The sequence below is a fragment of the uncultured Spongiibacter sp. genome (assembly GCF_964011655.1).
GTDB lineage: Bacteria > Pseudomonadota > Gammaproteobacteria > Pseudomonadales > Spongiibacteraceae > Spongiibacter > Spongiibacter marinus.
Genome location: NZ_CAXGPO010000002.1, coordinates 1 through 230,686, shown reverse-complemented (window position 1 = coordinate 230,686; position 230,686 = coordinate 1). Strand labels below are relative to the sequence as shown.

Genomic DNA, 230,686 nt, shown 5'->3' with positions numbered 1-230,686 from the left:
GTCGTGACATTGTCACAGTTCGTTGGCATGATCCTTGTCCTTCTTGTTACGTCACGCGTATGATTGCGGCGCATTCGCCTGTTTGGAATATTGGCGTTGTAAACAGCGGCGCGGGGTGTTCGCGTAATTACTAAAAAGGATGGAATTCCAAGGCATGTTGATTGGCCAGCGGTGTAAAGCGTTTTCTTTGTCTGCCTGTTTATTGGCCGCTAGTGCTGTGGCGTCTTCTATTGCCAGCGCAAAGCCTTGGATTGGGCCAAACGAGCTGGATTTGCGCCACCATATTGAGCTGCTATCCAGCACCGGCATTATTACCGCGCCAACCACTCAATGGCCACTGATGTGGGGCAGTATTTTACCTGACCTGAAACGCGCCCAGGCCCGCAATATTAGTGCACTGGAACGCCAAGCACTCGACGCTTTGCTGGCTCGCTTTGAACAGGAGCGCAAACCCTTTAGCGCCAGTATCGAGCTTGCTCACAGCGAGCAGGAACGTCGATTTTTAACCGGCTTCGGCGACAGCAACAATGCTCCCGAATACGGCGCGGTTTCCGCTGAATTTATGAGCAGCAGTTGGGCAGGCAAGTTGCGCCTCAGCTATGACATTCCCGATGCGCCGCGCGAACACCGCCGTTTAGATGGCAGCTATCTTGCACGGGCCTTTGGCAATTGGGGCGTAACGCTGGGCGCCATTGACCGCTGGTGGGGCGCCGGCTGGCAGAGCAGTTTATTGCTTTCCAACAATGCGCGGCCGGTTCCAGGCATTAGCCTGCAACGTAACCGCGCCCATGAATTTGAAACGCCGCTGTTGAGCTGGCTTGGCCCTTGGCAACTGCAGGCCTTTGCCGGTCAGCTGGAAGGGAAACGCGCAGTACCCGGCGCAAAATTGTTAGGAATGCGTGTAGCGGTTAAGCCCGCACAGTGGTTGGAAATTGCTGCCAGCCGCACCGCCCAGTGGGGTGGCGATGGCCGCGATGAGAACTTTTCCAGTTTTAAGGATCTTATGCTGGGTAATGACAACCGCGGGGACGGCGGACTTACTCAGGAAAATGAGCCGGGCAATCAGCTGGCCGGTTTCGATGTGAAAATGCTGTGGGCGACGCCTTGGGGCAATCAAGGCGCTTACATCCAGCATATTGGCGAAGATGAAAGCGGCTACCAACCCTCTCGCTTAACCCATGTAGTGGGCCTGAATGGCTTGTTTGCGATTGAAAAGCACCGCCTGCACTGGTTTTTAGAGCGCACCCAAACCACAGCGGGCGCGCTGATCGGCGATGAGCGCAGTAACTACGTGTATGAACATGCCATTTACAAGAATGGCTATCGCTACAAGGGCCGCGCCATTGGTGCCAGCATCGACAATGACAGCGAGCTGGACACCCTCGGCTTGGACTGGATGCTGCCGGACGGTAGCCGTTGGTCATTGCGTTACTCGGACGTTGCCTTAAATATTGATGGCGGCGTTCGCGGCGCTGCTGGCCGCAGCCAGGGTGAAGGCAATACCTTGGAAATTAGTTACAGCCAGCAATTTGGCGGCTTGAACGCCGAAGTGGGCTACATCAAGGTGGATGATAGCCTGCAACTGTATAACTACGACCACGGCATAGAAAGCGCCTTCATCGAGGCGCGCTATCGCTGGTAATAGCGACGATACGACTCGTAGAGAAAATAAAACATTATTTATGGACTAGCTGGCACCACGTGGCCAGCGGTGTAAGCAAGGGTTAGGGAATGAAAGTGAAAAATTTGCTTGCCAGCGCATTAGTGCTGAGCTGCGCAGCATGCACGGTAGTACCGGGCAGTAATATGAGCCGCATGAATTCCGTGTGGTTTAACGATACCCCAGAGGATTACACCCCCGCCGAAACCGAGATTCGCTACATTCCCATTAATGCGACCCTGCTCGCCAATATGAACACCCCCGCCGCTCACCAAGCAGCACTGAGCAGTGACTTGGAACAGCAGCTTAGTGACTACCAATACCGTGTTGGTCCCGGCGATGTACTGACCATTACGGTGTGGGAACACCCCGAACTAACAATTCCCGCGGGTTCCTTCCGCACGGCCGCCGAGGGCGGTAACGAGGTGAAAGCCGACGGCACGGTGTTCTACCCCTATGCCGGCGAGCTACAAGTGAATGGCCTGACAACGGCCGAAATTAAGGCGCAGTTAGAGCAAAAGCTGGCCTCGGTAATTAAGCGCCCGCAAGTCGATGTGCGCGTGGCCGATTTCAGAAGCCAGCGTGTGTACGTGAGTGGCGCAGTTCGTCAGCCCGGCGTTGTGCCAGTAACCAAAATTCCGCTCACGCTGATCGACGCCATTGAGCAGTTGGGCGGCCTCGCCAACAATGCCTCGTGGGGCGACATTCAACTAACGCGCAATGGTGAAACTCAGAGCATCTCGCTGCGCTCGCTCTATGAAACCGGCGCCTGGAGTGAAAACCTGCTGCTGCAACACGGCGACCTGATTCACGTGCCACGCAATGACGCCGACAAAGTCTTTGTACTCGGCGAAGTTAACCGGCCACAGGGCATTCTTATGTCCCGCACAGGCACCAGCCTGGCCGAGGCACTGGCCAGCGCCAATGGCATTAATGAAAACCGCGCCGACGGCCGCGGCATATACGTGCTGCGCAACACCGGGGTAAGCCGCGACGAGGACGGCATGCCCGTTTATAACGCCACCATCTACCACCTAAACGCAGCCTCTGCCGTTGGCTTTATGTTGGCGGATAAGTTCACGCTGTCGCCGCGCGATATTGTGTATGTGTCACCTGCGCCGATCACCCGCTGGAACCGCTTCTTGAGTCAGTTGCTGCCGAGCGTTTCGGCTGTGGGTGTTATCGACGACTTGGGCGATAACAACGACTGACACTCGATAAATTTAGTATTAAAAAGCAACGTATAAACACTCTCAGCATGATGCTGAGCTCGCTGGAAGTTATTACATGAGTACACAATCACCCACTGCGCAGCCCCAGCCTTCGAGTACTGAAGATGAAATAGACCTGCTGGCTTTGATCGGCACCCTTTGGGACAACAAAAACCTTATCGTCGCCATTACATCAGTATTTACGATTTTGGGTGTAGCCTACGCGCTTCTCGCGACACCGATATACCAAGCCACCGCAATTATACAGGTAGAAGAAAAGCAGCCCGGCCTGCCCGGCATGAGCGACATTACGGAAATGCTCGGCAGTGAGTCTGAAGCGGTTACAGAAATCGAGCTTATTAAGAGCCGAAGTGTTGTTGGCTCTACCGTAGACAAACTGCACCTAGCGATCGAAGCCGAACCTGTATACGCACCAATATTGGGCAGCGCCATTGCAAGGAAGTTTAAAGGTGCGGACGGTGAGCTAGCCACCCCTATTTCAGGGCTGGATCAATATGCCTGGGGAGGCGAGAAGCTAGCAATTACTGAGTTAAATGTACCAGACGCGCTCTATGGCGAAGAGCTGGAGTTGATCGCTAAAGAAAGTGGCCGCTACCAATTATTTGGGCCAAAGGGAACCCCGATACTGGAAGGTAAAACCGGTGAAAAGCGTGTTGAATCCGGTTTCAGCATTTACGTGCAATCATTGAACGCCAGGCCAGGAACTCGCTTCAGCGTAATTAAGCACCGCCGCCTTAGCGCTATTATCGAGCTGCAAGAGGAGCTAGGCGCTTCGGAGCGCGGTAAAGACTCCGGCATCATTGCCCTGGCTTTTGAACATAAGTCGCCGGAGTTTGCCGAGGATATACTTAACACTATTTCGCAGTTCTATGTTCGCCAAAACGTAGAGCGCCAATCTGCAGAGGCATCGAAGAGTTTAGAGTTTCTCCGTAAGCAATTGCCTATTATCAAAAAAGACCTGGAGAAAGCAGAGGCCGAGTTTAATAGCTATCAGGTCAAAGCAGGGTCGGTAAATATTAGTGCAGAAGCTGAGGCGTTGCTTGAACAAGTTGTAGAAATTGAGACCAGCATCTCTGAACTTCAATTAAAGCAAGCAGAGCTGGACAGGCTGTATACCCGCGACCACCCGAACTACCAAGCCTGGCGCGACCAAATGGCGGAGCTGCAATCGCGCAAAAACCAGATGGACAAGCGTATAAAGGGCTTGCCTGGCACACAGCAGGAATTGCTAGGGCTGAAACGCGACCTAGAAGTAGGGACCGAAATCTATACACAGCTGCTGAACAGCATCCAAGAATTGGACATTATTCGCGCGGGAACTGTCGGGAACGTAAGAGTAGTTGATGACGCCGCGGTCGATGTTGAGGAGCCCGTTAAGCCCAAAAAAGCACTGATTGTAGTGATTGCCACGCTGTTGGGCGGCTTCCTTTCGGTAGCCTTGGTGTTGGTGCGCTCGGCACTGAATCGCGGTGTTGAAAACCCCGATGATATCGAGGCTATTGGCCTGCCGGTATATACCAGCATTCCGCTTTCCGATGAGCAGCGTAAGCTCGATGGTGTGGGCAGACGTCGCCAAGCCATTCGCAAGAAACACAAAAACCAGCACCCACACGACTTGCTGGCCCACAAAAACCCGACGGATATCGCCATTGAAAGCCTGCGCAACCTGCGCACCAGCCTGCACTTTGCCATGCTGGAAGCTGAAAACAATGTGATGATGATCTCCGGCCCCAGCCCCAATGTGGGTAAGTCGTTTGTTTCCGGTAACCTTGCGGCGGTAGTTGCTCAGGCCGGTCAGCGCGTACTACTGATCGATATGGACCTTCGCAAAGGCTATATGCACAAGATGTTTGGCATGCAGCCAGATAACGGGGTGAGCGACGTATTGGGCAAGCGCATTAGCGTTCAAGAAGCGATAAAACCGACACGCGTTGGCGAGCTGTTTGTCATGCCTCGTGGGGTGATTCCTCCCAACCCGTCGGAATTATTGATGAGCCAGCAACTGACTGACCTGCTCAATGAAGTAAAAGAACAGTTTGACCTTGTTATTGTCGATACCCCGCCAATTATGGCCGTTACCGATGCGGCCATTGTGGGCCGCCAGTGTGGCGTGACCATGATCGTTGCCCGCTTTGGCCTGAACCCGATTAAAGAGCTGGAAGTGACTAAACAGCGCTTCGAACAAAACGGTATTACTGTGAAGGGCGTTGTCCTTAACGCCGTAGAGCGCCGTGCGTCGGGTTATGGCTACGGCTACGGGTATGGTTACTACCACTACGAATACAAGTCGGATAAGTAGTACAGGCGCGGCGCGGCCTGCGTATTGTAGGCCGTAGCCGCGATTCATCACCAAGCAGGAGCGGGCCTGACCGCGACCAAATCCATCCGTGCCGTTCGCTCCAGTCGCCCTCAGGCGGGCTGGCCACAGCACTCGCTCTGCTCGCGGGCCACGCTGTCCTAAAAAGCCACCGCTTTGTTCATGCAGGACTACGCAGGTGCGTAGGAGCGGGCCTGACCGCGACCAAATCCACCCGTGCCATTCGTTCCGGTCGCCCTCGGGTGGGCTGGCCACAGCACTCGCTCTGCTCGCGGGCCACGCTGTCCTACAAAAACCACCGTTTTATTCATGCAGGGCTACGCAGGTGCGTAGGAGCGGGCCTGACCGCGACCAAAATCTTTGGCCTTATTAGGGTTTATGGTATAAAGTTGTACGGCATTTCCGTACATGAGGGCGCCCGTATGGACACCATTAGCGTAAACAAGTTTAGAGACAACCTGAAAAGTGTTGTAGAAGAAGTAGTTAGCCGGCATGAGCCCCTCAAGGTTACGAGAAGGGCTGGCGAGGCATTTGTGGTCATTAGTGCCGACGACTGGGAGCGAGAGCAAGAAACTCTTTACGTGCTCCAGAACAAAGGCCTGATGCAGCAAATTGCCGACTCCCTTGACACCCATACCCGCAGCCAAGGCTACAAACCGACTGACGAGCAAATGAATGAGATCACTGGTATTTGAGGGTAATACCTGGGAAACCTATGAGGCCGTGCGCGAAAAAGATAAGCGCTTGCACAAAGCCTTATGTAAATTGCTCAGAGAAATGCTCCGATCCAACGACCCCTCTTCCGGCTTGGGAAAACCTGAGCCACTGAAACATAACCTTTCCGGCCTTTGGTCAAAACGGATTTCACAGAAAGACCGGTTGATATATCGGTTCGACGATAAATCCATTTATATCTTCGCCATTGGTGGGCACTACGACCAGCCATAACCTGCAGCACGGCGCGCCCCATGACCGCTGGGAGTGTCGTGGGTAGTGGACCTGAGCGCGATCGATCGATTCCTACTGTTCGTTCTGGTCGCCCTCAGGCGGGCTGGCCACAGCACTCGCTCTGCTCGCGGGCCACGCTGTCCTACAATGAACCTGCCTTGGCCGTTCGTGTAGGAGCGGGCCTGACCGCGACCAAACCCCATCCGTGCCGTTCGCTCCAGTCGCCCTCAGGCGGGCTCCTACAAGGGCCACGCTGTCCTACAAAAACCACCGTTTTATTCATGCAGGGCTACGCAGTCAGGTGTGTAGACCGCGCCCCCCCTGAACTATAAATACACTGCATCCCACAGTGCATAGTGACCAAGATCGTCAACCAATCCTGCGCGAAGTGGGTTGGCAATGATATATCGCGCCGCTGCGCGCAGGTCTTCGTCGCAGCGCAAGGCGTGATCATAGAAACCGGGTTGCCAGACTTTTGCTGAGGGGCGATTTAGAGTGTGATTTATCTGTTTGGCAGATTCGGTTTTAACTCGCTGAACGACTTCTGAAAGGCTTCGATCTTTTAGCTCAAAAAGCCAGTGAAAGTGGTCAGGCATTACAACATGGGCCACTGTATCTGCGTAGGGTGAAGAACAGATTGATCGTGAAACGCAACGACCTAGCTGGAGGTTGTGGAAGAGACTTTGTCGCTGCCACGTCACCGTTGTGACCATGTAGGTTTGGCCCATTATTGAGCGCCGCCCCGTTCGTAGCGCATAACCACGCGATATTTTTTTCGGCATGAGCACGTCCTTGTGTCAGGCATTTTTTATAAATTAGCAGTTTTGGTGAAAACCTGCCTTTAGGGCCGCTATGAAACCATTGTAATTCGCAGTTTTATTGGGCCTGACCGAGATTGATTCCACACGCTACCGTTCGTTCCGGTCGCCCTCAGGCGGGCTCCTACAAGGGACACGATGCCCTACACCAAAATGTACGCCAACCGCAGGAGCGGGCCTGACCGAGATTGATTCCACACACTACCGTTCGTTCCGGTCGCCCTCAGGCGGCCTCCTACAAGGGACACGATGCCCTACACCAAAATGTACGCCAACCGCAGGAGCGGGCCTGACCGCGATTGATTCCACGCTCTACCGTTCGTTCCGGTCGCCCTCAGGCGGGCTCCTACAATGGTCACACTGCCCTACACCAAAATGTACGCCAACCGTAGGAGCGGGCCTGACCGCGATTGATTCCACGCTCTACCGTTCGTTCCGGTCGCCCTCAGGCGGGCTCCTACAATGGTCACACTGCCCTACACCAAAATGTACGCCAACCGTAGGAGCGGGCCTGACCGCGACCAGTTCCGCTCAATCGGTCAATTTATGGTATTTGGCGAGGAGTTGTTCTTCGGTTTCGATGTGGTTGGGATCGAGGGGGATGCAGTCTACGGGACAGACTTGCTGGCATTGGGGTTCGTCGAAGTGGCCGACGCATTCGGTGCAGCGGGCGGGATCGATTTCGTAGATTTCCTCGCCCATATAGATCGCTTCGTTAGGGCACTCTGGCTCGCATACGTCGCAGTTGATGCATTCGTCGGTGATCAGCAGTGCCATGCTATTGCCGTTACTTGCGTGAGAAGCGGGCATTGAGTGCCACCATGACGTTGTCGGGCACGAAACGTGAAACGTCGCCGCCCATGCTGGCAATTTCGCGCAGCAGTGAGGAGGAGACGTAAGAGAGGGACTCACCAGGGGTCAGGAATACGGTTTCCAAATCCGGTGCCAGCGCGCGGTTCATATTGGCTAACTGCAGTTCGTACTCGTAGTCAGCCACGGTGCGTACGCCGCGCAAAATACTGTGGCAGTTTTGCTCTTGCGCCAGTTCCACGGTCAGTCCGGTGAAGCTGCACACTTCGATATTAGGCAAGTGGGAAAGCGCTTCGGCACACAGTTCCATGCGCTCTTGCAAGGCGAACATCGGCTGCTTTTTCTCGCTGTTCGCGACGGCGAGCACAACGGTGTCGAACAATTTGCTGGCGCGCTCTACCAGATCGATATGACCGCGGGTGATCGGGTCGAAAGTACCTGGGTATACGATGCGTTTCATAAGTCACCGGATTGCAATTAAGGCGGCAGATGGTATCGAATTCACCGAATACGAACAAGCGCGGCGCTCAGGCTTCTTCTCCGGTCTGGTAGAGATCGTCCCACTTGGGGTTAATACTGTCGATTAAGGCGGTTTTGCGGCGGTGGGAGTATTCCTTGATTTGTTTCTCTCGCATATAGGCCTGCTCGAGGTCTTCAAAAAGCTCAAAATACACGAGCTCGAATACCTCTTTGCGAATCTCACCCAAGGCCTGGCGATAGTCATGGAGGTGTTGTCGTAAATTGGCGGCTACACCACTGTGCAGGCTGCCACTTTCTCGGTTCGCTAAAATATACACAGCGGGGAGCTGTTCTAACATCGTAATCCCTTCCCTAGGTCGCTATCGTTTGCGTCTTATTGTTATGGTTGTACCGATCTCGTTTCCTTCCCTGGATACCGACACCAATTCGTGGCGCGCGATAACGGTTCGGTATCGCAAGTGAAACTGATCATAAACAAAGCTCGCGCGCTATGTCACCCCTTGACAAAATTGTGAGGCCACCACTGGGTTTGCGCTACACTGGCCCACGGCGAGCATTTCCCACCGCTGCACTGGAGGATAATTTGTTGAAAGCGCACAAAACCTTGCTGACATTGCTTTGGTTATGCCTGGGCACGTTCGCCCACGCCAGCGACCCCCTTATTGTTCCGGAAGCGGCGAGCGGCTTCGGCCAAGTTAAGTCGGCGCGATACCAAACCGCAATGGCGGTTACCGCGAACCCTCATGCCAGTGACGCTGCGAAATGGGTGCTGCAAAAAGGTGGCTCCGCGGTCGACGCGGCCATTGCGGCGCAATTGGTGCTCGGTTTGGTTGAACCGCAGTCGTCTGGCATTGGCGGCGGTGCCTTTATGCTTCATTGGCAGGCACAGCGCGGGGTGCTGGAGAGTTGGGACGGCCGGGAAACCGCGCCAGCCACCGCTAACGACACGTATTTTTTACAGGCCGATGGCACGCCCATGCGTTTTTTCGACGCCGTGATTGGCGGCCGCTCGGTGGGCGTACCCGGCGTATTGGCAATGCTGGAATCGGCCCATCGCGCTCATGGCAAACTGCCTTGGGCGACACTGTTTGAGCCAGCAATTCGCCTCGCTGAGCAGGGTTTTGCGGTATCAGAACGCCTGCATATTTTGCTTGAGCGCATGCCGAAGGTGGCTGTAAACCCCTATATTCAACGCTACTTTTTTACGCGCGCAGACGGCGGTTGGCAGCCTAAGCCTGTGGGGCATGTACTGAAGAACCCCGCTTACGCTGCGACACTAGGTCGCATACAAAAACACGGCAGCGAGGATTTTTATCGCGGCAAGCTCGCCCAGGCCATTGTCGATGCCGTTCGCAATGACCCAAATAGTGCCGGTGAGCTCACCCTGCAAGACATGGCGAATTACCGTGCGATCAAGCGCGACGCACTGTGCGCGTCCTTCCGGGAGTACTCGGTATGTGGCGCACCGCCGCCGTCGTCAGGGGCAACCACGGTACTGGCCATTCTGGGAATGCTAGACGCATACGAACAACGCATGGGCTTGCGCGCCGATTGGCAGCACGGTTTTATTGAGGCCTCGCGCTTGGCCTTCGCCGACCGCAACCACTACGTGGGCGACCCAGACTTTGTCGAGGTGCCCAGCCAAGCAATGGTAGACAGCGACTACCTGCGCCAGCGCGCAACGCTGATCGATAACGCCGCCGTCCTCGCAGACGTGAAGCCCGGCAACCCGGCAGCAGCCCCCAAACGCCGCTCGGCCTCGTCGCCTGAACTCCCCTCCACTACCCATTTCAGCATTGTTGACCGCTGGGGAAATGTGGTGAGTATGACCAGCAGCATTGAAACTGCCTTCGGCTCCCGCGTGATGGTAGGGGGTTTTCTACTGAACAATCAGCTCACGGACTTTTCATTCTCGCCGCTGAGCAATAACGGGGCGCTGGTTGCCAACCGTGTTGCCGCTGGCAAACGGCCACGCTCGTCTATGGCTCCCACCATTGTGTTTAAAAATCAGCAACCCGTGTTAGCGCTGGGTAGTCCCGGTGGAGCTCGCATTATCGACTATGTTGCGGCCAGCCTGTACCGCATTCTTGCGCTCAATATGCCCGTGGGCGAGGCCATCGCCGAAGGCCATATCATTGCCATGGGGCGTGGCGTGGAGATGGAAAGCGGCAAAGCCGACCCCGCCACGGTGGCAAGGATGCGCGGCAGAGGCCACCCCGTGACACTGCGCGACCAAACCAGCGGTCTGCATGTAATTCACATCACCGAGCAGGGCTTACTGGGCGGTGCCGACCCCCGGCGCGAGGGCAGTATTGCCGGGTTTTAAGTCGTCATTATGGCTCGCGCGATAAACCAGCCGAGGGTTTTGTAGGAGCGGGCCTGACCGCGATTAATCCAACCCTTACCGTTCGTTCTGGTCGCCCTCAGGCGGGCTGGCCACAGCACTCGCTCCACTCGCGGGCCACGCTGTCCTACGGTGCTAGCGCTGGCAACGCGAGCAAAAAACGGTACTGCGCTGGGCCTGGCGAATTTCTTTTAGCACCCCCGCGCAGTTTGGGCAGGGTAAGCCCGCGCGGCCGTACACTAGCAGTTCTTGTTTAAAGTAGCCGGGGCGGCCATCCCCGCCCACAAAGTCTTTCAAGGTGGTGCCACCTTGGGCAATGGCTTTTTCCAACACTTGTTTTACGCACATGACCAGGCGCTGGTAACGCGCTTTGCTGATGCTGCCCGCCTCGCGGTCCGGGCGTATACCCGCCATGAACAGCGCTTCATTGGCGTAGATGTTACCCACGCCGACAACCACCCTGCCATCCATCAACAGGGTTTTCACCGGAACCTTACGCCCCTTTGCTCGGTTGAATAGATAATCGGCATTAAAATCCTCGGAAAGCGGCTCGGGGCCCAGGTGCGAGAGTAAGTGGTGTTCTGAAGCTTCGCCGTCGAGCCATAACACCGCGCCAAAGCGGCGGGGATCGGTGTAGCGAAGCAGCTGGCCACTGTCGAGGGCGAAATCCACGTGATCGTGCTTGGCTGCGGGCGTTCCGGCTGGCACAAAATACAAACGCCCAGACATACCCAAATGCACCATGAGACTGCCCTGATCCAGTTCGATCAGCACGTACTTCGCCCGTCGAGTCACGCTGTGAACCGTTTGGTTGCGTAGTAATTCGTTGAGCTTGTCGGGCACCGGCCAGCGCAACTGCGGTTGACGCACCGTTGCCTGAGTGAACACTCGCCCTTGTAAGTGGGGGCGAATGCCCCGGCATACCGTTTCGACCTCTGGAAGTTCTGGCACAGCCCTACCTCGTATTTGCGTGGGCCAATTCTACCGAAAATATTGCCGATGATCTTTTGAGGTTTAGTGCTACAAATCTTCGCGACTAACAGCGTGCTTTACGCAGTGTAGGAGCGGGCCTGACCGCGATTAATCCAACCCCTACCGTTCGTTCTGGTCGCCCTCAGGCGGGCTCCTACAAAAACACCGCTTTGTTCCAGCACACCACATGGTCCGTGCCTCATACCTTGTAGGAAGGTGCCTGACCTGCGCTATCCAATAATGACTTATAGCGCTGAAGCCGCGACAATATCGCTTTTTGGATACGCGTATTCCTATGTCATCACTGTGTTTATTGGGCGTCGATACGGGCGGCACATTTACTGACTTTGTTGCAGTGGATGGCAACGGCATACTCTTGCACAAATGTTTGTCGACACCGGACCAACCCGAGCGCGCGATCTTGCAGGGTATTCGCGCACTGGGCCTGGACGACCGTATCCAAGATGGGTCGTTAACTGTGGTTCACGGCTCCACGGTGGCCACCAATGCCGCACTGGAAGGCAAGGGCGTGCGCACGGCGTATATAACCAATCGCGGCTTTGCCGATGTACTCAGCATTGGCCGACAAACCCGCCGCGAGTTGTATAACTTATGCCCGCCCCCGGTCGCGCCGCCGGTTCCCACCGAGCTGTGTTTGGAGGTGGACTGCCGGGTGGATGCCCAGGGGAAAGCGTTAAAGGCCTTGTCCGCATCGGAGCTGGAGACATTGCGCGAACAACTCGCCGAGCTACAGCCCGAAGCGGTCGCGATTAATTTGCTGTTTTCCTTCCTGAACGACGCCGACGAAAAAGCCATTGCTGCCGCCCTGCCCGACCACCTGTTTTGTTCCCGCTCCAGCGAGGTACTGCCGGAATATAAGGAATATGAGCGCGGCATGGCCACCTGGCTCAATGCCTGGTTGGGGCCAAAGGTACAGGGCTATTTACAGCGTTTGCAGGCAGCCATGCCGCACACACCACTGGCGATCATGCAATCGTCCGGTGGCACCTTAGATGCCACTAACGCGGCAAAACGCGCGGTAAATTTATTACTTTCCGGGCCTGCCGGGGGCTTGGCGGCAGCCCGCCAACTCGGCCGGATACTGAACCGACATGCGCTGATTACGTTCGATATGGGCGGCACATCCAGCGATGTCGCGCTGATTGATGGCGATATTGCCCTGACCACCGAGGGCCATATCGGCCCTTACCCCGTCGCGGTACCGATGGTGGACATGCACACCATCGGCGCTGGTGGCGGCTCTATTGCCCACTTGGATGAAGGCGGCCTGCTACGCGTTGGCCCGGAATCGGCGGGTGCCTCTCCCGGCCCCGCCTGCTACGGCAAGGGCGGGCTACGCGCTACAGTAACCGATGCCAATGTGGTGCTCGGCCGCCTACCCGATGACGCCCGCCTGGGCGGAAACATGCCGCTGCAGCGTGACGCGGCTATTGCCGCCGTCGCGGCACTAGCCGGTGAACTTGGCTTGTCGGTGGAAGACACCGCCGCCGGCATTATTGATATTGCTAACGAGCACATGGTGCGCGCCTTGCGGGTCATTTCCCTGCAGCGCGGCTACGACCCCGCTGAGTTTAGTTTGTGCTGCTTTGGCGGCGCCGGCGGTTTGCATGTTTGCGCGCTGGCCGAGGCACTGGGCACCAACGAGGTCATTATTCCCAACTATGGCGGCGTATTTTCCGCTTTGGGAATGCTGCTGGCCCCGCGAGAGCGACAACTTTCCCGAACGCTTAATCAGGCCCTGGCCACGCTTTCCAGCGATGCATTAGCGCAAGCCTTTGCCGACCTTCGCGATGAAGGCCAGAAGGCCCTCACCGACGAAGGGGTAGCAAGCGACGCCATACAGGCACAAGCCAGTTTGGACCTGTGTTATCAGGGGCAGTCCTACACCCTGAACCTGCCCTTTGACGGCAGTATTGAAGACTGCGAAGAGGCCTTTCACCGTGCCCACGCCAAGCGCTACGGCCACCGATTAGGGCTGCCGGTGCAATTGGTGAACCTGCGTCTTGCCCTGCGCGCGCCCGCCGCATTACAGGCGTTGCCGCCACACGAAGGGCAGGCGCAGCGCGAACCCAGCCACCAGCACGTTGCCTTTATCGACCAGCCTGTGCCCCGCTACCAACGCGAACAGTTGCAGCCCGGCGACGTACTGGCCGGCCCCGCACTTATTTGCGAGGCGGTGGCCACAACCTGGCTGGCCGAGGGCTGGCAAGCCCAGCTCGACCCGCAAGGTCACTTGCTGCTCAACCGCATCGCGCCATGACATCTGCGTTGGCTCACGCTACAGTGAAAGCCGTCACCCTCGGTTTTACAGGCTTTTATGTCGGCAAAACACGCTCCTCAATCGCTCTTTGAGCGCGGCATTAGCCGGCAACGCATCGCCGATGTTCGCGAGCGTTTTCTGCAGCTGAACGCCGAGCGTCTGCTGCGCACCCGCGCCGCCCTGCAGGAACGTCAGCGCATCCTGTTCGACCTGATTCCATTGTTGTTCCATGTTAACCACCCCTCTCTGCCTGGCTACAGCAGCAAAGACACGCCCTGCGGCATCGACCGCTTTGAGCCAACGCCCAAACTGGTGGAACGCGCGCAACAATACATCGCCAGCGGTTTTCACTACCGTCCTCCCGAACACCACCTGATCCACAGCATCTTCATTATGGGCTCCTGCGGCAGTATCGCGCAGGCCGAAGACTCCGACCTGGATGTTTGGCTGTGCCATCGTAATGCCCTGCCCAGCGAGGCGCGCGAGCAGTTACAGGAAAAAGCCGAGCATATTAGTCAGTGGGCCGCCGAGCTGGGCTTGGAACTGCACTTTTTCTTGATGGACAACGAGCAGTTTCGGCGCGGCAAGCGCGAGCGCTTAAGCGCCGAGGGCGCGGGTACCAGCCAACACTATTTGCTGCTGGATGAGTTTTACCGCAGCGTGGTGGTGGTTGCCGGTCGCTATCCCATCTGGTGGCTGGTGCCGCCAGAGGAAGAGGAAAATTACGACGAATACACCGCCCTGCTCCACGCGCAACAGCATATCGGCCCCGATGAGTCGATTAACTTCGGCGGTGTTGCCGCCATTCCCGCCGGGGAATTTATTGGCGCGGGTGTGTGGCAGCTCTACAAGGCCATCGCCTCGCCTTACAAAGCGCTTTTGAAACTGCTGCTCACCGAGGCCTACGCTCGCCACTACCCGAACGTGCAGCCGATCTGCCTTTCCTTAAAAGCACGCGTGTACGACGGCGAATGCGACGCCGACCAACTCGACCCCTATATCCTTGTATATCAACGCTTGGAGCACTACCTGTCAGAGCGCGGAGAGAAAGACCGGCTGGAACTGGTGCGCCGCGCTTTTTACTTCAAAACCGGGTTACACCTGTCGCGGCCAGCAGCGAGCAAGCAAGTCGAGCGCCATCAACGCATGAGCGCCCTCGCCAGCCAGTGGCGCTGGCAGCCGGAAACCTTACTCAACCTCGACACCCGCCACCGCTGGAAACTGCGGCGTGTGCGTGACGAACACCGCTTTTTGGTGGCGGAGCTGACCAACAGCTACCGCTTCTTGCAAGATTTCGCTGCCCACAGCCAGCAGTCAGCGCTAATTAACTCAGAAGAAATGACCCTGCTCGGCCGCAAGCTCTATGCCGCCTTCGAGCGCAAGCGGCACAAGGTAGAGTGGCTCAACCCCGGCATCGCCCCCGACCTTTCCGAGCAGCAATTGTATTTCCACACATTGGGCTTTGGTAATCAGCGCCGCTGGGCAGTGAGTGCCAGCGCCCGCCACGACTTCGAGAGCGGCGCCGTTCTCAAGGAAGACGAACACCTGAGTGGCTTGCTGTGCTGGTGTTACTGCAATGGCTTAGTAAAAGAGAATAGCCGCCTGCGGCTTAGCAGCCGTAGCCAGGGCGTGAGCGAGGCCGATTTGAACCGCCTGGCCACCTGGCTGCACGCCCACTTACCCAAACGCCTGCCCGCCGCAGACCCTGCCCAGCACGCCGCTTTTACTCGCCCCAAGGTGCCGCTGTACACCCTGTTTTGCATTAACCTGGGGCAGGACAGCCTCAGCCAGCTCAGCAGCCAGGGCATTGGCCAACACAGCAGCTGCTATCCCGTGGCCAATGTGGAGATGGTGGTGTTGAACAGCTGGGGAGAAGTGTCGTCGATGGCCTTTACCGGCGGCGAGGCCCTGCTCAACACGCTGCATGCTTATCAACAGCTGACGGTGGCCGCCGCCAGTGGCAGCTCGCCGCCGAAAATCGACATACTGTGTTTCAATGATCCGGGTGAAAGGCTGGCGCGGCGACTGATGGGCCTGGCTGCGGGCGTGCAGCCCTGCTTTGAAAACACGGAGGCCAACACCCGCTATATTCTGAAACTGGCCGATGGCTTCCACATTCTGCAACAGCGCAATAACGAGCTGGATGTGGTCAATGCCGACAGCTATGGCGAGCTTATTCAGTGCCTGGAGCGCGGCCAAAGCCGCTTTAGCCCGCTGCGCATGGATCGCCACTGCCTGCCCAATTCCGCCCTGGCCAGTATTATTGACACCTGTCGCAGTGACGACTGTTATATTTTTGTGCACCTGCGCGCGACCTTGGTGGATATTTTTCTGCGCGATGAGCGCGGCTCGTTAATCTACCTGCCGGCAGAGAGCAGCGCCCCGGATGCGCTCATATATCAACTGCTGCAATTTCTTCAGCATTCACGCAAGGAGCAGGGGCTGCGCCACCGGGTGCGGCTCTACAAACTCATTCAGCACGACGGCCGCTGGCAGAGCCGCCCTCTTCAGGCACCGCCAGCACAGCAATCGCCGCTGTATCTGGAGGCCACCGCCCACGCACGTCAGCGCGCTCGCCCGGTATTTGATGTGCGCTGGAACAACCAGCAGCTGTATTATCGCGATGAGGGTGCCAAGCTGTTTACCCGGCTGGCAACGCAACTGGTGGAGCGCTATCCGAAACAGCGGCACTTTGCGATTGACCGGGTGAATCTGGGGAATAAACCGCCCCAGCAAACCACGGTGTACATGCGCTACAAACGCTATTTGGAAGAGCTTATTCAGCGGGAAGTCGACAGGCTCCAGACCTCGCAGCGGCGTTAAATATCCAGCGTCTCGCCAATTTGATCCTGTGCGCAGTGCTGCAATAACTCACTCAGCGACTGCTGCTCGCGCTGGCAGAACCATTGCTGACCATCCCAACTAAAGTGATAACCGCCGCTGCGCGCCGCCAGCCACAGCTCCCGGTTCGCCGCCTGCCGACTAAAAATCAGGGCGCTGCCATCCGGGCATGTCAGGGTTAACACGCTGCCGGCGATCTCGCAGTCTACGTCGACCGACAACGCTTCCACGGCGTCCTCAATCGTTTCGTAGAGGGTATCGAGCACATCGTGAAATTCCACTTCATTCATTGCCATCACATCCTGAAAATTTGCCGGCCAGTATAGCAAGCTCAGCTCGCCACCGACGAGCGTTGTCTACGCGCGCTGCGGTGCATCCGAGCGCGGGCAGCGCTATACTACGCGCTTATTTTTTCGGGGGTGTATCCATGACCACGCAACGCCGTATTTGCCTTGGCTGGGCCACTGCACTGCTGTGCCTCGCTCTAGCCGCGTGCGGGCAAACCGGGCCACTGGTCTTGCCCAGCGAAGACACCGCCCCCGCCAGCCCTCAGAATTAGAGATTACGCATGACTGCATTCCACTACCAGAACGGCGAATTATTTGCCGAAGACGTTTCACTGCGCGATATCGCCCAACACTATGGCAGCCCCTGCTATGTGTATTCGCGGGCCTATCTGGAGCAGCGTTTTACGGAATACAGCGACGCCCTGCAGGGTCAGGACCACCTGGTCTGCTATGCGGTGAAGGCCAACTCCAATATTGCCGTATTGAATGTTCTGGCCCGCCTGGGCGCAGGTTTTGACATTGTCTCGGTCGGCGAAATGGAGCGGGTACTGGCCGCAGGGGGCCAGGCTGATCGCGTTGTGTTTTCCGGTGTCGGCAAAACCGCTGAGGAAATGCGCCGCGCGCTGGAAGTGGGTATTTACTGCTTTAACGTCGAGTCCGAGGCCGAATTAGAGCGCCTCAACGAGGTGGCTGGCGAATTTGGCGGCAAGGCGCCGGTTTCCATCCGCGTGAATCCCGATGTCGACGCCAATACCCACCCCTATATTTCCACGGGCCTGCGCGACAATAAATTCGGTATCGATATTGCCCGCGCCCCCGCCGTCTACGCGCGCGCCGCCAGCCTCGAACACCTGGACGTGAAGGGCGTTGATTGCCACATCGGCTCCCAGCTCACCGACACCAGCCCCTTTCTGGACACTGTCGATCGCTTGCTGGCCCTGCTCGATGAGCTGGCAGCGCAGGGCATTCAGATCAAGCATCTGGACCTGGGCGGTGGCCTGGGCGTGCGCTATCGCGACGAAGTTCCCCCCTCCACGGCCGACTATATCGCCGCTATTCGCCAGCGCTTGGGCGACCGGGCAGTGAAACTGATGTTTGAGCCGGGCCGCTCTATCGCCGCCAACGCCGGAGTGCTGCTGACCAAGGTGGAGTTTTTGAAGCTCAACCCGCACAAGAATTTCGCCATTATCGACGCGGCCATGAACGACATGCTGCGCCCCTCGCTCTACCAAGCGTGGATGGACTTACTACCCGTTAGCCCGCGCAATGAAGGCGAAGCCCGCCTGTACGACGTGGTGGGGCCGGTGTGTGAAACCGGCGATTTTCTCGCCAAAGACCGCGAGTTGCGCATTGAAAGTGGCGACCTGTTGGCACTGGCATCGAGCGGCGCCTATGGATTTACCATGAGTTCCAATTACAATAGCCGAGGACGCGCCGCAGAAGTGATGGTCGACGGCGACCAACACTACCTTATTCGCGCGCGTGAAACTGTCGCCGACCTGATGCGTGGCGAAGCCGTACTGCCGGAGTAAGCTCCGCACGCTGGCCCGCCCAGCAGCAGTGGCCCCCGCATCGTTGAACTGCGCCACCGGCGAGGCGCCGCACAGGACATACGATGCAGCTACGCTTTACCAAAATGCATGGCCTGGGCAATGATTTCGTGGTTGTCGATCTCATTACCCAGCGCTTCAAGCTCAAGCCCCACCACGTTCGCAAAATTGCCGATCGCCATTTTGGCATTGGTTGCGACCAGGTGTTGGCGGTGGAGATCCCCACCCAACCGGAGGTGGATTTCCGCTATCGAATCTACAACGCCGAGGGCAGCGAGGTGGAACAGTGCGGCAACGGCGCACGCTGCTTTGCACGCTTTGTGCGCGACAAGCGCCTGACCGGCAAACCGCGCATTCGCGTGGAAACCCTCGCCGGTATCATCGAACTGGAAATTACCGAAAACCGCGAAGTGCGCGTTGATATGGGCGCGCCGGTGTTAGCCCCGGCTGACATTCCCTTCGACGCCGCCGAGCAGGCCACCGATTACGCACTGGATATCGACGGCCAGACCTGGCAAGTCGGCGCCGTGTCGATGGGTAACCCCCATGTGGTGTTGCCCGTGGAGAATGTCGACACCGCCCCCGTTGAGCACGTTGGCCCCATTGCCGAGAGTCACCCGCGCTTTCCCCAGCGCGTCAACGTCGGCTTTATGCAAGTGGTCGACCGCCAAAATATCCGCCTGCGCGTCTTCGAGCGCGGTGTTGGCGAAACCCTGGCCTGTGGCACTGGCGCCTGCGCGGCCGTTGTCGCGGGTATTGTGCAGGGCCGGCTCGATAATCAGGTGAATGTCACATTGCCGGGCGGCAAGCTCAGCATCGACTGGCCGGGGCCCGGGCAGCCCGTTATTATGACGGGGCCCGCGACCACGGTCTTTGAAGGGCAAATTCAGCTTTAGCGGCACGCCAGCCAGCAATAATAAGGATGCACTGTGGACACAGCCAAACCTAAAGAAGACGGTCTCCCCAGCGAAGACGATGTTGCGCGCTATCTGCGAAACCATCCCGGTTTCTTTTTGCAGAACGAAGACATTCTGGCCGAGTTAAAGCTGGCCCATCACAGCGGCAAAGCCGTCAGTTTGCTGGAGCGCCAAGTGGAAGTGTTGCGCGAGCGCAATATGGATATGCGTTCACGCATGAGCAACCTGCTGGACAACGCCCAGCACAACGACGTGATTTTTGAGCGCAGCAAGGCGCTGATTCTCGGCATGCTGGAAGCCCGTCGGCCGGAAGAATTGAGCAACACCCTGTGCCGCCGCCTGGTGAATGATTTCGATATGATCGACTACGCCAGCCTGACCTTATTCGGCGACCCATCAAAAATGGGCAACGCACAACTGCGGGTGGTCAGCCCGGAAACCGCCCAGCAACATATCGGCAGCTTGTTGCGTGGCGGCAAGGGCGTGTGCGGTGTATTGCGCGGCGAGGAGTTAAGTTTTCTGTTTGGCAAACACGCCGACCACATTGGCTCGGCGGCGCTTATTCCCATTAAACCGGGGAATATCGACGGCGTATTGGCCATCGCCAGCAAGGACCCACAGCATTTCAAATCCAGCATGGGCACCCTCTTCCTCGACTACATTGCCGAGGTAATCAACCGGGTATTGCCGAAACTGATGCGCGGCCCGTTTATTAGCTAAGCGTCGCGGCCAGGCCCGCGCCTACTTATCGAGCTTTTTCAAAAATACCTGCACTTCGCGCTCGGTTTGTTTATCACCCTTGCGCGCGGCGGCTTGCAGGGCCTGCTGCCATGCCGCGCGGGCCGCGGGGACGTCGCCAAGCTGCTGGTGAGCGCGGCCGAGCAGCTTCCAAGCCGCCGAGTAATCGGCGTCCTGTTCCACACAGCACTGCAAGTGCTCAGCCGCTTCAGCGGGCTGTTTGTCATCGAGCAAGGCTTTACCCAAACCGAACCGCAGCATGGCGCTGTCTTGGCCTCGCGCCAGCATTTTACGCAGCGCATCGATATTCATGACTGATGGCTCAAGTGCGGCATCGGCAAATCCGGCAACTGCTGTCCCTGCAAAAGCAGCCCTTCGCGCAACATCGACGCCGCCAGTTCGGCGTCGCCGAGATGTTCCAGCAAGCGCGATAATTCAAAGCACACCGTCGCCGAAGGCGCGATGCGGTGGGCGCTTTCCAGGTATTCCCGCGCTTTGCCCCACAGCTCATTGCGCAGACAAATACGCGCCAGCGCCAGCAGCAGCTGGGGGTTATTAGGTTGCTCTTTCAGCCAGGACTCGGCAACGCGCAGCTGTCGGGCGGGGTCGTCATTGATCGCCGCAAACAACAACACCAGTTCGTCGCGCCACTGCTGTTTAATGGCAGCGCGAACTAATTTGCTGGCCTCGCTGCTACGCCCCAGCGACAGCAGCGCTGGCACCATGTCTTCCAGCAGTTCACTGCGAAGGTGGCTGCTTCGCCCCAGCTGCTGCCACCATTTGAGCAGCGGCTCGGCGTCGCCACCGTGGCGCAACCGCAGCAATTGGCCGCGCAGGGCCTCGAGTTCCAGCTCTCGCCGCGCCGACTCCTGAAGCAATTTCCGCTTGTTCAATTCCGGCAATAGCGCCAATAACGCCTGCCAATCACCCAGGCCACGATAGGCCCGCGCGAGCAGCAGCAGCGTTGCGGGTTGACGCTCGGCACTTTTACCCAGGCGGTTCAAGGCTGCCAATGCCTCTTCCAACTGGCCGTTGTCGAGTTGCAACTCCGCCTGAGTGAGGGCTGCCGCAAGACCCGCTTGAGTGCCGCAGTTCTTTGCCTGGCTCAGCGCCTGGAGTGCGCCGCGCTCATCGCCCAGGCGCTGGCAGGCACGCGCTGCCAGTAAATAATTAATCAGCGGTTTGTCGCTACTGGCACTCGACAGCAGCAAACGCTTGGCCTGCAACCAGTTGCCCTGGGTATAGGCGATGACCCCACGGTGACTGCGTTGACGCTCGCGTTGCTGACGCCGCTGACCGCGCAGGGCGCCCAACTTGTCAGACAGGCGTGCACTGCGGCGCAACAGGCTGAACAGCAACCACACCACAAACAAGAATAGCGCCAGCAGCGCCAGCGCCACCCACAGGGTCATCTCAACGGTGGTATGACCATAGGCCAACAAGACATAGCCGCTGTCGTACTGAATCGCCACCGCAATCGCGGCGGCAGCGGCCAGCGCAAACAGTGCCGCGAGAAACAGGATCATTGGCCCACCTCACGCTGCCAGCGGCGGGTTTTGCTGTAGTCCTTCAGGGCCCGCAGCGACGCAGAAATATCCGGGCGCTCGGCGCGAATCTCGGCCGCTCGCAGTTCTTCCAAAGATGCAGCCAGCGCCTGACTGCCATCATTCAGCGGGTAGTAGCGCTCCAGCCACGCCAGCGCCTTATCCAGCGAGCGGCGGTACAGGGCCGGGCGCTCTGCCAACAATGCCAATTGCGCCTGCTCCAGCATCATTCGCAAACTGGCGCGCAGGGCGGTCGCCTGCTCCGGCGCCAGCTCGGCCTTGAATTTTTCATCGTGCTGACGAATGCGCACATAGCTACGCAACTTCGCCCAAGCGCGTTCAAATCCTGCTTTCAAGCCCTCCTGCCAGGAGGCGTCTCTCGCCGGCTGAGGCTCAGCCTGATAGCTCGGGGCCTCGTAGACCGCCAGTGACTCGGCAGCGTCCGCCAGCCCTTGCAATTGCAGGTAGGCACCCTCCAGATCAAAGCTGGAGCTGCCCTGCAAGGCAGCGAGTTCTGCCGCCAGCGCTTCCCTCACCGGGTATAACGCCGGATCGTCCAGCTCGCGCAAAATAGTATCGGCACTGGCTAACAACTGTGCTGCGGCGCGACTGTCACCACTGAGCTGCAAGCGTTGATTGGCCAGTCGCAATAAATACTCGGCCTCGGCCAGCAGCCAGTCATTGCGGTCGACCGAACTGACGCTTTGTACTTTGTCGCTCAGCTGTTGAATTTGTCGCTGAACAACCGCGCGCTGCTGATCCAGTGCGCTGTCGAGTTCGGTCAGTCGTTCGCGCTGGCGGTCCAGCGCTGTCGCACTCGATTGACTGCGCTGATCAAGGCCCTGCACCTGCGCAGTGATATCGCTGAGGAATTGCGCGCTCTGCTGCTGATTGAGATAGATAAGTTGGTAATACAGCCAGGCAGCCCCTGCCAGCGCGGATAGCGACACCAGCAGAGCCAGCGTTGCCACGGCGCCCGCTTTGCCAGACTTGCTCTTGGCAGCAGGTGTTTTTTGCGACGGTGTTGAAGTGGTTGGGGTATCGTCGGCGGCTACCGCCACGTCCTTGTTGTCATTTTGGGTTTCCGACATTGTGTTCTCTCTGCCACGTTTTTATCGCCGCCAGCGTCGCTGCTGTACCGGCATTTTCTGCAAGAAGGGTATGTCTAAAACCGGCCTCTTGGGCCAGTTGCTGCACCCGCGCACTGGGTAGAACCAAGTGATACTCATCGCGTCGCGCAGCGGCAATGCGCTGGGTAAATTGCTGTAATGTGTCGCCGCTGTTCAGGCATACCAACTGAATCGACGCCGCCTCTAACTGCGACTGTAAATCATCGGCGGCCTCACCCGGCCCACAGCGCTGATAGCACTCAGCATAGTCTACCCGCGCGTTGCGTTCACGGAGTTTTTGCGCCAACTGCTCGCGGCCACCACAGCCGCGAACGATCAACACTCGCTGCCCGTCAACCCCGTTAAACGCCGCGCTGGCCAGCAAGCTGTCGCTGTCCATCGCGCCGCCTTGTTGCGCCTCCAAGGGCGTAAGCGCGCCGGCAGGCCACGGCCAGTCATGGAGCGCTTTGGCCGTGGCAGCGCCGATGGCGTGACAACGCACACCCAGCGGGTACTGCGGCCATAGATCATCGATCAGGGCCATACCGCAGGCCACGGCGTTCACGCTGATGAAAATAATGTGCTGGTAAAGGTCCAGATCCAATAGGCAGCGACGCGCGTGCTGATAGCGCTCGTCGTTTTCGTCCAGGGGAATGATGCGCAGCAGCGGTTGCACCCAGACCTGAGCACCAGCGGCAACCAGGGCGCTGCGCAATTCTTCGTTGCGGCCCTCGGGCCGGGTGATAAGAATGCGCAGACCCTGCAGATCAGTGCTGCTGGTCACCGTAAACCGCCGCCAAAATATCACCCGCACCCTGAGCCAGCAGTGCCTCGGCAACCGCCACACCAAGGGCCTCGGGGTCGGCCGCCGGTGCGCTTAATTCTGCGCGCAATACGCGGCTGCCATCGGGCTCGCCCACCAGCGCACGCAGCCACAAGTGGTCGTCGCGGCTGTCGTCAGTAATGGCATAACCGGCGATCGGCACTTGGCAGCCACCTTGTAAGCGCGTGTTCATGGCCCGTTCGGCCATCACTTTGGCGGCGCTGTCTGCATCGTGCAGCGGCGCCAGCAGCTCACGTACCCAGTTGTCCTCCAAGCGGGTTTCAACGCCCACCGCACCCTGACCGCAAGCAGGCAAGCTGTCTTCAACATTCATAAACGAGGCGATCCGCTGCTGAAGTTCCAGGCGAATCAAACCGGCTGAGGCTAAAATAATGGCATCGAACTCACCGTCGTCTAACTTGCGCAGGCGGGTTTGCACGTTGCCGCGCAGGCTACTGATCTGCAAATCGGGGCGCCGGGCGCGCAACTGACATTCGCGACGCAGGCTGCTGGTGCCCACTCTCGCCCCTTGCGGCAGGGCGTCGACGTCGGCGTAATGGTTGCTGACAAACGCATCGCGGGGATCTTCACGCTCGCAGATAATTGCCAGCCCCAGGCCTTCGGGAAATTCCATCGGCACATCTTTCATCGAGTGCACGGCAATATCCGCTCGGCCATCAAGCAGTGCCTGTTCCAGCTCTTTAACGAACAGCGCCTTGCCGCCAATTTTCGACAGCGGCGAGTCCAGCAGCTGGTCGCCGCGGGTGGTCATGCCAAGCAGTTCAACCTGTAGCCCCGGGTGACAGGCTTCCAAGCGGGCTTTGATATATTCCGCCTGCCAGAGAGCAAGCAGACTTTCGCGGGTGGCAATGCGCAGCGTGCGCGAGGGCTGTTCAGACATGATTAGCGTGGGTCCGTGTAAAGCATCAGCGCCGTATCATACGCCAGCCGCCTGACAGACTAAACCGCCCAACTCATCGGCGCGCGTCAGTTTGGCGCAAATGCCGTCCAGCCATTCATCCAAGTGCTGGCGCTGCCCGGCCGCACCGCGCCGAGATAGTTGGCGCCCTGATCCCAAAATTCGCCTTCGGGAACCGCGACAGCCCCCTGCCCGGCGGGAGATTTACTGCCAACGCGAAAATCGGGAACGCGAACCGGGTCAACCGGCACGCTGAACTCTGGCGAAATGTCGCGGCGCGCCAGCGAGGCGAAATACGCCGCTTCATCAAAGCCGCCGTCGTCGTCTTGCTTGCCGAGTTCTTCAATAAAGTGACTGCGACCATCGCGACCGTTGTTATACAACAGCAGGCCACCAAAGCTCATCATTCCCGTCGATAGCCGGCTGGCACTGACGCGCCCTTTGATATCGATAGTTTCACCGGAGAAACCGCTGATAATCATATTGTGAAAGTGGCCGCCGGTGCCGCGCCGCAGAGTCATGGCGCGCTGGTATTTATCGTCGCTGTTAAGCGACAGCAGCGTTACATTGTAGAACTGCGGCTCGGAGATTGGCTGGGCATCCTCGCGGCCATTGCGGTTGTCTGCCTCGATGGCATTGTCACCCATACCCGGATACTGCAGCACCTGCAGAAACTGCACGCGGCCGCGCCACCCCATATCCCAGTCCAGCGAGTCATCGGCAGCGCCACTAATGAGGATATGCTTCATATCCACCGTGCCGCCAAAAATCTCTATGCCGTCGTCGGAAGCGCGATGCACCTGCACGTGGCGCACAATGGTATTGCTGCCGCAGCCCCCCAGCGTTAAGCCGTTGAGTTCGTTATTGGCATACACCTCATACCCCGCGAACTCCACGCGCACAAATTCCAGCACGCCGCAGTTATCGCGGCTGTCGACACCGCCGAACATCCCTCGCGTATCGCTGGTCGGCACCCCTTCTACCTGCGCATCCAGGGTATTTACCGGCGCATTGCCGAGCAGTACCAGACCGCCCCAATCGCCGGCCTTGCGCCCGCCTTCCGGCTGCGCGCTGGTAAAGACAATCGGCGCATCGGCGCGGCCGCGCGCCATGATTTGGCCGTCGCGGGTGACCACCAGGGCGCTGCCGGGCTGCCCCAGCACCACCGCACCAGGTTCGATCGTTAGCGTGGCAGCGGCCTCAACATAGACAATGTCGTCGAGAATCCACGTTTTATCCGCCGTCCACACGTGATCGCCGTGCAGGGAGCCGCTGACAAGCTGCTCGTGTCCGCGCCCCAATACCCACCATAGCGATACGGCAAGCAACAGCGCGGGTAGCAGCAACCACAGCCACCAGCGCCGGGAACGCACGGCCTCTCCAGCTGGCTGCTGCGACTGCCAGTCCATCATCTCGGCAATGTCGGGGTTAACGGGTTTGCGCGAATGCTGGGAGGCACGCAGCTCGCCGTCAGTGTTGATCACTCTGAGGCTGCGCCCGAGGTCACGCATCTCCCGATGTCGGCTCATCGCCGCTTCGTTGATCAGCTCGCGACGGTAATCCGAGTCGCGCAGCAAGGTGTCAAAATGAATACTTCGGCCGTCCTGGGCCTGCTCAAAAGCAGCTTTTAGTTGCCACAATTGCTCCACTAATTTGGCGCGCGGCGCAGTCGCCTGGGTCATGGCGGGTCCTTACTTCACAGGAGTTTTCGGCACGCGAAATTATGGCCACGCTATATTACATAAACGTTACGGCGGTGAGTGGCAGCCCCGGCGCAGACAGCCAGCGAGAGCGCGGTAATTTCTGCTATACTCTGCCGCTTTTCCGATGGGCTGCCCGCGCAGCGCCCAATGACACAGGACCTGTTTGCAATGAGTGACAAAGAGCCGGCTATCAAACCTTGGGGTGGGCGTTTCAGCGAGGCCACCGACCAGTTTGTTGAGCGCTTCACCGCGTCGGTGAGCTTTGACCAACGCCTCTACCATCACGACATCAACGGCTCGCTGGCCCACGCGGCCATGTTGGCGAAAGTCGGCGTACTCAGCGATGACGAGCTCAAGCAGATCCAAACCGGTCTGGAAGAGATTCGCAGCGAAATTGAAGCGGGCGAATTCAACTGGTCGGTAAGCCTTGAAGACGTGCACATGAATATTGAAGCGCGCCTGACTGATAAGATCGGTATTACCGGCAAGAAACTGCACACCGGCCGCTCGCGCAATGACCAGGTCGCCACCGATATTCGCCTGTATCTGCGCGACGAGATCGGCAGTATCTGCAGCGAAATCACCCGCCTGCAGCAAGGCCTGGTGGCACTGGCGCGCCGCGAGGCTGACACCATTATGCCCGGCTTTACCCACCTGCAAACTGCCCAGCCCGTGAGCTTTGGCCACCACATGCTGGCCTGGAATGAAATGCTGGAGCGCGACTTTGGCCGCCTGCAGGACTGCGCCGCGCGCCTGAATCAAAGCCCCCTTGGCGCCGCCGCACTGGCGGGCACCACCTACCCCATCGACCGCGAATACAGCGCACAGCTGTTGGGCTTTGACCGCCCTACCGAGAATTCCCTGGACTCGGTAAGCGACCGCGACTTCGCCATTGAATTTGCCGCCGCTGGCAGCCTGATCATGACCCACCTGTCGCGTTTCAGCGAAGAGCTGGTGCTGTGGACCTCGGCGCAATTTAATTTTATCGACCTGCCCGACCGCTTCTGCACCGGCTCCTCGATTATGCCGCAGAAGAAAAACCCCGATGTACCCGAGCTGATTCGCGGCAAAGTCGGCCGCGTTAACGGTCACCTGATCAGCCTGCTCACGCTGATGAAGTCGCAGCCGCTGGCCTACAACAAAGACAATCAGGAAGATAAAGAGCCGCTGTTCGATGTGATCGACACCTTAAAAGACAGCCTCAAGGCCTACGCCGATATGGTGCCGGCCATTACCGTGAATGCCGACGTTACCCGCGAAGCCGCGATGCGCGGTTTCTCTACGGCGACCGATTTGGCCGACTACCTGGTGCGCAAAGGCCTGCCCTTCCGCGACGCCCACGAGGTGGTTGGCAAGTCAGTGGCCTACGGTATTGCTCAGAGCAAGGACTTGTCTGAAATGAGTCTGGAAGAGCTGCAGCAGTTCAGCGCCGACATTACAGACGACGTCTTTGACGTGCTCACGCTGGAAGGCTCTATCAACGCCCGCAACCATATTGGCGGCACCGCACCTGCCCAGGTACGCGCCGCCGCTGATCGCGCTGAAACCCGGCTGCAACAGCGCTAAGTCTGCCGGCGGGCGTCCTGCCCGCCGCGATTCCCCGCTTCTTTAAAAATTCTTATCCACTGCCGCGAGGGATTTCTCTCGCTGCGGTGTTACATTACTACTGCCCGCGACACATCCATCTCTTCATCTCGGGCGTAGCACACCAGGAATGACAGGAGTCTTCACCATGTTCACTGCGCCCCGCGCACGCGTAATTGCGTTTTGCCTGCCTCTATTTGCCGCGCTTAGCGCCTGCGAGCCCAATTCGGCGGCCACCCCCGGCCAGCGTCCCGCCGCCGCAGTAAAGGTGCAAACACTCGCTCCGCAAACCATTGAAGAGCGGCTGCCTGCCATCGGCTCGCTACTGGCCAAGGAATCGGTGCGCATAACCAGCACCGTCAGCGAAAAAGTGCGCGCCCTGCATTTCGACGAAGGCCAATACGTGAAGCAAGGTGACTTACTGGCAACACTGGAACAAGCGGAAGAGCAGGCCCAGCTATCGTCAGCGAAGGCCGACCTGGCCGAGCAGCAGCGGGAAATCCGTCGTCTGAAAAACCTGCTGGCCACACAGTCGGCCGCGCAAACCGAATACGACCAACGCCTGAGTGCCCGCGACCGCGCCCAGGCCAAGATCGCCGAGGTTCAGGCGAAAATTGATGAGCGCACTCTGCGCGCACCCTTTGGCGGCGTGACCGGTTTGCACAATGTCAGCCCCGGCGCGCTGGTGTCGCCGGGCGACAGCATAACCAGCCTCGACGACCTAAGTACCATGCGCCTCGACCTCAACCTGCCCAGCCTGTTGCTGCGCTCACTCAGGGTGGGCATGCCGGTGGATGCCCGCAGCGATGCCTTAAATAAAACCTTTCAGGGCAAGATCGTCGCCATTAATCCGCGCATTGACCCGCTGTCGCGCAGCGTAATGGTGCGCGCCCACATTCCCAATGGCGACGCCACATTAAAACCCGGCATGCTAATGAGAGTGTCGTTATTGAAAGACAAGCGCGAAGGTATTGTCGTGCCCGCCGCGGCTCTGCAGAGTATCGAAAATCGCCACTATGTCTGGCTGGTAGACGGCGAACAAAAGGCCGAGCGCCGCGAGGTAACACTGGGCACCCGTCTGGTTGACGGCGTGGAAGTGGTCAACGGCCTCAGTGCTGGCGAGCAGTTGATTAGTGAAGGTTTCCTGATGCTGCGCCCCGGCAGCCCCGTCGCCCCGCAGGAGTCATAAGCCATGTTGCTGTCAGACACTGCGGTAAAGCGCCCCGTCTTTGCCACTGTTATCAGCCTGTTGCTGGTCGCCTTTGGCGCACTGTCATTCGAACGTCTGGCGCTGCGCGAGTACCCGGATGTGGACCCGCCCATCGTCTCGGTCAGCACCAACTACACCGGCGCCTCAGCCGAAGTGGTCGAGTCGAAAATCACCCAGGTTATCGAGGACCGTATCTCCGGCATTGAGGGGATCAAAACCGTATCGTCGACCAGTCAGGATGGCTTTTCGACGATTAGCATCGAGTTTGAACTGAGCCGCGATATCGACGCCGCCGCCAACGATGTGCGCGATCGCGTGGCCGGTGTGCGCAATAACCTGCCCGAAGAAGCCGATGCCCCAGAGGTACAAAAAGCCGACTCGGACCAGCGGGTGATCATGTGGTTTAACCTCACCTCCACCAAAATGAATACCCTGCAACTGGCCGACTATGCCCAGCGCTATCTGGTGGATCGGCTGTCTGTGCTCGACGGTGTTGCGCGGGTGCGGGTGAGCGGCGGGCCGGAATATGCCATGCGCATTTGGCTGGACCACGAGGCGCTAGCCGCCCGCAACCTGACCATTGGCGATGTCGAAAATGCCCTGCGGCGCGAAAATGTCGAGCTGCCAGCCGGCACACTCAAGGCGCGCGACCGCGACTTTGTTATCAAGATAGAGCGCCAGTTCCTCGCCCCCGATGACTTCGCCACACTGGTGCTGCGCCGCGATGACAGCGGCAATATTTTGCGCCTAGGCGAAGTGGCACGGGTTGAGCTGGACGCCGAAGAATACCGCACTATGTTCCGCGGCAATGGTATTCCACAGGTGGGCGTCGGCATCGTTAAGCAAAGTACCGCCAATACGCTGGAAGTGGCCAAGGCAGCGCACCGCGAAGTAAATGCTATGCGCAGCATTTTACCGGCGGGCACCGAGTTACACGACAGCTACGACAGCTCGGTGTTTATCGACAGCGCCATCGACGAGGTCTACTCCACGCTCTTTATCGCCGCCAGCCTGGTGGTGTTAGTGATCTTTATTTTCCTCGGCGACTTCCGCGCCATGTTAGTGCCTGCAGTGACCGTACCGGTATCGCTGATCGCCAGCTTTACCGTGCTCTACGCCCTGGGCTACACCATTAACCTGCTAACCCTGCTGGCGCTGGTACTGGCCATCGGCCTGGTGGTCGATGACAGTATCGTGGTGCTGGAAAATATTCACCGCCGCTTGCTCAACGGTGAGTCGCCGTTAGTGGCCGCCTTTCGCGGCAGTCGCCAAGTCGGCTTCGCCGTGGTCGCCACCACGGCGGTGTTGGTCGCGGTGTTTATTCCCATCACCATGCTCGACGGCGATGTCGGGCGACTGTTCGGCGAATTTGCCGTCGCGATGGCTGTCGCCGTGGTGTTCTCCAGCATTGTCGCGCTGACGCTATCACCCGTTATCTGCTCGAAATTACTCAAGCAAGACGCCATTCACGGCCGCCTCGCCGACTTCGTCGAGGGCCTGCTGCACCGCATGGAAACCCGCTATCGCCGCAGCCTCGACGCCAGCCTGAAGCGGCCGCTGCTGTCGGCCTCTATTTTGGGCTTAGCGGTATTGGGCTGCGTGGTACTGATGCAAAAAGTCCCGGCAGAATTCGCCCCCAAGGAAGACCGCGGCGTGATCTTTATGATGATTCGCGGCCCCGAGGGTTCGTCCTTTGATTTTGTCAGCAAACATATGGAAGAAATCGAACGACGCCTGATGCCGCTGGTGGAAAGCGGCGAGGTCAATCGCTTCCTGGTGCGCGCCCCCGCTGGTCGCGGCGGCGCTGAAAGTTACAACGAAGCCTTTGCCATTATGGTGCTGGCGCCCTGGGAAACCCGCCGCCCCAACACCGCCATCGTCGCCGATATTCGCAAACGCTTGCAGGGCTTTACCGCGCTGACGACCTTCCCAATCATGCCCCAGGCTCTGGGTGGCGGCTTTAGCAAGCCCGTGGAATTTGTGATTGGCGGTGGCGACTTCCAGCACCTCGCGGCGTGGCGCGATGCCATTATGGACGAGGCTCGCAATAACCCGAAGCTGCTGGGTATCGATAGCGACTACCGGGAAACCAAGCCGCAATTGGAAGTGACCATTCTGCGCGACCGCGCCGCCGACCTCGGCGTCAGTACGCAGGAAATTAACCGCAGTCTGGAAACCCTGCTCGGCTCCCGCCGAGTAACCACCTTTATGCTCGACGGCGAAGAGTACAACGTGGTGCTGGAGGGCGAGCCGGACAAACAAAACACGCCCAACGACCTCGGCAATATTTATGTGCGCTCGAATAGCAGCGGCCAACTCATTCCGCTTTCCAACCTGGTCAGCATTAGCGAGCGCGGCGACGCGGCGGTGCTCAGGCGCTATAACCGCGTGCGCGCCATCACCCTGGATGCCAACCTCGCAGAGGGTTATTCACTGGGCGAGGCGCTGAGCTATTTGGAAGAGGTCACACGCAAGGTCGCGCCGGATGCCATCATCGACTACAAGGGCGAATCGCTGGACTACATAGACTCCGGCAATGCCGTCTACTTCACCTTTGTGCTGGCGCTGCTTGTGGTTTATTTGGTACTTGCCGCCCAGTTTGAAAGCTTTGTTCACCCACTGGTGATTCTTCTCACCGTGCCGCTGGCCATTGCCGGGGCCTTGCTCGGGCTCTACCTCACCGGGCAAAGCCTGAATATCTACAGCCAGGTGGCGCTGATTATGCTGGTGGGCTTAGCTGCCAAAAACGGCATCTTGCTGGTGGAATTCACCAACCAACTGCGCGACGACGGCGTAGAGTTTGAAGAGGCAATTAGTAAAGCCGCCGAACAGCGCCTACGCCCCATCATCATGACCGCCATCACCACCATTATGGGTGCCATTCCGCTATTGCTGGCCTTCGGTGCGGGCAGCGAAAGCCGCTACGTGATTGGCGTGGTCGTGGTCTCCGGGGTGAGTGCCGCCACCTTGTTCACCTTGTTTGTGGTGCCAATGGCGTATCGCTTCCTGGCTCGCCACACGGGCTCTCCGCAGGATGTGGCGCACCAGCTTGAGAAGGAACTGAGAGACAGCCCGGCCAGCAACTAAAACGCTTGTCAGGCTGGCGCCGCCAGTGTGTACAAACAATGGCGGCGCAGCGGCGCTCCCACGGCCAATTGCGGGTGCTCGAAGTCGTCACCGCGCCGCATGTTCAGGCGCTCCATCAATGCGCGCGAGCGCGTATTCACGACGGCTGTCATCGCCACAATTTCAGCCATATTCAGCGTAGCGAAGCCATAATCCAGGGCGGCCTGCGCCGCTTCATAAGCGTAGCCCTGCCCCCAGGCATCGGCGGCCAAACGCCAGGCAATCTCGGTGGCTGGCGCAAACGGCAAATCACTTGCCACCGTCTTCAAACCCGCAAAGCCCAGCAAGCGCGCATCGCTGCGGCGCTCTATGGCCCATATCCCCCAGCCCTGCTGCGCGTTTTGCGCCGACAACTGAGCCAGCAGAGCGTCGCTCTCTTCACGGCATAAACCACGAGGAAAGAATTCCATTACTTTAGGGTCGGCATTCATCGCCGCGAAGGTCGCCGCATCCGTTTCGCGCCACTGCCGCATACACAAGCGCGGCGTATTCAAGCCTTGCATGGTTTCGTCACCACCGATCAGTTTCATACTAAATTGCTAAACCACCGCGCTATTCTGCCCTGCTTGCCCTCGCGACAGCCAGCGGCGGTTTTCTATGTCATACCAGCGCAGCCTCCGCCACACCGCCGCCCTTGCTAGCATGACGGCTGGCTATCCAAGCACAGCGCTGGCGCGTATAGCCGTCAGCCATTAACAATAAAGAGTGGGGAAATACTATGTCGTTAAAAGTGGTTACCTGGGGAACCGGCAACGTTGGCAAATACGCCATTCGCGCGGTGCTGAATCACCCCGAACTGGAACTGGTTGGGCACATTGTCAGCAGTGATGCCAAGGCCGGCGTCGATGCCGCCACCCTGGCCGAGCTCGACACGCCCTGTGGCGTTGCCGCCTCCACCGATATTGACGCGGTACTCGACCTCAACCCGGACTGCGTCGTGTACACCGCCCACTCAGAGACCCGCATGATGGAGGCGGCCAAAGACCAGGCGCGCTGCCTGCGCCGGGGCATCAACGTGGTGGCCTCGTCGCTGTTTATGCTGCAATACCCCGACAACCCCGACGTCGCCTTTATTGCCGAGCCGATCAAAGAAGCCTGCGAGATCGGCGAAGCCACCTGCTTTAACAATGGTATTGATCCCGGTTTTGCCAACGACACCATGCCGCTGGTGTTCACCGGCCTAAGCGAGCACTGGTCGAGCATACGCATGCAGGAGATCATCAACTACGCCACCTACGAACAGGAAGACACCATTCGCGAGGTGATGGGCTTTGGTTATCCGGTCGATCACGACTGCGTGCTGTTTGCACCCGGCATGCTGTCGCTGGGCTGGGGCGGCTCGGTGCGTTCGGTGGCGGCGGCCCTGGGCCTGGAGGTAGAGCGCGTGTACGAAGTGCACGAGCGCCTGCCCCTAGAGCAGGATACCGAAAATGCCATGGGCGTCTTCAAGAAGGGCACCACTGGCGCCATGCGCTTTGAAGTGCGCGCCGTGGTCGATGGCCGCGACGCTATCGTACTGGAGCACATCACCCGCATCACCGACGACATCGCCCCCGACTGGCCTAAGGGCAAGGGTTACAAAGTGATTATTGAAGGTGAACCCAAAATGACCATCAGCATGGACATGGAAGACAAGCACGGCGACCACGCGGTGGGCGGTGTGATTCAAACCGCTACCGCCATCGTCAATGCTATTCCCGCTGTGGTGGAACAAGAGCCCGGCATGGTCGCCGCTTACGACCTGCCAAAGATCAACGGCAAGGGTTTGTACAAACCTGCCTAAGCAACGAAAAAAGGCGCGCTACCTCCATACCTACAGGCAGCGCGCCTCTCATTTACTCAGCTTATATTGGCGTAAACCAATGTGATTTAAGCCAAGCGGATTCAGGCCGCTTTATTCCGCGCCATCAAACCAGTCTTTAAAACCCAGTTCGGCGTGGGGGCCAATATGTAGCTGCTCCAATACGCCATAGCCCACTTCATCGCCACAACGTGCAACCACCGTTTGCTGAATATGAATATTCTCCAAATTCAGCGGCGGCGCGTCGTCACAGTTCCAGCTCTCGCCCGCGATAACGAGTTCACCATGCCATTTGCCGTGCCCCCACTCGGGGTGCATATAGCCCAGCCCCTTCATGCGGTGCAGCAATACCGGCTGCACAGTAATTTCGATCTGCTCGCCGTTTTTATGGTTCATCAGAAAGGTGCCCGACTCGGCCTGACGGGTACCGGGCTTAAATTTCAATTGGTGGCCAACGCAGCCCTGCCACAGCGTCATGGCCGGGTCATTTACCGGAATGCTCTCCCCCTCTGCATGAATGGGGGCAATGGCCTGGTCGGTGTGCCACTGGTAGCCGCTGTCGTCTTCAAACCAACCGGCCAGCGTGCAGCGGTTTTCCCAGTGAATGGGCAGCCACATAAAGTGCACCGCCTGGAAACTGTCCAGCGGTGCGCCGCCTTCATACGGCGCGCCCACCGGACGAATCCCCCAGGAGCGGTCTTTCAGGCCGAAGGTGGTTTCGCTGTTTACCGCAATCTTGCGACCTTCAACGGAAATACTGCCCTGCCAGTGGCCAAACTGGTCGATGCGGGTGGCGTCCATTACCACATGCCGGGCGTTGCGCAGGGTTTGCCGCCCCTCGGGAATCACCCCGGTTTTAGGGGTGAACACCAGGTCGCATTCGATATTGGTGTCGTTGGATTCAATCACCAAACGGTGGCGACCCATCGGCTCTAAAATGCTGAGTTTGAAGGGGCCAACATCCAAATCCATCGGCTCGTCGGAGGCGCGACGGGAACCGTGAAAGGCATACTGGCGGCCGTCCACCACCACACTAAAACTGCAGTCTACAATGCCCAAATTAGGGTACCGGCAAAGGCCGATGCCAAAATAAAATGCGCTGTCTTTGGCGTGGCCGTTATACCAGAAGCGGTCATACGTGAAGCGGTCACTGGTGGCGGTTTGCGCAACCGGCTCAACGGTTTGGTGAATGGGGTAATCGTCGAGTTTACTGATCATGGCTACGCGTCCTCAGGCCGATTTTTCCGAGAGAATTTTTTCCAGATACTTCACTTCAAAGCAGCTGCTGAAATGGCTGTTAATGCTGTCCTCGTTGCCCATGCCTATCGACATACGCCCCAGCAACAACGCGAAACGCAAGCCGGCAAACACCAGGTAATAGTGAAGCTGGTCGGTTTTAAACCCGCTGAGCTGCGCCCAGGCCTCGGCTGACTCCTGACGACCGGGGAAGCCCTCCAGCGGTGGAAAATCCAGCCCGTGGCTGAACAGCTCATCCATGTAAATCCACCACGCCACATCTTGCAGGGGGTCGCCCAGCGCGACCATTTCCCAATCCAGCAAGGCGGCAACGTCAGTTTTATCCGGGCTGAAAATCACATTCGCCATTCGGGAATCACCCCAGCACAGAGCGACCGCCTGCTCTTTGGGTTGATGATCGCGCAACCACTGTAAGGTGCTTGCGGCTACATCGTGGGGAAGACGCTCGCCATTGCGCTGGTAGCCCCACTGGTAATAATTTTCCCAGTACGTCAGCTGTTCATCGAGGCTGCGGGGAATGGCGCAGGCATTGAGGGCAGACTGGATAGCCGGGCTGCTGATGTCGAGCGTATTCACCTGCGCCAAGCGCTTCAGGCCCGCCAACCAGAGCTGGCGGCGGGTATCCGGCGCTTCCTCGGTTAACCAGCCGTCCATATGGTAGGGCGGCATATCCGGCGGAATCACCCCGTCGGTCTTTTTCATAATGTAGAATGGCTGCCCCAGCACCTGGCCGGTAAGTTCCTTGGCAACGATCTCAGGCACCGGAATATCGCTATTGGCCGCCAGCATTTCCATCACACGGCACTGAATACCCAGGTCATATTCGGGGAAGGCCAGGTACTCGCCACGCGGCTCAATGCGCGCCACATAAGCCGCCTCTGCGCCGCCGTGCTGAGCATCGAAGACCATAGTGATATTCGACATACCCGTACCCTCGGGCACACTGAGCGACGGGATACTCACCGTGTCGCCAAGCTGGGCAGACAGCCAATTTTCCAGTTTACTGCGGGTTTCTTCCGGGTTATCCAATACCGGTGTGGGGCGCTGATCGTTACTCATGCGAGGCCTCATTGTTATGTTATTGAACGCCAATGACACGATGCTAACACGAATTAGTTAACGGTGTTACTATATTTAAAAAGAAGGATAAACCATGACCCGTAACACGCGCCGCGTTGGCCGCCCCAGCAGCACTAGCAAAGAGCAGATTCTCGCTGTAGCGCTGCAACTCGCCCAACAGCAAGACCTCGCGGCGCTCAGCCTGCGGCAACTGGCCAAGGAGCTGGGCATTAGCCCCACCTCCCTATACCGCTACTTTGAAAACAAACAACAACTGCTCACCGCCATCGGCGAGAGCGTACTCAGCGTGGATGCCAGTACATTGCCAGCGGGGTTAAGCCACCCCCAACGCCTGGAAAAACTCCTCGACCAACTGCGCCAACAAGTACTCGCCTTTCCCGGCCTGCTACCCCAGTTCAACAACAGCCTGCCCGCCGAAGCCATGGTCGCCACCATCGCCGCGCTGGCAGAGCCCATCAAAGCCATGCAGGTAGAAGACAGCCTCGCCGTGCGCCACGCCCAGTCACTGCTGTGGATGACCCTCGGCTTTGCCCTGTTCGAAAGCTCGTCCAGTCAGGCCAGTATCAGTGGCCAATTTCTCGACCTGCCCGCGCAACTGCAAAGCACCTCTCAGCACCTGGAGCTGGAGAATCACGAGCGGCTATGGCGGGAATTGGTAGAGAGGAATATTCGCGGGATTTGCTGATGGTGAGCGTTTCGCCCTGGCGGGGCGAGCGGCTTATTTTATTAGAAATACGCGCGAATCATGCTTATGTAGGAGCGGGCCTGACCGCGACCTTTACCTTCAACGCGGCTAAGGTGGCTCCGTTCTGCAAGCCCGACGCAGCGCTCACTTTCATTAGTGCTGATGGCTTTGGTTTCGCCCTTGCTGGGCGACCTACTTATTTTTTATGCGAAAAAACAAGTAGGCAACAACAATGCGTTTTCTGCATTGAGCGCCGCTCGTCGGCGACCCGAAGGGCGAGGCATGCAATGCCGAGTAAAAGCGCACCCCCCATCACTGTCGTCGGCTAATCGCCGCCGATCCCCTGCGCGCGGTACAACCAGCACGGGCGCTGCGGAACTCGCTGCGCTCAAACAGTCCTCGCGCAATTCCCGTGCTGCTTGCACCGTGCTCGGCAGCGCTGAGGGGGGGAAAGGGCTGGGCAGTAAACGGGTATCAATGACTCTGACCCTATTGGTCGGGCGGTATCTGTCAAACCGGGAGAACTACACGTCCGACTGCCTTTGCTTGTTATATTTATACCCACCAATACCGATGACGTTTCTTGATAGAATCATTCAGCTTGTGCTTTTTAATTGCATCGTCAACGCCAGGATTTTTTAGGCTCTCGGTTGTCTTCTCTATAGGCACTGGCTGATTTTCATAACCAGTGGAAAACCTTTCTCTGACCTCTTCTTCCGTCACTCTAAATAGCTTGGCTAGTGCGCCATAGTTAACAGTGGGAGAGTTTTCCAAAAGATCCATTCTGTCATAGTATATTTCAACCACTTTTCTATAGTGCTTAATTCTTTGTGTATCTATGGAAAGTTTGCAAATATCAGGAAACTGGCAAAGAAAGTTATGGATTGCAATAAGCAACTCGTCTGTTGACTTAATTATTTGCTCCGTGAGTTGAACATAGCCTAGAAATTCAGAAGGGGGTATAACCTGATAGATTTGTTCTAGTTCAAGATCTAAGTGAACGCCCCTAGTTGAGTAATGCTGCCCTAAAGTTGGTATAATCTGCGCAGCTAACATGTTCCTTCTCTGGAGCATATTGATCAGCAGATTATAGTTGTGTTGCAACCCAGATATATATGCCGGATTCATATGGAAGTTATCTTCTTCCGAGAACTCTTCTAGAGGCTGAACAATAAAGGATAACTTGTTCATCTTTAAATCAATGGTTTGTGACGACCCAATGACTTCTGGAAATGCTCCGGCTCGTTGAAGCGGGGCATCAGTTAACTTTCCAAAGTAGTTGCCCTTAATAGCCATTAATGAATTGAACGCCTGCTGCATTCCCAATATCCAATCATTAGCAATATCCAATTTTTCTTTCTGCGCATCTAAGTATCTTAGATACGCAGCAGAAAAATGGGCCACTAATCCACCGATAAGAACGATCGCCAATGGAAAAATATAGTCCTTTACAGGGTTAACTGTAGACAACTCATTTATTGCGCTAGCTATTTCTTTAAGCTCAGCTTCCATCTCGAACTATCCCGTAAAATTAACGCCGCCAGCCCTATGTCTTGCCTTGTTAAGGCCATAGCCATTCACCTAACGAAAGGCCAAGTAAACAGGACCATAAGCCAATAAATGAAATTGATAACATTGCCATTGCCTTGCTTACTGATGGTTTCCTCATAACACCGTAATCGTATAAAGACAGTTGATCCGAGTCTTTATTGTTAAGAAGAGAAAGCCGAACATCTTGGTCTAATACGGGCTTTATTGCAGAAAAAAGGTCTACATTTGTACCCAGCTGTTTTTCGACTGTGGATGCGCGATGCTCCCACCTAGATTGCCAGTATTTGCTGCCCAAATTTACTCTAAACCACAAAAAAGAAGTCACAACTCCAAACGTACCTAGAATTACCGCATAGACTGGCTCTTTAACAGAGAACAAACCCACGGCAATTGCAGTATTTAAAACCAAGAAATAATTTGACCGCTGCCAGAATAATTGGATTTCAAAATTTCTTGTATCAATTGCTATTTGATATATCTTTTCTTTATCCATGCAATATCTCAAAAGGCCTTAACAGCCTGATTATGAAGCCTACGGCCTCATAATAAATATTATCGGGCGGCCATCTGTCACACTGGCTCTTTTTTGATCCTTTATTAACGCATTGTTTTTAATAGGGTATTTTGAATTCAGGTTTCGCCACAGCCGATAACAGGGCCACTTTACTGGCAGAAAGGATAAAACGGGATACGCTGTATGCGTATACAGGAAGATGACAGGGATTGTCATTATGAGCGTTTCACCATTCCTTCGGTATTTGTGGGAGCACATGCTAGTGCGTCGCTACGGCTTAAATACCATAAAGTCGCGCTGCTATAGGATCAAGTCTTTCATCAGTTTTATAGCAGGGTTTATCTAGTACGAATCAAATGAAGTCAGCGCCTTGAACGTCACACTATCCATCTTTCCCATCAGCATCTGGAAAAATTAGCGAACCATAGGAGCATCAGTCAGGAACCACATTAGCTAGGCTTCTATTCGCGGTTGAAATCGCTCCTACGGGTCGGGCAACACCCCTCCCCCTCAGCGCTGCCGAGCACGGCGGGAGGTGGGCGGGAATTGCGCGAGGACTGTTTGAGCGAAGCGAGTTCCGCAGCGCCCGCACAGCTCGCGTCGCGCGCAGGGGATCGGCGGCGACAGCCGACGACAGTGATGCGGGGTGCGCTTTTTGTTGCCTACTTATTTTTTCGCACAAAAAATAAGTAGGTCGCCCAGCAAGGGCGAAACCAATGCCATCAGTAAATGATGCAAATTAGACAAGGTGGGTATAAGAAGGCCTGCGGCGTATTCGAAGTCCGAATCGCGGTTAAAACCGCTCCTACAAGCGCTGGGTCGGTCGCGGTCAGGCCCGCTCCTACGGGTCGGGCAACACCCTCCCCCTCAGCGCTGCCGAGCACGACGGGAGGTGTGCGGGAATTGCGCGAACGCTGTTAGCGCCCGCTGGTGTAGCGCTCGGCTTCTTCCGCCAGCTCTGCTTCAACTTCCAGCAGACGCACTTCTTTAAACAGGTGATGGGCCGGGGTGTGCTCGGTGAGCGCATCGGCGGCAAGCAGGATGGCGGCGGCGGTCCAGGTGGGGCGCTCATCGGGCCACAGCAGGTCTTCGACCATTTGGTAGCCGGTCCAGTATTCGCCGTTGCCGTCACGCCATTGGTGTAGCCAGCTATAAACGTTCACCGCGCGCGCGTGATCGCCGGCGGCGAGCAGGGCCATGGTCAGCTCGCAGGATTCCGCAACGGTAACCCACGGCTCGTCGGACACGCAACGGCAACCGAGGCCGTCTTCAACGAATTCGCCCCAGCGCTTTTGCAGGTGGGCGCTGCCTTTGGCGGGCGGCACTACGCCGGTAAGGACGGGGTAGAACCAGTCCATGGAGTAGCGGGCCTTGCTTTCCCAGGTGCGGTCAAAGCGCTCGGGCTTGTTGCGCATGGCGTCGCCGAGAGCGGCGCGGGCGGCGCGCCATTCGTCGCGGGGCTCGCCGAGTACAACCGAGATATTCCAGGCACATTCCAGGCTTTTGTAGATGGAGGCGCAGCCGGTGACCAGCGCGTCTTCCATCGACTGGCCATCGGCATCGACCGCCCAGTTAATGTCGCCGTGGGGGCTTTGCTGGCCCACCACAAAATTGATGGCGCGCTGCACGCAGGGCCACATGGCTTGCAGGAACTCGCGGCGCTGGCTAATGAGGTAGTGGTGCCAAACGCCAGTGGCAATATAGGCGACGAAGTTGGTTTCGCGGCGTTCGCGGTTGTCCACTTCGCCGTTGCGATAGGCGGCCCACCAGCTGCCGTCGGCAAGCTGGCTGTCGCGCAGCCAGAAGTAGGCGCGCTCGGCGGCGTCATATTCGCCGCCAATACTCAGCCCCATTGCGGACTCGACGTGGTCCCAGGGGTCGGCGTGACCGCCCTCAAACCAGGGGATGCTGCCGTCGGCCTGTTGCTCGCGCTTCAGGAACTCAATGGTGGCGCGGAAGAAGTCTTCCGGGTACAACCCCTTGCTGAGAAACAGTCCGCTCATGCTGCCTGTCCTTTTTCAAAATACATGACCACTGATTTGCCCATTACCGGGTTGAGGCCACGCTCGACGGTGCGGGTGATCCACGGCCGATCCATCAGGTCCCAGACCAGCAGTTTGTGGTAGCTCTTTACCAGCGGGTTGTTGTCCTGCTCCCAGAAGGCGCATTTCAGCCACCAATAGGGGGAATGCAAGGCGTGTGCCCAATGCCGACGGTAGAAGCGGAAACCCAGACCTTGGATCTGCTTGCGCAGCTCGCTGGCTTTGAAAATACGCAGGTGACCGCCTTCCACTTGGTGGTAGGCATCGCTCAATGCCCAGCAGATTTTTTCTGGCCAGGCGCGCGGCACGCTGGCGCAAAACAAGCCGCCAGGTTTAAGGATGCGCTCGATCTCTTTGAGCACGGCCTGATAGTCGGGGATGTGCTCCAATACTTCTGAGCAGATGATTTTGTCGAAGCTGTTGTCGGCAAAGGGCAGGTTCATGGCATCGGCATTGGCGAGGCCAAAGGCGCGTTTGTCATCGCTGCCGTCAACAAAATCAGCGGCGCGCTGCTGGGCGGTTTGCAGGTCTTTCAGGCACAGGTCGACGCCTACCGCGGTGACTTCACCTTCCACATAAGCAGAGATAACGTGGCGGCCTTCGCCGCAACCCAGGTCCAGCAGGCGGTCGCCGGGCTGGAGTGCAAAGTGTTTAAAATCAACCGTTTTCACTGCGTAATACCTGTTCGTAATAGTCCAGCATCTGCTGGGCGGCGCGGCTCCAGCAGAACAATTCTTCCATGCGCTCGCGGCCAGCCACTTCCAGAGCGCGCCGTTGCTCGGCGTTGCTGAGCAGCGCATCGATGCCATCGGCCAAAGCCTGGGCGTCGCGCACCGGCACTTGCAGGGCCGCGTCGCCGGTGACTTCTGGCAGCGCACCGCCGGTGGTGGATACCAGCGCCGTACCGCAAGCCATGGCTTCGCCGGCGGGCAGGCCAAAGCCTTCGTAAACCGAAGGCACGACGGCGACTTCGGCTTCATTGTAATAGCGCACCAATTGCTCGGTGCTGATGCCCGAGGCGGTGGCAATGTGATTGTGCAGGCCAAGCTTTTCGATCAGCGCTTCGGCCTCGCCACCCTCGCGAATTTTACCCACCATTAACAGCTGCAGGTCGGGGTAGCGCGGCAGCAGTTTTGCCACGGCTTCAAACAGGTAGCTCATGCCCTTCAATGGCGCATCGGCCGACACGGTTGCCATTAAGCGGCGCGGTATTTTTTTCACGCTGGGCAGCGGGCGGAATTCGTCGGTGTCGATACCACAGTGCACCAGCTGGATCGCGGCGGGCTGCATCCCAAAGGCGGCGGCGATGTCTTCGCGGGAGCGCTCAGAAACGGTGACCACATGGTGCAACTGCGGCGCAACCTGGCGCTGCATTTGAATGAAACTGTGCCAGCGCCGTATCAGCACCCGGTCAACCAGGGAATTGGCAGCCTTCAGGGCAATATCCAGGTCGCTGGTAATGGGGTGATGAATGGTCGTAACCAGCGGAAAGCCGAGCTTTTGCAGTTTGAGCATGCCAAAGCTGAGGCTTTGGTTGTCGTGAATAATGTCGTAGTGGCGACCGTGTCGCTTGAGGTATTTCACCACGCGGCGGCCAAAGCAGTAGGGCTCGGCAAAACCGCCGGTCAGCTTACTGCTCCACTCGATGATATTGGTGAGCGAGCTAAGGTGATGGGGGCGCAGCGAACCGAGGCCGGTTTCAAACAGGTTCATGCCCGGCATTTTGATCAGCTTCACCCGCGGGTCGAGATGGGGATAGGGCTGCCCCGAGATCACATCGACCTCGTGACCGGCATCCACCAGAGCCTTGCTGAGGTACTTGAGGTAAATACCCTGACCGCCACCAAAGGGCGCACTGCGATAACCGAGCAGACAGATATGAAGGCGACGCTGCGGACGCGCCTCTTCAATGGGAATAACTTGGGCCGACCCGGTCGCCGCGGTGGCGGACTGGGCAAGCGCGGTTGGGTCTGATGACATAGCCGTTATCGCTGTTTGTTAGGATTGTTTCTGACGTGCCCGGCCTCTTATCGCCGCGACCGCTATTCACACTGGCGGCTCGCGTGCGGGCCTTGGGCCGCCGCAGCTATCGCGGGGCATGACGCCTCGTAAGTGAACGGATTCTAACCATCGCTTGTGGATAAATCCACCGACGGCCCGTCTCGCGGCCCACTAGAGGGATTACCAGTTTGTCATGTTACACTGCCAGGCCCCGCAAAAATGCCAGGAAAACCATAAAGATGCGTGCCATTTACAGCGCTTTTATCGCCTGCGCCCTGACCGCCGCTTGCAGCAGCCAGCCCAGCCCACCGCAGGACAGGGGATTATTCACGCCGCTGAATCGCGGTGGCGACCTGAAACTGTTTGAATACCAACTGCGAATCGCCCTCCCGCCGGTGAAACCGATTCGCCACACGGTGGACCCGAATCGCCCACAAAAACGCCCACCCAGTGACGACGAGCTGCTGAAACAGGCGCAACGTATGCTGCGCAACGACAGTCGCCTGCAGGCCTATTGCCCCTACGGCTATATCACGCTGGAACAATACGCAGTGCTCAATGCATTGAAGATTCGCGGGGAATGCCGCTATCAGGCACCGCAGGGGGAAAGCTAATAAGGGGAGAAGCAATGCGTGAGCCGACCGGGCAGCTCACGCACAGGGGCTTAAGCGACGGGGCTTAACCACTCAGGGAATTGCTCGCGACGACCTTTGACCTGGTCAAAGTAGCGGCTTTGCAGCTCGGTGGTGATCGGGCCGCGTACACCACTGCCGATTTGACGGCCATCCAGCTCGCGAATAGGCAGAACTTCCGCTGCGGTACCGGTGAAGAAGGCTTCGTCGGCAACATACACTTCATCGCGTGTGATGCGCTTTTCTTCCACTTCCAGACCCAGCTCTTTGCAGAAGGCAAAGATGGTGTTGCGGGTGATGCCGTCCAAGCAACTGGTCAGCTCGGGCGTGTAGAGTTTGCCATCGCGAACGATGAAAATGTTCTCACCACTGCCTTCGGCCACGTAGCCTTCGTTGTCCAGCAACAAGGCCTCTTCACAACCGCTGTCCAGCGCTTCGCGCAGCGCCAGCATCGAGTTGATGTAGTGGCCATTGGCCTTCGCCTTACACATGGAAATGTTGACGTGGTGGCGGGTGTAAGAGCTGCAACGCACCTTAATCCCCTTGTCACGCGCTTCCGGGCTCATGTAGCTGGGCCAATCCCAGGCAGCAACAATAACGTGAGTGCGCAGGTTGTCAGCGCGCAATCCCATGCCTTCCGAGCCGAGGAATACCATCGGGCGCAGGTAGGCTTCGTCGAGATTGTTTTCGCGGACCACTTGGCGCTGCGCTTCGTTGATCACGTCTTTGTCGAAGGGCATGCTCATATTCATGATATGGGCTGAGCGGAACAGGCGGTCGGTGTGCTCGTTCAAGCGGAAGATGCAGGTTCCACGATCGCCAGCGTGATAGGCGCGCACGCCTTCAAATACGCCCATGCCATAGTGCAGCGTGTGGGTGAGTACGTGTACACGGGCATCGCGCCAGGGCACCATTTCACCGTCGAACCAGATTAGACCATCGCGATCGGCCATGGACATTGTCGTTTACTCCTGAAAATTACTGTTATGCGGTTATTGCTCGTCGAATATCTGTTGCCAGATTCGACGCACGGCGCCGCGTTCCTCTGCGAGGGCCTCACCACTGAGTTGTCCCTTTTGTTCCTGCAAGCTGGCCCGGTGCGACTGGCTGCGAAACGCGATATAGGCCTCGATCAAGGCCCGGGCATCAGCCTCGGGAATCAAACCTTCTTGTTGAAGGGACTCCAGGATCCGAATATTGTCGGTGTGGTAGTGCAGTGGCGGGTGCTGATGCGACCAAGCTAAAACGGCATATTGCACCATAAATTCTATATCAACGATACCTCCAAGGCCTTGTTTGATATCAAATTCGTGGTTTTTTTCACCGCCTGACGGCAACAAGTGCTGGCGCATCTTGTCGCGCATACTCAGTACGTCTTCGCGCAGCTTGGCAAGATCGCGCTCGCTGCCCAACACATCGGCGCGCAGCTCGGTAAATTTTTCGGCCAGTACCGGGTCACCGGCCACCACCCTCGCCCGCACCAATGCCTGATGCTCCCAGGTCCAGGCCTGACCGCGCTGGTAGTCGCGAAAGGCCGAGAACGAGCTTACCAACAGCCCCGAGTTACCCGACGGCCGCAGGCGCATATCCACTTCGTAGAGCTGACCGAGACGGGTTTGCGCGGTAAGAATATGAATGATGCGCTGCCCCAGGCGGGTATAGAACATGGTGCCATCCAGCGGGCGCTCGCCATCGCTGACCACGCCGGCGGGTACGTCGTGCACGAATACCAAATCCAGGTCTGAGCCATAGCCCAGCTCGATACCGCCCATCTTGCCGTAGGCAAGAATCACAAAATGGCGGCGCGGGTCGTCGCCACAGGGGGTGCCGTGTTTCTCCACCAGATTCTGCCAGGCGATATCCACGACAAATTCCATTACCGTTTCGGCGATAAACGTCAGGTAGTCGCTGACCTTCATCAGCGGCAGGCTGCCGGTAATTTCCGAGGCCGCCACCCTGAGAACATGGGCCAGGCGGAAGTAGCGCAGCGCTTCCATTTGCGCTTCCAGGTCGTCCTCGGGAATGCGCAGCAGGCGCTGGCGCAACTCGCTGCGCAGACCGTCTTTGTCGGGCACTGAGTACAGGCTGCTGGCGTCAAGCAATTCATCCAGCAACACCGGGTGCGCCGCCAACTGCCGCGACACCCAGGGGCTGGCATCGCACAACCTGACCAAGCGCCCCAGCGCGGCGGGGTTTTCCATTAACAACACCAGATACGCGGTGCGGCGCAGCACGGCTTCGATCAACGGGATCAACCGCAGGAAGGCGCGACCGCTGTCTTCCGCCTCCTGAACCTGCTCCAGCAGCAGCGGCAGGAAATCGTCCAGGCGCTCCCGCGCACTGCCCTGCATGCGCTGCACGCCGGCCCCGGTTAATAGCGCCAGCAAGCGCCGCGCGACTTCGGCGGCATCGTTGTAGCCCGCCGCTTGCAACTCTTCGGTCAGTGAGTCGGCATCGGGGTCGTTCAGCAGCACTTCCCAGCGCTGAATCGCTGCGCGATCGGTGCTGCCCTCCTCTTCTGGCGCGGCAATAATATTGGCAAAGTGCTCATCGACACGCTGGCGGTGTTCGGCCAGTGCCGCCGTGAAGGCCTCCCAGCTGTCAAAGCCCATACTCAGCGCCAACGCCGCCTGAGGCGCCGGTGCATCGGGCAGCTGCTGAGTCTGCTCGTCGCGCCAGGCCTGAATGGCATGCTCGGCGTTGCGCAGGAAGACATTGGCCGCCTGCAGCTCGTCCACCACCGGGGCGGGCAACAGCTCCATGTCGCGCAACTCATCGAGAATAATCCGCAGTGGGCGCTGCTGCAGGCTGATTTCCTGACCGCCGCGAATCAACTGGAAACACTGGGCGATAAATTCAATTTCGCGGATGCCGCCCGCGCCGAGTTTGATGTTGTTGTGCAGGCTGCGGCGCGCGACCTCGCGCTGGATCATCGCCTTCATATCGCGCAGCGACTCAATAGCGGAAAAGTCCAGATAGCGGCGGTAGGTAAACGGCCGCAGGCTGGCCATCAGGCGTTGATTTGCCGCTTCGTCACCGGCAATGCAGCGCGCCTTGATCAGCGCGTAGCGCTCCCAGTCCCGCCCCTGGTCTTGGTAGTACTCTTCCATGGCGTCGAAGCTGACCACCAGCGGCCCGCTCTGGCCATAGGGTCGCAGCCGCATATCCACGCGAAACACAAAGCCGTCGGCGGTGCGCGCATCCAAGGCCTTGATCAAACGCTGCCCAAGGCGAATAAAGAATTCCTGATTGTCGACGCTGCGCGGGCCACCCACTGTGCTGCCCGCTTCGGGATAGCTGAAGATCAGGTCGATGTCTGACGAGAGGTTCAGTTCACCGGCGCCCAGCTTGCCCATGGCAATAACACTGAGCTGCTGTGGGCGGCCGTCGGCAGACTGCGGCTCACCCCATTCCCGGCACAACTCGCGGTGCAAAAAAGCCAGCGCTTGCTGCACGCATACATCGGCCAGAGCCGAGAGTTCGGCAGTGGTGGCGACCATATCGCAAAGGCGGTTCAGATCGCGCCACACCAATCTTAACCAGTGGCGGTAGCGAAACTGACGCAGGGTTTTGGCCAGCTCGTCGGCATTGCTGCAGGCGTCGCACTCGGCCGCCAGTTGCTCAGTTAACTCGCCGGCGGACAGCGGTGCATCCAATAGCCCCTGCTGTTGCAGGTCGATCAGCGCCTGTGGAAAACGCTGGCAGTAGTCGAGAAAAATCGGGCTGGCCGCGATCGCCAGCAGCAGTTTGGGGCGCGCCTCCGACTGGGCAAATTCCTGATACCACTGGGCCTGCGGCTCGCTGCAGCGCTGAAGAAAACTCTGCCAACGGGCATCTAAACCCTCGGCAAGTAGCGCAGGTAACTCATCGGTTTGCACGTTTAATGCTGTGCTCATACATCATCCCCATCAGGCGGGCGGTTATGGATTCGGTGCGCACCCTAGTGCGACTGCACCGGCGGCGCCACGCGCATAATTTCTGCAATGGTGGTCTCGCCAGCGGCCACCTTTCTCGCGCCACTGAGGCGCAGTGTTTTCATACCTTTTTTCATCGCCAACAGGCGCATCTGGTCCAGTGCCACATCGTCTTGAATCGCCGCCTGCAGCTCGCCTTCGAGGGTGAGAATTTCATAAATGCCCTGACGGCCGTAGTAGCCGGTGTTGCGACACTCCAGGCAGCCAGTGGCGGCAAAGTAGCGCGCAGGCGGTGACAGTTTCCAGGGCGCGGCCAAGGCGGCCCATTCACTGCCGGCAGGGTCGGCTTCACTGCTGTCGACGGCGGTTTTGCAGTGCGGGCACAGAGTGCGCACCAAACGCTGCGCCATCACCCCGAGCACGGTGGCGCGAATCAGGTAGGCGGGCACGCCCAGCTCCAGCAAGCGGGTAACCGCAGAGGGCGCGTCGTTGGTGTGTAGGGTAGAGATCACCAAATGACCGGTAAGCGCCGCTTGAATGGCCATTTCGGCGGTTTCCAGGTCGCGGATCTCGCCGATCATAATAATGTCCGGGTCCTGGCGCAGCAGCGCGCGCACGCCCCCGGCAAAGTCCAGGCCGATATTGTGCTGCACCTGCATCTGATTGAAGGCCTCTTCGACCATCTCGATCGGGTCTTCAATGGTGCAAACATTTACCTCGGGGCTGGCGATCTTGCGCAAGCTGGAATAGAGCGTGGTGGTTTTACCTGAGCCGGTGGGGCCGGTGACCAACACTATGCCGTGGGGCGCGCCGATCATCGACTGCCAGCGCTGCAGGTCGTCGCCGCGCAGGCCGAGTTCGTCAAAGCTGCGCAGCAAGACCTCGGGGTCGAAGATACGCATGACCATCTTCTCGCCGAAAGCGGTCGGCAGAGTGGACAGCCGCAGCTCTATTTCCTGCCCGGCGGGGTTTTTGGTTTTCAGGCGGCCATCCTGAGGGCGGCGTTTTTCTGCCACATCCATACGGCCGAGAATCTTGAGGCGGCTGACCACCGCCGTGAGCACGGTTGCGGGCAACTGGTATACCGTGCACAACACGCCGTCGATGCGAAAGCGCACATTGCCCTGGTCGCGGCGGGGCTCGATATGAATATCGCTGGCGCGCTGGTCGTAGGCGTATTGCAGCAGCCAGTCGACAATATTCACCACGTGGCTATCGTTGGCATCCAGGTCTTTTTGTTTGCTGATTTCGAGCAGCTGTTCCAGGTTGGTCGTGCTGCTGCGCTCCCCGGTGCTGGCGCCGCGCACCGAGCGCGCCAGGCTGTAGAACTCCACGGTATAGCGGTCGATGGCATCGGCGTCGGCGATCACCCGGCGAATAGGGCGATTCAATACCTGCTGCAAATCACTCACCCAGCCATCAACGAAGGGTTCGGCGCAGGCGATCACCACCTCGGCCGGCGTGGACGCCACCGCCAGAATGCGATGGCGCTGAGCGAAGGCAAAGGACATAACCTCGGTGACCGAGGGCACATCAATTTTTAGAGGATCAATGCGCTGAAAGCCCAGCCCGCAGCGATCGCTCAGCCACTGCAATAGAGTGTCTATACTGAGGGTCGCCCCGCTGCGCCGCGCATCGGCAAGTTGCTGGCTGGCCAGGTAATTGAGCGGGTGCTGGAGGCGCTCGCCTTTGCGCGGTGGATTAACACCGGCGCGCTTGGCAGCAACTGGCTCAAGCAGGCCGTCGTCAACCAGCTGCCGGAGTAGCACTGCGGTATCGAGGGGGCCCTGTGTTTTCAGCGAGTTGGGCATTGAAGCTCCGAATTGTCATATTTTGTATTTATAGTACGGCAAGCCGCTCAGCCAGCGAGAGGCGACCGTGCAAAAAACTGGAGGGGGCGACACTGCGTCCGTATAATCGCCGCCACTCAACTACTCATGTGCGCAAAGGAGCCTTAACGTGCCCTTAAATAAGCTAAACAACCTGTTTGGTAAGTCACCCTTTGAACCCATACAGGAGCATATTAAGAAAGCCGAGGCCTGTGCGATAGCCTTGCAGCCATTTATTAATGCGGTTATCGACAAAGACTGGCAAGGCGCCGAAACCGCTCAGCAGCAAATTGTTAAGCTGGAGCACGAGGCAGACCTGATCAAGAAGCAAATCCGCCTCAACCTCCCCAGTAATCTTTTCCTCCCCGTTCCCCGCTCCGACCTTCTCGAATTAATCAGCATGCAAGACCGCATTGCCAACTGCGCCAAAGATATCGCAGGCCTGATGCTCGGTCGCCGCATGGAGATTCCTGCATCACTTGTCGACGATATGCGCAGCTACGTCGACCTGGCTATTGCCACATCGTCGCAGGCCAAGAAGGCCATCGAAGAGCTGGACGAACTGCTGGAAACGGGCTTTCGCGGCCACGAAGTAAAGCTGGTTGAGAAAATGATCGAAGAGCTCGATCGCCTCGAGTATGAAGCCGACCAATTGCAGGTAACGATTCGCGCCGAACTTTACGGCATTGAGCGCGACCTGCCGCCGGTGGACGCCATGTTCCTCTACAAAATTATTGAGTTGATCGGCGAGCTGTCGGACAAGTCACAAAAAGTCGGCTCACGCCTGCAAATTATTATTGCCCGCTAAGCAAGGGTTTCACACGTATTTAAGGAAGACTCATGTCTATCATTGCTGAACACGGGCAACTGCTGCTGATTCTCGCCTGCCTCTTTGGATTTTTCATGGCCTGGGGCGTTGGTGCCAACGACGTGGCCAACGCGATGGGTACCTCGGTTGGCGCCAAGGCGCTGACCATTAAACAGGCGATTCTTATCGCCATGCTGTTTGAATTCTGCGGTGCCTACCTGGCCGGTGGCGAAGTCACCCAGACTATTCGCAAGGGCATACTCGACCCCGCCTATGTTGCCGACAGTCCCGAATTACTCGTCTACGGCATGTTATCGGCGCTACTTGCCGCTGGCACCTGGCTGCTGGTTGCCAGCCTGATGGGCTGGCCGGTTTCCACCACCCACTCCATTGTTGGCGCACTGGTCGGTTTTGCCGCCGTGGGTATTGATGTCGACGCCGTCGCCTGGGGCAAAGTCGGACAAATTGTCGCCAGCTGGGTGGTCTCTCCGGTGCTCGCGGGGACGATTTCCTTCGGGCTGTTTATCAGCGCGCAAAGCCTGATCTTGCGCGCCGAAAAGCCGTTCGAAGCAGCGAAACGCTACATCCCTTACTACCTGTTCTTGGTCGGCTTCATGATCTCCATGGTCACCATGGTGAAAGGCCTCAAGCATATTGGTTTGGGCCTGACCTTTGGCCAAAGCCTGATGTACGCCGCCGTAGCGGGCCTGATCATTACCTTTATCGGCAACCTGTTCCTGCGCCGCATTAAGGACGAGCCCGACCCGACTGGCCATTCGCGCTTTGCCAGCGTCGAGCGCGTCTTTGCGGTACTCATGGTATTCACTGCCTGCGCCATGGCCTTTGCCCACGGCTCCAACGATGTGGCCAATGCCATCGGGCCGGTCGCAGCGGTGGTTAGCGTTATTCAGTCCGGCGGCGAAATCGCCGCAAAAGCAGCCCTGCCCTGGTGGGTATTGCTGCTGGGTGCTGGCGGTATTGTGTTCGGTCTGGCGACTTACGGCTTTAAGGTTATCGCCACCGTTGGTACCAAGATCACCGAGCTGACCCCGAGCCGCGGCTTTGCGGCCGAGCTGGGTGCAGCCTCAACCGTTGTGCTGGCATCGGCCACCGGCCTGCCCATCTCAACCACTCACACACTGGTGGGTGCCGTGTTGGGCGTAGGCTTGGCACGCGGTATTGCGGCGCTGAATCTGCGCGTGATCCGCAACATCTTTATGTCGTGGATCGTGACCCTGCCCGCGGGTGCCGGCCTGGCCATTATTTTCTTCTTCATTTTCAAAGCCACGCTGGGTTAAGCCAGCGCTTCGCCGCCACTGCCGAGGCCATAGCGCTGGGCAGTGGTGGCTGGACCGATTCCCCCCTCACACCCTATTCGCTGCCCATTTTCCTGCCTACAATGGTGGCTTTACTGCCGTTGAGTGCAAACCACACCATGAAACACCCGCCATTGGTAAATATGCTTCGCGAGCTGATCGCGCTGCCGTCGATCAGCGCCACAAGCGACAAGTGGGATATGGGCAATCAAGCTGTGATCGAGCAGCTGGCCAACTGGTTGCGCCCCCTCGGTTTCGAGGTGCGCGTTATGCCGCTGGCCACACCGGGCAAAGCCAATCTGATCGCCAGCTACGGCAGCGGCAGCGGCGGTTTAGTGCTGGCCGGGCACAGTGACACCGTGCCCTATGACGATGCGCGCTGGCAGTCCGACCCGTTTGCACTGAGCGATCGCGACAACCGTTTTTACGGTTTGGGCACCGCCGATATGAAGGGCTTCTTTGCCCTGGTGATTGAGGCCGTAAGTAGCTTGCTGAGCCACGACTTCAAAGCGCCGCTGATTATTCTGGCAACCGCCGATGAGGAAAGCAGCATGGACGGTGCCCGCGCGCTGGTGCAGAGCGATATCTCGGGGGCGCGCTACGCGGTAGTGGGCGAGCCTACCGGGCTAAAACCGATACGCGCGCACAAAGGCATATTAATGGAAGGCATTACCATTACCGGGCGCAGCGGCCATAGCTCGAACCCGCTATTGGGCAACAGCGCCCTGGAGGCCATGCACGAAGTGATTGGCGAACTGCTAAACCTGCGCGGCGAGCTGCAAGAGAAATACCACCACCCCGGCTTCGCGGTACCCACACCCACCATGAACCTGGGCTGCATTCACGGCGGCGACAACCCCAACCGTATTTGCGGGCAATGCGAGCTGCATTTTGATATTCGCGCAATTCCCGGCATGGATACCGACGAGGTTCGCCAACGCATTCAGCAACACCTCAGTCCCATTGCAGAGCGCCGCAAAATCAATATTGGTTTGCGCTCACTGATCGGCGGAGTAGATGCCTTTGAACAGCCTGCGGACTCGGAGCTGGTGAAGGTTGCGGAACAACTCACGGGGCAGAGCGCCGATGTGGTCAACTTCGCAACTGAAGCGCCGTTCTTCCAGCAGCTGGGTTTGCAAACCATCGTCATGGGGCCCGGCTCTATCGACCAGGCCCACCAGCCCGATGAATTTATTGCTCACGACCAGATACAGCCCACCGTGGCGTTAATTCAGAATTTGGTAACGCGCTTTTGCCTTGCGCCGCCGGCCTCAGCAGAGGGGCGCGTAACACCCTCGGCAGAGTGACAGCAGGTCGTCGGCGGCCAACTCGATTTCTAACCCCCGACGCCCGGCACTGATGTATATGGACGGTAAATCTGCGGCAGACTCGTCGACAAAACTGCGCAGCGCTTTTTTCTGCCCCAGCGGGCTTACCCCACCGAGTACGTAACCGGAACTGCGCTCCACCGCTTTCGCCTCCGCCATCGCCGCCTTTTTAGCCCCGGCTGCCTTGGCCAGTTTTTTCATGTTCAACATGGCGGCAACAGGCACCACGGCGACCACCAATTCGCCGGTGGCGAGCGCGGCCACCAGCGTTTTAAACACCCGCTCGGGCGGTAAACCCAGCTTGTCCGCCGCTTCTAAGCCATACGATGCGGCACTGGGGTCGTGTTGATATTCGTGAACGCAATGGCGAATACCCGCCTTGCGTGCGAGTTCAATAGCCGGAGTCACGGGTAGGCCTCACAAACAAAAGCGTGAGTATAGCGCCGCACTCGGGCGGCCGGGTAGCATCAGCCCGGCTTGCCCTGACGCAGTCGCCGGCAGTACAGGAAGACGCCGAGCGCAAAACTGGCGGCAATGCCCAAGGCGAAAAGCGCCGCCACCGCATCGCGTGCATCGCGCCCCAAGCCGTCGAGAAAATGCCATTTATGTAGCCACGCAAAGCTCCAGCCTTCGGCCCGGTCGCTATCGCGAACATGGGCGGCCAACACGCCGCTGCGAGGCTCAACATAATAGCGATCGCCATTTTGCAGATTCTCGAAAGCCACTACCGGCAGGCGCTTATTGATGAAGCCATACTCGCCTTCAAAGCGTGTAATCCACACTGCCTCGCCCAATTCGGCATTGCCGGAATAATAGCGGGCAAGCTCTCGGGCGTGCTGCGCTTCACCACCGGCTAGCATCTGACTGCTGGCAGCATGCACATAGCCGAGTTCACCGGACTGCCATACGCGAAAATAGGGCTGGCCCTGCACCGCAACCAATTCGGCCTGGCGGATGCCATCGCCCAGCGGGCCCCAGTCCAGCGACAATTCACTGGGTGAAAAGGCGACGCTCGGCGTTGCGCGGCTCGGCGCCGGATTGTGTTTTTGCAGCAGGTGCCATGCGCCACTGACGCTGAAGGTCACCGTTGTTAAAGCCACCACGATGCCCAGGCGACGATGCCAGGTTCGCGCCGCGCTGCCCTTGCGCCAACCGCGGCCGGACCTCGCCTGCATAACATATTGGCCAGCGCCCATTACACCGACGACAATACCGCCGAACAGAAACACCAGCATCGCCCCGTGTCGCAGTTGCTCATTGGGGATAAACACCCAGTTGTGCAGATTGCGAAACAGCGCCGACCCCGCCGCCTTATTGGCATCGACCATCGCGGCCAGACGCCCGCTGGCAGTGTCGACATACACCCGCAGTACGTCATCGCGCGCAAAGGCAACGCGCTGCACCGGCAGCAAGCGATTGATAAACAGATAGTCTTCACTGAACTGCCGCTGCTCCGTCAGCTTCGCCACCGGGCTGGCCTGGTCGCCGCTAAAGTGCCGTGCCAGCTGCGTAGCATAGGCCTGTTCGGCGTGCGGCAGCAGTTCGGCGCTGCGGGCGTCGAGCCACAAAACCTGCCCCGCGAGGGCCACGCGATACTGCGCGCCCTGGCCCCAGTCAACCAGTCGCAGCGCCGTAACGGGCGCGGCAATACCGGCGCGCTGCAAGGCCTCGGCCGGACTCAGTAGTTCGCTACCCGACATTGCATTCAGGGGGTAGCGATGTTGATCGGCCACCGGCTGCAGGCGAGAAATAATGGGGTGGGCGAGACCACTCAACCCCCAGGCAATAATACCGACGGAGACCAGCGCCCCCAGCCGCATGTGCCAGCGCAGCAGCAGGCCGACCAGCGCGGTGCGTGTCCTCGCCATTACCAGTCCACCTTCACACCGAGTATCGCTGTGCGGGGGCGTCCAGGTGTATAGCTCGGCCCCCACTTGCTGGTGGTTTCCGCGTAGCGACGGTCGTCGACGTTGAGCACGCGGCCATACACGCTCAGGGTGTCACTGAGCGGGTATTCTGCGCGCAGATTTAACAGCGCATGGCCCTTGTAGCGGTCGCGGTCATTGGCATTGCCGTCGTCCCCGTTGGCCTCATCCAACCAGTGCGGGCCCTGATGGGACCACTCCACTTCCAGATAGCCGCCCTTGAGCGCCAGCGGGTGATAGTTGAGCCGGATATTGGCGAAGCTGCGCGGGGCATCGGGCATGTCGTTGCCGCTGAAGTCGCCACTGCGGTCGACCCAGTCGCGATATTCATGTTGGTTGCGGCTGTATGCCACGCTCACGTCCAGGCTGCTGCCCAGGCGCTGAGCCACACCCAGTTCAATACCGCGGTGGCGGGTTTCACCGGCGTTGGTATTGCGTCGCGCGCCCGTGCCGGTGTCTTGAATACTGAGGATATCGTCTTCCTTGCGCATATCGTAAAGGCTGATTTCAAAGCTGCCGCGATGCCCCCACTCCCCTCGCAGCCCCACTTCAATACTGTCGGCTTTCACCGGCTCCAGAGCGGTTGAGTCCTGCGTACTGCCGCTGCGAAAGAGCTGCCCGGCCGAGGGAATACGAAAGGCATGGCGGTAGGCCAGATAGGCGTTTAGGCGCTCGTTGATGTCGTAGATCAGCCCCAGTTTCGGGCTCAGGTGTTCAAAGTCGATGGCCTGGTCACGGGGGCGCAAATGAAGCGGCGTGTCCGGGCCGGATAAATGGTCGCGGTAGTCATAGCGAATGGCGTCGTAACGCAGCCCCGCCGTGGCGCGCAGGCGTGAAGAGAGCTGGTGCTCTATATGCACATAGGGCGATACCGAGGTGAAGTCGACCGTAAAATCATAGAGCCTGCCGGCGCGACGATAACTCTGCCAGTAATTACCGGGATCGTTGTCGCTGCGCTCGATATAGTCCTGGCGGGTGTCGCCGCGACTGACATCGATATCCACCCCGGCAATGTAGAAACTGCTTTCGGCAAAGTCGCGCCGAAACTTGGCGAGCAGGCCGAGAGAGTCGTGGCCACTCTGGTTGATATGCGCGTCCTGCGAATCCAGCGCCGCGGGGCAACTGGGGCACCACGGCGGTGGTGGCTGCACGCGACCGGTGTTCAGCGTCCACGTCGCGATATAGTCCAACTGGTTGCTGCGCAGATAGGGTGTCAGGCTCAACAGGCCCTTATGCGTCGTTTTTTCAAAAGCGCTGGAGAGACGGAAGGCCTTTACGTCGCGAAAGCCGATGGTGTTTCCCGCCTGCTGCGGGTCGTTGCGAAAGTCATCGTAGCGCAGCCCCGAACCGCCGGTCGCCATATTGATCACGCTGCCACTGGCCACGGTGTTCACCGTCCAACGCTCGCCGAGCTGACGATACCACGACGCCACCAACTCCTGACGCTCGCTATCGGTGTTGTCGCGCCAGCCGCCGTTGTGGCTCAGCGAGGCGCTGAGGGTGTAGCTGTTCTCGTCGCCTACACTGGCCGTGCGCAACTGCGCGCGCAGCCAGTCGTGCTCGCCCGCCTCCACACTCACACTCGCCCGGTCTTGCGACGGCGGCTGTCCCACCAGGCTGTTGATGACGGCGCCTATTGCATCGGAGCCATAAAGCGCCGACCCCGGCCCCTTGATCACCTCCACACCGTTACCCAGTGCGGTGTTCACCTCATACAGGGCATTGTGATTGAAGAAGCCCGCGCTGCGAGTGGGCACGCCGTTCTCCAAATAGAGGTAAACCGGGCCGTACGACACAGGCTGACGGATCGCCGCCGCAGCGCCCTCGCCACTGGAGCCCAGCTGAACAATATTGACACCCGGAATGCGATTTAATAGCTCGGCCGAGTGGCCGGGGTTTACCGCTTCCAACTCGTCTTGACCAAGGACACCAACGCTGGCGGCGACATCCTGTAGCTGACGCGCCTCGCGAGTGGCGGTAACCAATACGGTTTCGAGCTTGCTGTGCTCCGCCGCCGCCCATTGACTAGATAGCGCCGCCAGCAGTGTCAGTAGGCCGGCAGGTAAACGAGATGACATAGTTCGCCCCAAGTGCGTAAAAAGGCGAACATTCTAGTTATCTACAGGGTTTGCCGAAATGCGACCAATTGTCGCAGGCCCGCCCCGCCGGCAGCTATTCGCTCAGGCGCTTGCTCAAGGCGATCTGGCTGCGTTTGCGCACGCGAATATTGAGTATTTCCACTGCAAAGGAAAACGCCATCGCAAAATAGATATAGCCTTTGGGAACGTGAACATCGAGGCCCTCGGCCATCAGCGTCAGGCCAATCATCAGCAAAAATGACAGGGCGAGCATTTTGATAGTGGGGTGACTGTCGACAAAATTGCCGATGGGTTTTGCCGCAAACAGCATTACCGCCACCGACACCACAATGGCGATCACCATCACGGAAATGTGGTCGACCAGGCCCACGGCGGTGATCACCGAGTCCAGCGAGAACACCATATCCAGCATCGCGATCTGCACCATCACCGACGCAAAACTGGCCGACACCGGCGCCGTGCTGGTTTCGTCGGTAATCTCCAGACTTGCATGAATCTCGTGGGTGGACTTCGCCAGCAGAAATAAGCCGCCGACCACCAGAATGATATCGCGCCCCGATATCTCTTGCCCGAACGCCACAAACAAGGGCTCAATCAGGCCCATAATCCAAACCAAACTAAACAACAGCCCCAAGCGCGCCAACATTGCCAGAGCCAAGCCCAGGCGGCGCGCTTTCTCACGCTGCGCCGCCGGCAGTCGACCCACCAGGATCGAGATAAAAATAATATTGTCGATACCCAGCACGATCTCCAGTGCAACGAGTGATGCCAGGGCAACCCAGGCCTCGGGGCTCGCGATCCACTCAAACATGATCAATACTCGCAATGGGAAAACGCTGAGCATAGCGCGACATCCGCACGGCGCAAATACACAGTGGAGATTCCGCAACAAAATCCTTATAAAGCGCGCCGTGACTTGCGATAATTCCGCGCCAACCCCGCCGGAGAGCTTATGAACCCGCCCCCCGTCGCACTGATTACCGGTGCCAGTCAGCGCATAGGCGCAACCATTTGTCGCAAACTGCACGCGCAGGGCTACCGCGTGATTATTCACTGTCGCCGCGAAAGCCCCGCTGGCACGGCCCTGCTCGAAGAACTCAATCAGCAGCGAAGCGACTCGGCCGTTATGCTGTACGCCGATCTGGAAAAGATCGCCGACGTGGAGCGCCTGGCCAGCGACGCCCTCGCGCAATGGCAGCGGCTGGATGCCTTAGTCAACAATGCTTCTGGGTTTTACCCGACGGCGCTGGGCGAGGTAAGCGAGGCCGACTGGGACAGTCTGCTGGGTAGCAATGTCAAAGGCGCATTCTTTCTCAGCCAGGCGCTGGTTCCGGCGCTGCGCAAGCACCGCGGCGCCATTGTGAATATTGTCGATATCTACGGCGACAAACCCCTGCAGGGCCACCCGGTCTACAGTATTGCTAAGGCTGGCTTGGCAATGATGACGCGATCACTGGCGGTGGAGCTGGCACCGGACGTGCGCGTGAATGGCATTGCCCCCGGCGCAATATTGCCGCCGGTAGCCAGCGATGCCTTTGGTGAGATCGAACAGCGAAATGTGAGTGAGCGCGTGCCATTGCAGCGTTGGGGGAGCGCCACAGATATTGCCGGCACAGTCTGGTTTTTGCTCCAAAGCGATAGCTATATCAACGGCCAGATTATTGCCGTTGATGGCGGGCGCAGCATCTCGATATAGCCGCAATCACCGCCTTAGGGCCTGTTAAAACTAATAAGTGGGCATCCCTTCCCATGGGCGAACTTCCTGGCCGGCCCGGTTCCACGGCGAAGTCCTTGTGACATTCGCAAGCGACACACTTCTCGCCGCAGACACTCACTGCCGACCTAACAAGCAGTGAATGTGGCGGGACGGGTTTGCCCAGCGCCAAGACTAACTATATAGTCGAGGCTCTACCTCCCCAAAATTGGGGACGGCGAAAGGAGTCGCTGTTCACTGCCAGGGATGCACCGGCGCAATGAAAAATACATGGACAACGACAGACTGTCGCAGCTCATTGGAGAGCTCTATCGCCACGCGGATCAGGCAGACGGCTGGCTAGCCTTTTTCTCACTGCTGGAATCGGACATTCCCACCCGCTCTACCACCTTAATGCTGGAAAACACGCAGGAAAAAAACGGCGACGTTATGCTGAACCGGCATATCGACGAGAGCGATATGCAAAGCTATATCGATTACTACCTCAAGCGGGATGTCTGGTCGGCCGAGCTGATTAAACGCCCGCCGAAAAAATTTCACGGCAGTCAGGAACTGTCGGACAAAGCCTTGCTAGCGTCTGAATTCTACGCCGACTATGCACGCCCCGCCGATGTTCGCCATGCTTGCGGCGCTTATATAGAAGACCCAAGTCAGGGGCGGGCGTTTCGCGTTACCCTGCAACGCAGCCACAGTCACCAGCCCTTTAGTCGCGACGAGCTGACCTCTCTGGATGCCTTTGTCCCCCATATTCAGAACGCGCTGGCCATTCACAAGCGCAATATCGATGGCGAAATTACCCGCATGGGCCTGGAGGCGGTAGGACGAATTGTCGATAGCGCGGCCTTCTTGCTCAGCCCAAGGGGCGAACTGCTGTCTCACAACAGCATGGCAGAAGCGCTACTGAAACGTGGCATTGCCCTGCATCGCGGTCGTCAACTGCGTTTCAACCACCCACAGCTGGATCGTCACGCCGCGCAACTTTTCAATGACTTGATGGCGTTTACCGACAATAAGCAACGCCAAGCGCGCCGCTTTGCCCGAATTGGCGACAGCGACAATGGCTATCAAATGAGTGTGGAACCCTGGCTGATTCCGTCGATACGGCCCGGTTACCAGGAGCTTGGCGCACTGCTGCAGCTCAAACCCAACACCTTGCGCAGTCAATTGAGCCACCAGGGCTTGCGCAAGCTATTCGGCCTTACCGCTAGCGAGGCCAGCGTTATTCAAGGCCTGGCAGACGGCTGCTCAGCGGCAGCCATTGCCCAGCAACTGGGGGTGAAAGAAAGCACCGTGCGCAGCCACATTAAATCCAGCTACCAAAAGCTGGGCGTGGGCAAACAGTCGGAACTGCTAAGCGTGGTGTTTTCTTCCCTGGCCCGGCTTTAATTAGCGGTTCAGTACGTCGTCGCGCACACTTTCCGCAATATTGGCCACTTCCTGAATATCACCGTCGCCCACGCCCAGCTCTGACAGCGTGGCGGCCAAGTCTTCAACAACGGCGTTGAAGTGCTCATCGTTCAAGCCCATACCGGCGTGTGCGTTGCGCATGTCCTCACCGGTGTAATCATTGGGGCCACCAAACACCATGGTTAAGAAGGCTTTCTGCTTGCGGGCCTGGGCGAACATATCAATATTTTCAAAGAAGCTATTGATGCGCTCATCTGCCAGCACCTTTTCGTAAAAAATATCCACGGCCTTGTCTACCGCTGCTTCGCCACCTATGCGCTCATATAATGTTGTCATTATCTCTCTCCGATTAAAGATGCATAATAAATGCATGTTTTGAGGCGCTATAATAGCCACGACTTCAGTGTCAGGTAAAGGGCTGATAGATGAAATTAAGTAAACATACGGACTACGCCTTTCGCAGCCTGATATTTTTGGCGGGGCAGCCGCCGGGGCAGCGCGTTACGATTCAGGATATTTGCGACTTTTACAGCATTTCACCGAACCATGTATCGAAGGTCATCATGCAACTGGTGCGCAGGGGTGAGGTTGAATCTGTGCGGGGGAAAGGTGGTGGTCTGAGTTTGGCTAAGGCCCCTGAGGACATCGCGCTGCTGGACATCGTAAAAGAGTTTGAAACTACTTTGCAGCCGATCAACTGTGCCGAGCAGCCCTGCAGGATTATGGGCAACTGCGCCTTACAAGGACTGCTGGGCAACGCCGTGGGCGCCTTCCTGGAAAGCCTGGCACCCTACACGCTCGCCGATATTACTAGCAGCGAGGTGCAGGTACTGCGCCTACAGGCTGATTAGTCAGCCGGCAGCTCGGCGCTGTGGTAGATATTTTGCACATCGTCCAGCTCGTTGAGCATGTCCATGAATTTTTCAAACATGGGCATATCGTCTTGGCTGATCGGCGCGGTGGTTTGGGGCAAAAACTGAATTTCTTCGACATCAAAATCGATGCCCTCAAACGTTTCTTGCAGTGCCTGTTTGGTCTTAAAGAATTCCGTATGCGGCGCAAACACACTGATTTTGCCGTCTTCGCACTCAATATCGCTGACGTCCACGTCAGCCATCATTAGCGCCTCCAACACCGCCTCTTCGTCGTCACCGTCAAAAACAAAGATCGCAGAGTGGTCAAACATGTGGCTGACACTGCCCTGAGTACCGATCTTGCAGTTGGTTTTGGTAAACGCCAGGCGCACATCGCCAAAGGTACGGTTTGGGTTGTCGGTTAAACAATCCACAATCACCATGCAGTTACCGGGGCCAAAGCCCTCGTAGCGCGCAGGGGAGAAGTCTTCGCCGGCACCGCCCTGCGCTTTATCCAGGGCATTTTTGATAACGTGGCTGGGGACTTGGTCTTTCTTTGCGCGGTCCAACAAACTGCGCAGAGCCAGGTTGGCATCGGGGTCTGCCCCTCCCGACTTCGCCACCACGTATATTTCGCGGCCATACTTGCTGTAGACCTTGGTTTTGGCGGCGGCCGTCTTGGCCATAGACTCTTTTCGGTTTTGGTAGGCTCTGCCCATTACGCAGCTCCGCGTGTTGGTTAAATTAAGGTCGGCGATTTTAGCTTGCCAAAGCGCGCTCTGCCAATCGCCTGACGGTTTGGCTAAAACTCGAACTTCAGCGGCGCGGTGTTTTTCTGTTCCAACACCACCGGCAATCGGAAGTTTTCCGGCATGCGCTTCATAATATAGCGGCGGCCGTTGTCCACATGTTGGTAGCGCATCAATTCGCTACTCAGGTGATCGATGCGGTAGGCGTCGTAGTGCGACGGGTTCTTCGCATTGGCCAGCTTCATACCGTCAACCATCACCCAGCCGCGAAAAATACGAAAGTACACATCCCCCGAAACGCCCCAAAAGCCCACCTCGGCCTGGCTCTCTACCCGACCGTCGGGGTGCGTGCTGCGAAAGTCTGTGCGGTAGGTGCCATCTTCGGCTCGCTCTACTAACCACTCTTTGCGAATACCGGTTTTGCTATTGGCAATGCCATACCACTTACCCAGCAGGGCTTTGCGCGCCTGCGCGGTAGTCAGGCCGCCGCCATCTGCCGGCGCGGAACGAACGTCACCCCGAGACTCCACGGCGGGCGTGCCGGCAAGGCTGGCACCCTCAAATTCCACCTGCTGGCGGTCTACCATTGAGCTGCATGCCGACAAACTGGCTGCCAGAATGCCCGTTAACACCAGGCTGCCCAAGCCAGAGAATTTAATCATCTTGTCCATCCAAACAAAGCAGGCGCTGATGAGCAGGAAAATACAGCGCCGACGAAATCGGACATTCTAACCCAGTTGCCTGCAAGGCCTCTCGGTATATCTGCATTTTATTGCTGTAGCGCTCACGCTGGGCCGCCAGAAAGGTCTCCAGAGAGCCCCGTGCCTCAGCCGTTTTATAATCGATAATCCAACAGCGCGGTTGCTCGCCGCGATTGTCGATAAACGCGCGATCGAGAATGAGTGTTTGCCACTGTCCTGCCATCAAGCGACGAATGGTTTGTTCACTGGCCTGCCAGTCGTAACTTTGCAGAATCCACTGCCCCTGCTCACAGGCCAGTGTGTTGTCGAGTAAGTGCAGCACTCGTGCCAGACTGTCTTCCAGGCCCGGCTCGGGGTGGCAATGATGGCGCAACCGCTGTCGCAATGCGCCGACCAATCTGGCGCGGTCATCTATCAGCACCCGGCTCGTTTGCTGGCGCCCCAGCCGCTCCATTAATTCGTGGAACACAATACCGACTGCGCGCTCTTCAATATTGTCTTCAAGCACCGCGTTTTCGGTCTGGCGCTGCACCCGTTGCAGCGGCGACTCCGGGTACACCTCCGCCTGCCAGGGCGGCTGCAGTGTCACAGAAAAGTCGCGTAACCTCGGTGCCAGCGGCACTCGCAGCGGCGACGCTTCATCGCCGTCCTGCAGCAGCTCGGCGGCTTCGAAGTCAGCCGACACCACCGGCCATAGCCGCGCCAGAAAACTTGCCGCATCGGGCTTGAGGTCGTCTTTACTGTTCATTTTCGCCACGCCAAACAGGTGCAGTTCCACCTTCGCGCGGGTGAGTGCCACATAGAGCAGGCGATCCAACTCTTCACTAAGCGCCTGCTTCTGCACGCCACACAGGTAGTCGTAAAGCCGCTGCTCATCACCGCCACTGCGCTGCGGCTTGGGGGCAAACAGCATGTGCTGTTGCAGGCGCTGCCAGGCCAACAGTGGCCGGTCATCATTGCGGCCGCGATTGCCCAGGCCCGGCAGGATCACCACATCAAACTCCAGACCCTTGGATTTGTGAATGGTCATCAACTCCACGCGGCTGCTCGGCGGCGCGGCGAACAACCGTGCCAGCGACGATTCAAAGGCCGCGATGTCTTCGAGAATACCCGAGGGCGCGTGCTCGTCGAGCACCGCAAGCACACGGTCGATATCAGCTTGCTGGTGCGGCGCAATACAGGCCGGTCCGCCCAAGCGGTGCCAAAGGCTGCGCAGTGCCCAGCGCAGGTCGCGACTCTCCGGCCGCGAGTCCAGCCAATTCAGGGCCTCGACGAGGCGTGTGCAAACGCGCCGCCCCTCGTCACTGAGCGCGGTGTTCTCGGCACTGGCGTAGAGGGCGTCGCGCAGAGGCATTTCGGTTTCGCGCAGGCACAATAGATCGTCCCAGCTCAGGCCCACGAAGGGCGCTCGCAACAGGCCTGACCAGGCAACCTCATCGGCGTCGTGCCACAGCGCCCGCAGCATAGACAGCAGATCCATTACCGCCGGCAATTGCGCCAGGCTGTCGATATCCTGACCAGAAAAGGCAATATTGGCGGCTTTGAGAGCTGGGGTAATCTCCCGTAAGTGACTGCGGCCGCGCACCAGGATAGCGATACTCGCCTCGGGCGTTTCCCGCTGCACACACTGGATAATTCCCACCACGTCCTCTGCCTCGCGGCGGGCGGCACTGGCGCTGGCATCGACATCTTTAGCCACCGCAATGGGGTGAACCTGCAGTCGTCCGAGATTTTGCCGCTGTGGCAGCGCTTCTACATAGGCACTGTCACGCTCGGCAAACAAGCCGCGAAAACAGCTGTTAACCCAGTTGACCAGGGTCGGCGATGATCGGAAGTTAGCGCGCAGCTGCAGCAAGTCGAGGGATTTTCCCGCAAAGCCGGCGGACTGGCGCAGGTCATCAAACAGGCTGACTAAGCTGCCCCGAAAGGCGTAGATGGATTGCTGTAAGTCGCCGCAGAAGAATACCGAGCGCCCGTCATCCGGTGCCCAGTCCTGGCACAGCGCCTTGAGCAGTTCGATTTGACTGACCGAGGTATCCTGCATTTCATCGACAAGGATGTGCTCAATGCGATCCTCGACCAGCATGGCGTCACTGACCTCCCCTGCACTTCCGGTGCGAAGGGCATGAATGGCGCGCAGGGCAATTTCACCAAAGTCGACGCCGCCGCGCTGTTCAAACACCAGCCGCAGCTGCGCCAGCAGGTAGCGCAGCGCCACGCAAAAATGCCCCACCAGCTCGCGGGAACCGTCGGGTAAGGTAGCAGGTGGCAGCGTTGCCAGCGCCTGCCAGTGCGCCGCCAGCGCCTCCGGTTCGCTTTCCTGAGCGCGCGTCAACCAGTCTTTTGCCTGTTCGGTTCCCGGCTGGCCCTTTTTAAATTTGGCGTGCTGCACCGATCCCGGCTTATAGAGCTCACCGCTGCCTTTGCAAATACTGCGGCCCATCTCCGCCAACACCGGCAGATCCGTTACGGTAATCGCCTCCGGCTGGGGCAGCTGCGCCGCCCAACTGTGTGCATCGCAGCTACCGGACGACTCCCGGTAGGCGGCAAACAGCTCGTCGATGCCAAAATGCTGAAGCGGCGTCCAGTGGCGCTCAAACGCCTCGCTCACCAATGCCGTTAGTGCCTCGTCCATCACATCGAGGTCAGCGCTGAGGATATCTTCCTGCCATTGGTCGCGCTTGGCCAACAGGGCCGACAGCAGCGGTTGCAAGGTTTCGATGCGATTGCTGCCGTAGCGCAGCAAACTCTCCAGCGCCTCGCGCAGCGGCGCCGGACACTGTGGGTCGTCGAGTTGACGAAATAGCTCCAGAATTGCCTCGCGGTAAAGCGCCTCGCTGTCGCTAACCGGGGCGGCGGCGCCCAAGCCTGACAGCAGTGGCAAGCGCCGCACCAGGCTGCCACAAAAGCTGTCGAAGGTGGCAATACGCAGGCGGGCGCTATTTTCCAGCAGGTTCCAGCCCAAGCGGGCCTGGTGCTCACGCACCGCCAATACGGCGTCGCGAATATCGCGGTCGAACACACTGTTGATCGGCATTGCCTCTGCCGACTGCAAAGCCGCCATCACCCGCTCTTTAATCTCGCCCGCCGCTTTATTGGTGAAGGTGATGGCCACCACTTGCTCTGGGCGTTCCACACAGAGCAGGCAGCGCAGATAACGCAACAGCAGCACGCCGGTTTTTCCCGAGCCTGCGGGCGCACTGAGCAGCACCGAACGAGCGGGATCAACTGCCTGCTCGCGCTGGGATTGATCGGGAGGACTGAGTAGTTCGCTCATTATTCGTCCTCCGAAGTGGCGCTATCGCGCAGTAGCGGCAGCAGGTACGCACTAAAGCTGCGATCCAATTGCGTGCTGTAGTCGTGGGCGATATTGCCCGCCAAAATGCCCTCCGCCATGCTTTGCAGGGCGCCCTCCCAGGCACGAAGTTCGGCCTGCCACTTATCGGGGCTTTCGACATCATTGCCGTGGGCCTTTTTGGCAATAACACTGTTGGCCCAGTTGCTGCGCATATGCACTTTCAAGTCGTCGGGGCTGCGCAGCTGGGCCAGCATCACCCCATCGACGGGGCTGTCTTCGCTCGCGGCCAGCGCATAAATAGGCAGTTGCGGCTCAGTCAACGAGTCACTATTGAGCGCCTTGCCATCGATGCTGCCGGTTTTGTAATCGATAACAAGGCGCTTGTCGCCGATGCGATCAATGCGGTCGATGCGAAGTTTTAGCGGAATTCCCATTAACTGGGTATCCATTGCTGTTTCCAGGGCAACGACCTCAAAGTCCTGCAGGCGCGCTTTCTCCTTGTATTCCAGCCAATGGCTAATCAGTGCCACCACGCGCGTCTTTTCAAGTTGCATCAGCGACTCGCCAAAGCGTTGCGGGTTGATTTCCGAGCCCTGCAAGGCCTCGTCCACACACTGCGCCACCAGCCGCTCTATCCCGGCAAAGTCCAGTGCGTCCAGCGCGGCCTTGCCCCCCAAGCGCTGCCACACTTTTTCCAGACTGTCGTGAACCAAAATCCCCTGCAGGCGATGATCCAGCCCCTCCGCGGGCCGAGGAAATTCCTTGAGGCGCAAACGGTATTTTAAAAAGGCCAGAAAGGGGCTCTGAGCGTATTCTTTAAACAAACCACTGCCGCCGCGCAACCGCGCCCGCTGCTCCGGGGCCACCGGGCGTACCGCATCTGACTGCGGATGTGTTAACTGCCCCTGACAGCGAACCGGCAACTCCCCATCGGCCGCCTCTGCCGCGGCCATCGCCGGCAGCAAACTACAGGGCGCCCGGGGTGTGCCGCTGGGGTCTTCGCCTGCATAGCTGCACATCAACACCGGGGCGCTGCGCAATATTTCTGCAAGCAGGGCGCGATCGCGCTGCAAACACAAACCGGGCTCACAGCCATCAACCTGCGCCTGGCGCTGCAGGTGCAGCGGTAAAAACGGTGACGGTTCAGCGCGGCGCGGCAGGGCTGCATCATCGAGCCCAGCGATCCAGGCGCCGTCGAAGTGCAGGCCGAGTGCCTCCTCGTACTGCAAGACCCGTATGCGGGCCGGGCTTCGCCGGCTGACGGCGAAGCGCTTGGTGGTCAGAATATGCTGCAGCCAGTGCAGGGCATCGCTATGAGCAACCTCCCCCAACTGGCGGTCCAAGGCGCGAAACACATCCATGGCCTGGCTAAAACCGCGGCGACAGTCTGCAACCACGGGGTCATCGCTGTCAGCATTCGGCCACCCCGCCGCCAACAGCATTTGGTCGAAACTGCGCACCCAGGCCGAGGGCAGCTGCCGCGACGGCTGCGCGCTAATGTGAGAGTGCAAGGCCTGCAAAACATCGACCCCGGCGTCCTCGCCAAAGTACGGCGCCAAGGCCAGCATGTCGCCAAGCTGACATTGCACCGCTAAGCGGTCGCGACAGAAACGATCATACTGCGCGCGCGGCTGGCGCATGGCTGGCCAGTCCGCCACAAAGCGGCTGCGCAACACGCGACTCAGCTGCTCCAAGGGCAGTGCGCCCTGACGCAGAGAGATCACATCCCAAGCCGCCCGAATGAGTGGATACGCATATAGGCTCTCGCTGCCCTCAAAGGCCCAGGGCGCTTCCTGCGCCTCGCCCTCGACATAGAGCGACTGCGGAAATACCCGGCGTTGCAGGGCGCGCTCAAGCGGGGCGCGGTAATTATTCATGTCGGCGACCAACACCGCCAGATTCGCCTCGGGCTGCTGCGATAGCTGCCCGGCCAACCAATTGGCAATGGCGTCGCACTCTTGCTCAAGCTGGGTCGCGCCGCACAAGCTCGGCACTGCATCAGGCGGCGTGTCGTAGAGCTGAAAACACTGCACACCCTGCGCGCGACACTGCTCGACAAATGCGTGCGTGGCGGGTGTTAAATGCAGCAAGGGCGAGAGAACTAAACGCGCCGGCAACTGCAATAGCCCCTCGGGTAACGCGGCACTCAGCGCTGCTGGTAACTGCTCCGCACTCATCGCGTCCAGCTCGTCCAGCGCCTCCTGCATGGCGCTGCGCCAATGGAAAAAAGCCTGGTACTCGGCGGAAAACAGGTAGTCTTCACGGTTACTGCCAAGGCAGTAGGCGGCGTGAATTTGGAAAGCATCGACAAACTGGCGAACAATGGCGAGGCTATTGAGACAGTTGGCTGGGAAGAACTCGCTGCTTTCGATGATCTTCTGCGCGATTGCCAACAGCTGAATGGGCCGCAACACCTGGCGACTGGGCAGGCTCTCGTCCCACAGTTCAGCCAACCACTGCGCAACAGGAACAACGCTCATGGTTTCCAAAAAGGCCTGATCGTGCTCGCCCCGCGCCACCGCAATGCGCTCCCGTAACTGGCGGGCACTGGCATCACTGGGCACGAGCACCACACTTTTGCCGTCCAGGTTGAGCAGCTCTTCAAAGTGTAGTGGCGTCATTCAGCATCCTTGTGTTGCTAATCTGGGTGTGGCCAAAGCCAGTATTATTGCAAAAGTCTGAGGCAAAAACGTCAGGCATAAAAAAAGCCGCGACCAGCGCGGCTTTTTGCAATCTCGCGAAGAGGCCTTACTTGATTTTGGCTTCTTTGTAGATCACGTGCTTGCGAACAACCGGGTCGTATTTTTTAAATTCGAACTTGTCCGGAGTGTTACGCTTGTTTTTAGTGGTCGTGTAGAAGTGACCAGTGCCCGCGCTGGAGACCAGACGGATTTTATCGCTAGCGCCTTTCTTCGCCATGATGGTTCTCCTTAGTATTTTTCGCCACGGGCGCGCAGATCAGCCAGAACTGCATCGATGCCCTTTTTGTCGATGATACGCATGCCCTTGGCAGATACGCGCAAGGTTACGAAACGTTTTTCTGCTTCAACCCAGAAACGGTGGCTGTGCAGGTTTGGCAAAAAACGACGACGGGTGCGGTTTTTTGCGTGGGATACATTGTTACCGGTTACCGGACGCTTACCAGTAACTTGACATACTCTGGACATGATTTTCCTTCGCCTCTTTAAGCTTTTTACGCAAAAAAGCCCGATGAATTCTGCTTCAAAACTTTCGCTTTAAAAAATATGGGCCGCAGCACCGGGAAAACCAGTGCCCGAATCAGGCTCGCTTGACACCGCGCAGCGGTCAGACCCAAATTGAGCGCGACTTTATACCAGAAGCCTCCCCCCTAATCAATGAAACTGGTGAAAAAACCAGCATTGCGGTGCAGATGTGCCGCTATCGCCATTGCCAGTTGCGTGTTAAGCTCAAATTTGTATCGCGCGCGACTAAATTCGCGCCCGCACACATTTTGAGAATCAGCCCCGTGGAGGCCACCCAGTTATGTCACGCGACGCTCTGTTTACCCCCTTCTCCTGCAAGTCATTGCGGCTACCCAATCGCCTGGCCATGGCACCGATGACGCGCTCGCACTCGCCCGGCGGTATTATCTCCGATGCCATGCGCGGCTACTACCAGCGTCGCGCCGAAGGCGGCGTCGGCCTGATCATCTCCGAGGGAACAGGCATTGGCCGCCCCGGCGCGCTCAACGACGCCAAGGTTCCCCGTTTTCACGGCGAAGCCGAGCTCGCCGCGTGGCAGCAGGTTGTCGAAGCGGTACACGATGCCGGTGGCCACTTTGCCCCCCAGCTTTGGCACGTGGGCGCGATGCGGGCCGCGGGCGGCGCCGAGCGCATTGACGACGCGCTACTAGAGAGCCCGTCAGGGATTCCCTCACCCGGAAAAACCCGGGGCCGCGTCATGTCCGACAGCGACATTGCCGACACCATTGATGCCTTTGCCCAAGCGGCCCTCGCCGCGAAGCAAATCGGCTGCGACGCCGCCGAGTTTCACGGCGCCCACGGCTACCTGATTGATGAATTCTTCTGGGGGCCGACCAACCAGCGCGACGACAAATATGGCGGCAAGACGCTGGTAGAGCGCAGCCGCTTTGCGGTGGAGATTCTCAAAGCGGCGCGGGCAGCGGTGGGTGAAGACTTTGCGCTGATCCTGCGAATTTCCCAGTGGAAGCAACAGGACTATCAGGCCCGACTCGCCGACACCCCCGAGGAAATGGCCGCCTGGCTTGAGGCGCTCAGCGACGCCGGGGCCGATATTTTCCACTGTTCACAGCGCCGCTTTTGGGAACCGGAGTTTGAGGGGTCGTCACTGAATTTTGCCGGCTGGGCGAAGAAGCTGACCGGCAAACCCACTATCAGCGTCGGCTCGGTTGGCCTTGAGGGCGACTTCCTCGACACACTAGCCAAAGGGATGTCATCTGAGCGCGACCAGCACCAGCGCATGGACGAACTCGAGCAGCGCATGAGCGACGGCGAGTTCGACCTGATCGCGGTTGGCCGGGCACTGCTGCAAGACCCCAATTGGGTCGCCAAGTTGCACGATGGCCGCGAAGACGAGCTGCAAAGCTTTGATGTGAAGTCGATGATGGCCCTGAGCTAGCGCGCTTTACAAAAGGCCGCGCTCCGCCAGGGAAATCACCTCGGGGCCGGCCACAATGCAGTGATCTAACAAACGAATATCCAACAGCTGCACAGCCTCGCGGATGCGGGCCGTGATTCGCACATCGGCGTCGCTGGGCTCGGCGACCCCACTGGGGTGGTTGTGGGCAACGATTATCGCCGCGGCATTTAGCTCCAGAGCGCGACGGGCAATCTCCCGCGGGTAGACAGCGGCGCCGTCAATCGTGCCAAAAAACAGCGGCTCATAGGCAATCAGCGCATGCTGGTTGTCCAGATATAGCACCGCAAAAACCTCACGCCGCTCGCCGCGTAACTGGGCGCACAAATACTGTTTGGTCGCTGCCGCGCTGGCGAACACCTGCTCGCGCTGGAGGGCCTCAGCTAAATAGCGGCGGGACATCTCAATCACAGCCTGCAGCTGAACATACTTGGCATCACCCAGCCCCTTTGACTGGCAGAAGCGCTGCTGGGAGGCCGACATCAGTGCCGCCAGCCCCTCGTGCTCCGCCAACAACTCCCGTGCGAGATCAACCGCCGATTTGCCGCGTACGCCGGTTCGCAGAAAAATGGCGAGCAACTCGGCATCGGACAGCGCCTGGGCGCCACGCTGCAACAGTTTTTCACGGGGCCGTTCATCCGCGGGCCAATCACAGATTGCCATACCACCCTCCTTGGTGATGCTGCAAAGCAAAACGATGTTTATGGACGCTCCGCCTAGTGCCAATCGCCTTGAAAGTTCATAATAGCGGCTTTATTGGCAATATCGAGCCCAGGCATGAAGCAGCTCAGTAATCGACAAATCCTTCTCGGCATCACTGGTGGCATCGCCGCCTACAAAAGCGCCGAGCTAGTGCGCCGCCTCAAAGATCACGGCGCCGATGTGCGAGTGGTAATGACAGCCGCCGCAATGGAGTTCATTACCCCGCTCACCCTTCAAGCGCTGTCGGGCAACCCAGTGCACACGGCACTGCTCGACTCCGAAGCCGAAGCCGGTATGGGCCACATTGAACTGGCGCGCTGGGCGGACTTGATCCTCGTCGCGCCGGCCAGCGCCGACTTTATGGCGCGCCTGGCAAGCGGCCGCGGCGACGACTTACTGACCACCCTGTGCCTGGCAACACCCGCGCCCATCGCGCTGGCCCCGGCAATGAACCAGGGGATGTGGCGCGACCCCGCAACCCAGGCGAACGCCGACACGCTGCGCCAACGCGGTGTCGCCCTGTTCGGCCCCGCAGCCGGAGAACAGGCCTGCGGCGATATTGGCCCCGGCCGCATGCTCGAAGCCGAGCAACTGGCAGAGCTGGCAGCCGGGTTATTTAACAGCCGCGCGCTGGACGGTATTTCCCTGAGCATTACCGCCGGCCCCACGCGCGAAGCGATTGATCCGGTTCGCTATATCAGCAACCACAGCTCCGGCAAAATGGGCTACGCACTGGCCGAGGCGGCTGCCGACGCCGGTGCCCGCGTCACCTTAATTAGCGGCCCGACCCAGCTGCCCTGCCCGCCGCGAGTGACACGGGTAGATGTCATCAGCGCCGACGACATGTATCAGGCGAGCATTGCAAATATGGGCAGTTGCGATATTTTCATCGCCTGCGCCGCAGTCGCAGACTACCGCCCGGCCCACATCGAAGAGCAGAAAATAAAGAAGCAGAACACGTCGATGCATATCGAGCTGGTGCGCAACCCAGATATCGTTAGCGCTGTAGCCAGCCACGCTCAGCGGCCCTTCACGGTGGGCTTCGCTGCCGAAACGCAAGACGTTATTCACTACGCTAAAGGCAAACTCGAGAAAAAGAACCTCGATATGATTATTGCCAATGACGTCTCGGACACACGTATCGGCTTTAATTCTGATGAGAACAGCGTGACGATCATCGACCCCAGCGGACAACAAAAACTGGAGCAGATGGGTAAGCGCCAACTCGCGAAACAATTGATCGACCTTATCGCCGCGCGATACGCCGAGCAAAAGCGCGATCACAACGGCTGAGGCGGGCAAAGATTCTCCGCTTGTGCCGCCTTTCGCTAGACAGCAGCCCAATGCACTACCATGATGAAAGTTCTAAACCAACTTTTGCAGAAGATCAGCCAGGCCCATGACAAAAAAGCGTAGCGCCAAAGCGGCCGTTAAATTTCCACTTTCTCCTGCGCGCAGAGATATTCTCGCCTCCGGTATTGTCTGCGCCGCGTTGATTATCGGCGCGTTCTACTGGATCCAAACCATCGAGCTGCCGCGCAGCCTGAATCAAAACGTTATTGGTGTTACCAGCAATATCGCCGAACACCAGCGCAAAGTCGTTATCGATGTTGTCGACTCAATCGGCAAGCGGGTTAGCGCCCAGGCGGCAAGTCCCGCCATCGCCGAGGCACTGATCCGCGGAGATCAACAGCGGCTTAAGCAGCAGGAGCGCGACCTGCAACGCAGCTTCCCTGCGGCAATAGATGCCAAGCTTATTCAGCTGGGCGATCAAGGTATCGCCGACGAGCGCAGCCAAACGGATCGGCTGCGCAACCACATAGAAATAGACATGCTGCGCAAAGCCACTGACACCGGCAAGCTCACCATAGAAGCCTACCGCCACGACGGCCAGTGGATCATCTCGATGCTGCAGCAAGTGAATGCACGCGGCGCCATTATCGTTAGCTTTGATAGCCAATTTTTTGCGCGCATCCTGCGAAATATTGCAGGCACCAGCGTGCACAGCGAGTTGGTGCAGCGCTACAAAGACCGAGAAGACATCGTCATTGCCGCTGACTCAAAACAATTTAGCGAGTATATGGTGAGCCGGAACCTACCCGTGCCCGGCTGGACATTGCATGTGCTGCCGCAGTCGGCAATGCTAGAGACACTGCGCGTCGACGGTACACTTATTTGGCTTGCGGGTTTGCTTTGCCTTGGCATCATCGTCGGCAGCCACAGCATTTTCTTTCTTCGCGCCGATCAACAGCAAAGCAGCCCAGCGCCGCAACCCGCCCCTGCCACCAAGTCACCGCCACCCAGCCTCGAGCAGCAGCTGGCCCGCAAACTGGCTGCGCGAAAGCCCAGTGAAAGCGACCAAGGTACGGCGCCATTTAACCCCCAAGGCAGCCTAACCCCGCCCCTCCCCGAAGCGGCACCACTGCGGAAAAAAGCCGCCGCGCACGCCGAGCCTCCTGCTCCCCAGCCAGCGACAGATACAGAGCCGGAAGAGAGCGGCCCGGCTTTGGCATTGAACTGCTTTCGCGCCTATGACATCCGCGGCATTGCCGACCGCGACCTTAGCGACGCGCACTGCGTGCAAATTGGCCTGGCGCTGGGCAGCGAGGCCCAGGCGCGCGGCCACAGCAAAATGCTGCTGGGGCGCGATGGCCGCAACAGCAGCCCACGCATTCGCGAAGCCTTACTCAAAGGCCTGTTAGGCAGTGGCGTTGATGTTGTCGATTTAGGCATTATCGCGACGCCCATGCTCAACTTCGCCTGCAACGACCTGAATATTGGCAGCGCCGTAATGATCACCGGCAGCCACAACCCCGCTGACCACAATGGCATGAAAATGCTGTTGGATTTTCAGAGCCTCACGAGCGACGACATACAGTCCTTGGCGCGACGCATTGAAAGCCAGAATTTCGCCAGTGGCGACGGCCAACTCAGCAACGACAGCATTGAGCAACGCTACATCGACCGAATATGCAGTGATGTCGTGGTCGCACAGAGTTTGAAAGTGGTCATCGACGCCGGCAATGGCGCCACCGCCAACATTGTTGTGCCACTGTTTGAAGAACTGGGCTGCGAGGTGGTGCCGCTGTTCTGCAACATCGACGGCAGCTTTCCCAACCGCGACCCCGACCCCACGATCCCGGAGCACCTGGATGCTCTCGCCGCAGCGGTTAGCGAGCACCAAGCAGATATCGGCATCGCCTTTGATGGCGACGGCGATCGCGTAGCGGTAGTAAGCGCCAGCGGCCGACGCCCCCGCGCCGACGAATTACTGATGCTGCTCGCCGACGACATGGTGAGCCGCAACCCCGGCTGCGAGGTGTTGTTCGACGTAAAATGCAGCCGTCTGCTCAGCCAGCTTATTGTGAATCACGGCGGCCGCCCCACCATGTGGAAATGCGGCCACTCACATATGAAGCGTAAGATGGCCGACAGCGATGCACTGCTCGGCGGCGAGTTCAGCGGCCACATCTTCTTTAAAGAGCGCTGGTATGGCTTTGATGATGGCATGTACGCGGCGGCGCGCCTGCTTGAAGCGCTCACGCTGGCCGGCACCACCCTCGACGACGAACTGGCCGGCTACCCGAGCTTGCACAGTAGCCCGGAGATACTGATCGCCGTGGACGACGAGCGAAAATTCTCGCTGGTGCAAAGCTTCGCGAATCACGCCAAGTTTGACGACGCCCAGCTTATCGACATTGACGGCCTGCGCTACGAATTTCGCAATGGCTGGGGCTTATTGCGCGCCTCGAATACCGGGCCGGCAATCTCCCTGCGCTTTGAAGCAGACAGCCCGGCCGCCCTGGATGGAATTCGTGAAAGCTTCGCACAAACCCTGGCGAAGATTGATCCGACCCTGGCAGATGGTCTTTAATAGTCACCCTTTTTATACGGCCGACTAATCGGCCCCCAGCACGAGAAACACTATGTCACTCAGCCGCGACGCTGCGGGCGATGTCGCCCGCGTTCTGACCGAAGCACTGCCTTATATTCAGCGCTTCACCGGCAAAACCATCGTTGTAAAGTTTGGCGGCAACGCCATGGTCGACGACCAGCTCAAGGAGCACTTTGCGCGAGACATCGTGCTGATGAAACTGGTTGGCATGAATCCCGTGGTGGTTCACGGCGGTGGCCCGCAGATTGGCGACCTGCTAAAACGGCTGCAGATCGAATCGCGCTTTGTGGAAGGCATGCGCGTGACCGATAGCGACACCATGGACGTGGTCGAAATGGTGCTGGGCGGCAGCGTCAACAAAGAAATTGTCTCACTGCTCAACCACAACGGCGGCAAGGCCGTAGGCCTGACAGGCAAAGACGGCCAATTAATTCGCGCCCGCAAGCTCAAGGTTCGCCACAAGACACCAGAAATGTCGGCCCCGGAGATTATCGATATTGGCCATGTTGGCGAGGTGGAAAGTGTTAGCACCGACGTGCTGGATATGTTGGTAAACAGCGACTTTATCCCGGTGATTGCTCCCATCGGGGTCGGCCCGGATGGCGCCTCATACAACATCAATGCCGACTTGGTTGCAGGGAAAATTGCCGAGGTCTTGAAGGCTGAGAAGCTGATGCTGCTCACCAATATCGAGGGCCTGAAAAACAAAGAAGGCAAAGTCCTCACCGGGCTGAGTACCGAACAGGTCGACGCGCTGATTGAAGACGGCACCATTTATGGCGGCATGTTACCGAAGATCGGCTGCGCACTCAGTGCCGTGAATGCCGGCGTGAACAGCGCCCATATTATCGATGGCCGCGTGCCCCATGCCGTCCTGCTGGAAATCTTCACCGACACCGGTGTGGGCACCCTCATCACCAACAGCAGCGTGCAAGCTGCAGACAGCGGCGAATAAGGCAGGCCATGACTAAGCGACCTTCTCGCCGCGACGAAATTCTGCAGTCTCTGGCCACCATGCTGGAAAGTCAGCCGGGCAGCCGTATTACCACGGCAAAACTGGCTGCCGAAGTCGGTGTTTCCGAGGCGGCGCTATACCGCCACTTCCCCAGCAAGGCGAAGATGTTTGAAGGCCTGATTGAGTTTGTAGAAGAGGCTATTTTCAGTCGCGTTGCGCTGATTTGCAGCGAAGAGGAGCAGGCAGAAGCGCAGCTCGCTAAAATCCTTCACCTGCTGCTGGCTTTTACCGAACGCAACCCCGGCATTACTCGCATTTTCAATGGCGATGCCCTGGCGGGCGAGCACGAGCGCTTGCGCAGCCGCGTGCAACAATTTTACGACCGACTGGAAATGCAGCTGCGACAAATATTGCGCGAAGCCGAACTTCGCGAGGGGCTGCGCACCCAGGCCACCGCCAATACCACAGCAAACTTACTGATGGCCTGCGTAGAGGGGCGTATCGGGCAATTTGTGCGCAGTGAATTCAAGCGCCTGCCGAGCGCAGACTGGGATGACCAATGGCAGCTACTGCGAGCGACCGTATTCCGCTAGCCGCTAATTGCTCTCGCTGTGAAAAGCACGGCGTCGTTTTACATTTTCCTGCAGCTGAGAGAAGCGGGCCTTGTCTCGCTCGTAGGCCTCTTCCACCTCGAACAATTCCGCGTTGCGTCGCTCAAGGTCACTCTCGGTAGCACTGACTTCGCGACGCAAATCATTTAGCGTTTTCGCCAATGCCTCAGGAACGGAGCGACCGCGGCGCTCCTGCTCGGCCGCTTCAGACTGATTCTTTCTAACCTTGTCTTTCAGCGCCGACAAATTGCTCTTCAGTATCGAAATGCGTACCCGTATGTCATTGAGTGCACGCGCCTTGGCGTGGTCAATATCGGCGGTGTCGCTGTAACGCAGCAGCAGGGATTCATCCCAAGCGCGCATTTTTTCCTCGGCTTCAGCTCGCGCTTTTGCCACCGCTTTCTCGCGCTCCCACGCCTCCCGCTCGGCGCCGGTCAGCTGCGCGGCCACACTCTTCACTACACTGCCGTCAACGCGGATCACATCGTAGCCGCGCGGCACGACATCAGGTGGTAAGCGATCGAGGATAACCACCTTATTGTTGGCATCGACGTAGCGATAAAACAGCTTCTCTGCCGCCAGGGCAGGCGCGCTCACTACGGCCAACGCGAGGCATAGTGGGCTGAGAAACCGTAACGACCAACAAGGCATAAACTCTCACTCTCCTGTTTTTTGTGAACTATAACGACACACCGTAGCGCTCACGATACGCACTTACCCTAGATACTAGTTCAGGATCGCCTGCACCGGCATTCAGATACTCAACAATATCGTTAAGGCCAACAATACTAATGACTGCCAGGTCGCGCTCGCGTTCCAGCTCCTGAATCGCCGACAGCTCACCCTTGCCGCGCTCCTGGCGGTCGAGACCAATCGCCACCGCCGCCACGCTGGCGCCCGCGGCTTCGATCATTGTAATGGCCTCGCGTATCGCCGTACCCGCAGTAATCACGTCGTCAATAATCAATACACGGCCCTGCAGCGCCGCGCCCACCAAGGTACCGCCCTCGCCATGGTCTTTGGCTTCTTTGCGGTTATAGGCAAAGGGAATGTCGATATTGTGGCGCTCTGCAAGTGCACAGGCCGTTGCCGCAGCCAGAGGAATCCCCTTGTATGCCGGGCCAAACAACACGTCGAACTGCACCCCCGAGTCCACAATGGCGTCAGCATAGCAGGCCGCCAATGCGCTTAAGGCGCCACCGCTGCTAAAACGGCCGGCGTTAAAGAAATACGGGCTGACACGTCCCGACTTCAGGGTGAATTCACCAAAACACAGCGCATCGCTGTCGATGGCCTGGCGGATAAACTGCTGCTGAAAAGGCTTAATACTCATGGGCGGCTACGACTCATCTCACAAAAGCTGGATTGTAGAGCCCCTTATTGTACGCACCGCGGTGGCCGCGGCCCAGAGCGAAGCGCGGGCATTGTAGGCAAAACTCCGCGGAACGCCCTCAATCATGGTGTTTTTGCCGACATTCACGCCCAATTGATTGTCGTAAAAAGGGTTTCATTGTAGTCTAAACACCTGTTTAGTACGGACTTTGCAAGTGTCGATCTCGTCGCATCGCAATCTCCTTTAGAGGCTTGCAACGCACACAGCACGGCCTACTCTGCCCCAATAATGGCGGGCGACAGTATCGTTGAATAAGGGCATCAGGCCCGCATAGTAGACACACGGGAAGCACATGAGAATCATCAGCTTTTGCGCTGACAGCATCACTGATGCTGCGGAAAGAGGCTTTTTTGACTGGGTCGTCAAGCAGGACGCGGATATCATCTGCCTGCAAAACCTGGGTATAGCCGAGTATAAGCTTCGCGACGACGTCTTCTTCCCCCGCGAGTATAACCCGTACTTTTTCGATGCCGCCGATGGCAAAAGTAACGGTGTCGCGATTTACTGCAAACAGCTACCCAAAGCCATTATGACTGGCCTCGGCTTCATGGATTTTGATATGGATGGCCTCTACATCCAGGCCGATTTCGACAATATCAGCATCGGCAGCCTGCTGGCACCCAGCGTCCCCGACGGCGACAGCGAGGCGCAGATCCGCAAAAATAACTTCTTTGAGCAGTATTACAACCACCTGCACAAAGTCCGCAACAAGCGCCGCGACTTCGTCATTTGCGGCAACTGGGGCATCGCCCACAAAAGCATTGATATTCAGGATGTGAAGGGCAACCACGGCGTATCAGGCAGCCTTACTGAAGAGCAGCAGTGGATGGAACGCTTGTTCCATGAAGAACACTACGCTGACGCCTTCCGCCTGGTGAATACCGATGCCGATGAGTTCAGTTATTGGCCCGACGGCGAGCCAGGCAAAAACGGCTGGCGCGTAGACTATCAGGTGGTGTCAGAAAGGCTGATTCCGCGCGTTGAGTACGGCGCCATCTACAAAGTGCAGCAATTCGGCAAGCACGCGCCGGTAATCATGGATTACGACTACGAATTGCCAGAAAGCGCCTTTTAAGCTTATAAGCGGCGGAGGCTGAGCCTCCGCCGCACGCCCGCTACTCCGCTAAAGCGGCCTGCTGCGCCGCGATCAACTCGGCTATACCCTTCTCTGCCAAATCCAGCATCGCATTCATTTCATTGCGATTGAAAGTTGCCCCCTCAGCGGTTCCCTGCACTTCAATTATGCCGCCCGCCTCGTCCATGACCACATTCATATCGGTCTCTGCTGACGAGTCTTCAATGTAGTCCAGGTCCAACACTGGCTGACCTTCATAAACCCCAACGGAAACCGCAGCCACCATTTGCTTGAGGGGGTCAGCGCTGATCGCGCCGCTGCGCTGCAAATGCCGAATGGCATCAACCAATGCAACGCCAGCGCCAGTAATGGATGCTGTGCGCGTGCCGCCATCAGCTTGGATTACATCGCAGTCCAGCGTAATGGTGTGCTCACCCAGCAAGCTCAAATCCACCGCGGCACGCAACGAGCGGCCAATTAAACGCTGAATTTCCTGAGTGCGGCCCGACTGCTTACCGCGCGCCGCCTCGCGCCCCATCCGACTGCCGGTACTGCGCGGCAACATGCCGTATTCAGCCGTGATCCAGCCCTGTCCCTTGCCGCGCAAAAACGGCGGAACGCTAGCATCAACCGAGGCCGTACACAGCACCTTCGTTGCACCGGTTTCGATCAATACAGAACCCTCGGCGTGACAGGTGTAGTTGCGGGTAATACGCAGCTCGCGTTTTTCATCGGCGCTGCGGCCACTCGGTCGAACAAAACTCATAGCAATCTCCTCTACTGAAGCGCGACAGTATACCTGCCGCACAGGCACTGAAGCGAAACCCGTTTCCCGCTACAATGCCAAGCCTGCGTATCAATACCGTGACAAGACGCTACTAACAGGGGACGCCCGTGACTATTTGCAGTATGACCGCCTTCGCCCACCGCCGCAGTGAACATGACTGGGGTACCGCCATCTGGGAGTTGCGCTCCGTCAATCACCGCTACCTGGAGCTGTCGTTTAAACTCCCCGAGAACTGGCGCCAGTTGGAACCAGAGCTGCGCGATCGGCTGCGCAAGACGCTGCAACGCGGCAAAGTGGAATGCTCGCTGCGTATTAACCTGCAAGAACAAGAGCAAAGCCTGACGCTTAACCAAGAGCTGGCCGAGCAGCTGCTCAACACTGCAAACGCCCTGCGGGCCGATATTGCCCATGCTGCGCCTATCAACGTACTAGAAGTATTGCGCTGGCCTGGCGTCATGCAAAATGCCCAGGTCGACAGCGACACCATTAGCAAGGCACTGCTGACCAGCTTTGAGCAAGCCCTGCAAGACCAATGCGACAATCGCCAACGCGAAGGCCTAGCACTCGCCGACCTGATCGAGCAACGCCTCGTCAGCATTGACAGCATCGTCGCCGATTTACGTCAGCGCATGCCGGAAATCGTCAGTGGCCAACGGGATAAACTTCGCCAGCGGCTCGCCGACCTGAAAGCGGAGCTCGACGCCGAGCGGCTCGAACAGGAAATGGCCCTCATTGCCCAGAAAGCCGATGTCGATGAAGAACTCGACCGCCTCGACACCCACGTAAAAGAAGTGCGCCGCGTACTCAAAAAAGGCGGCGCAGTGGGTCGGCGGCTCGACTTCTTAATGCAGGAGCTCAACCGCGAGGCCAACACCCTGTCGTCCAAAGCCGTTGTTGCCGAAAGCACCCAGGCCGCAGTTGAACTGAAAGTACTGATCGAGCAAATGCGCGAACAGATCCAGAATATTGAGTAAGCTCATTGTGCCGTCATCCAGCTTACTGACGGCAACCGGCTTTTCTGAGGAACTAACCAGCCGTAGTTTTTACAGCCGATATCTCATTGATTTTTAATAGGTTTATAATTATTTCGGTATTATTCCGGAAGCGCTATTTCGCCCTTATCAATCAGCATTAAATTTATTAATTAGGAATTATTTTGACCTGAACACGAGTTATCCCAGGGCCATAAACGCCCCATGGCCAAGAACGTAAATGAAGCAGACCATGTAATCAGTAGAAAACCGTTAAGCGCTTCCATGGCGGTAATAAACCGAATATGGCCTTCAGGCTGAATATCGCCCAAACCCAAAGTCGTATAGACAACACCCGAATAATATAAATAACTCATGGCATCAGTAACTGGTGAACCTCGAAATGTGCCAAGTTCAAATGAGGTCACTGATAAGCTGTAAGTGACTGCGTATATGCCAATTTCTACAATATGTGTAAGAAACAGCACAACGACAATCACTAACACCTGTGTATGTGTTGGAAGCTTAAGCTTTGGGGTGTTTTCACCCAACCAAAGCAACACCCGATAGTGAAGAGCAAAAGTCACTGCAACCAGGGCAAACGCCAACACGACAGCCAGTATCACGCGGAATTTCCTCCTTCGCGTATTTGAGGGAAGTTTTCCGGCGTGGCAGAGTCTGTCCTTCTTTTTTCCTGGAGCTGTAAAATAAAGCTATAAATAACCGGCAATACCAACAGATTGAGAACCATAACCGTCAGCATTCCGCCCAGCATTGGCGCAGCAATGCGATGCGTAACGTCCGACCCGGTACCGCTACTCAACATAATGGGAACTAATCCTGCCATGGTCGAGGTCGCCGTCATAGCCACCGGTCGTACACGCTTTGATGTTGCCGAGAGTACAGCGTCCTTGATTTCATCAAACGACAAAACACCTTGAGCAGCAGCCCGCCGCTTGGCAACCTCCGTATCAATAAAGCTTAATACCAGCACACCAATTTCCGCCGCCATCCCCGCCAACGCTATAAAACCTACAGCCACGGCGACTGACATATTGTAATCATTGATATAGATAATCCAGATGCCACCAACCAAGCCAAACGGAATTGACATCATCACTACTAATGGCTCGGTGATATTGCGGAAATTGAAATAGAGCAACAGGAATATAATAAGAAGCGTTGCTGGTGCGACAATACTCAAACGCGCTGCGGCCCGCTCCATATACTCAAACTGCCCCGACCAGGTAATCGTATAGCCAGCAGGCACTGTGACCTGCTCCTCAAGGACACGCTTTGCCTTGTTAACAAAGCCACCGATATCCGAGGTTGAAATATCAACATATATCCAGGCATTGGGCCGCGCATCTTCACTTTTTATAACCGGCGGGCCACGCTGATAATCAATATCCGCGACCATCGCCAGCGGAATTTGCGTACCTGTTGGCGTGGGTATCAGTACCCTTTTTAGCGTCTCCATGTCATCACGCAATTCACGCGGATACCGTAGATTCACCGGATAGCGTTCAAGCCCTTCGACCGTTTCGGTGATATTCATGCCGCCAATAGCACTTTGGACAATGTCTTGCACGGCACCTACGGTAAGACCATAGCGCGCTGCGCTCTCCCGGTTGATTTTAAAATCAAGATAATAACCGCCCACTGCTCGGTCACCAAAGGCTGAGGTTGTTTCCGGCAGTGTTTTCATGGCTTGCTCAATATCCTGGGAAACCTGCTGCAGAACATTGAGATCAGGCCCTGACACCTTGATACCAATAGGCGTTTTAATACCCGTCGATAGCATGTCGATACGGGTCTTGATCGGCATTGTCCAGGCGTTGGCTAAACCAGGAAACTGTATCGCCTGATCCATTTCATTCATCAGATCCTTGGTAGATTTTGAGGGGTCTGGCCATTCTTCTTTAGGCTTTAGACGTACGGTTGTCTCGATCATAGCCAGAGGCGCCGAGTCAGTCGCTGATTCTGCTCGCCCAACTTTACCAAATACATGGTGTACCTCAGGAAATGTAGACAGGATTTTGTCAGTTTGTTGTAGTAGCTCCTTGGCTTTAGTAATCGAAATACCCGGAAATGTGGTCGGCATATAGAGGATATCGCCCTCATCTAGGGGCGGCATAAATTCACTACCCAGCTTCGAATAGGGGTAATAAGTGACCGCCAACAAACCTAGCGCCAATGCCAGTGTGACACTCCTCCATCGCATGGCGAGCTTCAGGGTGGGCCCATGAATCGCGTGAAGCGCGCGATTGATCGGGTTTTTATGCTCAGCCACGATGTTACCGCGTAGAAAGTAACCCATCATCACAGGAACAAGGGTAATCGCCAGAATAGCTGACGCCGCCATCGCATAGGTTGCAGTAAAGGCCAACGGGCTAAATAACCGCCCTTCTTGCGCCTGCATGGTGAAGATGGGTAGAAATGACACGGTGATAACGAGCAGCGAGAAAAACAACGCTGGCCCTACTTCTTGACAAGATGCCCGAATCGTTTTCCAGCGTTCATCCAGGGTCAGATCACTTCCTTTATCTTCACGAGCCTCAGCTAACCGGCTGTGGGCATTTTCCACCATTACAATCGCCCCATCGACCATCGTGCCAATGGTGATCGCTATCCCTCCCAATGACATGATATTGGCATTCAATCCTTGAATACGCATGACGATAAAGGCCATCAGGATTCCTAAAGGCAGCGTGATAATCGCCACGAACGCTGATCGCGCGTGTAACAAAAACAAGATCACCACCAAGCTAACAATAACCAGCTCCTGAAAGAGTGAGGTATTCAGGCTTTTAACCGCTCGCTCAATCAAATCGCCACGGTCATACACGGGAACAATCTCAACGCCTTCAGGCAAGCCGGCCTTCAGTTCTTCCAGCTTGGCTCGCACCGCCTGAATAGTCGCCAATGCATTTTCGCCAAAACGCATAATGACAACGCCACCAGCAACCTCACCTTCACCGTTAAGATCAACCAACCCCCGGCGAAGCTCAGGACCTATTTGCACATGCGCCACATCTTGAAGTCGAATGGGAGTGCCGTCTTTATCCACACTAACGGGGATGCTATTGAGGTCATCAATCGACTGTATATACCCTAGGCCACGAACCATATATTCCGTTTCAGCCATTTCCACTAGACGGCCACCTACATCTTTGTTGGACATTTTGATGGCCGTCTTGATTTTGTTTAGCGGGATGCTGTAACGAAGTAAGGCGTTGGGGTCGACTTCAACTTGATACTGTTTTACGTAGCCACCAACTGACGCAACTTCAGCGACCCCTTGCACCGTTTGCAAGGGATAACGCAAGTACCAATCCTGCAGAGAGCGCAGTTGCGCCAGATCATGCTTACCTGCTTTATCGACCAAAGCATATTCATATATCCAGCCAACCCCAGTAGCATCTGGACCTAGCGTCGGCGTAATACCTTGAGGCAACCGACCACTCACGTAGTTGATCGATTCCAGCACCCGTGATCTCGCCCAATACATATCGGTGCCATCTTCAAAAATAATGTACACAAAAGACAGTCCAAAAAACGAGTAACCTCTAACCACTTTGGTCTTAGGTACCGCCAGCATTGAAGTGGTTAACGGGTATGTCACCTGATCTTCTACTACTTGGGGAGACTGACCTGGATACTTGGTAAAAATGATAACCTGAACGTCGGACAAATCTGGGATGGCGTCCAACGGCGCATTTTTATAGGCAAACAATCCGACTAGCGCGACAATGACAGTCGCAATCAGCACCATAAAACGATCACGCAGAGAGGCATTAATAATGGCATTAATCATGGTCATGCACCCCATGCGTTAAATCATCCGTCTTTTCGCTCATATCCATGTCCGCGTGACCATTCATCTGCATCTGGGAATGCTCAATCATATCCTCCTTGCTATGTTCCATTTCCTTAGGGCTTTGCATAGTCTTTGCGCCATCTTCTGAACTAGTATCAGAGCTGTTCAGCACTTCCATCATCTTGGCAGTTGCTTCGCGTAACTTTGATTCCGAATCCACCAAGAACTGAGCCGAAGTGACAACTTCTTCCCCTGCATCCACACCGCTCAACACGGCAACCTGACCATTGGACTCGATACCTAGCTCTACCAGCCGTGGCTCGAACTTACCCGGCGCTCTAACCACAAACACCTGTGTCCGCCCACCCGAACGGATCACCGACTCTGCAGGTATTACCACAGCATTGTTTTGGGCGTCCGACTGGATACTCACTTCTGCAAACATATCGGGTCGTAACAACAACTCACTGTTGTCGAAAACAAGCCGCACCTTGGTAGTCCGTGTTGTCGGCTCGGCGTAAGGGTAGATATAGTCCAGCGAGCCCGTGAAGGTTTTCCCGGGCACTGAGGCTAGCGTCATCTCAACCTCATCACCCACCTTGACCCAGGGCAACTCATATTCGTATACATCGGCGTATACCCAAACCTGACTTAGGTCTACCATCATGTAGAGTTCAGTTTTCGGTGTCACATACTGCCCATGACGCGAGCCAATGCGTATTACCGTTCCCGCCACTGGAGAGTGGATATGAAGGCTCTTCTTTATCTCTCGACTCTGCTCCAACTCTTGAACTTGATGTTCAGGCACATCCAACAACTGTAGCCGCTCACGGGAACTTTTGACCAAATCCCGTGCTCCCTGTTTAATCTCGTCAAATGGACTCTTCTCCAGTGCTGTTAGATTATTCAGTGCCAACAAATATTCTTGCTGCGCGGAAACAAGCTTCGGGGAATAAATGCTTAGCAAAATGTCATCGTCAGCAACATTTTGCCCTGTCTTATCTACCCGTATTTCCTCTATCCATCCTTCGACTTTAGGGTGTAGACGAGCCATACGCTCCTCATTAAAGTCTACCCTGCCCACAGCTCGGATAGTGCGACTAATGGCTGTCTGCTGCGCTATCGCGGTACGTACTCCAATGTTCTGTACAATCACGGGATCGATTTTGACAGTACCCACGACCTCATTGGACTCTTCATCGGCATAAACAGGCACATAATCCATACCCATCGAATCTTTTGCTGGCACAGGGGAAGTCACTGAAGGATTCATCGGGTTTCTATAGAAGAGTATCTCCCGCTCCGAGGGCTTATTATCTTCTTCGGCATAGACCGGTATATAGTCCATGCCCATTGAATCCTTCGCTGGCACAGGGGAAGTAACGCTTGGATTCATTGGGTTTCGATAAAATATCGGCTCTTTTTCATCAGTCGCTGCAGTAGTGGCAACACTCCTACCAGATAACCAATATCCAGCTCCTAGTCCTATACCTAGCATGAACACGGCTATAACTAGTGTCGATTTATTCATAAACAGATTCCTCGCCGACAGCGGCCTCCAGGCGTGCTAATGCTTGTTTTGCATCACTCAACGCCTTCCAATATTGCAATTCATAATTAAAGAGAGTCATTTGGCTGCGCACTAAGTTAAGAAAATCAACTTCACTGACCTGGTATCCTGCCAACATGGATTGAACGGTTTGCTGTGCTTGTGGAACGATGCCGCTGCCATACAATGAAAACTGTTGTTTAGCCTCTTGATAATCCGTAACAGCAGAGGATATTGCAGCCATTACTAAGCCTTTCTCATCCAGTAAGGCGTAGCGATTCATTTGTAGCTCACTGCTTCTTTGCGAAACAGCTTTGGACTGTTTCCTGCCAGAATAAAGCGGAACCTTCACACCCACCATGACGGAGAAGAAATCTGAACGCGAACCACCCATAGGCGGAGGGTTGTCTCCGGTTCTATCACCGTAAGTAACCCCCAATTTAAAATCGGGGTAGTAGTCACGCTTAGCCAGATCCAGGCGTGACTGGGCGGCCTCGATTTTAGTTTCCATTTTTTTGAGTAGCGGACGCGAAGATTCTGCTTGCAGATAGAGCGCGTTCTCATCGGCCAAAGCCGGCATTAACTTGGAAACCTGATCAGGTAAGACAATGACATCATTCGCCGGTCTATCCATCAGGATATTGAGTTTAATCGCCTGGTTGCGACGTATCGCTTTCAATTGAATTTCTTGATCCATCAATCTGGAAAGCTCTAACTGGGCGAGCAGCACATCCTGCTGCAATCCCTTTCCTGTTTCATACTTAGTTTGTGCAACCGTAATAAATTGCTGAAGTAAGGCCTGGTTGCTTTTTACTGTATCCAAAGCACGATCTAGATAATAAAGTTGCCACCATTTACTCTTCACATTCTTCACGAGCAGTAAACGCACCTCATCGACTGAGTGCCCAGCTGCCTTTGCGTCATATTCAGCAGCTTCTTCTTTTAGCCCCAGCTTTCCCGGAAAAGGAATAACCTGAATGACACCTACCTGAAGCTGAGTCATGGGCTCCTGATCTCTGTCGAAGCTGTCGGTGGGGAAATTCATGGCATTCAAGCTGACCATAGGGTCTGGCAGGGCTCCAACTTGGGACGGCACCTCTAATAAGGCTTTATAGCGTTCTTGCACTTCGGCCAAATTTGGATTGTCACTGACAGCCACTTCAACAGCCGAATGTTCATTTAACACCGAGGAATTAACTTCACTGGCATACACGTTATTATTAACAATAAGGAGCTGCGTTAAAAATAATGAAAATGCGTATGTGCGCGAAAAAACTGTTCCCCTAAATTTTAGCTTTTTTAGCATAGTTATAACCTCCGTTCTCTTTAACTATCAGCACACCGCGGTACATTTGCATTTGGCAGGTGAACGGGTATTCCCCTGATGCTAGAGGCGGCAGGCTGATGTCTTTGGATTTGTTTAAAGGCAGCTCTTCGCTGATATCGAAATCTGCAAAAACCACGGTTGCCGCACAAGGCGATGCGTCTTTGCGGAGGAAGCGTAACGTCGTATCTTGGCCCGCCACCAATCGAATTCTTGAAGGCTCATACGTGCCGTTATCCACCACGATGGTCACGGTGTTTTTATCTGCTGAAACAGCCTGGGGCTTATAAAGCCAGAACCACCAGACAATTAGTGCAATCAGTAGTATACCCAGCAGGTTAATGATCATCATGTCGGTCTCTCCTTAATGGCTCTGCGCATTAAAAAAGCGCAAACGATTCGCATTGCTCACCACTGTCAGTGATGAAAACGCCATTGCCGCACCTGCAATAACTGGGCTCAGCAGTAATCCCAGGAACGGATACAGCACACCAGCCGCGACCGGCACCCCAGCTACGTTATAGATAAAGGCCCCAAAAAGGTTTTGTTTGATATTACTTAACGTCGCCTTGCTGACAGCAATGGCATCAGCCAAGCCATGCAGGGAACCCCGCATCAAGGTAATATCCGCGCTTTCAATGGCGACATCTGTACCCGTGCCAATGGCAAACCCGACGTTAGCCAAGGCCAGTGCTGGGGCATCGTTAATACCGTCGCCAGTCATGCCCACAATCTCACCCTGAGCCTGCAGTTCAGCGACCTTGTCGGATTTTTGATCGGGTAGCACTTCGGCAAAATACTCGGTAATACCGACTTTTTCCGCGACTGCTTTTGCTGTGTCTCGGTTGTCACCTGTCAGCATGACGATGCGCACACCGTTACTTTGCAGACGCTTTATCGCCTCAATGGAGTCATCTTTAATGGGATCGGCAACCGCAATAATTGCAGCGAGTTTTCCGTCAACGGCAAAGTACATGGGCGTTTGCGCCTGAGCCGCCATAGCTTGTGCCTTTTCGATGTATGCATCGATATCGACACGGCTGTCACGCATCAATCGTTCATTGCCAAACAACAGAGTGCGACCACGAACCACGCCTTCCACCCCGTAACCAGCAACGGCGCGGAAATCACCTACAGCATCCAGAGTCAGACCTCGCTCTTTGGCTGACTCGATAATGGACAAGGCCAGCGGATGTTCAGAACTTGCTTCTAGGCTAGCGGCCAGTTGCAACACCTCATCTTCATCGCGTGCATGCGCCAGCTCGATGTGCGTTACCTTCGGCTCACCTAAGGTAATCGTGCCGGTTTTATCCAAAATCATGGCCGTGACTTTCGATGCTGTTTGCAGCGCCTCGCCATTACGGATCAGAACACCAGCCTCAGCGGCCTTACCTACTCCAACCATCACTGACATCGGAGTGGCCAGACCGAGCGCACAGGGACAAGCAACAATAAGTACAGTTGTGGCCGAAACAATCGCAAAGGCTACTCGGGGATCAGGGCCAATATTCAGCCAGACCAATGCGCTGATCACTGCAATAATCATTACTACGGGGACAAAGTAGGCAGAGATAACATCGGCTAAACGGCCAATAGGTGGCTTTGAATTTTGTGCCCGTTTCACCATGTCTATGATCTGCGCCAGCGCAGTATCTTTGCCCACCCGCGTGGCTTTAAAGAGTATAGAACCACTCTTATTGATCGTACCGGCAACCACTTCATCTCCTGCCGCCTTTTCTACGGGCATGGGTTCACCGGTCAGCATGGATTCATCCACTGCGGTCAGGCCTTCCATAACAATGCCATCAACCGATATTTTCTCGCCCGGACGAACCCTCACCCGATCACCGAGTTGTACCTGCTCTATGGCGATATCCACCTCTTTGCCATTTCGCACTACTCTGGCCGTTTTTGGCTGCAAGCCAATCAGGCGCTTAATCGCTTCTGATGTCCTGCCACGCGCTTTGATTTCCAGTGCCAAGCCAAGGTTAATCAAGCCAATAATCATGGCTGTGGCTTCAAAATAGACATGCCTTGCCATTTCAGGCACCAAAGAGGGGAAGAACACGACAAACATGGAGTAAATCCAAGCAGTACCCGTACCCAAAGCGATCAAGGTATCCATATTGGCACTGTGATTGGCAAGCGACTTCCAGGCACCGATATAGAAATGCTTACCGGCGAAAAACATCACACCAAACGTTAACAAGCCAATAGCCAGCCACACTGCTCGCTCCATCGTTGTGGTAACGGTCATCTCGCCTACAAAAAGGCCATAGATCATCAGTGGCACGCCAAGCGATAGCGCAATCCACATCTCCCGCATCAAGCGTCTGTAATAGGCCTCGTCCGCTTGTTCCTTTTCATCGAGCACACTCTGGTCCGAGCTGTCTGTAATACCTTCCGCGTCATAACCTACAGCCGCAATTGCATTGGTCAGCGCTTCGACAGGGGCATCTCCAGTAACTGACACCGTACTTTGCGCCAGATTCATCACCGCCTCTTTTACTCCATCAACCCCTTGAAGCGCGCTTTCAATCTTGCTTACGCAACTTGCACATGAGGCACCGTGTATGCGGAGATATCTGATATCCCGCGAGACGGTCGCCTGGTTTTTATCTAACACTTCACTCTTGCTCGATTGCATCTTTCTCGTCCGCTGAAGAGATAGCATGATCGCCAGCACTGTTGACGCTATCCCAGGTTTCAATAAGGTGACAAATACTCTCTCCTGAAGGAGTGCGATCAGGTAAATCACGCCAGCCACTGGAAGCCGACTCCATGCGGACCATCAGATTTTGTGCATCCCGCATATCCTCTCGAATCCCCTCCAATCGCTGATCGATCAGTTTTCGGACTAACGGGCAAGGGGTGTCACCGGACGTTGCCATATCCAAAATTTCTCGGATATCTTTCAAGTTAAAACCCAGCCTTTTGGCCGACAAAAGAAAGCGTAAGCGTCGCTCTTGCTGTACTCCGTAGCGTCGATAGCCGTTGTTCGCATCCCTTTCCGGGGAGAGCAAACCCAGCTTTGTGTAGTGCCGAATAGTGTCAGCACTTACATTAAATCGTCTGGCGATTTCAGTTACCGTTTTCATAACACCCCCAATCCTGACGTGTATTCGCAACCAAATATTGGTTCCGCAAATACTTTCCAGTCACTGGCGGAGCACTAAAGCGGGCGCACTCAGCCAAGGAATTGATCCTACAGCCTAGGTGTAAGACCTAGGTCAATAGATCAACGTTTAGGAAATCCGATATAGCAGGCGCAGTAACGCCTATCGGACATTAGGCGTGTTTGGGAGGGTGAAAAATACGAGAAGGGAGCGCGTAGGCACGCGCCCCAGAGGACTCAGCCACAAGCGAACTGTTGAACAGGTGAATAGTAACTGATGATTTTTGGAATGCTGTTGCCCCACTCATCACGCAGGAAGAGGCACATATTGCATTCATGCAGTCCATATCGCAATTTTCGCAGGACTCAGAGGAAGCAGAGTTGGTAGTCTTTTCATGGCAAGGAGCTTTCGATTGCTCTTTTGTATCTTTATCATCATGATGCCCGATGGAATGAGCCATGACACCAGAATCCACCATTCCAGCCGAACGGGAACTATCATCCATCATTGGTGCAGGCATAGCAGCCATCAGAGGCTGAACGATCAACCCCCAAATCACTAATCCTATACCAATCAAACGAATCATAGACACACTGTTACCCCCGCACTCTTAGCGTATTACTGTTGCTAGCATCGGTAATTGACCTAAATCAAATATTACACACATATATGGCCTACATAAGACAATAGCCCAAAAAATCTCGGACTCCCAAATGTCGGAACCACCCCTGTTACTAACACAGACTTAACTGCTATCTCCAGCCAGTGCGTTTATGAGCGATAACTCCATTTTTTATATAAACACCTGCCTTTTATACTTCACTTCTTTTACTGTAAGCACTTGAAAACTCTTCCTAGCACTTATTTATAAAAATTTTTCTTATCTAAATTCTTCACATAGTCGTTACCGTTTTCAAAATGACCCACAGCAAATACACACAGCATGACAATAGTAGTTACCCAACATTACTTTTACTTTCGTCAATGATGAGGCGAAGTATTAGATTCATCTCGTGCTGTGAGAATTTGATATTGCTCCGCATTTAATTCCGGTAGTCTGCGCAGGAATGAAACCATCGCCCAAATTCGCTCATCGTCATGTGTTGCACCCCATGCGGGCATCCCTGAAGCTTTAATACCGTGTTTTATAATCCAGAACTGGCGTCGAGCGGTTTTCTCAGAATCGGCATGATCGTGCCCATGCGCTATTGAAGCCTTGCTTAGATTCGGTGGCTGCGGATACAAACCAATACTCATATCGCTTTGCTCCTTTCCAGGCTTCAGGTGGCATGAAGCACACATATCATTGTAGTCAGCACCACCAGAGAGTAGGAGTTCGGGATCATCCAGTGGAGGAACACTAATATTTCCTGAGGCCTTCTTGATTGATTGCTCACGCAGAGTTTCCAACAGCCAGTAAGTAAGCTTGTTGTGGGGAACATCAGCTCCCATAGGGTAGGCCCCTGAGTACAGATAGACTGCACCTCCCAGCAGAACAACGGCCCCTATAAGCGCAAGGGATTTAAGTGTATTCATTTTATGCTCCTAGAGGCATCAATGGTCATTCAAAAAAACCAGGAGCGGCAAGCAGCTGTGCCTACCGCCCTACCAGTTAAGTTAATGGTTATGCCTATCCTTATGTTGATTCACCTGGTTAGACTCGACTTTATCGCCGACCTTATGCCCGGAATGCCCTGCATAATTTTCATCGCCATCCATTGCACTCTTACATTTTTTCATCATCGCCAGCATAACTGGGTCATTCTCATCCATCTTTGAGTGATCGATATTTTTTATTGCCTCGCATTTCGGTTTTTCCATCTTTTCTTTATGCAGAGACGGATCGTGAGCATGGACAAATCCGACGGCAAAAAAGCTGGCTAATAAAACATAAATTGCAATCTTTGTTTTCTTCATAATTAAATTCTCATATCAATATAAAAGTTCTGCTTTAGTATCTGTTAATGTCTGCTAAAACCACGTGCGGATACCAATCACCCATTGGATGTCGTTAGTACCCTCTCCGTCTTCACGGGCAAAATTAGCCGTATTACCAAAACTTTTACTCCAGCTAACACCAATATATGGGGCGAACTCTCGTCTGATTTCGTAGCGCAATCTTAATCCAGTCTCGATATCAGATAGACCTGAGCCTATACCTAGCTCCTCATCGTTTTTGCCATATAAATTCACTTCAATCTCCGGCGTCAAAATCAGCCTCTGGGTAAACAGCAGTTCATATGCAGCCTCCACTCGCAACGCTGTTCGGCCGCTTTCGCCGATAAACAATGCTGTATCTACTTCAAAAAAATAGGGGGCAAGGCCTTGAAGACCGATTACCGCCCAGTTCAGACCTGGTGTGGGCTGAAAGTCCCTGCGTATACCGACCTGAAAATCCCAAAAAGGCGAAACTCCCTTGCTATATAGCGCCTGCAGCTCAGCTTCTTCCGTTTTTCCATCCTCTCGCTCAATTTCAGTTTTGAGCCAAAATTTATTCAAATCTTGGCCAATCCAGCCCTGACCTTCCAGCACCAGCGGATTTTCGCTTTCTCCGCCCTGCATCTCCAATTTATCAAACTGCAACATGGTGAGAACTGGGTCATCTTTAGCCCCAGCCAAGCTGACGTTGATCATAGAGGCTGTCACCGCCAATGCCATAACGAGCTGAAAAACAATTGTCTTTATACTTTTCATCATCGCCCCCTTAACCCACACGCACTTCCCGGAACATACCGGGCATGTGATAAAGAAGATGACAGTGATAAGCCCAGCGGCCTCTCGCATCCGCTGTGACCAAATAACTGATCTTAGAACCCGGCTGTACGATAACGGTGTGCTTTCGAGGAATATATTTGGAATTACCTGTCTCCAGCTCACTCCACATTCCATGAAGGTGCACAGGGTGTGTCATCATGGTGTCATTCACCAAGGTAAACCGGACACGTTCGCCGTATTTCAATTGGATTGGGTCGGCATCAGAAAATTTGACTCCATTGATTGACCACATATAGCGACTCATATTACCAGTCAAATGCAACTCGATTTCCCTGCTAGGTTCACGGGGATCGCGGGTGGGGTAATAATTGTAAATGTCCGCATAAGTCAGTACGCGCCGCCCGTACAATCTCTGGTGATCACGCAACCCAATACCAGGATCGCTTAGACCGCCCATGGGGCTATCAGCTCGCATATCGACCTGGGGGCCGTACTCAGTACTTACATGGTTGATAGCCCTGTTGCTACCGATACCAGCTTTACCAAGCCTCGAGCCCTGACCGTGATGTACATGCTCCATTGTCTGCATGCCGTGCTGGCTGTGATCCATAGCCGACATACCAACCATTGCCTGCGACCCTTGCATGCTGTGGCCCATTTCCATGCCCATATCTCGGTGACCTAGCACGGGCGCAGGATCCATAGCAGGAACCTCCCCCTGCCACTCAGGATTGGGAGAGAGCGTGCCGCGCGCATAGCCACTACGGTCAATAGCTTGCGCAAATACCGTATAGGCTGATTCCACGCTGGGCTCAACAACCACATCGTAGGTTTCTGCAACACCAATGCGAAATTCGTCAACTGTGACTGGGGCGATATTTTGTCCGTCGGCGGCTACAACCGTCATTTTCAAACCAGGAATGCGAACATCGAAAATAGTCATGGCAGCACTATTAATAAAACGCAACCGGACTTTCTCCCCTTTTTGAAACTGCCCAAACCAGTTGCCATCAGGAGTCTGGCCATTCATCAAAAACGTATAGGTATAGCCCGTCACATCACTGATGTCAGCCTCACTCATCCGCGCCTGGTTCCACATAGCGCGCTCATTCCAGGTCCGGACTACCCCTTTTTCACGTATGTCACGCAACAGGTCACTGACTGTGCGTTCACTAAAGTTGTAGTAATCGCTGAGCTTTTTTAGTTTGGTATAAATGGCTTCAGGCTCTTCATCCGACCAATCCGATAGCATCACCACATAATCTCGATCATAGGCCACTGGGTCAGGCTCCCTCGGATCAATAACAATGGCACCATACATACCTGTTTGTTCTTGAAACCCTGAGTGACTGTGATACCAATAAGTCCCACTCTGCTTGACATCGAAGCTATATTCGAAGGTCTCTCCAGGTCTAATTCCGTCAAAACTTAAACCAGGGACTCCGTCCATCTCCGTAGGCAGGATAATTCCATGCCAGTGAATCGAACTATCGTGAGCAAGATTATTAGTGACACGCAAAGTGACACGATCTCCTTCCCGCCAACGCAAAATAGGCGCTGGTACCGAGCCATTAACTGCGGTAGCAATCCGCTCTATTCCGGTAAAGTTTACTGATTGGTAACCTATATTTAGGTCAAATTTTGTACCTGTTAAGGTTTGAGGAAAACGGATTCCGGTATGTTGCCTTGCAAAAGAAATTTGCGGCCCTAAACCCAGACCCAGCAGCGCCCCACCTGCGGCCATGCCAGTGACGAAGCGTCGGCGTGAGCTGTCGATCTCTATTGGGGAGCTCATGATTAATTGTTTATCTTTCATAGCTTACTCTCACTGTTCTTTTTACAGCCGCTGGGCCGCGATATGCTGATAGACTTCATAGCTTCCATCTTTCTTCAGCAAAAAAACGTCATAAGGATCGAAGCGATCACCTACTTCCATGCCGGGACTTCCCACCGGCATACCAGGTACGGCCAAGCCAATAGCATCTTTAGGGGGAGCAGCAAGAAAGCGCTGGATGACGGGGCTTGGGATATGCCCTTCAAACACATAGCCATCATTTGTGACAGCGGTATGGCAGGACTGATAACGTGGCGCTATACCTTTATCAGATTTTATCTTGTTCAAATTTGCTGGGTGATTCACTTCCGATTCAAAGCCGAATTCTTCGATATGTGACACCCACTTTTCGCAGCATCCACAAGTTCGACTTTTATAGACAGCCAACGAGCTCGCTTCATCAGAAACTGAACTCGACACAGCGGATAAACTTGCCTTATCAGAATAGGCAACAACACTCGGCAGTAGCAACGTAGCCGCGACTACCCTGCCAATACTTCTAACGACATATCTCATGCTAAATCCCACATAGCGCATGGTCTTTTCAGACTTTCTATTTGGGAGTTCTGAGGTTTTTTTATCGATAACCGACAAAGACTCCCGCTAACAGCAGTTGAGTAAAAACGCCCAATTTCAGGCGCACTTACCCTGTATTAGCGGGCAATAGGTGGGCGAAGGAGAGAAACAGCTAACTGAGAAGTCACAGACTCGTCATAATGAGCAGTTAGTGCCTTCAAGCTAGAATAAAAAGTGGTCTGGTGTACGGACAATACCACTGAGGAACACCCACCCAAGCTGCAATCACAATCCGGGCAGCAGTCAGCGGCAGCCATGCCATCCGACGAGACCACATCTGATCCCATATGCTGAGAATGGTCCTTCACGCCGGAATCCATCATCTGTCCATGGACCGGCATTGAGGCAGAAGAACTTTGGCAAGATACAGTCGTAGACGCGATCACCTGGCCGATAAACATCATCAGCAGTAACGCTACGATTACATGTCTGTATTTTGCTGTTCGCATAATTTAGCTTGCTAAAAACAATCCGGTTAATTTAAGTAACGGACACTCGGAAAACGCCAACCACAGTTTACGCAATCCCTTCAAGCCCCGCAAGCGTACACTGTAATCGTTTACGAGACGTCCATCCTCAAAAACATTAGTCAAGCTTTACAAAAATATCACCTTCTAGTCATGCCCTCACTTATGCCTAGCGTTGAATATTCGCACGGGCTATCGCGATCATAACATTCAAATTCCAGCGTCGAATGGTTAATTCCAAATTGTCCTCGGAGAACATTCTTTATCTCATTTTTTATTACTTCAACACCCACCCACGCCTCCCTCGCCAACACAATATGTGCATCAAATGCGGAAGCATTCTCACTTAATTGCCAAAGATGTACATTATGCAACTCGACAACTCCCTCTATATTGCTAATAACATCAACAAGCTCTTCATAACTAATTCCAGGCGGACTAGCTAGCATTAAAGTGCGCACTGGCGTGCCGATTTCGGAAAAAGCAACGTACAGGATATATGTCGCAATACAAATTGTGACAACTGGATCGACCCATTTAACATCATACAAAATAACTATTATACCAACAGCAACTACAGCAATTGAGGCAAGCGCATCCGATAAATTATGCAAAAACATGGCCCTGATATTCACACTGCCCTTTTGCATAGAGTAGGTAAGAGCCGCTGTTGCCAAATCGACGATCAACGCAACTGCCCCGACTATTACGACCGTCCAGCCAGCGACTTCCTGCGGCTCGAAAATTCGCATACCTCCTTCATAGATCAGATACAGCCCAATCACTATTAGCGTTGTGTAATTAATAAGTGCCGCAACAACTTCGATACGACCATAGCCAAATGGCATTCTCAGATTAGCCGGACGTCTAGCAATTTTTCGCGCAGCTAACGCTATAACCAAAGCAGCCATATCCGAAAAATTGTGTAATGCATCGGCAACTAACGCGAGGCTGCCTGCATAAATTCCTCCAGCAACTTGGGCAAAAGTTAATAACCCGTTAGCCCATATAGCAGCGACCACCCGCAAGTCACCATTATCTGCGTCACTCTCAACTTTAATATGCTCGCTATTTGCCACTAATACATTTCCCCTAACGTGCCTTACTTAGTCGCCTGTATTTGAGAATTCGTGGAACAGCCACCCACAAATCCTCCATCAGTAAAGACGCAATAAAAATCGATTGTTAAATATCAAATTAGAGATACTTCAACTCTCCTGAAAAGGGAGAATACGAGAATGAGTTCGCCCGTAATAAATTACGGGCGAAAGCTACCAGTCAACTACTCAGATTTATCCGCCATTTTTGTGTCGGACAAATCTTTGTCACCTCGATGCCAGAGAGAATATAAAACCGGCAATACAAACAGCGTCAACAATGTTGACGAAATGATACCGCCGATTACGACCGTAGCCAGAGGCCTCTGCACTTCTGCACCCGTACCGGTATTTAATGCCATTGGAACAAAGCCAAGACTGGCAACCAACGCTGTCATAAGAACTGGGCGCAGACGTATTATCGCCCCCTCTATCACCGCCTCAATTAAGTTACCATTCAGCCGCCACAAGTCACGGATAAAAGCAACCATCACCAGCCCATTGAGAACAGCCACACCCGATAGGGCGATAAAACCCACTCCGGCAGAAATAGACAGAGGCATATCTCTTAACCACAACATTAATATCCCACCTGTTAGTGCCAAAGGTACTCCGCTAAAAATTATTAATGCGTCTTTGAGTGAACCGAATGCCATCACTAACAGTGCAATAATAATAAGCAACGTCACAGGTACCACCAGTGCCAATCGCTGACTGGCTGACTGTAGCTGCTCAAATGTACCTCCGTAATCCAACCAATACCCCGCAGGGAGATCTACTTCTTCGCTAACTCGATTTCGTATTTCTTTGACAAAGCTGCCAAGGTCTCGATCACGCACATTTGCAGTGACCACCACTCGACGCTTTCCATTTTCCCGACTGATTTGATTTGGAGCCGGCGCCATCTCCAGGTTAGCCACTTCAGAAAGAGGCACGTACTGTCCATCCGGCAGCGGCACAGGCAAGTCACCAAGCCCTCTTATGTCACGCCGCATTTTTTCAGGCAAACGTATCACTAGCTGGAAGCGTCTATCACCTTCATAGATAAGGCCAACATTCTCACCTCCGATACTGGCAGCGACAAAGTCTTGTAGATCATCGACCGATAGTCCATAACGAGACAAGGCCATACGCCGTGGATGCACCGACAACATGGGCAAGCCTGTCACTTGTTCTACCCTCACATCAGCTGCCCCATCAACCCCCTGAACAACCTCCATGATGGCGTTTGCGGAAGAAAGTAACTTATCTAGATCATCACCAAACACCTTGATGCCTAAATCTGCACGAACGCCTGAAATCAGCTCGTTGAATCGCATCTCAATGGGCTGTGTGAATTCATATTTATTGCCAGGGAGCAGTTCGACTGACTCTTGCACTTCTAATATTAGTGTTTCTCGTGATTTTTTCGGGTCAGGCCATTGCTCCTTTGGCTTAACAATTACATATATATCCGATATGTTCGGCGGCATAGCATCAGTAGCAACTTCAGCTGTGCCCGTTCGAGCAAATACTTTGTCTACTTCTGGAAAAGATTTAATACGCCGCTCGAGATTTTCTTGCATCGATAACGCTTGCTCTAGCCCTGTGCCTGGCGCCCTTAACGCCTGTATGGCGAAATCGCCCTCGGCAAGCTGCGGTACAAATTCCGTACCCAGCGTTGTTGCTAGCCACAAGCAAATCATCAGCAATGCAGAAGCTGCTCCAATTACCAACCAACGGGCTTGTAACGCCCATTCCAACACCGGTCGATATAAAGACTTTGCTGAGCGAATAAGATAACTCTCTTTTTCGGTGACCTCTCCATTCATGAAAACGGCTACGGCCGCAGGCACAATCGTCAGAGAAAAAATCATCGCAGCCATCAATGCCATCACTACTGTCGCAGCCATTGGGTGAAACATTTTCCCTTCTACACCAGTAAGACTAAAGATCGGTATGTATACCACTGTAATAATAACCACACCGAAAAGAGCTGGCCGAATAACCTCTGTAGTCGCTTGATAGACAAGCTGAAGTCGCTCATTGACTGGCAATTTTCCACCGCTTTCTCGCTGTGATTCTGCTAGTCGCCGGATACAGTTTTCGACAATTATGACGGCGCCGTCGACGATTAAACCGAAATCTAATGCACCAAGACTCATCAAGTTCGCAGATACGCCTGTACGCACCATACCGCTGATGGTAGCCAACATGGACAGTGGAATGATGGCGGCCGTTATAAGCGCAGCTCTCAGATTACCCAAGAGAAGAAGAAGCACTACAATGACTAATAGGGCGCCTTCTAATAGGTTTTTTTCGACCGTCTTAATAGCCCGATCTACTAGCGCAGTTCGGTCATATACCATTTCGAGATTGATACCGTCTGGCAAGGAAGGACGTATCGTATTCAAGCGTTCGCCTACAGCTTTTGCGACACTTCGGGAGTTTTCACCCATTAACATCATAGCCGTGCCTAGCACTGTCTCTTGCCCATCACGAGTTGCGGCTCCTGTACGCAACTCTTTGCCTATGGCGACTTCTGCCACGTCTGCGACACGCACAGGCACACCACCCCTATTAGCGATGACGACCTGCTCGATGTCAGTTATCGTTTGCAATAAACCAGGGGATCGAACAAGGAGCTGCTTACCGTTGTTTTCGATGTAGCCAGCCCCCCGACTATCATTGTTAGCGCGTAAAGCATCACTGAGTTCTGAAAGACTAATACTATGTTCGAGTAATTGCGCTGGGTCCGGCGTAACATGGTACTGCTTATCATATCCACCGATGGTATTTACCTCTATTACTCCAGGAACTTGCGCAAGCTGCGGCTTAATAATCCAATCCTGCACTTCACGTAAGGCTGTCGCATCCCACGGCTTTCCGTTTTCCTGAATAGCTCCCGCTTGGGCAGAAACGGTGTACATGTATATTTCGCCAAGTCCCGTGGATACGGGCCCCATTTTCGGCTCAAGCCCATCCGGCAACACTCCCTTGATAGCCCCAAGCCTTGCATTGATCAAATTGCGCGCAAAATATATGTCAGTACCTTCTTCAAATACCACCGTAATTTGTGAAAGGCCATATCGCGACAATGACCGTGTATAGGACAGCTTAGGCAGACCATACAAAGCCGTTTCAACAGGAAAGGTCACTCGCTGCTCAACCTCCAAAGGAGAGTAACCTTCTGCCTCCGTATTAATTTGCACTTGGACATTAGTGATGTCTGGTACAGCATCTATCGGCAATCGCTGGAAACTCCACACCCCCATGCCAATGACAACCATAATCATCGATAAAATTAAAAAACGTCGCTCTACAGAAAGGCGGACGATTGCATCAATCATGATAGCCTCCTCTTAGTGAGCGTGTGATGCGCCAGACTTTTCAAGATCAGCTTTAATCAAGTAGCTGCTCTCAACCACATAGCGCTCCCCTTTCTTTAGGCCAGCTAATACTTCCGTAACCCTGTCATCGCTACGACCTAACTCCAGCCGACGGGCTTCGTACTCCTCGCCCTCTCTCACAAAGACAACTGGTTGCTCTTCAAATACCTGCAAGCCACGATTATCAATCGCTATTGATACTTCATCAGCGTCTACAACAACCTTTGCGGCCACCAACTGTCCCGGCACAAGCATGCCACGCCGATTATCAACAACAACACGAGCGATAGTATATGGAGCGCCTTCCAGACTTGGCAGCAGGCTCATAATTTTTCCTTGATAGTCTTTGTCGTCAATATTCACCTGCACCATTTGTCCGATATCAACAAACTTGCGTTGGCTAGGAAAAATCTTCAATTCCGCCCACAATTTTTCCAGGCCAGCAATCGTAAAAATCGTACTTGAACTAGCAATCTCTCCAACATTTATGTTGCGTTGAACAATCGTTCCAGAGATCGGTGCTCGCAGAATGTATGGCTGCAAGCTATCGTTCGACTCAATGGTCGCTAAGACTGCACCAGATTCGACTCTGTCACCAAGGCGAACCGAAATATCCGTTACTCGACCACTAAAACGTGCCTTTATACGGGAAACCAACTTTGGATCAGTTTGTAAGCGACCATAACTAGTCAAGGTCCGAACCAATGCTCCAGGACCTGCTTTTCGTGTTTTGATGCCAGTTAACTTAGCTATGTCGTCAGGTATTTCCACTCTTCCCTCTGGCTCACTTTCATGGTCATCATGTCCAGCCTCACTCATACTGTTAACACTTTCCTCACTCTCTGCTTCATGGATATGCTTCTCCTCGCCCGCCATTTCTCCGGCCTGAAGAGATAAACTGGTAAAACAGAAAATACCGACCACAATTAAAGTTTGTTTTAATTTATTCATGACAATTATTCCTAATCTTTCAGTAGTCATCATCGACAGAGGCGAGTGACTGTCCTGTTAGCTGTTCAATCAACGCTTGGTTCATGAACGCTGTTGCGGCTGCATCCACTAGCTGACGCTGAGCGGTAAGTAATTGTTCTTGTGCGAGCCGCCACTCCATATACCCATAACGACCTTTCTCATAGGCCTTGCGAGTCAGGACTTGCGCTTTGCGAAGGTTGGGCAGTACTTTTGACTGAAGAGCATCGACGGTAATTATGCTTTGACGATGAGAACGAAAAGCTCGATAAAGTCGCGCACGGAGTGACAACATTGCGTCTTCACGGCGATATCCAACCTCATCTCTAGCGGCCATTGCGGCTTGTACATCTCCGCGATTCCGGCGGCCAGAAAATAAAGGTATAGACGCTCCCAGTACTAACGCAGAATCACCACTTTCTTCCAAGTATCGAGCGCCAACTTGCCAACGAATATCGCTTCGCGACAGGCTTCTTGCCATATTGAGCTCCGCTTCTCGCAAACGCTCTTCGCTGGCAAATACACGTATTTCTGGACTGCTACTAGCTCGCTGAAACAGTCCGTCGAAATTATCGGTGACATCAAATGCGTACAGGTCGCCCTCTAAACGATTGAAATCAGGCTGCGCCCTGCCCAGCAAGGTGGCTAATTCCATCAAACTGCTATCAAAAGCCGCCTGCAATTTCCCTGAATCCAAAAGCGCCTGATCCAATTGAGACTGTGCGCGAAGTGCCTCCGCTTCCGGAGCAGCGCCTATTTCGACCCTTTTTTTAACAAGTGTCAGACTCGACTCGGCAAGCCTCAAAGCTTCTCTTCCTATCTCCCTCTTCTCCTGTAACGACAAAGCTAGAATAAAAGCTCTAGTTACATCTCCAAGCAAGGTCAAAGCTTGTGCCTTACGCTCCAATTCAACGAGCGCATAGCGCCCAGAAAGTGTTTTCACGCGCGCTTGTCGTTTCCCTCCCAATTCGATAAGAGAGGAAAGAGTCAAGGTATATTCAGAATTTTTGGTATCACTGTACTGCCCAACTCCTAGAATATTGTCTGCAGTCAAACCAAGCTCAATAGCTGGGTTTTGGTCAGCCGTTAGACGTTTCCCCTGAAGCCCCTCCAGACGAGGGGTGAAAACTTGTAAGATGGGATTTTGACGTAGGGCCTCGGCGATAGCTTCAGGCAATGTCAAGCCCCGTGCGCCCGATGCTGGCTCCGCAAAGACGGCTATCGGGCTAGCCAAAATAAAACCGAAGAAAAAAACGCTTATTTTGCGCCCACACAAAAAGCGCCACATAAATAAGTGGTGATACATCGCATAGTTCCTGTTAAATCAGAAAGAATTAATGCCCCGAAGGGCCATATTTCTTAATCAGGCTATGGGAGGGCGAATATCGCTATATATCCGGCTTGAAGGGCTACTCACAATGAAATGTGTAGAAACTTTCTCTGGTGCGACGGGAAGGCGCACAAGAACATCCATAACTACCAGCAGGTGCGAACCATGACAATGATTGCCATCGCAGTTATCCGGCACTCCTATGGGATTGCTATCTAACTGCTCATCTGTAGAGAAGTCGGCATCAACCGAATCGCCGATGGAGGTGGGGGCGTGAACGCTATTGTGATGAATGTCCCCTAAATGGGACGGCAATACATCGGATGCAATAGATAGCGTTTGAACTATCATCAACATCGCAAACAATATTATTGTCCCAACTCTAGACATTACCTAGAAAACCTTGCGCCACGAGCGACGTAACCTAACATCCCAATTAAATGGCTGTCAATACTGACTTCGAAACCATACTCACTTTCTGGAGTAGCGCCTTCCTAACTCTGTATTCACCACCCTAAAAATCATCTTGCGCAGTATTTCTACTTTCGCTTATACAATGCGAATTCACGCCCTAGTAATAGAAAGCACTACACTTTTTTATTCAGGTAATGTGTATGACAGTGATCGAGACCTAAAACCGCTCAGGTCGTATGACTTCGACGTCGGAGATCACGACGATCTCCGCATAGTCGTCAAAGAACTCCGCGCAGCCCTCGACAATCCTCTCGGCGACCTCATCGTCGGCGATCACGTTGAGCTGGATGTTTTTCAGCACTAAACTCAGGTCGTCGGGCTCGCCCTGTCGACCGTTGAAGTCGGCCCCTGAAACATAGTGATGAACGGTGTAACCCGTCGCCCCGGCTTCTTTTATCAACTCCAGTAGCCGATCTAACAACAGCGCTTCGGCGACAATTTCGATGCGCTTTTTCCGGTGTCTCTGCAGCATGTTAATTCACTCCTTGCAGTAACATCGCCAGTTGAAAATACAGTGGAATACCCGCGATAACATTGAAGGGAAAAGTGACCGCCAGGGAGGTGATGATATACAACGACGCCTTGGCTTGAGGCAGTGCCAGGCGCATCGCGGCGGGCACAACGATGTATGATGCGCTGGCGCACAGCACTGCCAGCAATGTGGTCTCACCCAGCCCTAAGCCCAGCAAGGCACTAACGGCCAAGCCGAGCGCAGCGCCAACTAGCGGCATGTAGAGACCAAAGGCGACCAGCGCAACACCCACTCGGCGAAATTCCCCAAGGCGGCGACCCACTAATAAGCCCATGTCGAGCAAGAATAAGCAGAGCAAACCGTAGAAAGGCGCTTTAACGAAGGCGTCTACCTGCGCTAACCCGGGCTTACCGACCAGGTAACCAATCGCCAAACTCCCTAGCAACAGCACGACACTGCCGTTGAGCAAGCTGTCTTTTAAGCGCAGTTTTGGACGGTTATTCTGCTTGCCCTGTTGACGCAAATACGGCGCCGCCAGAATCAGACCCGACAGAATGGCAGGGGTTTCCATTAGCGCCAGCATCGCCACCATATACCCTTCGTAGTCAATGCCTTGCTGGGTTAGGAAGCCCACCGCCGCCATAAAGGTCACAACGCTAATCGAGCCGTAATGTGCGGCAATCGCCGCCGCATCAATCGGCTGCACGCGGGTGGCAAATTTCAGCAAGGCGAACGCAATAAAGGGGATGAGAAAACTCAGTGCAATGCCGGCAAGTAGCAGCGCGATAAGCGCGGGCGTGATCGCGTTTTCGCTTAACTCGACGCCGCCTTTGAAGCCGATAGCCAGCAGTAAATATATGGACAGTGCTTTGCCCATACCCTCGGGAAGCTCGAGGTCGGCCTTGGCACTTGCGGCGAGCACCCCCAGCACAAAGAACAAGATCGCAGGGCTGGTTAAGTTGGCAATCGCCGTGGCAAGTAGCGACTCCATCACCCCTCCCTAGCTGGCGGCAGGGCCAGTGGCACGAGTTGAGGTTCATTGTGCAAACGCTGCCAAGCGCCATCTACAGCGAGCAAAATGTCATCGCACACTGCCTGAAAAACCCACTGCCGCCGACGCCTGAGCTGCACGACCAGCAAGCAGCACAGGCCACCTTTGCTGGCGACCCGGCTGAGCAAAACATGTATCGCCATCACTTTGCGAGAGGATCGCCGGCGCAGAGCACTGAATTTAGACTCAATCCTAGCGATGAGATTCGGGCTTAATACCACTTCCTTTGTTTGAATTTCTAAGCGCATAACATTCCCTCCTAGCAGGTGGAGGTGCTAGCTTAGCGAGGGACCAAATAACGAAAAAGTCGATTTTTAATGACCAATAATCAACTTTTTGTTGATAATAGTTGCCATGCAGAATATCAACTTTAAGCATCTTTATTACTTTTGGGTGGTCGCCCGCGAAGGCTCGATTAGTCGCGCCAGCGAAGCGTTAAATATTACACCGCAAACCATCAGCGCCCAGCTCACCACGCTGGAATCACGCTGGGAGGTGCCGCTATTCACCCGCGAGGGGCGAAGCTTGCGCCTGACCGAAGCCGGTAAATTTGTGCAGAGCTATGCCGATGCGATCTTCTCGCTGGGTGCCGAGTTAGACATCGCCCTGCAGCAACAGCAGCTGGATCAGGCCGAAAAACTCACGGTTGGCGCGGTGGATGTTCTGCCAAAACTGATTACTCACTTGGTGCTAAAACCGTTTATCGGCCAAGCATCCAGCCCCAGCCTGGTATGCAAAGAAGGCAAGTTTGACGAGCTACTACCCCAACTGGCAATGCATAAATTAGATGTGCTACTCAGTGATCGGCCGGTTCCTCCTGCGCCGAACCTCCGGCTATACAATCACCGCTTGGGCGAGTGTGGCGTTAGCATTCTGGCGGCGCCGTCGCTGATCGACGACGCGGCGGGCGAGTTCCCCAATAATCTGAATCATCAACCGTTTCTGCTGCCAACCACGAACAACACCCTTCGCAGTGCACTAGAGCAATGGTTTGCCGAGCAGGGCATCGCGCCCCACATTGTGGCCGAGTTTGACGACAGCGCGCTGGTAAAAGCCTTCGGCCACGCCGGCGCCGGTTTTTTTGCCTGCCCAAGCGCCATTGAAGAGCAGGTGTGTAAACAATACTCCGTCGCCCTGGCCGGGCGCATAGACGGTATTCGCGAGCAGTTTTACGCTATTTCCACCGAGAAAAAGTTGAAGAAAGCGGCGGTCATCGCGCTGACTGAAAACGCTCGCGACCAATTATTCAAATAGTCTGCAAACCGTGCGAACATACCCACAATAACCAGCCGTCACCGATAACCACATCACAGGACACCGCCACAATGCAGCAAAGCCAGGGCACCCTTTTTACCGTATCCGCCCCCTCGGGCGCCGGCAAAACCAGCCTGGTTGCAAGACTGCTCGACGAAATGGACGACGTGCAAGTTTCGATCTCTCACACCACCCGCGATATGCGCCCCGGTGAGGTGGACGGCGTCAATTACCACTTTGTCAGCCACGACACCTTTGAGTCGATGCTGCGCAGTGCCGCCTTTCTGGAGCATGCCCAGGTTTTTGACAACCACTACGGCACCTCCCAAAAGTGGGTAGAGGACACGTTAAACTGCGGTCGCGACGTTATTCTCGAGATCGACTGGCAAGGCGCTCAGCAGGTGCGCAAATTACTGCCGGAAACGGTATCCATCTTTATTTTACCCCCCTCCCAAGACGCTCTGCGCGAACGCCTGACCGGACGAGGCCAGGATGAAGAGTCGGTGATTAGCCGCCGCATGGCCGCCGCCGTCGAAGAAATGTCGCACTTTGTTGAAGGCGACTACGTTGTGATCAACGACGATTTTGAAACCGCCCTGCAAGAGCTAAAGGCCATTCTGCTGAGCCACCGCCTGCGCCTGAACCGCCAGCAGCAGCGTCACCGTGACTTACTCACGGCACTGCTGACATAGCGCAGCGAAGTTTGATAGACTGTGGATAACTGGCGGTGGTGCCTGTTACCACTGCGATTCAGCACATTCAGGAACATTTTCATGGCCCGTATTACTGTAGAAGACTGCCTGTCGGCAGTAGACAATCGTTTTGAGTTGGTAATGGTTTCCAGCAAGCGCGCCCGCGCTATCGCCACTGGCGGCAAAGAGCCACTGGTTACCGAAGAAGGCGACAAGCCAACAGTACTGGCGCTGCGTGAAATTGCCGAAGGCAAAATTACCCGCGAAGAAATCATGGCTGCCGACGCGGTAGCGGAAGAGCCCGAGCTGGACCTGGGTGTTGAGCTGGGCGCTCAGCCTCTGTAAAAACCTTGGCCCGGGGTGTCGATGCACCAATACAGCTTTTTCAATTACCAACACGGTAAGCCTGAACCGGCGCAATCCATCGACGCCCTCGCCGAAACCCTGAGTAATTACCTCTCTGCCTCACAGGTGGATCAGGTTCGGCGCGCCTATTACTACGCCGAACAAGCCCACGAAGGGCAGAATCGCCGCAGCGGCGAACCCTATGTTACCCATCCTTTAGCCGTGGCCGGCATATTGTCGGAAATGCGCCTCGATGCACAGAGCCTCATGGCGGCAATGCTGCACGACGTGATTGAAGACACCGCCGTTAGCAAGCAAGACCTCAGCGAGCAATTCGGCGATGCGGTTGCCGAGCTGGTAGACGGCGTGTCCAAACTGACCCGGATTGAATTCCAGTCCAAAGCGGAGCAGCAGGCGGAAAACTTTCAGAAAATGGCCCTGGCGATGGCCAAGGACATTCGCGTTATTCTCGTCAAGTTAGCCGACCGCTTGCACAATATGCGCACCCTCGGTGTGATGCCGCCGCCAAAGCGCCGCCGCATCGCCCGCGAGACACTGGAAATATACGCCCCCATTGCCCAGCGCTTGGGTATGCACAACATCCGCGTGGAATTTGAAGACCTCGGCTTTCAGGCCATGCACCCCATGCGCGCACAGCGCATCAGCAAGGCCATTCGCACACGCTTTGGCGACCGCAGCAAAACCATCGCCAATATTCAGGAAAGCCTGGAAAACTGCCTGTTGGAAGAAGGGCACAAAGCCCACGTTGTCGGCCGCGAAAAACACTTGTTCAGCATTTACAGCAAAATGCGCAACAAGCGGAAGTCGCTGAAAGAGATCATGGACCTGTATGCCTTTCGCATCGTAGTCGACTCTGTCGACAGCTGCTACCGCGTACTCGGCTGCGTCCATGGCCTCTACAAACCTGTGCCAGGGCAATTTAAAGACTACATTGCCATTCCCAAAGCCAACGGTTATCAATCCCTGCACACCGTACTCTTCGGCATGCAGGGCGTGCCCATTGAAATCCAGATCCGCACGCAGGAAATGGAGGAAATGGCCAATAACGGGATTGCTGCCCACTGGCTGTATAAATCCAATGAGCAAGATGCCCGCGGCAATTCCAGCCATGCGCGCGCTCGCCAGTGGGTACAAGGCTTGCTGGAAATGCAGCAACGCGCTGGCGACTCGCTGGAATTTATCGAGAACGTGAAGATCGACCTCTTCCCGGACGAGGTCTATGTATTCACCCCCCGCGGCGACATCATGGAATTGCCGGCCGGCGCCACTGCGGTCGATTTCGCCTATGCGGTACACAGCGATGTGGGGAATTCCTGTGTTGCATGCCGAATCAACCGCCGCCTGGCACCACTGTCTGAAGCCTTGCAAAGCGGGCAGACCGTTGAGGTCATTACCACCCCCGGCGCCCAGCCCAACCCGGCGTGGCTGCACTTTGTGGTTACCGCAAAAGCGCGCAGCGGCATTCGCCACTTCCTCAAACATCAGCGCCGCACCGAGGCAGTGAGCCTCGGCCGTCGAATGTTGGAGCGCGCCTTAGGCAGCATGGATGAGCAGCTGGATAACTTCAGCGACGAGCACTTGGAACAGCTCGTCGACGCCACGCAGAGCAAATCGGCCGACAATATTTTTGAACAAATAGGCCTGGGCAACCGCGTTGCCTACCTCACCGCCCGACAGTTACTGACCCTGCGCGACCAACTCAGCGACGACGATGACAATGCACCGCCTGCCACCAGCCAGCGGCAGACCATGGTCATTCACGGCACCGAAGGATTTTTGGTTAATTTCGCCCGCTGCTGCTACCCCATTCCCGGCGACCACATCGTTGGAATCGTCAGCGCAGAGAAAGGCGTGGTGGTGCACTGTGAGAACTGCCACAACAGCATTGACCTGAGAAACACCCCTGAGCGCGTCGTACCGCTGAGCTGGGCCGATGATATTGACCGCGACTTCTCCGTAGAGCTCAAAGTCGAGCTGAGCAAACAGCGCGGCATTATTGCCGTGCTTGCCACCCGGGTAAATGGTGCAGAGGCCAGCATAGAAAAGATCAGTGTGGAAGACGAGAACCCGAAGATCAGCACCATCCACTTAGTGATCGGCGTGCGCTCACGTGTTCACCTCGCCAGCATCATGCGCCGTATTCGCAATATTCCCGCGGTAATAAAAGTGACCCGCGAAAAACACTAGCCCCTGTTAACACTCATTAGTCGGCCACCTGCGTGGCGATAAGGATACTTCTGTGAGCACTAAAACCATCATCAGCACCGACAAGGCCCCAGCGGCCATTGGCCCCTACTCGCAAGCGGTAAAAACCGGCAACATGGTGTTTTTGTCGGGCCAGATCCCATTGATCCCCGAAACCATGGAAATGATCGAAGGCGGGATAAGCGAACAGAGCCAGCAAGTGTTTAAAAATTTGACCGCCGTTGCCGAGGCCGCTGGCGGCAGTTTGAACGATGCCGTAAAAGTGAATATTTCACTCACCGACCTCGGCGACTTTGCTGCCGTCAACGAGGTGATGGCGTCGGTATTTGATGAGCCCTACCCCGCGCGCGCCTGCGTACAAGTTGCCGCTTTACCGCGCGGCGCGATGGTGGAGATTGAGGTTATTCTCGCCCTTTAACAGTCAAGCCGACCGCGCGTCGCTGAGCACTTGAACAAAGCCGCTGCGATAGTCGGGGTGCAGGAATTCGTAGCCGCTGTCGCGCAGGCGGCGGTTACTACAGCGCTTGCTGCCGGTTCGTGAAATGGGTGCCCCGTTTTGCAGGTAGGGGACGTCAAGCTGCTCGGCCAACCAGCGCTGCACGGTTTGGATCGCTACCGGCAGGTCGTCAACACCCAAGTAACAACTCGCCACTGACTCACCGCCGTCAACCTTATCAATCAAGTGCGCCAGCACCCCAACGCAATCATCCCGGTGAATACGATTGCTGTAGTGCAGTGGCTCGTCCGGCACACATTCACCCGCCTTCACCTTAGCGATCATTTGCAAACGCCCCGGGCCATAAATACCGGCGAAACGGACAATACTGTGCGGCCAGCCCGTGTCGGCAATCTGCTGCTCTGCTCGCAAAATGCTTTGCCCGGAAAAGCGACTGGGGGCCGTCGGACTATCTTCGTCGATCCATTCGTGGCCGCTCTGGTCGTACACACCACTGCTGGAAACAAATAACAGCAGCTTGGGCGGCTCGACGATAGATTCCAAAATCACCGCGAGCGCCTCTTCAAAAATTTTGCGATAGCCTTCCGGGTTATAACCATTGGGCGTGAGCGTCATCACGATGTAGTCCGCCTGCAAGGGCCCCAAAGCCCGTATACTGCTGGGCTGCGCAAGGTCAGCTGACAAACCCTCTACACCCGCTGGCAACTTGCTAACATCACGGCGCATACCCTGCACATGCCAGCCCTTGGCCAAGTAGCGCGCCGCCAGTCCACCACCAATATCGCCACAACCAACGATCAACAGCCGCTTCGTACTCGCGTTCATGTTCCCACCTTAGTCGGTTCAAGCCCAAGCTCAGCTCAGGCATACTTGGGCACATTCGCCCTCGCAGGTCGGGGAGCATAGCAAAGGGGAACAACAATGACAGCGCTTCCAACACACGTTCGCTGCGTTAACGTCAACGATGACCACAGCCTGGTAATTGGCGAGCAGCCGCTGCCTAAATGCGGCGCCGGCGAACTATTGATTGCCGTGTCTGCTGCGGGTGTTAACCGGCCCGACTTAATGCAGCGCTATGGCCTTTACCCCCCTCCGGCTGACGCCAGTCCGATTCTCGGCTTGGAGGTTGCCGGGCGCGTTGCGGCCATCGGCGAAGGCGTAAGCGGCTGGCAAATTGGCGACCGCGTGTGCGCGCTGTGTAACGGCGGTGGCTATAGCGACTACGTCGCCGTGCCCGCCGGGCAGTGCCTACCCATTCCCGCCGCCTTAAATGATATGCAGGCAGCGGCTCTGCCCGAAGCCTACTTCACCGTTTGGCACAATGTCTTTGAGCGCGGCGCCTTGCAACCCGGCGAGTCGTTTCTGGTACACGGCGGCAGCAGCGGTATCGGCACCACCGCCATCGCACTGGCTGGCGCCTTTGGCGCCAAGGTATTCACCACCGCAGGCAGCGCCGAAAAATGCGCCGCCTGCGAATCACTTGGCGCGAGCATTGCCGTCAATTACCGGGAGCAGGATTTTGTCGAACAACTGCGCGCGGCCACCAACGGCCGCGGTGTCGATGTGATTCTGGATATGGTTGGCGGCGATTATATCCGCCGCGATATCGACCTTGCCGCCGAGGATGGCCGCATTGTTTTTATCGCCTTCCAAGGTGGCTTTGCCGCCGAGCTGAACTTCTTGCCGGTGTTAATGAAGCGGCTCACCCTCAGCGCATCCACCCTTCGCGCGCAGAGCCGAGACCAAAAAGCCGCCATTGCCAGCGCCCTGCGCGAACGCGTGTGGCCATTGCTGGCTCGCGGTGAGCTGCAGCCCGCCATCGACAGTGTCTATCCCCTTGAGCAGGTTGCCGACGCCCATTCGCGCATGGAGAGCAGCGAGCATATTGGCAAGCTGATACTGGATCTGCAGCGCCACTAGTAGGCAGGCCAGAGTCGTCGGTGTACACTGCTGCGCTATAGTCTAAAACTATCGAACCAGGCAATTTTGTGACGCTAACAGAATTACGCTACATCATCGCGCTTCAGGAAACCGGACATTTTGGCAAGGCCGCCGAACGCTGCTTTGTTAGCCAACCGACCCTCAGTGTGGCGGTTAAAAAGCTTGAAGAGGAATTAGCGGTAAGCCTGTTCGAACGCAGCCGCGGCCAGGTGACCTGCACACCTATCGGCGAGCAGATTATCGAGCAATCCCGATACGTGCTGGAACAGAGCGAGCGGATTCGCGAACTGGCCGCTCAGGGGCGCGACCCTCTGGGCAGCCCCATGGCGCTGGGCGCCATTCACACCGTCGGCCCCTATCTTTATCCGCGCGCCATCCCCCGCATCCGCGAACTCGCGCCGCAAATGCCACTGTATGTTGAGGAAAATATGACGGCGATTCTTCGCGGTCGCCTGCGCAGTGGCAAGCTCGACGCCATCGTTATTGCCCTGCCCTTCAATGAACCCGAGGTGGTTACCCAAACGCTCTACGACGAGCCCTTTGTGGTGCTGCTGCCTGGCGATCACCCACTGGCCGCAAAGTCCCATATTGAGCACAGCGACCTGTATCAGCAAAACGTATTGTTGCTGGGCGAAGGCCATTGTTTTCGCGACCAAGTGCTCGCCGCCTGCCCCGGTCTACAGCAGCACCTGGCCCGCAGTGACCGCCTGCTTCAGTCAGTGGTTGAGGGCAGCTCTTTGGAAACCCTCAAACACATGGTGGCCTCCAAACTCGGCATCAGCATTTTGCCTTTGTCGGCTGCCCAAGTCGGGCCCTATGGCGACGGTATGTTGTGCACTCGGCCCTTTGCCGGCACACCGCCCACGCGGGAAATTGCCCTGGCCTGGCGGGCCAGCTTCCCCCGCCACCAAGCCATCGACGTTATCAGTCAGGCGATCAAAACCGCCCACAGCGATCACCCCTCCACATGACCCAAGCCCTGCACCAACTTGATGTAAGTTCGCTCAAGGGCGTAGGTCCAAAGCTGAGAGAAAAGCTCAAAAAGCTCGGACTGCACAGTGTGCAAGATCTGCTTTTCCACCTGCCACTGCGCTACCAGGATCGCACCCGCATCTGCCCTATCGGCGCCTTGCGACCCGGCAACGATGTGGTGATCGAAGGCGAAGTACTCGCCGCCGATATCACCTTCGGGCGACGGCGCAGCCTGGTTTGTCGGCTGCGCGACGGCACTGGCACCACAACACTGCGCTTCTTTCACTTCAACGCCGCGCAGAAACAACAACTCAGCAAAGGCGCGAGACTGCGCTGTTTTGGCGAGGCCCGGCGCGGCGCCAGCGGCCTGGAGTTTTACCATCCGGAGTACACCGTTCTGCAAGGGGAGGCAGTCGCTCCCGTCGAAGACCGGCTGACGCCCATTTACCCAAGCACGGAAGGGTTTGCTCAAACCAGCTGGCGAAAACTATGCGGCCAAGCCCTGCACTATCTCGATACTCACCCCATTACCGAATGGCTACCGCCGACGGCACTGCCAGGCCGCTGGACACTGGCTGAGGCATTGCGCTATTTGCATCACCCACCGGCAGACGCCTCGCTTGAGCTACTGCAATCTGGCCAGCACCCCAGTCAGCAGCGCCTCGCCTTTGAGGAATTGCTGGCCCATAACCTGGCGCTGCAAAAATTGCGCGTCGAGGCCCGCCGCTTTGGCGCCCCCCGACTCGACGGCCCCGATGATCTCGAAAACGCCTTTCTCGACGGCCTGGGTTTCAGCCTCACCTCAGCGCAGCAGCGCGTTGCCGATGAAATCCGCCGCGACCTACACCAGGGCGCGCCTATGCTGCGCTTGGTGCAAGGTGATGTCGGCAGTGGCAAAACCGCCGTTGCTGCACTCGCCGCGCTGCGCGCTGCCGCCAGCGGTTATCAGGTTGCCATCATGGCACCCACCGAGATCCTCGCCGAGCAGCACTTCCACAACTTCAGCCAATGGCTGGCCCCACTCAATCTGGACGTTGCCTGGCTCAGCGGCAAGCAAAAAGGCAAGGCCCGAGCCGCTGCCCAACAGCGCGTTGCCGAGCACAAAGCGCACGTCGTGGTAGGCACTCACGCGCTGTTTCAAGACGAGGTAATATTCGCCAAACTCGGCCTGGTTATTGTCGACGAACAACACCGCTTCGGTGTGCACCAACGTCTCGCTCTCAAACAAAAAGGCGAGGATCAGGTCGGCCACCCTCACCAATTGATTATGACGGCCACCCCCATTCCCAGAACCCTGGCAATGACCGCCTACGCTGACCTGGATACCTCCGTCATCGACGAGTTGCCACCGGGGCGCAGCCCAATCAATACCGTGGTGCTCGCCAATGACCGGCGCGAGCAAATTGTCGAGCGGCTGCGCGCCGTCTGCCAAAGTGGCCAACAAGCCTATTGGGTATGCACCTTGATCGAAGAGTCCGACAAGTTACAGGCGCAAGCCGCCGAGGTGAGCTGGCAACAACTCAAGGACGCACTGCCGGATTTGAATGTCGGCTTGGTGCACGGGCGTATGAAAGCCGCCGAAAAGGCCGCCATGATGGCAGACTTCAAAGCCGCAAAAGTCGATTTGCTGGTCGCAACAACGGTTATTGAAGTCGGCGTTGATGTCCCCAACGCCACGCTGATGATTATCGAAAATGCCGAGCGCTTGGGGCTCGCCCAACTCCACCAACTGCGCGGGCGGGTGGGCAGAGGACATCAACAAAGCCATTGCGTACTGCTCTATCAAAGTCCGTTGTCGCGCAATGGCCGCCAGCGCTTATCTGCACTACGCGACAGCAACGACGGCTTTGTCATCGCCGAACAAGACCTGCAACTTCGCGGCCCCGGCGAAGTCCTCGGCACCCGTCAAACCGGGCTAATGAGCTTTAAAATTGCCGACCTGCAACGCGACGAAGACCTACTGGACAGCGTACGAGAACAAGCACGCCTACTCAGTGAGCACCACCCACAAAATGTTCAGCCACTCATCGACCGCTGGCTGGCCGAGCGCACACTTTACGCCAGCGTGTAGCAGGATAGCTGAGGTGATCTTTTTACAAAGATCGAGCGACTCACCCAGCCTTCCAATACTCTACACTGAAAGTAATACGGGATAGCGGAGTATCGACATGGCGACTATTACTTGGCTCTGTATTGCCCTTTGGGTAGTAAGCGGAAAAGCCCTGGCCTTGATCTGCGTTTCCTATTCCGGCTACACCGGCAAGCAAAGCGCTGACGCCGGCATGCGGGAAATCTATCGATGCATCAAAATGCGTTCAGCGGAGCACGGCCTAACCAACTCGGCAATCCATAAAATTCGCCCACTGTATTGGCTGTATATTTTTTCCAGTTGGCTCAGTGCGGCGCTTCTATGTTGGGTTGTTGTCGGTATTGCGCTTAGCAACCTGGGCTGACGCTTACCTGCTAAAACACCAGCTCCACGCGTGTGCCTTTTCCCTGCTCACTGTGCACGGCGATCTGCCAGCCGTAGCGGTCACAAATTCTGCGCACCATATTTAGCCCCAGACCCGTGCCCTCGGTTTTGGTTGTGTAGCTTCGCTCAAAGATATTAGGTAAGTCGGCGGCGGCAATCCCCTTCCCGGTGTCGCGAATACTCAAAGTATCGCCCTTGAGATGAATACTCACTGTGCCGCCAGCACTGTGTTCAATAGCGTTGCGCAGTAAATTTGTCAGGGTGATTTTGAGTAAACTTTCCGGTACTCGCAGCGCCAAGGGCTTATCAACCACCGTCTTCACGGTAATATCTGCCGCCGAAAACGCCTCCTCTAAATCGTCGACTAACTGGCGTAGCACATCGGCGACTTCGCAACTCGCTTTCTGACTGATTGAGCGCTCCTCTTCACGGGATAGAAATAACGCCGCTTCGATAAACGCCAGCATGTCGCGACACGCGCGACGAATACGGCTGGCAGCACGCTGCGTCGGCGGGCTAGGCGCATTCGCTTCGATAACATCAACGGCGCCCATCATCACCGAGAGCGGTGTGCGTAATTCGTGACTCGCCGCAGCGGTAAACGAGCGCTCGCGCTCTACGAACTGATCGATGCGCTCCAAGTAGGCGTCAAACGCTGCGGCGATTTGGCCGATGTCACTGTCATTAAACTCCTGCTGAATTCTCACGTTGCGCTGCGTTGGTGAAAGACTGCTGAGCCGCCCGGACAACCTTCTCACTGGCTCAAGAATGGTATCGGCGGCCTTGCCGGCTATCAGTAACGCCAACACCAAAACAATGACAACGCCCATCAACAGAAAACTGAGCAAGGTGTGCTCCTGACGCTCCCATTCAGAAATGTCGTAGAGCAGATATATTTTTTCGTCGCTGGCCCGCGCGACTTGCAGGTGATACTGCACCCCGTCGAGCAGCACACTGTGGTGTGTCCCCAGGGGCAAGCTGCGAATGGCTTCCGGTAAGTGCTGAGCGTTGCTGCCGCGATAGTAGCGCCACTCATTCAGGAGCGGGTTATTGAGCACACTGGCCTTGTCTGGGTCTTCCACCAACATGTCAATGTGCTTGCCAACGATATTTCCGAAGGTGGCTTTTTCCAATTGCTGCTTGATCAGCAATAGGCCACCGGCAAACAAGGTGCTCGTTGCGGTGACAATAATAGCCGTACTCAGAATTAATCGGCGCCGTAGCGTCTGTACTTTTTTCCCGCTCACTCGCCCCCCAACGCCACCAAGCGATAACCGACACCATGAACGGTATGCAGCAGGTGGGTATCAAATGGTTTATCGATAATTGCTCGCAAGCTGTATATGTGGGTACGCAATATATCTTTATCGGGCGGATGGTCCCCCCATACACGCTGTTCCAACTGTGCTCGCTTAACCACATTGGGACTGTGCTGCATAAGGCACTGCAACAAGGTGGTTTGAATGGGGTTCAAATCCAGGGCCTGCCCGCCGCGATTAACCTCCAGCGTTTGAAGGTTAAAATTCAGATCGGCAACCTGCATTGTGTTCAATTGCTCGCTGGGATTTAAGCGCTTTAGCAGGGCTAGCAAGCGAGCTTCTAACTCCTTAACGGAAAACGGTTTAACAAGATAATCGTCGGCACCCACCTCAAAACCAAGCAGTTTGTCGTCTAGCTGATCACGTGCGGTCAACATTATTACCGGCGTCATACCGTGATGGGCTCGCAGGTTTTTACACAGTTCAATGCCGTCCATTTTTGGCAGAGTAAGATCCAACACAATAGCGTCGAAATCTCCTGACAGCGCCAACGCCAAGCCTTGTCTACCGTCCATTGCAAAGTCCAGCTGGTGCCCTCGGGGCTCCAGGTAGTCAGCGATGTTCTCCGCGATATCGCGGTTGTCTTCAACGATCAGTAAGTTCATCTATGTCTTTGCCAGTCCTTGCCTACCTGCCCCTCACCGTCCCACCAATTTATCACGGTAAACGCCAAAAGAATGTCAAATCTCGTTTCATAGATAGCGCCGCAATGTCGACATATTTTTGACAACTACCCCCGTACCCTAGGGCCTGTTAACACTAACTCTCGGCGGACATGAATGTGAAAGCTCTCTTATTCTTTGGCCGGTGCTGCGCAGTACTCAGCGCGGTTGCTATCGCGCTTCCGGCAACCGCTGCCGCCGTGCATGACGGCGAAGCGGTCGACCACCCTCACACCGAACACCCCCATCTGGCGGCTAGCCCGACCCTGACTATTGAACAGGTACTTAATGCCGCGCTGCGCCTTGCCCCGGAGCAATCAATGGGCGATGCCTACCAGCAGCAGGCGACTTCACAGCAGCAAGTCAGCCGCCGAATGATCGCCGGACGCCCCCGCCTCAATGCAAGTTATTGGGACGACCAGAACGCCGATGACACAGGCCTGAGGGAAATGGAATTGGGTCTGGAGGTAGACCTTTGGCGCTGGGGCGAGCGCAGTAATGCCCAATCGCTAGCGCGAAGCTATGCCAGCGGCGCCGACGCTTGGCAGGACTATCAACGGCTGATCGTCGTTGGCAGGCTGCGCAACGCACTGCACCAACTCAATGCCAGCACAGCGCGCCGGGAACACGCCGTGAACGCGGTGGCCGACGCCCAGGCACTGCTCACCGTTAGTGAAAAACGTTTACGCGCTGGCGATATTTCCCGGGCTGCGCGAATGCAAAGCGAAGCATTGCTGCTTGAAGCGCGCCAGCAGCTGCTTAATGCCGATGCAGAATTAGTCGATGCCGAGCGCCTTTACATAACGCTGACCGGTCTGCGGCAGCGCCCGGCGCAATTCAGTGAAACGCCGCCAGCACGACAAAACATCAGCACACAGCACCCCCGGCTGCGCCTATTGCTGGCGAAACGCCAACAGCAACAGGACCGCCTGACCCAGGCCCGCCACGCTGCCGCGGGAAACACCACGTTGGCGATTGGCGTGCGTCGAGAGCGCGGCAGCAACATAGAGCCGGAGATAGAAAGCCTGGGGCTCAGCCTGTCCATCCCCTTTGGCGGCGCCTCCTATACCGCAGCGGCCAGTTCCAATGCGGCCATTGCATTGAGCGACGCGGACGTTGAGCTAAAGCAGGCGCGACAGCAGTTACAACAGCGCTTTCACGAAGTTGAACACGAGCTTGATGTGATCACCGAATCCATTACCTATGCCGAGCAGTCACGTGATTTGTCAAAGCGCCAATGGCAAATGGCCAAAAAAGCCTTCGCCACGGGAGAGTCGGATATTCGACCTACCATTGTTGCCCTACAGCACTATCGCGCAAGCCAGTTGCAATGGCAGCTGCTCACGCTGCGTCAGCAAGCCTTGATTTCCTCCCTGAGACAAACCGTTGGAGAAACCCTATGACATTTTTTTTGAATCGCCCCCAGCGCGTATTAACGGCTCTGGCCTTTATAGCGCTACCGGGTTTGTGCTCCGCGGAACGCATTGTCCTGTCAACGGAAGACCAGGCCCGCCTCGGCATTGTTAGCCAAGCGCTAGATGCCGCTGGCAGCCAGTCCGGCATGCGGGTTCCGGCGGTGGTGATCCCCTCGCCCGACACGCCCTCGATTCTACAAAGCCGCTACGCCGGGGTTCTGCAACGCTGGCATCAAACCGGCGGCGCGCAGTTAGAGGCCGGAGATATTGTCGCCACCCTCAATAGTGCGGAACTCGCGCAGACACAGCAGCAGTGGCTGGACGCCTCGGTCGAGCTTGCAAACCAACAGGCAAAGTTCAAACGCGATCGCGAGCTTTTCAGCGAGGGTATTATTTCCCGTCAGCGCCTGGAACATACCCAGCGGGCCTACCAGCAAGCTCGCTTCAAACGAGAGGCGACGTATAACCAACTACAGCTCGCCGGCTTTGATACCAAGGCCTTGGAAGCGCTGCGCGATGGCCAGGGTAAGCCCGGCGACTATCCGCTGATTGCGCAGCAGCCCGGCCAACTCAATCGTCATTTTATCCGCATTGGCGACCAGGTTGCGGCCGGTCAGACCGTCGCGACGATTACCTCAACGCAAGCACTGTGGTTGCGCGCCACCGTCAGTGCGCCGCTGGCCGATGGCCTGGCACTTGGACAAACACTTCAGGCGACCACGGGAAGCCAACACACGTCGCTGATGCTGGTCAGCAAAAACCATCAGCTTAACGATGACACCCAGCGGGTAGAGGTCCTCGCGCGCTTCACCGAGGCCACCGACCTTCGCCCCGGTCAGAGCCTGAGTTTGGTGCTTTCAAGTGTGCACAGCGGTGTTCGAGTGCCCGCTAGCGCAGTCACCCACAGCGGCTCGATCACCTCTATCTACCTGCGCAATAACGAAGGTTTTGAGAAGCGCGATGTGCAGCTAACGCCGCTCGGTGCAGACTACCTTGCCACCGACACACTTGCGCCCGGCGACATTGTCGCCGTTGAGGGAACCGCGCAACTCAAAGGCATAACACTGGGCCTGGGAGGCGGCGAATAATGCTCTCACAACTGGTTCAGTTCTCGCTTAGCCAACGGCTGTTAATCGGCCTGCTCACCCTATTGCTAATCGGCTTGGGCGGCCGAGCGGTTACAAATATCGCTATCGATGCCTTTCCTGATATTTCACCAACGCAGGTCAAGATCATTATCAAGTCGCCGGGCATGACACCGGAGGAAGTTGAAAATCTGATTACCCAACCCATCGAGGTGGAGCTGCTGGGCATCGCGCGCCAATCCATGCTGCGCTCCATTTCCAAGTACGCCCTGTCCGCCATCACCCTCGATTTTGAAGAGGGCACCGATATTTATTGGGCCCGCCAACAAGTCGCCGAGCGCATGAATAATATCTGGGACGAACTGCCTGCCGGTATCAGCGGTGGGCTAGCGCCCATGAGTACCCCGCTCGGCGATATGTTTATGTTTACCGTCGACAACCCCACCATGTCACTGAGTGAGCGCCGCTACTTACTTGACTGGACGATACGACCGGCGCTGCGCACCGTGGAGGGCGTGGCCGATGTAAACGCGCTGGGCGGCTTCGTTAAAACCTATGAAGTGGCGCCGCGCCGCGCCGATATGGCGACACTCAAAGTCAGCACCGAGCAGATCATTGAGGCCCTGCAACGCAATAACCGCAACGATGGCGCGGGGCGACTCGACCAAGGTGAAGAGGCCATTCTGGTGCGCGTGGCTGGCGCGCTCACCTCGCTGGAGGAAATCGCAAACATTCGTATCAGCAATGTCGATGGCAACAGCTTTGCCCTGCGTCAATTGGCCGATATTCGACTCGGTGCCATGGAGCGGTACGGCTCAGTGACCGTAGATGGAAACAGCGAGGCCGTGCAAGGGCTCGTCATTGGCCTGCGCGGCGCGAATGCCCGCCATGTAGTGGAAGGCGTGAAGGAAAAGCTGGCTGAGTTGCAGCCGGCACTGCCAGACGGCACCGAATTAAATGTGTTCTACGACCGCAGCCAACTCATTGAACAAGCAACTGGCACCGTCGGCGAGGCGTTATTGCAAGCGGTATTGTTGGTGCTGATTGTGCTCGGCCTATTTCTCGGCAACGTGCGCGCCGCGCTCACCGTGGCCAGCATTTTGCCGTTGTCGGCACTGTTTACCTTTTTCATGATGGATCAAATGGGCATGAGCGCCAATTTGATGAGCCTGGGCGGCTTAGTCATCGCGATTGGCATGTTAGTGGACTCCGCCATTGTCGTGGTTGAAAACATGGTCTCACTAATGGCCAGGCATCAAACCAATACCGCGTCTTCACGTCGCTTGCCACTGCTGCATATTCTGTTTCGCGCCGTGAAAGATGTCGCCGTGCCGGTGACCTCTGGCGTGGTCATCATCGTTATCGTCTTCCTGCCGCTGCTTACCTTAGAGGGCTTGGAGGGCAAGCTGTTTGTTCCCGTGGCGCTGACCATCGTCTTCGCATTATTTGGGGCGCTGGCCATGTCGCTAACCGTGATACCGGTGATCGCCTCGCTCCTGCTAAAGAAAACCAGCGATCGAGAGCCGTGGCTAAGCCGAAAACTCATCGCCCTGTATGCCCCGCTACTGGACAAAGCCCTGCAACGACCGGCTATTGTGGTCGCCTTTGCCGCTGCACTGCTGGCCGGTATGGCGCTGCTCTTTCCCTTTGTGGGCAAGACCTTTATGCCAACCATGGACGAGGGTGACCTCATTGTGCAGCTTGAATCAATTCCGTCGGTAAACCTCGACAGTGGCATTCGCATGGTGCAGCAGGTGGAGCGGGCGCTGCTTGAAAACGTCGATGAAATTGCACGTATTGTTTCTCGTAGTGGTTCCGATGAAATCGGCATGGACCCAATGGGTCTGAACGAAACGGATGTGTTCCTTCAGCTCAAACCACGCGACCAATGGCAGGTTGCAGACAAGGCGGCATTGCAAGAAAAAATGCGCGCGGTGCTCGAGCAATTCCCGGGAATCAATTACGGCTTTACCCAGCCCATTGATATGCGCGTGTCAGAAATGCTTACCGGGTCGCGGGGCGATATTGCCATTAAAGTGTTTGGGCCCGACCTCAAAACACTTAACCGCTTGGCGCAGGCAATTAGCGAAGTGGTGAGCACTGTCGACGGCGCCGTCGACACCACCGCCACCCTCAATGAAGGTGCGCAGTATTTGCAGGTGAATATCGACCGCCTGCGCGCGGGTCAACTCGGCCTGAATGCCGATACCCTGCAGCGGCGCCTGCGTGCCGAAATCGAAGGTTTACCCCTTGGCAATATTATTGAACATAGTGCACGGGTTCCGCTGGTACTGCGCTTTGAAAAACCCCTTGGTGATGGCATGGCCCAGCTGCAAAACAGCTTGCTCACACTGCCCAACGGCAAGGTGGTACCGCTGTCTTCTCTGGCGAGTATCGAACTCACCGATGGGCCGGTTGGCGTATCACGCGAGACCGGACGACGCTTCGCCGTTGTGCGCAGCAACGTGGCGGGGCGCGACTTAGTCGGCTTTGTCGATGAAGCCAAAACGGCTATTGCAGCGCAGCTATCTCTCCCCGAAGGTTATTCGCTGATGTGGGGCGGCCAGTTTGAAAACCAGCAGCGCGCCGCCGCGCGCCTGGGCTTGGTGGTACCAGTTGCCTTGGGGCTCATCGCCCTGCTGCTGTTCATTACATTCGGCTCACTCAAACAGACCCTGATCATTCTCTCGAATATTCCCTTCGCCCTCACGGGTGGCGTGGTCGCGCTCTGGCTCACCGGAGAGTTTCTGTCGGTACCGGCCTCGGTGGGCTTTATCGCGTTGCTGGGCATCGCGGTAATGAACGGCGTGGTGATGATGTCGTATTTTAATCAGCTGCGCGCCAAGGGGCTGGATATCCAAACGGTGGTGACAGAAGGCGCCGTGCGACGCCTGCGTCCCGTCATGATGACCGCGACGACCTGTGCGTTGGGACTGGTGCCGCTGCTACTGGCCAGCGGCCCCGGTTCAGAAATACAGAAGCCATTGGCCATTGTTGTGATCGGTGGACTGACAAGCTCCACCCTGCTCACCTTATTCCTGCTACCCATCATTTACCGCCGTTTCCACCACGCCCTCACCACCGCGGAGCAAGCCTGATGTCATCACAACAGCGACTGACCTTAACCATTGCACCAAACCTGGAAGACGCACTGAGCGACTACCTGCTCAGCCTTGAAGAAGTCGGTGGCTTTACCTCCTACCCGGTGCGTGGCCACGGCGAAAACCGTCAGCTGTCGATCGCCGAGCAGGTGACCGGTCGGCAAAAGCGAATTCAGTTTGAATTAATTCTGGCAACGGAAGATGTACCACGTGTACTTGGCGGGCTGAAACAACACGTCGGCGGCGATATTTTTTTCTGGTATCAGGATATCAATGGCAGCGGCCGCTTATAGCAATAGCCAACTGCCGTGTAATGACGTCGTTAGTGGCCAAGTCTTGCAACTTGGCCATACCAACCGGAGCAATATCGCCCTGACTAACTCTGCTGTAAGGTGCCAGCCGGCAAAGGCGCAGGCAGGTCGTCGCGCTGCCCCTGTGTTGCCGCCACAGTTCGACCATGCAACGTTACATCGTCGATCTGATTGCGGTAACGCGGTGCGGGCAGAGCACCTGGCTCGTCACCTGCAAAGCTGACCATCTGAAAACCGAGTACGTCCGGAGAACCGGCGGTAAGTTTATCCTGCCACCAAAATTCAAAGATAGCCTCCTCGGCACTGAGATGAACAATGCCATAGCCGTGGTCAACCCACTCCTGGTATTGAATGTTTTTGTTGGCCATCACGCTGGCAAGCTCTAGTGCCCGGGCACCCGCAACCTGCACTTCTTCGGTGCTGCCCGGTAGCGCATTGGCCACTAGCTCGTCGGCGCCGCCACGACCCATTGAACTTGGCGCAAACTCCACTCCCACCGAGGCTGCTCGATTATTAAGGGCCGCCAGATTTGCCGTACCGAGACGGCCATAACCTGCAGCAAGATTACTGGGCCTCGATCCCGCGCGCGGGTTGGCCAGCGGCAATGAGGACTGATAGCCGTTAAACAACGCATTGTCTGCCACCAAGTCGCTCGCCCAGTTTCCGTGCATGTCGCCGGACAGAACAATATTGTTGGCGATATTGTTGTCACGCAGATAATCAAACCAGGCTTTGCGCTCCTCGGTAAATGACGACCATCGGGTTTCGATAGGCGACCCAGGAACACTCGCCTCGGCCGTTGCTCCTGGAATATTCCACGGTGCCAGCCAGCTTTGATGGGGAATCACTCGCCAGACCTTGCCAGCGTCAGCCGAGGCCTTCATTTGCTCGGTAATAAAGTTAAATTGCTGGCGGCCGAGCAAGGATTTCCCGCTGCTTAAATGTGCGGAATAGTCATCAGCCAGCTCCTCGGTATTCAGCTGCCGGTACAGTTCGATATCGGTACACAGAATATCGGCGAGCGCGCCGTACTCCAGCTTGCGCCATAACTGTCTCGGTAGTGGCGGCTCGGGATAGCTGCCATCGTCTACGCGCAATGGGTTGCCCGCCACGTCGGCGGGCGGCCGACAGGGCGTCCACAACCAGAATGCATCAATGGTCTGATCCAGGGTGGTGGTCTGACTATCACGATCGATGCTGCTGTCGTCGAGCTCGTTGCCAAAGCCCGGGTCGATATCATGGTTGTCCCAAATAATTGTCCACGGATGCTGCTGGTGAGCGCGAAGTAAGTTTGGCTCAGACCGATACAGCGCATAGCGGCGACGCACCTCGTCAACGTTTAACCAATCTCGGTAGTCCACGTCGGAAATGGCATTGCGCTCGACGCCATCGCGGTCAACCCGCGCCCGCACTTCCTCATCTTGGTCGACAAAATCGTAAATATAGTCCCCGAGGTGAATCACCAAATCCAAGTCGTTGCGGTCGGCAATATGGCCATAACCCGACCAGTAGCTGGACCAGTAGCTCGAACACGACACCACCGCAAAACGCAGCTCATCACTCGTGCTGCCGGCGTCGGGCGCAGTGCGTGTACGGCCCATAATCGACATTCTCTCGAAGGCGCCAAACGCATAGTAATACGTGGTGGCCGGGTTCAGGCCAGCGACATCGACCTTCACCGTCCAATCGCGTGCGGCGGATGTGGTCGTCGCGCCGCGCGCAACCACATTGTTTAACGCTGGATCGGTGGCGACCAGCCAATTCACCTGAGCCTCGTCAAAGCCCTGCGGATCGGCGACCAAGGGGCCCCGCGGGTCAGGGATCGTTACTCGCGTCCAAATGATCACTCGGTCCGATAAGGGATCACCAGAGGCAACGCCGTGAGCGAAGGGCAGCAGGCTATCCACCATTGGATAATCAAAGCCGCTCAGTTGCGTAAAATCCGCCACCTGAGGAGGATTATCATCGTCCGGTGGTGGCGTCTGACCGCCAGCGCGGCCCGATTTGCTGGAGGAATGACAACCGGTCAAAAAAGCCATCGAACTCGCGCTGGCAAGGCCAACCATGCCTTTCAGCAGGGTGCGACGTGAAACAGGGGGCATACCGAGCCTCTCTATGTGACAAATACTGTAAATGTGCAGTATTGCACGGACCTGTTACAAGCGTAAGAAAGCCGCTTAAGCCTTGCCTAGTGCTCGGCATCCACGTATTTTGTACCAAACAGTACAGAACCGAGAAGCATACCATGGCGCGACCACTCCAATTCGACCGCGACTCCGCTCTGCGCCAAGCCACCGCGCTTTTTTGGACGCAGGGCTATCACGCCACGTCTCTGTCGATGTTGCTGGATTGCATGGGAATTGCGCGCAGTAGCTTCTATGCCAGCTTCGTTGATAAGCGCAGCCTGTTTATGGAGTGCCTTGAGCTGTTCGGCCAGCGAACAGCGGCAAAGATGCCAGCGCTAACAACAGAAGCCCCGCTATCCGTCATTGGCGATTTTTTTGCGGCAACACTGTTGAATGTCAAAACAGAACAACTGCAAAAAGGCTGCCTGCTGGTCAATTCCATTCTTGAGCTGGCGGAAACCGATCCCCAGCTCAGCGAATTGTCGTCGAAACAGCTGAGTATTATTCAAGGTGCCTTCGAACAAGCACTGCACGCCGCCGCCGAACAAGGGCACTTTGTTTCAACGCTTTCCGCGGCGGAGGCAGCTGAGCAACTGATGATCATCAACCAGGGCCTTCGTGTACAAAGCCGCAAAGGCACCGACAAAACACAGCTGTGGAGCAGCTTCCAGACCAGTTTACGGCTGCTTGGCCTCGACCCGTCCGCGACTGCCGTTTCACGTTAACCGGATACCCCTAACCATACGGAGCAAAATAATGACCAATAGCTTTCGTGCACAGAAGAAATTTATCGACATCGACGGCCGACAATTAGCGTATATCGAAAAAGGCAGCGGCGACCCGATTGTGCTGCTTCACGGCAATCCCACATCGTCGTATTTGTGGCGAAACGTTATTCCGGAACTCGAGGGTAAGGGCCGTGTGATCGTGCCTGATCTCATCGGTCAGGGTGACTCTGAGAAGCTCCCGCCGGAGCTTGGCCCCGAGCGCTACAGCTTTGCAACCGCGTATCAATTTTTGGATCGCATGCTGAGCGCCTTGGGGGTTGATCGCAATGTCACCCTTGTGTTGCACGATTGGGGCAGCGGCCTTGGCTTCCACTGGGCTTGCGAACACCCCGATGCGATCAGCGGTATCGCTTATATGGAAGCCATTGTTACCACGATTACCTGGGACGACTGGCCTGAGGCTGCAAAAGGAATTTTCCAGGGTTTTCGCAGCGACAGTGGAGAAGAACTCGTTCTGCAACGCAATATGTTTATCGAAGCGGTACTACCAAGCTCCATTATTCGTCAACTCAGTGACGAGGAAATGGCCGAATATCGCCGCCCGTTTTCTACCCCAGACGAACGTCAGCCCACGCTGAATTGGCCGCGACAAATTCCTATAAATGGCGAACCCGCCGACGTTCACACCATTGTGGAGCGCTACTCGCAGTTTATGGCGAAGTCTGATTTTCCCAAGCTATTTATTAATGCCGAGCCGGGGTCAATTCTGGTTGGCCGGCAGCGCGAGCTCTGCCGGTCCTGGCCCAACCAACAAGAGGTTACCGTTAAGGGCCTGCACTTTATTCAGGAAGACTCCCCGCAGGAAATCGGCCAGGCTATCGCCCAGTGGCTACAAATGCGCTAAGCCGTTATTAACGTGTTGAGAGAACAATGAAACCACTTTCTCTAGTACTAATTTTTAAGATCCTCGGCACCGTAATCCTCTGGTGCCTCCCACTGCTGTTATTCCCGGCGACCATGCTGGAAAGCCTCGGCCTCCCGGCGCAGAACAGCTATATGTTCGTTCGCCTACTGGGCTGGGCATATTTAGCCCTGTGTGTGGGTTATGGCTTTGCGCTGCGTGAAGCGCTCCGTGGGCGGCGGCTGATGGGGCCGATCTGGGTGGGCATCGTCAGCAACGGCGGAGCGTGTCTGTACCTCCTGTATTTCGGGAGCATCGGCACATGGAGTCAGTGGGGCGCCAGCCTACAATTTATCGCCTGGGGCTCAGTTTTTGCGACAGCATTGATTACGCTTGGCCTCTTTTTATTTGGCGTGCGTGGCCAAGAGCCCCTCGCCTAGTAGCCTCGTACAGGCCATGAACCCAAGCCGGAAAGTTGACCCTGTGAACGAATCCTTTATAGTCGTCGGACATTCCTCCCAATAAGGAGTCTTCGTCCAGTGAACAATTAATGCCTCCGTCTCTATGACGGCCGTTCTCGTCCCCAGTGCTATGGGGTGGTTCTTGGCGTTTATGGTATTCACAATGACGAAGCTTCTTCTGACACTGGAAAATGTGTCTTATTCACTGCCGAATGGCAGCACTCTCTTCACAAATGTACACGCTCAACTCAGCGACACGTCAGTGGGCTTGGTGGGCCGCAATGGCGTGGGCAAAAGTGTGTTAGCACGCATTCTCGCCAAGCAAGTGGCCCCGACTTCGGGTCATTGCCATCACTACGGGTCGGTGTACTACCTGCCGCAACAACTGCCGCTAACCGCCAAGACAACGCTGGCCGAGCTGGCCGGGGTGGGCCCCGAAATCAGTGCGCTGGCACGTATTGAGCAAGGCAGTGTTGACCCCAATGATTTCAAAATACTGGGGGAGCGCTGGGACATTCGTCAGGAACTACAGCAAATAGTCGCCTCGGCCGGACTCGCCGCCACCCCCGCAGCAACGCTCGCCTGCAAGCTCAGCGGTGGCCAGGCCATGCGCATCGCGCTGGCCGGAGCAATGCACGCAAAGCCCGACTTGCTGATTTTGGACGAGCCCAGTAATCACCTCGATGGCGAGCATCGCCAGGCCCTTATTCAGCAGCTACAAAATTGGAAGAGTGGCCTGCTCGTCATTAGCCATGACCGGCAGCTGCTAAATACGCTTGAACATATCATCGAGCTTTCTCCGTCTGGCCTGAGTCACTACGGCGGCAACTACGCCTTTTATTCACAGCGCAAGGCGGCTGAACAGCGTGTGGCGCTGGAAACCCTTGAACAGAGTAAACGACAACGCAGGCGCGAGGAGCGCGGCATGCAGCAACACCGCGAGCGTATTGCTCGTCGTCAGGCGCGGGGCAAAACGCAGCGCAGGGAAGGCAGCCAATCAAAGCTCATCCTCGACAGCCGGCAGCAGCGCAGCGAAAACGCATCTGGAAAACTGCAACGCCAGCATGACGCCAGACGAAACTCGCTGGTGGAGACCATTCACAGCGCGCAAAAAGCGCTCGATAACGCCGCCGTTATCGCGGTGCACAGCCCCAACCAGGGCCGCCACTCCCGCCGTGTTGCCGAGTTCAACGACATTCAGCTGCCCTTCGTCTCGCACTCTACACCGCTGAACATTACGCTCACCACGCAGCATAAGGTCGGGATTGTCGGCCCAAATGGCAGCGGCAAATCCACTTTGCTGCAGGTGGTTGCCGGGGTACTGAAACCCCGCAGAGGTGACGTTTATACAACGAAGCGATGCGCCTACCTCGACCAACACCTCAGCGCCCTGAATCCGCAGCGCTCGGCGTTAGCACAGTTGCGTGAGATCAGCCCCGGCACCCCCGAAGAACAGCAGCGCATGCGCTTGGCCCAGCTGGGTTTAGGGCCCGATAAATTGCTTGCCCCCTGCCGCGAGCTCAGCGGCGGTGAGCAACTTAAGGCTTATCTGGCCTGCCTGTTATACGCCGACTCACCACCCAACTTGCTATTGCTGGACGAGCCCAGCAACCATCTCGACCTGCCCTCACTGAGCGCTCTGGAATCTATGCTGCGCGACTATTCCGGCTGTTTGGTGGTGGTCTCTCACGACAGCTACTTTTTATCTGAGCTTCAATTAAGCCATCGGCTACGACTCAGCCCGCCGCACTGGCAACTGGAACCCTGGCGAGACTAATTTGTTATTGATAACGATTATCAACTACTCTACCATTCCCGAAATTTCTCGCCCTCTCAAGGACCGACCATGCGCCAGCCACCTTCGTTTTACCGCTGCCTACTTTGCACCAGCCTCACCGTACTGGCATTGCCAGCCCATGCCGATGACAAGGTTGAAGAAGTGGTAGTCACTGCCAGCCGTGTCGAAAAACCACTGAGCACGATCCCCAATACCGTCACCGTTATTGATCAAGCAGCACTTGCTCAGCAGCTGTCTATTCAAAACGACCTGTCCAGTGTGTTGGGAAAACTGATCCCCAGCTTTTCGCCAGCGCGCCAAAAGATGACCAACGCCGGAGAGACCTTGCGAGGCCGCAAGCCGCTGTATTTGATTGACGGCATTCCCCAATCCAACCCCTTGCGCAGCGGTGGCCGCGACGGCCATACCATCTCGCCACTGATGCTCGAACGTGTGGAAGTCTTGCATGGCGCCAACGCCATTCACGGGCTCGGCGCGGCCGGCGGTATCATTAACCTGATCACCAAACGCCCCACGGAAACCCTTGAGCAAAGCCTGCGCGTTGACGTCGGCTTTCAAACCGAGCGCGTCAGCGAAAGCCTGGACCGGGGGGTACACTACAGCGTTTCCAATCGCATCGACCAATTCGACGTGTTGGCCAGCGTGGGCTTTCGCGACAATGGCATCGCATACGACGCCAACGGTGAGGTGATCGGGGTCGACAACACACAGGGCGATACAATGGCCTCTGAGCAATATGATGTCTTCCTGAAAACCGGTTACAACTGGAATGACCAGCGCGTCGAACTGATGGTCAATCGCTTCAATGTCGAAAGCGACCACAAGTGGACCTCGGTTCCCGGCGACGTGGATGCCGACATCCCCACCACCGCCATCCGCGCAGAACTGCCCGCCGAAGGTGCGCGCAACCGCGTTACCACTATCGGCGTAAGCTACGAGAACCCCGAGATACTCGGGCATAGCCTGCGGGTTCAGGCATTCAAGCAAGATTTCGAAGCCACATACGGGGCTCAAATTACCCCAATAGCCACGTTTCAGGACCCAGCGTACGGGTCAGACCTGATTGACCAGTCGCAGAATAACTCCGAGAAAATTGGCGCCAAAATTACCCTGGCCAAAGATCAGGTCGGCGGCCTGCCGCTGTCCTTGGTTTACGGCATCGACATCCTGCAAGACAAAACCTGGCAAGAGCTGGTGCAAACCGGCCGCGCCTGGGTACCAGAAACCCGCTACAACAACTACGCGCCCTACCTGCAAGCCGAGTTCACCGGCATTGAAAATGCCACACTAACGGCGGGAGTACGCCACGAAGAATCCAAGCTCGATGTGGACGACTTTACCACCCTGTTCCGCTACGGCAGCCAATTCGTGAAGGGCGGCGCGCCCGATTTTTCAGAAACCCTGTACAACATCGGCGGCACGTATCAGTTCACCGAGCGCTGGCGCGCATTTGCCAATTACGCCGAGGCCTTTTCCATGCCCGATGTCGGCCGCGTATTGCGAGGCATCGATCAGCCAGACCAGGACGTTGAGTCCTTTTTGAACCTGCAGCCTATTCTCACTGAAAACAGCGAATTGGGCGTTGAATACGACAACGGCACCGTGAATGCACAGCTGAGCTACTATGTTTCCGACTCGGACTTCGGCCAGCGTTTGCAACGCGGCGCAGACGGGATATACACCGTTAAGCGCGAGAAAACCGAAGTTGATGGCATTGAAATGCGCCTGGCATGGAATGCCACGGAGGCCGATATCTTTGACCTGCGCTACGCACAGGCAGAGGGTCGTTACGACTCTGACCAGGACGGTAAAGTGGACTCAGACCTCGGCGGCACCAACATTTCACCGGACCGCGTGAACCTCAGTTGGCAGCGCCAGTGGACCCCCGCGCTCAGCTCGCGTATTCAGGTGAACCACCTGCGCGAACGCCGCGTGAAAGACAGCAACGATATTACCGTCAATCAGTTTGACGGCTACACCACCGTCGATGCCAGTGCTGAGATCAATGTCGGGCCCGGCGTGCTGAGCGTGTCAGTCCAGAATCTGACTAACCGCGACTACTACACCTATTATTCGCAGAGCAGCCCCAACGACCTGCGCAACTTCAAAGGCATTGGTCGCAGCTTTGGTATGGCCTACCAGCTGAATTTCTAAGGCGCTTTTCGCAGTGTCTGACACGGCCTCAAACCCACCCCGGCGGCCGCGCAAAGTTCGCGCGCCGGGCCTGTGGCGCTGGCATTTATGGGCCGGCCTTGCCGGGCTTGGCGTATTACTTGTCGCGGCCGTCAGCGGTGCCTTGTTGGTCTATCAGAAGGAGTTAGTCGCGGCGATTGTCACTCCCGATGCAAGCCTGCCTGCCGACTACCGCCATCAACAATTGGCCGAGGAGCTTTCGGCACTGGCAAGCCAGCGGGGTATCGACCCGGCGCTGAAATTAAAAGCCCCCAGCCAACTGGAGCCCTACTGGACGGTGCGCCACGCAGAGGGTTTAGAACTGCTGGCCCTGGGCAGCCTTCAGCCCTATACCAACAATCTTTGGTTTCTCGACGTCATCTCATTTATTCGCGAGCTGCACGTCGATCTTCTCAGCGGTGAGATCGGCGAAGCGTTGTTATTGGTGGCTGGCGTGCTCGCACTATTTCTCTGTATCAGCGGCGTCATCTTATGGTGGCCAGGCCGCCGCGGATTTCGCTGGCGCTGGGTGCTCCCCAAAAAATTACGCCCCTCACAATGGCTGCAATACCATCGGCATACCGGCGCCGTGAGCAGCCCCATTCTATTATTGATCCTACTCACCGGCAGCTTGATGCTCTGGCAAAAACTCATTTTCCCCCTGCTGCCACCCAACCCCGTCTTCACGGTGAAAAGCGCTGAGCCCCAAACCCCGACATCGGCAATAAGCAGAGGCTACCTGCTGGCACATCGGGAAATTGACGGAAGCTGGCCCACTTACATCACCATTGGCCGCGAACAAGGGGATGTAATGCTAAAAGTGCGGTTTCGTCTCAATGGCGAATGGCACCTCAATGGCCGCACTACCGTCTGGCTCAATACTCGCAGCGGAGAACTTCGTCGCACCGAGCGCGCCGACAACATGCCAACAACACGTAGGGTGCTGAACCAGCTCTACCCCCTCCACTCCGGCTTCGGCATGAACATCCCCTACCGCCTATTAACCCTTCTCAGCGGTATCGCGCTGGCGTGGTTGTGCGTTACCGGCGGTTTACACTATTACAAGCGCTTGAGTCGACGAAGGACGGTGTGAGAACTATCGTGCACTTGCCTCCGTACGGATAAAATCAGCGCATCTTTCGCCTATCATGATGCATGCTGCATTAGTATTCCCAGATATGATGCTAGGGAATACCGAGGCGTCCGCAATTCGCAGCCCTCTTATTCCCCTAACTCTTAAAAATTGATCAACCACCGCCTCGCTGTCGCTACCCATACGACAGGTTCCCACAGGATGGTAAACGGTTTGGGCATTCTCCCTAACAAATTCCAATATTTCTTCATCTGTTCGCACGCTGTCGCCCGGCTGAAGTTCACCATTATTAATAGCCGAAAACCCCGGGGCCTGAAAAATATTGCGCTGAATTTTCACTGCTTCCACCATCATCTTTACATCGCGCTCTGTATCAAGGAAATTAAACTTTATCTTTGGCGGTTCTTTCGGGTCTTTCGAACAAGCATGTACTGAGCCGCGGCTTTCCGGCCGCAAGAAGCAAGCGGTGGAAGTAACGCAGGGAAACTCTGGATCAACCGGCCCATCCTCCGTTATTTCACCACCTGCGGGGGCGAAGTGAATTTGTATATCTGGTCGTCCCTCCGCGTATTTCGAGCGTACAAATGCGCCAACTTCCGCAGCCGGCAGAGTCAGTAGTCCTCGCTTGAAAAAAAGGTACTTGAACAGATTCTTTAACAAAGACAATGACTTGCTTTCATCGTTAACGGTCTTAACGTTCTTGACCTTTTGCACTACATTGATAGTCAAGTGCTCTTGCAGATTTCTTCCCACCCCGTTTAGGTGATGTTTAGTTTCAATACCTAGAGTAGACAAGTGCTCGCCGTCGCCGATTCCGGAGAGCTCAAGCAACTGCGGTGAGTGATAACTTCCCAGTGACAGGACAATTTCGTTCTTACAACGAACCTGCCTAAGACGATTAGACTTATCTATATACTCTAGGCCAATGGCCATATCGTGATCGAATATAATTCGGCTGGCATGTGCGCCAGTAATGATATGCAGGTTTTTCCTACTTCTTACAGGGGAAATAAATGCAGATGAAGCACTGTGCCTTTTTCCAGCCTTCTGCGTTACATGGTAGCGCCCAACACCTTCTTGATTGCGACCATTGAAGTCATCGTTTCTAGTGCAACCGGTGTCAGCAACAGCCTTTATATACGCGTCCGAAATTGGGCTTGAGAAGCGTACATCCGAAATATGCAGCGGACCATTAGTCCCGTGAAAATCAGACTCGGCGGATTTTGCTTGGCAATTTTCTGACTTTTTGAAATAGGGCAGTACTTTTTCATAACTCCATTCGGTATTTCCCAGCTGAGCCCAACAATCGTAATCCTGTTTCTGCCCACGGATATACACCATACCATTGGTGGCACTACACCCGCCCATCACTCGTCCTCGAGGGGACTGGATCTCTCTCTGGCTTAGGCCCGACTCTGGTTCAGAATAATAGATCCAGCTCAGTTTTGGATTGTAGGCTACCTGCGTCCAGCCCGCAGGCATATGGATCAAGGGGTTGTTATCCTTATCTCCCGCTTCAAGCAACAGAACATGTTTGCTTGGGTCTTCAGATAATCTACTGGCCACCACACACCCAGAAGAGCCTGCGCCTACTACAATATAATCGTATTCCATGATTTATATTCGTTCTCAATGCATCGCTGAATAGGTCTGAGCATAATTTTCCACGTATTTTTTAAAGCGTTTAAACATCCAACGGTTCGCCATTCTCATTACTGGCCGCACAATTGCCTCAGACCAATGCGCTCCGTCACGTCCCTCCATCGCCATGTACCAAACAACCTTACAAGTTCCGTTTCCCAAGTCCGTCACGCGATAATCTTCGAGAAATTTTTCAGGGTCCTTTTTACTGCAATACAGAAACGTAAAGGCCATTCGTTTGCCACGCTCCCAGGCGACAAACTCTTCGTACCCCGTAATACCCCCTGCCATAAAAACGGTTCGCGTTGTACCCACCCCAAAGGGCTTTGGTGATGTCCACTCTACTTTTTTTATCGGTGGAGCCCATTTCACCCAAGATACAGGGTCTTCAAAGACCTCAAATATCTGTTCGGGGGTCGCTCGTATAACCTCCTCTGCTTTGTAGACATTTCTAGATTCCTCTAGAAACTCTACGCCAACAGGAGTGCAATCAAAGTTTTTACTCATTTTTGGCGATTCCTAGCTTTTATCTACAGCGGCCGACTGAGGCTAGTCTTTGAATTGATAATCATCTTCCAAACGTCCTTTTACTCGGCGTTAAATTCGATATGCATAGTCTTAATACCGTTTACAAAAAAGTCCCTGACATATTCGACCGGAGCGCTGAATTTCGGGTTTCTCAACCTAGGAATGACCTCTTCGAACATGACCTTAAGCTCTAGGCGTGCTAGATGAGCACCGATACAGAAATGCTCGCCATTGCCAAATGCCCGGTGCTGAGCGTGTAGATCAGGCATTTTTTTATAACGCTCAACATCAAATTTTTCTGGATTATCAAAGATATCTGCATCGTGATTGATTGAGTGCCAGTTCAACACAATCTTGTCGTTTTCCTTGAACTGATGGCCATCAATTTCTACATCCTCCGTTACGGTTCTACGCATCTGTACAAAGGCCGGGTTAAAGCGCAGCATTTCTTCGACAGCAAAGGGAATCAGGGTTGGGTCGTCAACGAGCTTCTGGAGCTGATCCGGGTTTTCAATGAGCAAACGCATACCGTGAGCAGTTACTGATCGAGTGCTCTCGTTCCCCGCAGCGATTAGCATGAGGAAAAATAGCTGGAATTCCTCAGCGGTTAGCTTTTCATCATCGACTTCGCCGTCTAGCAACGCACCGACAATATCTGTCAACGGCTCGCTTTTATGCTTTTCGGCTAGGGCGGCAGCAAAGGCATACACCTCCATTGCAGCAGCCTGCGCCGCCATTGCACTGTCGTCACCACTCATGTCTTCGTCTTCTGTGAAGAACATGGTATTGGTCCAGTCAAAAAATTGTTGTTTGTGCTCCATGCCAATCCCGCAAAGCTCCATAATCGCGATAAGGGGGAGTTCCGCCGCAACCTCCGAAACAAATTCACAACGCCCTTTTGGCGCCACCTTATCGACCACTTCCTTAGCGACCTCTCTGAAGCGCGCCTCGTAGGATTCCACAGCTTTTGGCGTAAACGCTTTTCGAGCAATACGGCGGTATTTGATATGGTTAGGCGGGTCCATATTGACAATCATCAACCGCTGCATTGCCATTTCTTCTTCAGGCATTTCTTTTGGCACTGCGGTCATTCGCTCACTCGAAAATATCAGCGGCTCCTTGCAGATTTTGTCGGCAAGTCCGCGTTTCATCACAGCGCGATATGGCGTACCGGTAAGCGGATCTTCTAGATCGGCCAGCTCTCCGCTCGCGGCTCTTACTTCTGCTAACGCAGCATGGTGATTGCCCTCGGCGTAAAAATCAGGGTCCAAAAGGTTGTGATACGGGCATTTCGTCATAGCTATGTCCTTCAGCAGATGGGGCTTTCCACTTTGCAGTCTCTGTATTTATCGTTCTCTGAGAAACCTCACACCAAGCAAGGCTCGCCAACTAGGACAACTGCAAGTAGACTAGCAGTCTACCTAATTATACCCAAAGTAGACCGACAGTCTACTTTTCCTTGCGCACCTCTGAAAACTGCTGCAAGGCACTGATTAATAAGAGTTTTAAGGAAACCTACATGACGGCGAGCGTCAGTCGTAAGAAACAGACCCGTTTAAAAATTATTGATGCCTACCTGGAGTTGCTTGGCAGAATGGGCTTCCAAGAGATAACCGTTACAGCCCTTTGCCAGGAGGCAGGCGTTGCGAGAAAGACACTCTATAGCCACTTTTCCAGCAAAGAAGAGATTCTCGATAGCGTAAGCCAAAGAGTCATGTTTACCGGAGCTATTGCTGCTTTTACCAACACCCTAAGTGAAGTTGCAGGCACTCGGGCACGGATAGACGAAACGTTTACTCAGCTAAGCATGCCTTTCACTGCGTATACCGGCGAGAGAATGGGCGCGTTTATTCAACTGATTCAAAACATGACAATGCGCCTCTCTTCTTACTCGGGCAAGTTCTCTGAATTTCGACAGTCCGCTGTTCACTACTTCAGTGAATGCAAAAAATGTAGTGATACGAGGGATGATTTTGATGAGAGCTTTATTGCCGACCTCACGGTAAATGCAGCGGTCGGGATTATCTTGAGCTGGGTTAGCGACCCAAGCTACCCCGCTTCTCAAAGAATGGAAGAACTGAAAAACCACATTGCCAGCCTCATTTTAGACGGCTGACTTATTGCCTCAGCCGCATTAAGCCTACCGATACTGCGTCAATGCATATCGTCAACACTAATCATAATCTTCAATAAAAAGGTCAACACATGAATAGCAATGACTGCGTGAAACTAGAAAAACCCGAAAAATATATCAGTGTTATCCGGCTCAATCGGCCAGAAAAGCTTAACGCAATGAACGCGGAGCTAATGAGTGGTATTGCGGATGCCCTGACAAGAGTCGGCCAGGACAACAGCACGCGAGTCGTCATTATGACAGGTGAAGGCAGAGGATTTTGCTCAGGCCTCGACCTCGATAATTCCGGTGTTATCCCAAATATTGATGGCTTAACCGTTCCCAGATTGGCCATGCGTGCCATCGAGCATTTTTCTAAGGTCGTCCCGATGATGCGTAGAATTCCACAACCCATCATTGCAGCGGTAAATGGCGTCGCCTACGGGGGCGGCTTTTGCCTTACTCTTGGCGCAGATGTGCGGATTTGCGCTGACAATACGGTATTTAATAGCACTGGAATAGTGAATGGCTTAACCAGCACTGAGCTAGGCGTAAGTTGGCTTTTACCTCGATTAATAGGTGCTTCCCGATCAAATGAAATTTTACTCACCGGACGCAATGTAGGCGCCCAGGAAGCGGAGAGAATTGGTCTAGTTAGCGAAACTGTGCCTGCCGACCAAGTCCTGGCGCGCGCGCTGGATATCGCTAGCGCTATGTGCAAATGGAGCCCCCACGGCCTAGCGATGACCAAGCAAACCTGCTGGGCGAACCTTGAAGTACCTGGTTTAGAGGCGGCGATGGAGTTAGAGAATCGCAACCAGATTATGCTAGGCATCACCACAAACCTAGAAGAGAAGAAAGCCGCGCGCCGCGACGGCCGCGAAGCCATCTATCAAGACATTCCTTCTGCCTGGCCCCAAGACTGGGGTATAGAAGAGTCTTGATCTGGCAACATTAACTATCCGGCCCATCCAAGCGCAACGACTGCAGGCCCTGCTCAATACTTTCAAGGTGCTCGCGCAAGCCGGCTTTGCTGGCGGAAATACCCACCGCCAAAATATCGAGCACCGTCATATGGGCCAGCCGTGAAGGCAGCGGCGTGTAAGCGCCTTTGTCGTTATCGACATCCACGTAGATTGGTAGGTCGCTCAGCTCTGCGATAGGGCTGCCTGACGGCGCCAGGGCAATAACCGGCGCGCCGTTGTTCTTGGCCAGTTTGATGGCATCTAGCAAGGCCCGGGTACGGCCGGACTGGGAGATAGCCACCACCACATCGTCGGCGTGCAGGGACATCGCCGACATGGCCTGCACGTGGGGGTCGGCATAGACGCTGGCGCTGATTTGCAGGCGAAAGAAGTTGTGCTGAGCATCGTGGGCAACCGCTGCCGAAGCACCAAAACCGTAAAACTCCACCCGGCGCGCATTGCTGAGCAGCTCCACAGCTTTTTCAATGGCATCCACTTCTATGCTGTCGCGCACCCGCTTAAGTGCTTCCATAGTGGCGTCGAAAACCTTAAAGGTGTACTGCCGAGCACTGTCTTCATCGCCGTAGCTCACCGCCTCATATTCAGGACTGTGCGCCACATGCTGAGCCAGGGCCACTTTGAAATTCTGAAAACCGTCGCAACCGACCGCTCGACAAAAGCGCACCACAGTTGGCTCGCTAACGTGGGCTTCCTGCGCCAGATCAACAATGCGCATATGAATCACTTCGCGGCGATTGGCGAGGATATAGTCGGCCACCTTGCGCTCGCTGCGGCGCATGGCCTCGCGGCTGGTTTCAATGGCGCGGATGATATTTCTGGGTTTCACGACACACTCAAACTGGCAGATATAACGCGATTGTACCCTATGCAAACTTTACAGGTAGACGCGGGTTGCGCATTCATTTTTATTTACACTTGGAAATAGTTTCTTTTTGACATCTTTTTGGTACATACCTAGTATGGTCATCTCATCAGTCCTCATTTAATAAAAACAAAAGGAATTGACGATGAAAACTTGCCATACGATCTGCGGCATTTGCGAACAGGGCTGTGGGCTAACGGTCACCACCGACAGTAACCGAGTACTGAAAGTCGAGCCAGACAAGAACAACCCCTACAGTTGGCGTGACTACTGCATCAAGGGCGCCAAGTCGCACTTGTCGCTCCGCCATCCCGACCGAATTACCACGCCAATGAAACGCGTAGGCGACCGCTATGTTGCTGCCAGCTACGAAGAGGCAATTACGAATATCGCCGCCCGCTTCAACCGCTTGATCGATCAGCATGGTCCCAATGCCATCGGTAGCTACACCGGCAATCCCAATGGCTTCAACTTCGGTAGCGCACTTTTTCATACCATGTTGCTGGATGCGATCGGCACAGAGAGTCGGTTCTGGGTGGGGTCGGTAGATCAGAATGCCCTTCATGTGGTCTCCGACGCCATGTACGGCAATGCTTGGGTGAGTCTTCAAGCAGATATTGATCACTGCGACTATTATCTGCTGATCGGCACCAATCCACAGATCAGCACCATGTGCTGGATCGGCTATTCGCCGGATGGTTGGAAACGCGTACTCGCTCGCAAAGCGGCAGGCGCCGAACTGGTAGTGGTCGATCCACGCCGGACAGAGTGCGCGGCGAAAGCGACTCGCCACATTGCTCCGCTGCCAGAGAGCGACTGGGCGCTGGTGCTCGCCATGATAAAACTGATTCTGGAAAACGGCTGGCACACCCCCCAAAGCAACGACATTCTCAAAGGCCTAGATACCATCCAAGCCATCGCGGCAACAGCAGACCTTGATGCGCTCAGTGCCTGCTGCGATGTGCCATTGAATGACATTAAAACACTGGCTAGAGATTTTGCCCGCGCACCCAGCGCTATGGCCATTGCCAGAACAGGAGTCAGCCAAGGGCGTAATGGCGTGCTAGCACTGTGGTTGGTAAAGGTCCTGAACTACATCACCGGGCGCGTCGAAAGTGAAGGAGGACTTTACTACGTTAGCGGTATTTTAGATTTACTGGATGTCGGCGACACCCTATTTCCCCACTCAGAGGCCGTCAGTCGTGTACGCGGCAACAAAAATGTAGCCGGAGCACATAGCCTCGCGGAGCTTCCCGGGGAAATCACCACACCGGGCCCTGGGCAGATTCGCGCCATGATTATCAACAGCGGCAATCCGGTAGTCTCCGGCCCAGACGGCAACGCTCTAGATGCAGCTTTGGCGCAGTTGGATTGCCTGGTGGTGATCGACCAATTCCAGCGAGAAAGTCATCGCCACGCCGACTGGCTAATTCCTGGCGATCATTTTCTGGAGCGCACAGAGATCAATCCCTTAATTCAAGCGCTGAGCCCCAGCCCGCGAGCACAACTAAGCCGAGCGGCGGTATCACCACCACAGGGAATGCGATATGAGTGGGAATTTCTACGCGACCTAACCTTGGCAATGGGAAAACCACTGATACCCGGCAAGACTTGGCTGAATCCACTGATCAAGGCTAGCAAACATCTGGCCAAATGGACCGGCTGGAACCAGCTAACGATTAACCCAATGCTTATGGCAAGGCTGTTAATACATGGCAACTCACAGATTCGCTGGCGCGATATTGTCGATGCTACCCACGGCATAGGCGACCCTACCGAACGTCCGGAATTCGGCCTGCTATTTAGTAAGTTACGTGAACAAAATAGTCACATAGACCTAGCGCCCTCCGCATTTGTGAAGGTGCTACGGCATCGCCTCGCAGAACCAGCAACACACAACCCATTGCGACCATTTCAACTTATCTCCCGACGGCGCATGAAAATGATGAACTCCTGGTCTATCGAAACCAGCATGGAAGGTATGAATTCACGCGAGATGACAGGCAACAACGTCGAGATCAATCGCAAAGAAGGTGAAGCACTGAAATTAATCGATGGCCAAAAAGTGAAGCTGTCTTCGGCCAGCGGCAGTATTGAGGCCGAGATAAGGCTGTCCGACGAAGTGCGCAGCGGTGTCGCCGTCATGGAGCATGGCTGGGGCTATCGGACGTTTAACGCTAGTCGGGGTAGCAGTCGCCACCATGGCGGCGTTAACCGCAACTTACTCGTCTCCAATGACGACGTCGATCCCCTATCGAATGTCCCCCGCCTCAATGGCACGCCTGTATCGATTGAACCTATACTCCCCAGCGCATAGATGATTGAGAGTCAGGTGCCAGCGTCGGCCATTCCCGATAGAATAGCCGCCCATGGACGTATCTTATATTCTCGATCAACTCAACGACGCGCAACGCGACGCGGTAACCGCTGACAGCCCGGGCACACTGGTGCTGGCGGGGGCCGGTAGTGGCAAAACCCGCGTGCTGGTTCACCGCATAGCCTGGAAGATAAAGGTAGAGGGCCTGTCGCCGTACAGCATTATGGCGGTTACCTTTACCAACAAGGCGGCGCGGGAGATGCGCGGCCGTATTGAGGAGCTGCTGGGCAGCAGCCTGCAAGGTGGTATGTGGGTGGGCACGTTCCACGGCCTTGCCCACCGCCTATTAAAGGCCCACGCCCGCGAAGCCGGTCTGCCGGAGAATTTTCAGATTCTCGACAGCGACGACCAACTTAGGCTGATGAAGCGCATCCACCGCGAACTGCAACTGGATGATTCGCGCTGGCCACCGCGCCAGTCCTGTTACTTTATCAACGGCCACAAAGACGAGGGTCGACGCAGCGCCCACATTGATGACCCGGGTGGCGACCTGTACCTGCAAACCATGTTGAAGGTTTATCGGCGCTACGAGGAGATCTGCCAGCAGCAGGGGGTTATCGACTTTGCCGAGTTGCTGCTCCGCGCCCTGGAGTTATGGCGCGACAACCCGGCGGTACTCGCCCACTATCAACAGCGCTTTAAACATGTGCTGGTCGACGAGTTCCAGGACACCAACGCCGTGCAATACGCCTGGCTGCGGATTCTTGCCGGCAATGGCATGCCCATTACTGCCGTGGGCGATGACGACCAGTCCATTTACGGCTGGCGCGGCGCGCGCATTGAGAACATTCAGCAGTTCTCGAAGGACTTTTCCGATACCCGCATTATTCGCCTGGAGCAGAACTACCGCTCCACCGGCACCATTCTCAGTGCCGCCAATGCGGTGATCAAAAACAACAGCCAGCGGCTGGGTAAAGAGCTTTGGACCAGCGGCGAAGACGGCGAGCCCATCACCCTGTTTGCCGCGTTCAATGAGCAGGACGAAGCGCGCTTTGTCACCGACCGTATCGACGAGTTGCTCCGCCAGGACTATCGCCGCGCCGACATCGGTATTCTATACCGCAGCAATGCCCAGTCGCGGGTATTGGAAGAGGCGCTGATTCGCAGCGGCCAACCCTATCGCATCTACGGCGGCCAGCGCTTCTATGACCGCCTGGAAATTAAAAACGCCCTCGCCTATTTGCGCTTGATCGCCCTGCGCGACGACGACACCGCCATGGAAAGGGTGATCAACACGCCCACGCGCGGCATCGGCAATCGCACGGTGGAAATGCTGCGTGAATACGCTCGCGACCACCAACTGTCGCTGTGGCAGTCGGCCATGGCGATGATTCAAAACGGCGCCCTCACCGCGCGCGCCGGCAACGCCCTGCGCGGCTTCCTGTCACTGGTCGAAGACCTCGCCGAACAGTGCAGTGACCAGTCGCTGGATGAGCAGGTGGATTTAGTCATCGACAAAGCCGGACTGATCGCCTTCCACCAAAAGGAAAAAGGCGAGAAGGGGCAGGCGCGCATAGAAAACCTGCAGGAATTGGTCAGTGCCGCGCGTAGCTTTACCCCGGAGGACCCGGATGCCGATTTGCTGCGCGAATTCCTCGACCAAGCGGCCCTCGATGCCGGTGAACAGCAGGCCGACGAGCACGAAGACAGCATTCAACTGATGACCCTGCACTCCGCCAAAGGTCTGGAGTTCCCCATCGTGTTTATGGTGGGCGTCGAGGAAAACCTGTTCCCCCACAAGATGTCGATGGACGACCCCGCACGCCTTGAAGAAGAACGTCGCCTCGCCTATGTGGGTATTACTCGCGCCGAGCAGCAGCTGTTTCTGAGTTACGCCGAGTCACGGCGACTGCACGGGCAAGAGAACTTCAACAGTCTGTCGCGCTTCATCCGCGAAATCCCCAACGAGCTCATCAACGAAGTGCGTATTAACAATACTGTGACCCGTCCGAGCAGCTTTGCCAGCGGCAATATTGCTGCTCAGGCCGCCGCCGACTGCGGTATCGCTCTGGGTCAGCGCGTGCTGCACAGTATTTTTGGTGCGGGCACCGTGCTCAGCTTCGAGGGCCAGGGCGCCAGCGCTCGGGTACAAGTAAATTTTGAGGACGAAGGCAGCAAATGGCTGGTATTGCAGTACGCCAATCTGGAGCTGCTGTAATCGCACCGGCTCACAACAATAATAAGGTAACGCTATGAACCGCTCTTCAAACGCGCGCACTACCCCGCTCATTATTCTGGCCCTGGTTGCCGCGCTGGTCGCCATGAGCTGGCTCTATGTGGGCGAGCGCAGCCGGCACTATGTCGCCGATGACAACGCGCGAACTGCCGCCCTGGGCGGTGAGCGAGTGTATCAATGGAAACTGGTCACCACCTGGCCGAAAAACTTTCCCGGCCTGGGCACCGCACCAGAAAAGTTTGCCGAGGTCGTCAACCGCATGAGCCGCGGCCGCCTGCAAATCAGCGTTTATGGCGCCGGTGAACTGGTTCCTGCCCTCGGCGTGTTCGATGCCGTCTCTGCTGGTAGCGTTCAGGCGGGCCACGGCGCGGCCTATTATTGGAAGGGCAAATTGCCCTCATCAATCTTCTTCACCGCCGTGCCCTTTGGTATGAGCGCACAGGAAATGAATGGCTGGCTCTACCACGGCGGCGGCTTGGAATTGTGGCGCGAGGCCTATGCCCCCTTTAATTTGATTCCCATGGCCGGCGGCAATACCGGCGTGCAAATGGCGGGCTGGTTTAACAAAGAGATTAACTCGGTCGACGACCTCAAAGGGCTGAAAATGCGCATTCCCGGCTCGGGCGGTGAAGTATTAAACCGCCTGGGCGGCACCTCGGTAACGCTGCCGGGCGGCGAGCTGTACACCTCGTTGCAAACCGGCGTGATCGACGCCACCGAGTGGGTGGCACCCTACAACGATCTGGCCTTCGGCTTTCACGAGGTCACGCGTTATTACTATTATCCAGGCTGGCATGAGCCCGGCTCGACTCTCGAACTAATCGTGAACAAGCAGGCTTTTGAAGCTCTGCCCGAAGACCTGCAAGCCATTGTTGAGGTTGCGGCGCGCTATGCCAACGCCGATATGCTCGACGAATACACCGCGCGCAATAATAACGCCTTACAGGAATTGGTAGAGCAACACGACGTGCAGCTACGCAAGCTGCCCGATGATGTGATTCGCGCGCTGCACAAAACCTCTGACGACTACCTGGCGGAGCTGGCACAAACTGATGAACTCACCCAGCAGGTTTACACCAGCTGGAAGCAATTCCTAGAAGGCGCGAAAAACTACCACCATATTTCCGAGCAGGCTTACATCAACGCTCGCGATTTATAATTTAGCGAAAAAGACCAAGTCCGCCGGGGTAGTTGTATCCAGGAAATACCCTGGCGATATCGAGACGACTGCTTTGGGTCTGCAGCAACTCCGACAACACCTGGCGGTAATCCGTGGTGACCTGCAGGTCACCGCGATCGAGGTCATCGTCTTGCAAGCCGGGCCAGTCACTGACAACCTGCCCGCCGTTGACGCCGGCGCCCATTAGCAACATGGCATTGCCGTGACCGTGGTCGGTACCCAGCGATCCGTTCTCTGTCGCGCGACGACCAAACTCACTCATTGTTACCACCGTCACTCGCGACATGGCGTCGCCGAGGTCTTGCATGAAAGCCGCTAAGCCATCACCCATTGCCGCCAGGTTATTGCGCAACGCCCCGTTCTGATTCACATGGGTGTCCCAGCCACCAATATCAACACTGATAAATTCACTGCCTATACCCGCGCGAATCAACTGCGCAGCCTTGCGCATATTTCGGGCAAAGGCATTGTTGGCGTATTGCGCGCCGTTTTGGGGCTCAAGTGACGCGGGATCGGCGGCGGCAAGCGCCTGCACAACATCCAACGACAAACGGCTTTGAATCGACAACGCCGTCTCGTCACCGTACATGCTGCGCACGGCGTTCAGGAAGTCATCGCCCTGCTTCACTATCGAATTGAAGCGGTCAAACTGCGCCAGCGCCAGTGGCGGCACCGAGCCCTGCAAACTCTGTGGTGCCGCAGAGGCGATGGCTACCGAGCGAAACGGCGACGCCGACGGGCCGCTGTGAGTATGCGCAATGTGTCGACCAAGCCACCCGGTTAAGGTCGCACTGGGGTCTTGAACACCACTTTCCATAATCGCCTGAGCATCAAAATGTGAACGGCTTTCATGGGGCGATCCAGCGGCGTGAACAGCGGCCATACGGCCGTTTTGCCAGGCGGGCAGCAGCCCAGCCAGCGACGGGTGTAAACCGAAGAAACCGTCCAGATCCAAGGCACCGTTGGATTGATCCGGCCGCGGCACTCTCACCACCGGACGGCGCGCGTAGTAGTCGTCGCTGCCGTGGGGAACCACAACATTCAAGCCGTCCACCGCGCCGCGCATAAACACCACAACCAGGGTGTGTTTTGCCGAGGTAAACTGGCTCTGCCTGCTCACCTCACTATCGACGAGGGTATTCCAAAGCTCTCGGCGAGTATAAGTCATCGTATTTCCTTTCTTTTACTACCGAAGTCCATCAACGCCGTTGGGCATAGGGAGAGATCAGCAACAGCGCCATTAAGCGCCGCCAAAATTGTTCGGTGGATGCCGCGCGTTCGCCGCTCGCGTGAGTCTGGGCAGCCGCCAGCAAACGGCTGGCCGTCGCGTCGTCGATATCGCGCATCAGCAACTTCCGGCGCATGGCCGCCAGTGCCTCGCCGGGCTCCTCCTGCTGGTCTGCAGCCCAAGCGGCGTTACTCACGCCCTCGCTGCGGGACTGCCCCGCGACACTGATAACGTGGCGCCAACGCTCGAGTAGGCCATTAACACTGGCCCAGTAGCCCTCGCTATCCGGGTAGCCGTCGGGGCTAGGCCACTGAAAGGGAACATGGCCGGTACGCGAGATCATGCTGTCGCTATTCGGCCCTTCATAGGTCGGGTTCAGGTCAATATCCAGCGGGTCCAGCAAGCCAAAGTCGAGTTCGGGCAGGGCATCAATATTCGCCAAGCCCAACATACTGTAGAGATCGGGAATAGCCGAGGCCCGCAATAAATCCGACAAGGTGAGGCTGTCATTCATCTCCGGTTCCAGAGCGCGCACCAGCGCAATTGCGCTCTCTTGTGGCCGTGTTAGCTTTGCGTCTGCCGCGTTATGAAATTCCTCGCTGCTAAATACCGCTCGAAGCATTGCCGGAATATCACCATGCTCCCCCCAGGCTGCCGCTACCGAGGAAATAAAGGCCTCCGGCGCAGCAGAATCGCGCACAAATCGCCGGTATAACTTACTGGCAATAAATCGCCGCGTTGAAGGGTGGGCGACGAGGATATCCAGCACTTGCTCACCATCTTCCATGCCTCTGCCTGCTGGCAGGGTGTGACCCAGTACGCGCTTTTCGTTGCTATCGTGTTGTTCGTCGTCGAATAGAAAGCCGTGGTGGTTATTCGCCAAACACAAACGGTCGTCGCCACCGGTTTGAATACCCCAGCCGGTAAATGCCCGAGCAACTTCCCAGATATCGTCCTCGGTATACCCGCCGCCCACACCCAATGTGTGTAGCTCCATCAGTTCGCGGGCGTAATTTTCGTTGGGGTGCTTTTTGGTGGAGCGACGATTATCCAAGTATTCCAACATTGCCGGGCTTTTAGCTGACGCATTAAGTAAGCCGCGAAAACTTCCCAGCGCGTTTGCCCGAATAACATCGCGATCGTCCACCGTCTTCATGTGACGCGCAATGCCATCTCCGTGATAGATCGTGAAGTGATCGCTCCAAAAATCGACCATCACCTCAAACAACTGCCGACGGCTAAAAACCCGCCGAAACAGCGTCGCACTGCGCAGCTCTCGCATCGCCCGGCGATCATCATTGAGCTGAGCAAGGCGGCAGCCGTCGTAGTTGACCGTAGGCCAGCGGAAATTAACCTCTGCCTCAACGTCAGCGTCGCGCGCTGCCGACATCGACAGCTGCTGCTCAAGCCAGGCATTTGCGCCAGCTTCCGCCACTGCCTGCATACTCTGCGGTGTAGGCCCCCACGTGGCGCGTTTGAGCAAGTGTAGCTCTGCAGGTGCCGGGGGAAGATCGGGCTGGGGAGTATCTGTCGACGAAACTTCCGACATAACAATGTCGTTAGCCTCATCATTATTTGTACTGCCGGCGCCACCTCCACCGCCGCCACAGGCCGTGGCGCCCAAGGCAACAACGGCGGCACTAGAACGAATAAAGTCTCTGCGGGAAGTCATGGCGCCTCTGCACTACTGGCTTTTTGTTAGAATTTTTCCAGCCTAGCAAGCGCGAGAGGTGCAAAATAGCCATCGCTTCACAGCACCGTCAATTACTCCAAGAAAATCGCTAAAGTGCGAACCGCAGCTCAGCACTGAACATGCGGGGCGGCATCAAAAATCCCATATGAGAGCCACTAAAGATGGGCATATCTGCTGCAAAATGACGGATGGTTTTGTTCTCCAGGTTTTTAATATGCCCCATAAATTGCCAACGCCCATTGGGATCGACGATGCCGGCATGAAGATTAATCAGATGATACGCATCCTGGCTGTCGATGGGGTCGGCATCCAGGTCAAACAATATCCGGTCGCGCCAGCTCATATCAGCGCCGACCATCATGGCGACTTTTTCTTGCCACAACGGTACGGCAACATTAAAGCCGGCGGTGGCACTGATTTTCGGTGCGCGGGGTAGCTGCGATCCACTTAGATCGCAGGTTTCTTCATTGGATGACGCCGGGCAAGGCCCGTCTTTATAGCTGTCGAAGCGGGCATCGCTATAGCCCCAACTCGCAAAGAACTGGCTGCCACGCCAGGGCTGCCAACTGATATCAATCTCCGCCCCCTCAGTGGTCGCCTTCGCGGCATTGTTCACAATAAAGCCGTTGCCGATAAATGCCTGTATCTGCATATCGCTAAATTCAGTGTGGTAGAGCGCGGTATTAATCGTAAGTACGCCGTCGTAGGCAGTGAGCTTGTAGCCCAGCTCATAGGCCTTGGCGCGTTCCTGATCAAAGCCGGACTCATCCGCCGTGCGTGCCAGCGGGTTATAGCCTCCCGCTTTAAATCCTTCTGAATAGCTGGCGTAGATCAAATCGTCGTCCAGGCTGTATTTCATCGATAGCTTGGGGGCGATATTGGACTCTTCCCGCGTGTCCTTCAGCTGGTACTCGGTCACCCCGAAGGCGGACTGCAACAGCAAGCCGGTTTGCTCATAATTCTGGTCCAGGTCTACCTTTTTCTTTTCCTCCGATGCCCGCAAGCCCGCCACCAGACTCAATCGGTCAGTGATATTCCAGGTGAGTTGCGAGAACAGCGCCAGGGTTTCGGTATGTTGAATAAAACGTTGGTGCAAGGCATCGGTGGTTAACGCGCCCAATAGATTATCGAGGGGGTCAAGCAATGGCGTCAGCACGCCGCCAAGCAGATCGGTCACAACATCCAAACCGAGCGCGGGCAGTAACAAGCCCTGAAGCGGCCCCTTGGGCAGCATGCGCAGCTCGCCGGTCAGGTCATTGTCAGACTGAAAAGCAAAAGCACCCACTAAGTATTCCAGCTTGCCCGGTGGCGAACTCAAACGCAGCTCCAGCATTTGCTGGCGGTAGTCGGTTTCTCGCCCCCAGTCGGCGATCGGTGCCGAGGCCGTATCAGCATCCAGATATAGCCATTCCTCGGCACGCGCGTCACTGGCGATCAGCGTTAGCCGGTGCTCGGCGACATCCCAGTTCGCCTCCAGATTCCACACTTCGGTGTCGCTCCAGCTTTCATTCGGCGCGTCGGCGTGGCTGCGGTAATCAAAGTTGGCTTCTAGATTCGGGTCAAACAAACCGTGTACAAGAGCGGCGTCGCCACCCAGCACGAAGGGCTCCCATCCCTGACCGCTGTCGCGTGACTCGCCTTGGTAGTAGGTCAACACGGCCGTCAAGGTATCCAGCGGCGTAAACAACAGCTTGGCGCGCAACCCCTCTTTGTCGACGCGCTTTTCATCTGTGCCGCGCAACACATTGTTTACATAGCCATCGCGGCGGTCGCTCGTTGCCGCGACGCGCAGAGCCAGCCGGTCTTCCACCAGCGGCGCATTGATCATGGCGTCATATTTTTCACCGGAAAACTGCCCATGAGCTGCGCTGGCCGATACCCGCCACTCTTCCTCAGGTTGGGCGGTACTGATGCTTATTGCGCCGGCCACCGTATTTTTACCAAACAGTGTGCCCTGCGGCCCTTTCAACATTTCCACTCGGGCCAGATCGAGAAAGGCATCTTGCAGGAAAGCCATTTTGCCGTAGTAGATACCGTCCACATAGATCCCTACCGCCTGCTCCATGCCATCATTAATCGGCGAGTTCAGGCCGCGCATACCCACCTGCACATAACCAGGCGTCATATTAATTTCCGTATTCGGGCTGGCCAGAGAAATATCTTCAAAAGACGCGATGGCAGAATTTTTCATGCGCTCAGCACTGAGCACAGATACCGCGATGGGAACATCTTGAATCGACTCGGAACGCTTTTGCGCAGTAACGATCACTTCTTCGATATGAGAGGCGCGCTTGTGCTCTGCTGCCATTGCAGGTAACGCCAACAACTGACCAATAACCAGCCCACACAAGCAGTGCGTTTTCATTGCCTTGTTCATCGCACTTCCCCCTCCGCAAAGTGAACCGCTTTATCGACGGGCGGCCGACATAGCGACAGCATCACCCGCTGGGAAAAAATAGTCACCGCCAGTGCACTGCCTACAGCCACCGCTAAGTGATGCAGGCTAAACGCCCGGTTGTCTTCAGCAATAAACAGGCGCAGGGCATCAAAACAGGGCCAGATCACCAGCAAAACATAAGCCCCCATAGCAATGGCGATTTTGCTCAGCGTTTGCGGGGACGGCGCAGCAGACATTTTATTATTCATTATCAAGTCGCTCGTTTTAAACGGGTTTAACAACCGCGAGGTAAAGAACCAATAAGCCGGTGACTGAAATTACCGGCGTACTCACTACTAAGAACAACCAATGATGGGCGATGGCCTGTTCGTAGCTCAGGGCGACATCACCCTGCCCCGACACGCGAATGGCACGCTTGTTACCACCGAAGTGCGACAACCAATAATCCATTGCCTCGATAGGCAGAAACACCAGCACCACAATGCACAACTTTAGGCTCAGCCAGAAATGTGCCAGCCCCCAGGGGCCAGCCGTCAGCAGTAACAAACCACTTAGCAGCAATAGCGGAAAGGCCACGTGCTCCAGTACCACGCCCTGATCAAAGCGCTCCATGGCAATATTGCGCTGACGCAGCAAGCGCTCGTCGTCCGGCGCGCGCTGCCAGGCCTTAATCGCCGGCAGCAGGTAATTGATATAGGCCACCGATGTGCTGGCCAACCAGATCATCGCACAGGCCACATGGAAAAATTTTATTTGCAGATAGTAGGGCACCAGCGCTGCAGATAATTGCTCAACAAACATTGCGTCTACTCATTCTTATCGATTATTGTGAGTACAACCACTACATACCATACCGTATGGTATGGGAATAACATTGTCAATATATTTGACTAAATTAGGTGATGCATGGGCGACCCGCAGCCACAAAAAAGCCGCAAATCAAAAACGCAGTTTATTCACGCTGCATTGGAAACACTGGCCAATGAAGGCAATGTGAAAGCGCTGACCATAGACAGCCTATGTCAGCAGCTGGGTGTTTCTAAGGGGAGCTTTTACTGGCACTTCAAAGGGCGGGCGCAACTGATCGAGGCGCTGGTGGCGTTTTGGGCCGACGAGTTTCAGCAGAGCATTCATCAGCGCATTCGCCAAAGTGCCCACGACAAACCCGAGCGCGCGTTTGAAGAGCTGATCAGCTTCTGGCTGAGCAGTAATTTCTCACGCCTGGATCAAGTCATGCGCAATTGGGCGCGCGAAGAAGACGCCGTCGCCGCGGCCGTGCACCATGCCGACCAACTGCTAATGAACTTTGTCGCGCAGCTATTTGTCGCCATGGGCCACGATGAAACCGACGCCCATCATCGAGCACGCTTATTAATCGCAGTGGGTATCGCTGAGCCGCAAATCCAGCACCTGCCACACGCCGGTAGTGCCGACGAGGCAGCGCGCTGGGTCGCCGCCAAACTACTCCGCTAATGGCATAAAGCGTAGTGGCAGGCCATCGGTTGGGAAGGAAATCGGCACCGGATTGTAGGGCATTTCGTAGCCGGGCTGCGCGTCAATACGGTAACGCTTTAACAAATGAAACAACACAATCTTCACCTGAATCTCCGCAAAATTCAGGCCGATACATTTGTGGCTGCCACCACCGAAAGGTAACCACTGGTAGAAATGCTTTTTGTGCTCAGCCCGCTCTGGTGAGAAACGCATTGGGTCAAAGCGCGTGGGCTCACTCCACCACTCTTCCAGGTAGTGAGTCATCAGCGGCGAAATGCCAATAGAGGTATTGGCTGGAATACGGTAACCGAATATCTCCGTTTCACGCACCGTGCGCCGTGGCACCACCGCCACCGGCGGGTACATACGCAGCGTTTCCTGCATTACAAAGCCCGCCAGAGAAAACTCAGCAAGCTGGTCAAAGCTCGGCGAGTCGCTATCGATACCGGCAAATTCTTCGCGCAATTTCTCCTGCCATTCAGGATTTTTTGCCAATAAATATATTGTTGAACACAGCGTGCTGGTGGTCGTGTCATGGGCCGCGAACAGCAGAAAGATTATATGGTCGCGAACGGCTTTGTCATCGAGGAAGTTGCCATCTTCATCTTTGGCGTGACAAAACTGCGAGAAGAAATCATCGGTTTCCTGCTCGCGTTTTTTCTGAATATGTTGCTCGACAAAACGTTCCAGTGTTTTGCGGCCATCCAAACCCTTTTTCCACGTTGTTCCGGGAATCGGCAACTTTACAACAGCCAGCGACGCCTCCATTGCGTGAACAAAGGCGCGGTTAATTTTTTGCGCGTCGTCACCGATATCGACGCCCATAAATACCTGGGCCGCCACATCGAGTAAGATCGCTTTAATCTCGTCTTTAAACATGACCTGCTGCCCAGCAGGCAGCTGCGCAAGGCGCTGATCGATCATCGGGTTCATGGTATCGACATACTTTGCCAGTACATCTTTTTTAAACGCCGACTGCAGTATTCGCCGATTGAGTTTATGGTCGGCGAAGTCCATCAGCATCAGCCCGTTGGGAAACAAACGATCCAGGAAAGGATCCCAGGCACGCTTACTGGAAAATAGTTTTTCGCTGTCTTTCAGCAATATTTCATTGGCTTCTGGCCCGACCATTACCACCGTTTTTTGCAGCAGCGCATTGCTGCGAAAAATTCGACCATACTTGCGATACTTTTCCATCGACATGGCAAAGTAGTCGGTAAGAAACGGTATGGTGTCACCCAAAATTGGCAAGGCCCCGCGATCTCCCGGCAGGTGATCGATATCAGAAGTGGGTTTTCGCGCTGCCTTGATGGTTTCTGCTGTCGACATGTCCTAACTCCCTTACGCCATTTCGCTGTTGTCTAGCCGGTATTGCTCGGCAAACATTTCGCGGAGTTCTTTCTTCAAAATTTTTCCCGATGGATTGCGCGGCAGTCCTGGAACAAAACAGATATGTTTAGGTACCTTAAATGCCGCCAGTTTTCCTTCGCAGAACGTTTTCATTTCCGCCAGGGTGATTTCACACTCCGGCGCCGAGACTACAACGGCAAGGGGCACTTCCCCCCACCGCGAGTCGGGCACACCAATAATCGCCACGTCGGAAATTTCCGGGTGCGACATCAATAGATTTTCAATTTCCGCGGGATAAATATTTTCGCCACCGGAGATAATCATGTCTTTCACGCGGTCTTGAATAAACACATAGCCGCGCTCATCGATAATGCCCGCATCGCCGGTATGCAGCCAGCCATCAACAATGGTATCGGCGGTCGCTTCGGGTCGTTGCCAGTAGCCCTGCATAATCTGCGGACCCTTGGCGAGTATCTCGCCTACTTCGCCCGGCGCGCATTCACGGCCGTCGGTATCAACCACTTTTAACGCGGTAGCAAACACCGCACGACCGCAGGATCGCAGCAGTCCCGGCTCACCCGCCAAAGCGCGGCGGTGATCGTCAGCAGTGAGAAACGTCAGGCCCATCGTCGCCTCGGTTTGCCCGTAACCCTGCACAAAGTCGCAGCCAAATATGCGCATACAATCCTGCAGCAAACTTTCAGAAATGGGCGACCCGCCGTAGTTAATGGTTTTTAGCGCAGAGAAATCATAGCGCTCAATATTCTCGACCATTGCCAGCGAAAACTGCAGCATTACCGGAATCACTGCCACGGTGGTGATCTTCTCGTTGGCCAGCGTTTCGATCATGCCCACCGGATCGTAGTCGCGATGAATCACCATCGCCGAGCCGTATATCACACCGAGCATCGCCCCCACCAGACCCACCGCATGGAAGGTGGGCGCAATCACCAAGGCCTTGTCGTTTTCGGCCGGCCACACGCCGGTACTCATTGACGCCTGATAACTATTCAGCAGTACATTGCTATGGCTAATTAACACGCCCTTTGGGCGGCCGGTGGTGCCGCTGGTGTACATATGAAACAGAATATCGTCGCCTGCGATATCCACCTCGGCGGCGGCATTCGCCCCCTTGCACCAGTTTTTAAGGTCGTCTTGCCCTGCTGTCGGCGCAAGGTAAATGCGCGGCAGTGCCTGCATTACAGGCCCGCACAGACTGTCGAACTCTGCGTCCAGAAACAGCGCGACCAGCTGCGCGTCGTCGGCGATATATTCCAGCTCGCCCTCACTCAGTCGGTAATTGAGGCCCACCGCAATCGCGCCAATGCGCGCACAGGCGAGGAATACACATAAATTGTCGACAGAGTTTTTTGCCAGTATGCCCACGCGCTGGCCTTTGCGAATGCCCTGACCTTGCATGGCGCCGGCTATGGTACCCACGTAGTCCCAGGCCTGGCCAAAGGTTAGTGTCTGGCTGTCGTCTTGCAGCATCATGGCGTCGCTGCGACGCTGCGCATGAAAGGCGTGGTACTGATTAAAATTAGTAAACATGGCTGTCGCCTCGCCGTTGCTTTATAGGAGGAGTGCCGCGCGATTAGCGCGGCTGCATACGAATGGCGCCGTCGAGACGAATACACTCGCCGTTCATGTATTCATTCTCGGCGATCATCACCGACAGGTGAGCAATTTCCTCTGGGCGACCCAAACGCTGCGGGTTAACCACACTGGCTTCCAGCGACTTGTATGCCACCTCCGAAAGAGTTTCAAACAGCGGCGTATGAATAAGACCCGGCACAATGGTGTTTACACGAATGCCGTAACTGGCAAGGTCGCGCGCCATTGGCAAGGTCATGCCAACCACGCCACCCTTTGATGCACTGTAGGCCACTTGCCCTACCTGCCCCTCGTAGGCGGCAACCGAAGCGGTATTAATAATGACGCCACGGGCGTTGTCCTGGTACGGCGCCGCGTCAGCCATCGCTTTTGCAGCGAGGCGGGCAACATTAAAGGTGCCAATCAAGTTCACATCGATAACGGTTTTATAGGCATCGAGCGGAAAAACACCCTGCTTACCAAGGGTTTTAATCGCGTTACCAATGCCGGCGTAGTTGTTACAGATATGCAGGCCGCCAAACTTTTCAACGAGGGCATCGATGGCCGAGGCCACCGACTGTTCATCCGCGACGTTGACGTTGTAAAACGCCGCGCGGTCGCTGCCCAACTCTTCCACCAAGGCGTTACCGCGAACCTCGTTCATATCGAAGATGGCAACCCTGGCGCCTCTGGCAGCGTAGGCGCGTACGGTCGCCTCTCCCAAGCCCGACGCGCCGCCGGTAACCAGTGCCACTTTGTTATTCAGATCCATGTTGTTCTCCTTATTGTTGTATTGCTTGTTAAAACACGTTCAGGTTATTACCGAATGCCCGCACCTGATGGCGGCACCGGTTGATATTTCGGGTTGTCGATAGCCAGTTTGGCGTCGCTGATTTTTTGCAACATTTCCAGCAAAGCCGGGTCGCGGTAGGGCGCGTCGCTGCTCTCAATATGGGCGCGAAGCTGTTCACGCAGTGTTGCCAACTCGCCCTGTTGGCCGAGAAATTCAGCGAGCAAGGCTTGCTCGTCGCGCTGCTGACTTCCCCCCGCGTTCAACTCGCGACCGACAATACCAAGGCCATTGATTGCCACCCGCAATTGATACGACAGGGCTGGCGCGTCCACGACGGGTAGTATCGACTGTTTTAAAAACTCACTAACCGCCTCCAGTAATTGCTCGGCACTGGGATGCTCAATAGCCATGATTAACGCTCCTTCAGCAGCCGAATAAGGTCGGCCTCGCACTCAGACAAACGCCGGCCGATCACCGCCCGCTCAACCGAAAGCTGCTTACCCTGCAAATGAATGGCGCTCTGATACAGGCAGATCACCCCCCATTTCAGCACGCCAAACACCTCCCAATAGGCCAGCTCCCGCTCGGTAACATCGGTTTCGCGGCCGCGGTTATAGGTTTCCAACAGGGCACGCTTGTCACCAAAGCCGCCCACCGCTTTGTCGACGTGGCCAAAACGCCAGGAATTCACACACAGCCAGCCGAGGTCTTCTATCGGGTTGCCGATATGCGCCAACTCCCAATCCAGCACCCCGCTCAGGCCCTGCTCGTCCACCAGGATATTGCCGTTGCGAAAATCGCCGTGCACGATGGCGGCTTGGCGCGGCGTTGGCGGGGTGTCCAATAAGTAGCGAAAGGCCAAATCAAACACCGGCAAACACTGACCGAATTCCCGATAGCGTTCCCGGTAACGCAGCACGTCGTCTTCTACCGACACTGACTCCAGCATAGCGGCGCGACGCGGATCAATATTGTGCAAAGACGCCAAAACAGCGCCGCACTGACCAGCCAGTAGCTCCCGGGCAGTGGCATAACGCACATCAGTAAGAATGCGCTTAGGTAGTGCCTCGCCTGCGAGCCGCCGCATCACAAAGCCGGCGCCGCTCACGTCACTGGCCGGTATGTGAGCGATCACTTCCGGCACCGGCAAGCCCTGCTGATAGACCAACTCCAGCAAACTGGCTTCGGTGGGTTTGGTCAGGGCATTTTCAAACTGGTGTTCATCGTCGCCACAACGCAAGATCAGCGGCTGCAACGTGCCCTCTGCCCAGGCATCAAACGCGGTGGTTTGCGACGCTGCGCCGCCCGTTAATTGCTTAACATTGTCGATGGTCACGCTACTCTGCCAATGCCCCGACAGGCATTCTTCCAACAAACGGACTAAGGCCATATCCGTCATGACGCAAACTCGGCATCGCGCTGGCCAAAGTCCCAGCCCTGACCTTTTTCATAGGCTCGCAGCAGTTGCTTCGCCACCGATTGAACATGCACCTCGTCCGGGCCGTCGTAGAGCCGCGCTTCGCGGGCATGGCGATACATGCGGCTTAGCGGAGTGTCGTCGGTAAGGCCTTCGGCCCCATAAACCTGAATGGCACGGTCAATTACCCGGTGCAACATGCCGGCACCGGCCACTTTAATTGCGCCAATTTCCACTCTGGCAATATCGCCCGCGTCGATGCGCTTAGCAGCGTGCAAAGTTAGCTGGCGGCAGGCCTGAATATCCTGGTAACTGTTGAACACATGCTGCTGCATTAACTGTTTATCGGCGAGGCCAGAACCAAAGGCACTGCGCGACAGCAAGCGCTTACACATCAGGTCGTAGGCGCGCTGGGCCTGACCAAGCCAGCGCATGCAATGGAAGATTCGCCCGGGGCCGAGGCGTCGCTGGGCGATTTTAAAACCCGCGCCGCGCTCACCTAACAGGTTGTCGGCAGGCACTTTCACATTCACATATTCGGCCTCAAAGTGGCCGCCCGCGATGCCCAGCACCGGCGTATCCCGAAGGATGGAGTAGCCCGGCGTGCCCATTGGCACAATAATCATGCTGAATGCGCTGTGGTCGGGCGCCTGTGTTTCGGTGCGGCACATTACCGTGGTGTAGGCGGCAATATCGGCGCCGGTGGTAAACCACTTGCGGCCATTAATATGCCAATAACCGTCTTTTAATTCGGCGGTGGTCTGCAGCTGCGTGGGGTCGGAGCTGGAAATACCTGGCTCGGTCATCGCAAAACTGGGGTTGATGTCACCGGCAACCAGCGGCAGCAAATAACGCTCGCGCTGACTGTCTGACGCGTAGGCATTGAGCATGATGGAGTCCTGCAAAGAATACGTGCCGAAAATGCGCTGAGCGAATTCCGAGCGGCCGATAACCTCATTCAGGTAGGCGTATTCCAAAAACGGCAAGCCCATACCGCCGATCTCTTCGGGGTGGCCAAAGGCCCATAAGTGCTTTGCCTTGGCCTTCTTAACCAGCGCGGCCAATTCCGCCTCGGCAAGGGTTTTATCGGCAGATTGCAATAGCGGCTCGCGCGGATAAATTTCCTGCTCCAAGAAATCCACCAACTCGCTACGTATCTGCATCCAGTCTCGAGACATCGCCATATTCTTCTCTTTATCTGCGCTGTTAGGGAGCCACTACACAAGCCAGCGAACCCTCAAGAGGTGTATTGCAGAGGCCTGCTAGTTCTTGCTTATACAATCAACATGATTCATTATTGTCAAGTATATTGACTTGTTGCAATCAGCTGGCCAATACTAAAAACGATAATTAAAATGGGAGAACCACAGGCGATGAACAAACCACTTCAGGCCCTGGGAAACATTCATCACGCCGCCTATCGCTGTGTAGATGCCGAGCAAACACGCTGGTTTTATGAAGACCTTCTCGGCTTAACACTCGCCGCTGCCTTTGAAGAAGACATCGACTTTGGTGAAAACCTCGGCCGCAATCGCCACTTCTTGCATATCTTTTTTGAAATGGCAGACGGCAACTACATCGCCTTTTTTGACGAACCCGGTATTTCCAAGCCCGAGCATTTTGGCCGCAAAGATAGCTTCGACATGCACCTTGCATTCGAAACTGAATCGCTGGATAGCCTGCGCGAATGGCAGGACTATTTAAACGCCGCCGGCAAAACCTGCCTTGGCCCCATCGACCACGGCTTTGTTCACTCGGTATATATGTACGACCCCAATGGCATTCAGGTGGAAATCACCTGCCGCGCAGAAAATAGCGACGCCATTATGAAAGACGAAGCCGCCAGCGCGCGTGATGCATTGAATGCCTGGACGGCAAAAACACGCAAACAAAAAGAAGAAGTTTTCGGCGCAGAGCGGCTGGATAAACGCGGCCGGGGCTAAGTTTGTGGCGCGGCACTTACCGCGCCCTTACCTGCATTAGGTCAAACGCTGGCACTGCGCAACAAAACGCGCAGCAAACAGTTTGGCAGTTTCAAGATCGCCGGGCAGGGGTGCCTCGTCGGCGCTGGCATCGGCGGGCGACTGCGCCATCAAACCACTAAACGCCCCCAGGTAATTAACGTCGTTTCGCTGCGCCGCTTTGGTATTTGCCGCCGGCAACGCGGTGCCCACCCACAACATACCGTGCTGCATCGCAAAGGTATGCAGATAGGCCAGCGTTGAAGACTTATCACCGTTCATCGATGCGGAGTTGGTAAAACCACCGGCCAATTTGTCCTTCCAGTTTTGCATCATCCAGCGGCCACTGGAGGCATCAGCCACCCGCTTAAACTGCCAGGACACGCTGCCCATATACGTGGGCGAGCCGAATAAAATACCGTCGCTGTCATCCAAGGCCTGCCAGTGCGCGTCGCTGATCTCACCGTCTTGGGAAATCGCAATCGCCGTTACTTCGGCCTGCTCGGCAAGGCTTTCCACTATGGTCTCTGCAAGACGCTGGGTATGGCCGTAGCCACTGTGGAACAACACACAAATCTTAGTCATTAACCGCTCCTATTATTATTTTTGGTAAAAGGGTGATTATTTTTCCGGCTCAACGATGGCGATCGGCCCCCAGCTTCTGTTCAGCGCTTGCTTCAAACCATTGAAGGCGGTTTTGCCGATTCGTTTGCGAAGTTCCTCCTCAATACCCAATAAAATTGCCTGGGCATCGCGGCGAATATCATCCGCCTCGGCGCTGAACTTCACCATTTTTGCGCGCTTGTCTTTGGGGTCGGGCACAAGCTCCAAAATGTTTTCGTCCTTTAAGCCCTGCAGCAACTGGTGGATCGCCTGACGGCTCACACCGAGGTTGCGCGCCATATCAGCTGGGCGGTTAATGCCTGCGGTTACGCTCAACATAATCATCGAACGGGTGCGGTTCATCCGCTCCCAACCGGCCGCAGCCAAACTCGCCTGCAAGCTTTCGTCCACCCAGTACAGGGCGTAGGCAAGTGTGCCGATCAAATAGCCCTGATCCTGCTCAACCAATTTCTTCATAAGTTCATTTCACTTTCTCTGTGGTGCCAGCGATTGTAGGGCAAACTGAAAAAAAACACCCTACCAGCATGCCATAGCGTTTATTTTTTTGTAAACTATATTGACAATAAATCAGAGCACAGCCTCGCCAACAGGATAAATATAATGAGCGAATCGACAAGAAGCTACGAGCGTATTCCCTATTTAATTTTCTATCAGGATAAAAGCCCGTTTAAGGAAACCTACGGCGGCCCGCTGGATTTTGGCGCCCTTAAATCCCACCATCTCAAGCCCAAACAACCGCGCTGCAACAACGTCATTCTGTTTATGCACCCCGTTGGCGGCGGCGAATACCTGCCGATGGTGGTCGCCATGGCCAAGGCTGGTTACCCGGTCATTTACTGCCAAAGCCGCTACTCCGGTAACGACAGCGCACTGATTATGGAAAAAGTCGCCATCGATATGGGCAACTGCATCCGCCATGCCAAAGAAGAGCTGGGTTACGACAAAGTGATTCTTGCGGCGTGGAGCGGCGGCGGCTCACTGTCGCTGTTTTATCAAAGCCAGGCGGAAAACCCGACCATTACCCACACCCCCGCGGGCGACTCGGTAGACCTCACCATCCAAGGGCTGATTCCCGCCGACGGCGTGATGATTCTTGCCGCCCACGTCAGCCGCGCCCATACCCTCACCGAATGGATGGACGCCTCAGTTCTCGATGAAGCCAACCCGGACAACAAAGACCAAGGCCTGAACCTCTACGACCCGGCCAACCCCAATCAGCCGCCCTATAGCGAGGAGTTCCTCAGCAGCTATCGCGCCGCGCAAATTGCCCGCAACAGAAAGATTACCGCCTGGGTAAAAGACAAGCTGCAATACCTGAAAGACAGCGACCGACCCAACGACGAATTTGGCTTTGTGGTACACGGCACCATGGCCGACCCGCGCTGGCTGGACCCCAGCGTCGACCCCAATGACCGACAGGAAAATTGGTGCTACCTCGGCGACCCCAAAGTCGTGAACAATGGCCCCGTTGGGCTAGCCCGATTCTGTACCCTGCGAAGCTGGTTGTCACAGTGGAGCTACGACGACTCCAATGCCGACGGCCAAGCCTGCGCAGCGAAAATCAGCGTGCCAATTCTCGTCATTGGCAACACCGCCGACGATGCCTGCACCCCCAGCCACACTCATCGCTTGTATAACGCCATTGCCCACGACGACAAAGAACTGTACGAAGTGGAGGGCGCCACTCACTACTACTTCGGCCAACCCGATAAACTCGACGACGCCATATCGCGCTGCGATGCGTGGTTGCAGAAAAAAGGCTTTGCGGACTGAGTGCTGTAAGGAAGGACATGCCGGGCTTGGTCGCCCGGCACGCGAAGCCGCTTACCGGCTGGGATTAATCAGGTATTTCTTGCCGGTGGCCTGCTGGCTGTACTCAGCGACCACATCGGCCTGCAATACATCCAGCAGCGACACTTCATCGCTGTAGTGGCTGGCAAAGGTGGTGTGTAGCTCATCGGCCACGCGCTGGCGCAATTCGTCGGCGCGCTCTGGCCCGACCTTGGCAATAAACGGCGTCAGCAGCCAGGCATTAATGCCCCAACTAAAGCCGAAGTTGCGATGGACAATGGTCGGCGACAAATCCAGGCTGCCGTAGATGTAGAGCTGTTTGAAGGTATCGGAGCCATAGGGCCCCGGCAGGGCAACCTCTTTCAGCGCCGCTTTTTCCATGCAGGCGAGAATACGGCTACCCAGCTCACCACCGCCGGTGGCGTCAAACGCCAGGTAGGCACCCGTCTCTTCAATCGCCCGGGTCAGGTCGCTCATAAAGCTGTCGTCGCTGGAATTGCAGACGTATTTGGCGCCCTGGGATTTCAGCAACTCAACCTGCTCGGGCTTGCGCACAATATTAATGAGATCAATGCCATCTTTCTGGCATACACGATTAAGCATCTGCCCAAGATTGGACGCCGCCGCCGTGTGGATCAGCGCCTTGAAACCTTCGCGACGCATTGTCTCAACCATACCCAGTGCCGTCAGGGGGTTCACAAAGCAGGACGCGCCGTCGCGGGCCGAGGTGCCCTCATTCAATGGCAGACACTGCATCACATTCACTTTGCGGTACTGGCAGTAAAGCGCGCCGTCCATCACCGCCACGGTTTTACCCAACAGTGCCTGCGCAGCGGCACTGGCACCGGCCTTGACCACGGTGCCCGCCCCTTCATTTCCCGCCGCCAGCGGCTTGCCAATTCGCGGTTTAACGCGGCCCTCTAGGCCAGGGCGCAGTTTGGCGGTGTACACGGTATCGGCACCACTGCCCGTGGTTTTGCCGGTGCTGACATCGGCGGGGGCAATCAGTGTGGCCTGATCCGAGGGGTTGATGGGGGTCGCCTCAATGCGCACCACCACCTCATCGTCGCCTGGCTCGGGGATCGGCGAGGATTTCAGTATCAGTTTGAGGTAGCCGTCGTCGGTGACCAGCGAGCGCAGTTGCAGGCCGGTATCGGGAAGCGTGTCGTGCATAGCAAATGCCCTTCTGATTATTGGACAGCTAGCCTAGCACTTTCCGCCCCCCAAACTCACCTGTGCGGAAAACCCGTTCGCTCACCACTGATAATTCAGCGAAGCAAAAATTTTCCGCATCGACTTCTGCCGAGTGTTGTAAGTGCCGGGGAAAAACACGGTATCGAGCACTTGCCCCAGCACTTCTTCGTCGGTGAGGTTGCTGCCGCCAACGGTAATTGCCCAGCCGGAATCCAGCGATGCCAGGCTTACCCGCGCCGACACGGTGGTGTAGCCCGGCGAAAAGGTGTTTTTATCCAGGTCGCCGTCGGTGTATTGATCGCCTTGGTAGAGAATATCGACGCTGGTACTCATGGCTAAGCCGAAGACCGGGAACTCCAATGTTGGAGTAAAGCTGGCGGTTTCTTTGGGGGCGAAGGAGATGCGTCGACCGCCAAGGTCTTGCTGGGCGTCGACACCTTCATTAATCGGCGCTGGCGCGGCGGGGTAACTGTCGTAGCGCGCATCCAACAGGCCTACAGAACCGGCAAGGCGCAGAAACGGCATTGGCGTGATCCACATAACGTCCATTTCAAGGCCGTCAGAGGTGGCGGTAGCGGCGTTTTTTACATCGAAGAAGGCACCGTTGAAGGCCAGCACTTGCAGATTTTCAAACTGAGTTTGGTACACGGCGAGGTTAAAACGCAGGGTGTTATCCAAGAAGCTGCCTTTTAAACCGGCCTCGACGGTGACGGCTTTTTCGGGCTCGAAATTGAGGTCTTCACCACCGAAGGACGAGGCATTAAAGCCACCACTTTTGTAACCGCGGGCGTAGCTGATAAAGACATTGGTGTCTTCGTTCAAATAGTACTGAAGCGACAGCTTGGGCGACAGGTCGCTCTCTTCGCGCTCGATACCTTCCTCCTGATATTCCTCGGCGCTTAGCGCGGTGCCCATCAAACAAGGCAGCCCCAGATTGCCAGTGCGGCAGCGCGAGGCACCCGAGGCGTCGGCAGTTTTGGTTTCGCGGCTGTAGCGCAGCCCGGGAGTGAGTACCCACTTATCGGTGATGTACCAGCTGAATTGGGCAAAGGCCGCGTAGGCTTCCACATCCAGAAAGTAGTCCAGCAGGTAGCTGTCGTCGCCAATCAAGGTGGAACCCAGACCGGAGATCAAGCCCAAGCCCGCCAGGTTTAAACCGCCGAGCAAGCCGCCTGAGCCGGCATTGGTATTGCCACTGATCAGTTGCAGGGCGTCGTCGGTGGTGAGGTAGGCCAGCAGGTCGTCGCCGGCGGTAATTTGCGTTTGTTGTTCAAATTCCGAATGCAGAGCGTAAATACCGGCAACCAGATTAACGCCCTCGCCCAACCCGAAAAGGCTCTCGCTGCTGGCAGTAAACCGAAGCTCCAGCGACTGCTGATTGTAGTCCGAGGTCACGGCTAGTTTGGCAAGGTCGGCAGGGGAAGCGTCGAGGTCGACAAGGCTGTCGATGTATAACTCGCTGTCGGCAACAATTAATGTCAACGCGCTGTTCTGCAGCCCGGCCACGTCGCCCAGCTGCCACTCACTTAGCAATGACAGGCTGTCGGATGCTTTTTCGATAAAGCCCGGCACATTGTAGGAGCTGCGAAAGTCGTAGGGATTGTCTTCAATATTCGGGTCGTAGTTTTCAAGAAAGGTGCGGGTGTCGTCGTCCAGTTTGAAGATTTGCAGTCCCCAGTAATTGGCCATGGTTTCCGATTGGTAGGCATTCAGCTCCATATGCAGCGAATCGCTGGGGTCGAAAAAGATCTTCAAACGCTGGGCATTTTGTTCGTGTTGATCGTCGCGGCGCTGCAAAAATTGGTTATACAGGTCACCCTCTTTGTCGCGGTCCATCGCCGAAAAGCGCAGCGAAAGGTGGTCGCCCACGCCACCGGCTACGGCCGCTTCCAGGTAGCGCTCATCGGCGTCGTTTTCCTGCCATTGCAGTTTCCCGGAGAAGTCGTCGGTGGGGTCAGCCGAGCTAACATTGAATACCCCCGCCACGGTGTTTTTTCCAAACAGGGTGCCCTGCGGCCCGCGCAGGACTTCTATACGGGCAATATCGAACATGGCTTCGCTAAAGTATGAAGGGCGGTTGTAAAACACCTCGTCCTGCACGAAACCCACCGAGCTTTCGAAAGCGGCATTCAGCGGGTTGGAGCCAAAACCGCGAATATTTACCTGGGTAAGTGCCGGATCGGTATCGGAGGAAAAGCGCACATTGGGCATATACGGGGCGAGGTCTTGCAGGTTAACCGCGCCCACTTCTTTCATAAATTCGCCGCTCACGGCGGTGAGCGAGATGGGCACATCCTGAGACGATTGCTCGACTTTCTGCGCGCTAACGATGACCTCCTCCAACACCCGGCGCTCTTTTACCGGCGCGGAAAACGCGTTGTGAGCCGTCAGTATTAGTGCAATGGCTACGCAGTGAGGACGTAACGATGTACTGCTGTTGATAAACATAGGCACCCATCTTTTCTATTATTATTGTTGTTGCGTTTGAGCCATCCGGTGCAGTGAAGCGCCTTGCACGGCCCGAATTAATGTCAACTAAGTTTACATTATTAGCGGCTTTCTCTCGGCACGTCAACTCGCCAATATGAGAATTAGCAAATCTTGGGGGTAGACAATCGCCTCAGCATAATGTCAATATTATTGACATAATAACAAACGAGAGCTGCGATGATCGACTTACATACGGTGCCAACCCCCAACGGCCACAAGATTTCTATTGCGTTGGAAGAGCTGGGCTTGGACTATCGCGTAATTCCCTACGATATTAGCCAGGGCGACCAGTTTAGCCCCGAGCTATTGGCCTTAAACCCCAACAACAAGCTGCCGGTGATTGTCGATAACGATGCCGAAGGCGGGCCGATCACGGTGTTTGAAAGCGGCGCGATTCTGATTTACCTGGCAGAGAAAAGCGGCCAGCTGCTATCTCGCCAGCCCAGCCAGCGCTACGCCGAGCTGCAATGGCTGATGTTTCAAATGGCGGGCGTTGGGCCGCTGCAGGGTCAGGCCCACCACTTCGTGCGTTACGCTCGTGAAGAGCAGCCCTATTCCAAACAGCGCTACCTGCAGGAAAGCCTTCGCCAGTGCCGGGTGATTGAATCGCAGCTTAGCCAGCAGCACTATATCGCCGGAGAGCAATTCTCCATTGCCGATATCGCACTGTGGCCGTGGCTGCGCGCCCTGCCACTGATTGGTATTCACCCCGAACAGACTTTTCCCGGTATTCATCGCTGGTTTAATGCGCTGGCACAGCGACCGGCCTTTCAGCGCGGTAAGGATGTCATCAACGGCTGGGTGTATGACCTGCCGCCGAACTTCTATATGGAGCTGGACGATAAGACCTGGTCTTACTCCTTTGGCGAGGAGCAGTACAAGGAACGCGAACGGGGGCAGCAAGCGTGACAGATTTATTCTCGGTAAGCGGCAAAACCGTATTCATTAGTGGCGGCTCTCGCGGCATTGGCGCGATGTTGGCAGAGGGCTTTGTTAACGCCGGCGCCAAAGTAATTATCAGCGCGCGAAAAGCGGCAGAACTTCACGCACGCTGTGCACACTTGCAAACGCTGGGCGACTGCACCGCTATTGAAGCAGATCTATCCAGCCAGCAAGGTGTGGAAGCGCTCGCCGCCGCCATCACATCGCTCACCCCAAGGCTGGATATTTTGATTAATAATGCCGGGGCCAGTTGGGGCGCTGATATCGACAGCTTTCCCGAGTCGGGCTGGGACAAGGTGATGAATTTGAATGTGAAGTCGGTCTTCTTCCTCAGCCAACAATTACTGCCACTACTCAAGAACGCCGCCGCCGAAGACAGGCCCGCCCGCATTATTAATATTGCCTCGGTGTATGGCATGGTTCACTCGGCGCTAAAAACCTATTCCTACGGCGCCAGTAAAGCGGCGGTAATCCAGCTGACCCGTCAACTTGCGGCCGACCTGGCCGAGGCCCACATTAATGTGAACGCCATCGCGCCGGGCTATTTCCCCAGCGATATGACGGCACCGCTGGATGACCAATCGTTACTGCAGAGCATCCCGCTGCAGCGTATGGGCAGCGCCGATGATATTGCGGGTACGGCAATTTTTCTGGCCTCCGCCGCATCGAATTATATGACCGGCAGCACCTTGGTACTCGACGGTGGTATTGTCGCCAGCCGCTAACAACTCGATCGTGAATACAGCAGGTATGTTATGAACAATGCGCTTTCCGGATTGCGGGTATTGGACCTGACCCATATGTTGTCCGGCCCTTATTGCACGATGATATTGGGTGACATGGGTGCGGAGATGATCAAGGTGGAGCCGATTGCTGGCGAAGGCACGCGCAAGTTGTTGGCCACCGACCCCGAGCACTCCATTGACGGCATGGGTGCCTACTTTATTACGCTGAATCGCAATAAAAAAAGTATCGCCATCGACCTGAAAAGCGAGGACGGCCTGGCGGTGTTTTATTCGCTGGTTGAGCAGGCCGATATCGTTGTGAATAACTATGCAGCCGGCGTGCCGGAAAAACTCAAGATCGATTACCCGCGGCTCGCCGAGATCAACCCGCGTATTATCAGTTGCTCCATTACCGGCTTTGGCGAACAGGGGCCGGGTGCCAAACGGCCCGCCTTTGATCAGGTTGCCCAGGCCTACGGCGGCGGCATGTCGATTACCGGCGAAGACGCGTCGCAGCCGATGCGCGCGGGCATTCCGATTGGCGACCTTGGCGGCGGCATGTTTGGTGTGATGGGCATATTGTCGGCGGTGATCGAACGCTATCAATCGGGCCGTGGTCAGCACGTGGACATTTCCATGCTGGATGCGCAAATCTCCCTGCTTAATTACATGGCGACCATGCACTTTATGTCGGGGAACAACCCCCACCCCATTGGCAACAGTCACTTTGTGCATGTGCCCTACAACAGCTACCCCACTGCCGACGGTCACTTGGTCATTTGCGTGATTACGGATAATTTTTGGCACAATTTAAAAGGCCTTTTGCACTGTGAGGCGCTGGAAAAACCTGAATACGACACCCAACCGGGACGCCTTGCAGACAAAGCCTTTATCGATACCACCCTGGCCGATATTTTCCACAGCCAGAGCACCGCGTACTGGATGGAAAAGCTGAATGCGCAACGCATACCTGCCGCGCCGGTGAATACCTTTTCCCAGGCCTTGAACGACGAACAAGTGCTGTACAGAAATATGGTGGTCGACCTTGCCCACCCCAACGGCCAAACCACCAAGGGGCCGGGCTGCCCGATTAAACTGTCGCGCAGCGAAGAGAGCGCCTACACCCCCGCCCCGCTTCTCGGTCAGGACACCCAACACATTCTCAGCGAGATGCTAGCGATGCCGGACGATGAGATAGCGCGCCTGCGCAGCAACGGCATCATCGCCTGACAGGAGAAAACGCCATGGAAAAAGTATGGGTAAGAGATGTTGGCCCCCGCGACGGCTTGCAGAATCAAACGCAGGTTCTTGACACCAAGCAGCGCCTGCAACTTATTCAGGCCTTGCTGTCAGCAGGGCTAACCCAGATTGAAGTGGGCGCTTTTGTATCGCCGCGCGCCGTTCCCGCCATGGCAGGCAGCGACCACGTGGTGAGCGCCCTGGCAAATACCGCGGGTGAATTTTCGGTGCTGATTCCGAATGAGAAGGGCTACGACTTGGCGACCGCAGCCGGCGCAGGCCACATCGCTATTGTGGTGGCCAGCAGCGAGACCATGAATCAGAAGAATATTGGTATGGACAACGAGCAGGCCTTCCGTTTTGCCAAAACGGTACTGGCCAGAGCCAGCCATGATGGCGTGCATGCAAGCTGCTATATCGCCACCGCGTGGGAATGCCCTTTTGAAGGGAGCATTAATGAAGACATTATCCTGCAACAAGCCGAAGTATTACTCGCCGCAGGCGCAAAAGAAATTGTATTAGCCGATACGATTGGTGCAGCGACGCCGCAGCAGTCCGCAAGCCTAACCAATAGATTATGTCGCGAATTTGATAACGATGTAATCGCCTGCCACTTTCACGACACCCGAGGCATGGGTATCGCCAATGCCTATGCTGCGTTGGAAAACGGTGTGCGGCGCTTTGACGCGTCTATTGCAGGCTTGGGGGGATGCCCTTTTGCACCGGGAGCCTCGGGAAATATTGCCACGGAAGATCTAGTGCTGATGCTGAATCAGCAAGGCTATGACACGGGAATTTCCCTGGCGGGTTTGGCAGCGGCGGCCAAGCTGACCCGGCAATTGTTACCGGGCGCTGGCGTTGCCAAATCGACGCAGTGGATTGAGCGGCAGATAGAGAAAGGTGCTCTCTAGGCGCCTGTTCACACCATTAGCTAACGGTGGTTTTGGTGTAGGCCTCGCTGAACGACCACAGTTTTTCCGCCGCCGCGTCGTCTTTGCCCCAGGGCTTAATGCGCTTGGGTTTGCAGTCGGCAAAGTATTCGCCGGTAACCCCTTCCAAGCTGGGCGAGGTCGCCACATAAATGGAGGTTTCGGCGCCCTTGTCGGGGCTGCGGAAAAAGGGTTTTAACACGAGCCCTAACACTTTCCCGATGATGACATTGTCTTGCTGGCCGAGGCCGGTGCTGACTGCGCCAGGATGCACACAGTTTACCGTTACGCCAGTACCTTCGAGTTGCTTGGCCAGATGGCGGGTCCACAGAATATTGCAGAGTTTGGAGTGGCCGTACACTTTGAAGGTTTTGTATTTCTGGCGGGCAAACTCCAGGTCGTCAAACTGTACGCCTTTGCAGAAAGCATGAGCTTCCGATGCCACCGACACAATGCGCGCTGGCGCACTGGCGACGATGCGCTCTCGAAGCAGCTCAGTCAGTAGAAAATAGGCAAGGTGGTTCACGGCGAAGGTTTCTTCTATGCCGTCGGCGCTGAGCTTGCGCTCGGTATTCACCACACCGGCGTTGTTCAATAACAGGTGAAGCGGTTTGCCGGTATCGAGAAACTGTTTCGCGGCGCGGCGAATATCGGCCATTTTACCGAGGTTAGCAATTAACAGAGACAACTCGGCGTCGGGTCGTATACTGCGCAGTTCGTCCAATAGCGCTTGGCCCTTCTCTTCATTGCGGCAGAGAATAAACAGCTCAGCACCCTGCTCTACCAGCGCCTTGGCGGTCGCGCGGCCAATGCCGTTGGTCGCGCCGGTAATCAAACACACTTTTCCCGTCATGCTCATTATTATTGTCCTTGCACTATTGGTTTTGGTTTAACTTAATCGACGCTCCGCGTGCGGCCGTTGTCGTCGATGGCGACAAATACAAATTCGCCCTCGGTCACTTTTATCGGCTCTTCGTCGTCGTATTCGGTGATCCAGACTTCCACATTGATGCGAATGGAGCTGCGTCCAACTTCGAGCACATCGGTATAACAGCTCACCACCGCGCCAACATTTACCGGCGACAAAAACGCCATACTCGCAACGGCTACTGTGGCGACCCTGCCACCTGCGCGTCGCCCGGCAGTAATACCGGCTGCAAGATCCATTTGCGACATTAACCAGCCACCGTAGATATCTCCGTCGGCATTAGTATCTGCAGGCATAGCGATCACCTGCATGGCTAACTCGCCGTTGGGGCGGGGCACATCATCTATGTCACGCATAGGTTTGTATTCCTACTGTTTGAATTATTGGTCGAGCGCCCAGTTAACGGATGACGCCTAGTATTGTCAATCTAATTTCTAGCCTCGCACCAGCGCGGGCAACCACGTGGCCAAACCGGGCCACAGCGCCAGGATCGCCAGCACCATTAATTGCAGAACGATATAAGGCGCCACGCCGCGATAAATGTCCGAGGTTGCCACCGAGGCCGGAGCCACACCGCGCAAGTAGAACAGCGAAAAGCCAAACGGCGGCGTAAGAAAAGAGGTTTGCAGGTTGAGCGCGATCATAATGCCCAGCCATATTGGGTCTACGCCCATGGCCAGCAGAATCGGCCCGACGATAGGCACCACCACAAAGGTGATTTCAATAAAGTCGAGAATAAAGCCCAGCAGGAAGATCACCAACATCACCAGCGCGGTGGCTGCCACCACACCGCCGGGCATCGCCGTAAAGGCGCCGTGAATCAGCTCGTCGCCACCGAAGCCGCGAAACACCAAGGAAAACACCGCAGCGCCAATCAGGATCATAAATACCATGCAGGTGACCTTCATGGTTTCCCGCGACACTTCAGCCAAACGCGCCAGCGACAGACGGCCGCGCAGCAGCGCCAACAGCGCTGCACCCAGGGCACCAACGCCCGCCGCCTCGGTAGGCGTGGCGGCCCCGGCGAGAATGGAACCCAATACAGTAACGATCAACAGCACTGGCGGAACAAAGCCCCGCAGCAACTGGCCGATTGGCGGCGCTTGCAGGTCACTGGCGGGCGGCGCTTTTTCCGGGCGAAGAATCGCCATGCCGCCCATATATAAAATGTATAGGCTCACCAGCAGCAAACCGGGGATCAGAGCGCCGATAAACAGGTCGCCCACCGACAGGGTTTTGGGGCTGAATACCCCAAGGTCCAACTGCGCTTGCTGATAAGCGCTGGAGAGTGTGTCGCCGAGTAGTACCAGGGCTATAGAGGGCGGAATGATCTGGCCCAATGTTCCAGTGGCGCAGATGGTGCCGGTAGCCAGTGCCGGGTCGTAACCGCGCTTGAGCATCGACGGCAACGAGAGCAGGCCCATGGTCACCACTGTAGCCCCCACAATACCTGTGCTGGCTGCCAGCAACATACCGACAACAATCACCGAGATACCCAAGCCGCCGCGCCGGCGGCCAAACAGTGCCGCCATATTGCTGAGCAATTCCTCGGCGAGCTGACTCTTTTCCAGCAGTACGCCCATTAATACAAACAGCGGCACCGCCAATAAGGTGATGTTGTTGATGGTGCCAAATATCCGGTTGGGCAGCGCGGCGAGGAAACTGGGGTCGAAGTGGCCGAGGCTGATACCCAGGCCGGCAAAGATCATCGCCACCCCGGCCAGACTAAAGGCCACCGGGTAGCCCAGCATGAGCACCAGGCAAATGGTGATGAACATTAGCAGTGGCAACAACTCAATCAGCACGGTTCACCTCCGCGCCGTCGCCCTCTACCAGCACCAGGGCATTGCGCAGTAGTTCGGCAAGGCCCTGCAGAGCAAGATTGACCGCCATGAGCGGTATCAGGCTCTTGAGTAGAAACACCGCTGGAATGCCGCCGGGCTCAACAGAGGCCTCGCGAATTTCCCAGGCCTTGGCACTGAAATCCCAGCTGCTGAGCAAAATGAGCCCACACAGCGGCAATAAAAATATCAGCGTGCCCAGGCTGTCGATCCATGCGCGCTGGCGCGGAGAAAAGCGCTGATAAAAAATATCCACCCGCACATGGGCCCCGTGTTTCAGGGCATAGGCGGCGCCGAGCATAAATACCGAGCCGTGCAGATAACTGACCGACTCCTGCATGGCCGTCAGGCCATAGCCAAAGCCGTAACGCATAACCACCACCGCGGCGGTAACCAGCATCATGATGGGAATACACCAGGCCAGTAAGCGGCCAGTCGCCTCGGTGAAGGCGTCGATGAAACGTAGTGTCGCTCTCATTATTGTAATTAACTGCATGTCGACCCAAGTGGGGCGATATTATAGTCGCAGCAGCCCCCCTCTCGCCATGCGAATGACCGGCAAACACGCTATCATTGCGCCTTTTAAGGTAAATTCATTACTGCTATGAGCCATCCGCCTCTCGCCGATAAAGAAACCCGACTGGAACTCTTCGCCGGCATTCACCCCAACAACCAGCAACCCGTGTTTGAACAGTGCCTGGCCAGCCCCTGCGAAACCGAGGGCCAGTATCGCTTATTAAAGTCACCGCTGTTTGTACGCGGCGTGGCGGCACTGGACACCCTGGAACTGAATAATGAATCGCGCGGTCGCTTTAAAGTGGTTGAGCGCGGCGGCAACCTCTGCCTGCGCGTATTTATGCGCGAGCCCAACGAAGCGCTGGAGCAGCAACTGACCGGCGAGATCGAAAAACTGGGCGGCCACCTGGACATTAGCAGCGAACGCGCTTTGGTCTACAGCATTCATTTTGGCGTAGGTTTTCAGGCGATTGAAAAATTACTCGATGCCAATGTAAAGACCGGCGAGGCCCGCTGGCTGTACGGCAATGTCTACGACGACCAAGGCGAGCCGCTGAACTGGTGGCAGGACCTGTTAAAAGCGTAGCGGCGAAAGGAGCCAAGCATGTTGATACTGATTTCACCGGCAAAGACGCTGGACTTTGACACCCCCGCTCACACTCAGCAGCGCAGCGAGCCGGATTTTCTAGACGCTTCGCAGCAGCTTATCGATGAGCTGCGCGAACTGGCGCCTCAGGATATTTCCGCGCTGATGAAGATCAGCGACAAACTCGGAACACTCAACTACCAGCGCTTTGCCGACTGGCAAACGCCGTTTACGCCCGACAACGCCAAGCAGGCGGTATTGGCTTTTCGCGGCGATGTATACACAGGACTGAATGCCGACGACTTCAGCGACGACGATTTCGCCTTTGCCCAGCAGCACCTGCGCATTCTTTCCGGCTTATATGGTCTGCTGCGGCCGCTGGATTTGATTCAGCCCTATCGGCTGGAAATGGGCACAAAGTTCGCCAACAGCGGCGGCAAAAACCTCTATGAATTTTGGGGTGAGCGCATCACCGATGCCATCAATGCCCAATTTAGCGATGCCGGCCCGCTGCTGCTTAACCTGGCGTCGAACGAGTACTTCAGCGCCGTGAAACCCAAGCTGCTGAACGCCGACGTTATCACCCCGGTGTTTAAAGACTACAAAAACGGCAAGTACAAAATTATCAGCTTCTACGCCAAAAAGGCCCGAGGTTTGATGAGCGCCTATGTGATTAAGCAGCGCATTACCGACGCCGAGAAACTGAAGCAATTCGACACCGACGGCTACTATTACTGCCCTGAGCAGTCCACTGCCACGGAGTGGGTGTTCCTTCGCGACGAGGTCGCCTAAGTCCTATTCCAGACTGAGTATCGTCTGCCAGTGACGCGCTTCTACCGGCATCACCGACAGGCGATTACCCTTCTTCAGCAGCGCCATGTCGCTTAGCGCCGGATGGCTTTTTAGTTCGCTCAAGGGAATCAGGCGCCCCAGCTTGCGGCGCAGCTGAATGTCCACCATATACCAGCGCGGATCCTCGTCGCTGGCCTTGGGATCGTAGTATTTGGACTCGGGGTCGCGCGCGGTGTGGTCGGGATAACCCTCCCGCACGACCTCGGCAATGCCGACAATGCCCGGCGTTTTACAGGCAGAGTGATAGAAAAATACCTGATCGCCCACCTGCATGTTGTCGCGCATGATGTTGCGCGCCTGGTAATTGCGCACCCCATCCCAGTGCTCGGTGGCATTTTTGCAGGCCGCCAAATCATCAATGCCAAAAGCATCCGGCTCGGATTTTACCAACCAGTATTGCATCACTCCTCCTCTGCACTGACACTGTGCACCAACAAAAAGTGTAGCGGCCGGTCGCTATGGCCGTCCATCCTCCCTGGAAAGTCCAGCTAGGTACCTGAAATGCAAAAACCCTACTCCCAGGCCTGCGAAAACAACAAACTGCCTATCTTTAGCACCTTGCAGCCCATTCTTAACACTCTAAAAAGCGTGGTGGAGATTGGCAGCGGCACCGGGCAACACGCGGTGCACGTCGCCCGCCTTCACCCTCAATTGCAGTGGCAGTGTTGCGACCAGGCGGAATACCTGCCCGGCATACAACAGTGGCTGGACGAGGCCAAGCTCGACAACCTTCCAGCGCCGCAGCCCTTTGAGGTGAATTCCTCGCCCTGGCCCAGCGGCGATTTTCAGGCACTCTACTCAGCCAATACCCTACACATTATGAGTTGGGCCTCTGTGGAGCGACTGTTCGCCCGCATTGCTGAACACGGCGCCGATTTGCAGTGGCTTTTTATCTACGGCCCTTTCAATTACCAAGGGCAATTCACCTCGGCCAGCAACGCCGAGTTTGATCAGTGGTTAAAAAGCCGCGATCCGATGAGTGGCATCCGCGATGCCGAGGCGGTGAGTGGTTTGGCGGCGAAGGCAGGTTTTGCACTTCACAGCGACTGTGAAATGCCCGCCAATAACCGCCTGCTAATCTGGAAGCGCTAAACGTCGGGCAAAAAAAAGCCGCGACCCGAGTCGCGGCTTTCTGATTACTTCCAATTACTTGCTAAGGTAGGCCTTACAGCTCTTCCTCTGCGTCGTAATCATAGTCGTAGTCATATTCCTCTTCCTGAACATCAGCAGAGGGGTCGTAGTCATAGATGTCTTCATCCATCGCGGCGTCTTCAGCAGGTGCTTCAGCCGCAGCTTCTTCGACCATGGGCTCTTCTTCAACGGTCGGTACGTAAGCGGGCTCTACCACCATTTCTTCATCACCCAACACTTTCAGCTCAACGCGGCGGTTTTCCGCACGGCCGTCTTTAGTGTCGTTGCTGGCGATAGGCTGCTCTTCACCGTAGCCGCGAGCGGTCAGGCGGCTGCCGTCAACACCCTGGCCAACCAAGTAGTTTTTCACTGACTTGGCGCGATTCTGAGACAGGTTCATGTTGTAGCTATCGCTACCTGAGCTGTCAGTGTGGCCTTGCAGCTCAACGTTGAAGCCGGGCGAGCTGTTCAGCGTTGAGGCAACACCGTCGAGAATCGTTTCTGCATTCACGGTCAGCTGTGCGCTGTTCACTTCGAAGTTCACACCGCGCAGAACCACTGACTGCTCTTGGCCACAGCCGTTTGACATCACTTGCTCACCAGCAGGTGTGTTGGGGCACGCGTCGTCGCGGTCTGCAACGCCGTCGCCGTCGCTATCCAGTGAACAACCCTGGGCATCCACTTGCTCGCCGGCAGGCGTGTTGGGGCACTTGTCGAGGTAGTCAGCAACACCGTCGTTATCGCCATCCAGCGGGCAGCCTACGCTGTCTACTTGAACACCGCGTGGTGTGCCTGGGCACTGATCGGTTTCATCAACCACACCGTCGCCGTCACCGTCTTTGGCGCCGTATTGGGCGTCGAAGAAGTTGTAGCGCAGGCCGATCATCAGGCTCTGTGCTTCGTATTCAGTTTCGAGTTTTGAGCCGCTGCTGGCAAACTCGGGATCTTCAGATACCGCGTAGCGATAACCGGCATCCATCACCAGGCGTGGTGTCAGGTGGTAGTTAACACCGGCACCCAACTGGCCCATGAATACGTCATCGTCGCTGCCGTTGAGTTCCATGTTGGCCATACCCAGACCGAAACCCACGTAGGGGCGCAGACGCTCGCCAGCGCGGAAGTCGTACCAAACGTTACCCAAAAGAGACTGTACTTCCAGAGCAGAGTCAGAGTTGCTTACGTCGTTCTCGCCTTCACTGTATTCCAGTTCCAGACGCAGCGCACCGGCGGTTTTATAACCGAAGTTAACACCGTAGCCCCAGTCGTCGTCGTACTCGGTATCCACTTCGATCGAAGCACCCACTGGCGGTGGCAACAGGCCGAGGTCGGTCAACAGTTGTGTAAGTGGGTCGCCAGGCGCAGCCGCTTCAGTTGTCAGCGTGCCATCGGCATCGAATACTTCGGTGTAAGCGGCTTTGCCGCCGATGTAAAAACCTTTCTCTTCTTCGGCGCTGACAGCACCTGCAGACGCGAGCAGTACACCCGCTGTCAGAGCAGAAATCCATTGCTTGCTCATAGCAATCCCCCAGTTATTAGTTATAAATTTACATTCAACAAAGGCTTGATAGCCCCTGATACTAACCGATATTACGACTCACGTTTAGCGAAAAGAGTCACTCCCTTGGTATTTTTCCACTAAGTTTGCCGCTTTGCAGAAGATTTGTTCTCTGTAGCCGCCACCCCCAACGCCGATATACGTTACTATAGCCGCGTTTTTTATACGGGTTTTGATTATGACGCCTGAACTGCTCTCTCCTGCTGGCAGCCTTCGCAACATGCGTTACGCATTTGCCTACGGTGCCGATGCCGTTTACGCCGGCCAACCTCGCTATAGCCTACGCGTGCGCAATAATGAATTCAAAGACCTGGAAACCCTCGCCACTGGTATTAACGAGGCGCACAACCAGGGCAAGCAGTTTTATCTGGCGTCGAATATTTCGCCACACAACGACAAGATTCGCAGCTATCTGCGCGACTTAGAACCCGTGGTGGAGCTCGGCCCCGACGCACTGATTATGGCCGACCCCGGCTTAATGATGCTCGTTCAGGAACGCTGGCCGAACCTCCCCATTCACCTTTCTGTTCAAGCCAACGCAGTGAATTGGGCAAGCGTGAAATTTTGGCATCGCAATGGCATTCGCCGGGTGATTCTGTCGCGCGAACTTTCCCTGAACGAAATTGAAGAGATCCGCCAGCGCGTACCGGAAATGGAGCTGGAGGTGTTTGTTCACGGCGCGCTGTGTATTGCCTACTCGGGGCGCTGCCTGCTGTCGGGGTATATGAACCACCGCGACCCCAACCAAGGCGCCTGCACCAATGCCTGCCGCTGGCAGTATCAAGCGCACGAAGCGAAGGAAGATGCCACCGGCGACCTGATCGCCGTGCAAAACTACGAGCCACAGCCCCAGGTCGAGCCGGTGCTGCTGCAACAGGCCCAGCGCCCCGGCGAATACATGCCCGCCTACGAGGACGAGCACGGTACTTATATTATGAATTCCAAGGACCTGCGCGCCGTGCAACATGTGCAGCGCTTGCAGGAAATGGGGATTCACTCGCTGAAGATTGAAGGGCGCACCAAGTCGCACTACTACGTGGCGCGTACGGCTCAGGTATACCGCCGCGCCATCGACGACGCCGCCGCCGGCCGCGAGTTCGATATGGGCTTGATGGACGAGCTGGAAACCCTGGCCAACCGCGGCTACACCGAAGGCTTTTACCGGCGCCACCCTCCCAAGGAATATCAAAATTACGAGATGGGTAGCAGCAACGCCCAGCAGCAACAGTTTGTTGCCGAAGTGGTGGATGTTAGCGGTAGCGATATTGTCGTTGACGTGAAAAACCGCTTCGCCGTTGGCGATACCGTGCAACTGATGACGCCCCAGGGCAACCAGCGCTTCACCCTGAACACCCTGCTCGACAAAAACGGCAAGGCGGCAGACGTTGCCCCCGGTTCCGGCCATCGCATGCGCATTCCTCTCGACGGACAACTCGACGAACAGGCACTGCGTTACGGGCTGATCGTAAAGGATATTCACGCCGGCGGTTGAGGCTGTTACGCTGAGTGAAGGCCGAACAGGAGACGCCCATGGAGCGAAGCAAACTGCGCAGCTTGCGCGGCTTAATTAACATTAGCTTGTTAAGCCTGATCTTCGGCGCCGCCATCCATATCTTGGCGAGCCTGCTCGGCAACTACGGCGCGATGGCCTTGGGCGCATTCGGCGTACTGCTTACCTTTTACTGCTACCGCCGCGCCGATCGCGAGGACGCCAGCCGACTGGCCTACACACTCTGGCGGCTGTTGCCGACCCTCACCTTTGTGATCTTACCCGTCGCCATTTTTTGGTACGGCAGCGACTCCCAATGGAGCGCCACCGAGGTATTGATGCTGGTGGAAATCAGCTGCAGCTACCTCATTCCTATCGCCTGCCTCCTATTGGTGGAACGCAGCCTGAAAAAAGCGCAGCAATAAGCCCCGCTATTCCCCCTGCTTGAAGGGTAGCGCCTGCGCAGCCTCTTGCAGGTATTCAGCAATATGGCGCTGTTCGGTGTGAAGAAAGCGCGCCACGGCGTCGCTAAAACTGGCATCGGCCAACCAGTGCTGGGAGTAGGTGGTGATGGGCTCAAAGCCGCGCTGAATTTTGTGCTCACCCTGCGCGCCTGGGTCAAACCTGCTTAAGCCCTGTTCAATGCAATGCTCAATGCCCTGGTAATAGCAGGCTTCAAAATGCAGGAAATCGTATTCGCGAATACAGCCCCAATAGCGCCCGAATAAGGTATCCGCGCCCTGAAAATTCAGGGCCGCCGCCGCCGGCACATCGCCCTCGTAGGCCAATACCAACAGCAGCCGGTCGGCCATTGACCGGGCAATGGCCTGAAAGAAGGCCTCCGATAAATAACCGCCGTGACCGCTGCGTTTGGCGTAGGTCATCTGATAACAGTGGAAGAAGAAGCGCCACTGCGACTCGCTCACATCACTGCCCGACAGGCGCTCCAGGCGCAGCCCCTGATCGGCCACTGTACGACGCTCCTTGCGCAGGTTTTTTCGCTTGCGCGAACTGAAGGTCGCCAGAAAGTCGTCAAAGCTTTGATAACCCCGATTAAACCAATGGTACTGCGGGCCAACGCGCTGCAATAAGCCCGCGCGTTGCCAGCGCTCGGCGTCGTTAACATCGGGGAATAGAATATGGGCTGACGAGGCGCCCAGCTGTTCGGCGCGGCGCTGCAATTGCTCGACCACCACGCTGAAGAGCGCGTCAGCCTCCAGGTCATCGCGCAAACACAGGCGCGGCCCCGTTGCCGGGGTGAAGGGAATGGCCGACAACAGCTTAGGGTAGTATTCCAGGCCATGGCGGCGATAGGCATCGGCCCAGGCCCAATCGAACACATACTCGCCGTAGCTGTGTGACTTGATATACAGCGGCAATAAGCCGCACAACACGCCCCCCTCGCGAATGACCAAATGCTGAGGTAGCCAGCCGGTCTCGGCGGTGGTTGCGCCACTGTCTTCCAACGCGGCTAGAAAGGTGTGCTGCAAAAACGGGTAGTCGTCACCGGCGACCGCATTCCACTCGTCGGCGGCAACGCGGTGAATGCTGTCGATAAACTGCAATTCCAGCATGTTCTATATCCAACAAACCATCAGCTGTGCATACGCGCTAGCAAAGCCGCACGATGTTATGCCGGCAGGGCATAGTGCAGCGCAATGCCAGCAAAGATCGCCATGCCGACGTAGTGATTATTCAGAAAGGCCTGGAAGCACCGGTCACGCTCCCGGTATTTAATGAGCTTTTGTTGGTAGATAAACAGGCCGCTGGCCGCCATCAAGCCGGCGTAGTAGATAAAGCTCATGGCAAACTGCTTGCCGACCAGCAACATCACCAGAATCACCGAGACTTGCAGCATGGCGGTGATCGCCTTGTCGTCGTCGCCGAAGAGTATTGCTGTCGACTTCACGCCAATTTTCAGGTCGTCATCGCGGTCAACCATTGCGTAGAACGTATCGTAGGCCACCGTCCACATCAGCACGGCGATGTAGATCAACCACAAACTCGCCGGCAATTCACCGCGCTGCGCCGAGAATGCCATGGGTATACCCCAGGCAAACGCCGCGCCCAGCACCACCTGGGGCAGGTGCGTGTAGCGCTTCATAAAGGGATAACACGCCGCCAGCGCCACCGCCGCAAACGACAGCAAAATTGTTTGAATATTGGTAAACAGCACCAGCACAAAGGCCGCGCCGCACAGCACCGCAAACACGGTCAGCGCCTCTTTTTCCGTCACACTGCCAGTGGCAAAGGGCCGCGCTTCGGTACGTTTTACGTGGGCGTCGATGTGGCGGTCGGCGTAGTCGTTGATCACACAGCCCGCCGAGCGCATTAAAAAGGTGCCCAGAACGAAAATCAGCAGCAAATGCCAATCGGGCAGGCCCTCGGCCGCCAGCCACAGTGCCCAGAGGGTTGGCCACAGCACAAGATAAGTGCCAATGGGGCGATCAACACGCATCAGCGCTAAATAGTGGGGAAGCTGCTGGCGAAATTGTGGGAACTGCACCTTCATTCCGTGACTCATCGTTGAACGTAGGCGCAGAGTATAACGCGTCCCGCCGCTATCAACAGAGCGCTAACACCACGGCTGAAACTCGGGGAGAAAAATCTCGCTGACCATGATCGGGCGCTGATCGAAAACAAAGCAGGAACGGCGCCCCCACAAGGCTGCCTGTTGGTCAGGCAAGCCCTCCAAAGGCAGCTGCGCGGCTGGCAATCGGCAGATCTCGTAGGGAATGCGACGCATTGAGCGGTCGGTGAACAGGAGGTGCCCCAACGGCCGGCTGTCCAGGCCGCGCAGGCGGCGCAGATGCCCCGTTAAACTGCGCGCTGGCATCACACTGCGGGCATAAACCCAGGGTTCGTCGTGGCAGCACAACAGCACTTCGCGAATTAAACCCCAGTCGCGATCGCCCATGCTCAGTAGCCTGCGCTCCGACAAACGCGGTAGCCCCCAGTGCTGGCTGAGCACCTGCACACGGAAATTTCCCGCCGATTGGCGGCGCAAATGGGCAGTCAATGAGCCGGTGTCCAGCAGCCAGGGCGCGTCATCCTGAAGCGCTGGAACTCCTACAAATTGATTAGCTGGCCGCCAGTTGGGCTCTTGGCGGTAGCATCGGTTTAATCGAAGGGCGTACAATGTCGGGCTTCCAGTGGCTAGATCACTGAATACTGGCTGTTGATACACAGACAGCCAATTCGCTGAGTGCGGCAGAATGCGTGAATCGCCGCCGACTTGCAAGCCAGCCGCCGCCGTAACCATAAGGCACAGAGTGTCGATAAAGGTGGCCGCATAAGACAAACCGATGACGGCAGGACGAAAGAGTATGAGTAAGTGGGAATGTATTGTTTGCGGATGGGTATACGACGAAGAAACCGGTGATCCGGATTCTGGTATTGAGCCCGGTACTCGCTGGGAAGATATCCCCGATGACTGGCTGTGCCCGGACTGCGGCGTAGGCAAAGAAGACTTCGAAATGATCGAACAGTCTGAGCCCAGCAGCCTGCCTCACCACGACGAACCCTCCACTGCCAGCCAGGATGCCCCCATCGTGGTCATCGGTACCGGCTTGGCAGGCTACGGTCTGGTGCGCGAACTGCGCAAGCAAGACAAAGAAACCCCAATCATAATGATCACTGCTGACGACGGCCGCGCCTACTCCAAGCCCATGCTGTCTACCGGCTACACCAAGAAGCAAGATGCCGATGCACTGGCGCAGAAAGACGCCGGCGGCATGGGTGAAGACCTCAACGCCAGCGTTTGGACCATGACCAAGGTCACGGCGATCGACACAGCGGCGCAGACCATCTCCACCGGCGACGCCGAAACCAAGGTGCACTACAAGAAGCTGGTACTGGCACTGGGTGCCGATGTGATTCGCCCCCCTATTGGCGGCAACGGTCAGGACTACGTGTACTCGGTCAACGACCTGCTGGACTACGACGACTTCCGCAAAGCCGTCGACGCCAACAATGTGAAGAAGGTCTGCATCATCGGTGGCGGCCTGATCGGCTGTGAGTTCACCAACGACCTGATCAATGGTGGCTTCGAAGTAGAAACGGTTGACCCACTGGGTTACTGCCTGCCCACCTTGCTGCCAGAAGCTGCCGGTAAAGCCGTGCAGAGCGCACTGGAAGACAAAGGCGCCAAATTCCACTTTGGCCCATTGGTCACCGAGGTGAACAAAGCCGACAACGGCGTGGAAGTGACACTGAACAATGGCGAAACCATCAGCTGCGACCTGGTACTGTCAGCCGTGGGTGTTCGCCCACAAGTCGAACTGGCCAAGTCTGCGGGCATTGAAGTGAATCGCGGCGTGGTGACCAACCGCCTGCTGGAAACCAATGCACCCAATGTGTACGCCATGGGTGACTGCGCAGAAGTCGCTGGTCACGTGTTGGTATACGTCGCACCGCTGATGGCTCAGGCTCGCGCCCTGGCCAAAACCCTCACCGGCGAGCCGACTGAGGTGAGCTACCCGGCGATGCCTGTCACCATCAAAACACCTGCGTGCCCCGTGTGCGTGTCTCCCGCTCCTCGCGACGCGAAAGGCGAATGGCAAATCGAACAAGACGGCAACAATGTTGTCGCCAAGTTTGTCGACACGGCCACCGGCGACCTGCTGGGCTTTGCACTGACCGGCGAAGGCACCAAGCAAAAAATGGCGCTGCAGAAAGAACTGCCCGCCATCATGCCCTAAGCCTTAACGGCTGAGCATAATAAACCCCGCTACGGCGGGGTTTTTTGTGCCTGCACAAAAGCGCTACTGTCCGCTTTGCACATTGCCAGTGCATCAGCGCTGCGCTGAAATGCGGGGGCATAACGCTGCCTTGCCATTGCAAAACGATAATAACGAGACCGCCATGAGCCTTTACGATACCTACGTGCTGCCCGCTGTGATCGACAGAGCCTGCTCCATGCCTGCTGTTATGGAGGCGCGCCGCGACGTCGTGCCCCAATGCCAGGGCGCGGTGCTGGAAGTAGGTATGGGGAGCTGCATTAATCTCCCTCTCTACGATGCCAGCAAGGTGGACTATATCTGGGGCCTGGAACCCTCAGAGGGAATGCGCCGCAAAGCGCAAAAGAACCTGGCCGCCAGCGCATTGGATGTGCGCTGGCTCGACCTGCCGGGCGAGAAGATCCCGCTGGCCGATAACAGTGTCGACACCGTGCTGTTAACCTTCACCCTGTGCACCATTCCCGACTGGCGCAGTGCACTGGCGCAAATGCACCGCGTGCTCAAACCGGACGGCCAACTGCTGTTTTGCGAGCACGGCCTGTCAGAAGAACCTGCGGTGGCGCGCTGGCAAAATCGCATTACGCCGGTCTGGAAGCGCTTTGCCGGAGGCTGCCACCTGAACCGTCCCATTGCCGAGTTACTGCAAGAAGGCCATTTCACCATCGATCAACTCGAGCGCCGCTATCTGGAAAAAGCCCCGCGTATCGCCGGTTATGTCTACAGTGGCAGTGCCCACAAACGCGTTGCGGACTAGCCTCTACGTCATCGGCACGCTAGAGTGCGGCATAGGCCCGTCAAACGCTGGGCCCCACCAATAAAAAATTCGGACGCACTATGCCCAAACTCGCTTTGCACTGGCAAATTGCTATTGCCATTTCCCTCGCCGTTATCGCTGGCATGCTCGGCGGCGCCGATGCCGAAATTGCCGGCATTAAATTACTGGCGGTATACGCCTTTCTCGGCACGCTGTTTTTAAACGCCCTGAAGATGTTAATCGTGCCTCTGGTCAGCGCCTCGATTATCAGCGGCATGGCCGGTATTGGCGGCGACAATCTGGAGCGCCTGGGCGGTAAAACCCTGCTGTTTTACGCCACATCCAGCCTCATTGCGATTCTGATCGGACTGACGGTCGTCAATATTATCCAGCCCGGCGTCGGCGACACCGAAGCCCTCGCCTCCAGCTTGAGCAGCGACAACGCCGAGCTCAACGCCACCCTCGCCAAGGTCGAAGGCCGCAGCGCCGCCGATATTGTGCAAGTGTTTGAGCGCATGATCCCTCCCAATGTGATCGCGGCTGCGGCCAATGGCCAAATGCTGGGGCTGATATTTTTCAGCTTGCTGTATGGCTTTTTCCTCGCCCGCAGCGACTCCGAGCACGCGGAAGTTCAGCTGAACTTTTGGCAGGGCTTGATGGATATTATGACCAGCATGACCATGTGGGTGATGAAATTTGCCCCCATTGGGGTTTTTGGTCTGGTGGCAAAAACCGTCGCCGGCACCGGCTTTGACGCCTTTGCGCCCATGCTCAAATTCTTTTTTGCCGCCGCGCTGGCACTGGCGCTACACGCCTTTGTCGCCATGCCGCTGGTGCTTCGCTACCTGGGCAAAGTGCGGCCAGTCAAACACTATCAGGCCATGGCACCGGCAATGCTCACCGCCTTCTCCACCGCCTCCAGCTCTGCGACCTTGCCGCTTACGATGGAGTGTGTGCAGGACAAATCCGGTGTATCCAAACGCACCAGCGGCTTCGTGTTGCCGTTAGGCGCAACCGTAAATATGGATGGTACCGCCTTGTATGAGTGCGTAGCGGCCATGTTTATCGCTCAGGTCTACGGCCTGGACTTGAGCTTTGCCCAGCAGTTCACCGTGGTAATGGTCGCCCTGCTAACCTCGATCGGCGTGGCCGGCATTCCCGCCGCCAGCCTGGTGGCCATCTCCGTCATCCTTGGCACCATTGGTCTGCCACTGGAGGGCATCGGCCTACTGCTAGTGACCGACCGGATTCTGGATATGATGCGCACCGCGGTGAATGTATTTAGCGACTCCTGCGCCGCCGTGGTAATCGCCCGTAGTGAAGGCGAACAAACAGCCATTGCCATTAATCAGGGCAGCCGCCGATGAGCCAGCGCAAGCGTATCCCGCGCCTTAAAGGCAATGACTACTCGGAACAGGCCGCGCAACAACGCCGCAGCTTCATTGAAGAACAAACAGGTACGTCACTGACGAACACCCGGCATTACTCTCTCGACCCAGCAAGCCTTGAGGGAAATGCCGAGAACTTTATCGGCGTTGTACAAATGCCACTGGGCGTCGCCGGCCCCTATCGCATCAACGGTGAGCACGCTCAGGGCGACTTTTACATCCCCATGGCCACCACCGAGGGAACCCTGATCGCCTCCTATAGCCGGGGCATGAGACTGGTCACTGAATCGGGTGGGTGCACCGTCACTGTCGTCGACGAAGCTATGCAGCGGGCACCATTATTTGAATTGACATCTGCTCGAGAGGCACGGGCACTGGCGCAGTGGCTCGAGGCCAATTTTGAGGACATTAAAGCCGAGGCCGAAAGTACAACACGCGTTGGCACACTGGAAAATATTCAAAGCTGGGTAATCGCCAATAAACTGTTTACCCGCTTTAACTACCTAACCGGTGATGCCGCCGGCCAAAATATGACGGGCAAAGCGACCCACAAAGCGTGCCAGTGGGTCCTTTCAAACTTCACCGGCATTCAAAATTTTTCCTTGTCGGGCGGCATAGAAACCGATAAGAAGCACTCCCATATGAACCTGCTTCACAGCCGTGGAAAAAAGGTGGTCGCTGAAGCCGTCATTAAAAAAGAGCTGCTGCAGAGCCTGATGCGCGCCGAACCCGAACCCATGGTGCGCCTGCGCCAACGCACAATTGTTGGGAGCTTATTGGCTGGCTCAGCCTACAATGGCCCGCACTCGGCGAACGGCATTGCCGCGATATTTATCGCCACCGGACAAGACGAAGCCAATGTCGTTGAATCCCACGCCGGGATTGCCTTTATGGATCTCACCGACGACGGCGACCTGTATTACTCCGTCACGCTGCCCTCGATTATCTGCGCCAGCTATGGCGGTGGCACCGGCTTGGCGACCCAGCGTGAATGCTTGGAAATGATGGGCTGTTACGGTGAGGGCAAAGCCCACAAACTCGCGGAAATTATCGCGGCAACCGTCCTAGCCGGAGACCTATCGCTGGCAGCCGCCGTTGTTTCCGATGAGTGGGTATCCAGCCACGATCAGCTCGGTCGAAATCGCCCCTAATATTGAACCTGTAACTCGCCGACTATTCCTCTAGGCGCCGATACAGCGACCGCAGGCTGATACCGGCAATGTCGGCGGCTTTTTCCTTGTCGCCATTGCAATGCTGCAGCAGCGACTTGAGATACTGTTGCTCCTGCGCCTTTAAGTCCAGCCAGGGGCCCTTGTGAGGCGCGGCGGGACTTGGCGCGGGCTCTGCCTGGCGACCCTCTTGCCCAAAGCAGCGCTCCAGCACCGCGAGGTCGATAATACTGGAATGGGCGAAAATGGTGGCGCGCTCCAGGATGTTTTTCAGCTCGCGGATATTGCCCGGAAAATCATAGTCCTGCAGGCGCTTTACCGCAGAGTCGGTGAGGCGATAACCGCCATTGGGGCTGAGCTTTTTCAAGATCGAGCGGGAGATCAACGCAAGGTCGGCGCGGCGCTCACGCAGCGGTGGCAGGTGGATGGGAAAGGTATTAATCCGGTAGTAGAGGTCTTCGCGGAACTGACCCTCGGCGATCATCGCTGGCAGGTCTTTGTTGGTGGCACAGATCAAGCGGAAGTCGGCCAGCTGAGGTTGGGTGCTGCCCACCGCGCGATAACTGCCGGTTTCCAGCAGGCGCAGCAATTTTACCTGCATACCCAGCGGGACATCGCCGATCTCGTCCAGAAACAGGGTGCCGCCACGGGCCGACTCAAGTAGACCCGGTTTATTGCTCACCGCGCCGGTAAAGGCACCCTTCACATGGCCAAACAGCTCGCTTTCAAACAGGGTGTCGGTCAAGCCCGCACATTCAACGGTAACCATCGCCTTGTCGCAGCGCCCACCGGTGCTGTGGATCGCCTGCGCGGCCAGCTCCTTGCCGGCGCCGGACTCGCCGAGCAGCAACACCGAGGTGTCGTGGGGGGCAACCAGATTTATCAGCTCCAACATGGTGTTAAACGCCGCACTGCGTCCCACCATATGGTCGCTGCTGATCTCCGCACTGGCGCTGCGCACTGGCTTGAGCATTTCAATAAAGTAGCGCAACTCTCCATTGCGACCTTTAATGGGTAGCATCTCTACATCAATATGCTCGCGACCACGGGGGGTATTGTGGATATGCAGCACGCGCTCGCGCTCACCACTGTGGGTACACGCCTGAAGGGGGCAGCTCTCGCCCGCCTGGTCGCAGGGCTTGTCGTAGCCATGAGACACCCTGAAACAGTGATCGCCCACCGGCACGTCGCCAAAGCTTTGCTGGTAACGCTGATTACTCGCCACAATCTGGTAATCGGGCGTCAGTAGAATGGCCGGGTGCTCTAAGCCGTCGAGCAGAGACCGAAAATCGAGGTCGAGGTCTGTAGCAATTTGTCGCATCGTCTTTGCCAGAAATGACAGGTATTCTGACAAGACTGACACAAAACCTGGCACGCTGCGATACACATTGCCTTTTGCAAACCGCTCGCCTGATTTTTATCCATCAAAATCAATGCCTTGCGGAATTTTCGCGCACTGGCACACACATTGCTGTGTATCTTAGTACAAATCGGAATATTGGAATTCCGTTTAGATATATAGAGAGAGGAGCTTATGGATATCGACCCCCTTGTGCTGGCGCGCATACAGTTCGCCACCAATATCAGCTTTCATATCCTGTTTCCCGCCATTTCCATTGGCTTGGGCTGGTTGCTGCTGTTTTTTCGGGTGCGCTTTACCCAAACCGGCGACAAGGCCTGGGAATATGCCTATTACTTCTGGGTGAAGATCTTTGCCCTGACCTTCGCCATGGGCGTGGTCTCGGGCATTACCATGAGCTTCCAATTCGGCACCAACTGGCCGGGCTTTATGGAAAAAGCCGGCAATGTCGCCGGGCCGCTGCTGGGCTATGAGGTACTGAGCGCCTTCTTTCTGGAGGCTTCATTCCTGGGCATTATGCTGTTCGGTAAAGATCGCGTATCCAATCGCATGCACCTGATCAGTACCTTTCTGGTGGCATTCGGCACGACGCTTTCGGCGTTCTGGATTCTCAGCCTGAACTCATGGATGCAAACCCCCACCGGTTACTACCTGGAAGACGGCGTGGTCATGGTGGAAAGCTGGTGGGAAGTGATCTTCAATCCCTCTTTCCCCTACCGCTTTTTCCATATGGTAATCGCCTCTGTACTAACCAGCGCCTTCCTCGTTGCTGGCGTCAGCGCCTGGCGGGCACTGAAGAATGTCGACGGCCCCGCCACCTGGAAGATTATGCGCACCGGCGTGATGGTTGCCGCGGTGCTGGCCCCGCTGCAAATTTTCATCGGCGATCTGCACGGCCTCAACACCCTTGAACACCAGCCGGCAAAAGTCGCCGCCATGGAAGCCATTTGGGAAACTGAGGAAGGCGCCCCCTTCACTGTTGTCGCCCTTCCCGACGAAGAGAGCCGCAGCAATAAATTCGCGCTGGAAATTCCCTACGCCGCAAGCCTGGTACTTACCCACGAACTCAAGGGCGAAGTTAAGGGCCTGAATGAGTTTGTTGGCGAACACCCACCCGTCGCGATCGTGTTCTGGTCTTTCCGTGTGATGCTCGCCATCGGCGGACTAATGGTACTGGTTGCGTGGTGGGCCGCCTGGGCACTGCGAAGCGGCCGGCAGGCCAGTAAACCCGTACTCGCGGCGCTCTCAGCGATGACCTTCTCCGGTTGGATCGCGGTGCTGGCCGGCTGGTACGTTACCGAGATTGGCCGCCAGCCCTGGATCGTCGACGGCGTACTAAAAGTCCAGGACGTTGTCGCCGACCACAGCGCTGCCACCGTTAGCGGCACCTTGTTCGGCTATATCCTTCTATACCTGTTCTTACTGGCTTCTTACATCGGCGCGCTGCGCAATTTGTCGGCCAAGCCCGCTGCCTCGTTGATCTTAAACCCGGCTGGCACGGCGTCAGCCAACACCGGCGATAACACCGCGAAAGGGGGAGAATCGTAATGGAATACTGGCTACCGATTATCTATATGGCGGCAATGGGCTTGTCCCTGCTGATCTACGTTATTCTCGACGGCTACGACCTCGGTGTTGGCATGCTTATGCCGCTGGCCAACGACGCCGAAAAAGACATTATGGTCGCCTCCATTGGCCCCTTCTGGGACGCCAACGAGACCTGGATTGTGCTCGGCGTGGGGATTCTATTGATCGCCTTCCCCATGGCCCACGGCATCGTGCTCACCGAGCTGTATCTGCCGGTAACGATCATGCTGATGGGCTTGATACTGCGCGGCGTGGCCTTTGACCTGCGCGTCAAAGCGGGTGACCACCGCAAGGCGCTGTGGAATCGCGCCTTTTTCGTCGGCTCACTGGTCGCGTCGATGGCTCAGGGCTGGATGCTCGGCGCCTACGTCACCGGCCTGCAATCCAATACCACCAGCCTGCTGTTCTCGGCCCTCATCGCGTTAACCCTGCCCGCGCTCTACCTCACACTGGGCTGTGGCTGGCTGCTGATGAAGACCGAGGGCGACCTGCTCACCAAAGCCATTGGCTGGGCGCGCAAGTCCGTGTGGCCCATGGGCCTGGGCCTGTTGCTGGTGTCTGTCGCCACGCCGCTGGTCAGCGACACGATTGCGGAGAAGTGGTTCAGCTGGCCCAACTTCCTGATTCTGGCGCCCATCCCGGTGCTGTCTCTCGCCGCCTTTACCGCGATTGTTGCCCTGCTTAACAGCGACAACAGCATCTACCGCGGCCACGGCTGGAAGCTGTATGTCAGCACTGTGGCCATCTGCGTATTGGCCAGCCTCGGCCTCGGCTACAGCCTGTTCCCCAACATCATCATTGGCCAAATGACGATCTGGGATGCCGCCGCCTCGGTCAACGCTCTGCAATTCACCCTGGTTGGCGTTGTGCTGACCCTGCCGATCATTATCGGCTACACCATTTTCGTCTACCGTATCTTCCACGGTAAGGCGACCCACCTCTCCTACGACTGAGCAGCAACAGCCACTGCTCATTGGCGGGCTGCGCGCAAGCGGGCCCGCCTTTTTTATGCCCGCACCTTCAGTCGACGTCACTATCAGCCGCTTCCAGCCCCCACAGAACACAACTCTGCCAAATGTGACGAAGTTTCTGCCAGATCTGGCAAAAGCAAAGAGGTTTTATTTGCGACGGCAGCTCAAGCAAACCCGAATGAAATTTAATTTTCAGTAATTACAACAAGTTACGCTAAATATTCGTTTTTACCGTGTTTTGGCACGAATCCTGTTACTACAATCATACGGAATATAGTTATTCCAATTACGCATAACCGAGGCCGCGTTATCGCTGTACGCATCAGGGACCGATACCGCTCGCGACAACAGTAAGAGGATTGCATCATGCTCGACAATATCTCCATTGATTTCGACCACAAACCCGAAGTTATCGCCTTCTTCGACGAACCCACCAACACCTTTTCCTATGTGGTGAAAGACCCAAGCAGCAACGCCTGCGCGGTCGTGGACTCGGTAATGGAAATCGACTATGCCGCGGGCCGCCTGTCGCTGGTGGGTGCCGACAAAATCATTCAGCACATTCGCGACAATAAACTGAGCCTCGAATGGATCATCGAAACACACGTGCACGCCGACCACCTGTCAGCTGCGCCCTATATTCAAGAAGCGCTCGGTGGTCAGATCGGCATTGGCGCCAACATTACCGTGGTGCAGGAAACCTTCGGCAAAATCTTTAACGCCGGTACAGAGTTCGCTCGCGACGGCTCGCAGTTCGACAAGCTGTTTAACGACGGCGACGAATACCACGTGGGCAATATGCTGTGCCGCGCAATTCACACCCCCGGCCACACCCCGGCGTGCATGACCCATGTAATGGGCGACGCGGCATTTGTTGGCGACACCCTATTTATGCCTGACGGCGGCACCGCCCGCGCGGACTTCCCCGGCGGCGACGCTCGCGTTCTCTATCAATCGATCCAGCGCGTGCTATCGCTGCCCGATGAAACCCGCCTGTTTATGTGCCACGACTATATGCCCGGCGGCCGCGAGGTCGAATACGAAACCACCGTCGGCGCCGAGAAACAGGCCAACATCCACGTACACACTGGCACCAGCGAGGCGCAATTTGTCGCCATGCGCGAGGCCCGCGACGCCACCCTCGATATGCCGCGGCTGATCCTGCCATCTCTGCAAGTAAACATGCGGGCAGGCCACCTACCCGGCGCCGACGACAACGGCACGGTGTATCTAAAATTACCATTGAACGTACTCTAAGGGCTGGGCAAGGCATGGAATACAAGCAAATAGACTCGGGGCTGACGGTTTCCGGCCAGCTCACCGTTAACGACCTGCCGGCACTGGCAGAAAAAGGCGTAAAAACGCTGATCTGCAACCGTCCCGACGGCGAGGGCGGCGATCAGCCGGGCTTTAAAGAAATCGAAGCCAAAGCCACCGAGCTGGGCATGAGCTGTCACTACCTGCCGGTGGTCAGTGGCAAAGTCAGCGACGAAGATGCCGCCAGCTTTGGCGAGCTGCTCAGCGGCCAAAGCGCGCCGGTCCATGCCTATTGCCGCAGCGGCATGCGCTCCACCACCCTGTGGGCATTGAGCCGCGGTGAAGAGATGAGCCTGACAGACATCGTCGATGCTGCCGCCAAGGCCGGTTACGACATGAGTGGCGTGGCCGCGCGTATCGCCGCCGCCCGCAATGGCGACAATACCGCCGAGGGCATTGCCAGCTACGATGTGCTGATTGTCGGAGGCGGTGCCGCCGGTATCTCCACGGCCGCCAGTTTGGTGAAACGCTGCAAAGGCATCTCCGTTGCCATTATCGACCCCGCAGAAAACCACTACTACCAACCCGGCTGGACCCTGGTCGGCGGTGGTGTGTTCACCCCTGAGCAAACCCGGCGCAGCATGGCCTCACTCATTCCCAAGGGTGTGGAATGGATCAAGGCCGCCGTCGCCGCCTTCGACCCCGACAACAACACCGTGGTGCTTGAAGGCTGCCGCCTACTGAACTATCAACGCCTGGTGGTTGCCGCCGGTATCAAATTGAACTGGGACGCCATTCCCGGCCTGAGCGAAACCCTGGGCAAGAACGGCGTCACCTCGAACTACCGCTACGACCTGGCGCCCTACACCTGGGAGCTGGTAAACAAAGTTCGCAGCGGCCGCGCGATATTCACCCAGCCGCCCATGCCGATTAAGTGCGCAGGCGCTCCGCAAAAAGCCATGTATTTGTCGTGCGACCACTGGCACCGTCAGGGGCGCTTAAACAATATCGACGTGGAGTTCTACAACGCTGGTGCGGTGCTATTTGGCGTTGCCGACTACGTGCCAGCACTGATGAAATACATCGACAAATACCAGGCCAAACTCAACTTTGGCCACACCCTGACCCGCATTGACGGCCCGGCAAAAACCGCCTGGTTCGCCACCAAAGACGAACAGGGTAACGACGTGGAGGTCAGCCGCGAATTCGACATGATCCACGTGGTACCGCCGCAAGTCGCCCCCGACTTCATCCGCAATAGCCCGCTGGTCGATGGCGCCGGTTGGGTCGATGTCGACCAGGCCACGCTACAGCACAAGAAGTACGCCAATATCTGGGCACTGGGCGATGTAATGAACGCCCCTAACGCCAAAACCGCAGCGGCGGCACGCATGCAGGCACCCATTGTCGCCAATAACATCGCAGCCGATATCAGCGGCCGGGGCGGCGACATTGCCCACTACAATGGCTACGGCTCCTGCCCGCTTACCGTAGAGCGCGGCAAGATCGTATTGGCGGAATTTGGCTACGGCGGCAAGCTGCTACCCAGCTTCCCCAAAATGATGCTCGACGGCACCAAGCCATCTCGCCTGGCGTGGTTGCTGAAAGAGAAAATTCTGCCGCCCATTTACTGGCAGGGCATGCTCAAGGGACACGAGTGGCTGGTTAAGCCCACCATTGGTGAAGACGCACCAGCGAAAAAATAACCCACCCTTTCGCGCCGCTGATGCGGCGCTGTTTTTTCGTTTATGTGCAACACCATAGCCGCGACTGGAGAGGACAGCATTTTGAAAGGCGCACTCAGCCAATACTTACCCATCCTGGAATGGGGAAAGCAGTACAACCGCGGCCAGCTCGCCTCCGACCTGCTGGCAGCCGTCATTGTGACGATCATGCTTATCCCGCAGTCGCTGGCTTACGCCCTACTTGCCGGCTTGCCTCCCGAAGTTGGTCTCTACGCCAGTATGTTGCCACTCATCGCCTACGGTCTGCTGGGCAGCAGCCGCAGCCTGTCGGTGGGCCCGGTGGCCGTGGTTTCGCTGATGACGGCCAGCGCCGTCGGCCGCATTGCCGAGGTCGGCAGCATGGGCTACCTCGATGCCGCCGTGCTGCTGGCACTGTTCTCCGGGGCGTTCCTGCTGCTGATGGGCGTTCTGCGAATGGGCTTTCTCGCCAACTTTCTGTCCCATCCGGTGATCGCCGGTTTTATCACTGCCTCGGGTATTATTATCGCCGTCAGTCAGCTTCGCCACCTGCTGGGCGTGCACGCCCACGGCGACAACCTCTACGAAATTTTGCTCAGCCTTGCCGAGCAAGCCAGCCATACCAACCTCTACACCTTAGCGGTCGGTTTGCCGGTGCTGATCTTTTTATTCTGGGTGCGCAAAGGCCTGCAACCGCTGCTCGAAAAACTGGGGCTGTCACCCTTTGCCGCCGCCATGGTCAGTAAAGCGGGCCCCGTTGTCGGCGTGGTGATGACCAGTGTTGCCGCTGTCGCCTTCGACCTCGGCGCAAAGAACGTGGCATTGGTCGGCGATGTGCCCAGCGGCCTGCCCGCCCTGCGCCTGCCACCACTGCACCACGAGGCCTGGCAGGAATTGCTGATCTCGGCGATCTTCATTTCGGTCATTGGCTTTGTGGAGTCGGTGTCGGTGGGCCACACCCTGGCCGCGAAAAAACGCCAGAAGATCAGCCCCAACCAAGAACTCATCGGCCTCGGCGCTGCCAATATCGCGTCGTCGGTATCGGGCGGCTACCCCGTTACCGGCGGCTTTGCGCGCTCGGTGGTGAATTTTGATGCCGGCGCAGAAACCCCCGCAGCGGGCATGTTTACCGCCATCGGCATCGGGCTGGCGGCAATCTTCTTCACGCCGTATCTGGCTTACCTTCCCAAGGCGACGCTGGCGGCAACCATCATCGTTGCCGTGCTGTCACTGGTCGATTTATCGATTTTGAAAAAGACCTGGGACTACGGCTATTCCGACTTTATCGCCGTTGCCAGCACTCTATTCGTCACCTTAGTGGCCGGTGTTGAAAGCGGCGTGGCCTGCGGGGTATTTGCCTCGTTAGCGCTGCATCTGTACAAAACCTCCAAGCCCCACATGGCCGTGGTCGGCGAGGTGCCGGGCACCGAGCACTACCGCAACATCAACCGCCACGCCGTCATTACCCACGACGAGATTCTGTCGCTGCGCATTGACGAAAGTCTGTATTTTGCCAATGCCAGCTTTATTGAAGATCGCATCTACGCCCTGCTGGAGGACTACCCGCACACCCGCCACGTGGTGCTGATGTGTACCGCCGTGAACGAGGTGGACCTCAGCGCACTGGAAGCACTGGAAGCGATCAATGAGCGTTTGGGCGAGCGCGATATCACCCTGCACTTATCTGAGCTGAAAGGGCCGGTAATGGATGTGCTATGTAAAACCCACTTCCTCAAGCAACTTACCGGAAAAGTGTGGTTGTCGCAGCACCTGGCCGTTACCGGCATTGTTGAGGAAATGAACCAACAAAAGGCCGACAACACCGAAAACTGGGATATCTAAGTCCAGCGGGAAAGGGCAATTCAGCCGCGTAGCTGCGCGGCTGAAATTTCATTTTTGCAGGCCTTTCCCTGCTCCACATCGCTGAGGTTTTGCAGTGTGGTGGCGGCAATGCTCGCCAGCGCCTCGGCGCTGAAAAAGCCCTGATGGCCGGTAATGAGTACATTGGGGAAGGTCAGTAAGCGCGAGAACACATCGTCGGTAATAATCTTGCCCGACAGGTCCTCGAAAAACATATCGCCCTCCTCTTCGTACACATCCAGCCCGAGATAACCAATTCTCATCGTCTTTAGCGCGGCAATCACCGCGACGGTATCCACCAGTGCGCCGCGGCTGGTGTTAATCAGCATCACGCCCGGCTTCATTTTGGCGAGGGCGCGGTCATCGATCAGGTGGTGGGTGTCCGGGGTCAGAGGGCAGTGCAGGCTGATAATATCCGCGCGCGTTAGCAGCGCGTCCAGCTCGGTGTATTCCACGCCAAGGCGAATACAGCGCTCATTGGGAAAGGGGTCGGCGGCAATCACCGTACAACCAAAGCCGCGCATAATGCGGCAAAACGCCTCGCCGATATTACCCGTACCAATCACCCCCACCGTCTTACCGTGCAGGTTAAAGCCCAGCAGTCCTTCCAATGAAAAATTGCCCTCGCGAACGCGGTTGTATGAACGATAAATTTTTCGGTTCAGGGCCAGAATTAAGGCCACCGCGTGCTCTGCCACACCTTCCGGCGAATACCTGGGCACACGCACTACGGTAATGTCGTGGGCCGCTGCGGCGTCGAGATCGACATTGTTAAAGCCCGCGCACCGCAGCGCCACCGTATGAATGCCCAGCGCAGCCAACTCCGCCAAACAGTCATCGCCCAACTCATCGTTTACAAAGGCGCAAACCGCATCGAAGCCCTTGGCCAAACCTGCCGTCGCCGCACCCAGGTGGGCATCAAAAAACGCCAGCGCATGGCCGTGGGGCTGGTTCGCCTTAGCGAGAAACTCGCGGTCGTAGTCTTTCGCGCCAAATACCGCCACCTTCATGCTGCTCTCCCCTTCTGCCTAGCGCTTTGAGTCTAGCAAGCCCTCGGCAAGCAACGAAATACCACCCCTCAGACGCAGCCTTCTGCTAGGCTGGCAGAAGACTGCGCCGTTTCTATTGCGTCACGCATTCACTGAGTAGGTAGAGGAGCGACAAATGAAAAAGATCGACAACGAAAAAGAATGGGTGCGCAAAGCCATTAACATTGGCAGCGCCTACGCAGAGAAACGCGGCGCCGCCCAGTTTGAGCCGGGCGATTCCACCAACGAACGACTGGAATTTATCTATCGCCTACTGGTGCGCGACAAACTCATTCAGCCCATGCCTGAGCTACAGGTTTCACAGCAAAGCATTCGCCATCGCCTCGCGCTGTGGGCCAAATCATTAGACAAATAAGTCATTAGATAAAAATGCCTGAGCGTACCCCTGCTCCTCCCTAAGTCGGCCTATGCTCCGCTGCGCCAATGGGGCGTTTCAATCCAGCTTAAAAACCCGCTTGGCATTTTCATACAGGAATAAATTTTTCGACTCTTCATCGAGCGCGAGTTCGTCCAATCCTGCGAGGGCATTTTCAGCCGTAAGCATCGGGTAGTTTGTGCCGAATAAAACCTTGCGCTTGCCGTGCGAATGCAGGAACCGGATCAGTTCGGGTGGGTAACGCTTCGCCGTATATGCCGAAGTATCGATGTAGACATTTTCATGCTTTGTTGCGACGGCAATCGCTTCTTCCGTCCAGGGGTAGCCAATGTGGCCGCCAACAATCACCAGCTCGGGGAAGTCCAGCGCTACTTGGTCTAGATAAATCGGGCGCCCAACCTCGCTAGGCATTAGTGGTCCGGTATGGCCTATCTGCGTACAGAATGGCACACTTAACTCGGCGCAGGCGGTATATACCGGATAAAACCTGCGGTCGGTTGGCGGCACCTCCCACAACCACGGCAGCACTCGTATCGCTTTAAAGCCCAGCTCATTGATACAGCGTTTAATCTCCCGGACCGCCGCCATTGGTTTTGAAATATCCACCGAGCCAACACCAACCAGTCTGTCCGGCGCTTGTTTAACAAACTCCGCGACCTCGTCATTGGAAATCATAACGTTTCGTGGCGCGACCCACGCCGAGATCAGGCTCTTACTAACATGCCCCGCATCCATCATGGCAATTGTCGCTGCCACAGGAACCTCGGATGTGGGAATCCCGCCTTTCGTCCAACGGCGGAGTGAATCAAATATCGGGTCCTGGAGGTGGCGCAGTGTTGGATGTTGTGCCCATGCGTCGATAATCATAGTGTTCATACCCAAGCTGAGTTACCATTTTGCTATCGATATGATAGCGCTATCACTACGATAGCGCGCAACACTGATAAATATCAAGAGACAGACCAAATGCCCAACAACGCTCTGATACCCGGCCGCCCCGTTAGAAACTCCAAATCCGGGCAACCGATTATGGTCGCGCTAGACCTACTCGGCAGAAAGTGGGCGTTGCGGGTTCTCTGGCAATTGCGCGACGGCAACAAAAGATCCTTCAGAGAAATCCAGTCGCAATGCGAAATCACCTCGCCAAACGTTTTAACCTCTCGTTTAAAGGAGCTGCGCGAGGCAAACATTGTCGTTCTTGAAGAGGCTGGCGGCTATAAAGTCACCGAGACTGGAATGCGCCTGCTACAAGCCATCGAGCCCCTAGCGCAATGGAGTGAGGACTGGGCAAAGCAGGTGGGAAGAGAAGACCTGAACTGCTACTCGAAGAGCAAAGCGGCGACGCCCAAGAAGATATAGAAGCTTGAAATCCGCCTCGCCGTTAACGCGTGGCTAGGATAAATGACCACCACTTCGCCATCGCGCTGAGTGATTTTTAGGGCTCGCTTTCCTTTAGCAAGCAGGTCAATTCCCACGACAGGGCGCAAACCACAATTCCCTTTCACACGTCGATTTTTTTGCCATAATCACTGCATAGACAATCAAACAGCAGGCAAGCTATGCGCAAAACGAAGATCATCTGCACCATTGGGCCAGCAACCAGCGACTACGAGTCACTGCACAAACTGGCCGACGCCGGGATGAATATCGTGCGCCTGAATATGTCCCACGGTGAACACGACAGCTGCGCGCAAATTATTAAGTCCATCAAAACCCTCAACCGCAAACTCCACCACCCGGTCGCGGTGCTGATCGACACACAGGGGCCGGAGATTCGCACCGGCGATATCAATAACGAACTCAGCCTGAAAACCGGCGATGTGATTTCGGTGGTCGCGCGGGGCGAGGCCGATGTCGAGGCCAGCTCGATCCAGATCAATTACGAAGACTTGATCAACGACGTGAATATCGGCGACAAGATCACCGTCGACAACGGCCTGATCAATCTGGAAGTGCTCAGCAAGGAACAGCGCACCATGCAGTGCCGAGTGATCGACGGCGGCGTATTGAAGAGCAAGCGCCACGTTAACCTGCCCGGTATTCGCGTAAACCTGCCCGCCATTACCGAGAAAGACCGCCGCGATATTCTGTTTGCCATGGAACAAGAGGTGGACTTTATCGCCCTGTCATTCGTGCGCAGCGCCGACGACATACGGGAATTGAAAACCCTGCTGGGCGACAAGGTCGATAAGATAAAAATTATCGCCAAAATCGAAGACCAGGAAGGCGTTAAAAACCTCGACGCCATTATTCAAGAAGCCGCCGGTGTGATGGTCGCCCGGGGCGACCTGGGTGTGGAAATTCCCTTTGAAGAGCTGCCCATTGTTCAGCGGCAAATTATTTCCCAGTGCGCGAAATACGGCCGTCGCGTGATTGTTGCCACTCACATGCTGGAGTCAATGATCGAAAACCCCATGCCGACCCGCGCCGAAGTCACCGATGTTGCCAACGCCGTGTACGAAGAGGCGGACGCCATTATGCTGTCGGGGGAAACCACCGTGGGCAAATACCCGGTGAAATGCGTGGAGGTGTTAGACCGCATTGCCCGCTCCATTGAGAAGAATCGCGGCCTGCGCTTTAGCGATGAACTGATCATGGACAACGACAAACAGGAAATTGCCGCCGCCGCGGTGAAGCTGGCTGAATCCATTCAAGCCAAGGCGATTGTTGTGCCAACACGGCGCGGACTGATGGCCAGCCTGGTCACCAACTGCCACCCCCAAAGCTCCATCATCTGCGCGTTTACTAACGACAGTCGCACCCGCCGCAAGCTGGTGTTAAACCGCAACGTGCTTAGCTACCGCATCAACTTCAGCTCCGACCCAGAGAAGACGCTCGCCAACGCCGCTCACATAATGATGAGCCGCGACGAATTCAGCGAAACCGATAAAGTGGTTGTGATTTCAGACGCCCTCTCCAGCCACGGTATCGAGGCGATTCAAATTCGCCAGCTTGGCGACTTGGTAGCGCGCTATGAGATTGACCATGCGTAACAGGCAGTACGCTCGCGCGAGCCAGGGCCGCAACCGCAGATTTCCGGGCATTGATTCCAAGCAGGATGATCTGCGGTAACCCCCCTGCTCACTCGCCGTTATGTGATCACCCATTCAGGTCGATAAGCTCATGTTCGTCAAAGGCCTGATTCACTGTTTTGCCCTGTGCCTGTGCATCACGTTGCCAACCATGGGCAACACGCGCCTGCTGTGTACAGGCTGTGTCCATAAACCGGGGCTCGTCAGTCTTTAGGGCATCGGCAAAGCGGAGATTTTGCCCTGTATGAACACAATGTTTGATGTAGCCCAGCGCTAATGGGCTTCTTCTGGCCAGGCGCGTAGCCAGCGCCTTGCTCGCAGCTTCCAGCTCAGCCTCATCAACGGCCTGATAGAGCAAACCCATTTTCTCGGCCTCATCTGCCGTTAAACGCCTGCCCAGCATAGAGAGCTCCAGGGCTTTGGATTCTCCAATCAAGCGCGTAAGGCTATGCATACCGCCGGAGCCAGGAACAAGGCCGACCAAACTCTCAATCTGGCCCAGGTGATAGGGCTCGTCGGCTGGCCCGCGCGCCATCAGCCGGAAGTCACACGCCAATGACAACTCCATACCATAGCCCTGAGTGTTACCACTGATGGCGGCAATTACGGGCTTGGCACTGCGGCGCACTTGAAGCACAAAGCGATTAGCGCGGGCATAGACCAGCGCACCTTCCAAGGGTGTACCCCGCGCCAAACGATCGACCAAACCGCGCAATGGGCGCATCGCATCAACGCGAATAAGCAGGCGCGCCAGACTCATCGTCACGCTGACGGCTGGCAAAAACCATCTCCCCAGCAGTGACCTTAGCCCCAGCGTTGGTGTTGTCACCCGCTGAATCTCATCCAGCGAGTAATGCGTGATGAATACCCCCGGCTCCGGATTCGCCAGAATAATAACGCGAACGTCATCGCGTTTTTCCAGCACTGTGAAAGCGGCATGCAAGGCATTGATGGTTTCGCCCACCATGTAGTGCCCGTCAGGATGGCTGAAACACAAGGTGGCAATGTGCTCGTCCACGCTCACATTGATTCGACGTTCTCCACTCATTGGGCAAGCTCCTTCAGAAAGCGGATTTGGTGGCGAATATTCTCTTCGAAGTACTCACCGACATAAGGCTGAAAGTGGTTGCAGGTCATCTCAACATATCGACTTTGCGGCATCCGTTCGGCGGTCTTTTTCACCGCCGCCAGCGGTGACAGGGAGTCATCTTTGCCTGCAATAATCAGCGCCGGGCAAGTTACCCTCGCGGCTCGGCGCAGCGGGCTAAACACACCAATCGATAAGAAAAAGCGCGCCGGCAGGCGGTTCCCCCAGTTAGAACCCTCCGGCACGATACGCATATAGCCATCGTAGGACTCCGCTGTGTTCATTGCGGCGAATTGACCCGGGCGACCCACCACGGGCACGGTGAACGACCTGCCAGTAAGCAGGTATAAGCCTACGTCCAGCAACGCTGCTGCCAGCCCCTTGGTGGCATGCAGTAAGCCGACTGCAAACACCGAGGCCACGTTGTCCACGAATGGCACCTGCGCCACAACCGCGCGTATACCGTCATGCCGAGCAGCCGCGCTTATCGCGTGACCGCCGCCAAAGGACGACCCCCACAAGATTGGTTTGGTGCCTTCCAGACCCGGCAAGCGGCGCATATAATTAATGGCGCTATCCCAATCCTGAGCGTGTCGCCAATGCGACACCCAGTTTCGCGGCTCACCTTCACTGTCGCCCAGGTTGCGATAATCAAATAGGAAAACGGTGAATCCGAGAGCGGCAAAACGTTCCGCAAATGCTGGCAAGCCAAAGCTTTTCTCGGCAGCCACACCATGAGCCATGATGATTACCTGTTCTCTATCCACCTCTTGCTCGGGGCGATAAAGCCAGGCGGCGCAAGTCAGACCATGGCTATCAAACTGGTGATTTTCGCGAGTGAAACACATTGCACTAACCATTCAACTATATTGCGGACTGTGATCGCTCAAGCCACGCTTGTTCTTCACCCGGCTCTGGCAAAATTTCCCCGCCTTCCATCGCCCAACTCGCTGGAAAGCCAAGCAGCGTCGCTAACACCTTCTCGGTAGATAACTGCGTCGCCTCAGCAATACCGTCGCGAATCCTCAGGCGTAAATCCTCGGTGAGTTCGGCATTGCGGTTACCGCCACTACGAACATTGCACACCACACCAACATCATGGCCGCCCTTAATACGATGTCCTTCCATGAAGATCACATTGACGAATTCAGCGGGGGCACCGGTCATAGCGCAGTGAATATCGGTAATGGCATCCGCGGTTTTCTTACGCGTTTCGTAACTCAGCGGCCTGCGAGTAGCGACGTTATATACGGGCATAGCAAGGCTCCTAAAGATTCGGGTTAAACTGAATGGGCGCACCCGAGAGAGCCGCTTTTAAAAAAGAACAGAGCATCTTAAAAACGAGGTGCAGACGGCCAATCAAGTCGAGCCTTTCCCGGCTGCTTTCAAACAACCCTGCAAACAAATCCTCCTCGACCACAGCCAGCATTAGCTCGTCAGGGTGTTGCGCGGTCAACGCCAGCCAGTCTTTCTCCAGCGCCTTCATCATTGCAACGCGCTTGGCTTGCTCAAGCCCCTTTTCGCACTCCATCGTCACCAGCGATGAACGCGAGTCCTCGTATTTAGTGAAGGCCTGGCCAGCGGGAATACGATTCCAGATCGTCAGCAATTTTTCCGTGCCGATGTACCGCTGGTAATGCTGCTTGATGTAACTATCCAGACGGCGGATGTCGGTCTGGGATAGCTGCTGCTCTTGAACAATAATCAACGCTTTGCGCATGGCTGCCTCTCCTGTAGTGCCACACTACTGTAAGGAAAGTGGGCCAGCGGAGTGATGATCAAGCTGGTCAATTAATTGATATTTATGGCCAAATCACTTAAAAGTCGATCATGGATACTCAGCCGAACAAGCGCGCCATCTCAAGCATCAAGGCCATGACCGACCTTGGCATCGAATATGGCCTTAGCCTCGACCAATGCCTGGACAGCACGGCTATCACCGTACAAGACCTCACTGATCCCGAGGCAATGGTTACGGTTTCCCAAGAGCTGCAAGTCATCGACAACCTGGTGCGGCACCTGCCAGACGTCAAAGGCCTGGGGCTGCAGGCCGGCATGCGCTACCAGCTCACGACACTGGGCATCTGGGCGTTTGCCATTATTAGTAGTCCAACGTTACGCGCCGCAATCGAAGTCGGGGTTCGCTTCGTCGACCTTTCCCATGTATTAGCGAAATATGACTTTGTCGAAAAGGAAGACTCGGCCGAAATTCATATCGGCATCGAACACATCCCGCCGCACTTGCGGACATTTGTGCTGGAGAGGCAACTCGCCACCACGCTTTTGCTAATACGGGAAATGACCGGGGAAGCGCTTATGCGCCCCAGAGAGCTATATCTAAGTATTGGTGAACTGCCGTTTACGACACTGCCCGATATTCTTCGAGGCACACGAGTGCATTTGAACAGCAGCATGAATCGCCTGGTGCTGGACAAGGCGCTTTTGGATAAGGCCACACCGAAAGCCAACCCGGCGACCGCCGCATTCTGCGTGCAGCAATGCGAAGAGTTACTCAATAAGCGCAAAGCACTATCAGGGTTCTCTGGCGAGGTTCGCGCCCTGCTGCTGTCGCACATCGACGCCATGCCCTCGCTGAACGAAGCCGCAAAGCATTTCCACATGAGCCCGCGCACCTTCCGTCGGCGCCTGGAAGAGAATGGCAGTCACTATCGCGAACTATTAGATGAAACCCGGCAAGGCGTCGCCATTGAATTGCTGAACACGGCAAATCTCAGTGTGGAGTCGGTTGCAGAACGCCTGGGATACGCTGAAACCGCCAGTTTCATTCATGCATTTAAACGCTGGACAGGTACAACGCCTGGGCAATATAAGAAGCACCCGCGCTGAACCGCTCACGGGCCAAAAACCTACCACACCAACTTGCGCAGGCTACTCGCACAGGCCTTTAACGATGCCGGTCTCGCGGTTCCCCATACGAGACGACCAAAGATAAATATACCGTGAAAAAAACTATTCCTTATTCCTCGCTGATCGAACTTGCTAAAGCGAATTGATGTGGGGGCAGTCCCACGCCCTGCCAACTTGAATCTACTTGGCACATCACCATTCGCCACCCGCTCAAGGAACTCCGCGAACGAATTAGCGGTGGACGGCGTCAACGGATAAGGCACTTCAATTATTGAGTCCGAATTTAACAGCGTTACACCGGGGCAACGATTTCCGCGGGTATCACTCAAATAGCACACATAAATCAGCACCTCACCAAAGCTGTGGTAGCTGAGAGTCTCTTCTCGTTTATACCGATAAAATCGCATAAGGAACTACACACTACCTCTGTCGAAAAATCGTACGCGCCCGGCTATTCACGCGCCTTTGAGCCACCGATATTTGCGCGCAACCAGCGATTGATATTCTTCACCACAACACTTCGCTGACTGACTCCGCGAGGATCGCCGAGGCGATGATCCAGCTCCTCGTACTTTCGATATTCAATATTATCTTTTCCAGCCTTGCGAAGAGCAGCCACTAACTCATCCACCTTCTTAGGCGATACCGATAAATCTCTCCCTCCCTGAACAATCAGCAAAGGGCTATCGACCGCGCCGAGAAGTGCCAATTGATCCAGAGACAGCATTTCATTCCACCACTTGTAACCATGACCACTCACCACAAGGTCAGATGGCGGACTATTCAGGATATGGCGCGAAAAACCGCTAAAGCTGTTAACCGCCTCTTCGACATCGGCGCTATCTTCCGCACTTGCCGAAATGCTGTGAATCACATCATCAATAAACCAGCGCCCGCCACCGTTGAACGCCACCGTAGCACTTACCTCATCAACCTTTGCCGCCACCATGTTTGCGACCGCAGCACCCTCGCTACCACCGAGCACAATCAGGTTCGGGTATCGTCCACGCTGCCTTACGGCAGAGAGAACCGCCTCAATGTCAGCCACGCGCTGTTGCGGGCTATCATTTTTCAAATACTGGGAAGGGCAATCGCTACGCTCCACATCCGCGCTAAAATTCAGCGCCTTATCAATGCCGTATTTTTCAATCAGCAGAACATCCGCTTCTGGCCATACGTTTCGGTAGTCGGAAAATATTGCCTCCACCTGCAGAACACTGTTGCAATCAGAACCTTGGAGGATCAGCAATAAGGTATCGCTCGCTGACGCGGTGGAAGGTTGCAGAAGGTAATAATGGATGCTCGAACCATCTTCTCGGCCCATTACATAGTCGCGAATGCTTTCTGCATACGCGGCATTAGCCAGCAACAGTAACACTGCAAAGATAAATCGAACCGTCATCACTTACCTAAATTCCACAACAAAACACTCGCACAACAGAGGCTTCAAGCCACCTGTTTTCCCGACACCGTTAACCACTATTTCTGGATCAAACTAATTAAGAAAATGCCCCGAGAATTGCGCCGATTAGTGCCAACTCAACGAGGCTATGCGCCGCATTGACTATCGTGAGCGTTGAAGACGTACGCGCAAAACCGTTGTAGTAAGCCAACGACGTACCGGTGAATGCAACAGCCAGGGCCGCACCTAACGCAGCTCCGGCTAGCACACCCGATAGCTGAAGTGCCGACATTAGCAACGCGAGAAGCAGTGTTTTTACCAAGCCTGACACCAGGGAAGCGGCAAATGCACCGCCGAGACCCTCGGTACTCTCCGCCTCCTCTTTTGTCAGGCCTAATGCATTTGCCCATGCCTCACCAAAAACCGCCCAGTGATACCAAGTAAAACCAAGCACGTAGCTAGCGACGGCTGCAGAAGCAATCGCTATATAGTTTAGGTTTTGTAGCGCTTCGAGAATGTTCATCTGTTTTCTTAGCTCTGTTGTGGCTCACATAGATCGCTAACGCTTTCATCGAAATGGGTGACTACTAACTGGGGAGGCCCCAACTCCTGTCTTGTTTCAACGATTGTCGAGCGGCCTTTACTATTTGAATAACCAGTCGTCTTCCATGACTTCATACACTTTGGCACTTCTACACCTCCTGAATGATCAGAAGGTGTCTATCAATCAGGAGAACTACATTGCCCCTTACAGCACCTTTTCAGGACCTGCCTGACACAATTGGGTAAAACTGCGTAGCAATATCTTCTACTCTTTTTTCAACCATTACATCATGTACAAACTTGTACTTTGCAACCAACCTGATACAGCTAAGCCCAGATTCATCATATGTATCCAGTTTCACTAAGTACTCATCGCCGAAATCAATATATACGGGGCACTTAGCATCTAACCAAGTCTTTCTTGGCCTAACCCAATCGTATTGGTGGTAACCGTTGTATGCGTTTTCTACTTCTTCTTCAATATCATATATCCCATGAACCCAGCCGCTTCGTAAGGTAGCCTTGGTGACAGACGGATCATCTTCAAGCGCCTCAGACAGCCGAAAAAAAGTCCCGAATTAGCTCCATTCATATGTCTTTTTGCTTTATTCCAAACTAGGTCTTGAGCTATCTCCGATTTTGGATCTGGCAAAATATGATAAATATCAAAATTATCTTGAAATACTGAACCGTCTAATATCCATACTAAATTTTGATAAAATTCTTCCCGAGAAACTCGCTCTGCATCGGTCATAGTAGAGTGTTGAATTTCAATCACTATGCCCGTAGGAGTCCTAACATCAGCTCTGTGTATCTCTCCGTCTTCCGCTACATGAGGTACTTCCCTACATTCTAATGGGAATTTATTTTTCCACTCTCTATGCCAAGCGGTCTCGTTCTCCCACCACGGGTCACAATCCCTGATTCTATGGTGAGCCCAATGATGCATTATTCTCGGACCACACTTGGCGATAGTTTCAGCACCGCAACAAGGGCAGTTTCCTCTGCCTCCCGAAAACGCCTCTACCTTTTCATCGTTCACTAATGCCAACTGCATAGATACATGCTCAACTTTTAAATTGCCACATCGCCTCACTGACGACTATAACTCTGACCTCACCTAATTTAGGTTCAGCTTCTCCTTTTGTCATGTGGATGCGTCTCGTCGGGGAGGCGACAAACTTGCCTTCACGGTACTCCTGCCACCAACGATAAACCATCACCGGATACAGACCCCATATCTCTGCGATTTGTGTCGCATCTACATCGAGCTAGTCAGTTAGCTCCACCACTTTAATTTCAAAATCAACCGCGTATTCAAAAACGCGTTCTTTGCTATGAATCTTTACCACACTTGCCCACCTCGAGGTTGGGGGAGGTTCTGCCCACAGAGTAAGGCGATTTTTATGGCTTTGTTATTCGTTTTTGACTCGTTTGAATCTGAGAAAATATTCACGATCCCTGCAAACCAAATCTTTCTTTAAATCACAACCAAAACGCGTCGATTGCAATTCCCTGCCATTTTCACAATTACCAGGTTCAAGATATATTATGAATTTATTGTTAGAAGGAATGATTTCAGACACCCCATACTGTATACAGGTCGTCGGACTTCCCCCTAAAAGCGAAGGATTATTAGGATAGTAAATCTGCATTACGGCCACATCTTTGGCCACACACATACGCATTAAATTCCTAATACCCGGTACTTGTTCAGTTACGTACTCCCAACAGCCCTCAACCGACTGCCAAACCGTACGAGAATTTTCAGGTTTGACCACACAGCCGGCACAAACCACTATAAATATGGCGACATATATCTTCACGACACACAATAGCTCGTTAAAGAGGGCTTCGTCCTCACAACAATCCTTATCGGGAAGTCACGAGAACAATCGCGAAGTACGCCAAGTGCGGGCTTGCTGGGGGTGTGCTTTAAGGAGGGTTTCACATCCATGCCGTAGTCACTTATTGCTTCCATTCTTAAGTACGCGGTGGCGTTTTGCTGGGGCCTGCAGCGCCATAACCAGGTACTCATGCTGCATTCAGTATTCCACACTCTTTGGCGGCTTGGAACCGGCGAATTAACGGTGTACTAACCGCCAAGCGTTCTTTTATTTGTGAATTTAATTGCCGACGTCGGTGTTTTGCGGCGGGTTTGGTGCGACACCATGTCACATCCTCAGGCGTTGAGTCAGTCATTAGACTATTGCCGACATCTATAATTAGGCGATTTTTCTGTGAAGAAGCAATTTTTACTGACGGCGTTCGCAATGGCGCCCGCACTGGGTTTGGCCAACCATGATTTGGCCATTGAATTGGTAGAGGTGACGGCTGAGCGCGACCTGGACCCGACAGCGGATCAGATTTTTAGCGATGCGCCGCTCACCAAGCCGGTGCACGACGCCGGTGAGTTGCTGCGTTCGGTAACGGGCATGAGTGCCACGCGGCGTGGCGGTCGCGGCTTTGAGCCAATTATTCGCGGCCAGAGTCAGAACCGGTTGAATATTATTTCCGATGGCGCGTTTAACTACGGCGCCTGCCCCGGCCGCATGGACCCACCGACCACTTATGTCGGCTTTGACAGTTTTGATCAGGTTTCGGTTATTAAGGGCAATCGCTCGGTGATTTACGGCGCGGGCGGCAGCGGCGGCACGCTGTTGTTTGAACACCAACGCCCGGAATTTGATGAAAGCGGTTATCGCGGCAATGTTCGCCTCGGCTACACCGGCAACTCCGACCTCCGCAGCGCAGCGGTGGATTTTGCCGCAGGCAATGACCGCGGCTTTGTTCGCGTATTCGGTGAGAATATTGAATCTGACAACTACGATGATGGTGACGGCAACACCGTGTCGTCGGCCTTCGACTCCAACAGCTTTGGCGTGATTGTAGGTGGCGATATCGGCAACCACTATCTTGAAGCCTCTCATGAGGTGGCCAACGAGGAAGACCTGTTCTATGCCGGGAACGGCATGGACGCACCCTATGCCGATTCCACCACCAGCCGCTTTAAGTGGGATTACAACGCCTCGATCGGCCCGGTAGATGCGCTGTCTCTGAATCTGTATCGCAGCGATGTTACGCACTTGATGGACAACTACACGCTACGCCCGCGCAACGCGATGCCCAACGGCATGGCAGCGCCCAGTTCATCGGACACCTGGGGCGGCCGCTTTATGGCCACGCTAAATGGCGACAACAGCGAATGGCGAGTGGGTATCGACCACCGCGCCAACGACCGCCGTGCCGACCTGTTTATGGATGCCGGCAAAGACGGCAGCTTCGATATGCTGGTGTCTCGCATGTGGCCCGATATCGAGCAGCGCCTAACGGGCCTGTTTGCCGAACTGGACTACAAGCTGAACGCGGTGGATGAGCTGCGTGTAGGCGTGCGCTATGACCAGTTCCGCTCTGAGGCTACCTCCAGCGAAAAACCCGCCGGCATGATGGGCGCGGCCACCCCCGCCAACCTTTATCAGGCTAACTACGGCACGCGCAGCAACAAGGCCACTACCAATGACCTGGGCCTGGTATTGGGCTGGGACCGCAAGCTGAGCGAAAGCACCTTGTTTAGCACCAACCTTAGCCGCTCGGTTCGCCACCCGGATGCCAGCGAGAACTTTATTGCCCGCAGCGCCATGGGCAAGAGCTGGGTGGGCAACCCCAATATCGACCCGGAAATTCACCAGCAACTAGACCTGACCTTGCTGTCTCGCCAGGGCGACAGCCACTGGTCGGCCACGGTGTACTGGGACGAAGTGACCGACTACATCGAGCGCTACAATCGCGGCACTGCCACCCTGTACCGCAACACCAACGCCCAGTTGCGCGGCGTGGAATTGGAGGCGGGCAAACCACTGTTTGGCGGCGTATCTGCGCGGGTGGGTATTGCCTATACCGAGGGTGAAGGCGACAACGGCGACCTGGCGAATATCTCGCCGCTGCAAGCCACCACCCATGTTGATTATCAGCGCGATGGCTGGTCGGTGGGCGTTCAATGGATTGTTGCCGATCGTCAAAACCGTATTGATGTCAACAACGATGTACCGGAAGAAACTGCCGGTTTTGGTGTGGTGAATATCTACGGGAACTGGGAAGTGACCGACGCGCTATCGCTGGAAGCCGGTGTGGAAAACGTGGCGGATAAGAATTACGCCTACCACGTTAACACCGCCTCATCTGACCCCTTCGACCCAACGGCCGTTCGCGTGAACGAACCCGGACGCCAGTACTGGATCAAGGCGCGCTATCAATTCTAACCCCTTCACCCGCTGGCATTGCGCCGCGGGTGCTTTTTTGCCGCCGGAGCAACGCTACTTAGCTGCGTAGGCGGCAAACACTTCTTCGCCGGTCAACTTCTCGGTGGCATTGGCAAACGCGTAGTAGGTTGGTTTTTGGTCGATGAAGATCTGCTTGCTAAATTGCCAGCCCACATCGCCAAACAAGCCCACCGGCAGAGCGTAATGGTTGTCGGCCGTTAATCGATAAAACAGGTGTGTGCCGCACTGGCTACAAAAGGCGCGCTCGGCCCACTCAGAAGACTGATAACGGCTGATATATTCCTCACCGCTGAACCGCACCTCGCCATCACACTCCACGGCCAATAGCGGACCGCCGCCCCACTGGCGACACATGTCGCAGTGGCAGGCATCGATATGCATAGAGGACGGGGTGGCAAAAACCGACACCTTGCCACATAAACAACTGCCTTGTTGCTGCGTTTCACTGGCCATCACACTCTCCTTTTTGGGGTAGTTTCACTGCTCGGTTGTCGCCTGCTCCAGTTGCGCCACCAGCTCGCTGACCGCCTCGGCAAACTTGCCGTCATCGAGCTGTTCACTCAGCTCACTGGCCCGCTGGGCATGCGTTAACGCCCGCGCCAGGTCTTGCTGCTCGGCAAACACTTCTGCCAGGGCGAAATTTAATGAGGCGATATATTCATCCAGGCCTGCGCGCTCAGCGCAGGCTAAGCCGGTTTCGTAGGCGGTAATGGCCTGCTCCACGTTGTTGGAAAAATCGCCCAGGGCCTCCCATTGCAGGGGGTGGTCGGCCTCGGTGTCGGCATTGTCTGCGCACAGCGCCTTTAAGGCCTGAAAGGCTTTGGCCTCGCCCTTTCGGTCGTTGCCCTCGGCGGCGCGCAGCAGATTGAGGGTGAGGCAGTGAATCTCGTCGTATAGCGGTGCAGACATGAATACATCCTTTGGCGGCAGTTTGGCGCTGCCCGAAACTGAAGGTAGTGGCAATGCCAAGGTTTATAGCACGGCCGGTAGTGTGGCTAACAGCTTGGCCGACTCTGCCATTGGCGGGCCGCTACTTTGCCACCTACTATGGTCGCAGCCCACCAACGATAAAAACAGGGAGCCATCACCATGCATAACATCGACCTCAGCGGCAAAATCGCGTTAATTACCGGCGGCAGTCGCGGCCTGGGGCGCGCCATGAGCCTCGGCCTGGCGAAAGCCGGCGCCGATATTATTGTGGCCAGTCGCAAGCTGGAGGCCTGCGAAGCCGTTTGCGAGGAAGTGCGCGCCTGCGGCCGCCGCGCCGTGGCCATTGCTGCCCACGCTGGCGACTGCGCCAGCCTCGACGCCTTAATCAGCCAAGCACTGGAGGCGATGGGCAAGGTGGATATTTTGATCAATAACGCTGGCATCAACCCCGCCTTTGGCGAGCTATCGGCACTGGAGCCCGCCATGTTCGACAAAATGGTGGATGTGAACCTGAAGGGGCCTTGGTATTTGGCCTCGCGGCTGGCACCCCATATGGCAAAAAGCGGCGGCGGCAGCATTATCAACGTGATCTCGGTTAGTGGTTTAAAGCCCTCGGCACTGATGGGCTTTTACGCCACCACCAAAGCCGCACTGAATGCCATGACAAAAGTGATGGCCGCCGAGTGGGCCGATAAGAACATTCGCGTTAACGCGCTGGCCCCCGGCACCTACCTGACCGACATGGTGAAAAACAGCTTCCAGGTACCGGGCTTTGAAGAGGCCACCCTGCAAAGCAATTTACAAAAACGCATTGCCGACGCGGACGAAATTCTCGGCCCGGTACTGTATTTGGCCAGCGACCTGGGGCGCTACACCACGGGCAGCACTGTCGTCGCCGACGGCGGCTTTATGGTGCTGTAAGGCGGCGTATAAGGATTAGCACAATGAGCAACTACCCCGACTTTAACTGCCTGCGCATCACGCCGCTGGAAGGCCAGATTGTCGAGCTGCAACTGCACCGCCCGCAGTCCCGCAATGCGCTGAGCTGGGAACTGATGCGCGAATTAAAGGCCGCTTTGCACCTGCTTGATCAGGACAACCGCGTACGGGTGATTATTCTCAGCGGCGCGGGCAAGTCTTTTTGCGCTGGCCTGGATTTACTCGACCAAAACAATACGGACAGCCTGCGCGACACCATTGGCGAGATCAAAGCCGGAAGCCGCGCCGGTATGCGCGCCCAGGAATACATGGCCGATATTGCGCTGCTGATGCGCCGCATTCAGCAGCCGATTATTGCCGCTGTGCACGGCCACGCCTACGGTGGCGGACTGGCCTTGGCACTGGCCTGCGACCTGCGCATAGCGGCAAGCACGGCGCGCTTTTGTAGCCAGTTTATTCGCCTGGGGGTTTCCGGTTGCGACTTTGGTGTGAGCTATACCCTGCCGCGTTTGATCGGTGCCAGTCGCGCCCACGACATGATGCTGACCGCCCGTGTGGTCGATGCCGAGCGCGCCGAGCAATGGGGCCTGGTCACCCGCCTTACCAGCGATGTGGCACTGACCGAAGAAGCCCGGGCACTGGCGCGCTCCCTCACTGAATTCAGTCCCTATGGCGTGATTTCGACCAAGCAGGCAATGTGGGAAAACCTCAACGCCCAGTCACTGCAGCAGGCGCTGCAACTGGAGAATCGCAATCAGATTTTGAACGGTTTAAGCGGGGATGTTGAAGAGGCAGCAGCGGCCTTTTTTGAGAAACGGCCGCCGCGCTTTGATGACTAGGGCAGGCTTACATTACCCGCCAGCCCATCGCCTGAAACAGCACTTCAACCGCCAGCGCTATACCGCCCGCATAAGTGCCGAGTGCGCCGATAAACCGCATTGGGTTGGGGCGCGCCATGGTGCGCGTGGTGAGAATGCCCAGCACAAACAGCACGCGGCAGGCGGTAACGGCCACCATGGTCCACATCACCCACAGGGCCATTTGTGCCTGGCTGGCAATGTAGATCAACACCATTAGCGCTGGCGCGTATTCAACCGTGTTGGCATGGGCGCGAATGGCTTTGTGCAGTGGGTCTTTCGGGTCGTCTGGGCAGCCGCTACCGCGCTTGGCCTTGGTGCGTGCAATACTAACGTTTAAACCCAGCACAAAACACAGCAGCCCCAGTACCGCGATGCAGATCATCGGAATATTCATGTTTACCTCGTTATCGTTGTTGTTAGTTTGCGCGTAATAAGCGCTTTCCTAAGCCAGCCATAGCAGCGTGATGACACCGTAACTACACAGTGACACCAGCGCAATACCCAGCAGATTCAGGGCGAAACCGGCGCGCATCATATCGCGAATTTCCAGCTCGCCACTGCCAAAGATCACGGCATTGGGCGGTGTCGCCACCGGCATCATAAACGCGCAGGAGGCCGCCAACGCCGCCGCGCAGCAAAACAGCAGGGGCGATATCCCCTGAGCCACCGCCAGCGCACCGAGCAGTGGCAAAAACGCCGCCGTGGTGGCGGTGTTACTGGTTAGCTCGGTGAGGAAGATCATTACGCTCACGATCAACAGCAATATGAGCGCCAGTGGCAGCGCCGCCAGTTGTTCAAAACGGCTGGCGATCCACTCGGCCAGCCCCGAGCTGCCAATCAGCGCTGCCAGCGCAAGCCCGCCACCGAACAACAGCAGCACACCCCAGGGCAGCTTTTCGGTGGTTTTCCAGTCCAGTAGTGCGCTGCCCGGCACACCGGAGCGAATCACAAACAAACTCAGCGCCGCCGCCAGTGCAATGCCGGTATCACTTAAGCCCGGCAGCAGTTGCTCGGCAAAGGGACGGCCTATCCACGCCGCAGCGGCCACGCAAAAAACAATGGCCACGCGGCGCTCGGCAGTGGTGATCGGCCCCATTTCCCTCAGCGCTTGGCGGCTGATGTCGGCATTGCTGTAGTCGGCAACGCCGCTAAAGTCGCGGCGACATAATAGCCGCCAGCAGATCACTAACATTGCAAGCGACAGCGGCAGCGCCAAGCCCATCCACTGGGCAAATCCCACCTCAATGCCGTGACTGCTTTGTAAGTAGGCGGCGAGCAGAGCATTGGGAGGCGTGCCAATCAGGGTAGCCATGCCGCCAATACTGGCGCTGTAGGCAATGGCTAACAGCAACGCGATAGCGTAATTGCGCCTTGCGGCGCCCAGGGACTCAGGCAACAGACCAATCACCGACATCGCTATCGGCAACATCATTACCGAGGTGGCAGTGTTACTTACCCACATACTTAGAAAGGCAGTAGCGACCATAAAGCCGGCAATTTGCCGACGCGGCTCCGCGCCCACGCGGCACAATATGGTCAGCGCCAAGCGCCGGTGCAACTGCCAGCGCTGCATGGCCAGGCCAAGCATAAAGCCGCCCATAAACAGAAACACAATGGGGTGGGCATAGGCCGCCGCCACCGCCTTGAGGGGCGACAGACCAATGATGGGTGCGAACAGCAGTGGCAGCAGCGCCGTAGCGGGAATGGCAATGGCCTCGGTGCCCCACCAAAGCGCCATCCACAACGCCAGCGCCGCACACAGCCAGGCGGTATCGCTCATACCCGCCGGTGCAGGCAGCAGCATCGCACCAACCAGCAAGCCAGGGCCGAGTAGCAGCGCAACGCGGCGCAGGGTGCTGGCAGGCGACGGGGTATCAGCGGGTTGGCTCGGCACTGGCAGGGTCCATGGCGATAAATATGTAGCGCTTATAGTAACGGCCTGCCGCCACTTCCACTACCGCCCGGCCCGCGCCACGCTCAAGATTGAAAATCGGTGCTTCAAACAACTCTCGTAAGCCACTACCCAAGACCCGCTTCAATAGCTATGCTCTGGGCAGCTTTACAGGAGGAGACACCATGCAACGCGATGCCATGCTGGCGTTTAGAGAGCGCTACCGCCGCGACATCAGCCCCTACTATTCCGGCTGGCTGCACATGTTTATTGTGGCGGCGATGGGGTTAGCCGTGATCGCCTACGCCGTTATGCAAACCGAGCAGCCCTCCCCTGCCGAGTACCTGGCGCTGCCGATTACCTTAATAGTGGTGAACTTTGCCGAGTACTACGCCCATCGCTGGCTGGGGCACCGCAAAACCCGACTGGGCGGATTATTTTACAAACGCCACACCGGCGATCATCACAGCTTTTTTCTGCACGACGATATGGACTACGCCAACTCGCGGGACTGGCGCGTGGTGCTGTTTCCCAGCTATTTGATCGTGGCGTTTATTGTCGGCTTGGCAATACCCGGCGCGCTGGTGTTAAACCAGATCGCCAGCCCGAACATCGCCTACCTCTATGTGATCGCCGCGATCGGCGGCTACCTGCTGTACGAGGTGCTGCACTTTAGCTATCACATTCCCGAGGGCACGGCGGCCGAGCGGGTATTTGCCTGTATTCCTGGCTGGCGCTCTCTGCGACACAGCCACCGCGTTCATCATCAGCGCGATAAAATGGCCGCGTGCAATTTCAACATCACCCTGCCGATTTTTGACTACCTGCTGAAAACGCGGCAATAAGCGGGCCTTGCGCCCGCCATCGTTTAGAAGTTGCGGCTAAAACCGATGCTCAAGCCGTCCATTTCCAGCTCGTCTTTATCGGTGTAACGGGTTTGCTCAACGGTAATCGCCAGCAGGTCGCTCACTTCAAACGCGACGCCCAGGCCGTAGGAAACACTGTCGCGCTTTTCACTAACCGTGACTCGGCCGAGGCGCTGCGCCACTGAGGCATTAAATTTGGTGTGCGACGCGCCGAGCAATACATAGGGATAAATGCTTTCTGTTACGGGGTAACCCACTTTCAGGTAGGCGCCGAGCAGTTGCTTGAGCTCAGTTTCCACTGCCATTCCCTCGATATTGACGCTGTCATCGCCCAGCCCCATACCTGCGCGGAACTCGGCCGCCAGGTAGTCGTTAAATTCCATGCCATAGCGCAAAAAGGCAAAGGCCGGCTCCGCTTCTTCACCGCTTTCGGTTACGGAGAACTGTCCCGCCGCGGCGCCAAAATAACGGTCTTCTTCAGCAAGCGCTGGGCACGCTGCAGCAATACCGCTCGCCAAAACCAAAGCAGAGAATGTGTTACGCATGGTGTTTTCCTTCTACATCGCCAGGGAATGAACACGCTGTTCGATAGTTTATGCAGAGCGTGAAACACACCGCGCGTCACCTATCGACAGCAAATTTGTCGGGCACGATATAGATTGAAAAAGCGGATCGCAAGGGAAAAACGGACAAATTCTACCGCATTATTTATGTCGCGATCATACATACATTTTACGCATTCAGCGCAGCAATAATTAGTATTGAGGCCGTGAATCAATGCGATAAAAACCCGTGTTTTTAGCGATAAAACCCAGGGCCTGCTAACACTAATTGAGATGCACCTGCCGGAGGTCATCCTTGCCTCCAGCAGGGCGAAGGAAGCGACGTCTGGTTATTCCAAACTTCTCTTCTCATTCCTGGATTGACGAATTTTTAGCCGCAACAGGCGTAACTCAATTAGTCAGAGGTGCCCTAGTCACTCAGCTCAATATCTAAACTGTCGAGCAGGCTAAGCGCTTCGTAGCGACTAAATTTTGCGCCGCTAATGCGATTGTGAAAAATATCAATGTGATAATTCTGTGCGTCGCGAAAATCCGCGCGCTCAAGAACGGTTTTTGAAAACTGGGCACCGCTTAAATCGCTGCGTTGAAAACTGGCCTGACTCAGATCTGCCTCACGAAAATCTGCGCGACAGGCCCGGCAGTCTTCCACGATCAATTCCGGTAATTGCAGGCCGTAAAACGAGGCGTCGTCTAACAGGCACTGAAAGAACTGCACCGGCGCGGCAAACAATACCCGTGGCCAGGAAACTTTCGACCAATCCACGCCGCGCATTTTACAGTCGCGAAACAGGCTGTCTGAAAATTTGCTGTAGCCAAGGTCCAGTAAGTTGAGGTCGCACTGTTCAAATTCGCAGTCGACAAAATTGCAGCGCTGAAAACTGGCCTGAGAGAAATTGCACTGTTTGAAGTGACAGCCCTCAAACTCCACACCCTCGATGCATTGATCCTGCATCTCAAGCTCTGAGAAGGTCTGTGAGTAGTAGCTGCTGTCGGTAAAGGCGGTCATTGCGGCGCTCGTCCGGTGAGAGTGGTTCGTTATGCTGCCCTGCTACCTGGAGCGTCGCAAGGCACAAACGGCTTAGGCGGCGGTATATCGTGCTCGCCGTCAGCCGGCGCTGCGCACGCTCGCCCCGTCACGTTGCGTTAGCGGCAGGCGCTTATCCTGCGCCTCGTAAAATGCCCGCCTGGCGCGCATGCGGTGATTAACGCACTCAACCATGTGCCGATCGGATTGCCAGTTATGGCAGCCGCCCGGCGCCGTGTACTGCTGCTCGAAAGCCCGCTCTAATTTCGCCTGCCGCTCTGCCTTTGCCCGCGCCGCCGCTTTTCGCTGGAGAATGCGCTGTTGCTCGGCGTCCCGCTGCGCTTGCTGGGCCGCCTGGTGCGCGGCGATGCGCTCCAGATTTTGCGTTTGTAACTGCTGGACGTTATTCATCATGCGCTGACCAAACTGCTCGATAATTGCCACGCGAAACATCCACAGCAACGCCACCCCGGTGACGACAATCACCCCTTTGAATAACCATTGTTTCACTGCCGATCACTCCTTGAAAAAACTGCTAAAAATTCCGTTTTACTACTATTGACGGACCGGGCATTTCACCGTAAAAACCCGCCGTTCAATTGCGTGTGTTATACCATGGCCTGGATCTCTTTCGATGTGTTTCGCAGCCTCGGCTTCGCCGATACACAAGTCCTCAAACCCGACGATATTTTTCGTTGTCGCGAAGATATAAGCAATGCCGACTGGGTGCTTTACCCGGAGTACTGGCAGCTCAACGCGCTGGTTTATGGCCTGAACGCGCGGGTTTTCCCCAGCGAGGCCAGTTATCGGCTCGGCCACAATAAAATTGAGATGACGCGCGCCTTTGAAATTGTCGCCCCCGGGCATTGCCCGCAAACGCTTATCCTGGCGAACACGCCTGAAAACGCGCAGCGAGTGTGGCACGACATGTTGCTGCCCTTTGTCGCTAAGTTGCCCAAGGCCTCTCAGGGCGACGGGGTATGGCTGATCGGCGATCGCGCCGACTGGGAGCGCTACCTGCAACGCAGCGACGTGATCTACGTTCAGGAGTACCTGCCGATCGACCGCGATATTCGCGTGGTGGTGATCGGCGACAAGGTGCTCTCGGCGTACTGGCGTCTGCAATCTGAACAGGGCTTTTACAACAATGTCGCCAAGGGCGGCTTGTGTGACCACAGCACCGTTCCCGAGGCGGCCACCCAGCTCGCCCTGCACTTAGCACGCAGCCTGGATATCAATCACGCAGGGTTCGATATTGCCATGGTCGGCAATCACCCCTATGTATTGGAGTTTAATCGGCTGTTTGGGCATCACGGTGTTGAGGGTGGCGGACGCGCGGTACGCGATGCGGTGCAGGCCTATCTGCTGGATCACTCCGAACCCACCGGCCCCAACTACCCCAGCAGGCCGCCGCGACGGCTGCAACGCGTGGCATAAAAGCGCTACCAGCGCAGCGCCAGGAACCCAAGTGGGTTATGGCTAAAGGCCACGCTGAGCATATAGAGAAAGACCAGCGCCGCCAACGCAGCGAAAACCACCTTTTGCGCAGGGCTGCGACCACGCTTTATCGCAACACTGCCCAGTACGATGTACAGCAGCAAGGCAGAGAGCTTTGCCGCCAGCCAGGGCGTTTGCTGCGGCCAGGCACTGAGCATAATCATCAGGCTGACACCCAGCGCCAACAGGCAGGTGTCGAGCACATGGGGCAACACCCGCACCCACCGCCGCTGCATCATAGGCGAGGCACGCAGTGACCATGTGGCGCGCAGCAAAAAGAATGCAAAGCTGCTCAGCGCCGCGCTGATGTGCAGCGCCTTGATCAATGAGTAATCCATATTGACTTGCCTTCCACGCAGCCTAGGGCTCCGCGGCCTCATAGTGTTGGCGGAAATGGCGCTTGGCGGCCAATTTATCGCTGGCGCATTTCAGCATTTGCGCGTCCGACTGGATGTCTTCGCACTCAGCGGGTGGTTGATACCACGCCGTAAACGCCGCCGTAAATGCCTGCTCGCGCTGCTGGGCTCGGCGCTGCATGTCGGTCAAACCCTCGGTTGCTTGGCTGGCATCCCCCCTGGGGCTTTGCACCAGCGCCTGGTGACGTACGCTTTTCTCGCCGCGTTGTTGGCCAGTTGGAGTGGGCGTTACCGCGCTGGGAGAGGTATCAGCGCCGCGCCCCAGGTAAAGCGCTGCCGCAGCAATGAGAGTGCCCGTAGCAATCAAGTAAGCTGTTTTTCGCGCAATGATCATTTGCCCACCCCGACACCGTGCTGCGGTTAGTGAAACGCAGAACGCACAGCGCCTCAATAGGCGTGACGGAGAAAATAGCAGGCAAAAAAAGGCCAGCGGGGTCAGCGCTGGCAAAGGTCACACTGGAGTGGAGGGGTGGTTATCGCCGCTTACAGCGGCGCGTTAACCAAGGGAATATCAAACGGAATAGCGAGATTGGGGCCAATGATGGTGCCGCCCTCAAAGAACAAATAGTTGGGTGTATTGCCGGGGTCAGTCATCAGCACATCCAACACTGGCACAAACTGGGCAGTGATGGGGCCGCCAAGGCCGCCCAGCGTATCCATAGGGCCGTTTTCATTAGTGAGCACTTCCATGCCCACACCGATTAACAGGTCCATGTTCTGCAAACCGCGTGGCAGCACGCCGGCATCGGTCAGCGGCATAATTACCGGATCGAGCGCAGACAGCGACGGCGCTCCGCCACCGATCGGCAAGATCGCCAACAGGCCCTGCTGCGCTTGGGCCGATGCGCTGACAACACACAGTGTGGCGCCAGCGAGCAAACCCGCAAGGTGAGTAGTTAACGTTTTCATAGCGATTCCTCTTGTTATTGGATGGTGGAAAAATCCGGGATGTGCAAGCAGGGATCCCGGCAAAACGCTAGTTGGGCACACGCCCTACAACATGCTTAGAACAAGGTGTCGAAGTCCCACTTCAGTTTCACGCCATAGGTTTTGGGTGGCGCCAGTGTTTCGGTGCGACCAAAGTCCTGCTGAATAATGGCTTGGGCATATTCTTTGTCTTTGGCGTTGCGAACAAAGCCGGTGATTTGAATGCCCAGTGGGTCGTAGAAATAAGACAGACGCGCATCCCACAGCTCGTACTGATCCTGCTCGTAGTGGGGAGAGTTTTGCGCGGTGGTGTTAAAGCCGCTGTTGAAGTAGTAATCCACGCCCACTTCAAAGGCACCCCAGTCGCCGGCGTGAATGAACTGGTTCAACGACAAGCTGGAGGTCAAACGCGGTGTGCGCACAATGCGGTTACCCGAGAAGTCGCGCGAGGTATCCCCTAGCAGACTGTCGGGGCCAAAGTACAAGCCGGTGTCGTCGTCAAAGCCCGCACCGTCTTTGTACTCGGTGTAGTACGCATCCAGGTAGGTCGCGCCACCGGTGATTACCAGCCCTTCATTCCAATTGGGCATTGGCTGCCACTGGAAGTCGACTTCGGCACCTTCAATCTCAGCGGTTCCCGCGTTGCGGAAACTTACAATACCGCCGGAAGGAATGGCCACCAAGGCGGTCAGCAGTCCCTCTGTTTTCGTTTTAAACACTGCGCCGTTCAAACGCAGCGCGCCATCGAGCAGGTCGGACTTAAAGCCGAGTTCAAAGGCGGTAACTTCTTCGCGCTCCACCGGGTTGGGGTTGGTGAAGAAGTTAACGATATTGTAAGTCGGGCTCTTATAGCCGCGCTGCGCCGAGGCGAAAATTTGTAGATTTTCAGTGGGGAAAAGCTGCACAGCCAAACGGGGCGACAAGGTTTTTTCTTCCAGATCGGGCGCGCTGAAATCCGCCAGGCGAATATTCTGCGACTGATCACCCGACTTGTAGTACTCGTTGGGGGGGTTACCCACCAGCGGGTTCACAACATCGAGATAGCTATTGGTAATACCGCGAGTCTCTTCCTGGTAGCGCACACCGGCGGTCAGGTTCAACCAGCTGGTGGTAAACCACGTCGCCTGCATATAGGCCGAGTTCGACTCGGTGGTCAGGATACCGCCATTACCCAGCACCACATCCGGGCTTTGGTTGATAATAGGGCCGAGGATTGGCTCGAGTAAATCAGGCAGTGGCAAGCCCACCAGGTTCGTCGCTAAGCCGAGTGGGTTAAGCGTTAGGTACAAGCTGCCGAAACCGCCCTCGCCTTCCAAACGGTACAAGCCCGCCACCCATTCAACATGCTCGGACAACCAGGTGTCTTCGTTAGAAAGCACCTGCAATTCGTAGGTTTTCTGATTGTTGAACTGGTCCGCGCTGTAGAAGTAGGCCTCCGACTTTTCGGTGGAGTCCAGGTCGTAGTGCGCCTCATCAACATCGGCGTAGTTTTCAGAGTAGATGAACTTCACATCAACCGGGCCCGGCAGCCACTCAAAAATACCGCCGTAAAGCTCGTTCATGGTGGAGTTACCACCGAGCTTGTTGTTGTGCCAAACACGGTCGCGCTCGTCGGGCTCGACACCGGCCAACAACACCGGCGATGGCCGCGTATTTTCCTGCGACAGTGAGTTACTGGTGAACTGGTTGCCGTAGGAACCGATCAGGGTGGCGTTAAAGGTGTCGCTGATATCCCAGCGAATTTTTACCCGCGCGCCTTCGGCAAACTCGTCGCGCATTGGTCCCGGCTCACCGAACACTTCGTTGCGGCCGTAGAGATCCTGATGACTTTTAAACAGCGATACCGTGGCACCGATATTGTCGGTAATCGGCATACCCATATACAACTGGTAGGACTCGGCATTGTAGTTACCGAACTCCGTTTTCAGGGTGCCGACAAACTCCTCCGGCGGATCTTCAGTCACGATGCTGATCGCACCACCCGTCGCGTTGCGACCAAACAGGGTGCCCTGTGGCCCCTTAAGTACCTCTACCCGCTGAACTGCGCCGAGGGTGTCTTGCTTACCCTGACTGGGGCCAATGTTAATACCGTCTATATAGGTAGCGATACTCGGGTCGGCATTGGGTAGAAAGGCGTCCGTCCCCACACCGCGCAGGTAAATAACCGTGTAGCCATAGGCGTAAGTAAAGGTCAGTCCCGGAGTGATTTTTTGCAGGTCGGCAGTAGCTTCTATACCGAAGGCATCGAGTTTATCTGCGCCGAAGGCGCTGATCATAATAGGAATGTCTTGCGAATCTTCTTCACGCTTTTGCGCCGTCACCATGACTTCTTCCAACAGGCGACTACCACGCGTTGTATTACCTTCAGCAGCCTGTGTTGATTGCGCGGCGGTAACCGCGGCGACCAACAGCGACAAGGCCAGTTTTCTGGGCTGTTGTTTCATTTTTCATTCACCCTAGTTATTTTTTTATCGTTAGTTATTTTGCAATTCGAACCGGTGCTAACGCCGGCGCAAACTACTTAGCAGTAACAGCAGTGCGCCTGCATCCATCAACGCCAACACAAGAAACAGCGGCGACAGTCCACACGCATAGGCGTAGAACAGCCACATGGCTGCCAGTGCCTTAACCAGTGCACTGCGAGCAACGACGATGCGACTATCGTCTATGCTCAGGCGCAAATAACTTAATCCAAATCCCAGTACGCCCATCAAACCAACAAAAGCATTGATTGCCAGTGCCGAATTACCCTGATAGACCTCGGTATTACCGAAGGAAAATATCAGCGTCAGTAGCTGCGCGTTCACCCATGGCGCAGCAAGCACAAGAAACAGACCTAAGTCAGCGTGGTAAACCAGGCGATGGCGGTTTTCAAAGCTCACGAAATGCCTCCTGAGCAACCGCCGTATTCATAAAGTCGCGGAAGTGTTTCCACTTGCCGTCCTGCAAATGAATAACGTGAACGAAGGGGGATTTTATCTCGCGACCGTCGCGCTTCGTGGTTAAACGCAGCTTACCCACCACGACAACGTGATCCCCTTCACAGATAAACTGGTCGGCGTCGAACACATGAATATCCACCGACGAAAGCACTGTATCGAAGAAGCCGCGACACTCAGCCAAACCCTCATAGTGACCGGCATAGGGAATCACTTCCGGGCCGTAGAAATCGATGACACACTGCTCGTGCAGCAACTCGACAATGCCGTCGACATCGTGAGCGCCAAAGCGCGCAAAGATTTCCTGGGTGACCTCAAGATTATTCATTATTATCTCCTTATTCAGCGGGGGCGATTTCAATATTTAGCTCGTTAATGTCTTGCGCTGCTTCCAGCTGGCACAGTAGTCGGCTGTTTTCACGGTAGTGAATCAGGCCTTCCAATACTTCTTGTTCGGCGTCCTGCACGGGTGCAACGGCGTCTGGCTTATCGACATACACGTGGCAGGTGGCACAGGAACAACAGCCGCCACACAGGGCGTCGATCTTCATTTGCGATGACAGCTCGTCAAACAACTCCTGAAAATCTTCCACCAGGTATTCGGCGCTCTGCTGCTGGCGATCTTTTACTTCTATTCTCATTACTCAAGCTCTCCGTACAGCGGGCGGTAGCTCATTGGCTGGCGTTGACGCTGGGCATCAATGGCTTCGCTAATTTCACTGCTGGTGTACATACCGGCATTCCAGGTGGCAGACATCGCCAGCGATGACGAGAAGTGCATATCGCGACCTTCTATCAAGGTGCGCTTCACACCACTCAAGGCCAGCGGCGACAGGTTTAATAAACGCTGTGCCATTGCCTGCGCGGTGGCGTCCAATTCCTCGGGGGCGCTAGGTGCGGCACTCAGCAATTGCAATTGCTTGGCTTCGGCGGCGTCGATACGTTCGCCGGTCAGCGATAGGCGCGCCGATGCCGATTCACCACAGAGGTAGGTCAGGCGCTGGATAGTGCCCAGGTCGCACATAATGCCGATGTTGGTTTCATGGATAGAAAAGAACGCGCTGCTGTCGGCCAGGCGCAGATCGCAGGCCGCGAATATCGCCAGCGAGCCACCAATACATGCGCCGCGCGCCACACCAATAACCGGCATCGGCAAAGCTTCGAGACGGCTGATAACCGCCTGCAAATAGAGCACCTTTTCTCGTACCCAATGGTTGTAGCGGGCGGGATCATCGCCTTTGCTCACATTGAGTTCGGCGAGGTAATCCACATTCATACCACCGCCAAAATGGCGGCCCTCGGCATCGAGTATCAGCACTCGGCAGTCGCGATCTTGCTTGAGCTCACGCAACAAGGCGTCAAGCTCCTGCCAGAACAAGCGGTTATAGGCATTGCCCTTGCACTGGGTATCCAGCGTGAGGCGGTAGAGACCGCCCTCAGTGCTCAGGGAAAAATTCTGCCAGTCGCTCATGCCTCGGCCTCCGTGAGCAAGCGCACAGGTAATGAAGCGAATCCGTAGGCCAATAAACCGCCGGACTGACGGCGAGAGTCATCCAATGAGCCACCAATGCCCGCGCAGGTATCCAGCAGTGTGTTGAGCAGAATTTCGCCCTCTACCCGTGCCAGCGGCGCACCCAGGCAGTGGTGAATACCGCGGCCAAAGGTCAGGTGACGGGAAATATTGGGGCGGTTGATAATGAATTTTTCAGGCTCGGGGAACATGCTTTCATCGTGGTTGGCCGCGGCCATAAAGAAAGCGATCCACTCACCGGCCTTAATTGGCTGCCCGGCAATTTCGCAGTCTTCTTTCACCACGCGGAACAGACGCTGCGGCGGGCCATCGCGACGCAGGCATTCCTCCATAAACGGACGAATTAAGCTGCGATCCTGCTTGAGCTTATCGAACCATGACTTGTCTTCCAGCAGCACGCCCATCAGGTTGCCGAGGAAGTAGGTAGTGGTTTCTGCACCGGCCACAACCAGCGTAATGCAGAACAACACCACTTCGTCTTTGGTCAGCACATCGCCATCGCATTCGGCGCGAATAAAGGCCGACATCAAATCATCCGGCACCTCTTCACCGTTGGCGATCGCGCGATCGCGCAGTTCGACCTTATTCACAAAGTAGTGGAACAGCTCTTCGTTACAGGCCAGGCGCTGCTCGGGGGTAAAGTCTGACGACACCATAAAGGCATTGGCCCAGTTGACGAGCTTTTTGTAGTCTTCTCTCGGCAGGCCGAACAGATAGGTCATAACCAGTGCGGGGATGACACCGGCGACGGCTTCCATATAGTCGACTTCTTTGCCCTGAATACCGCCAATGATTCCGGCGACATCGTCGCGCAGACGATCGACGATATCGTCGTGAATGCGTTTCGGCGTGAAGGCCGCCTTGGCCAGATTACGCAGTGAGGTATGGCGTGGTCGGTCGTGATTCACCAGCATCAAGCTCGGGGCGCTGGAGTTTGCCTGCATTGGGTCTTCTGATGAAAACAGGTCGGCGTTTTTCAATACAAAATCGACGTCGTTATAACGGGTCACCACCCAGGCCGGAAACGGTGTATCCACACCCGGTACCGTGCCGGGAGGGAAGTCTCGCAAACCAAATACCAAGCCCAGCTCGCGAAGTTGCTTGTAAACCGGATAGGGGTTTTGGATACATTCAGGCGACAACATATTGTCGAGAATGTCGGCCGCATTTTGCGGCGCAGCAGTGATAGCGCTCATAGCCACCTCATCATCTTATTTATTGTTGAGAAAAGGCCGGTAAATGGCGGTGTCACCATTGCAGCCACATCGAGAATTGGCGCGTGGAACTCTGCGCGCGCATGGGAGAATTCGCGGAAACCGTCAATGCCCCGGTAACGACCCATTCCGGAGTTGCCGACACCGCCAAATGGCAGATCGTCGTTGGCGTACTGAAACACCACATCGTTTTTTACCAGCGCGCCGGAGCGGGTCGATTCGCGCAACTGGGTAAATTCATCGTTGCTGCGGCCAAAGTAGTAAGACACCAGGGGCGATTCCCGATGCCGAAGGTCATCTACCATGTCGCTAAAGTCGTCGTGGGTATTCACCAACAGCACGGGGCCAAAAATTTCCTCACGCTGGATCAGCGCATCTTCGCCGGGGTTTACCACCAGGGTCAGCGCATAGGGGGAGCCATCTACCGCCAGATGGTGAATGCTGCCGCCGTAGAACTCGGCATCTTCGCAAAGCCGCTGCAGGCGCTGGCGGTGGTTGTCGTTGATCACCTGCACAGCATCGCGGCCGGTATTACTGTCCATCGCGTCCAGCGCGCGGCGCAGCTCGGCAATAAGGCGCGGCAATTGCTCCTCGGTGATCATCAGATAGTCGGGGGCAATGCACACCTGCCCGGCATTGAAAAACTTACCGAAGATGAGTTTTTCCGCGAGCTCACTCAAGTTGGTGCCGCGCCCGGCAATCACCGGTGACTTACCGCCCAGCTCCAAGGTAAGTGGCGTTAACTTTTCGGATGCATCGCGCATTATCGATTTGGCAATGCGTTCGCCGCCGGTGTAGATCAAGTGATTAAAAGGCAGGTTAACGAAAGCGCGGGCCAGCTCGGCATCGCCGCAGGCGACATTGACTTCCTGGGGCGAAAACCATTTCTCAACCCCTTCGCGCAGCACCTCAGCGCAGCGCGGGGTGAGCTCCGAGGGCTTGATAAAGGCAACGTTGCCCGCGGCCAATGCACTCACCAGCGGCGACAGCGCCAGGTTCACCGGAAAATTCCAGGGGCTAACAATGCCCACCACGCCCTTGGGCTGAAAGTGAACGCGTGCGCGGCCACCGCCCATGCGCAAGCTCAAATCCGCCGCGCGACGCTGTGGCTGCATCCAAAAACCAAGGTTATCCAGCGCATGATTCACCGACTTGATGGTTGTGGTGATATCGGCAAAGCGCGTCTGGTCTGCTGAGCGATAGCCAAAGTCTTCCGACAGGGCCTCGCAAAAGCGGGTCTCGTTCTCTAACAAAAGTTGCTTTAGGCGACGCAAGCGATCTCGGCGTTGTGCCGCGCAGGGGTGTGGCAAAGCCAGGGCCCCTTCGCGCAGGCCAGCGAAAGCCTGGTTAAGCGAAGACATATCCACCTGAATATCCGTCTCTGTTTGTTATTGTTGTGGTGATATTATTTTCTTTTGGAAATAGTGTCAACTGGACACTATTAATTATTTAATAATATTTCTATTGGTTATTATTCTTGACAAAAATTGTTTCCAGGAAGAGAATGCCCTTATAAATCAGCATGTTGGAGGTCAACTTGGACAAGGAATGGCAAAAATTTGAAGATGTGCCAGCCAACAGCAGCAATGCACCGAGGATGTTTTTGGATTATTTCTATCCGATTCACTTCTCTATAGGCATGCGAATTGAAGCGGGCCTAATGAGCTGTGGCCAGCTGGATAGACACCAAACCGTGATTATGTGGATTCTGCGTTCAGAGATGCAGCGCAGCGGTAAGCAGTCGATCAATCGCAAGGAAATTGTGCGGCTGATGACCAACTGGTATGACATTACCAGCAGCAGTGTGTCCAAGGCTCTTCGCGCACTCGCGAAAGCCCCCTTGGAGTATATTGAGCTAACCGAAGACCCCAACTCCGGTCGCGAAAAGCTGATTACCATGACCCCGGCGGGCAAGCAGCACTGCGAGGATATGATCGCCAGTGCCTGCGAGGTGATTCGCAATATCACCGACAACTTCAACGATGACGAGAACCGCATGGGCGTGTATATGTTTATGCGAATGGATGAAGAGTTCTCCAAGGTAAGAACCTAGGGCCTGTTCACACGCACTGAATGGCTCCAGCCCGCCGGCTTGCGGCGAAAAATCTTCCCAACGCGATACGCCGTATGACTAGGTTTAACCGCCAAGGTTTGGAGAGATCGTGTTTACCATTGCCTGCCGCACACTACTGCCCAGCTGGGGGCTTCTCGGCGCGGCAGCCTGTTTGTGGATGCCCTCAGACTCCCTACTCGCGATCACGCCTTGGGTATGCGGCGTATTGCTCAGCCTGATCGGCCTGGTGCTGGCGGTGGCCATCAAGCCCTACTTCCGCAGCCGTTCTTTATTCCACAAACCCTATACCACCGTCGCCATCGCCGCCGCGCTGGCGCCCATCGCGGCCGTGGCCTTTGCGATAAATGTGCAGGCAACCCTCTCCCAACACGCCATTCGCGACATCGCGGTGTTGGTGTGGCTGCTGAGTTCACTCGGCCTGGTACTGTCTACGCTGGTGGCCCGGTTGCTGTGGGCCGTACACCCTGGGCGCGCGGGGAATTTCAGCGGCGGGGAATAATGGCGAAGTTGCCGTTGGCCTGCGCCAATAGCTTATCGCCGCAGTAGAGTCGCGACTCAAGGTTAGCAAGGCTGCGCCCACGATTAACCATTTCCGTTACACAACGCACGGTGCCTGCCGTTGCTGGGCGAAAGTAGTTAATTTTGATCTCGACGGTGGCGCAGTACTCGTCTGCCGCCAAACCGGGGTATACCGCGGCCCCCATGCCGGTGTCGGCCAGCGCATACAGCACGGCGCCGTGCACCACCTGATGGGGGTTCATGTGACGGGCGGGGTCCAGAGTCAGTTCACATTCGCTGTATCCGTCGCGCTGCTCCAGCACCTGCAAGCCGATATGTTCTGCAAAGGGGTGTTCCATTACCGCGTGCTCCCGTTAAAGCGGCCCGTTCATGTGTCGAGCCAGGTAGTCCTCAACGCTGCCCGCCGGGTTTGCCAATACCGTGTCCACCCAGGCGTCGCGCTCAAAGGCCATCAGTTTCATATCCCACACACAGGCGATTAAACCCGAGGGCGTGGTATAACGAAAGGCCGTTGGGTCTTCCAGTGGTGCCACGTACACATGGTGGTGAAGCTCATTTTCATCGGCCCACCAATCAACGAAGACAAAGTGCGCCGTTTTACCCTGATGAACGCCGACATAACCCACGTGATAGTGAGCACTAACATCGGCGCTCTCTGCCAGCCTATCTGCAGTTAGCTGTTTTGCTGCGCGCAACAACTGCGGCTGGATTGGCGCGTCGCCATAGCGAATGCCGTAGGCCTTCATGCGCCAATCCCCAAGCCGCCATGTCTCCAGATACTGACAGTCGCGGGGTTCATAAGGGGCAATCATTGGTGGGAGACCTCAAAGCCAACCACTCGGCCCTGCTTGTAGAGGGTTTTCGCGGTTTCCGCGTCGAAGCAGGCGGTGCGTGTTCCGCCCTGATAACCGCAGATGAAGCTGTCCCAGTCGGGGCTGCTGGCGGTGCCAGAAAAAGACACCTGGCCCGCACGAGGGATCGCGGGGTCGATTTCCACATAACCAAAGGCATCGCCATTTTGGATTTTCAGCCATAGGGTGAAGTCGCTCGGCAGGCAGTCATCTTCTGCGCCGCCCTTCTGCCATTTGTAGTCGCCTTTCACCAAGGGCTCACCAAAGAAGTGGCTCACCTCGTAGGCCACCTTCAACGAGGCCACTTGGCACGCGCCAACAGAGAAGTTCTGCTTGGTCAGTGTTCCCTCACAATCACAATTCGCCTTCTCTGCGGTATTCATGCGGCCGCTGTTAATACTGCCCGAGCGCGGTTTAGGTCGCGCCGCTTCTGCCGCGCGCTTGGCGGCCTCACGCTCGCGTGCCTGCGCGGCCTCCTGCTGTTGCTGGGCTTGCTGTTGGGCTTGTTGCTCGCGGCGGCGCTGCTCCGCTTCGCGGCGTGCCTGCTCTGCCGCGCGGGCAGCTTCCTGGCGCGCTACTGAGGCTTCTCGTTGGCGTTGTTCATACGCCGCTTTTTGCTCGGCGTACTGGGCCTGCTTCATCGCGATTTGCGCTCGCTGTTCTTCCTGGCGACGCTTTTGTTCGGCGTTATAGGCCGCAACCTGCTGTTGAATCTCGCGATTCTGCTGCTCAAGTTGCACGCGGGTTTCTGCCAAACGGCGCAGCGCGGGGTCTTTAATTTGGTAAGTGCCCTGAGCAACCTGCTGCTGCATTTGCGCCAGGCGCGTGCCCTTGCCGTCGTCTACCCAAATATCACCAACGGCCGCCCCCATCACATCCAGCGAGTTTTCGATGGGAATATCGGCACTGCCGGCAATGGCGCCAATCGCCACCGTGGCGAAGATTTTGCCGAACATATCGCCGCTGTTAGACTTTTTATAGGAGTTAGTCTGGCCACCGTACTGCTGAATATAGGCCGTGGTATTTTTGTAACCGTGGCGCATGGCAATATCCAGCGCCGACTCATTGTCTTTGTCGCGCAGGTTGGGATTGGCACCTAAGGAAAGCAGGGTTTTTACGGTGTCGTAGTAACCGTTGTCAGCGGCAATATGCAACGCGTAATAGCCGTCACAGCGCGCGTTAACATCGGCGCCCGCCACCACCAGCATCTTGATAATATCGCCTGCGGCCTTCTTACCGGACTTCGCCGCAAAGTAAACCGCTGTCGAACCCCGCTTACTTCGTTGATTCACATCGGCACCGGCCGCCACCAACTCACGAACCACGTCGGTATGGCCTTTTTCCGCTGCCGTTTGCAGGGGGCTCCAGTCGCCTTTGCCATTGCGTGTATCAGTATTCGCACCCGCCGCCAGCAGAAGTCGAACCACTTCTGCATAGCCTTCATAGCTGGCCAAATAAAGCGGCGTGAAGCCTTCCGTATCGGCTAGCTCGACATTTGCCCCAGCCGCCAGCAGGCGTTTTACCGGGCCAATGTGGCCGTTGTTTGCCGCATTGAATAAGGCGGTCTCAAATTCGTTGTCATTGCCCAGGTTCACATCGGCGCCCGCCGCCAATAACAGGCCGACCTGCTCGTCGCGGTTCCAGCCCGCAGCGAGATACAGGGCGCTGTAATCGTCGGGGGTTTTCTTATCCGCCTCGGCACCTGCCAGCAACAGCGACTCAACAACTCCTGCATCCGCGCCCTGACGTGCCGCTCGTGTCAGCGGCGTCCACTTGCCGCTGATATTGGGGTCGCTACCGGCAGCCAGCAACATATCCACCACCTTTTGCTGCTCACTGTGCAAAAAGGCTTCATTAACACCGTTTACACCGCGATGAGAGGCGGCCACCGGGCCGAGGCGGGTCGCACTCTGCCAGCCACTTTTTTGGTTCCAGTTGCGGCGTTCAACACCGAAGTACAGCGCGTTGTAACCGGCCACAACGCCATTGCTCACGGCCTCAACATCGGCGCCGCGCACCAGCAGCAAGCGCACCAATTCGCTGTACTTGTTATGGGCGGCCAACATCAGGGGGGTATAGCCAGTCACCTGCACGTCGGGGTCGGCACCGGCATCCATCAGCTGGCGCGCGGCCTCGACATTATTCATGCTCACCGCGGCCCACAGCGGCGTTTTACCAAATGCATTGGCCTGATTGGGGTCGCCACCACTGCGCAGCAGAGCCGCCACCATGTCAGCACTATTGGCACTGGCACCTGCGGCCGCAATCAGGGCATTTTCCTGGCTTTCTCCCATTTCCACATTGGGGTTCGCACCGGCATCAAGTAAACGCGTCACGACCGCCAATCGGCCGCTTTGTGCAGCGCGGTGCAGGGCGGTGTAGCCCATGCCATCGCGCTCATCGACCGCACCACCCTCGGCAAGGTAGCTGTCGATAAAAGCCATATCGCCCTGGTTTGCAGCGGTGGTGTAGTCCGAGAAGCTGGCACAGGCAGAGAGCAGTGCACAGCAAAGGGCGAGTAAGCCTTTGGAGAACAAAGTATTTATGCGAGTCATGGTGGCTCCCAGAGAAAGTTTTCAGCGGCGCGGATCATCTTAGCAGCGCTCAACGGCAGATGAATCCCCAATTTAGAGGGCGGCCCAACAAGCGTTTGGTAAACTCGCGGCCCCTCGGCTCTGTTCACAGCCGCTATTGATAGATCCTATTCACAGACCCTATTCACAGACCCTATTCACAGACCCTATTGATAGACCCGGCCACTCCCCTCATAAGCAAGCAATACCCATACCCGATCTGAGAAATGTCACCTCCCTCTTTTCTTTAGACATGTTATAACATATCATTTTTACCCAATTACTCACTGGCAGAACCCATTTTGTTTGTCCGTCGTCGCAGAACACCACGGCGAAAACAACGGGTGACGGCAATAGGCTGATAGGCGTGACCACCGCGGAGGCGCGACAATATGGCTATCCCACTGCAAACATCGATGCCCGAGGTGTACACCGTCGCCGGTGACAGCGCGGAAATCTTCGGCGATATCTACCGGGCCGACGTCAATATGGCGGTTTGGCAGCGCGCCGTTAGCCCGGCGCTTAACGCCGAGTGCGACGCCTTATTAAAAGAAGGCCGCTTTCGCGGCTGCAGTCTCTCTTTGCC

207 protein-coding genes and 1 pseudogene are annotated in these 230,686 nt (G+C 56.0%); 88 read left to right on the top strand and 120 right to left on the bottom strand.

Annotation, left to right across the window (positions count from 1 at the left end; translation table 11 throughout):
- Positions 1-154: 154 nt before the first annotated feature.
- The 5 genes from ABNS66_RS02345 (at position 155) to ABNS66_RS02325 (ending at position 6,157) form a co-directional block, all read left to right on the top strand.
- Positions 155-1,642, top strand: coding sequence for a capsule assembly Wzi family protein (locus ABNS66_RS02345; protein WP_286836427.1), 1,488 nt, complete (start codon positions 155-157; stop codon positions 1,640-1,642).
- 89 nt (positions 1,643-1,731) lie between these two features.
- Positions 1,732-2,871 carry a polysaccharide export protein gene (locus ABNS66_RS02340; RefSeq protein ID WP_286836429.1) on the top strand — a complete coding sequence of 380 codons (1,140 nt, stop codon included), beginning with the start codon at positions 1,732-1,734 and terminating at the stop codon, positions 2,869-2,871.
- Positions 2,872-2,947: 76 nt separating this feature from the next.
- The gene (locus ABNS66_RS02335) at positions 2,948-5,191 is read left to right on the top strand and encodes a polysaccharide biosynthesis tyrosine autokinase (RefSeq protein ID WP_286836430.1); all 2,244 of its coding nucleotides are present in this window, start codon (positions 2,948-2,950) and stop codon (positions 5,189-5,191) included.
- Between the two features lie 440 nt (positions 5,192-5,631).
- Complete coding sequence (locus ABNS66_RS02330) at positions 5,632-5,904, top strand: type II toxin-antitoxin system Phd/YefM family antitoxin (RefSeq protein ID WP_204997175.1); 273 nt, start codon at positions 5,632-5,634, stop codon at positions 5,902-5,904.
- Complete coding sequence (locus tag ABNS66_RS02325; protein WP_286836433.1) at positions 5,885-6,157, top strand: Txe/YoeB family addiction module toxin; 273 nt, start codon at positions 5,885-5,887, stop codon at positions 6,155-6,157. The genes ABNS66_RS02330 and ABNS66_RS02325 overlap by 20 nt, the downstream gene beginning before the upstream one ends.
- Before the next feature lie 326 nt (positions 6,158-6,483).
- Here the strand turns inward: ABNS66_RS02325 and ABNS66_RS02320 are convergent, their stop codons facing one another.
- The 4 genes from ABNS66_RS02320 to ABNS66_RS02305 form a co-directional block, all read right to left on the bottom strand.
- The gene (locus ABNS66_RS02320) at positions 6,484-6,870 is read right to left on the bottom strand and encodes a transposase (RefSeq protein WP_286836502.1); all 387 of its coding nucleotides are present in this window, start codon (positions 6,868-6,870) and stop codon (positions 6,484-6,486) included.
- A gap of 636 nt (positions 6,871-7,506) precedes the next feature.
- Positions 7,507-7,752, bottom strand: a complete 246-nt coding sequence (locus tag ABNS66_RS02315; RefSeq protein WP_027875204.1) for a YfhL family 4Fe-4S dicluster ferredoxin — start codon at positions 7,750-7,752, stop codon at positions 7,507-7,509.
- A gap of 10 nt (positions 7,753-7,762) precedes the next feature.
- Positions 7,763-8,245 carry a pantetheine-phosphate adenylyltransferase gene (gene coaD / locus ABNS66_RS02310; RefSeq protein ID WP_027875205.1) on the bottom strand — a complete coding sequence of 161 codons (483 nt, stop codon included), beginning with the start codon at positions 8,243-8,245 and terminating at the stop codon, positions 7,763-7,765.
- A gap of 67 nt (positions 8,246-8,312) precedes the next feature.
- Complete coding sequence (locus tag ABNS66_RS02305; RefSeq protein WP_286836436.1) at positions 8,313-8,603, bottom strand: GIY-YIG nuclease family protein; 291 nt, start codon at positions 8,601-8,603, stop codon at positions 8,313-8,315.
- Positions 8,604-8,851: 248 nt separating this feature from the next.
- On the opposite strand from ABNS66_RS02305, the gene ggt reads away from it, so the two are divergent.
- Complete coding sequence (gene ggt / locus ABNS66_RS02300) at positions 8,852-10,591, top strand: gamma-glutamyltransferase (RefSeq protein WP_286836438.1); 1,740 nt, start codon at positions 8,852-8,854, stop codon at positions 10,589-10,591.
- Between the two features lie 153 nt (positions 10,592-10,744).
- Here ggt and mutM read toward each other — a convergent pair whose 3' ends face one another.
- Positions 10,745-11,560 (bottom strand): bifunctional DNA-formamidopyrimidine glycosylase/DNA-(apurinic or apyrimidinic site) lyase, encoded by an 816-nt coding sequence (gene mutM, locus ABNS66_RS02295; protein WP_286836440.1) that lies wholly within the window; start codon positions 11,558-11,560, stop codon positions 10,745-10,747.
- Positions 11,561-11,876: 316 nt separating this feature from the next.
- Between mutM and ABNS66_RS02290 the strand changes: the two genes are divergently transcribed.
- Together ABNS66_RS02290 and ABNS66_RS02285 are read left to right on the top strand one after the other, a co-directional pair.
- Positions 11,877-13,862: a hydantoinase/oxoprolinase family protein gene (locus ABNS66_RS02290; protein ID WP_286836442.1), complete on the top strand. Its 1,986-nt coding sequence runs from the start codon at positions 11,877-11,879 to the stop codon at positions 13,860-13,862.
- A gap of 57 nt (positions 13,863-13,919) precedes the next feature.
- On the top strand, positions 13,920-16,685 hold the full coding sequence (locus ABNS66_RS02285; protein WP_286836444.1) for a class I adenylate cyclase: 2,766 nt from the start codon (positions 13,920-13,922) through the stop codon (positions 16,683-16,685).
- Here the strand turns inward: ABNS66_RS02285 and cyaY are convergent.
- Positions 16,682-16,993, bottom strand: coding sequence for an iron donor protein CyaY (gene cyaY / locus ABNS66_RS02280; RefSeq protein WP_161624273.1), 312 nt, complete (start codon positions 16,991-16,993; stop codon positions 16,682-16,684). The genes ABNS66_RS02285 and cyaY overlap by 4 nt on opposite strands.
- A gap of 278 nt (positions 16,994-17,271) precedes the next feature.
- On the opposite strand from cyaY, the gene lysA reads away from it, so the two are divergent.
- From lysA to ABNS66_RS02265, 3 genes are all read left to right on the top strand, one after another.
- Complete coding sequence (lysA, locus tag ABNS66_RS02275; RefSeq protein ID WP_286836446.1) at positions 17,272-18,522, top strand: diaminopimelate decarboxylase; 1,251 nt, start codon at positions 17,272-17,274, stop codon at positions 18,520-18,522.
- 83 nt (positions 18,523-18,605) lie between these two features.
- On the top strand, positions 18,606-19,436 hold the full coding sequence (gene dapF, locus ABNS66_RS02270; protein ID WP_286836448.1) for a diaminopimelate epimerase: 831 nt from the start codon (positions 18,606-18,608) through the stop codon (positions 19,434-19,436).
- Between the two features lie 33 nt (positions 19,437-19,469).
- Entirely contained in the window at positions 19,470-20,177 is a 708-nt protein-coding gene (locus tag ABNS66_RS02265; RefSeq protein ID WP_027874752.1) for a DUF484 family protein, read from the top strand.
- Between the two features lie 21 nt (positions 20,178-20,198).
- Here ABNS66_RS02265 and ABNS66_RS02260 read toward each other — a convergent pair whose 3' ends face one another.
- The 6 genes from ABNS66_RS02260 to ABNS66_RS02235 form a co-directional block, all read right to left on the bottom strand.
- Positions 20,199-20,507 carry a tetratricopeptide repeat protein gene (locus tag ABNS66_RS02260; protein ID WP_286836450.1) on the bottom strand — a complete coding sequence of 103 codons (309 nt, stop codon included), beginning with the start codon at positions 20,505-20,507 and terminating at the stop codon, positions 20,199-20,201.
- Positions 20,504-21,721, bottom strand: coding sequence for a heme biosynthesis HemY N-terminal domain-containing protein (locus tag ABNS66_RS02255; protein ID WP_286836451.1), 1,218 nt, complete (start codon positions 21,719-21,721; stop codon positions 20,504-20,506). Before ABNS66_RS02255 ends, ABNS66_RS02260 begins: the two co-directional genes overlap by 4 nt.
- On the bottom strand, positions 21,718-22,830 hold the full coding sequence (locus ABNS66_RS02250; RefSeq protein WP_286836453.1) for a uroporphyrinogen-III C-methyltransferase: 1,113 nt from the start codon (positions 22,828-22,830) through the stop codon (positions 21,718-21,720). Before ABNS66_RS02250 ends, ABNS66_RS02255 begins: the two co-directional genes overlap by 4 nt.
- A complete protein-coding gene (locus ABNS66_RS02245; RefSeq protein WP_286836455.1) occupies positions 22,811-23,632 on the bottom strand; it encodes a uroporphyrinogen-III synthase in 822 nt (273 codons plus the stop codon). Before ABNS66_RS02245 ends, ABNS66_RS02250 begins: the two co-directional genes overlap by 20 nt.
- The gene (gene hemC, locus ABNS66_RS02240; protein WP_286836456.1) at positions 23,616-24,572 is read right to left on the bottom strand and encodes a hydroxymethylbilane synthase; all 957 of its coding nucleotides are present in this window, start codon (positions 24,570-24,572) and stop codon (positions 23,616-23,618) included. The genes ABNS66_RS02245 and hemC overlap by 17 nt, the downstream gene beginning before the upstream one ends.
- A gap of 86 nt (positions 24,573-24,658) precedes the next feature.
- Entirely contained in the window at positions 24,659-26,272 is a 1,614-nt protein-coding gene (locus tag ABNS66_RS02235; RefSeq protein WP_286836458.1) for a hypothetical protein, read from the bottom strand.
- Positions 26,273-26,461: 189 nt separating this feature from the next.
- On the opposite strand from ABNS66_RS02235, the gene argH reads away from it, so the two are divergent.
- From argH to ABNS66_RS02220, 3 genes are all read left to right on the top strand, one after another.
- Positions 26,462-27,859: an argininosuccinate lyase gene (gene argH / locus ABNS66_RS02230; RefSeq protein ID WP_286836460.1), complete on the top strand. Its 1,398-nt coding sequence runs from the start codon at positions 26,462-26,464 to the stop codon at positions 27,857-27,859.
- A gap of 166 nt (positions 27,860-28,025) precedes the next feature.
- Complete coding sequence (locus ABNS66_RS02225; protein WP_286836462.1) at positions 28,026-29,066, top strand: efflux RND transporter periplasmic adaptor subunit; 1,041 nt, start codon at positions 28,026-28,028, stop codon at positions 29,064-29,066.
- A gap of 3 nt (positions 29,067-29,069) precedes the next feature.
- Complete coding sequence (locus tag ABNS66_RS02220; RefSeq protein ID WP_286836464.1) at positions 29,070-32,174, top strand: efflux RND transporter permease subunit; 3,105 nt, start codon at positions 29,070-29,072, stop codon at positions 32,172-32,174.
- An 8-nt stretch (positions 32,175-32,182) separates the two neighbouring features.
- Here the strand turns inward: ABNS66_RS02220 and ABNS66_RS02215 are convergent, their stop codons facing one another.
- A complete protein-coding gene (locus tag ABNS66_RS02215) occupies positions 32,183-32,743 on the bottom strand; it encodes a GNAT family N-acetyltransferase (protein WP_286836466.1) in 561 nt (186 codons plus the stop codon).
- A gap of 188 nt (positions 32,744-32,931) precedes the next feature.
- Here ABNS66_RS02215 and ABNS66_RS02210 point away from each other — a divergent pair, with 188 nt between their 5' ends.
- Entirely contained in the window at positions 32,932-33,996 is a 1,065-nt protein-coding gene (locus ABNS66_RS02210; protein ID WP_286836468.1) for a hypothetical protein, read from the top strand.
- A gap of 111 nt (positions 33,997-34,107) precedes the next feature.
- Here ABNS66_RS02210 and ABNS66_RS02205 read toward each other — a convergent pair whose 3' ends face one another.
- Entirely contained in the window at positions 34,108-35,232 is a 1,125-nt protein-coding gene (locus ABNS66_RS02205) for a hypothetical protein (protein WP_286836470.1), read from the bottom strand.
- Between the two features lie 12 nt (positions 35,233-35,244).
- Positions 35,245-36,330, bottom strand: a complete 1,086-nt coding sequence (locus ABNS66_RS02200; protein ID WP_286836472.1) for a phosphotransferase family protein — start codon at positions 36,328-36,330, stop codon at positions 35,245-35,247.
- A 94-nt stretch (positions 36,331-36,424) separates the two neighbouring features.
- Here ABNS66_RS02200 and ABNS66_RS02195 point away from each other — a divergent pair, with 94 nt between their 5' ends.
- Positions 36,425-37,036 (top strand): TetR/AcrR family transcriptional regulator, encoded by a 612-nt coding sequence (locus tag ABNS66_RS02195; protein ID WP_286836474.1) that lies wholly within the window; start codon positions 36,425-36,427, stop codon positions 37,034-37,036.
- Between the two features lie 555 nt (positions 37,037-37,591).
- Here the strand turns inward: ABNS66_RS02195 and ABNS66_RS02190 are convergent.
- The 5 genes from ABNS66_RS02190 to ABNS66_RS02170 form a co-directional block, all read right to left on the bottom strand.
- Positions 37,592-38,548, bottom strand: a complete 957-nt coding sequence (locus tag ABNS66_RS02190; protein WP_286836476.1) for a hypothetical protein — start codon at positions 38,546-38,548, stop codon at positions 37,592-37,594.
- 49 nt (positions 38,549-38,597) lie between these two features.
- Positions 38,598-39,080, bottom strand: coding sequence for a hypothetical protein (locus ABNS66_RS02185; RefSeq protein ID WP_286836478.1), 483 nt, complete (start codon positions 39,078-39,080; stop codon positions 38,598-38,600).
- 938 nt (positions 39,081-40,018) lie between these two features.
- Positions 40,019-41,104 carry a prenyltransferase gene (locus ABNS66_RS02180; protein ID WP_204997149.1) on the bottom strand — a complete coding sequence of 362 codons (1,086 nt, stop codon included), beginning with the start codon at positions 41,102-41,104 and terminating at the stop codon, positions 40,019-40,021.
- On the bottom strand, positions 41,101-41,814 hold the full coding sequence (locus ABNS66_RS02175; RefSeq protein WP_204997148.1) for a class I SAM-dependent methyltransferase: 714 nt from the start codon (positions 41,812-41,814) through the stop codon (positions 41,101-41,103). Before ABNS66_RS02175 ends, ABNS66_RS02180 begins: the two co-directional genes overlap by 4 nt.
- Entirely contained in the window at positions 41,801-43,123 is a 1,323-nt protein-coding gene (locus ABNS66_RS02170) for a glycosyltransferase family 4 protein (protein WP_204997147.1), read from the bottom strand. The genes ABNS66_RS02175 and ABNS66_RS02170 overlap by 14 nt, the downstream gene beginning before the upstream one ends.
- 260 nt (positions 43,124-43,383) lie before the next feature.
- Here ABNS66_RS02170 and ABNS66_RS02165 point away from each other — a divergent pair, with 260 nt between their 5' ends.
- Positions 43,384-43,758 (top strand): hypothetical protein, encoded by a 375-nt coding sequence (locus tag ABNS66_RS02165; RefSeq protein WP_286836479.1) that lies wholly within the window; start codon positions 43,384-43,386, stop codon positions 43,756-43,758.
- 50 nt (positions 43,759-43,808) lie between these two features.
- On the opposite strand, the gene ABNS66_RS02160 is transcribed toward ABNS66_RS02165, so the two are convergent.
- Genes ABNS66_RS02160 through ABNS66_RS02150 form a run of 3 tightly spaced genes read right to left on the bottom strand, consistent with a single transcriptional unit; the run spans position 43,809 to position 49,501 of the window.
- Positions 43,809-44,735 carry a branched-chain amino acid transaminase gene (locus ABNS66_RS02160; RefSeq protein WP_204997145.1) on the bottom strand — a complete coding sequence of 309 codons (927 nt, stop codon included), beginning with the start codon at positions 44,733-44,735 and terminating at the stop codon, positions 43,809-43,811.
- A gap of 33 nt (positions 44,736-44,768) precedes the next feature.
- Positions 44,769-47,672, bottom strand: coding sequence for a bifunctional [glutamate--ammonia ligase]-adenylyl-L-tyrosine phosphorylase/[glutamate--ammonia-ligase] adenylyltransferase (gene glnE / locus ABNS66_RS02155; protein ID WP_286836480.1), 2,904 nt, complete (start codon positions 47,670-47,672; stop codon positions 44,769-44,771).
- A gap of 44 nt (positions 47,673-47,716) precedes the next feature.
- Positions 47,717-49,501 carry a GspE/PulE family protein gene (locus ABNS66_RS02150; RefSeq protein ID WP_286836481.1) on the bottom strand — a complete coding sequence of 595 codons (1,785 nt, stop codon included), beginning with the start codon at positions 49,499-49,501 and terminating at the stop codon, positions 47,717-47,719.
- A 148-nt stretch (positions 49,502-49,649) separates the two neighbouring features.
- Here ABNS66_RS02150 and ABNS66_RS02145 point away from each other — a divergent pair, with 148 nt between their 5' ends.
- From ABNS66_RS02145 to argE, 3 genes are all read left to right on the top strand, one after another.
- Positions 49,650-50,327 carry a TIGR00153 family protein gene (locus tag ABNS66_RS02145; protein WP_286836483.1) on the top strand — a complete coding sequence of 226 codons (678 nt, stop codon included), beginning with the start codon at positions 49,650-49,652 and terminating at the stop codon, positions 50,325-50,327.
- Positions 50,328-50,359: 32 nt separating this feature from the next.
- Entirely contained in the window at positions 50,360-51,625 is a 1,266-nt protein-coding gene (locus ABNS66_RS02140; RefSeq protein ID WP_204997141.1) for an inorganic phosphate transporter, read from the top strand.
- Positions 51,626-51,762: 137 nt separating this feature from the next.
- On the top strand, positions 51,763-52,950 hold the full coding sequence (gene argE / locus ABNS66_RS02135) for an acetylornithine deacetylase (protein WP_286836485.1): 1,188 nt from the start codon (positions 51,763-51,765) through the stop codon (positions 52,948-52,950).
- Here argE and ybaK read toward each other — a convergent pair.
- The 4 genes from ybaK to ABNS66_RS02115 all read right to left on the bottom strand — a co-directional run bounded on the left by ybaK (position 52,915) and on the right by ABNS66_RS02115 (position 57,839).
- Positions 52,915-53,379: a Cys-tRNA(Pro) deacylase gene (gene ybaK, locus ABNS66_RS02130; RefSeq protein ID WP_204997139.1), complete on the bottom strand. Its 465-nt coding sequence runs from the start codon at positions 53,377-53,379 to the stop codon at positions 52,915-52,917. The two genes, argE and ybaK, sit on opposite strands and share 36 nt — an antisense overlap.
- A 59-nt stretch (positions 53,380-53,438) precedes the next feature.
- Complete coding sequence (locus ABNS66_RS02125) at positions 53,439-54,839, bottom strand: PepSY domain-containing protein (protein ID WP_286836487.1); 1,401 nt, start codon at positions 54,837-54,839, stop codon at positions 53,439-53,441.
- A complete protein-coding gene (locus ABNS66_RS02120; protein WP_286836488.1) occupies positions 54,839-56,974 on the bottom strand; it encodes a TonB-dependent receptor in 2,136 nt (711 codons plus the stop codon). Before ABNS66_RS02120 ends, ABNS66_RS02125 begins: the two co-directional genes overlap by 1 nt.
- 94 nt (positions 56,975-57,068) lie before the next feature.
- Entirely contained in the window at positions 57,069-57,839 is a 771-nt protein-coding gene (locus ABNS66_RS02115; RefSeq protein ID WP_286836490.1) for a TerC family protein, read from the bottom strand.
- A 108-nt stretch (positions 57,840-57,947) separates the two neighbouring features.
- Between ABNS66_RS02115 and ABNS66_RS02110 the strand changes: the two genes are divergently transcribed.
- Together ABNS66_RS02110 and ABNS66_RS02105 are read left to right on the top strand one after the other, a co-directional pair.
- Complete coding sequence (locus ABNS66_RS02110; RefSeq protein WP_286836492.1) at positions 57,948-58,691, top strand: pteridine reductase; 744 nt, start codon at positions 57,948-57,950, stop codon at positions 58,689-58,691.
- A gap of 288 nt (positions 58,692-58,979) precedes the next feature.
- Complete coding sequence (locus ABNS66_RS02105; protein WP_204997132.1) at positions 58,980-60,095, top strand: LuxR C-terminal-related transcriptional regulator; 1,116 nt, start codon at positions 58,980-58,982, stop codon at positions 60,093-60,095.
- On the opposite strand, the gene ABNS66_RS02100 is transcribed toward ABNS66_RS02105, so the two are convergent.
- Positions 60,096-60,452, bottom strand: coding sequence for a group 1 truncated hemoglobin (locus ABNS66_RS02100; RefSeq protein WP_286695508.1), 357 nt, complete (start codon positions 60,450-60,452; stop codon positions 60,096-60,098).
- An 89-nt stretch (positions 60,453-60,541) separates the two neighbouring features.
- On the opposite strand from ABNS66_RS02100, the gene ABNS66_RS02095 reads away from it, so the two are divergent.
- Positions 60,542-60,967, top strand: a complete 426-nt coding sequence (locus ABNS66_RS02095) for an Rrf2 family transcriptional regulator (protein WP_286836494.1) — start codon at positions 60,542-60,544, stop codon at positions 60,965-60,967.
- Here the strand turns inward: ABNS66_RS02095 and ABNS66_RS02090 are convergent.
- The 6 genes from ABNS66_RS02090 to rpmB form a co-directional block, all read right to left on the bottom strand.
- Entirely contained in the window at positions 60,964-61,689 is a 726-nt protein-coding gene (locus ABNS66_RS02090; RefSeq protein ID WP_204997129.1) for a YebC/PmpR family DNA-binding transcriptional regulator, read from the bottom strand. The two genes, ABNS66_RS02095 and ABNS66_RS02090, sit on opposite strands and share 4 nt — an antisense overlap.
- A gap of 83 nt (positions 61,690-61,772) precedes the next feature.
- On the bottom strand, positions 61,773-62,381 hold the full coding sequence (locus ABNS66_RS02085; RefSeq protein ID WP_286836496.1) for a hypothetical protein: 609 nt from the start codon (positions 62,379-62,381) through the stop codon (positions 61,773-61,775).
- The gene (locus ABNS66_RS02080) at positions 62,374-65,697 is read right to left on the bottom strand and encodes a UvrD-helicase domain-containing protein (protein ID WP_286695506.1); all 3,324 of its coding nucleotides are present in this window, start codon (positions 65,695-65,697) and stop codon (positions 62,374-62,376) included. Before ABNS66_RS02080 ends, ABNS66_RS02085 begins: the two co-directional genes overlap by 8 nt.
- On the bottom strand, positions 65,697-68,339 hold the full coding sequence (locus tag ABNS66_RS02075; RefSeq protein ID WP_286695505.1) for a PD-(D/E)XK nuclease family protein: 2,643 nt from the start codon (positions 68,337-68,339) through the stop codon (positions 65,697-65,699). The genes ABNS66_RS02080 and ABNS66_RS02075 overlap by 1 nt, the downstream gene beginning before the upstream one ends.
- A 127-nt stretch (positions 68,340-68,466) precedes the next feature.
- A complete protein-coding gene (gene rpmG, locus ABNS66_RS02070; RefSeq protein WP_022959072.1) occupies positions 68,467-68,637 on the bottom strand; it encodes a 50S ribosomal protein L33 in 171 nt (56 codons plus the stop codon).
- A gap of 11 nt (positions 68,638-68,648) precedes the next feature.
- Positions 68,649-68,885, bottom strand: coding sequence for a 50S ribosomal protein L28 (gene rpmB / locus ABNS66_RS02065; protein WP_022959071.1), 237 nt, complete (start codon positions 68,883-68,885; stop codon positions 68,649-68,651).
- Between the two features lie 337 nt (positions 68,886-69,222).
- Here rpmB and ABNS66_RS02060 point away from each other — a divergent pair, with 337 nt between their 5' ends.
- Positions 69,223-70,338: an NADH:flavin oxidoreductase gene (locus ABNS66_RS02060; protein WP_286695504.1), complete on the top strand. Its 1,116-nt coding sequence runs from the start codon at positions 69,223-69,225 to the stop codon at positions 70,336-70,338.
- 6 nt (positions 70,339-70,344) lie between these two features.
- On the opposite strand, the gene radC is transcribed toward ABNS66_RS02060, so the two are convergent.
- A complete protein-coding gene (radC, locus tag ABNS66_RS02055; RefSeq protein WP_204997121.1) occupies positions 70,345-71,019 on the bottom strand; it encodes a DNA repair protein RadC in 675 nt (224 codons plus the stop codon).
- Between the two features lie 114 nt (positions 71,020-71,133).
- Between radC and coaBC the strand changes: the two genes are divergently transcribed.
- The 4 genes from coaBC to slmA all read left to right on the top strand — a co-directional run bounded on the left by coaBC (position 71,134) and on the right by slmA (position 76,501).
- Positions 71,134-72,351 carry a bifunctional phosphopantothenoylcysteine decarboxylase/phosphopantothenate--cysteine ligase CoaBC gene (gene coaBC / locus ABNS66_RS02050; RefSeq protein ID WP_286836498.1) on the top strand — a complete coding sequence of 406 codons (1,218 nt, stop codon included), beginning with the start codon at positions 71,134-71,136 and terminating at the stop codon, positions 72,349-72,351.
- A gap of 106 nt (positions 72,352-72,457) precedes the next feature.
- A complete protein-coding gene (locus ABNS66_RS02045) occupies positions 72,458-74,932 on the top strand; it encodes a phosphomannomutase/phosphoglucomutase (RefSeq protein WP_286695502.1) in 2,475 nt (824 codons plus the stop codon).
- A 52-nt stretch (positions 74,933-74,984) separates the two neighbouring features.
- Complete coding sequence (gene argB / locus ABNS66_RS02040) at positions 74,985-75,908, top strand: acetylglutamate kinase (RefSeq protein WP_204997116.1); 924 nt, start codon at positions 74,985-74,987, stop codon at positions 75,906-75,908.
- Positions 75,909-75,916: 8 nt separating this feature from the next.
- Positions 75,917-76,501, top strand: coding sequence for a nucleoid occlusion factor SlmA (gene slmA, locus ABNS66_RS02035; RefSeq protein WP_286695501.1), 585 nt, complete (start codon positions 75,917-75,919; stop codon positions 76,499-76,501).
- A 3-nt stretch (positions 76,502-76,504) separates the two neighbouring features.
- Here slmA and ABNS66_RS02030 read toward each other — a convergent pair whose 3' ends face one another.
- Complete coding sequence (locus ABNS66_RS02030; RefSeq protein WP_286836500.1) at positions 76,505-77,116, bottom strand: hypothetical protein; 612 nt, start codon at positions 77,114-77,116, stop codon at positions 76,505-76,507.
- 82 nt (positions 77,117-77,198) lie between these two features.
- Entirely contained in the window at positions 77,199-77,846 is a 648-nt protein-coding gene (gene pyrE / locus ABNS66_RS02025) for an orotate phosphoribosyltransferase (RefSeq protein ID WP_036256932.1), read from the bottom strand.
- A gap of 358 nt (positions 77,847-78,204) precedes the next feature.
- On the opposite strand from pyrE, the gene ABNS66_RS02020 reads away from it, so the two are divergent.
- The gene (locus tag ABNS66_RS02020) at positions 78,205-78,987 is read left to right on the top strand and encodes an exodeoxyribonuclease III (RefSeq protein WP_286695499.1); all 783 of its coding nucleotides are present in this window, start codon (positions 78,205-78,207) and stop codon (positions 78,985-78,987) included.
- A gap of 40 nt (positions 78,988-79,027) precedes the next feature.
- Here the strand turns inward: ABNS66_RS02020 and rph are convergent, their stop codons facing one another.
- A complete protein-coding gene (gene rph, locus ABNS66_RS02015) occupies positions 79,028-79,753 on the bottom strand; it encodes a ribonuclease PH (protein ID WP_286695498.1) in 726 nt (241 codons plus the stop codon).
- 128 nt (positions 79,754-79,881) lie between these two features.
- Here rph and ABNS66_RS02010 point away from each other — a divergent pair, with 128 nt between their 5' ends.
- Positions 79,882-80,748, top strand: coding sequence for a YicC/YloC family endoribonuclease (locus tag ABNS66_RS02010; protein WP_348655195.1), 867 nt, complete (start codon positions 79,882-79,884; stop codon positions 80,746-80,748).
- Between the two features lie 170 nt (positions 80,749-80,918).
- Here ABNS66_RS02010 and ABNS66_RS02005 read toward each other — a convergent pair whose 3' ends face one another.
- The 19 genes from ABNS66_RS02005 to ABNS66_RS01915 all read right to left on the bottom strand — a co-directional run bounded on the left by ABNS66_RS02005 (position 80,919) and on the right by ABNS66_RS01915 (position 104,847).
- Positions 80,919-81,371 (bottom strand): ion channel, encoded by a 453-nt coding sequence (locus ABNS66_RS02005; RefSeq protein WP_286695497.1) that lies wholly within the window; start codon positions 81,369-81,371, stop codon positions 80,919-80,921.
- On the bottom strand, positions 81,368-84,562 hold the full coding sequence (locus ABNS66_RS02000) for a CusA/CzcA family heavy metal efflux RND transporter (RefSeq protein ID WP_286695496.1): 3,195 nt from the start codon (positions 84,560-84,562) through the stop codon (positions 81,368-81,370). The genes ABNS66_RS02005 and ABNS66_RS02000 overlap by 4 nt, the downstream gene beginning before the upstream one ends.
- Entirely contained in the window at positions 84,555-86,096 is a 1,542-nt protein-coding gene (locus ABNS66_RS01995) for an efflux RND transporter periplasmic adaptor subunit (protein WP_286695495.1), read from the bottom strand. Before ABNS66_RS01995 ends, ABNS66_RS02000 begins: the two co-directional genes overlap by 8 nt.
- On the bottom strand, positions 86,089-87,420 hold the full coding sequence (locus ABNS66_RS01990) for a TolC family protein (protein ID WP_286695494.1): 1,332 nt from the start codon (positions 87,418-87,420) through the stop codon (positions 86,089-86,091). The genes ABNS66_RS01995 and ABNS66_RS01990 overlap by 8 nt, the downstream gene beginning before the upstream one ends.
- Positions 87,398-87,790: a cupredoxin domain-containing protein gene (locus tag ABNS66_RS01985; RefSeq protein WP_286695493.1), complete on the bottom strand. Its 393-nt coding sequence runs from the start codon at positions 87,788-87,790 to the stop codon at positions 87,398-87,400. The genes ABNS66_RS01990 and ABNS66_RS01985 overlap by 23 nt, the downstream gene beginning before the upstream one ends.
- A 12-nt stretch (positions 87,791-87,802) precedes the next feature.
- Positions 87,803-90,085 (bottom strand): heavy metal translocating P-type ATPase, encoded by a 2,283-nt coding sequence (locus ABNS66_RS01980; RefSeq protein ID WP_286695492.1) that lies wholly within the window; start codon positions 90,083-90,085, stop codon positions 87,803-87,805.
- Positions 90,066-90,536, bottom strand: coding sequence for a MerR family transcriptional regulator (locus ABNS66_RS01975; protein WP_286695491.1), 471 nt, complete (start codon positions 90,534-90,536; stop codon positions 90,066-90,068). The genes ABNS66_RS01980 and ABNS66_RS01975 overlap by 20 nt, the downstream gene beginning before the upstream one ends.
- A 190-nt stretch (positions 90,537-90,726) precedes the next feature.
- Positions 90,727-91,140: a hypothetical protein gene (locus ABNS66_RS01970; RefSeq protein WP_286836501.1), complete on the bottom strand. Its 414-nt coding sequence runs from the start codon at positions 91,138-91,140 to the stop codon at positions 90,727-90,729.
- 395 nt (positions 91,141-91,535) lie between these two features.
- A complete protein-coding gene (locus ABNS66_RS01965; RefSeq protein WP_286695489.1) occupies positions 91,536-92,090 on the bottom strand; it encodes a cytochrome c in 555 nt (184 codons plus the stop codon).
- An 81-nt stretch (positions 92,091-92,171) separates the two neighbouring features.
- A complete protein-coding gene (locus ABNS66_RS01960; RefSeq protein WP_286695488.1) occupies positions 92,172-92,471 on the bottom strand; it encodes a hypothetical protein in 300 nt (99 codons plus the stop codon).
- Positions 92,472-92,525: 54 nt separating this feature from the next.
- Positions 92,526-93,248 (bottom strand): copper resistance protein B, encoded by a 723-nt coding sequence (locus ABNS66_RS01955; protein WP_286695487.1) that lies wholly within the window; start codon positions 93,246-93,248, stop codon positions 92,526-92,528.
- 10 nt (positions 93,249-93,258) lie between these two features.
- A complete protein-coding gene (locus ABNS66_RS01950) occupies positions 93,259-95,085 on the bottom strand; it encodes a copper resistance system multicopper oxidase (RefSeq protein ID WP_286695486.1) in 1,827 nt (608 codons plus the stop codon).
- 21 nt (positions 95,086-95,106) lie between these two features.
- On the bottom strand, positions 95,107-95,697 hold the full coding sequence (locus tag ABNS66_RS01945; protein WP_286695485.1) for a DUF411 domain-containing protein: 591 nt from the start codon (positions 95,695-95,697) through the stop codon (positions 95,107-95,109).
- Between the two features lie 589 nt (positions 95,698-96,286).
- Complete coding sequence (locus ABNS66_RS01940) at positions 96,287-97,225, bottom strand: cation diffusion facilitator family transporter (protein WP_286695484.1); 939 nt, start codon at positions 97,223-97,225, stop codon at positions 96,287-96,289.
- Positions 97,226-97,428: 203 nt separating this feature from the next.
- Positions 97,429-100,572 (bottom strand): CusA/CzcA family heavy metal efflux RND transporter, encoded by a 3,144-nt coding sequence (locus ABNS66_RS01935; RefSeq protein ID WP_286695483.1) that lies wholly within the window; start codon positions 100,570-100,572, stop codon positions 97,429-97,431.
- 12 nt (positions 100,573-100,584) lie between these two features.
- Positions 100,585-101,562: an efflux RND transporter periplasmic adaptor subunit gene (locus ABNS66_RS01930; protein WP_286695482.1), complete on the bottom strand. Its 978-nt coding sequence runs from the start codon at positions 101,560-101,562 to the stop codon at positions 100,585-100,587.
- Positions 101,563-101,581: 19 nt separating this feature from the next.
- On the bottom strand, positions 101,582-102,886 hold the full coding sequence (locus ABNS66_RS01925; RefSeq protein WP_286695481.1) for a TolC family protein: 1,305 nt from the start codon (positions 102,884-102,886) through the stop codon (positions 101,582-101,584).
- A gap of 655 nt (positions 102,887-103,541) precedes the next feature.
- A complete protein-coding gene (locus ABNS66_RS01920; protein ID WP_286695480.1) occupies positions 103,542-103,856 on the bottom strand; it encodes a hypothetical protein in 315 nt (104 codons plus the stop codon).
- A 1-nt stretch (position 103,857) separates the two neighbouring features.
- Positions 103,858-104,847 (bottom strand): sodium-dependent bicarbonate transport family permease, encoded by a 990-nt coding sequence (locus tag ABNS66_RS01915; RefSeq protein WP_286695479.1) that lies wholly within the window; start codon positions 104,845-104,847, stop codon positions 103,858-103,860.
- 50 nt (positions 104,848-104,897) lie between these two features.
- Here ABNS66_RS01915 and ABNS66_RS01910 point away from each other — a divergent pair, with 50 nt between their 5' ends.
- The 6 genes from ABNS66_RS01910 (at position 104,898) to ABNS66_RS01885 (ending at position 109,842) form a co-directional block, all read left to right on the top strand.
- Positions 104,898-105,122, top strand: a complete 225-nt coding sequence (locus ABNS66_RS01910) for a hypothetical protein (protein WP_286695478.1) — start codon at positions 104,898-104,900, stop codon at positions 105,120-105,122.
- A 139-nt stretch (positions 105,123-105,261) separates the two neighbouring features.
- Complete coding sequence (nhaR, locus tag ABNS66_RS01905) at positions 105,262-106,161, top strand: transcriptional activator NhaR (RefSeq protein WP_286695477.1); 900 nt, start codon at positions 105,262-105,264, stop codon at positions 106,159-106,161.
- A gap of 71 nt (positions 106,162-106,232) precedes the next feature.
- Positions 106,233-106,853, top strand: a complete 621-nt coding sequence (gene gmk, locus ABNS66_RS01900) for a guanylate kinase (protein ID WP_286836865.1) — start codon at positions 106,233-106,235, stop codon at positions 106,851-106,853.
- 81 nt (positions 106,854-106,934) lie between these two features.
- Positions 106,935-107,198 carry a DNA-directed RNA polymerase subunit omega gene (rpoZ, locus tag ABNS66_RS01895; RefSeq protein WP_204997095.1) on the top strand — a complete coding sequence of 88 codons (264 nt, stop codon included), beginning with the start codon at positions 106,935-106,937 and terminating at the stop codon, positions 107,196-107,198.
- A 21-nt stretch (positions 107,199-107,219) separates the two neighbouring features.
- Positions 107,220-109,406 carry a bifunctional GTP diphosphokinase/guanosine-3',5'-bis pyrophosphate 3'-pyrophosphohydrolase gene (gene spoT / locus ABNS66_RS01890; protein WP_286836863.1) on the top strand — a complete coding sequence of 729 codons (2,187 nt, stop codon included), beginning with the start codon at positions 107,220-107,222 and terminating at the stop codon, positions 109,404-109,406.
- Between the two features lie 52 nt (positions 109,407-109,458).
- A complete protein-coding gene (locus tag ABNS66_RS01885; RefSeq protein ID WP_204997093.1) occupies positions 109,459-109,842 on the top strand; it encodes a RidA family protein in 384 nt (127 codons plus the stop codon).
- Positions 109,843-109,845: 3 nt separating this feature from the next.
- Here ABNS66_RS01885 and ABNS66_RS01880 read toward each other — a convergent pair whose 3' ends face one another.
- Complete coding sequence (locus tag ABNS66_RS01880) at positions 109,846-110,706, bottom strand: SDR family oxidoreductase (RefSeq protein WP_286836861.1); 861 nt, start codon at positions 110,704-110,706, stop codon at positions 109,846-109,848.
- Positions 110,707-110,802: 96 nt separating this feature from the next.
- Between ABNS66_RS01880 and ABNS66_RS01875 the strand changes: the two genes are divergently transcribed.
- The 4 genes from ABNS66_RS01875 to ABNS66_RS01860 all read left to right on the top strand — a co-directional run bounded on the left by ABNS66_RS01875 (position 110,803) and on the right by ABNS66_RS01860 (position 115,247).
- Positions 110,803-111,801 carry an NAD(P)H-quinone oxidoreductase gene (locus ABNS66_RS01875; RefSeq protein WP_286836859.1) on the top strand — a complete coding sequence of 333 codons (999 nt, stop codon included), beginning with the start codon at positions 110,803-110,805 and terminating at the stop codon, positions 111,799-111,801.
- 68 nt (positions 111,802-111,869) lie between these two features.
- Positions 111,870-112,793: a hydrogen peroxide-inducible genes activator gene (locus ABNS66_RS01870; protein ID WP_286695472.1), complete on the top strand. Its 924-nt coding sequence runs from the start codon at positions 111,870-111,872 to the stop codon at positions 112,791-112,793.
- The gene (recG, locus tag ABNS66_RS01865) at positions 112,790-114,865 is read left to right on the top strand and encodes an ATP-dependent DNA helicase RecG (RefSeq protein WP_286836857.1); all 2,076 of its coding nucleotides are present in this window, start codon (positions 112,790-112,792) and stop codon (positions 114,863-114,865) included. Before ABNS66_RS01870 ends, recG begins: the two co-directional genes overlap by 4 nt.
- 97 nt (positions 114,866-114,962) lie before the next feature.
- Entirely contained in the window at positions 114,963-115,247 is a 285-nt protein-coding gene (locus ABNS66_RS01860) for a hypothetical protein (RefSeq protein WP_286836855.1), read from the top strand.
- 10 nt (positions 115,248-115,257) lie between these two features.
- Here the strand turns inward: ABNS66_RS01860 and ABNS66_RS01855 are convergent, their stop codons facing one another.
- Both ABNS66_RS01855 and ABNS66_RS01850 read right to left on the bottom strand, forming a co-directional pair.
- Positions 115,258-116,514: a HAMP domain-containing sensor histidine kinase gene (locus ABNS66_RS01855; RefSeq protein ID WP_286836853.1), complete on the bottom strand. Its 1,257-nt coding sequence runs from the start codon at positions 116,512-116,514 to the stop codon at positions 115,258-115,260.
- On the bottom strand, positions 116,511-117,191 hold the full coding sequence (locus tag ABNS66_RS01850; RefSeq protein ID WP_286836851.1) for a response regulator transcription factor: 681 nt from the start codon (positions 117,189-117,191) through the stop codon (positions 116,511-116,513). Before ABNS66_RS01850 ends, ABNS66_RS01855 begins: the two co-directional genes overlap by 4 nt.
- A 176-nt stretch (positions 117,192-117,367) precedes the next feature.
- Here ABNS66_RS01850 and ABNS66_RS01845 point away from each other — a divergent pair, with 176 nt between their 5' ends.
- From ABNS66_RS01845 to ABNS66_RS01830, 4 genes are read left to right on the top strand one after another with little or no spacing between them, the layout of a single operon-like run.
- Positions 117,368-118,651: a TolC family protein gene (locus ABNS66_RS01845; protein WP_286836850.1), complete on the top strand. Its 1,284-nt coding sequence runs from the start codon at positions 117,368-117,370 to the stop codon at positions 118,649-118,651.
- Positions 118,648-119,751, top strand: coding sequence for an efflux RND transporter periplasmic adaptor subunit (locus tag ABNS66_RS01840; protein WP_286836849.1), 1,104 nt, complete (start codon positions 118,648-118,650; stop codon positions 119,749-119,751). The genes ABNS66_RS01845 and ABNS66_RS01840 overlap by 4 nt, the downstream gene beginning before the upstream one ends.
- A complete protein-coding gene (locus tag ABNS66_RS01835) occupies positions 119,751-122,846 on the top strand; it encodes a CusA/CzcA family heavy metal efflux RND transporter (protein ID WP_348655194.1) in 3,096 nt (1,031 codons plus the stop codon). The genes ABNS66_RS01840 and ABNS66_RS01835 overlap by 1 nt, the downstream gene beginning before the upstream one ends.
- Positions 122,846-123,142 carry a DUF3240 family protein gene (locus tag ABNS66_RS01830; protein ID WP_286839530.1) on the top strand — a complete coding sequence of 99 codons (297 nt, stop codon included), beginning with the start codon at positions 122,846-122,848 and terminating at the stop codon, positions 123,140-123,142. The genes ABNS66_RS01835 and ABNS66_RS01830 overlap by 1 nt, the downstream gene beginning before the upstream one ends.
- A gap of 83 nt (positions 123,143-123,225) precedes the next feature.
- Here ABNS66_RS01830 and ABNS66_RS01825 read toward each other — a convergent pair whose 3' ends face one another.
- Positions 123,226-125,262 (bottom strand): alkaline phosphatase D family protein, encoded by a 2,037-nt coding sequence (locus ABNS66_RS01825; protein WP_286839529.1) that lies wholly within the window; start codon positions 125,260-125,262, stop codon positions 123,226-123,228.
- Positions 125,263-125,405: 143 nt separating this feature from the next.
- Between ABNS66_RS01825 and ABNS66_RS01820 the strand changes: the two genes are divergently transcribed.
- The 6 genes from ABNS66_RS01820 to ABNS66_RS01795 all read left to right on the top strand — a co-directional run bounded on the left by ABNS66_RS01820 (position 125,406) and on the right by ABNS66_RS01795 (position 132,439).
- Complete coding sequence (locus tag ABNS66_RS01820; RefSeq protein WP_286839528.1) at positions 125,406-126,011, top strand: TetR/AcrR family transcriptional regulator; 606 nt, start codon at positions 125,406-125,408, stop codon at positions 126,009-126,011.
- Positions 126,012-126,042: 31 nt separating this feature from the next.
- Positions 126,043-126,918: a haloalkane dehalogenase gene (locus ABNS66_RS01815; RefSeq protein WP_286839527.1), complete on the top strand. Its 876-nt coding sequence runs from the start codon at positions 126,043-126,045 to the stop codon at positions 126,916-126,918.
- A gap of 26 nt (positions 126,919-126,944) precedes the next feature.
- Entirely contained in the window at positions 126,945-127,355 is a 411-nt protein-coding gene (locus ABNS66_RS01810; RefSeq protein ID WP_286695451.1) for a hypothetical protein, read from the top strand.
- A 184-nt stretch (positions 127,356-127,539) separates the two neighbouring features.
- The gene (locus ABNS66_RS01805) at positions 127,540-129,153 is read left to right on the top strand and encodes an ABC-F family ATP-binding cassette domain-containing protein (protein WP_286839526.1); all 1,614 of its coding nucleotides are present in this window, start codon (positions 127,540-127,542) and stop codon (positions 129,151-129,153) included.
- A 69-nt stretch (positions 129,154-129,222) separates the two neighbouring features.
- Positions 129,223-131,328 (top strand): TonB-dependent receptor, encoded by a 2,106-nt coding sequence (locus ABNS66_RS01800; protein WP_286839525.1) that lies wholly within the window; start codon positions 129,223-129,225, stop codon positions 131,326-131,328.
- 13 nt (positions 131,329-131,341) lie between these two features.
- Complete coding sequence (locus tag ABNS66_RS01795; RefSeq protein WP_286839523.1) at positions 131,342-132,439, top strand: PepSY-associated TM helix domain-containing protein; 1,098 nt, start codon at positions 131,342-131,344, stop codon at positions 132,437-132,439.
- A gap of 3 nt (positions 132,440-132,442) precedes the next feature.
- On the opposite strand, the gene ABNS66_RS01790 is transcribed toward ABNS66_RS01795, so the two are convergent.
- The 3 genes from ABNS66_RS01790 to ABNS66_RS01780 form a co-directional block, all read right to left on the bottom strand.
- Entirely contained in the window at positions 132,443-134,053 is a 1,611-nt protein-coding gene (locus tag ABNS66_RS01790) for a GMC family oxidoreductase N-terminal domain-containing protein (RefSeq protein WP_286839520.1), read from the bottom strand.
- 15 nt (positions 134,054-134,068) lie between these two features.
- Positions 134,069-134,587: an SRPBCC family protein gene (locus ABNS66_RS01785; protein WP_286695445.1), complete on the bottom strand. Its 519-nt coding sequence runs from the start codon at positions 134,585-134,587 to the stop codon at positions 134,069-134,071.
- Between the two features lie 80 nt (positions 134,588-134,667).
- On the bottom strand, positions 134,668-135,906 hold the full coding sequence (locus ABNS66_RS01780) for a cytochrome P450 (RefSeq protein WP_286695444.1): 1,239 nt from the start codon (positions 135,904-135,906) through the stop codon (positions 134,668-134,670).
- 221 nt (positions 135,907-136,127) lie between these two features.
- Between ABNS66_RS01780 and ABNS66_RS01775 the strand changes: the two genes are divergently transcribed.
- Complete coding sequence (locus ABNS66_RS01775) at positions 136,128-136,724, top strand: TetR/AcrR family transcriptional regulator (RefSeq protein WP_286695443.1); 597 nt, start codon at positions 136,128-136,130, stop codon at positions 136,722-136,724.
- Positions 136,725-136,813: 89 nt separating this feature from the next.
- Positions 136,814-137,665 carry an enoyl-CoA hydratase-related protein gene (locus ABNS66_RS01770; protein ID WP_286839516.1) on the top strand — a complete coding sequence of 284 codons (852 nt, stop codon included), beginning with the start codon at positions 136,814-136,816 and terminating at the stop codon, positions 137,663-137,665.
- A gap of 10 nt (positions 137,666-137,675) precedes the next feature.
- Here the strand turns inward: ABNS66_RS01770 and ABNS66_RS01765 are convergent, their stop codons facing one another.
- Positions 137,676-138,533 (bottom strand): SIS domain-containing protein, encoded by an 858-nt coding sequence (locus tag ABNS66_RS01765; protein ID WP_286695441.1) that lies wholly within the window; start codon positions 138,531-138,533, stop codon positions 137,676-137,678.
- A 181-nt stretch (positions 138,534-138,714) separates the two neighbouring features.
- Between ABNS66_RS01765 and ABNS66_RS01760 the strand changes: the two genes are divergently transcribed.
- Genes ABNS66_RS01760 through ABNS66_RS01750 form a run of 3 tightly spaced genes read left to right on the top strand, consistent with a single transcriptional unit; the run spans position 138,715 to position 144,281 of the window.
- Positions 138,715-140,886, top strand: a complete 2,172-nt coding sequence (locus ABNS66_RS01760; RefSeq protein ID WP_286839515.1) for a molybdopterin-dependent oxidoreductase — start codon at positions 138,715-138,717, stop codon at positions 140,884-140,886.
- A 52-nt stretch (positions 140,887-140,938) separates the two neighbouring features.
- The gene (gene uvrD, locus ABNS66_RS01755) at positions 140,939-143,104 is read left to right on the top strand and encodes a DNA helicase II (protein WP_286839513.1); all 2,166 of its coding nucleotides are present in this window, start codon (positions 140,939-140,941) and stop codon (positions 143,102-143,104) included.
- A gap of 34 nt (positions 143,105-143,138) precedes the next feature.
- Positions 143,139-144,281, top strand: coding sequence for a TRAP transporter substrate-binding protein (locus ABNS66_RS01750; RefSeq protein WP_286839511.1), 1,143 nt, complete (start codon positions 143,139-143,141; stop codon positions 144,279-144,281).
- Between the two features lies 1 nt (position 144,282).
- On the opposite strand, the gene ABNS66_RS01745 is transcribed toward ABNS66_RS01750, so the two are convergent.
- The 5 genes from ABNS66_RS01745 to ABNS66_RS01725 form a co-directional block, all read right to left on the bottom strand.
- Complete coding sequence (locus tag ABNS66_RS01745) at positions 144,283-145,470, bottom strand: DUF1501 domain-containing protein (RefSeq protein ID WP_286839508.1); 1,188 nt, start codon at positions 145,468-145,470, stop codon at positions 144,283-144,285.
- Positions 145,471-145,501: 31 nt separating this feature from the next.
- The gene (locus tag ABNS66_RS01740) at positions 145,502-147,202 is read right to left on the bottom strand and encodes a DUF1800 domain-containing protein (RefSeq protein WP_286839506.1); all 1,701 of its coding nucleotides are present in this window, start codon (positions 147,200-147,202) and stop codon (positions 145,502-145,504) included.
- Positions 147,203-147,311: 109 nt separating this feature from the next.
- Complete coding sequence (locus ABNS66_RS01735; protein ID WP_286839505.1) at positions 147,312-149,600, bottom strand: TonB-dependent receptor; 2,289 nt, start codon at positions 149,598-149,600, stop codon at positions 147,312-147,314.
- A complete protein-coding gene (locus tag ABNS66_RS01730) occupies positions 149,597-149,869 on the bottom strand; it encodes a hypothetical protein (protein WP_286695434.1) in 273 nt (90 codons plus the stop codon). The genes ABNS66_RS01735 and ABNS66_RS01730 overlap by 4 nt, the downstream gene beginning before the upstream one ends.
- Positions 149,870-149,885: 16 nt before the next feature.
- On the bottom strand, positions 149,886-150,422 hold the full coding sequence (locus tag ABNS66_RS01725) for a hypothetical protein (RefSeq protein ID WP_286695433.1): 537 nt from the start codon (positions 150,420-150,422) through the stop codon (positions 149,886-149,888).
- Positions 150,423-150,527: 105 nt separating this feature from the next.
- Between ABNS66_RS01725 and ABNS66_RS01720 the strand changes: the two genes are divergently transcribed.
- Complete coding sequence (locus ABNS66_RS01720; RefSeq protein ID WP_286839502.1) at positions 150,528-151,094, top strand: TetR/AcrR family transcriptional regulator; 567 nt, start codon at positions 150,528-150,530, stop codon at positions 151,092-151,094.
- Here the strand turns inward: ABNS66_RS01720 and ABNS66_RS01715 are convergent.
- Genes ABNS66_RS01715 through ABNS66_RS01690 form a run of 6 tightly spaced genes read right to left on the bottom strand, consistent with a single transcriptional unit; the run spans position 151,083 to position 157,452 of the window.
- Positions 151,083-152,444: a cytochrome P450 gene (locus ABNS66_RS01715; RefSeq protein WP_286839500.1), complete on the bottom strand. Its 1,362-nt coding sequence runs from the start codon at positions 152,442-152,444 to the stop codon at positions 151,083-151,085. The two genes, ABNS66_RS01720 and ABNS66_RS01715, sit on opposite strands and share 12 nt — an antisense overlap.
- A 12-nt stretch (positions 152,445-152,456) precedes the next feature.
- On the bottom strand, positions 152,457-154,016 hold the full coding sequence (locus ABNS66_RS01710) for a long-chain-fatty-acid--CoA ligase (RefSeq protein WP_286839499.1): 1,560 nt from the start codon (positions 154,014-154,016) through the stop codon (positions 152,457-152,459).
- Between the two features lie 43 nt (positions 154,017-154,059).
- On the bottom strand, positions 154,060-154,830 hold the full coding sequence (locus ABNS66_RS01705; protein ID WP_286839495.1) for an SDR family NAD(P)-dependent oxidoreductase: 771 nt from the start codon (positions 154,828-154,830) through the stop codon (positions 154,060-154,062).
- A 47-nt stretch (positions 154,831-154,877) separates the two neighbouring features.
- The gene (locus ABNS66_RS01700; protein ID WP_286839492.1) at positions 154,878-155,261 is read right to left on the bottom strand and encodes a DUF6285 domain-containing protein; all 384 of its coding nucleotides are present in this window, start codon (positions 155,259-155,261) and stop codon (positions 154,878-154,880) included.
- Between the two features lie 2 nt (positions 155,262-155,263).
- Positions 155,264-156,250: a phosphotransferase family protein gene (locus ABNS66_RS01695; protein ID WP_286839489.1), complete on the bottom strand. Its 987-nt coding sequence runs from the start codon at positions 156,248-156,250 to the stop codon at positions 155,264-155,266.
- Positions 156,247-157,452, bottom strand: coding sequence for an acyl-CoA dehydrogenase family protein (locus ABNS66_RS01690; protein ID WP_286839487.1), 1,206 nt, complete (start codon positions 157,450-157,452; stop codon positions 156,247-156,249). The genes ABNS66_RS01695 and ABNS66_RS01690 overlap by 4 nt, the downstream gene beginning before the upstream one ends.
- A 189-nt stretch (positions 157,453-157,641) precedes the next feature.
- Here ABNS66_RS01690 and ABNS66_RS01685 point away from each other — a divergent pair, with 189 nt between their 5' ends.
- Complete coding sequence (locus ABNS66_RS01685) at positions 157,642-158,211, top strand: VOC family protein (RefSeq protein ID WP_286695425.1); 570 nt, start codon at positions 157,642-157,644, stop codon at positions 158,209-158,211.
- Between the two features lie 36 nt (positions 158,212-158,247).
- Here the strand turns inward: ABNS66_RS01685 and ABNS66_RS01680 are convergent, their stop codons facing one another.
- Entirely contained in the window at positions 158,248-158,814 is a 567-nt protein-coding gene (locus tag ABNS66_RS01680) for a flavodoxin family protein (protein ID WP_286839485.1), read from the bottom strand.
- 36 nt (positions 158,815-158,850) lie between these two features.
- A complete protein-coding gene (locus ABNS66_RS01675; RefSeq protein ID WP_051171329.1) occupies positions 158,851-159,309 on the bottom strand; it encodes a helix-turn-helix domain-containing protein in 459 nt (152 codons plus the stop codon).
- Between the two features lie 144 nt (positions 159,310-159,453).
- Here ABNS66_RS01675 and ABNS66_RS01670 point away from each other — a divergent pair, with 144 nt between their 5' ends.
- Positions 159,454-160,626 carry an alpha/beta hydrolase gene (locus tag ABNS66_RS01670; RefSeq protein WP_286839482.1) on the top strand — a complete coding sequence of 391 codons (1,173 nt, stop codon included), beginning with the start codon at positions 159,454-159,456 and terminating at the stop codon, positions 160,624-160,626.
- Between the two features lie 51 nt (positions 160,627-160,677).
- On the opposite strand, the gene ABNS66_RS01665 is transcribed toward ABNS66_RS01670, so the two are convergent.
- Together ABNS66_RS01665 and ABNS66_RS01660 are read right to left on the bottom strand one after the other, a co-directional pair.
- Positions 160,678-161,817 (bottom strand): zinc-binding dehydrogenase, encoded by a 1,140-nt coding sequence (locus ABNS66_RS01665; RefSeq protein WP_286839479.1) that lies wholly within the window; start codon positions 161,815-161,817, stop codon positions 160,678-160,680.
- Positions 161,818-161,898: 81 nt separating this feature from the next.
- Entirely contained in the window at positions 161,899-164,286 is a 2,388-nt protein-coding gene (locus ABNS66_RS01660) for a TonB-dependent receptor (protein WP_286839476.1), read from the bottom strand.
- Positions 164,287-164,505: 219 nt separating this feature from the next.
- Here ABNS66_RS01660 and ABNS66_RS01655 point away from each other — a divergent pair, with 219 nt between their 5' ends.
- Genes ABNS66_RS01655 through ABNS66_RS01640 form a run of 4 tightly spaced genes read left to right on the top strand, consistent with a single transcriptional unit; the run spans position 164,506 to position 168,145 of the window.
- The gene (locus ABNS66_RS01655) at positions 164,506-165,237 is read left to right on the top strand and encodes a glutathione binding-like protein (protein WP_286839474.1); all 732 of its coding nucleotides are present in this window, start codon (positions 164,506-164,508) and stop codon (positions 165,235-165,237) included.
- Positions 165,234-165,995 (top strand): SDR family oxidoreductase, encoded by a 762-nt coding sequence (locus tag ABNS66_RS01650; protein ID WP_286839472.1) that lies wholly within the window; start codon positions 165,234-165,236, stop codon positions 165,993-165,995. Before ABNS66_RS01655 ends, ABNS66_RS01650 begins: the two co-directional genes overlap by 4 nt.
- 30 nt (positions 165,996-166,025) lie before the next feature.
- Entirely contained in the window at positions 166,026-167,225 is a 1,200-nt protein-coding gene (locus ABNS66_RS01645; protein WP_286839470.1) for a CoA transferase, read from the top strand.
- A 14-nt stretch (positions 167,226-167,239) separates the two neighbouring features.
- On the top strand, positions 167,240-168,145 hold the full coding sequence (locus ABNS66_RS01640; protein ID WP_286839468.1) for a hydroxymethylglutaryl-CoA lyase: 906 nt from the start codon (positions 167,240-167,242) through the stop codon (positions 168,143-168,145).
- 16 nt (positions 168,146-168,161) lie between these two features.
- On the opposite strand, the gene ABNS66_RS01635 is transcribed toward ABNS66_RS01640, so the two are convergent.
- From ABNS66_RS01635 to ABNS66_RS01620, 4 genes are all read right to left on the bottom strand, one after another.
- Complete coding sequence (locus ABNS66_RS01635) at positions 168,162-169,022, bottom strand: SDR family oxidoreductase (RefSeq protein ID WP_286839466.1); 861 nt, start codon at positions 169,020-169,022, stop codon at positions 168,162-168,164.
- Between the two features lie 35 nt (positions 169,023-169,057).
- Positions 169,058-169,447, bottom strand: coding sequence for an acyl-CoA thioesterase (locus tag ABNS66_RS01630; RefSeq protein ID WP_027874832.1), 390 nt, complete (start codon positions 169,445-169,447; stop codon positions 169,058-169,060).
- A gap of 78 nt (positions 169,448-169,525) precedes the next feature.
- Positions 169,526-170,893, bottom strand: a complete 1,368-nt coding sequence (locus tag ABNS66_RS01625; RefSeq protein ID WP_204997203.1) for a TRAP transporter large permease subunit — start codon at positions 170,891-170,893, stop codon at positions 169,526-169,528.
- Complete coding sequence (locus ABNS66_RS01620) at positions 170,886-171,410, bottom strand: TRAP transporter small permease subunit (protein ID WP_286839464.1); 525 nt, start codon at positions 171,408-171,410, stop codon at positions 170,886-170,888. Before ABNS66_RS01620 ends, ABNS66_RS01625 begins: the two co-directional genes overlap by 8 nt.
- A gap of 126 nt (positions 171,411-171,536) precedes the next feature.
- On the opposite strand from ABNS66_RS01620, the gene ABNS66_RS01615 reads away from it, so the two are divergent.
- Positions 171,537-172,034: a DUF4265 domain-containing protein gene (locus ABNS66_RS01615; RefSeq protein WP_204997077.1), complete on the top strand. Its 498-nt coding sequence runs from the start codon at positions 171,537-171,539 to the stop codon at positions 172,032-172,034.
- Positions 172,035-172,052: 18 nt separating this feature from the next.
- Positions 172,053-172,826: a peroxide stress protein YaaA gene (gene yaaA / locus ABNS66_RS01610; protein WP_286695413.1), complete on the top strand. Its 774-nt coding sequence runs from the start codon at positions 172,053-172,055 to the stop codon at positions 172,824-172,826.
- Between the two features lie 3 nt (positions 172,827-172,829).
- Here the strand turns inward: yaaA and ABNS66_RS01605 are convergent, their stop codons facing one another.
- A complete protein-coding gene (locus tag ABNS66_RS01605) occupies positions 172,830-173,288 on the bottom strand; it encodes an EVE domain-containing protein (RefSeq protein ID WP_286839462.1) in 459 nt (152 codons plus the stop codon).
- 99 nt (positions 173,289-173,387) lie between these two features.
- On the opposite strand from ABNS66_RS01605, the gene ABNS66_RS01600 reads away from it, so the two are divergent.
- The gene (locus tag ABNS66_RS01600) at positions 173,388-173,978 is read left to right on the top strand and encodes a DUF938 domain-containing protein (RefSeq protein ID WP_286839460.1); all 591 of its coding nucleotides are present in this window, start codon (positions 173,388-173,390) and stop codon (positions 173,976-173,978) included.
- A gap of 73 nt (positions 173,979-174,051) precedes the next feature.
- On the opposite strand, the gene ABNS66_RS01595 is transcribed toward ABNS66_RS01600, so the two are convergent.
- Positions 174,052-175,533, bottom strand: a complete 1,482-nt coding sequence (locus tag ABNS66_RS01595) for an OmpA family protein (protein ID WP_286695411.1) — start codon at positions 175,531-175,533, stop codon at positions 174,052-174,054.
- Between the two features lie 217 nt (positions 175,534-175,750).
- Here ABNS66_RS01595 and yegQ point away from each other — a divergent pair, with 217 nt between their 5' ends.
- The gene (gene yegQ, locus ABNS66_RS01590) at positions 175,751-177,064 is read left to right on the top strand and encodes a tRNA 5-hydroxyuridine modification protein YegQ (RefSeq protein WP_348655191.1); all 1,314 of its coding nucleotides are present in this window, start codon (positions 175,751-175,753) and stop codon (positions 177,062-177,064) included.
- Positions 177,065-177,102: 38 nt separating this feature from the next.
- Complete coding sequence (locus tag ABNS66_RS01585; RefSeq protein WP_204995009.1) at positions 177,103-177,486, top strand: hypothetical protein; 384 nt, start codon at positions 177,103-177,105, stop codon at positions 177,484-177,486.
- A gap of 6 nt (positions 177,487-177,492) precedes the next feature.
- Here ABNS66_RS01585 and ABNS66_RS01580 read toward each other — a convergent pair whose 3' ends face one another.
- From ABNS66_RS01580 to ABNS66_RS01570, 3 genes are all read right to left on the bottom strand, one after another.
- The gene (locus tag ABNS66_RS01580; RefSeq protein ID WP_286839458.1) at positions 177,493-178,635 is read right to left on the bottom strand and encodes a GNAT family N-acetyltransferase; all 1,143 of its coding nucleotides are present in this window, start codon (positions 178,633-178,635) and stop codon (positions 177,493-177,495) included.
- A 56-nt stretch (positions 178,636-178,691) separates the two neighbouring features.
- A complete protein-coding gene (gene ubiA, locus ABNS66_RS01575) occupies positions 178,692-179,573 on the bottom strand; it encodes a 4-hydroxybenzoate octaprenyltransferase (RefSeq protein WP_286839455.1) in 882 nt (293 codons plus the stop codon).
- A gap of 63 nt (positions 179,574-179,636) precedes the next feature.
- On the bottom strand, positions 179,637-180,323 hold the full coding sequence (locus ABNS66_RS01570) for a chorismate lyase (protein WP_286839533.1): 687 nt from the start codon (positions 180,321-180,323) through the stop codon (positions 179,637-179,639).
- Between the two features lie 64 nt (positions 180,324-180,387).
- On the opposite strand from ABNS66_RS01570, the gene ABNS66_RS01565 reads away from it, so the two are divergent.
- The 4 genes from ABNS66_RS01565 (at position 180,388) to ABNS66_RS01550 (ending at position 185,093) form a co-directional block, all read left to right on the top strand.
- Entirely contained in the window at positions 180,388-181,761 is a 1,374-nt protein-coding gene (locus ABNS66_RS01565; RefSeq protein WP_204995005.1) for an FAD-dependent oxidoreductase, read from the top strand.
- Positions 181,762-181,924: 163 nt separating this feature from the next.
- Entirely contained in the window at positions 181,925-182,554 is a 630-nt protein-coding gene (locus ABNS66_RS01560; protein WP_286839452.1) for a class I SAM-dependent methyltransferase, read from the top strand.
- Positions 182,555-182,634: 80 nt separating this feature from the next.
- Positions 182,635-183,921, top strand: coding sequence for a dicarboxylate/amino acid:cation symporter (locus ABNS66_RS01555; RefSeq protein ID WP_286839450.1), 1,287 nt, complete (start codon positions 182,635-182,637; stop codon positions 183,919-183,921).
- Positions 183,918-185,093 carry a hydroxymethylglutaryl-CoA reductase gene (locus ABNS66_RS01550; RefSeq protein WP_286839449.1) on the top strand — a complete coding sequence of 392 codons (1,176 nt, stop codon included), beginning with the start codon at positions 183,918-183,920 and terminating at the stop codon, positions 185,091-185,093. The genes ABNS66_RS01555 and ABNS66_RS01550 overlap by 4 nt, the downstream gene beginning before the upstream one ends.
- A 22-nt stretch (positions 185,094-185,115) precedes the next feature.
- Here ABNS66_RS01550 and ABNS66_RS01545 read toward each other — a convergent pair whose 3' ends face one another.
- Positions 185,116-186,432, bottom strand: coding sequence for a sigma-54-dependent Fis family transcriptional regulator (locus ABNS66_RS01545; protein WP_204995001.1), 1,317 nt, complete (start codon positions 186,430-186,432; stop codon positions 185,116-185,118).
- 213 nt (positions 186,433-186,645) lie between these two features.
- On the opposite strand from ABNS66_RS01545, the gene ABNS66_RS01540 reads away from it, so the two are divergent.
- The 5 genes from ABNS66_RS01540 to sulP all read left to right on the top strand — a co-directional run bounded on the left by ABNS66_RS01540 (position 186,646) and on the right by sulP (position 193,831).
- Positions 186,646-188,019: a cytochrome ubiquinol oxidase subunit I gene (locus ABNS66_RS01540; RefSeq protein ID WP_286695400.1), complete on the top strand. Its 1,374-nt coding sequence runs from the start codon at positions 186,646-186,648 to the stop codon at positions 188,017-188,019.
- Complete coding sequence (locus ABNS66_RS01535; RefSeq protein ID WP_286839445.1) at positions 188,019-189,011, top strand: cytochrome d ubiquinol oxidase subunit II; 993 nt, start codon at positions 188,019-188,021, stop codon at positions 189,009-189,011. Before ABNS66_RS01540 ends, ABNS66_RS01535 begins: the two co-directional genes overlap by 1 nt.
- A 384-nt stretch (positions 189,012-189,395) precedes the next feature.
- Positions 189,396-190,286: an MBL fold metallo-hydrolase gene (locus ABNS66_RS01530; RefSeq protein WP_286695398.1), complete on the top strand. Its 891-nt coding sequence runs from the start codon at positions 189,396-189,398 to the stop codon at positions 190,284-190,286.
- 14 nt (positions 190,287-190,300) lie between these two features.
- The gene (locus ABNS66_RS01525; RefSeq protein ID WP_286839443.1) at positions 190,301-191,992 is read left to right on the top strand and encodes a bifunctional protein tyrosine phosphatase family protein/NAD(P)/FAD-dependent oxidoreductase; all 1,692 of its coding nucleotides are present in this window, start codon (positions 190,301-190,303) and stop codon (positions 191,990-191,992) included.
- An 81-nt stretch (positions 191,993-192,073) separates the two neighbouring features.
- On the top strand, positions 192,074-193,831 hold the full coding sequence (gene sulP, locus ABNS66_RS01520; RefSeq protein WP_286839442.1) for a sulfate permease: 1,758 nt from the start codon (positions 192,074-192,076) through the stop codon (positions 193,829-193,831).
- Positions 193,832-193,851: 20 nt separating this feature from the next.
- Here sulP and ABNS66_RS01515 read toward each other — a convergent pair whose 3' ends face one another.
- On the bottom strand, positions 193,852-194,859 hold the full coding sequence (locus ABNS66_RS01515; protein ID WP_286839440.1) for a 2-hydroxyacid dehydrogenase: 1,008 nt from the start codon (positions 194,857-194,859) through the stop codon (positions 193,852-193,854).
- Between the two features lie 154 nt (positions 194,860-195,013).
- Here ABNS66_RS01515 and ABNS66_RS01510 point away from each other — a divergent pair, with 154 nt between their 5' ends.
- On the top strand, positions 195,014-195,253 hold the full coding sequence (locus ABNS66_RS01510; RefSeq protein ID WP_286839439.1) for a DUF5062 family protein: 240 nt from the start codon (positions 195,014-195,016) through the stop codon (positions 195,251-195,253).
- Between the two features lie 78 nt (positions 195,254-195,331).
- On the opposite strand, the gene ABNS66_RS01505 is transcribed toward ABNS66_RS01510, so the two are convergent.
- Positions 195,332-196,141 (bottom strand): amidohydrolase family protein, encoded by an 810-nt coding sequence (locus ABNS66_RS01505; RefSeq protein ID WP_286839437.1) that lies wholly within the window; start codon positions 196,139-196,141, stop codon positions 195,332-195,334.
- Between the two features lie 99 nt (positions 196,142-196,240).
- Here ABNS66_RS01505 and ABNS66_RS01500 point away from each other — a divergent pair, with 99 nt between their 5' ends.
- Together ABNS66_RS01500 and pyk are read left to right on the top strand one after the other, a co-directional pair.
- The gene (locus ABNS66_RS01500; protein WP_286839435.1) at positions 196,241-196,633 is read left to right on the top strand and encodes a helix-turn-helix domain-containing protein; all 393 of its coding nucleotides are present in this window, start codon (positions 196,241-196,243) and stop codon (positions 196,631-196,633) included.
- A gap of 200 nt (positions 196,634-196,833) precedes the next feature.
- Complete coding sequence (gene pyk, locus ABNS66_RS01495) at positions 196,834-198,267, top strand: pyruvate kinase (protein ID WP_027874860.1); 1,434 nt, start codon at positions 196,834-196,836, stop codon at positions 198,265-198,267.
- A 106-nt stretch (positions 198,268-198,373) separates the two neighbouring features.
- On the opposite strand, the gene ABNS66_RS01490 is transcribed toward pyk, so the two are convergent.
- Genes ABNS66_RS01490 through ABNS66_RS01475 form a run of 4 tightly spaced genes read right to left on the bottom strand, consistent with a single transcriptional unit; the run spans position 198,374 to position 201,113 of the window.
- Positions 198,374-199,354, bottom strand: coding sequence for an enoyl-CoA hydratase/isomerase family protein (locus ABNS66_RS01490; protein ID WP_286839431.1), 981 nt, complete (start codon positions 199,352-199,354; stop codon positions 198,374-198,376).
- Positions 199,351-200,241 (bottom strand): alpha/beta fold hydrolase, encoded by an 891-nt coding sequence (locus tag ABNS66_RS01485; RefSeq protein WP_286839429.1) that lies wholly within the window; start codon positions 200,239-200,241, stop codon positions 199,351-199,353. The genes ABNS66_RS01490 and ABNS66_RS01485 overlap by 4 nt, the downstream gene beginning before the upstream one ends.
- 16 nt (positions 200,242-200,257) lie before the next feature.
- Positions 200,258-200,650: a hypothetical protein gene (locus ABNS66_RS01480; protein WP_286839426.1), complete on the bottom strand. Its 393-nt coding sequence runs from the start codon at positions 200,648-200,650 to the stop codon at positions 200,258-200,260.
- Positions 200,651-200,660: 10 nt separating this feature from the next.
- A complete protein-coding gene (locus ABNS66_RS01475) occupies positions 200,661-201,113 on the bottom strand; it encodes a hypothetical protein (RefSeq protein WP_286839425.1) in 453 nt (150 codons plus the stop codon).
- Positions 201,114-201,223: 110 nt separating this feature from the next.
- Here ABNS66_RS01475 and ABNS66_RS01470 point away from each other — a divergent pair, with 110 nt between their 5' ends.
- Positions 201,224-202,240 carry an AraC family transcriptional regulator gene (locus ABNS66_RS01470; protein WP_286839423.1) on the top strand — a complete coding sequence of 339 codons (1,017 nt, stop codon included), beginning with the start codon at positions 201,224-201,226 and terminating at the stop codon, positions 202,238-202,240.
- A 472-nt stretch (positions 202,241-202,712) separates the two neighbouring features.
- On the opposite strand, the gene ABNS66_RS01465 is transcribed toward ABNS66_RS01470, so the two are convergent.
- The 3 genes from ABNS66_RS01465 to ABNS66_RS01455 all read right to left on the bottom strand — a co-directional run bounded on the left by ABNS66_RS01465 (position 202,713) and on the right by ABNS66_RS01455 (position 204,984).
- Entirely contained in the window at positions 202,713-203,663 is a 951-nt protein-coding gene (locus tag ABNS66_RS01465) for a prolyl oligopeptidase family serine peptidase (RefSeq protein WP_286839532.1), read from the bottom strand.
- Positions 203,664-203,760: 97 nt separating this feature from the next.
- The gene (locus ABNS66_RS01460; RefSeq protein ID WP_286839421.1) at positions 203,761-204,186 is read right to left on the bottom strand and encodes a DUF1761 domain-containing protein; all 426 of its coding nucleotides are present in this window, start codon (positions 204,184-204,186) and stop codon (positions 203,761-203,763) included.
- A gap of 486 nt (positions 204,187-204,672) precedes the next feature.
- The gene (locus ABNS66_RS01455) at positions 204,673-204,984 is read right to left on the bottom strand and encodes a hypothetical protein (protein ID WP_286839419.1); all 312 of its coding nucleotides are present in this window, start codon (positions 204,982-204,984) and stop codon (positions 204,673-204,675) included.
- 1,462 nt (positions 204,985-206,446) lie between these two features.
- Here ABNS66_RS01455 and ABNS66_RS01450 point away from each other — a divergent pair.
- Positions 206,447-208,465, top strand: coding sequence for a TonB-dependent copper receptor (locus ABNS66_RS01450; RefSeq protein WP_286839418.1), 2,019 nt, complete (start codon positions 206,447-206,449; stop codon positions 208,463-208,465).
- 54 nt (positions 208,466-208,519) lie between these two features.
- Here the strand turns inward: ABNS66_RS01450 and ABNS66_RS01445 are convergent, their stop codons facing one another.
- Positions 208,520-208,939, bottom strand: a complete 420-nt coding sequence (locus ABNS66_RS01445) for a GFA family protein (protein WP_286839416.1) — start codon at positions 208,937-208,939, stop codon at positions 208,520-208,522.
- Between the two features lie 24 nt (positions 208,940-208,963).
- On the bottom strand, positions 208,964-209,395 hold the full coding sequence (locus tag ABNS66_RS01440) for a hypothetical protein (protein ID WP_286839413.1): 432 nt from the start codon (positions 209,393-209,395) through the stop codon (positions 208,964-208,966).
- A 180-nt stretch (positions 209,396-209,575) separates the two neighbouring features.
- Between ABNS66_RS01440 and ABNS66_RS01435 the strand changes: the two genes are divergently transcribed.
- Both ABNS66_RS01435 and ABNS66_RS01430 read left to right on the top strand, forming a co-directional pair.
- Positions 209,576-210,337 carry a glucose 1-dehydrogenase gene (locus ABNS66_RS01435; protein WP_286839411.1) on the top strand — a complete coding sequence of 254 codons (762 nt, stop codon included), beginning with the start codon at positions 209,576-209,578 and terminating at the stop codon, positions 210,335-210,337.
- Positions 210,338-210,360: 23 nt separating this feature from the next.
- Complete coding sequence (locus ABNS66_RS01430; RefSeq protein ID WP_286839410.1) at positions 210,361-211,194, top strand: enoyl-CoA hydratase/isomerase family protein; 834 nt, start codon at positions 210,361-210,363, stop codon at positions 211,192-211,194.
- Positions 211,195-211,201: 7 nt separating this feature from the next.
- Here the strand turns inward: ABNS66_RS01430 and ABNS66_RS01425 are convergent, their stop codons facing one another.
- The 3 genes from ABNS66_RS01425 to ABNS66_RS01415 are packed head-to-tail and all read right to left on the bottom strand — an operon-like array spanning position 211,202 to position 213,254.
- Positions 211,202-211,609 (bottom strand): MAPEG family protein, encoded by a 408-nt coding sequence (locus tag ABNS66_RS01425; protein WP_204994977.1) that lies wholly within the window; start codon positions 211,607-211,609, stop codon positions 211,202-211,204.
- Positions 211,610-211,657: 48 nt separating this feature from the next.
- On the bottom strand, positions 211,658-213,109 hold the full coding sequence (locus ABNS66_RS01420; protein WP_286839407.1) for a DASS family sodium-coupled anion symporter: 1,452 nt from the start codon (positions 213,107-213,109) through the stop codon (positions 211,658-211,660).
- Positions 213,090-213,254: a hypothetical protein gene (locus ABNS66_RS01415; protein ID WP_286839405.1), complete on the bottom strand. Its 165-nt coding sequence runs from the start codon at positions 213,252-213,254 to the stop codon at positions 213,090-213,092. The genes ABNS66_RS01420 and ABNS66_RS01415 overlap by 20 nt, the downstream gene beginning before the upstream one ends.
- 37 nt (positions 213,255-213,291) lie before the next feature.
- On the opposite strand from ABNS66_RS01415, the gene ABNS66_RS01410 reads away from it, so the two are divergent.
- Entirely contained in the window at positions 213,292-213,951 is a 660-nt protein-coding gene (locus ABNS66_RS01410) for a sterol desaturase family protein (protein WP_286839403.1), read from the top strand.
- A 23-nt stretch (positions 213,952-213,974) separates the two neighbouring features.
- Here ABNS66_RS01410 and ABNS66_RS01405 read toward each other — a convergent pair whose 3' ends face one another.
- From ABNS66_RS01405 to ABNS66_RS01395, 3 genes are all read right to left on the bottom strand, one after another.
- Entirely contained in the window at positions 213,975-214,517 is a 543-nt protein-coding gene (locus ABNS66_RS01405; RefSeq protein WP_286695374.1) for a porin family protein, read from the bottom strand.
- A gap of 427 nt (positions 214,518-214,944) precedes the next feature.
- Entirely contained in the window at positions 214,945-215,541 is a 597-nt protein-coding gene (locus tag ABNS66_RS01400; RefSeq protein WP_286839400.1) for a pentapeptide repeat-containing protein, read from the bottom strand.
- 99 nt (positions 215,542-215,640) lie between these two features.
- Positions 215,641-216,069: a hypothetical protein gene (locus ABNS66_RS01395; protein ID WP_286695372.1), complete on the bottom strand. Its 429-nt coding sequence runs from the start codon at positions 216,067-216,069 to the stop codon at positions 215,641-215,643.
- 105 nt (positions 216,070-216,174) lie between these two features.
- On the opposite strand from ABNS66_RS01395, the gene ABNS66_RS01390 reads away from it, so the two are divergent.
- Entirely contained in the window at positions 216,175-216,996 is an 822-nt protein-coding gene (locus ABNS66_RS01390) for a hypothetical protein (RefSeq protein WP_286839397.1), read from the top strand.
- Between the two features lie 5 nt (positions 216,997-217,001).
- Here the strand turns inward: ABNS66_RS01390 and ABNS66_RS01385 are convergent, their stop codons facing one another.
- From ABNS66_RS01385 to ABNS66_RS01340, 10 genes are all read right to left on the bottom strand, one after another.
- Complete coding sequence (locus ABNS66_RS01385) at positions 217,002-217,394, bottom strand: SirB2 family protein (RefSeq protein ID WP_286839395.1); 393 nt, start codon at positions 217,392-217,394, stop codon at positions 217,002-217,004.
- Positions 217,395-217,416: 22 nt separating this feature from the next.
- The gene (locus tag ABNS66_RS01380; RefSeq protein ID WP_286839393.1) at positions 217,417-217,806 is read right to left on the bottom strand and encodes a hypothetical protein; all 390 of its coding nucleotides are present in this window, start codon (positions 217,804-217,806) and stop codon (positions 217,417-217,419) included.
- Between the two features lie 149 nt (positions 217,807-217,955).
- A complete protein-coding gene (locus ABNS66_RS01375) occupies positions 217,956-218,381 on the bottom strand; it encodes a hypothetical protein (RefSeq protein WP_286839392.1) in 426 nt (141 codons plus the stop codon).
- A 95-nt stretch (positions 218,382-218,476) separates the two neighbouring features.
- Positions 218,477-220,843 (bottom strand): TonB-dependent receptor, encoded by a 2,367-nt coding sequence (locus ABNS66_RS01370; RefSeq protein ID WP_286839391.1) that lies wholly within the window; start codon positions 220,841-220,843, stop codon positions 218,477-218,479.
- A gap of 57 nt (positions 220,844-220,900) precedes the next feature.
- Positions 220,901-221,281: a hypothetical protein gene (locus ABNS66_RS01365; protein ID WP_286839390.1), complete on the bottom strand. Its 381-nt coding sequence runs from the start codon at positions 221,279-221,281 to the stop codon at positions 220,901-220,903.
- Complete coding sequence (locus ABNS66_RS01360; protein WP_051171351.1) at positions 221,271-221,666, bottom strand: nuclear transport factor 2 family protein; 396 nt, start codon at positions 221,664-221,666, stop codon at positions 221,271-221,273. The genes ABNS66_RS01365 and ABNS66_RS01360 overlap by 11 nt, the downstream gene beginning before the upstream one ends.
- A 10-nt stretch (positions 221,667-221,676) precedes the next feature.
- Complete coding sequence (locus ABNS66_RS01355) at positions 221,677-221,979, bottom strand: 2Fe-2S iron-sulfur cluster-binding protein (RefSeq protein ID WP_286695366.1); 303 nt, start codon at positions 221,977-221,979, stop codon at positions 221,677-221,679.
- A complete protein-coding gene (locus ABNS66_RS01350; protein ID WP_286839387.1) occupies positions 221,979-222,809 on the bottom strand; it encodes an enoyl-CoA hydratase-related protein in 831 nt (276 codons plus the stop codon). The genes ABNS66_RS01355 and ABNS66_RS01350 overlap by 1 nt, the downstream gene beginning before the upstream one ends.
- Positions 222,806-224,065 carry a cytochrome P450 gene (locus ABNS66_RS01345; RefSeq protein ID WP_286695364.1) on the bottom strand — a complete coding sequence of 420 codons (1,260 nt, stop codon included), beginning with the start codon at positions 224,063-224,065 and terminating at the stop codon, positions 222,806-222,808. Before ABNS66_RS01345 ends, ABNS66_RS01350 begins: the two co-directional genes overlap by 4 nt.
- Positions 224,062-225,444, bottom strand: a complete 1,383-nt coding sequence (locus ABNS66_RS01340; RefSeq protein WP_286695363.1) for an aldehyde dehydrogenase family protein — start codon at positions 225,442-225,444, stop codon at positions 224,062-224,064. Before ABNS66_RS01340 ends, ABNS66_RS01345 begins: the two co-directional genes overlap by 4 nt.
- 176 nt (positions 225,445-225,620) lie before the next feature.
- On the opposite strand from ABNS66_RS01340, the gene ABNS66_RS01335 reads away from it, so the two are divergent.
- Positions 225,621-226,136 (top strand): winged helix DNA-binding protein, encoded by a 516-nt coding sequence (locus ABNS66_RS01335; RefSeq protein WP_286695362.1) that lies wholly within the window; start codon positions 225,621-225,623, stop codon positions 226,134-226,136.
- 109 nt (positions 226,137-226,245) lie between these two features.
- On the top strand, positions 226,246-226,656 hold the full coding sequence (locus ABNS66_RS01330; RefSeq protein ID WP_286695361.1) for a hypothetical protein: 411 nt from the start codon (positions 226,246-226,248) through the stop codon (positions 226,654-226,656).
- On the opposite strand, the gene ABNS66_RS01325 is transcribed toward ABNS66_RS01330, so the two are convergent.
- The 3 genes from ABNS66_RS01325 to ABNS66_RS01315 are packed head-to-tail and all read right to left on the bottom strand — an operon-like array spanning position 226,640 to position 230,082.
- Entirely contained in the window at positions 226,640-227,014 is a 375-nt protein-coding gene (locus ABNS66_RS01325; protein ID WP_286695360.1) for a PaaI family thioesterase, read from the bottom strand. The genes ABNS66_RS01330 and ABNS66_RS01325 overlap by 17 nt on opposite strands.
- Positions 227,015-227,029: 15 nt before the next feature.
- Complete coding sequence (locus ABNS66_RS01320) at positions 227,030-227,488, bottom strand: hypothetical protein (RefSeq protein ID WP_286839384.1); 459 nt, start codon at positions 227,486-227,488, stop codon at positions 227,030-227,032.
- Complete coding sequence (locus ABNS66_RS01315) at positions 227,485-230,082, bottom strand: ankyrin repeat domain-containing protein (RefSeq protein WP_286839382.1); 2,598 nt, start codon at positions 230,080-230,082, stop codon at positions 227,485-227,487. The genes ABNS66_RS01320 and ABNS66_RS01315 overlap by 4 nt, the downstream gene beginning before the upstream one ends.
- A gap of 410 nt (positions 230,083-230,492) precedes the next feature.
- Here ABNS66_RS01315 and ABNS66_RS01310 point away from each other — a divergent pair.
- Positions 230,493-230,686 (top strand): annotated as a pseudogene (locus tag ABNS66_RS01310) (hypothetical protein); the annotation flags it as partial.

Coding starts and splice junctions, on each gene's coding strand:
- ABNS66_RS02345 (WP_286836427.1), top strand. CDS start 155: ATGTTGATTGGCCAGCGGTGTAAAGCGTTTTCTTTGTCTGCCTGTTTA.
- ABNS66_RS02340 (WP_286836429.1), top strand. CDS start 1,732: ATGAAAGTGAAAAATTTGCTTGCCAGCGCATTAGTGCTGAGCTGCGCA.
- ABNS66_RS02335 (WP_286836430.1), top strand. CDS start 2,948: ATGAGTACACAATCACCCACTGCGCAGCCCCAGCCTTCGAGTACTGAA.
- ABNS66_RS02330 (WP_204997175.1), top strand. CDS start 5,632: ATGGACACCATTAGCGTAAACAAGTTTAGAGACAACCTGAAAAGTGTT.
- ABNS66_RS02325 (WP_286836433.1), top strand. CDS start 5,885: ATGAGATCACTGGTATTTGAGGGTAATACCTGGGAAACCTATGAGGCC.
- ABNS66_RS02320 (WP_286836502.1), bottom strand. CDS start 6,870: ATGGTCACAACGGTGACGTGGCAGCGACAAAGTCTCTTCCACAACCTC.
- ABNS66_RS02315 (WP_027875204.1), bottom strand. CDS start 7,752: ATGGCACTGCTGATCACCGACGAATGCATCAACTGCGACGTATGCGAG.
- coaD (WP_027875205.1), bottom strand. CDS start 8,245: ATGAAACGCATCGTATACCCAGGTACTTTCGACCCGATCACCCGCGGT.
- ABNS66_RS02305 (WP_286836436.1), bottom strand. CDS start 8,603: ATGTTAGAACAGCTCCCCGCTGTGTATATTTTAGCGAACCGAGAAAGT.
- ABNS66_RS02290 (WP_286836442.1), top strand. CDS start 11,877: ATGTCATCACTGTGTTTATTGGGCGTCGATACGGGCGGCACATTTACT.
- ABNS66_RS02285 (WP_286836444.1), top strand. CDS start 13,920: ATGTCGGCAAAACACGCTCCTCAATCGCTCTTTGAGCGCGGCATTAGC.
- cyaY (WP_161624273.1), bottom strand. CDS start 16,993: ATGAATGAAGTGGAATTTCACGATGTGCTCGATACCCTCTACGAAACG.
- lysA (WP_286836446.1), top strand. CDS start 17,272: ATGACTGCATTCCACTACCAGAACGGCGAATTATTTGCCGAAGACGTT.
- dapF (WP_286836448.1), top strand. CDS start 18,606: ATGCAGCTACGCTTTACCAAAATGCATGGCCTGGGCAATGATTTCGTG.
- ABNS66_RS02260 (WP_286836450.1), bottom strand. CDS start 20,507: ATGAATATCGATGCGCTGCGTAAAATGCTGGCGCGAGGCCAAGACAGC.
- ABNS66_RS02255 (WP_286836451.1), bottom strand. CDS start 21,721: ATGATCCTGTTTCTCGCGGCACTGTTTGCGCTGGCCGCTGCCGCCGCG.
- ABNS66_RS02250 (WP_286836453.1), bottom strand. CDS start 22,830: ATGTCGGAAACCCAAAATGACAACAAGGACGTGGCGGTAGCCGCCGAC.
- hemC (WP_286836456.1), bottom strand. CDS start 24,572: ATGTCTGAACAGCCCTCGCGCACGCTGCGCATTGCCACCCGCGAAAGT.
- ABNS66_RS02235 (WP_286836458.1), bottom strand. CDS start 26,272: ATGACCCAGGCGACTGCGCCGCGCGCCAAATTAGTGGAGCAATTGTGG.
- argH (WP_286836460.1), top strand. CDS start 26,462: ATGAGTGACAAAGAGCCGGCTATCAAACCTTGGGGTGGGCGTTTCAGC.
- ABNS66_RS02225 (WP_286836462.1), top strand. CDS start 28,026: ATGTTCACTGCGCCCCGCGCACGCGTAATTGCGTTTTGCCTGCCTCTA.
- ABNS66_RS02220 (WP_286836464.1), top strand. CDS start 29,070: ATGTTGCTGTCAGACACTGCGGTAAAGCGCCCCGTCTTTGCCACTGTT.
- ABNS66_RS02215 (WP_286836466.1), bottom strand. CDS start 32,743: ATGAAACTGATCGGTGGTGACGAAACCATGCAAGGCTTGAATACGCCG.
- ABNS66_RS02210 (WP_286836468.1), top strand. CDS start 32,932: ATGTCGTTAAAAGTGGTTACCTGGGGAACCGGCAACGTTGGCAAATAC.
- ABNS66_RS02205 (WP_286836470.1), bottom strand. CDS start 35,232: ATGATCAGTAAACTCGACGATTACCCCATTCACCAAACCGTTGAGCCG.
- ABNS66_RS02200 (WP_286836472.1), bottom strand. CDS start 36,330: ATGAGTAACGATCAGCGCCCCACACCGGTATTGGATAACCCGGAAGAA.
- ABNS66_RS02195 (WP_286836474.1), top strand. CDS start 36,425: ATGACCCGTAACACGCGCCGCGTTGGCCGCCCCAGCAGCACTAGCAAA.
- ABNS66_RS02190 (WP_286836476.1), bottom strand. CDS start 38,548: ATGGAAGCTGAGCTTAAAGAAATAGCTAGCGCAATAAATGAGTTGTCT.
- ABNS66_RS02185 (WP_286836478.1), bottom strand. CDS start 39,080: ATGGATAAAGAAAAGATATATCAAATAGCAATTGATACAAGAAATTTT.
- ABNS66_RS02180 (WP_204997149.1), bottom strand. CDS start 41,104: ATGAGCGGACTGTTTCTCAGCAAGGGGTTGTACCCGGAAGACTTCTTC.
- ABNS66_RS02170 (WP_204997147.1), bottom strand. CDS start 43,123: ATGTCATCAGACCCAACCGCGCTTGCCCAGTCCGCCACCGCGGCGACC.
- ABNS66_RS02165 (WP_286836479.1), top strand. CDS start 43,384: ATGCGTGCCATTTACAGCGCTTTTATCGCCTGCGCCCTGACCGCCGCT.
- ABNS66_RS02160 (WP_204997145.1), bottom strand. CDS start 44,735: ATGTCCATGGCCGATCGCGATGGTCTAATCTGGTTCGACGGTGAAATG.
- glnE (WP_286836480.1), bottom strand. CDS start 47,672: ATGAGCACAGCATTAAACGTGCAAACCGATGAGTTACCTGCGCTACTT.
- ABNS66_RS02150 (WP_286836481.1), bottom strand. CDS start 49,501: ATGCCCAACTCGCTGAAAACACAGGGCCCCCTCGATACCGCAGTGCTA.
- ABNS66_RS02140 (WP_204997141.1), top strand. CDS start 50,360: ATGTCTATCATTGCTGAACACGGGCAACTGCTGCTGATTCTCGCCTGC.
- argE (WP_286836485.1), top strand. CDS start 51,763: ATGAAACACCCGCCATTGGTAAATATGCTTCGCGAGCTGATCGCGCTG.
- ABNS66_RS02125 (WP_286836487.1), bottom strand. CDS start 54,839: ATGGCGAGGACACGCACCGCGCTGGTCGGCCTGCTGCTGCGCTGGCAC.
- ABNS66_RS02120 (WP_286836488.1), bottom strand. CDS start 56,974: ATGTCATCTCGTTTACCTGCCGGCCTACTGACACTGCTGGCGGCGCTA.
- ABNS66_RS02115 (WP_286836490.1), bottom strand. CDS start 57,839: ATGCTCAGCGTTTTCCCATTGCGAGTATTGATCATGTTTGAGTGGATC.
- ABNS66_RS02110 (WP_286836492.1), top strand. CDS start 57,948: ATGAACCCGCCCCCCGTCGCACTGATTACCGGTGCCAGTCAGCGCATA.
- ABNS66_RS02105 (WP_204997132.1), top strand. CDS start 58,980: ATGGACAACGACAGACTGTCGCAGCTCATTGGAGAGCTCTATCGCCAC.
- ABNS66_RS02100 (WP_286695508.1), bottom strand. CDS start 60,452: ATGACAACATTATATGAGCGCATAGGTGGCGAAGCAGCGGTAGACAAG.
- ABNS66_RS02095 (WP_286836494.1), top strand. CDS start 60,542: ATGAAATTAAGTAAACATACGGACTACGCCTTTCGCAGCCTGATATTT.
- ABNS66_RS02090 (WP_204997129.1), bottom strand. CDS start 61,689: ATGGGCAGAGCCTACCAAAACCGAAAAGAGTCTATGGCCAAGACGGCC.
- ABNS66_RS02085 (WP_286836496.1), bottom strand. CDS start 62,381: ATGATTAAATTCTCTGGCTTGGGCAGCCTGGTGTTAACGGGCATTCTG.
- ABNS66_RS02080 (WP_286695506.1), bottom strand. CDS start 65,697: ATGAGCGAACTACTCAGTCCTCCCGATCAATCCCAGCGCGAGCAGGCA.
- ABNS66_RS02075 (WP_286695505.1), bottom strand. CDS start 68,339: ATGACGCCACTACACTTTGAAGAGCTGCTCAACCTGGACGGCAAAAGT.
- rpmG (WP_022959072.1), bottom strand. CDS start 68,637: ATGGCGAAGAAAGGCGCTAGCGATAAAATCCGTCTGGTCTCCAGCGCG.
- rpmB (WP_022959071.1), bottom strand. CDS start 68,885: ATGTCCAGAGTATGTCAAGTTACTGGTAAGCGTCCGGTAACCGGTAAC.
- ABNS66_RS02060 (WP_286695504.1), top strand. CDS start 69,223: ATGTCACGCGACGCTCTGTTTACCCCCTTCTCCTGCAAGTCATTGCGG.
- radC (WP_204997121.1), bottom strand. CDS start 71,019: ATGGCAATCTGTGATTGGCCCGCGGATGAACGGCCCCGTGAAAAACTG.
- coaBC (WP_286836498.1), top strand. CDS start 71,134: ATGAAGCAGCTCAGTAATCGACAAATCCTTCTCGGCATCACTGGTGGC.
- ABNS66_RS02045 (WP_286695502.1), top strand. CDS start 72,458: ATGACAAAAAAGCGTAGCGCCAAAGCGGCCGTTAAATTTCCACTTTCT.
- argB (WP_204997116.1), top strand. CDS start 74,985: ATGTCACTCAGCCGCGACGCTGCGGGCGATGTCGCCCGCGTTCTGACC.
- slmA (WP_286695501.1), top strand. CDS start 75,917: ATGACTAAGCGACCTTCTCGCCGCGACGAAATTCTGCAGTCTCTGGCC.
- ABNS66_RS02020 (WP_286695499.1), top strand. CDS start 78,205: ATGAGAATCATCAGCTTTTGCGCTGACAGCATCACTGATGCTGCGGAA.
- rph (WP_286695498.1), bottom strand. CDS start 79,753: ATGAGTTTTGTTCGACCGAGTGGCCGCAGCGCCGATGAAAAACGCGAG.
- ABNS66_RS02000 (WP_286695496.1), bottom strand. CDS start 84,562: ATGATTAATGCCATTATTAATGCCTCTCTGCGTGATCGTTTTATGGTG.
- ABNS66_RS01995 (WP_286695495.1), bottom strand. CDS start 86,096: ATGAATAAATCGACACTAGTTATAGCCGTGTTCATGCTAGGTATAGGA.
- ABNS66_RS01990 (WP_286695494.1), bottom strand. CDS start 87,420: ATGCTAAAAAAGCTAAAATTTAGGGGAACAGTTTTTTCGCGCACATAC.
- ABNS66_RS01985 (WP_286695493.1), bottom strand. CDS start 87,790: ATGATGATCATTAACCTGCTGGGTATACTACTGATTGCACTAATTGTC.
- ABNS66_RS01980 (WP_286695492.1), bottom strand. CDS start 90,085: ATGCAATCGAGCAAGAGTGAAGTGTTAGATAAAAACCAGGCGACCGTC.
- ABNS66_RS01975 (WP_286695491.1), bottom strand. CDS start 90,536: ATGAAAACGGTAACTGAAATCGCCAGACGATTTAATGTAAGTGCTGAC.
- ABNS66_RS01970 (WP_286836501.1), bottom strand. CDS start 91,140: ATGATTCGTTTGATTGGTATAGGATTAGTGATTTGGGGGTTGATCGTT.
- ABNS66_RS01965 (WP_286695489.1), bottom strand. CDS start 92,090: ATGAATACACTTAAATCCCTTGCGCTTATAGGGGCCGTTGTTCTGCTG.
- ABNS66_RS01960 (WP_286695488.1), bottom strand. CDS start 92,471: ATGAAGAAAACAAAGATTGCAATTTATGTTTTATTAGCCAGCTTTTTT.
- ABNS66_RS01955 (WP_286695487.1), bottom strand. CDS start 93,248: ATGAAAAGTATAAAGACAATTGTTTTTCAGCTCGTTATGGCATTGGCG.
- ABNS66_RS01950 (WP_286695486.1), bottom strand. CDS start 95,085: ATGAAAGATAAACAATTAATCATGAGCTCCCCAATAGAGATCGACAGC.
- ABNS66_RS01935 (WP_286695483.1), bottom strand. CDS start 100,572: ATGATTGATGCAATCGTCCGCCTTTCTGTAGAGCGACGTTTTTTAATT.
- ABNS66_RS01930 (WP_286695482.1), bottom strand. CDS start 101,562: ATGAATAAATTAAAACAAACTTTAATTGTGGTCGGTATTTTCTGTTTT.
- ABNS66_RS01925 (WP_286695481.1), bottom strand. CDS start 102,886: ATGTATCACCACTTATTTATGTGGCGCTTTTTGTGTGGGCGCAAAATA.
- ABNS66_RS01920 (WP_286695480.1), bottom strand. CDS start 103,856: ATGCTGCAGAGACACCGGAAAAAGCGCATCGAAATTGTCGCCGAAGCG.
- ABNS66_RS01915 (WP_286695479.1), bottom strand. CDS start 104,847: ATGGAGTCGCTACTTGCCACGGCGATTGCCAACTTAACCAGCCCTGCG.
- nhaR (WP_286695477.1), top strand. CDS start 105,262: ATGCAGAATATCAACTTTAAGCATCTTTATTACTTTTGGGTGGTCGCC.
- gmk (WP_286836865.1), top strand. CDS start 106,233: ATGCAGCAAAGCCAGGGCACCCTTTTTACCGTATCCGCCCCCTCGGGC.
- rpoZ (WP_204997095.1), top strand. CDS start 106,935: ATGGCCCGTATTACTGTAGAAGACTGCCTGTCGGCAGTAGACAATCGT.
- spoT (WP_286836863.1), top strand. CDS start 107,220: ATGCACCAATACAGCTTTTTCAATTACCAACACGGTAAGCCTGAACCG.
- ABNS66_RS01880 (WP_286836861.1), bottom strand. CDS start 110,706: ATGAACGCGAGTACGAAGCGGCTGTTGATCGTTGGTTGTGGCGATATT.
- ABNS66_RS01875 (WP_286836859.1), top strand. CDS start 110,803: ATGACAGCGCTTCCAACACACGTTCGCTGCGTTAACGTCAACGATGAC.
- recG (WP_286836857.1), top strand. CDS start 112,790: ATGACCCAAGCCCTGCACCAACTTGATGTAAGTTCGCTCAAGGGCGTA.
- ABNS66_RS01860 (WP_286836855.1), top strand. CDS start 114,963: ATGGCGACTATTACTTGGCTCTGTATTGCCCTTTGGGTAGTAAGCGGA.
- ABNS66_RS01850 (WP_286836851.1), bottom strand. CDS start 117,191: ATGAACTTACTGATCGTTGAAGACAACCGCGATATCGCGGAGAACATC.
- ABNS66_RS01840 (WP_286836849.1), top strand. CDS start 118,648: ATGACATTTTTTTTGAATCGCCCCCAGCGCGTATTAACGGCTCTGGCC.
- ABNS66_RS01835 (WP_348655194.1), top strand. CDS start 119,751: ATGCTCTCACAACTGGTTCAGTTCTCGCTTAGCCAACGGCTGTTAATC.
- ABNS66_RS01830 (WP_286839530.1), top strand. CDS start 122,846: ATGTCATCACAACAGCGACTGACCTTAACCATTGCACCAAACCTGGAA.
- ABNS66_RS01825 (WP_286839529.1), bottom strand. CDS start 125,262: ATGCCCCCTGTTTCACGTCGCACCCTGCTGAAAGGCATGGTTGGCCTT.
- ABNS66_RS01820 (WP_286839528.1), top strand. CDS start 125,406: ATGGCGCGACCACTCCAATTCGACCGCGACTCCGCTCTGCGCCAAGCC.
- ABNS66_RS01815 (WP_286839527.1), top strand. CDS start 126,043: ATGACCAATAGCTTTCGTGCACAGAAGAAATTTATCGACATCGACGGC.
- ABNS66_RS01810 (WP_286695451.1), top strand. CDS start 126,945: ATGAAACCACTTTCTCTAGTACTAATTTTTAAGATCCTCGGCACCGTA.
- ABNS66_RS01805 (WP_286839526.1), top strand. CDS start 127,540: ATGACGAAGCTTCTTCTGACACTGGAAAATGTGTCTTATTCACTGCCG.
- ABNS66_RS01800 (WP_286839525.1), top strand. CDS start 129,223: ATGCGCCAGCCACCTTCGTTTTACCGCTGCCTACTTTGCACCAGCCTC.
- ABNS66_RS01790 (WP_286839520.1), bottom strand. CDS start 134,053: ATGGAATACGATTATATTGTAGTAGGCGCAGGCTCTTCTGGGTGTGTG.
- ABNS66_RS01785 (WP_286695445.1), bottom strand. CDS start 134,587: ATGAGTAAAAACTTTGATTGCACTCCTGTTGGCGTAGAGTTTCTAGAG.
- ABNS66_RS01780 (WP_286695444.1), bottom strand. CDS start 135,906: ATGACGAAATGCCCGTATCACAACCTTTTGGACCCTGATTTTTACGCC.
- ABNS66_RS01775 (WP_286695443.1), top strand. CDS start 136,128: ATGACGGCGAGCGTCAGTCGTAAGAAACAGACCCGTTTAAAAATTATT.
- ABNS66_RS01770 (WP_286839516.1), top strand. CDS start 136,814: ATGAATAGCAATGACTGCGTGAAACTAGAAAAACCCGAAAAATATATC.
- ABNS66_RS01760 (WP_286839515.1), top strand. CDS start 138,715: ATGAAAACTTGCCATACGATCTGCGGCATTTGCGAACAGGGCTGTGGG.
- uvrD (WP_286839513.1), top strand. CDS start 140,939: ATGGACGTATCTTATATTCTCGATCAACTCAACGACGCGCAACGCGAC.
- ABNS66_RS01750 (WP_286839511.1), top strand. CDS start 143,139: ATGAACCGCTCTTCAAACGCGCGCACTACCCCGCTCATTATTCTGGCC.
- ABNS66_RS01745 (WP_286839508.1), bottom strand. CDS start 145,470: ATGACTTATACTCGCCGAGAGCTTTGGAATACCCTCGTCGATAGTGAG.
- ABNS66_RS01740 (WP_286839506.1), bottom strand. CDS start 147,202: ATGACTTCCCGCAGAGACTTTATTCGTTCTAGTGCCGCCGTTGTTGCC.
- ABNS66_RS01735 (WP_286839505.1), bottom strand. CDS start 149,600: ATGAACAAGGCAATGAAAACGCACTGCTTGTGTGGGCTGGTTATTGGT.
- ABNS66_RS01730 (WP_286695434.1), bottom strand. CDS start 149,869: ATGAATAATAAAATGTCTGCTGCGCCGTCCCCGCAAACGCTGAGCAAA.
- ABNS66_RS01725 (WP_286695433.1), bottom strand. CDS start 150,422: ATGTTTGTTGAGCAATTATCTGCAGCGCTGGTGCCCTACTATCTGCAA.
- ABNS66_RS01720 (WP_286839502.1), top strand. CDS start 150,528: ATGGGCGACCCGCAGCCACAAAAAAGCCGCAAATCAAAAACGCAGTTT.
- ABNS66_RS01715 (WP_286839500.1), bottom strand. CDS start 152,444: ATGTCGACAGCAGAAACCATCAAGGCAGCGCGAAAACCCACTTCTGAT.
- ABNS66_RS01710 (WP_286839499.1), bottom strand. CDS start 154,016: ATGTTTACTAATTTTAATCAGTACCACGCCTTTCATGCGCAGCGTCGC.
- ABNS66_RS01705 (WP_286839495.1), bottom strand. CDS start 154,830: ATGGATCTGAATAACAAAGTGGCACTGGTTACCGGCGGCGCGTCGGGC.
- ABNS66_RS01700 (WP_286839492.1), bottom strand. CDS start 155,261: ATGGCTATTGAGCATCCCAGTGCCGAGCAATTACTGGAGGCGGTTAGT.
- ABNS66_RS01695 (WP_286839489.1), bottom strand. CDS start 156,250: ATGACGGATATGGCCTTAGTCCGTTTGTTGGAAGAATGCCTGTCGGGG.
- ABNS66_RS01690 (WP_286839487.1), bottom strand. CDS start 157,452: ATGGCGATGTCTCGAGACTGGATGCAGATACGTAGCGAGTTGGTGGAT.
- ABNS66_RS01685 (WP_286695425.1), top strand. CDS start 157,642: ATGAACAAACCACTTCAGGCCCTGGGAAACATTCATCACGCCGCCTAT.
- ABNS66_RS01680 (WP_286839485.1), bottom strand. CDS start 158,814: ATGACTAAGATTTGTGTGTTGTTCCACAGTGGCTACGGCCATACCCAG.
- ABNS66_RS01675 (WP_051171329.1), bottom strand. CDS start 159,309: ATGAAGAAATTGGTTGAGCAGGATCAGGGCTATTTGATCGGCACACTT.
- ABNS66_RS01670 (WP_286839482.1), top strand. CDS start 159,454: ATGAGCGAATCGACAAGAAGCTACGAGCGTATTCCCTATTTAATTTTC.
- ABNS66_RS01665 (WP_286839479.1), bottom strand. CDS start 161,817: ATGCACGACACGCTTCCCGATACCGGCCTGCAACTGCGCTCGCTGGTC.
- ABNS66_RS01660 (WP_286839476.1), bottom strand. CDS start 164,286: ATGTTTATCAACAGCAGTACATCGTTACGTCCTCACTGCGTAGCCATT.
- ABNS66_RS01655 (WP_286839474.1), top strand. CDS start 164,506: ATGATCGACTTACATACGGTGCCAACCCCCAACGGCCACAAGATTTCT.
- ABNS66_RS01645 (WP_286839470.1), top strand. CDS start 166,026: ATGAACAATGCGCTTTCCGGATTGCGGGTATTGGACCTGACCCATATG.
- ABNS66_RS01640 (WP_286839468.1), top strand. CDS start 167,240: ATGGAAAAAGTATGGGTAAGAGATGTTGGCCCCCGCGACGGCTTGCAG.
- ABNS66_RS01635 (WP_286839466.1), bottom strand. CDS start 169,022: ATGAGCATGACGGGAAAAGTGTGTTTGATTACCGGCGCGACCAACGGC.
- ABNS66_RS01630 (WP_027874832.1), bottom strand. CDS start 169,447: ATGCGTGACATAGATGATGTGCCCCGCCCCAACGGCGAGTTAGCCATG.
- ABNS66_RS01620 (WP_286839464.1), bottom strand. CDS start 171,410: ATGAGAGCGACACTACGTTTCATCGACGCCTTCACCGAGGCGACTGGC.
- ABNS66_RS01615 (WP_204997077.1), top strand. CDS start 171,537: ATGAGCCATCCGCCTCTCGCCGATAAAGAAACCCGACTGGAACTCTTC.
- yaaA (WP_286695413.1), top strand. CDS start 172,053: ATGTTGATACTGATTTCACCGGCAAAGACGCTGGACTTTGACACCCCC.
- ABNS66_RS01605 (WP_286839462.1), bottom strand. CDS start 173,288: ATGCAATACTGGTTGGTAAAATCCGAGCCGGATGCTTTTGGCATTGAT.
- ABNS66_RS01600 (WP_286839460.1), top strand. CDS start 173,388: ATGCAAAAACCCTACTCCCAGGCCTGCGAAAACAACAAACTGCCTATC.
- ABNS66_RS01595 (WP_286695411.1), bottom strand. CDS start 175,533: ATGAGCAAGCAATGGATTTCTGCTCTGACAGCGGGTGTACTGCTCGCG.
- yegQ (WP_348655191.1), top strand. CDS start 175,751: ATGACGCCTGAACTGCTCTCTCCTGCTGGCAGCCTTCGCAACATGCGT.
- ABNS66_RS01585 (WP_204995009.1), top strand. CDS start 177,103: ATGGAGCGAAGCAAACTGCGCAGCTTGCGCGGCTTAATTAACATTAGC.
- ABNS66_RS01580 (WP_286839458.1), bottom strand. CDS start 178,635: ATGCTGGAATTGCAGTTTATCGACAGCATTCACCGCGTTGCCGCCGAC.
- ubiA (WP_286839455.1), bottom strand. CDS start 179,573: ATGAAGGTGCAGTTCCCACAATTTCGCCAGCAGCTTCCCCACTATTTA.
- ABNS66_RS01570 (WP_286839533.1), bottom strand. CDS start 180,323: ATGGTTACGGCGGCGGCTGGCTTGCAAGTCGGCGGCGATTCACGCATT.
- ABNS66_RS01565 (WP_204995005.1), top strand. CDS start 180,388: ATGAGTAAGTGGGAATGTATTGTTTGCGGATGGGTATACGACGAAGAA.
- ABNS66_RS01560 (WP_286839452.1), top strand. CDS start 181,925: ATGAGCCTTTACGATACCTACGTGCTGCCCGCTGTGATCGACAGAGCC.
- ABNS66_RS01555 (WP_286839450.1), top strand. CDS start 182,635: ATGCCCAAACTCGCTTTGCACTGGCAAATTGCTATTGCCATTTCCCTC.
- ABNS66_RS01550 (WP_286839449.1), top strand. CDS start 183,918: ATGAGCCAGCGCAAGCGTATCCCGCGCCTTAAAGGCAATGACTACTCG.
- ABNS66_RS01545 (WP_204995001.1), bottom strand. CDS start 186,432: ATGCGACAAATTGCTACAGACCTCGACCTCGATTTTCGGTCTCTGCTC.
- ABNS66_RS01540 (WP_286695400.1), top strand. CDS start 186,646: ATGGATATCGACCCCCTTGTGCTGGCGCGCATACAGTTCGCCACCAAT.
- ABNS66_RS01535 (WP_286839445.1), top strand. CDS start 188,019: ATGGAATACTGGCTACCGATTATCTATATGGCGGCAATGGGCTTGTCC.
- ABNS66_RS01530 (WP_286695398.1), top strand. CDS start 189,396: ATGCTCGACAATATCTCCATTGATTTCGACCACAAACCCGAAGTTATC.
- ABNS66_RS01525 (WP_286839443.1), top strand. CDS start 190,301: ATGGAATACAAGCAAATAGACTCGGGGCTGACGGTTTCCGGCCAGCTC.
- ABNS66_RS01515 (WP_286839440.1), bottom strand. CDS start 194,859: ATGAAGGTGGCGGTATTTGGCGCGAAAGACTACGACCGCGAGTTTCTC.
- ABNS66_RS01510 (WP_286839439.1), top strand. CDS start 195,014: ATGAAAAAGATCGACAACGAAAAAGAATGGGTGCGCAAAGCCATTAAC.
- ABNS66_RS01505 (WP_286839437.1), bottom strand. CDS start 196,141: ATGATTATCGACGCATGGGCACAACATCCAACACTGCGCCACCTCCAG.
- ABNS66_RS01500 (WP_286839435.1), top strand. CDS start 196,241: ATGCCCAACAACGCTCTGATACCCGGCCGCCCCGTTAGAAACTCCAAA.
- pyk (WP_027874860.1), top strand. CDS start 196,834: ATGCGCAAAACGAAGATCATCTGCACCATTGGGCCAGCAACCAGCGAC.
- ABNS66_RS01490 (WP_286839431.1), bottom strand. CDS start 199,354: ATGAGTGGAGAACGTCGAATCAATGTGAGCGTGGACGAGCACATTGCC.
- ABNS66_RS01485 (WP_286839429.1), bottom strand. CDS start 200,241: ATGTGTTTCACTCGCGAAAATCACCAGTTTGATAGCCATGGTCTGACT.
- ABNS66_RS01480 (WP_286839426.1), bottom strand. CDS start 200,650: ATGCCCGTATATAACGTCGCTACTCGCAGGCCGCTGAGTTACGAAACG.
- ABNS66_RS01475 (WP_286839425.1), bottom strand. CDS start 201,113: ATGCGCAAAGCGTTGATTATTGTTCAAGAGCAGCAGCTATCCCAGACC.
- ABNS66_RS01470 (WP_286839423.1), top strand. CDS start 201,224: ATGGATACTCAGCCGAACAAGCGCGCCATCTCAAGCATCAAGGCCATG.
- ABNS66_RS01465 (WP_286839532.1), bottom strand. CDS start 203,663: ATGACGGTTCGATTTATCTTTGCAGTGTTACTGTTGCTGGCTAATGCC.
- ABNS66_RS01460 (WP_286839421.1), bottom strand. CDS start 204,186: ATGAACATTCTCGAAGCGCTACAAAACCTAAACTATATAGCGATTGCT.
- ABNS66_RS01445 (WP_286839416.1), bottom strand. CDS start 208,939: ATGGCCAGTGAAACGCAGCAACAAGGCAGTTGTTTATGTGGCAAGGTG.
- ABNS66_RS01440 (WP_286839413.1), bottom strand. CDS start 209,395: ATGTCTGCACCGCTATACGACGAGATTCACTGCCTCACCCTCAATCTG.
- ABNS66_RS01435 (WP_286839411.1), top strand. CDS start 209,576: ATGCATAACATCGACCTCAGCGGCAAAATCGCGTTAATTACCGGCGGC.
- ABNS66_RS01430 (WP_286839410.1), top strand. CDS start 210,361: ATGAGCAACTACCCCGACTTTAACTGCCTGCGCATCACGCCGCTGGAA.
- ABNS66_RS01425 (WP_204994977.1), bottom strand. CDS start 211,609: ATGAATATTCCGATGATCTGCATCGCGGTACTGGGGCTGCTGTGTTTT.
- ABNS66_RS01410 (WP_286839403.1), top strand. CDS start 213,292: ATGCAACGCGATGCCATGCTGGCGTTTAGAGAGCGCTACCGCCGCGAC.
- ABNS66_RS01405 (WP_286695374.1), bottom strand. CDS start 214,517: ATGCGTAACACATTCTCTGCTTTGGTTTTGGCGAGCGGTATTGCTGCA.
- ABNS66_RS01400 (WP_286839400.1), bottom strand. CDS start 215,541: ATGACCGCCTTTACCGACAGCAGCTACTACTCACAGACCTTCTCAGAG.
- ABNS66_RS01390 (WP_286839397.1), top strand. CDS start 216,175: ATGGCCTGGATCTCTTTCGATGTGTTTCGCAGCCTCGGCTTCGCCGAT.
- ABNS66_RS01385 (WP_286839395.1), bottom strand. CDS start 217,394: ATGGATTACTCATTGATCAAGGCGCTGCACATCAGCGCGGCGCTGAGC.
- ABNS66_RS01380 (WP_286839393.1), bottom strand. CDS start 217,806: ATGATCATTGCGCGAAAAACAGCTTACTTGATTGCTACGGGCACTCTC.
- ABNS66_RS01375 (WP_286839392.1), bottom strand. CDS start 218,381: ATGAAAACGTTAACTACTCACCTTGCGGGTTTGCTCGCTGGCGCCACA.
- ABNS66_RS01370 (WP_286839391.1), bottom strand. CDS start 220,843: ATGAAACAACAGCCCAGAAAACTGGCCTTGTCGCTGTTGGTCGCCGCG.
- ABNS66_RS01360 (WP_051171351.1), bottom strand. CDS start 221,666: ATGAATAATCTTGAGGTCACCCAGGAAATCTTTGCGCGCTTTGGCGCT.
- ABNS66_RS01355 (WP_286695366.1), bottom strand. CDS start 221,979: ATGAGAATAGAAGTAAAAGATCGCCAGCAGCAGAGCGCCGAATACCTG.
- ABNS66_RS01350 (WP_286839387.1), bottom strand. CDS start 222,809: ATGAGCGACTGGCAGAATTTTTCCCTGAGCACTGAGGGCGGTCTCTAC.
- ABNS66_RS01345 (WP_286695364.1), bottom strand. CDS start 224,065: ATGAGCGCTATCACTGCTGCGCCGCAAAATGCGGCCGACATTCTCGAC.
- ABNS66_RS01340 (WP_286695363.1), bottom strand. CDS start 225,444: ATGTCTTCGCTTAACCAGGCTTTCGCTGGCCTGCGCGAAGGGGCCCTG.
- ABNS66_RS01325 (WP_286695360.1), bottom strand. CDS start 227,014: ATGGAACACCCCTTTGCAGAACATATCGGCTTGCAGGTGCTGGAGCAG.
- ABNS66_RS01320 (WP_286839384.1), bottom strand. CDS start 227,488: ATGATTGCCCCTTATGAACCCCGCGACTGTCAGTATCTGGAGACATGG.
- ABNS66_RS01315 (WP_286839382.1), bottom strand. CDS start 230,082: ATGACTCGCATAAATACTTTGTTCTCCAAAGGCTTACTCGCCCTTTGC.